The following is a 226,010-nucleotide window of genomic DNA, read 5'->3' as shown; positions in this document are numbered from 1 at the left end:
GCTCGAGGAACTCGAACGGCAGGCCGGTGCTGCCCTCGTCCAGACGGACGACGCAATGACCACGAGTGCACAGGAACTCGCCTTCGCGAAAGCGGAGTTCGGAGATGCCGCGACCGCCGAGTTCGAGCAGGCGATCGCGGCGGCGCGCAGCTCTCTGGACCGCGCCTTCGCGCTGCAGCAGCAGATGGACGACGACGTCCCCGACTCCCCCGAGCAGCGCCGCGCCTGGTACGGCGAGATCCTCGACCTCTGCCGGAGCGCCTCGGCGGCCCTCGCCGAGAAGGCCGACGCGTTCGACGCGCTGCGCGATCTCGCGAAGAACGCACCCGAGGCCCTCGCGCGCGTTCAGCAGCTGCGGGCCGATGCGGGCACGCGACTCGAGGGTGTCGACGCCCGTCTCGCGCAGCTGCGCGAGAACTACCGAGCGGACGCCCTCGCCGCCGTGGCGGACAACGCCGCGCAGGCCCGCGATCGACTGAGTTTCGCCGATGCCCGTCTGACCGAGGCCCAGAGCGAGGTCGCGGCAGGCGACGGCGCGGGGGCGGCCGTCGGTATCCGTGCCGCGGAGCAGGCCGTCGATCAGGCGTCGCGCCTGCAGGAGGCGATCGAGAAGCTGGCCGCCGACCTCGCCGACGCCGAACGGGGCGGGGCCGCCCTCGTCACCGAACTCGACGCCGACCTCGCCGCGGCAGCCGCGACCCCCGACCCGGACTCGCGCCTCGCACCGGTCATCGCGTCGACGCGCCAGAACCTCGACGCCGCCCGCGAGAGGCTGACCGGCAGCGCGCGCGACCCGCTGTCCGCCGTCGCCCTCCTCGAACAGGCGAACGCCGCGATCGACGGCGCGCTCGGCGAGGTGCGCGACGCGCAGCAGCGCGCCGACCGTGCCCGCAGCGTCCTGTCGCAGACCCTCCTGCAGGCGAAGGCCCAGGTCTCCGCCGCCGAGGACTTCATCAGCGCCCGCCGAGGCGCCGTCGGCGCCACCGCGCGGACCCGTCTCGCCGAAGCCGGTGCGGCCCTCGTCCAGGCCACGCAGCTGCAGCAGAGCGATCCCGAGCGCGCCCTCGATCTCGCGCACCGTGCCGCCGCGCTGGCCGGCGAGGCGATGCAGCGCGCACAGGGCGACGTCGGATCGTTCGCCGGCGGCGGAAACACTGGCGGCGGGGGCGACTTCGGCGGCATGCTGGGCGGCATCATCCTCGGCTCCCTTCTGGGCGGCGGCGGATCGGGACGCTCCTCCGGTGGATTCGGCGGCGGCTTCGGCGGTTCGTCGTCGCGGCGCAGTGGCGGATTCGGCGGTGGCGGGTTCGGCGGCGGCTCGATCGGACGCAGCAGCGGCGGATCCCGCTCGCGACGAGGCGGAGGCCGATTCTGATCTTCCGGCGCCGCACCTCACAGACCTCGACAGCACGACCTCTCGTATCGAAAGGAAACCCGATGGCAAAGCAGTCCATCTTCGGCCGCATCTCCACCCTCATGAAGGCGAACATCAACGCCCTCCTCGACTCCGCCGAGGACCCGCAGAAGATGCTCGACCAGCTCGTGCGGGACTACACGAACAACATCGCCGACGCCGAGACCGCCATCGCCGAGACCATCGGCAACCTGCGCCTGCTCGAGCGCGACCACGACGAAGACGTGAAGGCCGCCGCCGAGTGGGGCAACAAGGCCATCGCCGCCAGCCGCAAGGCCGACGAGCTGCGCTCCGCCGGGAACACGACGGATGCCGACAAGTTCGACAACCTCGCCAAGATCGCCCTGCAGCGCCAGATCAGCGAGGAGAACGAGGCCCGGGCGATCGCCCCGTCCATCGCGTCGCAGACCGAGGTCGTCGACAAGCTCAAGGACGGCCTCAACGGCATGAAGCAGAAGCTCGACCAGCTTCGCTCGAAGCGCTCCGAGCTGCTCGCCCGCGCCAAGACGGCCGAGGCCCAGAACAAGGTGCACGACGCCGTCAAGTCGATCGACGTGCTCGACCCGACCAGCGAGCTCGGCCGCTTCGAGGACAAGGTCCGCCGCCAGGAGGCCCTCGCCGCCGGCAAGGCCGAGATCGCCGCCTCGACGATCGACGCGCAGTTCAACCAGCTCGAGGACCTCGGCGAGCTCACCGAGGTCGAGGCGCGCCTGGCCGCGCTGAAGACTGGCGGCAACGCCGGCGCGATCGAGCAGTAAGCACCGCACGCGAGACGCGGCGCCGGGCCCACGGGTCCGGCGCCGCCGTGCTCCCCCCGGAGGTACGCATGACCCGATTCCTCGTCGTCCCGCAGTGGCAGGGTTCGCCGTCGTCCCGCGCGATGCGCTTGATCGACGGGGCCGAGGCGATCGCCGAGGATCTGCCGCGCTCGGCCGTGACCCGCGTCGAGGTCCCCGCCGAAGCGGGTGAGGCGGTGGGAACCGGCATCCGTCGCTTCAGCACCCTCAGCCGCGTCCGCGACGCGATCGGCGAATTCCTGCAGAGCACGGACGAGCCCGCCGTGATCATCGGCGGCGACTGCGCCGTCGCTGTCCCGGCGATCGCCGCGGCGGCCGCGCGGCATCCGTCCCTCACGGTGGTCTGGCTCGATGCCCACGGCGACCTCCACACGCCCGACTCGTCGCCCTCGGGAGCCCTCGCCGGCATGGCCCTCCGCGCCGCGATCGAGCCGGGTCCCTTCGCCCCGACACCGCCTGCCGCCCCCGCGCGCACGGTTCTCGTGGGTGCCCGCGCCCTCGACGACGCCGAGGCGGACGCCCTGGCCGACTCGCCCATCACGCGGATGACCGCAGACGCCCTCGCCGACACGGAGGCCCTCGCCGACGCCGTCACGGCCACCGGAGCGGACGCCGTGTACGTGCACATCGACCTCGACGTCCTCGACCCGGCCGCCATCGTGGGCCTCCTCGAGCCCGTCCCGTTCGGTGCCGACCCGGCCCACGTGACCGCCTCCCTCGCACGGCTGCGCGAGCGGATGCCGCTGGTCGGCGCATCGATCTCCGGTTTCGCGCCGGCGACCCGCGACGCCGCAGTCGAGGACCTCGGCACGATCCTCCGTCTCGTGGGAGCGGTCGCGTGAGCCCCGTACCCCCGGCGGGATGGGAGGCGCACGCCGCGCGCGCCGTCGAGCGCGGCCGCCGATTCGATCGGTGGATCCCCGGCATCCTCCTCGACTCCCCGATCAGCCGGCTCGGCTACCTCGCCGGGACGGCGTTCGGGTTCGTGTGGGGGACGCTCTGGTCGACGGGCCGCGTCGAGCGGCGCGCGGGACTGTGGGTGTTCCGGGGGATGCCGGGGGTCACGTTCGGCCGCGGCGGTGTCTGCGTCGGGGGGTGCTTCCTCACCGGCGACGGCCCGATCGACGATCGGCTGCTCGCGCATGAGGGCGTCCACCGCGAGCAGTGGCGCCGCTACGGCATGCTGATGCCGCTCCTCTACGCGCTGGCGGGGCGCAACCCACTGCGGAACAGGTTCGAGATCGACGCGGGGCTGGCCGACGGCCGGTACATCCCGCGCTGACCGGGAGCGTCACTCCACCAGCGCACGACGCAGTCCGCCGATCTCCGCCTCGGTGAGCCCGTGCGCCTGCAGGTAATCGACCGGCCCGCCGTAGCGCAGTCGCAGATCGTCGAACACGGCGCGGAGCTCGGCCGCGGGCGACCGGGTGACGAGGTCGTCCAGGTGCCGGGCGTCCGGGTACCTGTGGCGGAGGAAGCGCAGGACGCTCTCGTTCCTCCCGAGCGGCAGGAGCTGCTCGGTGCGCGCGTAGTCGGCGATCACGGCGTCCTCGTCCACGCCCGCGGCGGCGAGGACGAGCGCGACCGACAGCCCGGTGCGGTCCTTGCCGACCGTGCAGTGGACGAGCACGGGCTGCACGTCGAGAACGGCGCGCGCCGCCTCGACCAGGCGCGCCGCCGAGCCGTCGATGAGTGCTCGGTACACATCGGCGAGCGAGAGGTCGTCGTCGAAGAACGACGCGACCGACCCGGCGTACATGGGCAGATGCACGGTGTCGATGCCGAGACCGTCGAGGCGCGACGGTTCGCTGCGACGTTCGTTGTCGTCCCGCAGGTCGACGACGCGACGGATACCGAGGGCCGTGACCCGCTCCCTCCCCGCCGCCGTGAGGTGACCGAGATTCCCCGAGCGGAACAGGACTCCGGATCGGGTCCGCCCCGCCCCGGCGGGGAGCCCGCCGACGTCCCGGAAGTTGAAGGCGCCGGGGACGTCGTGGAGGTTCACGTCGTCGGCGGCGCGCCGCGCCGTTCGGGCACGGGGTAGCGTCCGGCGATCGCGATGCGGTTGAACGCGTTGATCGACACGAGGAGCCAGCTGAGCGCGACGTACTCCTCTTCGGACAGGATGCCGCCGACACGGTCGTAGACCTCGTCCGAGACGCCCTCCTCGTGGATGAAGACGAAGGACTCGGTCAGTTCGAGCGCCGCCCGCTCACGCTCCGTGAACACGCTCGATTCCCGCCACACCGGGATCTGAGCGAGGTGGTCGAAGCTCACGCCGGCCTTCGCCGCCCGATCGGAGTGGACCCGGACGCAGTACGCGCAGCCGTTGAGCTGCGAGGCGTGGATGAGGGCCATCTCGCGCAGTCGGGCGTCGATGCCCGCCTCGGCGGCGAGGTCACCCACCGTCGTCGCGAACGCCTCGAGGGCGTCGTAGGCCGGGCGGGCCGCACGGGCCAGGTGCACGCGGTGCTGATCGCTCATGCCGTCACCCTATCCGCGCCCGTCGTGGTCGGCGTCGGAGAGAATGGTCTGCGTGAGCGACGCCGCCTTCGACGAGTTCTCCTACCTCCCCGCGCAGGCCGATGCCCTCGGCATCCCGGTGCCACCGGTGCGCCGGCTGACGCACCGGCTCGGCGACGGGCGCGTGATCAGCGCGCTGCGCTTCGGCGACTCGGGCTCCGCTCCCCCGGTGACGTTCCTCCACGGTGCGGGGCTGAACGCGCACACGTGGGACACGACCGTCCTGCATCTGGGCCTGGACGCGCTCGTCCTCGACCTTCCCGGCCACGGCGACTCCTCGTGGCGCGATGACGCCCGCTACACGGGCCGGACCCTGGCCGCTGACATCGAACCCGCGATCCGCGAATGGACCGGTGGCGTGCCGCAGGTGCTCGTCGGACACTCGCTCGGCGGCCTCACGGCGGCGGCGCTCGCGGCGCGGCACCCCGACCTCGTCCGCTCCCTCGTCCTCGTCGACATCTCCCCCGGGATCGACCCGGACGGCGCGGCGTCATCCATCCGCGCGTTCTTCGCCGGCCCCATCGATTGGGCGAGCCGGGACGAACTCGTCGAACGCGCGCTGAGCTTCGGACTCGGCGGTTCGCGCGACGCCGCCGCACGCGGCGTCTCACTGAACTCGCGGGTCCGCCCCGACGGCCGCGTCGAGTGGAAGCACCACTTCGCCCACCTCGCGAACCGGCTCGCCGCCGACCCTGCGGGGGCCGCCGCGGTGGACGAGGCGCAACGGGCGAACGCCGGCATCCTCTCCGCCGCAGGGTGGGACGACCTCGCGGCCGTCACCGCACCGGTCACCCTCGTCACCGGCACACGCGGCTTCCTCACCGACGCCGATCGCGAGGAGTTCTTCCGACGGATGCCGCGAACCCGCCGGATCGAGCTCGATTCGGCCCACAACGTCCAGGAGGAACGGCCCGCCGAACTCGCCGCGAGCATCCGCACGGCGCATGACGACCGGTGACCGAACTGCGCGCGCGGGACTCTAGGCTGTAACGCGCACCGAGCACCGCGATGGGCCGGCGTCAGCGACGACGCCCATCGACGCCGAAAGGACCCCCACTCACATGCTTCGCCGCACCGCTTTGGCCGCCACGGCGCTCCTCGCCGCCGGAGCCCTGCTCCTCTCGGGCTGCACCGGCTCGCAGCCCGCTCCGTCCGGATCGGCGGGAACCCCCGACCCCGACGCGACCGTCAACGTGCGTCTCGTGCTCGAGCCCGGCAACCTCGACATCCGCGAGACCGCCGGATCGGCCCTCGACCAGATCCTGATCGACAACGTGTATCAGGGTCTCATCGCCCGCACGCCCGACCAGAAGATCGTGCCGGCGCTCGCCAGCGACTACGAGGTCTCCGCCGACAAGCTCACCTACACGTTCACCCTGCGCGAGGGCGTCACGTTCCACGACGGGCAGCCCCTCACGCCGCAAGACGTCGTCTGGTCGCTCACGCAGGAGCGGGACACCCCGACCTACCGTGACTCGGCACGTCTCGCCAACGTCGCGACCATCGCGGCCGAGGGCCAGAAGATCACGCTGACCCTGAAGGCGCCCGACTCGACGCTGCTGTGGAGCCTGACCGGCCGCGCGGGCCTCGTCCTCAAAGAGGGCGACACGATCGACCGCAAGACCGCGGCCAACGGCACCGGTCCCTTCCGCCTCGCCGACTGGCGCGAGGGCGACAGCATCGTGTTCGAGCGGTTCGCCGACTACTGGGGCACGCCGTCGTCGGCCGCCGAAGTCGTCTTCTCTTACGTGAGCGACAATCAGGCGGCACTCAGTGGCGCCCTCGCGGGTGAGTTCGACGTCCTGACCGGGTTCGACGCGAACCTGAAGGATCAGGTCGAGGCGAACGGCGACTTCACCCTCGAACTCGGCGACTCGACAGACAAGGGCACGCTCGCCTTCAACCAGACCTCGGGTCCGCTGGCGGATGTGCGCGTGCGCAAGGCCATCCGACAGGCGATCGACAAGAAATCGATCGTCGAGGCGCTCGGCGCCGGCAAGACGATGTACGGCCCGATCCCCTCGCTCGACCCGGGATACGAGGACCTGTCCGAGGTCGCTCCGTTCGACCCCGAGGCGGCACGGAAGCGGCTCGCCGAAGCGGGCGCGGAGAACCTCTCCCTGACCCTGACGATCCCCTCCGCGTACGGCACGACGATTCCGCAGATCCTCGTCTCGAACCTGCGCGATGTGGGTATCACCCTGAAGGTGAACCCCGTCGAGTTCCCCACCTGGATTAACGACGTCTACGTGAACAAGGACTACGAGCTGAGCTTCGTCCTCCACACGGAGGCGCACGATTTCGAGAACTGGGCGAACCCGGACTACTACTTCACCTACGACAACCCCGAGGTCCAGAAGCTCTACACCGAGGCCGTCGCCGCGACGGACGACGCCGCAGCCGCCGACCTGCTGAAGCAGGCCGCGCGCATCGTGTCCGAGGACGACGCGGCGGACTGGCTCTACAACGGTCAGTCCGTCCTCGCGGTCGCGTGGAACGTCAGCGGGATGCCGACGGTCAACGTGAACGAGCGCCTCAACGTCGCCGAGCTGGCCAAGAGCGAGGGGTGATCCGCTACGCGCTGACGCGACTGGCCCTGCTGGTGCTGGGCCTGTTCGTCGCCAGCGCGCTCATCTTCACCACCCTCCGGATCCTGCCGGGCGACATCGCGCAGCTGATCGCCGGGGTGAACTCCACCCCCGAGCAGCTCGCCGGCATCCGCGAACGGCTGGGGCTCGACCGGCCGCTCCCCGTCCAGTACGGCGACTGGATCGGCGGCATCCTCAGCGGCGACCTCGGGTCCTCGCAGCTCACCGGCACCCCCGTCGTCTCGGAGCTGCTGCAGAAAGCGGAGGTGACGGTGCCCCTCGGCATCCTCGCTTTCGTCGTCGCCCTGCTGGTCGCACTCCCCTTCGGCGTGCTCGCGGCGGTGCGCCGGCATCGGCCGGACGGCGTCGCCGTCTCGGTCGGCGCGCAGGCCCTCGCCGCTGTACCCGTCGTCTGGGCGGGCATGATGCTCGTCGTCGTCTTCGCCGTGACCCTGGGATGGCTGCCGGCCCAGGGGTTCCCCCGGGCCGGCTGGTCCGACCCGGCGGCGGCGTTCCGGGCGCTCGTCCTCCCCGCCGTCACGATCGGCGTCGTCGAGGGAGCCGTGCTGCTGCGGTTCGTCCGCTCGGCGACCCTGCAGGCCATGGGTCAGGACTTCGTGCGGACCGCCGCAGCGAAAGGGCTCACGCGCACGCGGGCGCTCCTGCGCCACGGGCTCCCGAGTGTCGGCCTGTCGGTCATCACGGTGCTGGGCGTCCAGGTGGCCGGCATCATGGTCGGGGCGGTCGTCATCGAGCAGCTGTTCAGCCTGCCCGGGATCGGGCGCATGCTGGTCGAGGACACCGGCAACCGCGATCTCGTCAAGGTGCAGGGGGAACTCCTCGTCCTGACGGGTCTCGTCCTGATCATCGGGTTCGTCGTCGATCTCGTGCACCGCGTCCTCGATCCGCGCCAGCGAGAGGCCGAGTGATGCGGCGACTGCAGTGGGCGAGGCGCGTCTGGGCGTCGGGGACCGGTCGCTTCGGGGTGATCGTGGTCGTCGTCATCGCTGCGACGGCGCTCGTCTCCCTGTTCTGGACGCCGCTCGACCCGCAACGCGTCGACATCGCGAACCGCTGGGCGGCACCCGGGGCCGCGCACCTGCTCGGGACCGACGGGTCGGGACGCGACATCCTGAGTCTCTTGATGGCAGGCTCGCGCACGACGGTGCTCGTCGCTGTAGGTGCCGGGGTCATCGCGACCGCCATCGGCCTCGTGCTCGCCGCGCTCGGTGCGCTCACTCCGCGGCCGGTCCGCGAGGGGGTCACGGTGATCGTCGACATCCTCATCGCCTTCCCGGTGCTCCTCATCGCGATGATGATCTCGGCCGTCTGGGGCGGCTCGCTCCTGGTCGTCATCGTGTCGGTCGGGATCGGGTTCGGCGTCAACATCGCCCGCGTCACGCGCCCCGAGCTGCGCCGCATCCTCCGGAGCGACTTCGTCCTCGCGGGACGCGCCGCGGGACTCTCGCCGCCCCAGAACCTCTGGCGTCACCTCCTCCCGAACGTCGCGCCCGTCTTCATCGTGCAACTGTCGTGGGGCATGGCCGTCGCCGTGCTGGCCGAAGCGGGCCTGTCGTACCTCGGTTTCGGCGCCCCCGTGACCCAGCCGTCGTGGGGGCTGCTCCTCGCCGATCTGCAGCGCTTCATCAGCGTCCACCCGCTGTCGGTGCTGTGGCCGGGGCTCGCGATCACGCTCACCGTCCTCGGCTTCAACCTCCTCGGCGACGCCCTGCGCGACGCCACGGATCCGACCCTGTCCCGCGGATCCGCGCCGCGCGGCACCGAGCCTCCCGCGGCGGTGACGGCATGACGCTATCGATCACCGGTCTGACGATCGACATCGCCGGCCGCCGCGTCGTCGACGGAGTCGACCTCGAGGTCGCCGACGGCGCGCGCGTCGGGCTGATCGGCGAGTCCGGATCGGGCAAGTCGCTGACAGCCCTCGCCGTCCTCGGACTCCTGCCCGACGACGCGCGGGTCGGCGGCAGCATCCACTGGGAGGGCCGGGAACTGATCGGGATGCCGGATCGCGACCTCGCGCGCCTGCGCGGTGACGAGATCGGCATGGTCTTCCAGGAGCCGCAGACGGCGCTGAACCCCATCCGCACGGTCGGGCGGCAGATCGCCGAGTCCATCCGCATCCACCAGCGCGGCGTCTCCCGTGCCGAGGCGTGGGCACGGGCGGTCGAGGAGGCGCGTCGGGTGAAGCTGCCCGACCCCGAGGCCATCGTCCGTCGCTATCCGCACCAGCTTTCGGGCGGACAGCGTCAGCGGGTCGCGATCGCGATGGCCCTCGCGTGCCGTCCCCGGCTGCTGATCGCGGACGAGCCGACTACCGCGCTCGACGTCACGATCCAGGCGGAGATCCTCGAGCTCCTCCACCACCTCGCCGACGAGGACGGCATGGCGCTCGTGTTCATCACGCACGACCTCGCGGTGCTGTCGCAGATCGCGACCGACGCCGTCGTGCTCGAATCGGGTCGCGTCGCCGAGTCGGGGCCGCTTCGGATGCTGCTGCGCTCCCCCGCCTCCCCCGTCACCCAAGCACTGCTCCGCGACGCGACCGCCACCCTCTGGCGACCGGGAGGCCGCGCGTGAGCGACCTGATGCGGGCACGTGGTCTGACGCGCCGATACCGGATGCCGCGGTCCCGGCCGTTCGAGCCGGCCCGGTGGACCACCGCGCTCGACGACGTCGACGTCGACGTCCGGGCGGGAAGCGCCCTCGGGATCATCGGCGAGTCGGGCTCGGGCAAGTCGACGCTCGTGCGCCTGCTCCTCGGTCTCGACGTACCGAACGCGGGCTCCGTCGTGTTCGATGGACGCCCCGTGGACGGATCGGCGTCGGCGCGCTCGCTCCACTGGTTGCGGCGGCGCACCGGCATCGTCTTCCAAGACCCCTACGGGTCCCTCGATCCTCGGATGAGCGTCGGGCGGATCGTGGCCGAGCCGCTCTCGGCCCTCGACATCCCGGGCGATCACCGGGCCCGCGTCCGCGAGGTCCTGGACGACGTCGGCTTGCCCTCCGACGCCGCCGAACGGTTCCCGCACGAGTTCTCCGGCGGACAGCGGCAGCGGATCGCCCTGGCGCGGGCGCTCGTCCATCGCCCCGACGTCCTCGTCGGGGACGAACCCTTGTCGGCCCTCGACGTGACCGTCCGGGCGCACATCCTCGACCTCATCCGCGAACTCCGCCGGCGTGACGGCCTCACCCTCGTGATGGTCTCGCACGACATCGGCGTCGTGCAGAACCTGTGCGACGACGTGGTCGTCATGACGGAGGGGCGCGTCGTCGAGGAGGGCCCGACAGAGAAGGTGCTGCTCGAGCCGCAGGTGGCCTACACGCGGCGCCTCCTCGCCTCGATCCCGATCATCGACCCACGCGATCGGTGAGACCGCCGGTCACCGTGTCGGCGGAGGGGACTAGCGTGGCGGCATGCACGCCATCGTCCCGCCGTACCTGCTCGCCCGCCTCGCGGCCGCTCCGGCCGAACGATTCCCGCACGCCGTCGCCGCGGCCCGTGCCACCCTCGCCGTCCCGCGCGCCTACGCGCCGATGCGCGCCCACCTCGACCTGTCGGTCGACGGCGACGCGCTCGTCGTCTCCGCCGCACCCGACTCCGATCGTCTGATTTCCGACGCGGAGAACCGCGAGGAGTTGCCCGGCACACCCGCGCGCGCCGAGGGCGCCGCTCCGACCGGCGACGCGGCGGTCGACGAAGCGTACGACGGGCTGGGCGCGACCTTCACCTTCCTGTGGGACGCCTTCGAGCGGGTCGGCCTCGACGGGCGGAGCGGCTCCCTCGCCGCTACGGTCCATTACGGTCGCGCCTACGACAACGCGTTCTGGGACGGCGAGCGCATGGTGTTCGGCGACGGCGACGGCGAGGTGTTCGCCGGCTTCACGCGATCGCTCAGCGTCATCGCGCACGAGTTGGGCCACGGCGTGATCGAGTCGGCCGGCGGTCTCGACTATTCGGGACAGTCGGGCGCCCTCAACGAGTCGATCGCCGATGTCTTCGGTGCGCTCGCCGACCAGCACCACCAGGGTCAGACGGCGGATGCCGCGACCTGGCTCATCGGCGCCGGGATCTTCACCGACGCGGTCACGGGATCGGCGCTCCGCTCCCTCGCCGCCCCCGGGACGGCGTACGACGACGACGTCCTCGGCAAGGATCCGCAGCCCTCGCACATGCGCGATTTCGTCGAGACCTCGGGCGACAACGGCGGCGTGCACATCAACTCCGGCATCCCGAACAAGGCGTTCCACCTCGTCGCGACGGCTCTCGGCGGCTACGCCTGGGAACGCGCCGGGCGCATCTGGTACCTCACCCTCGTTTCGGGCACCCTCTCGACGGCGGCAACCTTCGCGCAGTTCGCGGCCGCCACCGCCGAGACAGCGGTGTCGGAGTACGGTGAGGACTCTGAGGAGGCCGTCGCCGTCCGCACCGCGTGGGCGAGCGTCGGAGTCGTGGAGGATGCCGCATCCCGTTGATCCGCTGACGATCACCGTCGTCCGCACCGGTGGATTCGCCGGGCTCCGTCGCGCGTGGCGCGTCGAGCTCGCGGGGACGGACGTCGACGCGTGGATGCCGCTCCTCGACGCGTGCCCGTGGGAGGAGCCTGCGGCATCCGCTCCCGGCGCCGACCGGTTCTCGTGGGAGGTCGCGGCCATCCACGGCACCCACGATCGCCGAGCGGTCGTGGGCGATGCCAGCGGTCCGTGGCGCGCGCTCATCGACCGGGTGCAGGCGGACGGCGCGGCCGTCCGGCCGGCCGACCTCAGCGGGAACGCAGACGCGTGAGGAGGGAGTCCTTCTTCTTCGGGGCCAGGTGCTTCTGCAGGTAGATCGTGCCGAGCGAGCGCCCGAACTTGAACCCGACCTTGCCCATGCGTCCCACCTCGACGAACCCGAGCCGTTCGTGCAGGGCCAGGGAGGCGTCGGCGCCCTTGTCGCTGACGACGGCGACCATCTCGCGGATACCCTTCTCCTCGCACGCGGCGATGAGCCCCTCGAGCAGCGCCCGACCGAGGCCTTTGCCCGTCGCGGCCTGTCCGAGGTAGATCGAGTTCTCGACGGTGTAGCGGAACCCGCTCTTGCCGGTCCACGGTGAGACGAGGCCGTACCCCAGGATCTGCCCGCTCGGCGACACCGCGACGAGGAAGGGCAGTCCGAGCTTCGCGAGGTAGTCGAACTTCTCGACCCACTGCTTGTGCGTCCACCGCTTCTCGTCGAAGGTCACGACCGAGTTCGCCACGTAGTGGTTGTAGATCTCGCGCACGTCGGCCATGTCGGTTCGGACAGCGGGCCGCAACTCGAACGAGAACTCGCGCTCGGGCTCGGGGCGACGGCGGAGATGACGGGGAAGGCGGCGGCGATCGCGCTCGTACTCGTCCTCCAGCATGCCGCCAGCATACGGCTCAGTCGGGCAGTCGCCAGTCGACGGGAGCAGCCCCCTGCGCCTCGAGCAGGGCGTTCACCCGCGAGAACGGGCGCGAGCCGAAGAAGCCGCGCCGCGCCGACAGCGGGGACGGATGCGCCGACTCGACGCGCGGGGTCTCGCCGAGCATCGGGATGAGGGTCGCGGCATCCTTCCCCCAGAGCACCGCGACGAGCGGCTCGGACCACGCGACGAGCGTCGAGATGGCGTGGGCGGTGACACGCTCCCAGCCCCAGCCGCGGTGCGAGCCGGCTTCACCGGGTGCGACGGTCAGGACGCGGTTGAGCAGCATGACGCCCTGGTCGGTCCACGCCGAGAGGTCGCCGTGCGCCGCCGGAGGGATGCCGAGATCGGTCGACAACTCGGCGTAGATGTTCCCGAGGCTCCGCGGCAGCGGTCGTACGTGGCGATCGACGGCGAACGAGAGCCCGATCGGGTGTCCCGGCGTCGGGTACGGATCCTGGCCGACGATCAGCACGCGGACGGCCGAGAGCGGCCGGCTGAACGCACGCAGGACGTGGTCGCCCGCGGGCAGGTACCCGCGCTCGTCCGCGCGGAGCCGGTCGCCCAGCGCGGCGATGTCCGCGGCGACAGGAGCGAGGGCATCCGCCCACTCGGGGTGGATGTGCCCGTCGGCCGCGAGGGCGTCGAGAGAGCGGCCGCTCATGCCCCGGCGGGGAGGCCCGCGTCCTCCTGGACGACCGTCCCGCGGAACGACCACGGGAAATCGATCCAGCGGTCGGTCTCGCGCCACGAGTAGTCGGGCATCGCGATGGAGCCGGGCTTCGTGTAGATGCAGACCGAGCGGACGTCCGCGCCGGCGTCGCTCAGGAGCTGAACGGCGAGGGCGAGGGTGCGGCCGCTGTCGGCGACGTCGTCCACGAGGAGCACGCGCTTGCCCGGCAGGGCGCTGAGGTCGAGGTCGGGCGGGAGGATCTCGGGCGCGTCGAGGACCGTCCCGATCCCGGTGTAGAACTCGACGTTCAGCGCTCCGCAGCTCTTGACGCCGAGTCCGTACGCGATGGCCCCGGCCGGCAGGAGACCCCCGCGGGCGATCGCGACGACGATGTCGGGAGCGAACCCGTCCGCGACGATGCCGCGCGCCAGGTCGCGGGTCGCCCCGCCGAAATCATCCCAGGTCAGCGTCTCGCGTTCGGCGGCCACCGGCATCCCCTCGTCCATGGATTCCCAGACTACGACCTGCGGGACGGCGGGCTGCTCCAGCGCTAGGCTCGCGCTCGTGACCGGGATCCCGCCCTCCTCCGCGCCGTTGCTGCGCTCGTCCGCCACGCGCTCGTCGCGGTTGGGTTCGTCCACGCTGGGCATCACGGCGGGACTCATCGGGTGGTTCATCGTCGTCGAGCTCGTCAGCGGCATCCTGCAGGGGTTCTACGTCCCCCTGTTCAGCGACATCGTCGTCCAGCTCGGCATCCGCGACGCCGACGTGAACTGGTTCGAGGCCGGGCAGCTGCTGCTGAGCGCCCTCGTCGTCCCGATCCTCGCCAAGCTCGGCGACATGTTCGGGCACAAACGGATCCTGCTCGTCGCCGCGGTCCTCACCGCCCTCGCCTCGTGGGGCCTCGTCTTCGCCGATTCGTTCTGGACCTTCCTGCTGTTCTGGTCGCTGCAGGGCTTCTACGTCGTGTGGCTGCCGCTCGAGGTCGCCCTCATCTTCGAGCGCGGGCGGGAGCAGAACCGCGGCGTCTCGCTCACCCGGCGTGCTGCGGGGCTGCTCGTCGTCGGGCTCGAAGCGGGGGCGATCGTCGGCGCCCTCGCCGCGGGACGCATCTACGCGGCGACGGGCGACCTCGGGCTCACCCTCATGGTCCCCGCCATCGCCGTCTCGCTCGTCGTGATCGTCATCTGGCTGTGGGTGCCCGAATCGACCCCCAGCGGCGAGCGCCGCCTCGACACCGTGGGTGTGATCCTCCTCGCCTGGGGACTGCTGCTGGTGACGGGCGCCCTCGCCTGGATGCGGCTCATCGGCGAGCTCGGCCTCGGCGCGGGCACGTGGGCGGGGGTCGCGGCGCTGTTCGTGCTCGGCGTCGGCGTGCTCGTCTGGTTCGTCCGCCACGAGCTGCGCCACCGGCATCCCGTCGTCGACATGCGCGTGCTCGCGCGTCCCGACATGTGGCCCGTGCAGGCGACGGCGTTCCTCATCGGCATCAGCCTGCTCGGCGCGCAGGGGCCGCTGTCGACCTACGCCGGCACCGATTCGTCGCTCGGCTACGGCCTCGGGCTCGACGCCACCGAGCGCTCGTACGTGATCGGCCTCTACCTCGTGTCCCTGATCGTGGGCGCGGTCCTGTTCGCGGTGACGTCGCGGCGGGTCAGTCCGCGTCTCGCGCTCATCGCCGCAGCCGTCCTCGTCGGAGTCGGCTACGCGCTGTTCCTGCCGTTCCATCTCGAGGTCTGGCAGGTGCTCCTGAACCTGTCGATCGCGGGCATCGGATGCGGTGCCCTCGTGGGCGCGATGCCCGCTGCCGCCGCGGCGGCGGCGCCGTTCGGCAAGACGGGCGAAGCGTCGGGCATGACGAACACCACGAAGACGATCGGCGGCGCGTTCTCCTCCGCCGTCTTCGGCGTCGTCCTCGCGGCCGGCGCGGGCGCCGTCGCGGGGCAGACGGCGAGCTCGCTGGGCGGCTACCTCACGGTGTGGGCCATCTGCGCCGCGGGCGGATTCCTCGCCGCGCTCCTGCTGATCCTCGTCCCGAAGGTCGCCTTCGCCGACGCCCCGCCGGAGGCGTGAGCGCGCTCAGCCCTCGATCGTGTGGGGCCGGAGCGGACCGCGCGCCAGCAGGTGCTGCGCGGACTGCGCGACCGGTCGCATCGTGACGAGGTCGAGGTTCACATGGCCCGGCGCGTTCAGCGCGTAGGCGATGACATCCGCCACGTCGCCGGCGGTCAGCGGCTGGTCGACGCCGTCGTAGACCTTCTCGGCCGCGGACCGGTCGCCGCCGAGCCGATTGAGCGAGAACTCCTCGGTCTGCACCATGCCGGGAGCGACTTCGACGACGCGGATCGGCTCACCGTTCAGTTCGAGCCGCAGGGCGTGCACGAGCATCGCCTCGCCCGCCTTCGCCGCGTTGTACCCGGCGCCTCCCGGGTAGGCGGTCTGCGCGGCGGTCGAGGTGACGTAGACGGTGTCGGCGTGACCGTCGACCTCCGCCGCGCGGCGCAGAAGCGGGAGGAGGGCGGCGGTCACGAGCTGAGCCGAGAGCACGTTGACCTCGAACATCCAGCGCCAGTCGTCGGGGTCACCGTTCTCGACGCGCTGCGTGCCTCGCGCGCCGCCGGCGATGTGGACGAGCGCGTGGACCGGGCCGGTGTCCTCCAGGTGCGCGGCGAGCGCCGCGACATCCGCTTCGCTCGTCAGGTCGGCGGCGTAGGACTGCGATCCGATCTCGGCATCGAGGGCCTCCAGTCGGGCGGCTCGACGCGCGACGCCCACGACGTCCCACCCCGCCGCCCTCAGCGCGCGGACGGCCGCCTCACCGATCCCCGAGCTCGCACCGGTCACCACTGCACGTCGATTCGCCATGCGCTCAACGCTAGTGACTCCGCGGGCGCCCGCGGACCGCGTCACGTTACGCCGCATGTCCCGTTCCGTTGTCCCCGTCGGGCGGGACTCGTAACGTCGGTGTCGGGCCCGCGGCATCCGTCGCAGACCACCACCCGACCACACACGCAGGGAGCCATGTCATGTCCGCACCCGAGAACTGGCGCTTCGAGACCAAGCAGATCCACACCGGCGCCGCTCCGGACCCGGTGACCAAGGCCCGCGCCACGCCGATCTACCAGACGACGTCGTACGTCTTCGACAACGCCGACCACGCCGCGAACCTGTTCGCCCTGGCCGAGTTCGGCAACATCTACACGCGCATCCAGAACCCGACGCAGGACGTCCTCGAGCAGCGCCTCGCGGGCCTCGAGGGCGGCACCGGCGCCCTCGTCCTCGCGAGCGGCCAGGCCGCCTCGACCTTCGCGGTCCTCAACATCGCGCAGGCCGGCGACCACATCGTCTCGTCGAGCTCGATCTACGGCGGCACGTACAACCTCTTCAAGTACACGCTCGCCAAGCTCGGCATCGAGACGACGTTCGTCGAGAACCAGGACGACGCCGAGGAGTGGCGCCGCGCCGTCCGCCCGAACACGAAGCTGTTCTTCGCCGAGACGATCGGCAACCCGCAGATCAACGTGCTCGACATCCGCACCGTCGCCGACGTCGCCCACGCCGCCGGTGTGCCGCTCATCGTCGACAACACGATCGCGACGCCGTACCTCATCCGCCCCTTCGAGCACGGCGCCGACATCGTCGTGCACTCGGTCACGAAGTTCCTCGGCGGCCACGGCACGACGATCGGCGGCGTGATCATCGACGGCGGCTCGTTCCCCTGGTCCCAGCACTCGGACCGCTTCCCCGGCCTGACGACGCCGGACGAGTCGTACCACGGGGCGGTGTACACGGATGCCGTCGGTGACGGCCTCGCCTACATCATCAAGGCGCGTGTCCAGCTGCTGCGCGACCTCGGCTCCGCCATCTCGCCGCAGAGTGCGTGGAACCTCATCCAGGGCGTCGAGACCCTGTCGCTGCGCATCGAGCGCCACGTGCAGAACGCGCAGGAGATCGCCGAGTGGCTCGAGAACCACTCCGACGTCGCCTCGGTGAACTACTCGGGCCTGCCCACCTCCCCCTGGTACGCCGCGGCGAACCGGTACGCCCCGAAGGGCGTGGGCGCGGTCCTGTCGTTCGAGCTGAAGGGCGGCGTCTCCGCCGGCCGCGAGTTCGTCAACGCCCTGACCCTGTTCAGCCACCTGGCGAACATCGGCGACGTGCGCTCCCTCGTGATCCACCCGGCATCCACCACCCACTCGCAGCTGACCCCGGAGCAGCAGCTCACCTCGGGTGTCACCCCGGGCCTCGTCCGGCTGTCGGTGGGCCTCGAGAACATCGAGGACCTGAAGGCCGACCTCGAGCAGGCCCTCGCCGTCGCGCGCCGTCACTCCGAGGCCGCCCGCGCCTGACCTCCCCTCCTCAGGAGACCGACACCCCGCCCGGCCCCGGCCCGGCGGGGTGTCGTGCGTCCGGGCCGATACGCTCGAGACACGACCATGAAACGCTACGGACCTCTTCACGCTGTGCCCGACGGGCTCGCGATCGGCGACCCCGGTCGGCGTCACCTGGTGCTCGGCGCACACACCGTCAGCCACCGAGACGGCGTCACCGTGACGCGGGACATCGGCTGGGCCGAGCTCCGCGGCGCCACCCTGGACCTGCAGACCACCCGCTTCCCCTTCCCCGGAGCGTTCGCGGGCGCGTGGAGTTCGCTCCTGGTCATGATCACGCAGACCGATCCGGAGCTCGACCTGAAACCCGGCACGGCGGTGCTCACGACAAGAGACGAGTCCGTGCGCCTGGAGCTGGACCGACACCATCCCGGCGGCTACTGGCACCCCATCGTCTCGCGGACCCAGCTACTCATGGAGCGTCTGGTCGAGGATGCCGCGTCCCGCTCGTTGCTGCGTCAGCCGGACGTCGTGCTGGCCTCGATCGTCTCTTCGGTACGCCGCGCGCGCGTCGCCTAGCGGTCCGCGCGACGAAGGAGCGCCCGCCGCTTGCGGTGGAGCCGCCACCAGCTGAACGAGCTGCGGGCCTGGATGCGGCCGAGCTCGACGAGACTCGGGAGCCCTCGAGAAGCCAGTTCGCGCGAGATCGCGTCGGAGTCGTCCGTGCTCCCATGCGCCTCGATGACAGCGTGGGCCTGCGTGACGGGTTCGCTCGACAGCGGGTGGGCCGCTATCTGCGCATCCACCTCCGCGATCCGACGAGACAGTTCCTCATGTCGCACGGTGATCACTTCCCCAGGGCGCAAGCGAGCGCGGCGGCGCCGAGGCCGCCCCAGATCGTACCGGTCGCGAAGGCCTGAGTGATCTGCGGCCCCTTGAGGCCGAGTCCGAGGAGGCACTTGAACACCCAGGGAGCGATCCAGATCGGATCCGCCACCACGGGGTAGGCGACCCCCGCCGCACGGTGATCGACGAACTGGATGAGAGTCGAACCGTCCACCTCGTAGTGCGTCGCCACGGTGTCGCCCTCGGCGTCGAGTGCCCACGCTCTCGCGACCACGGCGACGACGGTACCGTCAGCGGCGACGACGACCGCGCCGTCCTCAGTCGATCGCATCGTCTCGCCGGCCCCGAGAGCGACCCTGTATTCGAGATACTCCGGTGCGTCGGCGGAGGCGATCGTCGTCAGCATCTGCACACCCGCATCGCCGACGATCACGGTATTGGTCACGGACTCCCCCGGGTAGGTCACGGCACCTTCCGGGAGGAGGACGGCCTCGCCCGCCGCATGCGCCTCGGGAAAATCGATCGTCAGCGGCGACCGCCCGGGATGATGTATCGACACCCCATCGACCAACCTCGACGGAACACCGACGTCGCCGTGGCTGGTCTGCACCTCCCCCGGACCGGATCCCTCGGCTGCTTCGAGCAGCAGCGAGTCATCCAGGTTCGCCAGCGATTCTGCAGCGACGGCCAGCGAAGCCAAGTCGACGTCGTCGTCCGCCGAAGCGATATTGGGCGCTGCCACGACACTCGACGCAAGGAGCGCTGTGACCAGCGTGAAGGAAGCGGCGTTGCGCCAGGAACGTGTCATCGAGGTCTCTTTCGCGGGGAGCGATCCGGTCGCCGAATGGCGATTCCCCCGACGCTAGCGAGGGTTCGAAAGACCCCGCGCCCACCTTTCGGTGGAAACTTTCGACGGTGCCGAGCGCGCACGCACCGCGTCCCACGCCCGGGGCCACACACTCCCGTAACACTGCGCTGGCCCTCACCCTCGCCCGGGACAATAGAGGTATGGACTGGCAGACCTCGGAGGACACGGTGCCCTCGGCTCCGGTGACCGAGGCCGACGCCCGGCTGCTGCTCGGACGCCCGCCGGCGACCGGCGCTTGGCGCGACGGCGACCCGGTGGGCGAGCGGAGGTTCGCGCAGTTCGGCGCGTTCGCCACCGAGAGCGGACCGAGCCTGCCCGGCATCCGCCTCGCCTACGAGACGTGGGGCGAGCTCTCGCCCGCCCGTGACAACGCGGTGCTGATCCTGCACGCCCTGACCGGCGACAGCCATGTCCGCGGCGACGCCGTCCCCGGTCACGCGACGGACGGCTGGTGGGGCGACATCGTGGGCCCCGGCGCCCCGATCGACACCGACCGCTGGTTCGTCGTCGCCCCGAACATGCTGGGCGGATGCCAGGGCTCGACCGGCCCCGCGAGCATCGCCCCGGACGGCTACGAGTGGGCGTCCCGGTTCCCGTTCCTCACGATCCGCGACCAGGTCGCCGCGCAGGTCATGCTCGCGGACGCTCTCGGCATCGACGTCTGGGCCGGAGTGATCGGAGGCTCGATGGGCGGCATGCACGCTCTTGAGTGGGCAGTGACGCACCCGCAACGGGTCGAGCGCCTGGGCGTGCTGTGCTCGCCGCCGACGACGACCGCTGATCAGGTCGCGCTGAACTCCGTGCAGCTCGCGGCGATCCAGATGGACCCGCGCTTCGCCGGCGGCTCCTACTACGACGCCCCCGACGGCGACGGACCCCACCGTGGCCTGTCGCTCGCGCGGCGCATGGCGCTGTTGAACTACCGCACGCCCACCGAACTCAACCAGCGGTTCCAGCGGTCATGGCAGTCCGACAAGAGCCCCTTCGGCGAGGGTGGACGGTACGCCGTCGAGAGCTACCTCGACTTCCACGGCAACCGCTTCACGCGGCGGTTCGACGCCAACTCCTACCTCACCCTCGTCGAGGCGATGAACTCGCACGACGTCGGCCGTGACCGCGGTGGCGTCGAGGACGCCCTCGCCCGCGTGACGGCGCGCACCCTCGTCCTCGGGGTCGACAGCGACCGGCTGTTCCCGGTCGAAGGGCAGCACCGGATCAGCCGCGGCATCCGGACCACCATCGACGACGACACGGTCGTCCTCGCGAGCGATTTCGGTCACGACGGGTTCCTCATCGAGACCGAACCCGTCGGACGCCACCTGCGACGCCTGCTCGAGAGCTGACGCCCGCTACCTCGGCGACAGGTCGGGCGAGATCCGCGTGCCGAACGTGTGGCGGAGCGCCGACCGCGCCGCGTGCCAGCCGGCGAGGCCGTGCACGCCGGGACCGGGACTCGTCGACGCCGAGCACAGGTAGACCCCGTCGAGAGGGGTGCGCCATGGATCCGGCGACACGACCGGCCGCTTCAGCAGCTGCCACAGCGCGGGCGCTCCCGCCGCGATGTCGCCGCCGGGGTAGTTCGGATTCTCGGCCTCGACCTCGACGGCGTTCCGGGAGTTCACCCCGACGATCAGGTCGCGGAAGCCCGGGGCGAACCGCTCGATCTGCCGGATGACGACCTCGGCACGGTCGGCGGTGCTGCCGGACGGCACGTGCGTGTACGTCCAGAGCACGTGACCGCCCGCCGGCGCACGAGACGGGTCGAACTCCGACGGCTGCGCCACCAGGACGTAGGGCGCGTCCGGCAGTCCGCCGCGCGAGATGAGGTTCTCGGATGCCGCCATCTCGGCGCGCGTGCCGCCGACGTGCACGGTGCCCGCCGAGCGGACCTCCTCGTTCGCCCACGGGACCGGTCCCGACAGGGCGAAGTCGACCTTCGCGACCGCCCCGCCGTAGCGGAACCGCTTGAGAGCGCCCCGGTACCCGCTGGGCACGTCGTCGCCCGCGATCCGCAGGAAGTCACGCGGGACGACGTCGAGGAGCACCGCCCGGGCGGCGGGGAGCTCCCGCAGCGACCCGACCTCGTGGTCGGTCACGATCTCGCCGCCGTGCGCGCGCACGTCGTCCGCCATCGCGTCGACGATGCTCTGGCTGCCGCCGATCGGGATCGGCCAGCCGCGCGCGTGACCGTAGGTCGAGAGCGCGAGACCCGCCCCGGCGGCGGCGAGACTCGGCAGGGAGAGGATCGTGTGCGCGGCTACGCCCGTGAGCAGGGCGGGTGCGGCATCCTCCCGGAACCGGGCGTTCCATGCTCCGCTCCCCTGTTCCAGGGTCCGCAGGCCGAACCACACGGCCGCGACGGGGTCGGCGGGCACGCGGATGAGCGCGTGCCCCGTGAAGTCCGCGACACCGGACGCATGGTCCACGAGCGGACGCATCAGGCGGGCGTACGCGTCGCCGTCGCGGCCCAGCGTGGCGGCTGTGCGGTCGAGGTCGCGGTAGGCGATCGCCGCGCGTCCGCCGTCGAGCGGCTGCGCGAACGAGGCATCCGGGACGGCGAAGTCCACCCGCTGCCGCAGCCCGAACTCGCGGAAGAACCGACTCTCGAACGCGAGCGGGTGCACCGCCGAGCAGACGTCGTGCCGGTACCCGGGGAGCGTCATCTCCATCGTCCGCGCGCCGCCGCCGATGGTGCCGCCCTTCTCGTACACACGCACGGCGAGGCCGGCACGGGCCAGCGTGACCGCGGCGGCGAGCCCATTCGGGCCCGCCCCGACGATGATCGCGTCGAGGTCGCTCACTCGCCGACGCCCTCGTCCTCGGCGGTGGTCTCATCGGTCGGTCGCGCGGCACGCCCCTCGGCGAGGTAGGCGAGGCGGTGCAGGGTCTCCTCGTTCCGCAGCTGCAGGCCGAGGTCGAGGAGCGCCGTCGGGATGAGGCTTCCGGGTCCGGCGACGGCCTCCTCCTGGATTCGCACGACAGCACCGTCCGGGTGCGGCCTCACCTGGATGTCGACCTGCGCCTCGCCCATCGGCCACCCCTTCGCACGGAGGAGGATGTGACGCGGCGGGTCGTAGGCCAGCACCTCGGTCTCGTCGTCGATGAGGACCGGCCACACACCGAACGAGTGGTGCAGGTGCGAACCCACCCGAGGCCAGGTCTCGGCGACCTCGCGCATCCGCGACGCGCCGACGACCCACGAGGGGAAGAGCCACCCGTCGGCGAGGACGGCGAAGACGTCGTCAGGGGTGCAGGCGAACACACGCGAGTTGCGGGACATGCCTCGACGCTATCGACTCGAGGTGCGCGCGACGGACGGGGTTGCGCCCTCCCCCGGAGCGTGTCAGCGAACGGCCGGCGTTCGCGCCGCGGTGCGGCGCTCGACCGTGACACTGACGATCCCGATCACGAGTCCGCCCAGGGCGAGCAGCAGGCCGACCCAGACGGGGGCGGTGTAGCCGAGCCCTGCGGCGATGACCGCACCGCCGAGGGCGGCGCCGACGGCGTTGCCCGTGTTGAACGCCGAGTGGTTGAGGGCGGCGGCGATCGACTGGTTGTCGCCGGCGACGTCCATGAGCCGTGTCTGCACCGTGGGACTCACGGCCGACGAGGCGAACGCCACCGCGAAGACGAAGACGATCACGGTCACGATCCAGCCCGACGTCAGTGCCAGCAGGAGCTGCGTGACCACGAGGAGGCCGAGGAGGCCGAGCATCGATCGGACGAGGTTGACGTCGGCGAGATGACCACCGACGAGGTTCCCGGCGGTCATCCCGAGTCCCAGCACGACGAGCACGATCGGAACGAGCCAGGCGGGCGCCCCTGCCGCCTCGGTCACGAGCGGCGAGACGTATGTGTAGACGGCGAAGAAGCCGCCGAAACCGATCGCGCCGATCCCGAGCGCGAACCAGACCTGCGGGATGCGGAACACCTTGAGCTCCGCGCGCAGCGTCCGCGACGGCTCACCGGCTCGGTGCGGCACGGTCAGGGCGATCGCGACCGTCGCTGCGGCGAAGATGACGACGACCATGACGAACGCCCAGCGCCAGCCGAGGTTCTGGCCGAGGAACGTGCCGAGCGGTACACCGACGACGTTGGCGACCGTCAGTCCCGTGAGGACGAAGGCGATGCCCTTGGCACGGTTGCCCGGCCCCATGACGTCGGCGGCGACGAGGGCGCCGATCCCGAAGTAGGCGCCGTGCGGAAGACCGGCCAGCAGACGGGATGCCGCGACCAGCTCGAACGTCGGCAGGATCAGCGTCAGCGCGTTGCAGAGCGTCAGCGCACCGGCGAGGAGGATCATGACCCGGTGTCGCGGGTATTTCGCGACGGATGCCGCGATCGTCGGGGCTCCGATCACGACGCCGAGCGCGTAGAGCGTGATGAGCCAGCCCGCCTGGGCGATGGCATCCTCCTGCGATGCGGCCCACGCCGTGGGCAGCAGTTCGCGTGCGATCTCGGGGAGGAGCCCCATGACGACGAACTCCGTCATCCCGATGGCGAAGCTGCCGATGGCGAGCGCCAGCAGCGCGCGGCGGGGGCGGGTGGGAGCGGACGTCACTCCGGGATCGTAGTCCCGCTCCCCTCCTGGGGACGAATCGATTCGAGCGCGGACTCGAGACGCTCGATCTTGCCGTTGATCTCCCCCGTGTAGCCGGGGCGGATGTCGGCTTTCAGGACGAGCGAGACGCGGGAGCCGAACGGCTGCACGGCGTCGACGGCGCCCTTGACGACGGCCATCACCTCGTCCCACTCCCCTTCGATCTCGGTGAACATGCTCGTGGTCCGGTGCGGCAGGCCCGAGGCGCGGACGACGGCGACGGCGGCCGCGACCGCGTCGTGGACGGAACCGTCCGGGTTGCCGTTCCCGGACGGGGCGACGGAGAAGGCGACGATCATGGGGACCTCCGGATCAGGGGATGGAGCGGGCGGGGAGACGGCACAGGCGCACGACCATCCACACCATCAGCACGGCCAGTGCGAGGTTCCGGAGGGTCAGCACACTCACGGCGACGATCTCGGGCGAGACGATGCCGTTGTAGAGCACGGGATAGACGAGCTGCGTCAGCGCGGCGGACACGAGGACGAGGATGCCGGGTGCCATCCACCGGCGACGGTCCACCACGAGCCCGAAGACGACGATCGCGAACAGCCACGTCTGGAACTGCGGCGAGCCGACCTTGTTGACGACGATGAGGACGGTCGTGAGCGCGAGCCCCAGGGCGGGGAAGAGCCGCACGAACGGCACCTTCCTCCGGATCTTGACGACGCCGATGGCGACGACCGCGGCGGCGGCCAGCACGAGAGCCGGGGTCATGAGCGCCGACACGACGCTCAGCAGCGGCCCGGTGACCTGGAAGGTGAGGATCCCCTGGTCGTAGTCGACCGTCCACCCGTCGGCTCCGAGCAGCGCGCCCCACAGGTACACGGCGCTCACCGGCGCCTCGACCTGGAGCCCTCGCCCGGTCTGCCCGCTGACGAAGCCGAGCGCGTGGTCGGCACCGCCCGCGGCGACGACGATCCCCAGGATGAGCGCACTGACGAGGGCGCCGGCCCCGATGATGACGCTCCGTCGACGCACGGCGACGACGGCCGCCCCGATGAGTGCCGCCGGCCAGATCTTGATCCAGGTCGCTGCGGCGAGCAGCGCTCCGGCGATACCCGGCCGGCGCAGCAGCCACAGGCATCCGAGGATCGCGAGCGGAACCGACACGCCGTCGATCCGGTACATCCCGACGGGCCCGAGGGCGACGATCGCGGCGAGCCAGAAGACCGCGGCCGTGAGACGACCGCGCGAGCGACCGGCGCCGATCAGCACGGCGAAGGCGACCCCGTCGACGGCTGTCACGAGGATCGCCCACCCGACGGTGTAGCTCCCGACGAGCGCTCCGGGCAGGTGTGCGAGGAGCATCGGCAGGAGCGCGAGGTGCGGATAGACCCAGTCCTGCGTGACGCCGACGATCCCGCCGCCCGAGAAGACGGCGCGCGACCAGGGTTCGTAGACCCGGTAGACATCGCCCATGGGCTCGTTCGGCAGCAGGAAGCCGAGAGCGCCGACGAAGAGGTGGACGAGGGCGAACGCGGCCCAGAGCAGCACGCGGTTCGTCACGCCCTCCAGCCTAGGGCGACGCGCCGGCGTCACCCCGCGAGAGCCGCCGCGACGGCGTGCGGCAGGTGCTCGGCGACGTCGAGCGCGACGATCGGTCCGCCGCCGTTCGCTGCGACGGCGAGCGCGGCCGCGTGCCCGTGCAACCAGACGGCGGATGCCGCGGCCCGCTGCAGTGCGCCGAGGTCGGCCGGCGACGTCCCGTGCCCGATGACACCCGCGACCACGGCGCCGACGGTCCCCGCGAGGACGTCGCCCGTCCCGGCGGTCGCCAGCCACGAGGTCGGCGCGGTGATCTCGATCGGCTCGATTCCGGGTGCGGCGACGACGGTGGTCGCCCCCTTCCGGACGACGACACCGCCGAGCGCGGCCGACGTCTCCGCAGGGTCGTCGATCTCCGGGTCGAGTCCCAGCATCTGCCGCAGCCGGGCGTGCTCGCGTCCGTGCGGCGTCGCCACGAGGGGCGCCGATGCTCCGGCGGCCAGGTCCAGGGCTCCCGCATCCACGACGACCGGTGCCTCGCCGGAGAGGATGCCCCGGAGCGCCGCACGTTCGCGCGCGGAGCGGTGGGCGGCATCCGTCCCGGACCCGATGACCCACGCCTGCACGCGGCCGTCCGCCGTCACGGTCTCGGGCCGACGGCCGAGGACGTGATCGGCTGCTCGCTCGGGTCCGAGGTAGCGCACCATGCCGACGCCGGTGCGCCAGGCGGCCTCGACGCCGAGCACCGCAGCTCCCGGGAACGCGGCAGATCCGGTCCGCATCCCGACCACACCGCGGGAATACTTGTCGTCGTCGGCCGTTGGCTCGGTGAGGACCGCTGCCGTGTCCGCACCGTTCCACCCCTGCGCCGTCATGGCGCCCACCCTATGCGACGGAGTCCGCTCATGACCCTCCTCTTCCGCCCGCTCGAGCTGTCCGGTACGACCGCCCGCAACCGCCTCTGGGTCTCGCCCATGTGCCAGTACTCCGCCGTCGACGGTGTGCCGAACGACTGGCACCACGTGCACCTCGCGCAGTTCGCGAATGGCGGTGCCGGGGTGGTCATCGCCGAGGCGACGGCCGTCGTGCCCGAGGGACGGATCACCCCGTCCGACACCGGGCTGTGGAACGACGCGCAGCGAGATGCCTGGGCCCCCATCGTCGCGGCGATCCACTCCCGCGGTGCCCTCGCGGGCGTGCAGCTCGCGCACGCGGGGCGGAAGGCCTCGACGCACCGTCCGTTCGACGACGCTCGCGGCAGCGTCGCCCCCGCCGACGGCGGCTGGACGACCGTCGCCCCCTCCGCCGTCGCGTTCGACGGCTACGCCGAGCCGGTCGCCCTCGACGCGAGCGGCATCGACGCCCTCGTGGTCGCGTTCGGCGACGCCGCCCGCCGCGCGGACGAGGCCGGTTTCGACCTGCTCGAGGTGCACGCGGCGCACGGCTACCTGCTGCACCAGTTCCTCTCGCCGCTGTCGAACGAGCGCACCGACGAGTACGGCGGGTCGCTGGAGAACCGCGCCCGCCTCCTCCTCCGCGTCGTCGACGCGGTCCGGGATGCCGCGCCCCGCCGCACCCTCGCGGTGCGCTTCTCGGCGACCGATTGGGCCGACGGCGGCTGGGGCGTCGACGAGACCGCGACGGTCGCCGGCTGGGTCGGCGAGCGCGGCGCGAGCGTCATCGACATCTCGACGGGCGGACTGGTCGCGCACCAGAAGATCACGACGGGACCGGGGTACCAGGTCCCGTTCGCGGCGACCGTCCGCGAACGGACCGGGCTCCTCGTGACGGCGGTCGGCGAGATCCTCGATGGCCCGCAGGCCGAGGCCGTCCTCCAGGACGGCCTCGCCGATGCGGTCATGATCGGCCGCGGCTGGCTGCGGAACCCGAACTTCGCCCTGCAGGCCGCGGACGACCTCGGCGACGCGGAGGCTGCGACGCTGTGGCCGCCGCAGTACCTCCGCGCCCGCCGGCGCTGAGCCTGGTCAGAGGCGGCGCGTCGCGTCGTGCACTTCGCCGACGAGCTCCTCGATGATGTCCTCGAGGAACAGCACCGCGGTCGTCTCCCCCGCCGTGTCGCGGACCTGAGCGAGGTGCCGACTCGAGCGACGCATGAGCGCGAGCGCGTCCTCGAGGTCGGTGGTCTCGCCGATCGGGATCATGTGGTGGATCCGCTTGGGTTTGATCGGCTGCGCGACGGTGTTCTCGGAGTCGTCCCCCTCGGCCGCGCGCAGCACGTCCTTCAGGTGGACGTAACCGAGCGGCATCCCCTCGTCGTCGACGATCACGTACCGCGAGAACCCGTGCCGGGCGACGGCCCGCTCGATCTCGTCGGGCGTGGTGTTCTCGGGCAGGGTGACGAGCTCCGAGAGCGGAACCGCGACATCCTTCGCCTTCTTGTCGGTGAACTCGACCGCCATCGCAACCGCGCCTGACGCATCGTCGAGCACGCCCTCGATGCGGGACTGGTTGACGATCGTCGCGACCTCGTCGAGCGTGAAGGTCGAGGCGGCCTCGTCCTTCGGCTCGACGCGGAACAGCCGCACGATGTGGTTCGCGATCCAGTTGAGCGCCACGATGATCGGGTGGAAGACCCGCGAGACGAACACGAGCGGGGGCGCGAGGAGGAGCACGGCGCGATCCGGCAGCGAGAACGCGAGGTTCTTGGGGACCATCTCGCCGAACACGACATGCAGGTACGACACCAGCAGCAGCGCGATGACGAAGCCCGTGACGTCGACGACCGCGTACGGCAGGCCGATGGCTTCCAACGGCACCGCCAGCAGGTGGTGGATCGCCGGCTCCGAGACGTTCAGGATGAGCAGCGAGCAGATGGTGATGCCGAGCTGACACGTCGCCAGCATGAGCGTGGCGTGCTCCATCGCCCAGAGCGCGGTCTTGGCCGACCGCGACCCCTTCTCGGCCAGTGGCTCGATCTGCGATCGTCGCGCCGAGATGACGGCGAACTCCGCGCCGACGAAGAAGGCGTTCGCCACGAGGAGGACGACGAGCCACGCGATTCCAGCCCAGTCGTTCATCGCCGCTCACCCCTCTCCGTCTCAGCGCCGACCGGCACGGGAGCGGGCACGAACTTCACGCGGTCGACTCGGCGGCCGTCCATCCGCTGCACGGTGATGGTCCCGTCGTCGAGGGTGATCTGGTCGCCCACGGCGGGGATGCGTTCCAGTGTGGCCATGATGAAGCCGCCGACCGTGTCGTAGACGTCCCCCTCGGGGACGCGGATGCCGGTGCGGTCGAGCACCTCGTCGGGCCGGAGGTCACCGGGGAAGATGATGGACCCCTTGCCGCGGACGACGCCCGCACGGTTGCGGTCGTGCTCGTCGAGCACCTCCCCGACGATCTCCTCGACGAGGTCCTCGAGGGTGACGACGCCGGCGGTGCCGCCGTACTCGTCGACGACGATCGCCATCTGGTAGCCGCGGGAGCGCAGCTCCGACATCAGCCCGTCGAGGTGCACCGCTTCGGGGACGCGCAGCGGCTCCTCCGCGATCGCGGCGGCCGGCACGTCGGCGCGTCGCTCGCGCGGCACCGAGACGGCCTGCTTCAGGTGGACGATGCCCGTGATGTCGTCCATCGACTCGCCGTAGACGGGGAACCGGCTGTGGCCGGTGCGCCGGGCGAGCTGGACGACCTCTTCGACGCTGTCGTCCGCGGCGACGGCGTGGACGCTCGGCCGCGGGGTCATGACGTCGGCCGTCGTCAGGCGCGAGAAGGTCAGCGTGCGATCGAGCAGCGACGCGGTGTCCTTCTCGAGGACGCCCGCACTCGCCGAGCGCCGGACGAGACTCGAGAGCTCCTCTGCCGTGCGCGCGCCGGAGAGCTCCTCCTTGGGCTCGACGCCCATCGCCCGCAGCACCGCGTTCGCGCTGCCGTTGAGCAGCTGGATCGCGGGCTTGAAGACGGTCGTGAAGACGGTCTGGAACCCCATGACGAGCTTCGCCGTCTGGCGGGGAACCGCGAGCGCGAAGTTCTTGGGGACCAGCTCGCCGATGATCATCGAGAAGATCGTGGCGGTCGCCATGGCGATCACGGTCGAGATGGGGCGGGATGCCGCTTCGGGAAGACCCCAGACGCGGAACACCGGATCCAGCAGGTTCGACAGCGCCGGTTCCATCGTGTAACCGGTGAGGAGCGTGGTCAGCGTGATGCCGAGCTGCGCGCTCGAGAGGTGCGTCGACGTGATCCGGAGCGCGTTGATCGTGAGAGAGAGTCGGCTCTCACCGGCGGCGCGGCGCGCTTCGAGGTCGGCGCGATCGAGGTTGACGAGTGCGAACTCACTGGCCACGAACAGGCCGGTTCCCACGGTCAGGAGCAGCCCCACGCCCAACATGACGTAGTCCATCACACGTCACCCCCGATCATCGGGGAGCAGGGTCGGTGGGGCGAAGGTCTACTGGGAGGGTCGTCCATTGTGGGGACGATTCTACGGCACCGCGCGCCTCGCGCGCGTGCGCTCTTTCACCAGCTGACCGGCAGAGCCTTGCCTTCTTCGTACCCGGCCGCCGACTGGAAGCCGACCGTCGCCCGCTCGTGGAAATCGGGCACGGTCGCCGCGCCCGCGTAGGTGAAGGACGACCGGACCCCCGAGGTGATCATGTCGAGCAGGTCCTCGACGCTCGGGCGGAGCGGGTCGAGGTAGATCCGCGACGACGAGATGCCCTCGGCGAACAGTTCCTTGCGCGCGCGCTCGAACGGGTCGAGGCGGCCGAACCGGCCCTGGACGGCCTTCGTCGAGGCCATGCCCCACGACTCCTTGAACACGCGACCCTCGGCGTCGACCCGGAGGTCACCGGGCGCCTCGATCGTGCCGGCGAACCACGACCCGATCATGACGGATGCCGCGCCCGCCGCCAGGGCGAGGGCGACGTCGCGGGGGTAGCGGACGCCGCCGTCCGCCCACACGTGCGCGCCGACCGCGGCGGCGGCCTCGGCCGTCTCGAGCACCGCCGAGAACTGCGGACGCCCCACGGCCGTCATCATGCGGGTGGTGCACATCGCGCCGGGACCGACCCCGACCTTCAGAATGGTGGCGCCGGCCTCGACGAGGTCGCGGACGCCCTCGGCGGTCACGACGTTCCCCGCGACGATCGGGAGGCCGAGGTCCTCCGCAGCGACCGCGCGGAGGGCACGGATCATGCTCTCCTGGTGCCCGTGCGCGGTGTCGACCACGAGCGCGTCGACGCCGGCGGCGGCGAGCGCGCGTGCCTTCGCCGCGACGTCGCCGTTGATCCCGACGGCGGCTGCCACGATGAGGCGCCCGTCGGCGTCCACGGCGGGACGGTAGAGCGACGAGCGCAAGGCGGTCCGCCGCGACAGGGTTCCCACGAGATGGCCGTGCTGCAGCACGGTGACGAGGTCGGCATCCGCCGCGATGAGCAGGTCGAAGGCGGCCCGGGCGGTGTCGACGTCGTCGGCGTCGATGGATGCCGCGCGCCCGCGCACCAGGTCACCGAGGCGCGCATCGGGCAGAGCCGTGCCGAGCCGCTCGGCCGGAACGATGCCGAGGATGTCGTCGACGTGGATCCGCCCCGTGGCGGACGTCACGACGACGCCGTGCCCCGAGGACGGCGGGAGAAGGGCAGCCGCGTCCGAGACGAGCGCGTCGGGCGACAGGACGAGCGGCGTGTCCCAGCTCACCGGCTGCTCCTTCACCCAGCGGATGCCGGCGTCCACATCCTGCAACGCCATGTCCTGCGGCAGGACGGCGAGACCGCCTCGCCGGGCGAGCGTCGCCGCCAGCCGCGGGCCGGTGACGGAGTTCATGTTCGACGCGACGATCGGGATCGTGGCGCTCGTGCCGTCGCCCGGCGAGAGGTCCACGTCGAGTCGACTCGTGACATCCGATCGTCGGGGGACGAGGAACACGTCGGAGTAGGTCAGGTCGCCTGCGGGCCGCTCGCCGGAGAAGTGCATACACCCACGCTAGGCGACGCGGAACCCCTGCGTCCGAGCCGTCGGCGCGGGTCGGAGGGGGGACAACCTGGGATACCCTTGACGTCTGTGCGCGAGGCCGCGCGAGGCCCGCACAATTTCGAACGTCGACGACGAAAGCAGGCGGAACCGTGTCCAGTCAGGCGACCGGCGTGGGAACTACGAGCGACGGGGAGTTCGGAGCCAACGAATGGCTCGTCGCAGAGCTGTACGAGCAGTACAGCCGGGACAAGAACTCGGTGGACAAGGAGTGGTGGCCGATCCTCGAGGCCTACACCCCCGACGCCCCGTCGACGGGCGCTCCCGCCGAGGCTGCGGCACCGACGGCATCCGCCCCCGCCGCCCCGACGCCTGCGGCATCCGCTTCCGCCGCCGAGGCCCGCCCCGCCGCCACCGGCGCGCAGCCCGTGGCACGCACCACCGCACGCCCGGCGGCACCGCAGCCGATCCCCGCCGAGGCGCCCAAGGCCGCCCCGTCCGCGGAGAAGGCGACCCTCGAGGACACGGTCACCCCGCTCCGCGGCCTGCCCAAGACCCTCGCCGCGAACATGGACGAGTCGCTCACCGTCCCGACGGCGACGAGCGTTCGCACGATCCCCGCGAAGCTGATGATCGACAACCGCATCGTCATCAACAACCACATGTCGCGCACGCGCGGCGGCAAGGTGAGCTTCACCCACATCATCGGGTGGGCGCTGATCCAGGCGCTGAAGGCCTTCCCGACGCAGAACGTCTACTACGCCGAGGTCGACGGCAAGCCGTCGGTCGTCGCCCCCGCTCACATCAACCTGGGCATCGCGATCGACCTTCCGAAGCCGGACGGCACGCGTGCCCTCATGGTGCCGAGCATCAAGCAGGCCGAGACTCTGACCTTCGGCGAATACCTGACCGCCTACGAGGACCTGGTCCAGCGCGCCCGCAAGAACAAGCTGACCGCCGCCGACTTCCAGGGCACGACGGTGTCCCTCACCAACCCCGGCGGCATCGGCACGGTGCACTCCGTGCCGCGTCTGATGAAGGGTCAGGGCTGCATCATCGGCGCCGGCGCCCTCGACTACCCGGCCGAGTTCCAGGGCGCGAGCGAGAAGACGCTGGGCGAGCTCGGCATCGGCAAGACCATCACCCTCACGAGCACCTACGACCACCGCGTCATCCAGGGTGCCGGCTCGGGTGAGTTCCTGAAGATCGTGCACCAGCTGCTGATCGGCCAGGAGGGGTTCTACGACGACATCTTCGCGGCCCTCCGCATCCCGTACTCCCCCATCCGCTGGTCGAGCGACATCAAGGTCGACATCGCCGAGCGCGTCGACAAGACGGCACGTGTCCAGGAGCTCATCAACTCCTACCGCGTCCGCGGCCACATGATGGCCGACATCGACCCCCTCGAGTACGTGCAGCGCACGCACCCCGACCTCGAGATCGAGAACCACGGGCTGACCTTCTGGGACCTCGACCGCGAGTTCGTCACGAACGGGTTCGGCGGCAAGCGCACGATGAAGCTCCGGGACATCCTCGGGATCCTGCGCGACTCGTACTGCCGCACCGTCGGTGTCGAGTACATGCACATCCAGGACCCGACGCAGCGCAAGTGGTTCCAGGACAACCTCGAGGTCAAGTACCAGAAGCCCGGCCACGACGAGCAGCTGCGGGTCCTCGGCAAGCTGAACGAGGCCGAGGCCTTCGAGACCTTCCTGCAGACCAAGTTCGTCGGCCAGAAGCGCTTCAGCCTCGAAGGCGGCGAGTCGCTCGTGCCGCTGCTGGACCAGATCCTCCAGGGCGCTGCATCCGAGGGTCTCGACGGAGCCGCCATCGCGATGGCGCACCGCGGTCGCCTCAACGTCCTCACCAACGTCGCCGGCAAGACCTACAGCCAGATCTTCCGCGAGTTCGAGGGATCGGTCGCCGTCGGCTCCAAGAGCGGCTCGGGCGACGTCAAGTACCACCTGGGCACCCAGGGCACCTTCGTCGCCGACGGCGGCGAAGAACTCCCCGTCTATCTCGCCGCGAACCCCTCGCACCTCGAGACCGTCGACGGCGTCCTCGAGGGCATCGTCCGCGCCAAGCAGGACCGCCTCCCCATCGGATCGTTCTCGTGGCTCCCGATCCTCGTCCACGGCGACGCGGCCTTCGCGGGCCAGGGCGTCGTCATGGAGACGCTGCAGATGTCGCGCCTGCGCGGCTACCGTACCGGCGGCACGGTCCACGTCGTGGTCAACAACCAGGTCGGCTTCACGACCCTCCCGCTCGACGCCCGCACGTCGATCTACGCCACCGACGTCGCCAAGACGATCCAGGCGCCGATCTTCCACGTGAACGGCGACGACCCCGAGGCCGTCGTGCACGTCGCCGAGCTCGCGTTCCGCTACCGCCAGGAGTTCAACCGCGACGTCGTCATCGACCTCGTCTGCTACCGGCGCCGCGGCCACAACGAGGGCGACGACCCCTCGATGACGCAGCCCCTCATGACAAACCTCATCGAGGCGAAGCGCTCGGTCCGCAAGCTCTACACCGAGGCCCTCGTCGGACGCGGCGACATCACCGAGGAGGAGTACGACAAGGCGAAGCAGGACTTCCAGAACCGCCTCGAGATCGCCTTCGCCGAGATTCACGCGGCGCAGACCGGCACCTCGCCCGTCGTCAGCGCCGACGCCCCGGCGGAGCCCGCCGTCGGCGAGCCGGACTCCACCGCCGTCAGCCGCGACGTCATCGAGCGCATCGGCGACGCCTTCGTGAACAAGCCCGAGGGCTTCACGGTGCACACGAAGCTCCAGCAGCTGCTCGACAAGCGCCAGGACATGAGCCGCAACGGCAAGATCGACTGGGGCTTCGGCGAACTGCTCGCCTTCGGCTCGCTCCTCGTCGAGGGGTCGAACGTGCGCCTGGCCGGCCAGGACGTCCGTCGCGGCACGTTCGTGACGCGTCACGCCGTCATGCACGACCGGGCGAACGGTCAGGAATGGCTGCCGCTCGCCAACCTGAGCGACAACCAGGGCCGGTTCTACGTATACGACTCGCTGCTCAGCGAGTACGCGGCGATGGCCTTCGAGTACGGCTACTCCGTCGAACGAGCCGACACCCTCACCCTGTGGGAGGCGCAATTCGGCGACTTCGCCAACGGGGCGCAGTCGGTGATCGACGAGTTCATCTCCTCCGCTGAGCAGAAGTGGGGCCAGCAGTCGGGTGTCGTGCTCCTGCTCCCCCACGGCTACGAAGGCCAGGGACCCGACCACTCGTCGGCCCGCATCGAGCGCTACCTGCAGATGTGTGCGCAGGACAACATGACGGTCGCCCGTCCCTCGACGCCCGCGTCGTACTTCCACCTGCTGCGTCGCCAGGCCTACGCCCGTCCGCGCCGGCCCCTCGTGGTCTTCACGCCGAAGGCCATGCTGCGCCTGCGGAACGCGACGAGCTCGGTCGACGACTTCCTCGAGGGCAAGTTCGAGCCGGTGATCGACGACCACCGCTCCCTCGACCGCGAGTCCGTCACCCGCGTGCTGCTGCACGCCGGCAAGATCCACTGGGACCTCGCTGCGGAGCTCGAGAAGAACCCGAACGAGAAGGTCGCGCTGGTCCGGCTGGAGCAGTACTACCCGGCTCCGATCGAGCAGCTCAACGCGGTCCTCGACAGCTACCCGAATGCGGAGCTGTATTGGGTACAGGAGGAGCCGGAGAACCAGGGCGCCTGGCCGTTCATCGCCCTCGAGGTCGTGAAGCACCTGCACGGGCGCACGATCAAGCGGATCTCGCGGTCTTCGGCGGCATCCACCGCCACCGGATCGCCGAAGGTCCACGCGCGCCAGCACGCCGAGATCATGGAGCAAGCGCTCGGCTTCTGATCCCGAGTACGAGGAAGGCCCCGCCTCGGCGGGGCCTTCTTCGTATCCACGGTCGAGACGTCAGTGGTGGGTGGCCTGCTCCGCACGCAGACGCGCCAGCACCTGGTCACGCAGATCCTCGGGCGCGGCCTCCTTGCAGGCACGCGCAACGACGGCTGTCAGGGTCGTCGCCACGAGGGCTTCGTCCCGGCAGGCGGCGCAGTTCTCGAGGTGCTCGGTGATGTCGGCGTGACGGGTGTTGCAGACCTCGTTGCGCAGGTACTCCTCGAGATCCTTCTGGGCTTTGTCGCAACCGCAGTCGGTCATTTCGCACTCCTTGTGGCGGGCACTTCGATGCCACGCTCCTTCGCATAGTCGGACAGCAGGTCGCGGAGCTGGCGTCTGCCTCGGTGCAGACGGCTCATGACCGTGCCGATGGGGGTTTTCATGATGTCCGCGATCTCCTGATACGCGAACCCTTCGACGTCCGCGAGGTACACGGCCAGTCGGAAGTCTTCGGGAAGGGACTGCAGCGCATCCTTGACGACGGATGCCGGCATGTGGTCGATCGCTTCGGCTTCAGCCGACCGCGCCGACGACGCCGTCGTCGATTCCGCGCCGCCGAGCTGCCAGTCCTCGAGGTCGTCGATGGTGCCCTGGTAGGGCTCGCGCTGCTTCTTGCGGTACGTGTTGATGTACGTGTTCGTGAGGATCCGGTACAGCCACGCCTTGAGGTTCGTGCCCTGCGTGAAGGACGCCCAGGCGGCGAACGCCTTGACGAAGGTCTCCTGCACCAGGTCCGACGCGTCGGCGGGGTTGCGGGTCATCCGCATCGCCGCTGCGTAGAGCTGATCCATGAAGGGGAGCGCCTGCTCCTCGAACTGGGTACGCGGGTCTTCGACCGCCTGATCGTTCATCGCCCGCAAGTCTACGTCCGCCCATTCGGCGAGTTCTGGCGCATCCACTGTTGCGATCATCGCGCTCCTCTCCCCTGGCGTGCACGGCACCGACATGAAGCTCCAACGAGCACGGGGCTGGGGCTATTCCCAGCTTTCCGTGGAGGTACGGCTCAGCCGCCGCCGACGGGGATGATGACGTCGCTCACGACGATGTCAGGATGCCGGTGCGAGAGGTTTGGCGCAGGGGAATCACGCGAGGAGGTCGATGTCGCCGTCGTGTCGCGTCGGTGTCGCAGATTCGAGACACCGTCGTGACACCGTCCTCGTCGGCGGCGACGCCCCGTTCAGTAGGCTGGACGCGATGAGCGACGCCCCTTCCTCCCCCGCCACCACCGCCGCGTCCGGGTCGTGGCCGGCTCCCACGCCGACCGAGCCGGTCCATGCGCGCGTCTCCGTTCCGGGGTCCAAGTCTCTGACGAACCGCGAGCTGGTCCTCGCGGCGATCGCCGACGGCCCGAGCCTTGTGACGGGCGCGCTCCATTCCGACGACTCCGCGCGCATGATCGAGGCGCTGCGCGCCCTCGGCGTCTCGATCGAACCCGTTCCGGGGGACTCGCCCTTCGGTCCCGACCTCGACGTCACCCCGCCCGCCCGCTTCACGGGGGGAACGACGATCGACTGCGGTCAGGCCGGGACGGTCATGCGTTTCGTCTCCCCCATCGCCGGTCTCGCGGTCGGGGACGTGCACGTGACGGCGCACCCCACCGCGATGCACCGCCCGATGGGCGCGATGATCCACGCCCTCCGCGAGGTCGGCGCCGACATCGATGACGCCGGAAGCTGGTCGCTCCCGTTCGAGGTCCGTGGCCATGGCCACATCCGCGGCGGCGAGGTGACGATCGACGCGAGCCAGTCCAGCCAGTTCGTCTCGGGCCTGCTCCTGGCCGCGGCCCGGTTCGACGTGGGACTCCGCCTGATCCACGACGGCGAACGCCTCCCGAGCCTGCCGCACATCGAGATGACGGTCGAAGCCCTCGCCCGCCGGGGTGTCCACGTCGAGCACCCGACTCCGAACGAGTGGGTCGTCCCCGCCGGGCCCGTCCGCGGCAAGGATGTCGCGATCGAACCCGACCTCTCGAACGCCGCGCCGTTCCTCGCTGCGGCGATCCTGACGGGAGGGTCGGTGACCGTGCCCGGATGGCCCGCCCACTCGACGCAGCCCGGTGCCCTGCTGGCCGACATCCTGCCCGTCATGGGCGCCCACGTCTCGCGCCGTGCGGGCGCGCTGACCGTCACCTCCGGCGACCGCATCGCGGGCGTCGACCTCGACCTCTCGGCCGCGAGCGAGCTCACCCCGACCCTGTTCGCCCTCGCGGCGTTCGCCGATGCTCCGACGACCTTCCACGGCATCGGGCACATCCGCGGTCACGAGACCGATCGCATCGCCGCTCTCGTCGCGAACCTCCGCGAGCTCGGTGGCGAGGCGGAGGAGCGGGAGGACGGCATCCACATCGTCCCCCGTCCGCTCCACGGCGGCGTCTGGCGTGCACACCACGATCACCGCGTCGCGACAGCCGGAGCCGTCATCGGACTCCGGGTGCCGGGCGTCGTGGTCGACGACATCGGGACGACGGCGAAGACCATGCCCGAATTCCCCCAGCTGTGGGCGGACATGCTCGCGTGAGCTGGCTCACCGACGACGACGATGACGACCTCGATTTCGATGAGGCCGACATCCGGATGCGCCCCAATCCGAAGGCGAACCGGCCTCGCACCAAACGCCGACCCGCTCACGCCGATGCCCGGATCGCCCGCGTCCTGGGCGTCGACCGTGGCCGCTACACGGTGCTCGTCGACGAGGACGGCCCCGACGAGCACCAGATCCTCGCCTCCCGGGCGCGGGAGCTCCGCAAGCAGCCGATCGTCAACGGCGACCGCGCCCGCGTGGTGGGCGACACGTCCGGAGACGACGGCACGCTCGCGCGCATCGTCGGCATCGAAGAGCGATCCTCGCTCCTGCGCCGCAGCGCGGACGACACCGACCACATCGAGCGGATCATCGTCGCCAATGCCGACCAGCTGCTCATCGTGGTCGCCGCCGCCGACCCCGAGCCGCGGCCGCGGCTGGTGGACCGCTATCTGATCGCCGCGTTGGATGCCGGGATGCATCCCATGCTCGTCGTCACCAAGACCGACCTCGCCGATCCGACCGTGTTCCTCGGCCATTTCGAGGGTCTCGACGATCTCGAGGTCTTCACGAGCGGTCGCGACGCGATGCCCGTGGATCTCATCGGCGAACGGCTGTCGGGCCACTCGACGGTCTTCGTCGGCCACTCCGGCGTCGGCAAGTCCACGCTCGTGAACGCCCTGGTCCCGGATGCGCTCCGCGCGATCGGACACGTGAACGAGGTCACCGGACGCGGGCGTCACACCTCGAGCTCGGCGGTCTCGCTGCGATATGCGGGTGAGAACGGCCGCGGATGGGTCATCGACACCCCGGGGGTCCGCTCGTTCGGCCTCGGACACGTCGACCCCGCCAACATCCTCCGCGCCTACACCGACCTGACCGCCATCGCCGAGGAGTGCCCGCGCGGGTGCACGCACCTGCCCGACGCTCCCGATTGCGCGATCGCCGAGGCGGTGGCGGAGGGACGCCTGGGCGAGCGCGGACCGGCGCGGCTGGATTCCCTGCAACGGCTGCTGGCGACGTTCGCGACCTGATCGCCGCGCCTAAAATGGACGGATGCCGCGACTGACCACCGGATCCCCCGCCCCCGACTTCTCCCTCGTCGACCAGGACGGCCGCACCGTCGCCCTCGCCGACTTCCGCGGGACGCGTCTCATCGCCTTCTTCTACCCCGCCGCGATGACGCCGGGCTGCACGACCGAGGCCTGCGATTTCCGCGACAGCGTCGCGCCGCTACAGGCCGCGGGCTACACGGTGGTCGGGATCTCCCGCGACGAGCCCGCCAAACTCCAGGCCTTCCGCGAGCGCGACGCGCTCCCCTACGACCTGTTGAGCGACCCCGACCATGCCGTGCACGAGGCGTACGGGGCCTGGGGCGAGAAGATGAACTACGGCAAGGTCGTCGAGGGCGTCATCCGCTCGACCTTCGTCATCGACGAGGACGGCTCCGTCGCGCACGCGCTGTACAACGTCAAGGCGACCGGGCACGTCGCCCGCGTCCGCAGTCTGCTCAGCGTGTGATCAGACCTCGTCGACGGGGGTGTCGCGGGCCCTCCGGCCCGCCGCTCGTGCGGCGGCGATGAGGACGACGAGTCCGACGATGGCGGGCCCGGCGATCGTCGCGGCGAGACGCGTGTCGGCTCCCTCACCCGTGAGGGTGCCGAGGGCGATCGACAACACGAGGAGTTGAGCAACGACGCCGCCGGATCGCCCCCAGGAACCATCGCGCCAGACAGCGACGGCGAACGCCCCGAGGGCCGCCGCGCCGACCGCGGTGAGGACCAGGAGGGCGATCGAACTGCCCACGCTCCCGCTGTCGCCTCGAAGGAGGGCCACGAGCTCCCAGACCACGAGGATCAGGATGCCGAGTGCCTCGAGCGCGAGCCAGCCGGCCGCGATCCTCTCGATGCGAGTGGTCCGCACGATGACTGCTCCTCCTGGCCGCCGGGGCACGGCGAGGCGCCGAAATACTCCGTTAACCCTTGATTCACATGCCCGAGCATGGGAATATTGACGGGCAAGTGTGCTCCCACAGCGGCGTGGGGCGAGCATCTGCTCGCACACCACCCAGGTTAGTCGACGTCGCCCGGCGTCGCATCCCGACTTCCGATCCCCTATTAGGAGCACCGCTATGGATTGGCGCGACAAAGCTGCCTGCCTGACCGTCGACCCCGAACTGTTCTTCCCCGTGGGGAACACCGGACCCGCCGTCGACCAGATCGAGAAGGCGAAGTCCGTCTGCGCCCGGTGCACCGTCACCGAACTCTGCCTGCAGTACGCCCTCGAGACCGGCCAGGACTCGGGCGTCTGGGGCGGCCTCTCCGAAGACGAGCGTCGCGCCCTCAAGCGCCGCGCCGCCCGCGCCCGCCGCGCGTCCTGACGTCGCCGCGCGCGGGCGTCAGGCCCGCGCGCGCTCGATGTATCGCATCGGGATCTCGATCGTCACTTCGGTGCCACTGCCCATCAGGGTGTGCCAGTCAATCGTTCCGCTGAGCTCTCCCTGGATGAGCGTGCGCACGATCTGCGTACCGAGACCGCGGCCGACCTGACCCTCGGGAAGGCCGACCCCGGTGTCGCGCACGCGCACCAGGAGCTGGTCCTCATCGCGCTCGGCGATGATCTCGACCTCGCCCTCCTTGTCGGCGAGGCCGTGCTCCACCGCGTTCGTGACGAGCTCGGTCAGTGCGAGCGCGAGCGGCGTCGCGTACTCGCTGGGAAGAGTCCCGAACGTACCGGTCTTGACAGTGCGCGCCCTCGTGTTGGGGGCAGCCGCCACCTCGGCGACGAGCTTCAGGACGCGCTCGAAGACGTCGTCGAAATCGACGCTCTGCATCAGTCCTTCCGACAGGGTGTCGTGGACCACGGCGATCGCGCTCACGCGCCGCATGGCCTGCGTGAGGGCGTCGCGCCCCTCGTCGGAGTGCGTGCGACGCGCCTGGATGCGCAGGAGCGAGGCGACCGTCTGCAGGTTGTTCTTTACCCGGTGGTGGATCTCGCGGATCGTCGCGTCCTTCGTGATGAGCTCCTGCTCCTGGTGCCGGATCTCGCTGACGTCGCGGCAGAGGACGATGGCGCCGATGCGGTTGCCGTTCTCGCGCAGCGGGATGGTGCGGAGGGACACCGTCACGCCCCGCGCCTCGACGTCGGCACGCCAGGGCGCCCGACCGGCCATCACGATCGGGAGCGACTCGTCGAACTGACGGGATGCCGGCATGATCGTCGTCGCCACCTGCATGAGCGACTCGCCCTCGAGCTCATCGTCGAAGCCCAGACGGTTGAACGCCGACAGCGCGTTCGGGCTCGCGAAGGTCGTGATGCCGTCGACATCGAGGCGGATGAGGCCGTCCGATGCGCGGGGAGCGCCGCGGCGCGGCGAGGTCGGCGCGGTGAGATCGGGGAAGTCCGCCGACGCGATCATGCCGAACAGGTCGTCGGCGCAGTCGTTGAACGTGATCTGCTGGCGCGAGGGGGTGCGCGCCTCGCCGAGGTTGGTGTGACGTGTCACCACGCCGATGACGCGCGTCTCGCGACCCTCCCCCGCGCGCTCGCGCACGATCGGCACAGCCCGCACCCGCGTGGGAGTCTCCTCGAACCAGTCCGGGGATGCAGAATCGACCATCCGGATCTGCGTGAACGCGTCCTTGACCTGCGTCCGCCACTGCGGGCGCACGGCGTCGCCGACGATGTCCCGGTAGAAGAGGGTGGCGGCGCCGCTCGGCCGCGTGTGCGCCACCGCGATGAACGAGTCATCGGGTGTCGGCACCCAGACGACGATGTCCGCGAACGCCAGGTCGGCGAGCAACTGGCCATCGCCTGCGAGGCGGTGGAGCCATTCGACGTCCTCCGCGGTGGAACGGCCTTGGGCGTAGACGAGGTCGCTGAGGGTGGACACGCCTCCACCCTAATCCTCCGCCCGACCTCTCCCCGGTGGCCGGGTCAGGCGGTCCGCGCCAGACGACGCAGCGAGTGACGCGTCGTCGCGGGTTCGTCGGCGGTCCGGGGTGCGAGGGACTCGGCGACGAGTCGACGCACGGCTGCCGGCACCGCCGAGCGCGGTGCGACGTGGGCGATGGGCCGCGCGGCGAGCATGGCGGCATCCGTTCCCCGGGCATCCCACGGCACGAAGGACACCTCCGTCACGCCGGTGTAGCGCTCGAGCGTGCGCCGCACCTGCCCGCGTGCGTCGACGCCGAGAGCCGCGGCGCGGATCTTGTTCACCACGACGCGGACGGGGGTGGTGCCCGCCGCCGCACGCAGGTCCGGCCAGGCGCGGACGAACCGCGACACCCCGACGGGGTCGGCGGCGACGACGGCGACGACGACATCAGCGGCCTCCAGTGCGGCGTGCGTCGCGGCGTTCCGGCGAGGACCGTCGAAGAGGTCGCTCACGATCTCCTCGTCACGCTCCAGCGGCGCAGCGATGTCCACCACGGTGTCGTCCGCCCACCCTCGACACGCCTCGAGTGCGGAGAGGACGCGCGGGTGCGAGAGCTCCGGCCATCGGCCGGGCCGGTTGAGTCCCGTGAGGACGTCCACGTCCCCGAGAGTGGAAGAGATGCGGCTGAGTTCCGCCACCGTCAGCGCTCCGCGTTCGGCTTGACGGCACGCCGCCGCGAAACCCGGGCCCTCGTCGGCCAGCCCTGTGGCCAACGCCACCGAGGGGGCGTGCGAATCCGCGTCGATCAGAGCCACCTTGCGCGTCGGGCCCGACAGCGCGCACGCCAGCTCGACGGCGATCGTGGTCCGGCCAGGTGCTCCGTGCGCACCCCACACCGTGACGACGCGGCCGCGGACGGGCTCGACCGGTACCGATGACGACGGCGCGGCGAGGAGCTCGGCCGCCGGCGCATCGGGCTCGTGCGGCACGAGCCCCAGGGAGGCGGCGAGGCGGCGATCCGACGTCCGGGCCGACAGCGGCACGATCCGGACGGACATCCGATCGCAGGCAGCGACGAGCTCGGTGGTCAGTGCTGACGGCCGGCCGTCGACGATGAGGATGTCGGCGCGCGCCAGCTCCGCGAGGAGCTCCGCCGCCTCCGGCGCGGACATGGCGTCGAACGCCGCAGTCGCGGGCGCCGAGGCGGGGACGACCGCCCGCACATCGGCATCCTCCTCCCGCAGTCGACGGGCGAGGTCCTCGCCGCGGCGTCCGTCGACGGCGACGACGACTCTCACTGCGCCTCCCCTGCGACCGGCACGACCGACATGTTCGCGCCGTCGGCGAGCGCCGCGAGGCTCTCGGCGACGTCGGCGCGCGGGATGACGATCTCGAGAGACACGTCGGTGCCCGACACGACGGCATCGTCGCGCGTGACGCTGACGACGGTCGCCGATGGGACGAGGATGCGAGGCTCCCCGAAGGTGCCGCCGTCCTCGGCCGGGGCCGCCCACACCTCGACGACCGATCCCGCCACCACCGAGGCGGAGACATCGCCCGAGGTCCGGATGACGATGGTGGTCGTCGTGGCGGCATCCGCGTCGTCCACGGCCGCCTGCGGGACGAGCTCCCCCTCGAGGATCGTCCGCGTCGCGATGACACCCGGCTGCAGGGATGCCGGTGACACATAGGTCTCGCCGGCGGATCCCAATGCGACGTCGACCACCCGGAGGTCGTCGGCCGTCACGGTCTGTCCCGGGACGATCGTCCGGGCAGCGGCGAAAACGGGGGCGGTCTGCCGGGCCGACGCGACGACGAGCCAGACGCCTGCGACGGAGGCGATGATCAGCGCGATCCCGAGCAGGAATCGCGCGTCGGCCCAGAACGCGCGCGGCGCGGGCCGGACGGTGTCGGGAGTGGTCATGACGTCATGGTGACCGAGCCGACACCGCCGCTGCCGGGATTATCCACAAGCCGGACAGGCTCCGGATGGGTTCCGCCATCGGGCCCATAATGGCCTCATGCCCGAAGGAATGCCCGCGCGTATGCTGACGCCCTCCCAGGTGGCGGAGATGCTGCAGCTGGAGGTCGACGAGGTCGTCGCCCTCGTGCTCGACGGCCGCCTGCGGGGCGCCCGGCTCGGCTCGCCCGCCTCCTGGCGCATCGAGGCTGCGAGCGTCGAGGACTACCTCGACGACCAGGCGGAGGATGCCCGTCTGCACGCGCTGTGGCGCGAATCGAACGCGGCGAGCTTCCCCGAGCTGTGGGGGCGCGGACGCCGCGGCGGCGAGTAGATCCGCACCCGTCAGGCGAGCGCCATGGGCGATTCGAGTCGGATGCCCGCGATCGCCGCGAACGGCACGATCCGGTGGCCGCTCACGAGATCGGCACGCCGCGGTGCGCCGCGATCGTGGAGCGCGAGGTCGAGATGGTCGGATGCCGCCCGGTCCACCGTGCCGCCGTACTCGCGACCGTCCACGGAGTGGATCGTGACCGGGACGCGACGCCGGGCGAGGTCGCGCAGGACGAAGCCCAGCGTCATCCGCTCCCGCAGACGACCGGGCGTTCCCCCACGCGCACTGCGGAGGAGGTCGGCGTGCGAGGGGCCGAACGCGATGACGGCCGCCAGCGGGACGAGGAGGGCGCCCCGTGGAGCGCCGTCGTCGAGGGCGACCCAGTCCGGCCCGGTGGCCATTGGTGTACCGGTGACGGCGAATCCTCCGAGGAGGTCGACGACGATGTCGCCGTCCGTCGAACCGGTCAGAGCGGTCAACCGCTCGAAGAGCGAAAGGCGGGCCAGACGCAGTCTCTCGGCCTCGGTGTCGAGGGCAGCACGCTCGGCCTCCCATTCGGAGTCCAATTGGTCCTCGAGGTCTTCGAAGAAGCGATCCCAGCGCACCCGGCCGACGGTAGACCACCTCGCACACCCGGGCGCACTTTGTCCACAGGTTGGAGTATTCTCATCCACCCGCCGACGAGGCTGTGCTGTACTCATGCCGTTCACCGCTCCGCAGACACCTGTCGCCCGAGAGGAATCGACATGGCCCTCGCCGTCTCTGAAGACCACCGCATCCCGCGGTCGGGAAGCTCCCTCGAGGTAGCCGAGTACTTCGCGCCGCAACGCACGTCGTCGGACGACCTCCCCGATCCCCTCCCGCTCGTGAAGAACCTCACGATCGGGGTCCTGGAAGTCCTCGCCGGCGTCCGCGACGTCGACCAACTCGCCCGGTGGCTGGGTGAGGACGCCTATCGGGCGCTCGTGACGCGAGCGAACCTGTCGGCCCGGGCACGAAGCGCACGCGGGATCGCCGCCGTCCGCCCCGCCCACCGCATCCTCACCGAACGCACCTGCGTCCCCGCAGACGGCGTCATCGAGGCGGTGGTCGTGGTGAGCGGGCCGGTCCGCACCCGCGCCGTGGCGATGCGACTCGAGGGCTGGGACGGGCGCTGGCGCGCGACGTCGCTCGCGCTCCTGTGAGACGCGTTACTGGCGGTACGAGGCGAGGAAGTTCCCGAGTCGCTCGATCGCTTCGGTGAGCACCCGCGCTTCGGGCAACGTGACGATGCGGAAGTGGTCGGGCGTCGGCCAGTTGAAGCCGGTCCCCTGCACCAGCAGGACGTGCTCGGCGACGAGGAAGTCGTAGACGAACTTGGCGTCGTCGTGGATCTCGTGGACTTCGGGGTCGAGACGGGGGAAGGCGTACAGGGCGCCGTGCGGCTTGACGCAGGTGATGCCGGGGATCGCGGTCAGGCCCTCCCAGGCGGCATCCCGCTGCTCATGGAGCCGACCGGTGGGGGCGATGAGGGCGTCGATCGACTGCACGCCCGACAGCGCCGCCTGCACGGCGAACTGCGCGGGGACGTTGGGGCAGAGGCGGGTGGAGGCGAGGAGCTGGATGCCCTCGAGGAAGCCGGAGGCGTGCTTCTTGGGCCCGGTGATGACCATCCACCCCGAGCGGTAGCCCGCGACGCGGTAGGTCTTCGACAGGCCGTTGTAGGTGAGGCACAGCAGGTCGGGGGCGAGGGTGGCGAGCGGGATGTGGGTCGCATCATCGAACAGGATGCGATCGTAGATCTCGTCCGAGAGCAGCAGGAGCTCGTGTTCACGGGCGATCTCGACGATCCCCTGCAGGATCTCTCGCGTGTAGACGGCGCCGGTCGGGTTGTTCGGGTTGATGACGACGATCGCCTTGGTGCGCGGGGTGACCTTCGCCCGGATGTCGTCGAGGTCGGGCTGCCAGCCATTGTCGCTGTCGGCGAGGTAGTGCACGGGAGTGCCGCCGGCCAGGCTCGTCATCGCCGTCCAGAGCGGGTAGTCCGGAGCGGGGATGAGGACCTCGTCGCCCTCGTCGAGGAGGGCCTGCATCGTCATCGTGATGAGTTCGGAGACCCCGTTGCCGAGGTAGACGTCGTCTGGATCGAACTTGGGGAAGCCCGGCTCCTCCTCGTACCGCGAGACGATGGCGCGGCGCGCCGACATGATGCCGCGGGAATCCGAGTAGCCGTGCGCCCGCGGCACCGCCTCGATCATGTCGCGCACGATCTGGAACGGTGCCTCGAAGCCGAAGACGGCCGGATTCCCGGTGTTCAGCTTGAGGATCGTGTGACCCTCGTCCTCCAGCCGGTCGGCCTCGACCAGGGCGGCCCCGCGGATCTCGTACAGGACGTCCTTGAGCTTGGATGACTGGTCGAGGGTGCGCGGGGTCATCGGTTCAGGATAGCGAAGGCCGACGGGGCCAATGACGAGTCCGTGGACCGCCCGACGCCCGTCGGCTCGCCGTCACTTCTTCTTGCCGGACGCCCGTCGCTGCGCGCGGTTGCCCGCGTCTGTCGGTGCGGAACCGGCATCCATCTGCTGCCCGAAAGCCCCCCGCGGCGCGTCGGCCGGAGCTTCCTGCTCGGCCTCGCGCTGACGGGCCTTGCTGGTCGCGGCCTGCTGCACCTGACCGCGCTCGTTGCGCACCTCGACCTCGCCGGCGTCGTTGGGCGCCGTGTACTGGAGCTTCTGCGCGTCGATGTCGGGCGAGGCGAGACCCTTGGCCTCGATGTCGCCGCCCTCGGTCTGGCGCACCTCGACCTCGAGGTTGAAGAGGAAGCCGACGGACTCCTCCTTGATCTGCGCCATCATCGACTGGAACATCTGGTACCCCTCGCGCTGGTACTCGATGAGGGGGTCGCGCTGGGCCATGGCACGCAGGCCGATGCCGTCCTTCAGGTAGTCCATCTCGTAGAGGTGGTCGCGCCAGCGGCGGTCGAGCACCTGCAGCACGACGCGACGCTCGAGCTCGCGCATGGCCGGCTCGCCGAGCGTCTCCTCGCGCGAGCGGTAGGCGATCTTCGCGTCCGAGAGGAGTTCGCGCTTGAGGAGCTCGGGCGTCACCTTGCCCTTGCTGCCGCTTTCGGCGACGACCTCGTCGATCGTCACCCCCACGGGGTAGAGCGTCTTGAGTTCCGCCCACATGGCGTCGAAGTCCCAGCTCTCGTTGTGCCCCGAGCCGGTGTGCTCGTCGATGATCGCCGCGATGGCGTCCTCGATGAAGTGCTCGACGCGGGACGAGAGGTCGTCGCCTTCGAGCATCTGGCGACGATCGGCGTAGATCGCCTCGCGCTGACGGTTGAGGACGTCGTCGTACTTGAGGACGTTCTTGCGGATCTCGGCGTTGCGGGCCTCGACCTGCGACTGCGCGCTCTTGATCGCCCGCGAGACCATCGTCGACTCGATGGCCACGTCGTCGGGGAAGTTCGTGCGGGCGAGGATCGCCTCTGCCGCGCCGGACTGGAACAGGCGCATGAGGTCGTCGGTCAGCGACAGGTAGAAGCGGCTCTCGCCCGGGTCGCCCTGACGTCCCGAGCGACCGCGCAGCTGGTTGTCGATGCGCCGGGACTCGTGGCGCTCGGTGCCGAGCACGTAGAGTCCACCGGCCTCGACGACGCGGTCGGCCTCTTCCTGGACCTTCTCCTTGACGGCGCCGTAGACGTCCTCCCAGGCCGACTGGTACTCGTCCGGCGTCTCGACGGGGTCGAGGCCCTTCGCTTTCATCTCCGACACGGCGATGAACTCGGCGTTGCCGCCGAGCATGATGTCGGTTCCACGACCGGCCATGTTGGTCGCGACGGTGACGGCGCCGTACCGGCCGGCACGGGCGACGATCTCGGCTTCGCGCGCGTGGTTCTTCGCGTTGAGGACCTCGTGCTTGATCCCCTTCTTCGCGAGGAGGCGCGACAGGTACTCGCTCTTCTCGACGCTGACGGTTCCCACGAGCACCGGCTGGCCCGACGCGTGCCGCTCGGCGATGTCCTCGACGACCTGCGCGAACTTCGCCTGCTCGTTCTTGTAGACGAGGTCGGACTGGTCCTTGCGGATCATCGGCTTGTTGGTGGGGATCGGGACGACGCCCAGCTTGTACGTCGACATGAACTCGGCCGCCTCGGTCTCGGCGGTACCGGTCATGCCCGAGAGCTTCTCGTACAGACGGAAGTAGTTCTGCAGGGTGACGGTCGCGAGGGTCTGGTTCTCGGCCTTGACCGCGACGCCCTCCTTGGCCTCGATGGCCTGGTGGATGCCCTCGTTGTAGCGACGGCCCACCAGGATGCGGCCGGTGTGCTCGTCGACGATCATGACCTCGCCGTTCATCACGACGTAGTCGGTGTCGCGCTTGAACAGGGCGAGCGCCTTGATCGAGTTGTTGAGGAAGGAGATGAGGGGCGTGTTCGCCGACTCGTACAGGTTGTCGATGCCGAGGTAGTCCTCGACCTTCTCGATGCCGGGCTCGAGCACGCCGATGGTGCGCTTCTTCTCATCGACTTCGAAGTCGACGCCCGCCTCGAGGGTGCGCGCGATCTTCGCGAACTCGGTGAACCAGCGGTTTGCCTCACCCGACGAAGGGCCCGAGATGATGAGCGGCGTACGCGCCTCGTCGATGAGGATCGAGTCGACCTCGTCGACGATGCAGTAGAAGTGGCCGCGCTGGACGAGGTCTTCGCTCCGCCACGCCATGTTGTCGCGCAGGTAGTCGAAGCCGAACTCGTTGTTCGTGCCGTACGTGATGTCGGCCTCGTACTGCTGCCGGCGCACCTCGGGGTCCTGACCCGACACGACCGTGCCGGTGGTCATGCCGAGGGCTCGGTACACGCGCCCCATCAGCTCGGACTGGTACGAGGCGAGGAAGTCGTTCACCGTGATGACGTGCACGCCCTTGCCGGCGATGGCGTTGAGGTAGGCGGGCAGCGCCGCGGTCAGCGTCTTGCCCTCACCCGTCTTCATCTCGGCGATGTTGCCGAGGTGGAGGGCCGCGCCGCCCATGACCTGAACGTCGTAGGGACGCTGGCCGAGGGTGCGACTCGCGGCCTCGCGGACGGCGGCGAAGGCTTCGGGCATGAGCTTGTCGAGGCTCTCCCCCGCTTCGTAACGGGCGCGCAGCTCGGCGGTCTCGCCGCGGAGCTCCTCATCGGTGAGGTGCGCGTAGTCCTCTTCGAGGGCCGACACGGCCTTCACGACCTGCTGCAGCCTGCGCAGAACGCGGCCTTCACCGGCACGAAGCAGTTTCTCGAGGGGGTTCGCCACGAAGGATCTCCATCTGTCGATTCGGCATTCCGACGAGCGATGTCGGGATGCCGGTGCGCGGGACGCGCAGACATACATCGCCATGCTATCCGCCCGTGACCTACGAGGTTGCTGGAGGTCGCGGCATCCCCCGCCGAACGCCGCCGCAGGCGCCCCGGCCCGTAAGATCGGGCGCATGGCGGGATTCTGGGGAAGACGCAAGCGTGAAGACGCGGAGATCGAGGCACAGGATGCCGAACTCAGTCGGAAGGCCGGCGCTGCCCTCGTCGCCGCCGACGAGCGCATCCGCGTGACGGACGACGAACTCGCGTACGCCGAGATCGAGCTGGGTCGCGACGCCACCAAGGACCTCCGAGACGCGCTGGCCGCCGTGCGTCAGCACATGGGCGAGGCGTTCCAGCTGCATCAGCTCAACCACGACGAGATCCCCGACACCCCCGAGGAGCTCCGCACCCGCAACGCCCGCATCGTGCAGCTGTGCGAGTGGGCCGAGGACCTGCTGGACGACCGCACCGAATCTCTCGCCGAAGCCATCGCCCGCGCCCGTCGCGCACCCGAGATCATCGCCGGGATCCGCAGCGACGTGGCTCGACTGCGCGAGCGGCTCCCGGCCCTCACGGCGAGCCTCGAGCGCCTGTCGACGCGCTACTCGGATGCCGCGATGCGGACGGTCCTCGGCAACGCCGCGGAAGCAGCCCAGCTCCTCGACTTCGCTGAGCACAGCTCGGAGGTGTCGGAGCGTCGCCGCGACGCCGGCCAGCGCGAACAGGCCAACCTCGCACTCGAGACCGCGATCGAGGCGTCACGCCGTGCCGGCACCCTCGTCGAGGCCGTCGACACCTTCGAGATCGAGGCGCTGCGTGCGGAGTCGACGCTCGCCGCGATCGTCGACGACTCCCGGGACGACCTGATCGTGGCGCAGCCGCTGCTGTCAACACCCGCCGTGGCTGCGGCCGCCGCCGACCTCGAGGCGGCGCTCCGGTCGCTGACGCCCGCCGGCAGCAAGCCCGACCCGTTCGCCGAACTCACCCGGCTGCGCACGGCCAATGCGGCGCTCGACGCCGCCGTCGACAAGGCGCGCGAGCGCGCGGCGCGTCCCGTGCCCTCCGAAGCCCACGTGCACCACGCCATCGACGACGCCGACCGGCAGATCGGCGTCGCGCGCAGCGTCATCTCGGGCCACCGCGGCTGGATCGGCGCGGACGCGCGCACGCGCCTCGCCGAAGCCGAACGCGTCCGAGGCGATCTCGTGCGCTACGCGGGGCCGATCGACGAGGACGACCGCGACGAGGCGATGTCGCTCGCCCGCCGCGCCGCTCACCTCGCCGGCGAGGCCCTGCAGCTCGCCCAGCGCGACATCGACTCCTCGCGACCGGACGACTGGGGCTCCGGCGGCGGGTACGGCGGCCGCGGCATGGGCGGTGGCATGGGCGGGGGCAGCCTCGCCGGCGGCCTGCTCGGCGGGCTCGTGATCGGCGGCCTGCTCGACGGCATGTTCGACTGATGACGGCGCTCGACGAGGCGGTCGCCGCCTCGCAGGACTGGGACGTCCCCCACGCCTCGGTCGCGGTCGTCACCGCGGACGGTGCCGTCGCGGCATCCGCCGGCGATCAGGATCGCGTCTACCGACTCGCCTCCGTCACGAAACTGCTGAGCGCCTACGCGGCGCTCGTCGCCGTCGAGGAGGGCGCCCTGGCGCTCGACCAGCCCGCGGGGCCCCCTGGAGCGACCGTCGAGCACCTTCTGGCCCACACGGCCGGGTACGACTTCTCGTCGTCGGAACTCCGCGCCGCCCCCGGCGAACGACGCCTCTACTCGAACACGGGCTTCGAGGTGCTCGCCGACCTTCTCGAATCCGAGACCGGCATCGCCTTCGACGCCTACGCGCACGAGGCGGTGTTCGCACCGCTCGGGATGTCGCACACGACGATCGGCGATTCCGCCGCGGCGGGCGGTTCCTCGACGAGCGCTGACCTCGCCCTCTTCGCGGCGGAGCTGCAGCGGCCACGCCTCCTCGATCCCGCGACGCTCGACCGCGCGACGGGGGTGTCGTTCCCCGGCCGACGCGGCGTGCTGCCGGGCTTCGGACAGCAGGCGGAGAACGACTGGGGCCTGGGACTCGAGATCCGCGGGACCAAGAGCCCGCACTGGACGGGATCGCAGAACTCCCCCGAGACGTTCGGGCATTTCGGTCAGGCCGGGACGTTCCTGTGGGTCGACCCCCGAGCCGGCGCGGCGCTCGTGGCGCTCACCGATCGCCCGTTCGGCCCGTGGGCCGCCGACGCGTGGCCGCCGTTCAGCGACGGCGTGTTGGCTGCGCTCGCGGCCGACTGAGACTCCCCGCCACGGAAACGAAGAGAGGGTGGATGCCGCGCGGCATCCACCCTCTCCCGTCAGGTCGTGTCAGGTCAGGAGGCGAGCTCCGCCGGTGCGGCCGTGGTGGTCAGGGAGATGACGCCGTAGTCCCAGCCCTTGCGGCGGTAGACGACGCTCGGCTGGTCGGTGCGGGCATCGATGAAGAGGAAGAAGTCGTGACCGACGAGTTCCATCCGGTCGACGGCGTCTTCCACCGTCATCCACTCGGGGTCGAACCGCTTGGTGCGGATGACGACGGGGGTGTACTCCTCTTCGTCCTCGGCGCCCGTAATGATCGGCACTTCACCGGTCGCCACGGCGCGGATGACGTCGACCGAGGCGGGCTGCACGTCGATGCCCTGGAGCGTCCCGGTGCCCTTCTCGAGCTTGGCGCCGCGGGGGTGGTTGCGGAGGTCGACGCGCTTCTCCTTCGCCCGGCGGATCTGCTCGCCGAGCTTGGTCATGGCGAGATCGAGAGCGGCGAACTTGTCGCCGTCCACCGCCTCGGCGCGGACGACGGGACCCTTGCCGGTGAGGGTGACCTCGACGGTCTCGTCCTCACGGCCACCGTTGTGATAACTGCGATGCGTCACCTTGATGTCGAGCCGCTGGGCCCGGGGGGAAAGGTGCTCGATGCGGGCGGACTTCTCCTCGACAACGGAGCGGAATCGGTCGCTGACGCTCACTCCCACGCCGACGATACTGATCTCCATCGTGACCTCCTTGTTCCGGTCCACCCGGTCAAGGGCGGACCTCGGTTCGCCTTGTGTCCCCCCACCGTAGTGCCGCACCCGCCGCGTGTCACGACCTGATCACGATGAATCGCCACTCAGCCGCCTATGGCGCGGCGGAGGGGCGTCGCGGCGACCGTCACCGCCCCCGCCACCGTGATCCCCCGCACCCTGAGTGCCCGAGCCGCCTCGTCCAGGGTCGCCCCCGTCGTCACCACGTCGTCGATCAGCACGACGGACCGGCGCTCCAGTCGACGCGCCGCACCCGCCCGCACGCTCATCGCGCCCGCCAGGTTGGCCGCGCGCTCGGCGCGGCTGAGCACGCGTTGATCCGCCGTCGCCCGTGCAACCGACAGCAGCGGGAACGGCCGCCAACCGGCCCGGCGGCACAGGAGGTCCACCGGCGCGTACCCGCGTCGGCGAAGCGACACCCGGCTCGCGGGGACCGCCACCGGCACCGCGTCGACACCCGCCGGCCACGCGCTCCGCAACGCCGCACCGAGCGGCCGGGTGAGCCCGGTCCTGCCGTCCTCCTTGAACGCCCGGATGACGCGGGCAGCGACCCCCTCGAACACGAGGGCGCTCCGCACCTCGAGTCCGCTCGGGAGCCGTCGCGACCGCGGAACGGGGTTCACCTCCTCCTGGCATCCCTCGCAGAGGGTCTGATCGGGCAGGTCGCACCCTGCGCACGAAACCGGGAAGACCACGCAGAGCGCCTCGTCGAGGGCGAGACGCAGGCGAGACGGCGAACCGGTGACGGCGGGATGCGGCATCCCGCCATCGTGCTTCCGGTGCCGGAGCACGGGGGCTCTTCCATCGTCACCCGCGGAGACGGGTGGCGCTGCGGGCGCCTGGGGAGGAGGAGGTGTCAGCCGGGCTGACCCTGCTGCACCGCCAGCACGCTCACGTCGGCGGCGAGCACCTGCCACGATCCACGCTGCACGTACAGGCTGCCGTCCTTCGTGAGCAGCCGGACGCTGCCGCTCTGGTTGCCGCCGGCGATCGCCACGACGCCGTCGGGCGCACGCACCTCGGTGCCCAGCCCGCCGACCGTCTGCTCGCGCACGACGCGCTGTTGACCGTCCGCGAACACGAGAGCCACCGTGGAACCGTCGATCCAGGTGAGGTCGATCCCCCGACCGCCGATGTTCGCGACGACGAGAGGGTCGCCGATGGACGTGGGGGCGCCGTCCTTGTCGCGGATGATCCCGGCGACCCAGACGGACCACCGCCCTCCGGCGCGGACCAGTGCCGCCACGCGGGCGCCGTCGCGCGAGACCCGCATCGCCGTCACCCCGGCGGCGCCGACCCAGCCGGCGGGGATCTTCTGCGCACTGCCGTCACGGCCGTACGCGACGACCTCGGTCGGCTGATCACCCGGGACGGTCCAGATGTATCCGTAGGGGTCGATGGACGGCGCGGTCATCCCCGGGCGCGTGTCGAGTTCGGTCCGGGTGCCGTCGGAGTCCACGCGGAGGATCGCCCCCGAACGGGTCCGCACCGCCGCCGTCGTGCGCGCGGCATCCGTCTCGACCGCCTCGGCCTCGACCTCGGAGAACGCCTCGCCGAAACCGACCACCTGGTCGATGTCACTGCCGGAGAGGAACCCGAACGTGCCGTTCTTCAGGACGAGGGGTCGGGTGTCGACCGCGGTCGACCGGGTCGTGCGTGCCGTCACGTCGAGGGGTTCGTCGCCGACGAGCATCTGCACGTCGAGGATGCCGGCCCCCGCCAGGCTCGCGTCGAGCTGAGCCTTCATGCGGGCCAGAGTCTCGCGGGAGAGGTCGCGGATGGACGGATCGAAGGAGATCTGCGCGATGCCGGACTCGACGGGCACGGACGGCTGGGTGAGGGTCACCTCGCCCGTGAACGCCGAACGCACGGACTCGCCGAGCCAGGGACTCTGCGTGCCGGAGACGAGCGCCGCGGTGATGCGCGTGGCCGGGTTGGTCGAGGGGAACCAGCGCACGTCGGGGATCAGCACCCGCCAGGACGGATCGAAGTAGGACAGGTCGTAGCTCTGGAACACCGACCCGAAGCGGTTCGCGTCGAGGACGATGCCGTCGGGCGCCTGCGAGATGCGCCACTGCCCCCGCTCCTTCTCGAGCGAGAAGGTGAACGGGATGCGACCCGCCTCGGCGGGCTGGTACGAGCCGGTGGCGTCGACGTTGGCGACGGGCTGCACCGTGAAGACGATCTCGTCGTCGGCCGGCGAGGAGATCGAGCTCTCCCCAGGGGTGTACACGGTGACGCCCGCCTGCGGCTGCCACTTCTGCTTGAACGAACTCGTGAGGAACTCTTGGGCGACCTCCCAATTGCCCCGAGGTCCCGAGCCTGCCGCGATGAACCCCTCGACGATCTGCTGGGGCGTCGCGTCGCGCCCGGGCCCGTCGGGGACGTAGGAGAAGTCCGGCGGGCCCTCGACCTCGTCGATCGCCTTGCCCACGTGGACGGGGCCGCCGACGGGCAGACCGGCGCAGGCCGACAGGGCGAAGGCGAGGATCACCGCGACCGCAGTGGCGAGTCCGCGACGAAGGGTCATGGGGTCTCCTCCCGCGGGGGCAGGGTGATCGGCTGGGTCAGTCCGAGGTTCCCGAGCGCTGCGTCGTCGCGCGGGTCGAGCTCGATCGGTGAGCCGCCGGAGAGGTGCTCCCCCACGCGGCGCGGCAGGGTGAGGACGAAGTGGCTCCCGCCGCCGAGCTCCGACCACACCTCGAGGGTGCCGCCGTGCAGGCGAGCATCGCCGAGAGCGATCGACAGGCCGAGTCCGGTTCCGCCGATCGTGCGGCGTCGCGAGGGATCCGCACGCCAGAAGCGGTCGAAGACGCGCTCGGTGTCGGCCTCGCTCATGCCGAGTCCGAAGTCGCGCACCCCCAGCGCCACGGCGCGCTGGTCGCTGTCGACGGTCACCACGATCGGCCTGCCCTCACCGTGCTCGATGGCGTTGCCCAGAAGGTTGCGGACGATCCGGCGGATGCGGCGCGGGTCCATCTCGACCGGCGAGTAGCCGCCGGGGGCGACGAGTCGGACGTCGCTGCCGTGCTGCTCGGCGAGCTGGGCCATCGACTCGATCGTGTCCTCGGCCAGGTGGGCGAGGCTCGTCGGCTCGACCTCGAGCTGCACCGACCCCGCGTCGTAGCGGCTGATCTCGAGGAGGTCCGCGAGAAGGACCTCGAACCGCTGAACCTGGGCGTGGAGGAGTTCCGCTGCCCGCGCCGTCGACGCGTCGAAGTCGTCGCGCTGGTCGTTGATCATGTCGGCCGCGAGACGGATGGTCGTCAACGGCGTCCGCAGCTCGTGCGAGACGTCGGACACGAACCGCTGCTGGACGAGGGAGAGCTCGGCGAGCTCCTTGATCTGGCCCTCGATGCTGTCGGCCATCGCGTTGAAGGAGCGGCCGAGCGTCGCGAACTCGTCCTCGCCCCGGACGGGGAGTCGCACGGCGAGATCGCCCGCCGCGAGCTTCGCGCTCGTCTCCGCCGCCTGCGCGATGGGGACCGTCACCGACCGGAGGACGAAGAGCGAGATGCCGCCGATCAGGACGAGGAGCGCGAGCCCGACCACCCAGAGGGTGACCTGGACGAACTGCAGGGTCTGCGCCTCCGAGCCGAGGTCGTACGCGAAGTAGACCTCGTACGCGCCTGCTTCGGGAACGATGAGCTGCTGCCCGACGATGATGCCGGGCGTCTCGCCGCCGTCGGATTCGGGGATGCCGATCGACTGCCACCACTGCCGGTCGGCCGACAGCCGCACGCTCTCGCGCAGCTCGGGCGAGATCATCGACTCCTCGAGCCCGCCGGACTCGAAGTTCTGCGGCGCGATCGCCGAAGGTTCGTCGTCGATGCGGAAGACCGCGAGCATCGACGTCCCCGCCTGGCGAGACAGGATCTCGCGGCGCACCTCATCCATGAGCACCTGGAGCGCCACCTCGTCACTGTCGACGACGGCCGCGTCGAACGTGCTCTGCGCGGCCTGCGTGGCGCGCTGCGCGGCATCCTGCACCTGCTCGGCGCGGGACTCGTACAGATCGGTGAGGATGGCGAGCGACATCCACACGAGCGCGACGAGGATCGTCAAGGCCGTGAGCGTCAGGGTGACCGACAGGGTGCGGAAGCGCAGGGATCGGCGCCACAGGAAGCGGATGCGGCGTTGCCACGACTTCCAGTCCCGCCAGGGCGGGACGACCGTGTGGGTGCCGGTGCGCGCCGTCACCGACACGATCGGATGCTCCGCCCGGTCACACGGCCGCGCCGGCGCGATACCCCACGCCGCGCACCGTCGTCACGATCTGCGGGTTGTCGGGGTCGCGCTCGACCTTCGCCCGCAAGCGCTGGACGTGGACGTTCACGAGGCGCGTGTCGGCCTTGTAGTGGTAGCCCCAGACCTGCTCGAGCAGCATCTCGCGGGTGAAGACCTGCTGCGGCTTCGAGGCGAGGGCGACGAGCAGCTCGAACTCGAGCGGGGTGAGGGCGATGACCCCGTCCGCGCGGCGCACCTCGTGAGCGGCGACGTCGACCGTGAGGTCGCCGATCCGCAGATTCTCGGACTGGGCCTCGGCGGTCGGTCGCAGCCGGGTGCGGATGCGGGCGACGAGTTCCTTCGGGTTGAACGGCTTGACGATGTAGTCGTCGGCGCCCGATTCGAGTCCCCGCACCACGTCGGCGGTGTCGGTGCGAGCGGTCAGCATGATGATGGGCACGCCGGATTCGGCGCGCACCCGCTTGCACACCTCGATGCCGTCCATCCCCGGCAGCATGAGGTCGAGCAGGATCAGATCGGGGCGTTCGTCGCGCCACGCGTCGACGGCAGCCGCACCGTCCGCGCAGAAGGCGACGTCGAAGCCTTCGGTGCGCAGCACGATGCCGATCATCTCTGCCAGGGCGGTGTCGTCGTCGACCACCAGGATGCGCGATGTCATAGAGCCGATGTCGTCCTTCAAGGGTGGCGGATGCCGGTGCTCCGCCCACGGGTGAGTCCACAGTAACCGACGTGCGGCCGGTCCCGCCCGGACGACGCACGGCCCCTCCCGTGAAGGAGGGGCCGTGCGTCGTGACGGCAGCGCCGGTCAGGCGTGCAGGTCGAACCGGTCGAGCTCGGTGACCTTCGTCCAGGCGGCGACGAAGTCGCGGACGAACTTCTCAGCGGCGTCGTCCGAGGCGTAGACCTCGGCGATCGCGCGGAGCTCCGAGTTCGAGCTGAACACGAGGTCGGCGCGGGTGCCGACGCCGATCTGCGAACCGTCCGCCGTGGTGCCGCGGAAGGCGTGCGAGCCGGGGTCGAGCGGCGTCCAGGTCGAGCCGAGGTCGAGCAGGCTCACGAACACGTCGTTCGTGAGCACGCCCGGTCGGCCGGTGAACACGCCGTGGGACGAACCGTCCCAGTTCGCGCCCAGTGCGCGCAGGCCGCCCACGAGCACCGTCATCTCGGGAGCGCTGAGGGTCAGCAGGTTCGCCTTGTCGATGAGGTGGTGCTCCGCCGGGAGGAACGCGTTCGGTCCGTAGTAGTTGCGGAATCCGTCGGCGACCGGCTCGAGGTAGCCGAACGACAGCTCGTCGGTCTGCTCCTGCGACGCGTCGGTGCGGCCCGGACGGAACGGCACGGTGACGGCGACTCCGGCATCCTTCGCGGCCTTCTCGACGCCCGCGTTGCCCGCGAGCACGATGAGGTCGGCGAGCGAGACCTTGGTGCCGCCGGTCTGCTCGGCGTCGAAGGCGGCCTTCACACCCTCGAGCGCGGCGAGGACGTGCTGCAGCTGCTCGGGGTTGTTGACCTCCCAGTCCTTCTGCGGCGCGAGGCGGATCCGGGCGCCGTTGACGCCGCCGCGCTTGTCGCTGCCACGGAAGGTGGATGCTGCAGCCCATGTCGTCGAGACGAGCTGGGCGACCGTGAGACCGGTGGCGAGGATGCGCTCCTTGAGCGCAGCGGCATCCGCGTCGTCGATCAGCGCGTGGTCCACGGCGGGCACCGGGTCCTGCCAGATGAGCTCCTCCTGCGGGACCTCGGGCCCGAGGTACCGCGCGACGGGGCCCATGTCGCGGTGCGTCAGCTTGAACCAGGCGCGGGCGAACGCGTCACCGAAGGCGACGGGGTCGTCCTTGAAACGGCGCGAGACCGCGTCGTAGGCCGGGTCCATCCGCAGGGCCAGATCGCTCGTCAGCATGCGCGGCTCGCGACGACCGTCGGAGTGCGCCAGCGGCACCATGTCGGCACCGGCGCCGTTCTTCGGGCGCCACTGGTGACCGCCGCCGGGGCTCGTCATGAGCTCCCAGTCGTAGGCGTACAGGATGTGGAAGAACTCGTTGTCCCAGCGGGTCGGGTGGTAGGTCCACGTGACCTCGAGTCCCGACGTGATGGTGTCGTCGCCCTTGCCCGTGCCGTGGTTGTTCTTCCAGCCGAGACCCTGCTGCTCGAGGCCGGCGGCCTCGGGGTTGTCCTCGACGTTCGTGTCGGGGGCGGCGCCGTGGGTCTTGCCGAAGGTGTGGCCACCGGCGATGAGGGCGACGGTCTCCTCGTCGTCCATGCCCATGCGGCCGAAGGTCTCGCGGATGTCGCGAGCGGACTTCAGCGGGTCGGGCTCGCCGTTGGGACCCTCGGGGTTCACGTAGATGAGACCCATCTGGACCGCCGCGAGGGGCTTCTCGAGGTCGCGGTCGCCGCTGTAGCGCTCGTCGGCGAGCCACGTGGTCTCAGGGCCCCAGTACACGTCGTCGTCCGGCTCCCAGACGTCGGGGCGTCCGCCGCCGAAGCCGAAGGTCTCGAAGCCCATGGTCTCGAGCGCGACGTTGCCGGCGAGGATCATGAGGTCGCCCCACGAGAGCGCCTGGCCGTAGGTCTTCTTGACGGGCCACAGCAGGCGTCGAGCCTTGTCGAGGTTGACGTTGTCGGGCCAGCTGTTGAGGGGTGCGAAACGCTGCTGGCCGGTGCCGCCGCCGCCGCGACCGTCGGTCGCGCGGTAGGTGCCGGCGGAGTGCCAGGCCATGCGGATCATGAGCGGGCCGTAGTTGCCGAAGTCGGCGGGCCACCAGTCCTGCGACGTGGTGAGGACGGCGGCGATGTCGGCCTTCACGGCGAAGAGGTCGAGGCTCTCGAAGGCGGCCTTGTAGTCGAAGTCCTCGCCGACCGGGTTGCCGACGGACGGGTTCTTCTTGAGGATGCGGAGGTTCAGCTGATTCGGCCACCACACCTGGTTGGCGGTGCCGACGGTGGGATGCGGCTGGCCGCCGTGGTTCGCACGGTCGGCGCCGGGTGCCGCGTGGATGACGGGGCAGGCGTCGGCGGTGTTCTCCCGCGGCCGCGTCTCGCCGTCGCCGCGCTCATCGACCGGGGTGTCGATGGGGGTGACGGCGTGGTCGACGTCGGTGGCCTCGGCGCCGAGGGGCTCGGCCTGGGGGTCACGGTCGCTCATGGTGATCCTTCCGTTCGGGGTGGTGAAAGAGGGCGGATGGGTTCAGGCGGCGGCCTCGGCGGCGCACGCGCCGCAGAGACCCCAGTAGGTGACCTCGGCGGAGGCGATCCGGAAGCCGTGATCGTCCGACGGATGCAGGCATGGCGCGGCGCCGACGGCGCAGTCGACGTCCTGGACGCGGCCGCAGGACGTGCACACGAGGTGGTGGTGGTTGTCGTCGACGCGCAGCTCGAACAGCATGGGTTGACCGGCGGGCTCGATGCGGCGGACGAGCGCGGCATCCGCGAAGTCGTTCAGCGCGTTGTAGACCGACTGACGGCTCGCCTTGGGGAGTTCGCCCGCCACGTCGGCGAACACCGCGTCGGCACTCGCGTGCGGATGGGCGGCGAGGGCGGCGAACACCGCGAGCCGCGATTCCGTCACCCGGAGCCCGGCATCGCGGAGCGCGACGGCAGGGTCTGCGGCGAGGTCGGTCATGCGATCAGCCTACGCGCTCTTTTGATCCATTCAAAAGAAAATGCGCTCGGGCGTGTCGGCGTCAGTATCGGTAGTGGTCTAGCTTGTAGGGGCCGTCGACGGGTACGCCGATGTAGGCGGCCTGCTCGTCGGTGAGCTGCGTCAGCCGCACGCCGAGAGCCGACAGGTGCAGGCGGGCGACCTTCTCGTCGAGCGCCTTGGGCAGGACGTACACACCCGTCGGGTACGCGTCGGTCTTCGTGAAGAGCTCGATCTGAGCGAGGACCTGGTTCGTGAACGACGCACTCATGACGAAGGACGGGTGCCCCGTCGCGTTGCCGAGGTTCAGCAGGCGCCCCTCGGACAGGACGAGGATGCTGCGCCCGGTCGGCAGCCGGAACTCGTGCACCTGCGGCTTGATCTCGATCTTCTCGACGCCGGGCAGAGCCTCGAGGGCGGCCATGTCGATCTCGTCGTCGAAGTGGCCCACGTTGCCGACGATCGCGAGGTGCTTGAGCGAGAGGAGGTGGTCCACCGTGACGACACGGGTGTTGCCGGTGCCCGTGATGACGATGTCGACCTGGTCGGCGACGTCCTCGAGGCGTGCGACCTGGTAGCCGTCCATCGCCGCCTGCAGCGCGCAGATCGGATCCACCTCGCTCACGATGACGCGGGCGCCTTGGCCGCGGAGCGCCTCGGCGGCACCCTTGCCGACGTCGCCGTAGCCGACGACGAACGCGACCTTGCCGCCGATGAGGACGTCCGTGGCCCGGTTGATGCCGTCGGGCAGCGAGTGGCGGATGCCGTACTTGTTGTCGAACTTCGACTTCGTGACCGAGTCGTTCACGTTGATGCCGGGGAAGAGCAGCTTCCCGGCGGCGTGGAGCTCGTAGAGGCGGTGGACACCGGTCGTCGTCTCCTCGGTCACACCGAGCAGGCCCCCGGCCAGGCGGGTGAAGCGCTGCGGATCGCGGGCGAGGCTCTTCCGGAGCGTGTCGAGGACGATGCGGTACTCGCCCGAATCGCCCGTCGTGGCATCCGGAACAGCACCGGCGGCTTCGAACTCGACGCCCTTGTGAACGAGGAGGGTGGCGTCGCCGCCGTCGTCGAGGATCAGGTTCGGCCCGTCGAAGCCCTCGTCCGACCAGTCGAAGATGCGATCGGCGAGCTCCCAGTACTGTTCGAGGGTCTCGCCCTTGAACGCGAACACCGGCACGCCGGCGGGCTCGGCGACGGTGCCGCCCGGACCGACGACGACCGCTGCCGCCGCCTCATCCTGGGTGGAGAAGATGTTGCAGCTCGCCCACCGCACCTGCGCGCCGAGGGCGACGAGCGTCTCGATGAGGACCGCCGTCTGCACCGTCATGTGCAGCGAACCGGCGATCCGCGCTCCGGCGAGGGGCCGGGAGTCGCCGTACTCCTCGCGGAGGGCCATCAGACCCGGCATCTCGTTCTCGGCGAGGCGGATCTGGTGACGACCGGCTTCCGCGAGCGAAAGATCGGCGACGACGTGTTCGATGGTCTTCACGGGAGTGGGCACGCGCCCATCCTGCCACGCAGGGTCAGACGCGGAGGGTCTCGTGACGGACGACGACCCAGCCCTTCGGGACCGACATCCGACCGGTGTGGATGGCGCAGAGATCGTGGGCGTGCGGGTCGTTCCCGCCGCCGAGCGGACCGAGGACGGCCATCTGGTCGCCGTAGTCGTAGGTCAGCGTCGTCACGGCCTCGCGGGCACAGCCCACCTTGGAACACAGTCTCTCTCGCATCGCGTCCACGCTAGCCGTGGAGGCGGGCCGCGACACGGAGCCGCGCCGGGCTCAGCGCACCCCGCGGGCGGTGAGGGCGTCGCCGAGATCGTCCGCATGGCGGAGCGCGAGGACGAGGAACGGCACAGCGAAGACACGGATGCCGCGGGCTCCCCGCGCCCGCTGCGCCGCGCGGACCTCGCCCGCGAGGCGCGCGAGGGTGGGAACCGTGCCGAGTGCGACGACGAGCAGGAGCGCCGCGCGGGCGGCATCCACCCCGATCACGCGCAGCGGGCCGAGCGCCCGTTCCGCCACGTCGAGGAGGGCGGTCACCGGGGTGGTCGACGCGAGGAGCCCAGCGAGGGCGACCGCGGCCACGATGCGGACGGTACCGACCGTCGCCGCCTCGACGCCGAGGAAGATGCACGGGATGCCGAAGGCCACCACGACGAGCCACCGGAGCGACCAGACCTGGCGGGCGAGTTCGCGGAATCCGACTCCTGGCACGAGATAGCAGGCCGCGCACACCGCCGCGGCGATCGCGGCGGTCGGCCACGCCGTGGGGAGGAGTGAGACGGCGAGGACGAGGACGAGCAGGATCGCCGCCTTCGGGCCCGCGGGCATCCGGTGCCACGGCCCGTTCCCGGGCCGGTACAGCGTCAGCATCGCCAGCTCGCGGCGTGGGCGGCCACGACCTCGGGCGCGGGCCCGACCCGGGCGACCTTCCCCTCGTGCATCCGGACCGCGACGTCGCACCGCGCCGCGAGGTCGAGGTCGTGCGTCACGACCACGAGCCGGTGGCCGGAGTCGGCGAGCAGGTGCGCCGAGATCAGTTGGGCGTTCCGTCCGTCGAGGAACGCGGTCGGCTCGTCGGCGACCACGAGGTCCGGCTCGCGGACGAAGGCGCCGCACAGGGCGAGCAGCTGCTTCTGCCCGCCGGACAGCTCGTACGCCGGCCGGTCGGCGAGGGGGGCGAGGGCGAACCTCTCGAGCGCGGCGGCGACGCGGGCATCCCGCTCGGCGCGGGGCAGTCGACCCGCACGGAGCGAGAACGCGACGTCCTCGGCGACGGTCGGCATGATGATCTGGGCGTCGGGATTGCTGAAGACGATCGCGACGCGGCGGCGGAGGGCGGCGGCATCCTTCTCGACATCGAGGCCGAGCACCTCGACGCGACCCTGCGTGGGCCGGATGAGTCCGCCGATCAGCCGCGCGAGCGTCGACTTGCCGGAGCCGTTGTCGCCCACGACGGCGATGCTCCGGGCGTCGAGGGCGAGGTCGACCCCCCGGAGGACGTCGACGTCGCCCAGGCGTACCGAGACGTCGGCGAGCCGGAGGTCGCTCGTCACCGTACCGGTGCCGCTTCACGCGCAGCGCCGCGCGGCGCCCACGTGCGACGGAAGGCGCGCGGGTACCCCCGGACCAAGGCGCCCACGACGAGCGTCGCGATCACGGCCTTGACCAGGTCGCCGGGGACGAAGGCCAGGTTCGCGATCAGCGCCTGATCCATTCCGATGCGCATGATGAGACTCTGGACCGGGATGCCGCAGGCGTAGACGACGAGGACGCCGCCGATGACCACGCCGATGAAGGTCCGCCACCACACGGGCCGGCGTCCGCCGAGGTGCACGATCAGTCCGATCACGACGGCGCCCACCAGCCATCCGACGAGGTAACCCGCCGTCGGCCCCACGAACACCGCCGCTCCCCCGCGACCGCCCGCCAGCAGCGGGAGTCCGATCGCGACGAGCGCGAGGAGGGCACCGACCGAGACGGCACCCACGAGAGGGCCGAGCACGGCGCCGGCCAGCATCACCCCGAGCGTCTGGGCGGTGATCGGCACGCCGCCGAAGACGGAGAAGGAGCCGGGAAGGCCGAGGACGGCGATCACCCCAGCGAAGACGGCCGCCCGGGAGAGGTCGGTCGTGTCGAGCCGGGGTGTCGGGCGCGAGCGGGTCATCTCATCCTCCTGAACAGCGTTCACGTGAACACCGTTCAGGTAGGGTAACGCCATGACTGCGCGCGATCCAAACCCGCCCTCCCGGGGTCTCCGGCGCACCAAAGACGACGTCGTCGACGCCGCTCTGTCCGTCCTCGATCGCGTGGGCCTCCCCGACCTGTCGATGCGGCGCCTCGCGGAGGACCTGGGTGTCCAGCCGAGCGCCCTGTACTGGCACGTCGCAAGCAAGCAGGAGCTGCTCGCGGCTGTGAGCGCGCGCATCCTCGCCCCCGTCGCGCTGCGCCCGGGTGACCCGACCGACCTCGGCCGGGCGGCCGTCACCCTGGGGCACCGCCTGCACGACCGGCTCCTCGCCCACCGCGACGGTGCCGAAGTGGTGTCGAGCTCCCTCGCCCTCGGCCTCGTCGACTCACCCGTCCACGACGCGCTGCGCACCGTCGAGGACTCCCCCGCCGCCCGCGTCGTCGCCGACGCCGTGACCCACTACGTCGTCGGCGTCACCTTCCACGAGCAGCAGCGTCGGTCGGCGGATGTCTGGGGCACCGCGGCGTCCGAGGTGTCCCTGACCGCGTCATCCGTCGACTCCACCGACGACGGGGGCTTCGCCGCCGCGCTTGCACTGATCGCGGCGGGGATCGCGGCATGGCAGGAGAGCGTCGGGCGCCCGCTCGACGCCTAGGATGGCCTCATGCTCAGCAAGGTGGACCCGTGAGGCGACGCGTGCGCACGAGTGTCCGCCCCGACCGGCACGGTCGACACGGCCGCCTCGACCGGAGCTCCGTCGTCCGACCCCCGCTTCCCGCGATCGAGACGCGCGCCGAGAAGTTCGATCTGACGGTCACGACGGCGGTCGAGTTCCTCCGGAGCGCATGGCCGGAGCTGCGTGAGGTCCGTTTCGACATCGGCTGGATGCCGGACGCCGCGGACGACGACGGCATCCCCCGGTGGGCGGTGCAGTCGGAGCAGAAGCGCATCGTCCTGTTCCGACTCCCCATCGAACGGCTCGCGAGACTGCACCGCAACGACGAACTCCACCGCCGGATGATGATCGAGAGCTGCGTGTTCCGCGCCGCCGCCGAATACCTCGACCGCGACCCGTGGGACCTCGGGCCCGACCGGTTCCGATTCTGAGGCGCGAGCGTTTCTGAGCTTCTGCTCGCGCGACGCACTTCCGTGCGCGATCAGCGCGGACGGACGACCACGGGTGCCGCGGCGGCGTCGGCAGGGGCCACGGCGTAGCCGGCGATCGCATCGGATGCCGTGAAGGTCACGCCCGCGCGCAGTGTGCCCCCCGCGGGGTCGAGCCGGTAGAGCTCGCCGGCGCGCAGGTCGACCGAGACCGAACCGCCCGCGGGGACGCGCACCTCGCGCGGCTCGCCGGCGCCCGCATCCTCGGTCAGGACCGCGGCCACCTCGGAGGCACCGGGGTTCACGAGCGTGAGCTGCGGACTCGGCCCGTCGGCGACCGCGAGGAGGGAGGGCACGCGGATGTCGTCCGCCGTGCCGTACCAGGCGAAGTCGGACCCGGCATCCGATCCCGTCGAGGTGTGGACCGAGGCGACCACCGGTGCACCCGCGTCGACCTCAACGCGATAGCGACCCTGGGGAAGCGTGTCCAGATCCACGTCGACGGGCACGCCGGCCGCGAGGGTGAGATCGGGGAAGGAGGCAGCGGTGGTGCGTCGCCCGACGGGCGACACCGTCACGGTCGCGGTCGTGTCGTCCGAAGGGGCGAGCAGCCGCACCACCGTGTCGGTGGGCTCGTCACCTTCCGCGACGCTCGAGAACGCGGGGATCGTCTGCTGAGCCCTCGGGAGCCCGGTCGCGCCGCCCTGGTCGACGCCGACCGGGACGAGCGTCCGGGTGAGGCTCGACTGCAGGACGGCCTGCACGGGTGCCTGCGTCGCCGAGACGAGCACGACGGGGCTCGCTTCGCCGAGCGCGAGCGAGGCGAGGGGCACGACGCGCTGCTGGCCGGCGGGGATCAGGATGTCCGCACCGGCCTCGGGGGTCACCCGGCCGCCCGAGGCGAAGACCGTCAGATCCACCCGGGCCGCGACGTCGCCGGGGTTGGCGAGGATGACGAGATCCGCCGCGCCCGTGAGGCCGCTGCCTCCGGCGAGCCAGGTCTCCATGGCGGGCGGGGTGCAGGCGGATGCCGCGAACCCGGCGAGATCGTCGGCGTCGACACGCGACGACCCCGCCGCGGCCAGGTCGGTGCGCATGCGATCGACCGGCTCCGCCGAGAACGACGCGATCGGCGGGGCATCCGGGACCGCGGAGGCGATCTCGCCCGCGACGGGTGCGGGCGCACCGGCGACGGTTCCCGACACCACGTTCTGCGGGGCGGCGACCTGCAGCGCGCCGACGCCCTCGGTGTCCCGTCCGACGGCGAGCACCGGGCCCGCGCACGAGAGGAGGGAGGTCGCGGCTTCGGGCCGCGTCGTCAGCGAGAGCGTCGACCGCTCGACGGTCGGCAGGGTAGCGGTCGCGATGAGGAAGGTCCCCGCCACGACGGCGAGGCTCAGGGCGGCGCCGGCGCCGCGGCGGATCCGGCGGGCGGTGGTCACGAGGCCGACCTTTCTGCGAGCACGTCCCGCTCCCCGATGATGCGGGGGTGACGCCTGCCGGCCCGGAGGCTGGCGCGCGTCGGGACTGCGAGCAGCAGCGCGACGGCGATGACGCCGAGCTGCAGCAGGGCGACGCGGACCGAGGTGGGCCCCGAGGCGTCGTCGACGGTGCGCTCGGCGATGGTCCCCTTGACGCCCCACAGGACGCCGCGAGCCGTCTGCCCGACGCTCACGAGATCGGCTCGCTGATTGAGGAGGTTCTGCGCCCCGAGCCGCGCCGCACGGGCGCGGTCGCTCTCGCGGGGGGCCTGTTCCAGGAGGACGTACGCGATGCCGTGCCGACCGAGCTGGGCGACGACGTCGCCGGTCACCGTGGAGACGAGGTCGGCCGTCACGTGGGCCAGCTCGCGGTCACCGGCGGTCAGCTCGGGGCGCGTGGACTGCAGCGTCGTCTGCCCGCCGAGGGTCTCGCTGGCGCCCCAGACCACGGAGGCCGAGTAGGCGGCATCCGCCTGCACGGTCAGGACGAGGGTCGCCGTCTGCTCACCGTCGCGCTCACCCTCGCTGCCGGCGGTCTGGACGTACGCGGGGAGTGTGCTGGACGGCCCGTCCTGCAGGGCGGAATCACCGCGGACGACGGCCGTCAGGGCCGGAACGGCGCCGACGGCGAGGAAGGCGATCACGACGGATGCCGCGACCGGGACGAGGGCGTCGACCCGGCGGAACCCGTCGAGGCCGGTGACGGCGGCGAGGATGAGGCCCGCCCACGCGAGCGAGAGCGCGCTTCCCGGCCAGATCGAGACGGGCCCGGACATGCCGGCGGTGAGGGCCACGCCCGATCCCAAGGCCGCCGTGGCGACGCCGAGGACGGCGGCGACGAGCGCCACGGATGCCGGGAGCAGCCGCCCGACGACCGGCGCCAGCAGGGCGAGCAGCACGACCGGAGCCGTGAAGGCGGCGACCCACCAGGCCCGCCCGTCCTCACCGAGGAACTGCGTCCAGCCGACGCCGTCGGTCGACGGGTAGCCGAACGCGAACAGGACCTTGGGCAACAACCCATCGGGGTTTCCGCTCAGCGCGAGCGGCCGGCCCGGGTCGGCGAGGATCGCGAGGGGGTCCCCCGTCGTGAGGTGGTACCACCCGAGGGGCAGGAAGATCGCCACGGCCGGGATCATCAGCCAGGCGATGCGCCCGGCTCCCCGCCCGCGTCGCATCGACACGGCCAGGACGATGGCCACGAGCCACAGCACGATCAGAGCGGGTGCCAGCGAGGGCGCGCAGGCGAGCACGACGACGAGGATGATCGAGGCGAGCCCGGCGCTGCTCCACGACCGTCGCGCGGCCGCGGCCGTGTAGATGAGCCACGGCAGCGCGAGGTGCAGGATGACCGCGGTCGGTCGCCCCTCGATCAGTGCCGCGAGGAAGGGAGGTGCCACCGCCCATGCGAAGGCCGCGGCGCAGCGCAGCACGGACCTCTCGGTGACGCGGGTCGCTGCGAACCATCCGCCGAGCGCGGCGAGCGGCAGTGCGAGGAGCCAGAGGATGACGATCGCGCGCGAGGGCGCGAGGGGCGACAGCGAACCGACGAGGGCGACGACCGACGCGAAGGGGTCGGCCGGCCCGACGGTGTCCCAGCCCAGCGCACGCGGGCCGTACGCGGCATCCGTCCACAGCGCCACGACGCCGCTGCGCAGCGGCGCGAGACCTCCCCCGCCGAGCACGGGCCACGCCAGGAGCGCGCTGAACGACAGCGCGGAGGTGGCGAGGGCACCGAGGACGACCCAGGCGCCGCCGCCGCTGACGAAGCGGAGGTCTTCGCGCGGAGCCGCTGCGGCATCCGCTTCGTCCTCGAGCCGCTCACGCAGGTCCCGTCGGCCGATCCGCAGCTGCGCCAGGGACAGCCACGAGGCGGTCCGGTTCCGCCGGATGGTGCGGCGCGCGCGCACGACGGCCGCGAACGACACGAGCACCGAGAACGACGCCGCCCACTCGGGTCCGATGCGTCCCGGAGTCTTCGCGACCAGATGGCCGAGGGTGCGCCACAGGGCGAGGGGCAGGAGGGTCAGCCAGTGCAGCAGGACCACGGGAGCCGGGGCATAGGCCAGGCGACGGTGGAGCTCGGCCTTCCGCGCGGCGTAGAGACGGCGGCCGCGCGCGCCGGCCGAGCGTCCCGCCGGGGTTCCCGCGACGCCGTCACCGGCGACGGCGACGAGCGCGGAGGGCGTCAGAGCGACGCGACCGCCGGCGAGGCGGGCGCGGATGCCGAGGTCGAGACCCTCGTCGGCGCCGGCCAGACCCTGGTCGATGCCCGCGAGGGCGTTCCAGACCTGCGCGCGGACGAGGACGCCGCGGATGTCCGATCCGAGGACGTCCTCGGAGGCGTCGTGCTGCCCCTGGTCGAGCTCGCCGTCGGCGAGACCGACCGTGCGCCCCGTGTGAGTGAGCGTGACCCCGAGCGAGACGATCCGGCTGGGGTCGTCCCAGGAGACCAGCTTGGGCGCGGCGAGCGCCACCGAGGGGGCGGTCTCGAGCGCTCCCGTGAGCCGTGCGAGCGCGTCCGGGGCGGGCGCGGTGTCCTGCGCGAGCAACCAGACGGCGTCGCCGGTGATACGCCGGCTCGCGAGGCGGAGGGCCTCGGCGAAGCCGGTCCCCCGGCCTGCGACGATGACCGCTTCGGCTCCGGACTCGGACGCGAGCTTCTTGAGGGTCTCGTCGGGTCCGCAGAGGACGACGGTGAGCGCGTCGGCACGCCGCGTCTGGGCGGCGAGCGCGCGCAGGGTGCGGCTCAGGTGGAGATCCGTGGGGCCTCGTCCGTGGGGGCGGACGACGAGGATCGCGTGTACTCGGGCGGGCATGGCCAGGTCAGCCTAGGTCGCGACTCGGGCGACGCGGGGAGGACGGGCGGGGTGGCGCGGATCGCGTCAGGAAGCGCGCCGCTTGAGCTTGCGTCGCTCGCGCTCGCTCAAACCACCCCAGATGCCGAAGCGCTCGTCGTTCTGGAGGGCGTATTCGAGGCATTCGCCTCGGACGTCGCACGAGGTGCAGATGCGCTTCGCGTCACGCGTCGATCCGCCCTTCTCCGGGAAGAAGGCCTCCGGATCCGTCTGTGCGCACAGGGCGTCGGCCTGCCATGCCAGCGCGGTGTCCTCGTCGGTGTCGACGCGGCGACGGACGCCGGGGACACCGAGGTTCACCGGATCGACGAACCAATTCTCGGGAACGCCGGAACGGTAACCCGTCATCTTGCTCTCCCACCTGTAGACACTCGCCGCGGTGCGGCCGATGCCTAATTACACCCGTGTGATTCGCTCGGGTCAAGTCGCAGATCGTAAACCCTCAACCCGATATTGAATCTTCTTGAGGCTCCCCGGCGTGTCGCGACCTCAGCCCTGCACACCCGGCCGGGCCAGGTAGGCGACCCCGGAGCCGTCCAGCACGAGCTCCGACTCGTCCTGAGCGTAGGCGGCGGTCCCCGGCGTGAGATCGATGCGCCGCCCCCCGGCGGACACGATCACGCGGCCTTCGGTCGCCAGCACGATGGCGGGTCCGTCGAGCCCGACGTGCAGCGGCGTGCCGGTCGGTGCGTACCGGGCGAGGCGGAAGTCCGCCACTCCGGCGTCGAACAGCTCCCCCGCACCTGCGGGCACCGGGTCGAGCAGCGGCGCCGCGCCGGGCTCGGTGTCGACGATGCGCATGAGCTCCGGGACGTCGATGTGCTTCGGGGTCAGCCCGCCGCGCAGGACGTTGTCGCTGGCCGCCATGAGTTCGACGCCGAGACCGTCCTGATACGCGTGGAGCACCCCGGCAGGGGCGAACACGGCCTCACCGGTGCGGAGCACGACGAGGTTCATGAGCAGGGCGACCACGATGCCGGCATCCCCGGGGAAATCGCGCACGACGGCCCGGAGGACATCGACCTCTTCGGCGAAGTCCGGCACGACGGCGTCGGCGAGCGCCGCGGAGACGTCCGAGACGATGTCGTCGGCGCGCCCGCTCAGCACCTCCTCGATCACGGCTCGCAGTGCATCGGCAGGGGCGGCGGCGTCCAGTGCCGCTCGAAGACGTCGGACACCGGATGCCTCGCCGAGGCCACCGAGCAGGCGCTGCGTGTCCTCGACGGGCCGCAGCCCTACGAGGGCGCGGAACCGCTCGCTCAGCGCGACGATGATCTCGGGCTTGTGGTTGTCATCGCGGTAGATGCGTTCGGCGGCGTCGCGGGGGACGCCGGACGCCTCCTCCGCGGCGAAGCCGGCCCGCGCCTGCTCGAGGTCCGGGTGCGCCTGGATCGACAGCGACGACGACGCCGCGAGGATCTTCAGGAGGAACGGGAGCGGCGGCGCCCCGGCATCCGTCCTCGCCTGCATCAGCGAGCGGCCGTCACCGAGGACGGCGGGACTGCCCGGGTGGTCGCCGAACCAGACCTCGGCCTCGGGCGCTCCGCTGGGGGTCCGCCCCTGGAGGGACGGGATGGCGGTGGGGGAACCCCACGCGTAGTCACGGGGTTCGTTCGAGAGCGTCTCCAGCACGCGAACAGCCTAGGGCGTGGGGCGGAACGCACGGGGCCGCGCGATACCCTTCTGTCACCATGGCCGTCCACTCCTCGCACCCGGTCTCGGCGCCCCCGGCAGCCCCGCCGCGTGAGCGGACGAGCCACATCCTGCTGCGCGGCTGGTGCATCGTCCTGCTGGTCGTCACCCTGTCGGGGACTGCCCTGCCGCTCGCCTTCGGAGTCGGCGTCGCCGCCGCCATCGGCGTCGCGAGCTTCCTCGTCTCGGTGACCCTCTGGCTGACGACGCGGCCGCGGGTGCAGTGGCCCCGACTCCCCTGGTACGCGCTCACCTATCTCCTGTGGGCCGTCGCCTCGACGATCTGGACCCACTGGATCAACGCGACCCTGCTGACCGTCGCGCTCCTGATCGTCACGACGGTGGGCGCCCTCTTCGTGGGGGCGGTCCTCACCTGGCGCGAGATCGTCCGCGCCCTGACATCCGCCCTCAAGTGGATCCTCTCGCTGTCGATCCTCTTCGAACTGTGGGTGAGTCTCGTCTGGGACGGCCCGATCCTGCCGCAGTTCGTCCGCCCCGAGGGCCAGGTCGCCGACCCCATCGTGCTGTGGTCGCGCGACAACCTGTTCGACGGCGGCCGCATCCAAGGGATCTTCGGTAACTCCAACGCGCTCGCGTACGTGGCGCTCCTCGGGATCGTGGTCTTCGCCATCCGCATCGCGTCCCAGGCCCCGCGTCGCCCCGTCCTTGTCCTCTGGACGCTCCTGGCCGCGTTCCTCTTCGTCCGCGCCGGATCGGCGACCGCCACCCTGTCGGCCGTCGCGGTCGTCGTCGTCCTCATCACGGTCCTCGTCATGCGGACGACCACGCGCGCCGGTGAGAGGACTCGCTACTACGTCCTCTACGGCGTCGTCGCCGTCGGCGGCCTCGTGGCGGCGTGGGCACTGCGCGACCGGGTGTTCACGGCACTCGGCCGCTCGAGCGACCTGACCGGGCGCGAATCGATCTGGCAGAAGGTCCTGGAACGCGCCGTCGAACACCCCATGATCGGATGGGGCTTCTCGACGCCGTGGATCCCGACCGACCCCGCCTTCGACGGCTGGATCATCGACCACGGGCAGACGGTCATGCAGGCCCACAACATGTGGGTGGACGTCTTCCTGCAGCTGGGCGTCGTCGGGATCGTCCTCATCGCGGCGGCGTACGTCGCGTTCATCTGGCGTTCCTGGTTCTTCGCCGTCGACCGCCCGCGATGGGACCTCGTCGCGGACCGGCCGTACACGGCGGTCACCCTGTTGCCGACCCTCACCGGCGCCATCCTCCTCGTGCAGGGCCTCGCGGAATCGACACCCCTCCTGAACTGGGGGTGGTTCCTGCTCATCCTGTTCGCCTTCAAGATCAAGCAGGCGCCGCTGGTGGGACGCGGCCCGTCCGAAGAGCGCCTCATAGGCGAACAGGGCGACAGGCCGTCCGAGCGATGAGCACCCCCCGCGCACTCCCGCGACTGTCGACCGCCCTGCAATCCACCGAGGTCGCCGCCGTCTACTCCCTCGTGACCATCGGCGCGCTCTTCTCGACGCACGCGCTGCGTCAGCTGATGGGCGACGCGGGCTACGGCGCGATCCTGACCGGGCTGTGCGTGATCGGCGCGGGGATGATGCTCGCCCGTCGGGCGGAGCTCCGGGTCATCCATCTCATCCCCACGACGCTGCTGGTCCTGCTGGCCTGGCTGCTGATCACCGTCGGGTGGTCGGGCTCACCGGAGGCGACCCTCTCCGGATGGCTGCAGCTCGCGGCGCCCACCTTCCTCGCCGTCGTCGTCGCACAGTTCCGCGACACCCTGCAGACTGTGCGCGCCACCGGAGACGTGCTGCGGATGCTGCTCGCCGTCTCGCTCGGACTCGAGATCCTCAGCGGCATCCTCCTCAACCTCCCCATCAGGTTCCTCGGCATCGCGGGCAACATCGCCTACGGCGGCCCGATCCAGGGGATCTTCGGCACCCGCACGGCACTCGGGCTCGTGACGATCATCGCCCTGCTCACCTTCCTCGTGGAATGGCGGACCCGGTCGGTGAGCGCCGGCGTGGCGATCGGCTCCGTCGCCCTCGCCGCGACCCTCGCCGTGTTCACCGCGTCGCCCATCGTGCTCGGCATGGTGCTCATCTCGGGGACGGCCACCGGCGCCCTCGCGATCCTCCGGCGCGTCCGCCCCAGCGTCAGGCCGGTCCTTCAGTGGGTCCTGTCCGCCGTCGTCGTGGTCGGGCTCATCCTCGTCTACCTCTTCCGCCGCCCGCTCGTGTATTGGCTGAACGCCGAACCCGACTTCTTCACGCGGTCACGACTGTGGAACGTCATCCTCGACATGTCGGCATTGCGGCCGGTGCAGGGATGGGGCTGGGTCGACACCTGGCCCGACCACCTCTCCCCCTACACCTACATCCGCATCGTCACCGGCCGCTCGCACGCCTCCGCGCTCAACGCGTGGATGGATGTGCTGATCCAGGCGGGCACGGTCGGCGTCGTCCTCCTGGTCGTGTTCGTCGGTCTCGCCCTCGCCCGAGCCTGGACGTCGGCGAGCGAACGCAGGTCGACCGTCTACGTATGGCCCGCCCTCGTCATCATCGTCCTCCTGACGGACTCGATCGTGACCAGCTCGCTGCTCGGCGGCTCGGGGTGGTTCCTCCTGGTGCTCTGCGCAACACGGGCATCGCTCGTGCGGGGGTGGCGACGCGAACGCCCGCTCGCCCCGGACGCCTCCATCTCCCCGGACGCATTCGGGCCAGGCGCACCCGCTTAGAATCGACCGATACCCGCCACGATCCAGGAGGTTCATCCGTGCGATTGCTTCGCAGGCGTCTGCGAGGGAACGCCTTCCTGCAGAGGTGGCGGTTCGGGCTGTGGATCGCGCTCTACGCGGTCGCGTCCCGGCTCGTCCGCGTGCGGGAGGGCCGCACCCTCTTCCTGTCGGATTCCCGCACGGACTTCTCCGGCAACATCGCGTTCCTGCGCGACGAGATCCGCCGACAGCGACCCGACGCCCGCATCGTGGGGATCTTCAAAGCCGGCCTCGCCGACCGCCGTCCGCTGCGGGACTCGCTGCGCCTGCCGTGGGAGCTCGCCCGGGCGCAGACGATCGTGCTCGACGACTACTACCCGATGATCTACCCCCTTCATCTGAGGCCTGAGACCCGCCTGCTGCAGGTCTGGCACGCCGCCGGCGCGTACAAGAAGGTCGGATGGAGCCGGGCCGGCCTCCCGGGCGGACCCCTCCCCGGATCCGTCGCGCACCGCAACTACACGGATGCGACCGTCAGCTCCGAGGCGATCCGCCCCGACTACGCCGAGGCGTTCGCGATGGATGTCGCCCGCGTGCACGCACTCGGAGTCCCCCGCACGGACGTGTTCTTCGACACCGAGCTGATCGAGCGCAGCCGTCGGGACGTGCGGGCGCGGCTCGGCATCCGTCCCGACCAGCGCGTCGCGGTCTTCGCCCCCACCTTCCGCGGCAACGGGCAGCTGAGCGCCCACTACGACATCGACGCGGTCCCGTGGTCGGAGCTTCCGGACGACCTCGGAGAGGAGTGGGTCGTCCTCGTCAAGCTGCACCCCTTCGTCGCTCGCAAGGGCGCGGACATCCCCTCGCACGAGCGGATCATCGACGTCTCCGCGGAGCGCGAGCTCAACGAGCTGATGATGGCGGCCGACGTCCTCATCACCGACTACTCCTCGGCCATCTTCGAGTTCTCGTTGCTCGGTCGGCCCATGGTGTTCTTCTGCCCCGACGTCGAGGTGTACGCCGCCGAACGATCGTTCTACCACCCGTTCGAGGACTACCTCGCCGGCCCGCTCGTGACCGACGGCGCCGATCTGGCGGCCGCGATCCGCGACGCCCGTGCCGGCGACGACCTCGAGGCGTTCCGCGAGCGCTTCATGTCCGCCTGCGACGGCCACTCCACCGAGCGCATCGTGCGCGAGATGATCCTCACCCCGCGTCAGGTCGACGAGCGCCCGAAGCTGCTCGACGATCCGCCCGTGCAGCCCACGCGCATCGACGGTCCCGTCGGTCGTCACCTGCTCGCCGCGCACGTGCTGCGCACCGCCCTGCGCGCCTGCTACGCACCGCTGAAGCTGCTGCCCACGCGCCGCAAGGTCGTCATGATCAGCCGCGAGCACCCCGAGGAGACCGACGACTTCATCGATCTGCGCACCGCGATCGCCGAGATGGACCCCACCGTCAGGGTCGTCTCGCTCGTCAGGATGGTGCCACCCGGACTCGTGAGAAAGCTCGGCTACGCCGCACACCTGCTCGTTCAGCTGTTCCACGTAGCGACCGCTCGGGTCCTGATCGTCGACACCTATTCGATGGTGGCGAGCATGCTGCGCCACAAGGACGACCTCGTCGTCATCCAGATCTGGCACGCCCTCGGCGCGTTCAAGAAGTTCGGGCTGAGCATCCTCGGCACGGGCGAGGGGCGCGACGAGCGGCTGGCCGACGCGATGCGGATGCACGCGGGCTACGACCTCGTGCTCGCCAGCGGCGACGCGTGCCGTGCGCCCTACGCCGAGGCCTTCGGAACGGACGACAGCCGCATCGTCGTGGCCCCGCTCCCCCGGGTCGACCGGCTGCGCGACGACGAGCTGACCCGGCAGACCCGCGAGCGCATCTACCGCCGGCATCCGCACCTGCGCGGCGCGAGGATCGCGGTCTTCGCACCGACCTTCCGGATCGAGGACACCGCGATGGCCGCGCCCGACGACGTCGTCGCCGCCCTCGAGGCGGTCGGTGTGCACGTCGTCGTGAAGCTGCACCCCCTCATGACCCTGCGCGGCAGCGACGTCGACACCGCCGAAGGCTTCTCGACCCAGGAGATGCTGACCGTCGCCGACGTCTTCATCACGGACTACTCCTCGACGCTGTTCGAGGCGGCGGTGCGGGGGGTCCCCACGTACTTCCTCGCCCCCGACCTCGACGAGTACCTCGCGACCCGCGACTTCTACCTCGACTACCGGCGCGACCTGCCCGGCCCCGTCTGCACGACGGTCGACGAGCTCGCGACAGCCGTCGAAGCGGGTGCCGCGAAGGCGACGGATGCCGCAGCCTTCGCGCGTCGCTGGGTCGCCGAGTCCGAGGGGACCACCGCCCGTCCGTGCGCCGACCGGATCGCCCGCCTGGTGCTCGACCGGATCGACGGGCCGGGCCGAGCCGGCGCCCTCTCATAGGAGCAGGGGCCCTCGCATAGAATGGTGCGGGCGTGTCAGCACACGTCCGCACCGATTCACGAGGAGCTCTCACCGTGACCACACCCCGCACTGTCGCCGTCGTCCTGGCCGGTGGCATCGGAGTCCGGGTGGGCCTCGGCATCCCGAAGCAGCTCATCAAGATCGCGGGCAAGGCGATCGTCGAGCACACCCTCGAAGCCCTCGAGGGCAGTCCGCACATCGACGAGATCGTCATCATGATGAACGCGGCGGCCATCGGCGAGCTCGATCATCTGCTCGACAGCGAGCGCTTCGCGAAGCTGACCCGCATCCTCCCCGGCGGCGAGACCCGCAACGACACGACCCAGCTGGCGATCGCCGCGCTCGAGGGCGACGACACGAAGGTCCTCTTCCACGACGCCGTCCGTCCCTTCATCGACGACCGGATCATCGAGGACTGCGTGCGCGCGCTCGACACGTACGAAGCCGTCGACACCGCGATCCCCTCGGCCGACACGATCATCCAGGTGGATGCCGACCGTCTCATCACCGCCATCCCGGACCGCTCCTTGCTGCGACGCGGCCAGACGCCGCAGGCCTTCCGCCTCGGCACGATCCGCAAGGCGTACGAGATCGCGGCGACCGACCCGTCCTTCCGGGCGACGGACGACTGCGGTGTCGTGTTCGCCTACCTTCCCGAGGTCCCCATCTACGTCGTCGACGGGACCGCAGAGAACATGAAGGTCACCGAGCCGATCGACGTGCACATCGCCGACAAGCTCTTCCAGCTGCAGTCGGCGAGCCTGTCCCTCGAGAGCATGACGACCGTCCCCGACCTCTCGGGCAAGACGGTCGTGGTCTTCGGCGGCAGTTACGGCATCGGCGAGAGCATCGTCCAGCAGGCGACGGATGCCGGGGCCACCGTCCACGAGTTCAGTCGGTCCTCGACGGGGACCGACATCCGCTCCGGCAAGGCCGTCCGCGCTGCGCTCGGAGAGGCCTATCAGCGCAGCGGCCGGATCGACGTCGTCATCGTCACAGCCGGGGTCCTGCGCGTCGCGCCGCTCGTCGAGAGCCGCAAGCGCGACCTCAAGGACACGATCCAGGTGAACCTCATCGCGCCGGCCATCGTGGCCCGCGAAGCCCACCCCTACCTCGCCGAGACGGGCGGACAGGTCGTCCTGTTCACGTCGAGCTCGTACACGCGCGGGCGGGCCGGTTACAGCGCCTATTCGGCCACCAAGGCCGGCGTCGTGAACCTCACGCAGGCCCTGGCCGAGGAATGGGAGCTGTCTCGGGTGCGGATCAACTGCATCAACCCGCAGCGCACGCGCACGCCGATGCGGACGCAGGCCTTCGGCGAGGAGCCCCTCGACAGCCTGCTCGACCCCGCCGATGTGGCGCGGGTCACCCTGAACGTGGCGGCATCCGATCTGACGGGTCAGATCGTGACCGTCAACGTCGCCGCGATGCGCAACGCGGCGGGCTGACCCGCCGCGTCACAGCCCGCCTCAGCCGCCGATCTGATTGCGCTCGATGACGTCGAAGAACGCGCGGCAGATGTAGTAGTCCTCCGCCGTTGTGATCTTGATGTTCGAGCGGGGCCCGTCCACGCGGTACAGGGTGTGCCCGTAGCGTCGGAGAAGGCTGCAGGTGTCGATGGAGTCGTTCTCCCCGTCGGCGACGGCCTGGTCGTAGACGCCGAGGACGGTGTCGAGCCGGCCGCTCTGCGGCGCCTGGGCGACGTAGAGGTGGTCGCGCGGGATGACCTCGTCGACCGCGCCGTCTGCGGAGGTGATGATCGTCTCGTTGAACTTCGTGCTGGTGATCGCGGGGCCGTGGGCGCGGACGGTCTCGATGTTCGCCGAGATGACGTCCGCGTTGATGAGCGGACGCACGCCGTCGTGGAGCAGCACGACCGTGTCGGCGGGCGCCTCGTTCGCCACGGCCCGCAGCGCCCGGTGGCGCGACTCCTGGCCGGTGGCGCCGCCGTCGACGATCCAGTTCACCTTCGTGAGCTCGTACCGTGCGACCAGCCGCGCGAACCGGTCCCGCCACTCGGGCAGGATCGACACCGCGATGCGGTCGATCTGGGGGTGGTCCTGGAAGTGCTGCAGCGTGTGCACGATCAACGGAGTCCCGTGGATCTCGAGGAACTGCTTCGGCAACGTCGCCGACGACATGCGGGAACCGATCCCGCCGGCGAAAATGATGGCGATGTTCACGCGATCTCCTCTTCTGGAACGTCCTTCTCACTGGACTCTGCGGTGTTGGACGAGGACTGCGCTGTCGGCACCGGGCTCTCGGTGATCTTCTCGGTGTCGGGGTTGCCGATGATCAGCCAGTCGATGACGCGATCGGCCGCACCGGTGTCGACCCGGTCGAAGTTGAGGCGTCGGAACTCGGCGACCTTCTCCTGCTCGAACTCCCCCGTGCGGAGCGCGTCGATCACGTCGTCGAAGGTGTCCGCGACGCGACCGGGGGCGGTCTCGCCGTAGTCCCGGTGGAATCCTCGCGTCGCGGCGTAGTTCACCCGGTCGGGAGCGAAGAACAGCATGGGACGGTCGAGGAGCGAGAACTCGTAGATGATCGACGAGTAGTCGGTGATGAGCACGTCCGTCGCGTGCAGCAGGTTCAGCCCATCGGGGTAATGGGTGAAGTCGAAGAACCGGTCGCGGTACTGCTCGGGGATCTCGATCGGGTTCTTGACGAAGTGGTGCATGCGGAAGAGGACGACCGTGTCGTCGCCGCAGGCGTCGTAGAGCGCGTCGAAGTCGATCTGGCTGTAGTCGTAGAACGCGGTGTAGATCGAGCGGCCGCGGAACGTCGGTGCGAACAGCACGACCTTCTTGCCGGCGATCTGCGGGTACTCGGCGGCGAAGTCCTCGAGGAACTGGTCACGGCGCTGCGGATCGAGGAACCAGTCCACGCGCGGCAGGCCGGTCGGGATGACGGCGGCCTCTTCGATGCCGAACGCCTCGGCGTACACGTGTCGGAGGTGTTCCGACCCCGTGATGGCGAAGGTGTACTGGCGGTGCGGGTGCCACAGTTTCGGCGATCCCAGATTGCCGAAACGGCTGTAGCCGACGGATTTGAACCCGCTGCCGGCGTGCCAGAGCTGGATGACCTTGGTCCGCGGATCCATGCGCAGGCTCTTGAGGATGCCGAAGTAGTCGTCGAGCAGGACGATCTCGCTGGTCGCCAGCAGGTAGATGATCCGAAGGGTCGTCCCCCACCCACCCGAACGGGGAAGCCGGAACGAGTACTTCATGTCGAAGCGGTCCTGCAGCCCGCGCTCGACGATGCGCTCCTGCACACGCCGGAGGTTGCCCTCGATGCGGACGCGCTGGTCGGAGGCGAAGAGGATGCGGCCGGGCTTGACCCCGACGGTGCGCGTGATGATCTGGTAGATCAGCCCGGCGTAGCGCTGCTTCGAGGGCGCACCGAGCAGCAGGGCCTTGAGCCGCTTGATCGGCCGGAACTTCTTCGGCTTCGGACGGGAGCGGAACAGGTGGTAGCTCCGCATGAGGAAATCGAGGCGCTCGAGGTCGACCGAGTTCTCCGCGATGCCGAACGACACGGTCGTGACGGCGCGGTTGCCGTCGTAGAGGAAGACCCGTGAGCCTTCGTCGAGTTCGCGCAGGGATCGTCCGTCGAAACGGGCGGGCGCGACGCGCTCACCGTGGGCGAACATCACGATCCGCCAGGTGCCGTTGGGGATCGCCTGCCGGTCGCGGAACGTCGGGACGTCGACGTGCAGCTCGAACGAGCCGGGGGCCACCTCCGTGAACGGCACGGGGATGCGGCGCTTGCCGTCGATGAGGCGGAAGTCGACGGCGGGCGGCGGGATCTCGCCCCACTCGGGCTCGAGGGGGGTCCACGGGCCGACCTGCTCGACGCTGAGGCGGATGGTGAGCTTGGCGCGCTCCCAGCTCAGCGAGTCGACCGTCACGTCGAACGGCGGCCGCGGTCGCACGACCTGCTCCGCCTCGACGGGTTCCACGGATGCCGCGGGCACAGCTGCGTCGGTCACGACCGGTTCCCCTCTCCGCGCTCCTCGTGCCATGCGATGGTGCGGTCGAGGCCGCGGCCGAGTCCCACGTGCGGCGCCCAGCCGAGGCTGCGGAGGCGGGTGTCGTCGAGCCCTTGACCCTTCACCGAGTTGTAGCGACGGTGGTCGACGCCCTCGGCGAAGCGCACCGTGAGGTCCTTCTCTGGCCGCGCCCGGGTGAACGCCTCGGCGAGTTCCCGGATGCTGATGAAGCCGTCGCGGTCGGAGACGTTGTACGCGGTGTCCTCGCCCTGGAGGATCGCAGCGAACATCCCCGAGACGGCGTCGGCAAGGTACGTGTACGTGCGCCGCGCACTGCCGTCGCTGTTGAGGGTGATGTCTCGACCCGCGAGCACGTCGGCGGTGAAGTCGGCCTGGACGCGTCCGTCGTCGAGGGCCATCCCGGGCCCATAGATGTGGCCGAAGCGCGCGATCGTGATGGGGACGCCGTGCTGCGCGTGGTAGCTCACCGCGATCGTCTCGGCGGCCCGCTTGCCTTCGGTGTACGAGGCGCGCGGGTTGAGGATGTCGACTGAGCCGTACTCGTCCTCGGCGACAAGCGAACCGTCGGACACCCGCTGGCCGTAGACCTCCGCGGACGACATCAGCACGAAGCGCGCTCCCGGCGACGCGACGCAGAGGTCGAGGAGCCCGAATGCGCCGGTGACGTTGGCGCGGATGGTGTCGACGGGGCTCGCGGCGTGGAGCGACGGCCGAGCCGGCGACGCGCCGTGGATGACGAGGTCGACGGGGCGGTCGATCTCGATCGCGTGGCGGACGTCACCGTGGACGAAGAGGAGATCTTCGCGGTCGGCAGCGTCCGCGAACTGACGGCGGGCCTTGTCGACGTCGCGGACGAGGGCCAGGACCGTGATCCCGGCATCCCGCACATCGTTGAGACCGAGGAGCGTGTAGACCGCGTAGGCGGGGATCATCCCGGCCGCGCCGGTGACGAGCACCGTCTTACCCGCTAGATCGTCCCACGGGAGGGTCTGCCCGATGATCTCGGCGACGTCGCCGTCGATGGTCGCACTCCCGGTCACGTGAGGAACCGGCGCGTGGGGTGTCGGTTCGCCGCCACGGGCTGTCTGTTCAGGCATTTTGCCGATTCTACGTCACCGGGCCTGCGAGGCCCTGAGCGACGGACGCCCTCACCGGAGTCCGAACCGGCGGAGGACGCGGCCCACGGTGCGGCGCAGGGTCGGGGTCGGAGTCGGGGCGGGCGCCGGCTTGGACGCCGGGGTCGAGTCCGTCGACGGTCGGCTGCTGCGCTCGAGGATGCGGCGGTCCTTGTCGGCACGCACGGTCCACGCGCCCGGCCCTCCCGGAGCGCGGTCACCGACGCGGACGTCGATCGTGCCGGCGCCGACGCCGGGCACGATGAGCTGCGCCGCGCCGTCGGCGATGCGCAGGCGAGCCGGGCGATCGGAGAGCTTGGACGCCCCCGCGGCCCACACGCCGACGACGGTCTCCACCTCGCCGGCGCCGTCATGGTGACCCGCGAGCTCGAGCACGAGGTCGCCGTCGACGAGAGCGGCGCTCTCGGGCGTCAACCGACGCACCGCTTCACGCTGGCCGCCGGGGATGATCGTCGCGTTCGTGCTGTCGTTCGGGTAGACGAGGTGCAGCCGGCCGTCGGTCAGCGTGACGGAGGCCGGGATCGTCGACTTCAGCGGACGATCGGTGGAGCTGTTGCCGAAGCGAGCGTGCACGTGGAGGTCCCAGTGGGTGGCCTCCTCGAGCGGGGCGCCCGAGGCGGCCGCGGCGGGGTCGACGGTGAACGACGCCGTCGCCGAGACGCGGACGGTGCCGTCGGGAAGGTCCTCGACGCGCACGTCGCTCTCGAGCGGCAGCGCCCAGGCGATGCGCGAACGACGCGAGCGCACGAGCCCCGAGACGGTGATCCCGTCGACGTCGGCCGTCATGTCGGTCGCCTCGGCGCTCACGAGGTCGCGGACCTCGGTCGGGAGTCCCTTGCGGATCCGGTCGCCGTCCCTCACCAGAGCGGGGACGGTCCCCTTGGAGTCCGCCCAGGTCACGTCGCTCGAGACGTGCAGGATGCCGCCCCGCCACTCCACCGTGGTCGCACGCGCCCACCCGGGAACGGCGGCGTCGGAGACGCAGATCTCCTCGAGAAGGTCCTGGCGATCGGCGCGGAGGAGCTCCGCGCGCACCCGCTTGGAGGAGTTCATGCGTCCCTCGAGACGCGCGAAGTCGAAGTCCCGCTGCAGCTTCTGCGCCTGCTCGAACATGAACCGCCGCTGCTTGGGCGTGCGCGTGACGTACTTGGAATCGAAGACGCCCACGAGACGGTTGCCGTACTGGTGCAGCTCGAGCTGCTCGCGCTGCAGGCGGTTCTCCTCGCCCGGGAGCTCGTCGATGATCGATTGGCAGACCCGCGGCAGCCACCGCCAGAAGTCCTCGCCGTGCTTGACGAAGGTCGAGGACCCGCTCCCCTTGGTCGTCACCCAGTGGTAGTAGGGGACGGAGGTCAGCGTCGAGATCACGCGGGCGTGGCGGGAGACCAGGACGTTGAAGAAGATGTCCTCCCACAGCACACGGGCACCCTCGATGAATCGGATGCCGTGTTCGTTGAGGAATGCGCGACGGTACATCTTGTGCGGGTTCATCGGGATCAGCGGGTGCACGTCCGTCCGGCCGATGGACTGCGGCCGGTCCTGGTCGTACGTGCCCATCCCCCACGACGCCGACGTCGTCCGCGCCTCCTTGCCGTTGACGGCGTCGGCGTTGTTCGCGACTCCGAACTCGTATGCCGCTCGGAGCGCGTCCGGGTACAGCTCGTCGTCGTGGTCCATGAACGCGATGTACTCGCCCTGGGCCAGCTCGATCCCGACGTTGCGGGGCTTGGAAGGCCAGCCGGAGTTCTCGATCGCCTCGACCCGGACGTTGCTGTGCGTCTCCGCGAGCTTCCGCAAGCGCTGCAGGGTGTCGTCCGGGGAGCCGTCGTCGACGAAGATCACCTCGAACTCCGACGCCGGCATCGTCTGCCGCTCGAGCGAGCCGACGAGTCGGGCGAGGCCCTCGACGGACGTCTTGTACGTGGGCACGACGACGGAGACCTTGATCACCCGTTCATTTTAGGGGCGGGTCCGCCGCCGACCAGGATTCGCCGTCCGGGTTCTCCGTGTCCCTATGGGACGATGGGTGCCATGAAGGGCATCATTCTCGCGGGGGGTTCGGGGACGCGACTGCACCCGATCACATTGGGCGTGTCGAAGCAGCTGATCCCGGTGTACGACAAGCCGATGATCTACTACCCGCTGTCGACGTTGATGCTGGCCGGCATCCGCGACATCCTCATCATCACGACGCCGCACGACGCGGAGCATTTCGAGCGCCTCCTGGGGGACGGGTCGCAGTTCGGAGTACGGCTCTCGTTCGCTCAGCAACCGTCGCCGGACGGGCTGGCCCAGGCGTTCACGATCGGCGCGGACCACATCGGCGACGACAAGGTCGCGCTCGTCCTGGGCGACAACCTGCTCTACGGTCCGGGCCTCGGATCGCAGTTGGCCCGGTTCGACGACGTCGACGGAGGTGCGGTGTTCGCGTACTACGTGGGCGAGCCCCAGGCGTACGGCGTGGTCGAGTTCGACGAGGAGGGCCGCGCGATCTCACTGGAGGAGAAGCCGGCGGAGCCGAAGTCGAACTACGCGGTGCCCGGGCTCTACTTCTACGACAACGACGTGGTGCAGATCGCGAGGGACCTGAAGCCCTCGCCGCGCGGCGAGTACGAGATCACCGACATCAACAGCGCCTACCTGGCCGCGGGCAAGCTGCAGGTCCAGGTGCTCCCGCGAGGAACGGCCTGGCTCGACACGGGGACGTTCGATCAGATGCTGGATGCCGGTGAGTACGTCCGCACGATGGAGCGCCGCACGGGGCTGAAGATCGGGGTGCCCGAAGAGGTCGCGTGGCGGCAGGGATTCCTCACCGACGACGAGCTCCGCGCCCGTGCCGAGAAACTCGTCAAATCCGGATACGGCACGTATCTCCTCGACATCCTGAACAGGGGCTTCTGACCATGGCACACCTTCTCGTGACCGGGGGCGCCGGTTTCATCGGGTCCAACTTCGTCCACCACGTCGTCGCGCACACCGATCACACCGTGACGGTGCTCGACAAGCTCACCTACGCCGGCAATGAGGCGTCGCTGGCCGGGCTCCCCGAGGATCGGGTCGACCTGGTCGTCGGCGACATCGCCGACGCCGAGCTCGTGGACGGACTGTTCGAAAAGGCGGATGCCGTCGTCCACTACGCCGCGGAGTCCCACAACGACAATTCGCTGCACGATCCCCGTCCGTTCCTGGACACCAACATCATCGGCACGTACACGCTGCTCGAGGCCGCTCGTCGCCACGACACCCGGCTGCACCACATCTCCACCGACGAGGTCTACGGCGACCTCGAGCTCGACGACCCGGCGCGGTTCACGGAGCACACCCCGTACAACCCGTCGTCGCCGTACTCGTCCACCAAGGCCGGCAGCGACCTTCTCGTGCGCGCCTGGGTCCGCTCGTTCGGGGTCCGGGCGACGATCAGCAACTGCTCGAACAACTACGGGCCGTACCAGCACGTCGAGAAGTTCATCCCGCGACAGATCACGAATGTGCTGCGCGGCATCCGTCCCAAGCTCTACGGCAAGGGCGAGAATGTCCGCGACTGGATCCATGCCGACGATCACTCCTCCGCCGTGCTGACCATCCTCGACAAGGGTGAGATCGGCGAGACCTACCTCATCGGCGCTGACGGCGAGAAGGACAACAAGACCGTCGTGGAGCTCATCCTCCAGCTCATGGGGCACTCCCCCGACGCGTACGACCACGTCACCGACCGCGCCGGCCACGACCTCCGCTACGCGATCGACTCCACCAAGCTCCGCACCGAGCTCGGCTGGTCGCCCACCTACCGCGACTTCGAGGCGGGTCTTGCCGCCACGATCGACTGGTACCGGGCGAACGAGGCGTGGTGGGCGCCCGCCAAGGACGGCGTCGAGGCCTTCTACGCCAGCAAGGGTCAGTGAGCGTGACGGATTTCGGTAAAGCGCTCGCGCCCGTCGAGACCGGCATCCCCGGGCTCGTCCTGTGGGATCTTCCCGTGCACGGCGACAGCCGCGGGTGGTTCAAGGAGAACTGGCAGCGCGAGAAGATGACCGCCGCCGGCCTCGCCGACTTCGGTCCCGTGCAGAACAACATCTCATTCAACGACGCCGTGGGGACGACCCGCGGCATCCATGCCGAACCATGGGACAAGTGGGTCTCCGTCGCGACCGGCCGCATCTTCGGAGCATGGGTCGACCTGCGCGAGGGACCCACCTTCGGCACCGTGTTCACGGCCGAGCTCGACCCCTCGCGGGCGATCTTCGTCCCCCGTGGCGTCGGCAACTCGTACCAGACCCTCGAGCCCGACACCGCCTACACGTATCTCGTGAACGACCACTGGTCTCCGGAGGCGTCGTACTCGTTCCTCAACCTCGCCGACGAGACCGCGGCGATCGACTGGCCGATCCCCCTGGCGGAGGTGGAGATCTCCGCGAAGGACCTGGCCCACCCGCGGCTGTCCGACGTCGTCCCGATCCCGCCGAAGAAGACGCTCGTCGTCGGCGCCAACGGCCAGCTCGGACTCGCGCTGCGCGCCGCGTACGACGGCGACCCGAGCGTCGACTTCGCCGGTCGAGCCGAGCTCGACCTGACGGGCGACCTCTCCCACGCACGCCGGTGGCGCGACTACGGCACGATCGTCAACGCCGCCGCCTATACGGCCGTCGACGCCGCCGAGACCGATCGCGCCGGCGCCTGGGCGGGCAATGTCTCCGCCGTTTCGCAGCTCGCGCGGATCGCGACCGACAACGGCATCACGCTCGCGCACGTCTCGAGCGACTACGTCTTCGACGGCGCAGCGGATGCCCCCTATGCCGAGGACGCGCCGGTCGCTCCCCTGGGCGTGTACGGGCAGACCAAGGCCGCAGCCGACGCCATCGTCGCGACGGTCCCCCGCCACTACGTCGTCCGGACGTCCTGGGTCATCGGCGAAGGCAAGAACTTCGTGCGCACGATGGCGACCCTCGCCGAGCGCGGGGTCGCACCCTCGGTCGTCGACGACCAGATCGGACGTCTGACCTTTACCGACGAGATCGCCCGCGGCATCCGTCACCTGGTCGAGACTGGCGCCCCGTTCGGCACCTACAACCTGACGGGGGCGGGAGGTCCCGCCTCGTGGGCCGAGATCGCGGGCGAGGTGTTCGAGCTCACGGGACACGATCGCGACCGGGTCACCGGTGTCAGCACCGACGAGTACTTCGCCTCGGCGACGGGGCCCGTGGCGCCACGGCCGCGCTGGTCGGTGCTCGATCTCGCGAAGATCGAGGCCGCCGGTTTCGCGCCGCGCGAATGGCGCGAATCGCTGCGCGACCTCCTCGGCTGAGCCGGACGGTCTCGCGGCGGATCAGCCCCGTTCGAGTTCGGCGAAGGCGTCGTCGATGGGACCGTCGAACACGACGTTGCCCTTGCGGATGACGACGCCGCGCGAGCACAGGTTCTTCACGATGTTCTTGCTGTGACTGACGATCATCATCGTGACGCCCTGGTCGGCCAGTTCGCGCAGCTTCGCCTCGCACTTCGCCCGGAAGGGCGCGTCACCGACGGACAGCACCTCATCGACGAGGAGGACGTCAAGCTCCACGTGGATCGCGACGCTGAAGGCCAGGCGCATGAACATGCCGGAGGAGTAGTGCTTGACCTCCTGCTCGATGAAGTCGCCGATGCCGCTGAACTCGACGATCTCGTCGTAGCGCTCCTTCGTCTCCTTCTCGGTCATCCCGAGGATGGCGGCGTTCAGGAACACGTTCTCGCGGCCCGTGAGGTCGGGGTGGAAGCCGGCGCCGACCTCGATGAGACCGGCGACACGTCCGCGCGTGAACACGCGGCCTTCGTCGGGCTCGAGGACTCCGGAGACGAGCTTCAGAGTCGTGGACTTGCCCGAGCCGTTGAGGCCCATGATTGCGACGGACTCGCCCTCCCCGATCTGGAAGGAGATGTCGTTCAGTGCCTGGAACTGGCGCGAGCGCGTCGACTGCCGCTTGACGACGCCGATGAAAGCGTCCTTCAGCGACCGCGCGGAGCGCTTGTTGAACCACTTCGAGACGTGCTCGACGATGATGCGGGGCTGAGCTTCGGTGGCGTTACGAGTCGACATCACAGGTCCTGGGCGAAAGTGCGCTCGGCGCGACGGAAGACGAACTGACCGGCGAACAGCGTCACGAGGATGACACCGACGGAGGCCACGACATGCCACTCGAACTGCGGCGGCCACCCGAGGTTGTCGGGCACCGGCGATGCGGCGTTCACGACGGGGAGCGCCCCCCAGAACGCGTGGTGGAACATCTCCACCGCGACGGCGAGCGGGTTGGACAGCCAGACGTGGAAGAGCCAGCGGAAGTTCTCGGTCCGGTGGTAGACCATCGCCCACGTGTAGAGGACGGGCACGGACCACGTCGCGATCGTCCGGATGATGTCGACCGTGTTGCTCGCATCGCGGAAGCGGACGTTCACCGCCGCGAAGAAGAGGCCGAGACCGGTCACGAAGAGGAGGACGAGCAGCATGCCGAGCAGGACCAGCCCGACGGCGGCGAAGCTCGGCAGCCATCCGAACAGGAGGCTCACGATGATGAGCACGGCCAGCTGCGGGAGGAAGTGCGTGAAGGCGCCGATGATCGCCGCCAGCGGGAAGAGCTCGCGCGGGAGGTAGATCTTGCGCACCAGGGCGCGATTGCTCACGATCGACTGCGTCGCGGCCCCGAGGGTCTCGTTGAACAGGTTCACGAGCACGAGCCCGCTGAACAGGTACAGCGGGAAGGCAGGGACGTTCTTGTGGACCTGGAGGATCTCGCCGATGACGATGTAGTAGACGAGGAACTGCACCGTCGGTCGGACATACGACCAGAACCATCCGAGGACGGAATTGCGGTAGCGGAGCGCCGTGCTCTTCCCGATCAGCAGCCGAAGCAGGTAGCGGTACTCGAAGACGTCGAGGAGTCCGCGACCACGTCCGGGCGTGTCGAAGGCGCTGTAATCGATCTGTGTCACGGGGTTCCTTGCGAAGGCGGGTACCGCGGAGCGGCGGATGCCGTTCAGGCCGTCGATCATCCTATCCGACGGTTCCTGAGCACCCTCGGATCATCAGCGCAGGAAGTCGCCGCTCACCCAGCCCGTCCTGCCCTGGTAGGTGACCTTGCGCCAGACACCCGAGGTGCCGGTCACGGTCAGTTTCGTCCCCTTCGGGATGACGCTGATCTTGGTTCCGGACGCCGACGGGGTCGCCCGGAAGTTGAGAGCGGCCGTGGTCGTCTTCACGACCGCCGCCGGCGTCGACGACACCGCCTTCAGCTCGGAGTCCCGCATCCAGCCCTTCGTCGTGCCGGCAGTGACGGCTCGCCACGCACCGAAGGTGTCGGAAACGGTGACCTTCGTGCCCGCCTTCAGCGTCGTCAGGACCTTGCCCGAGGCGGACGCCGTCGCACGAAGCGGCGTGGCCGCGATGCTCTGCTTGCTCTGACCGGAGACCGCCCCCGGGTCCTTCGCCGACAGCTTCGACGTGAACACCCAGCCCGTCAACCCGTCGACGGTGATCTTCGAGCGATCACCCGAGACAGACAGCGCCTTGACGGTCGTCCCCTTGCGGAGCGTCGCCTGGATCGTCGCCGACGACACCGACGGCGTCATGTTCGTCGTAGTCGCCAGGTACATCGTCTTCGCCGCCGGAGCGATCGCGCCGAGCTCGGAGTCCCGCATCCAGCCCTTCGTCGTGCCGGCAGTGACGGCACGCCACTGCCCGTACGCGTCGTAGACGGTGACCTTCGTGCCCGCCTTCAGCGTCGTCAGGACCTTGCCCGAGGCGGACGCCGTCGCACGAAGCGGCGTGGCCGCGATGCTCTGCTTGCTCTGACCGGCCGCGGCGCCCGGGTTCTTCGCCACGAGCTTCGACGAGGTGACCCAGCCAGTGATCCCGTCGACCGTCACCTGCGTGCGGTTCCCCGAGACCGACGAAGCCTTGACCGCCGCGCCCTTACGGAGCGTCGCCACGATCACCGTCGACGTCGCCGTCGAGGCCACATTGTCGGGCGCCGAAAGGTACTTCGTGGTCACCACGGGCGTGACCGCGCCGAGCTCGGAGTCCCGCATCCAGCCCTTCGTCGTGCCGGCGGTCACCGCGCGCCACGCACCGAAGGTGTCGTAGACGGTGACCTTCGTGCCCGCCTTCAGCGTCGTCAGGACCTTCCCCGAGGCGGATGCCGTCGCACGAAGCGGTGTCGCCGCGATGCTCTGCCGATCCTGGCCGGAGGTCCCGCCGGGGTTCCCGACCGAGAGCTTCGACGAGTACACCCAGCCCGTCATACCGTCGACGGTGATCTGGGTACGGTCACCCGACACCGTCAGCGCCTTGACGGTCGTGCCCTTGCGGAGCGTCGCCTGGATCACCGTCGACGAGACCGACGGTGTCATGTTCGTCGTCGTCGCCAGGTACATCGTCGACGCCGGAGGGGCATCGTTCTTGACGGTCATGTAGTCGCTGTGGGACCAGTAGGTGGCTCCCGAGACCTGGATGCGCCACCAGACGCCGTACACACCGGTGCGCTGGTAGGTCTGCCCCCGGGTGATCGCACGCACGCCGGTCTGGCACTGCGTCGACGGGGCCTTACGGGCATTGAGGCTGTCGGTGACGACCGTGATCGTGCCGGTCGCCTTCGTCACGCTCGACTCGGCGGGGACCGCACACGCGCCTCCGGCGGGCGCCGGCGTCGACAGAGCGGACTTCGCGACCCACAGGGAGGTCGATCCGCTCGTCACCCGCGCCCACGAGCCGTAGGTGCCCGTGAGGGTCACCTTGGAGGAGGCCTTGAGCGAGGTCGCGCCGGTGGTGCAGCCGCTGACCGGCGCAGTGCGCCCCGTGGTCGCGGTCGTGACCGTAGCCGGACCCGATGCCGGGAGGACGTCGGCGGCCGCCGGTGCGGTGCACGCCTTGACGAGTGCCGCGGCTCCGCCGGGGTTCTTCGACACCTCGGGGGCGAACCACTGCACGTAGTAGTTGTAGAAGTTGCGGTTGCCGTAGCTCGAGCACGAGTCGCCCTGCGCGTACCCGGCGGCGAGCGCCGCCATGTTGGGGCGGTACGGCGTGTAGATGTACAGGTTCGCCGTGGCCTGGTTCTTGATGAGCACCTTGGAGCTGCCGCACGCACTGTTGGGGTGCCACTTGATCGAGTTCACCTGCCCCTTGCGGTAGCTGTACGACCCGGGGTTCTTCGCGTAGACCTGCTGCTGGCGGGCACCGAGGTAGACCTGGTTGACGAACCCGGCGGATGCCGCGCTGCACGGCGCCGTGTCGGGGCAGTTCATGCCCATCGCGGCGCGGTAGCTCCACTCGGTGGGCTTGGTGGAGGTGACGAGGCCCTGCTCCTTCTGGAGCATCACCAGGATCACTTTCGGGCTGATGTTGCACGCCTTGCCGATGGTGGCGATGATCTCCGAGGCGCGGACCTTCTTCTTCGCCGCGACCGCGTTGCAGTAGGCGTCCTTCGACTTCGACTGCAGGTCGGCGGTGAAGTTCCGCAGGCAGGTCGGCCCTGAGGTCGCCTTGCACGAGGGGACGCGCTTCTCGAGGAACGACTGCGCCTGCGCGGCGGTCATCGATCCTCCGTTGAAGAACTCCGCGTCGCTGATGATGAAGCCGCCGTCGGTGATCGACGAGGGGAGGCGGGGATCGGCCGCCTGAGCCGCCGTCGTGGGGACGACGGCCATGAGGACGCTGAGCGACAGCACGGCCGCCAACACCATCGCCATGCGCCGAAGGGGGTGTCGGGGCACGGAAGATGTGAGGCGCATGTGAACAGTGTTACTGAAGTCACGCTCTGATACCAGTCGAGACGGAAGATGCCTCGTGCGACACGCCGCTGCCACGGCGTTCACAGCCGACGTCAGAGTTCCGCGTGGAGTTGCCAGACGCGCTCCGCCGCGCCCGCCCAGCTGAACGCGCGACCCCGATCGGCTGCCAGGACGGCGAGCCGCTCGACCGTCGACGTGGACGACAGCGTGGCGGCGAGTTCGTCCCCCAGCGAGCCCGGATCGCCGGCGGCGAAGGTCGCCCCGTCGAGCAGAAGCTCTCGGTGGGTCGCACTCTCGGCCGCGACGATCGGGAGACCCAGTCGAAGGGCGTCGAGTGTCCGCCACGGGAACGCACGCGAATCCGCGGGGGCGAGGTATGCGACGGCGCCGGCCATCACGGCGGCGCGGTCGGGCGCTCCGAGGTGACCTCGCACGTGCAGGCGTCGTTCGGGCAATCCGGCCGCAGCGGCGAGCTCGACGATCGCGGGCTCCGCCCCTTCGGGCGCGTCGATGACGACGACGGCGGTGTCCCGTCCGGACCGCACGACCGCCTCGAGCCCCGTCCGGAGCCGATCGGATGCCGCTGCCGAGCCGGCGAGCAGGACGTAGCCGTCGGGGAGGTCCAGCTCGCGGCGACGCCCGACCTCATCCGTGGGGACGCGTAGATCGTCCGAGGGCGCGCCCGCGATCACCCGCAGGCGATCACCGAGCGGGGCGAGCTCGGCCACTCGACGGGCGAGCTCGTGCGTGGGGACCACGACGGCGTCCGCGTGGCGGACAGCTCGGCGCAGCATGGCCCGGGACCAGGCGGCATCCGCTCGCGGAAGCTCGTCGGGGTCGTCCCACGGCCGCACGTCCCAGAGGGTCACGACGGTCTGATCGTGATCGTGGACGCGGTCGTGTCGGACGAGCGGGGCCGCGAGGGTCGCCGAGTGGATGAGCCCGTCACCGGCTCCCGCCCGGAGTCCGCGGCGCCAGAGAGCGGATGCCGCGGCCGATCCCACGGGCAGTCGGTCGGCGGCGGCGACCCCCTGGTCCGCCAGCGTGTCGTCGCCGGCGTCGCTCGGGACGATGGCGCGCACCTCGCACCCGCTGGGGGCTGTGGCGACGAGCCCCGCCGCGAGCTCACGGGAGGCGACGACGAGGTCCGGCCCGGTCGCCGGGGCGGACGGGTCGAACACGACGCGGAGCGTGGTCGTCATCGGTGATCCCTCTCGGCCGTTACGGCGCGGTGCTCGGTGCCGGTGTCGGCGGGTGCAGAAGTCCGTCGGCCATCCCGCGGATCTTCTGCCAGTCCGCGGAGGTGGGGTTGTCGGGGTCGATGTTGACGCCCTTCGGGGTGAGCTCGAGGTCCTGGACCTTCTGATCCTTCGCCTTCGCGCCGAGGTCGACGAGGAACGGCAGCAACGAGTCGGGAATGTCGGTCTGCACGAGGTTCTTGCCCGCCGCGACGATCTCACTGAACCGGGTCACGACGGTCGACGGGGTGGCCTGGGCGAGGATCGCGGTCTGAAGTTCGCGCTGACGGCGCATGCGGTCCCAGTCGCTCGTCGTGTAACGGGAGCGTGCGTACCACTGCGCCGTCTGCCCGTCCATGTGCTGCTTCCCCTTCTCGATCCAGCCCGTCGCCCACTCCTCGGCGGGCTGGTCGTGGTACCGGGGACCCGGCCCCTCGGGAAGGCGTTCCTTGACCGTGATCGTCACTCCGCCGAGCGCGTCGACCAGGTCGGCGAAGCCGTGCATGTCGATGAAGACGTGGTACGGGATCTTGATGCCGAGGATCCCCTCGGCGGCGTCCTTCGTCGCCTCGACGGCTGGGGTGGAGTTCTGCGCCGCGGCATCCGGGTAGAGGCTCTTCCCGCGATCATCGCGGCATGTCTCGACGGCGTTCATGAGCTGGTTGATGCCCGAGGACCATCCGCAGGTCTGCCCCGCGTGCCCCTCGAACCCGTTCGGGTAGAGGTCGTGCATCGGGCCGTCGGAGAACGGCACGTGGCGCAGGTCGCGCGGGATGCCGAAGATCGTGACGGCTCCCGATTCGGCGTTCACGGAGACGACCGAGATGCTGTCGAAGCGCATGGAGTCGCGTCCCTGACCGCTGTCGGCGCCGAGGAGGAGGAAGTTGTAGTAGCCGTCCGACGGGGGGACGCTGGGGCCCGACGCGAAGATCGACAGGCCCGATCGCAGCGGCGCGATCACCGACTGCGCCGTGTACGCGGCTGCGGAAGCGGGCACGAGGGCCAGGACGAGCGCCACGACCGTCGCGGCAGCGCGGGTCCGACCGGGGACACGGGACAGCCGGACGAGGCGGAGCGTGTCGATCGTGAGCACGACCCACAGCGCCGCGTAGACCCAGAGCAGGATCTGCGCTCCGGTGAGCGTCCACGCCGAGGCCACGATCGACGTCAGCAGCGACCGCCACATCAGCCCCAGCAGCACGGCCGCCGCGAGCAGCACCCACATCACGATCGTCGCCACGAGGCCGACGCGACCGAGGCGTCGGCTGCCGGCGAGGGTCTGCGCAGAGCCGGGAAGCAGGAAATTGGACGCCACGAGCCACCACGCGCGCCGCGACATCATCGCGGGCGCCGAGTCGTCGGGGTGACGGAGCGGCCGCTCCTCGACGACGGAGCGTCCGCGCGTCGGAGTCGAGGTCGATCGCGGCGGGCTCATGACGCTCATCCGGGTACCTCCGTCGCGATCCGGCTCACAGGGAGTCCTTGAGTCGTCGGTTCTTCTCCTCGACCTGCGACTCGAGGTCCCGGGCGTAGGCGGCGACGCGGTCGCCGACCTCCGCGTCCGTGGCGCCCAGCAGCCGCACAGCGAGAAGCCCGGCGTTCTTCGCGCCGTTGATGGAGACGGTGGCCACCGGGATGCCCGCGGGCATCTGGACGATGCTGAGAAGCGAGTCCAGGCCGTCGAGTGTTGAGAGCTGCACCGGGACGCCGATCACCGGGAGCGTCGTGACCGAGGCGAGCATGCCGGGTAGGTGAGCGGCGCCGCCCGCACCCGCGATGATGGCCCGCAGACCCCGCTCGCGCGCCTCACGCCCGTAGCGGAGCAGCTTGTCGGGGGTGCGGTGGGCGGAGACGACCTCGACTTCGTGCGCGATGCCGAAGTCCGTCAGGATCTGCGAGGCGTCGGACATGATGCGCCAGTCCGAGTCGGACCCCATCACGACGCCGATCAGAGGGGCGGAGGATGAGTGGAGGGGGCGATTCACTCGACCAGGCTAGGCGGGAGAGCTTGGAGAAGCCCGGAACGGCACGGGTCAATCGAGGAAGTAGGCCGCTGCCGCTCGCGCCTCGTAGACGACGGTGTCGAGATCGTCGCCGGCGACGTTGACGTGCCCCACCTTGCGGCCCGGACGGGGGTCCTTGCCGTAGGTGTGGATCTTGGCGGCAGGATGCGCCTCGAGGGCGGCGGGCAGGCGCTCACCGAGCGTCCCCTCGGCCGGCCCGCCGAGGATGTTAACCATCACGGCGTGCGGCGCGCGCAGCGCGGTGTCGCCCAGGGGCAGATCGAGGACGGCGCGCAGGTGCTGCTCGAACTGGCTCGTCACGGATCCGTCCTGCGTCCAGTGGCCGCTGTTGTGCGGACGCATCGCGAGTTCGTTGACGAGGAGCCGCTCGTCGCCCGTCTGGAAGAGCTCGACCGCGAGCATCCCGGTCACCCCGAGGCCCGTCGCGATCGCCTCGCCGATCTCGGCGGCGACGTCGGCGAGTCGGCCCGCCGAGTGGGGGGCCGGCGCGATCGCCTCGGCGCACACCCCGCCCTCCTGAACGGTCTCGACGACCGGGTAGACGATGAGGTCGCCCGACGGGCGCCGCGCGACCTGCTGGGCGAGCTCACGGCTGAAGGAGACGAGCTCCTCGGCGAGGAGCGCCCCGCCCTCCTCCAGCGCATCCAGCCAATCGGCCGCGTCGGCCGCGTCGGCGACGACGCGCACGCCCTTGCCGTCGTACCCGCCGCGCGGGGTCTTGACGACGGCGCGCCCGCCGTGCTCGGCGATGAAGGCGTCGAGGGATGCGGCATCCGCCACTGCGGCCCACTCGGGCTGCGGCATGCCCAGCTCGGCGAGCTTCGTGCGCATGTCGATCTTGTCCTGCGCGAAGGCGAGCGCATCGGGGCCGGGGTGCACGGCGACGCCGGCGGCGACGAGACCGCGGAGCACGTCCTGCGGCACATGCTCGTGATCGAAGGTGATGACGTCGACGTCCTTCGCGAAGGCGAGGACCGTCTCGAGGTCGCGGTAGTCGCCGACGGCAGAGGCGGCGAGTCCCGCCGACATCCCGGGCTCCTCCGCGAGCACCCGGACATCGATGCCCATCTCCACGGCGGGCGCGATCATCATCCGCGCGAGCTGTCCGCCTCCGACGATTCCGACCTGCAGTGCCATGCCGCTCCTCCTGTCGTCTCCATCCTCGCGCATACCGGTGCCCGGTCGCAGACGGTCAGTCTTCGAGACCCGCGATCGGGATGCTGTGGGAGTCGCGGTGGGCGAGGATCTGGCTGACCTCGACCTGGTCCGACAGCGTCTCGTGCACGAGACGGACCGAGGGGATGTCGATCAGTCGGAGCGGTTCGTCCACGCCGTTGGCGAGGGTCAGCGTGCCGCTCCCCCACATCCGCTGCAACGGACCACGGCGCTCCGAGATCGTGTAGCCCCGGGCGTGCGGGATGTCGGTGCGACGCCGGTTGAGGAGTCCGGCCCGCTCGATGACGCGCCGGGTCGTGACCGTATAGGTGTGGGCGAGCCAGCGGAGGTACGGGAGGACCACGAAGAGGAGGATGACGGCGGATGCGGCGCCCCACAGCATCCAGTCCTCCCACGGTTCGGGGAGGTTCCCGCTCAAGTACCCGGTCGCCCCGGCAGTGGCGATGAGGACGAGCGCGGACCAGGCCAGTCGACGGGCGTGGCGGTGCAGCCGGGCGATGACGAGTTCGGGCGCGGCGGTGCCGGGCGCAGGCGTCCGGGGACGTCCCGGATACGCGGTCGGCTGGCTCACGGCACCATCATGACGCGCCCGGCGCACCGGTCCGCGCCGACGCGCCCGGAGCGCATCGGACGGAGGTCATCGGACGTGCACGACATCGCCTGCGGAGACGACGTGCGTCACGCCGGCGGCCTCGACGACGAGGCGCCCCTCGTCGTCGATCCGCTGCGCCGTGCCGATGAGGGTCGAGCCGTCCGGGAGCGAGACCGAGACGTCCGAGCCGAGCGTGGTGCACACCTCGCGCACCGCCTGCATCGCGGCATCCGCGACCGTCCCCCCGACGGCGAGCGCCGCGACGGCGTCGCGGAGGCCCGTCAGGTAGTCGGCCAGCAGGCGATCCTCGTCGGCCGTGCGGGCGAGGGCGGCGAAGGACGTCGCGGTGGGGACGGGGAGCTCGGCGGCGGTCATCCGCGTGTTGACACCCGCACCCACGACGACCGTGTGGGGGTCTCCGGGCATGACCTCGGCGAGGATGCCGCAGATCTTGAGCCCTCCGACGAGGACGTCGTTCGGCCACTTCAGTCCGACCTCGCGGCCCTCCAACTGGTCGCGGACGGCGGAGGTCATGGCCGCGCCCGCCACGAGCGGGATCCATCCGCGGGCGGACGTCGGAACCGCCTCGACGCGGAGGAGCACCGAGACGGCGAGCGCGGAGTCCGGCGGGGTCACCCAGGTGCGGTCGAGGCGACCGCGTCCCGCGCGCTGATCACGGGTGAGGACGACCGAGAGGTGGGGATGCCCCTCGGGATCGTCGAACGCATCGGTCAGGAGCTTCTTGTTCGTCGAGTCGACGCTCGGGGCGATGTGGAGGCGCGGGCTGACCGCGGCGGCGCGGGGGTAACCGTTCTCGGGGATCGACATGCCGCCACCCTAGAGCGCGGCGACGGTCAGGCCCCGCGGGTTGACAGGCGGGGCCTGAGGGATGCCACAGCGGATCCGCCGTGCCGTTGTCGCCGGTATCCAACGCCGCCGCGGGCGCGCTCGCTAGGGTGGAACCCGTGACCGATCAGCCCGACCTGTTCACGACCGCCGGCAAGATCGCCGACCTGCGTGCACGCTATGAAGAAGCCGTCGTCTCCGCCGAGGAGACCGCCCGCACCAAGCAGGGCGCGAAGGGGAAGCTCACCGCCCGCCAGCGGATCGAGCTGCTCGTCGACCCCGGTTCGTTCGTCGAGCTCGACGAATACGTGCGGCACCGCACCACCGCGTTCGGCATGGACCGCTCCCGCCCCTACGGCGACTCGGTCGTGACCGGCACGGGCACGATCCACGGTCGCACCGTCGCGGTGTACTCGCAGGACTTCACGACCTTCGGCGGCTCTCTCGGCGAGGTCGCCGGCGAGAAGATCATCAAGGTCATGGAGCTGGCGCTGCGCAGCGGCATCCCGATCATCGGCATCCTGGACTCGGGCGGCGCCCGCATCCAGGAGGGTGTGGTCGCCCTCGGCAAGTACGGCGAGATCTTCCGCCTGAACACCGCGGCGTCGGGCGTCATCCCGCAGATCTCCCTCATCATGGGCCCGGCCGCCGGCGGCGCCGTCTACTCCCCCGCCCTCACCGACTTCGTCATCATGGTCGACAAGACCAGCCAGATGTTCGTCACCGGCCCCGACGTCATCAAGACCGTCACCGGCGAGGACGTCGGCATGGAGGAGCTCGGCGGTGCGCACACGCACAACACCCGCTCGGGAGTCGCCCACTACCTCGCCGAGGACGAGGACGACGCGATCGATTACGCGCGCACCCTCATCGGCTACCTGCCCGACAACAACATGTCGGATGCCCCCGGTTACGAATCGGGCTTCGAGTTCGAGACCACCGACTCCGACCGGGTGCTGAACACGGTCATCCCGGATTCGGCGAACCAGCCGTACGACATCCACGAGGTCATCTCGCACATCGTCGACGCCGGCGACTTCCTCGAGGTGCAGCCCCTGTTCGCCCCGAACATCGTCATCGGCTTCGGTCGCATCGAGGGACGGACGGTCGGCATCATCGCCAACCAGCCGTCGCAGATGGCCGGCACGCTGAACATCGACGCGGGCGAGAAGGCCAGCCGGTTCGTGCGCTTCTGCGACGCGTTCTCGATCCCGATCCTCACCCTCGTCGACGTCCCCGGCTACCTGCCCGGAACCGACCAGGAGTGGACCGGCGTCATCCGCCGCGGGGCGAAGCTGCTCTACGCCTACGCCGAGGCGACCGTCCCCCTCGTGACGGTGATCCTCCGGAAGGCCTACGGCGGCGCCTACATCGTCATGGGGTCCAAGCAGCTCGGTGCGGACATCAACCTCGCCTGGCCCACGGCGGAGATCGCCGTCATGGGCGGCCAGGGCGCGGTCAACATCCTCTACCGCGGCGAGATCAAGCGCGCGGAAGAGGCCGGCGAGGACGTCGCCGCCGTCCGCACCCGCCTCGCGAACGAGTACACCTACAACGTCGCCTCGCCGTTCCTCGCCGCCGAGCGCGGCGAACTCGACGGCATCATCGAGCCGGCGCAGACCCGCGTCGCCGTCGCGAAGGCGCTCCGCGCCCTCCGCGGCAAGCGCGCGAGCCAGCCGGCCAAGAAGCACGGGAACATCCCGCTGTGAGCCTGCCGGACGACGCCGCGACCGCCGCGCCCCTGCAGGTGCGGCGCGGAGACGCGAGCCCCGAGGAACTCGCCGCGGTGATCGCCGTCGTCAGCGAGTCGCTCGCCCGCGAGGAGCAGACGGCCGTCGTGGACGAACCGACCGTCTCGGCATGGCAGGTGTCGGCTCGCGGCGTCCGAAGCGGCCTCCGCCGCGACGTGCCCTGGGGTCGCTGGGCGGGCTGAGCGGCTGCGGCCGGCTTTGTCCCCCAAAGTACCTACAGACACGCTTTTCGCGACCAGGAAGACTAATACCGCTGGAACGCTTCTGCGTTCTGTCGATCCGTATCCCTCAGAGCGCGGATCGGCATGTGCGGGTCGGTTTTCGGGTAACCACCTGCATGGCGAGGGGCGGGCGGCTTCGCCGCCCCTCGCCTCTTCCCTCACCGGGATATCGGCGCGTCAGCGCATGACTCCGCGTCGCGCGTCAGCGCTCGATGGGCGAACGCGGGTGGGCGATCTCGTGCCAGAGGTCGACGACCTCGTCCCCGTCGGGATCGTCGCGACGACGCGAGCGGCCGACGACCGTGACCGCCACGCGCGGGTGCGGTGACGTGCGGATGTAGATGCGCTCCGACGACGCACCCTTGAGCGCCTCGGCCAGGTCGGCGCGGATGCGGTCGAGCGCGCCCGGGGACACGGCATCCAGCCCGCCCTCGTCGAGCACCGTCACGGTGCTGCCGCGCAGACGCGCCTCCTGGAGCCGCCCCCGGACCGCCTCGTCGAGAAGGCGGGGACCGCGGAGTTCGTCTCGGAGCGATCCCTCGGCCAGGCGCGCGCGTTCGCGCTCCTCCGGCTCGAGGTCGCCTTCGGATTCGATCGTGCGGATGAGGAGCGGCCCCGCGACGGCGAGGGCCTGCTGCACCCGGACACGGCGCTCACGGCGCCTGCCCTCCTGGCTCGCGAGCCACTCGAAGGAACGGCGTTGGATGCCGGTGAGTTCGGCGGTGTCGACCGCCGCCCGATCGACGAGTGCCGTCAGCAGCTGCGCGGCGACGACCCAGACGGCCGCCCCCACGAGGCCCAGCGCGAGCGAGGCGAGGACGCCGATCCACAGCGACGAGGACACGCCGAGGAGCACGACGCCGATCCAGGCGATGAGGGGTCGCCGGCGCACGGTGACGATCGTGAGCAGCGCACCGATGCCGCCGAGACTCCAGGTGGCGAACGGCTCCTGGCGTGCGTTCTCGGCGACGGCCGACCACGTCGCGAGCGGGACGAGGACCGTCGTGGCGAGAACCAGTGCACACAGCCACAGCGGGAGTCCGCCCACGCGCGGCGCGGCACCGCCGGGGGCGGGCTCCACCTGCGGCGCGTCACCGCCCGGCCGTGGGGTGAACCCCCAGAACACGCAGAGCCACGTGGTCACGAGGTACAGCGACAGGGCTGCGATGAACAGGGCGGGCTGCGGCACCGGCGCCGTCCACACGAGCCCGCCCACCGCCAGGTAGGCGGTGAAGACGACCGCCACGATCGACAATCCGGTCTGGACGCGCACGTTCATCGCGTGTACTCCCATCGCAGCTCGACCGCGGTGCCCCGGCGGGTGCTGCGCACGCGCGCCTGCCCTCCGACGGCGGCGACGCGAGCGACGATCGACCCGCTGATCCCGAGGCGATCCTCGGGCACCGCCTGCACGTCGAACCCGTCGCCGGCATCGACGATCCGCACGACGACGCGGCGGTCGTCCGCCGTCACTTCGGCGTGAAGGCCGGCGCCGCCCGCGTGCTCGATCGCGTTGACGACGGCCTGCGCCGCGGCCAGAGCGAGGGCGCGCGCGACACGACCGGGGAGCGGCTGCGCGCGTTGGTCGACCGCGATCCGCACGTCGATGTCGACGTCGTGCTCGGCGGCGGCGGCGCGGATCCCATCGACGATGAACGTCGGCTCGACGGGTTCGTCGGGCCCCTCTTCGGCCTCGCGATCGGCGTTCGCCAGCCTCGTGAGGGCGTCTCGCGCCATCCCGACGGCCAGGTCGCGCTCGCGGGGGGTCGAGGCACGCTCGGCGGCGATGAGGGCGGCCAGCACGCTGTCGTGCATGAGAGCGGCGACGGAGATCCGTTCCTGCTCGACGGCGTCGGCCGCCGCCGCCGCGGCGTAGGAGCGGACGGCATCCTCGCGGGTGCGATCCAACCGCTCCGCCAGCAGCCGCAGCATCCAGCCGATCATGATCATGACGACGGCGAGGATGATGGCGTACACGACCTGACGCGACACCTGGATGACGCTCGTGACGTCGGCGCCGATCTGGATCAGCCGCACGACGCCGTAGAGCACCGGCACCAGCGCGCACCAAAGGTACTGCAGCAGCAGCGGGAACGCCAGGGCCGTCGCCACGGTGGCCACGTTCAGCAGGTACCAGATCCACGGTTCGGCGGTGGCGGATGCCTCGCGGCCCGCCGTCGCGATCGGCCAGCAGATCAGCACGAGGGGGAAGATGATCGCGAACGCCGCGGCGAGCGGCCGGTAGAACCGCCCCGCGACACCGGCGGCGATCATGAGCACGAGGGGTCCGAACGTGACGAACGTGAGGACCAGGTTCCAGCCGTGGTCCTCCTGGGTCGACCCGATCGCGTGGAACAGCGACTGGAGCCCGAGCACCGCGCACCCGACGGCGATGACGAACGCGAGGATGCGCTCGACGCGCTCGCGGGAGAAGAAGGTCGAATCGGGCGGGATCGTCAGCATCCCGGTCGTCGCGACCTCAGCTGCCACCGGAGTCCTCGTCGACCAGGCCGTCCTCCATCGCTCTGCGGAGCAGATCCACCTTCGTCGGGGCGGGACGGCCCACCTCGACGTACTTGACCCGCACGCGGGTGATGTTCTCCTTCGCCGTCGAATAGGCGACCCCGAGCCGTTCCGCGACGGACTTGAGCGGCAGACCCGCGGCGTAGAGACGCAACACGTCGCGCTCGCGTGACGACAGCTGCGCATCGGCGAACGCCCGGTCGCCGTCGATCGCCGACGCCCATTCGACGTTGTCGAGCGACTCGCCACGGGCGACCGTGTCGACGGCGGAGATGACCTCGTCGATCCGGGAAGCCTTGCTCACCACGCCGGCGGCCCCGGCGACCAGCGCCTCGCGCACCGCGGCGGGGCGGTCGGCCACGCTGTGGATGATGACCGGTGACCCGTCGTGGACGAGGCGCCTGACGTTCTCGGTCACGGTGGCCCCGTCGCCGAGGGTGAGATCGAGCACGACGACATCGGCGGGATGCTGCTGCGTGAGGGTCCGCCAGTCGAGGTATGCCGCGACGCTCTCTCCGGAGAAGACGACGCGCATCGTCTCCGTACGACTGCAGGCGGCCTCGAGGCCGAGTCGCACGGATTCGTGGTCGTCGATCAAGGCGACGCGGATCATGCGCTCACCCTATCCGTCAGCGCGTCAGCACGACGATCGCCTCGACGTGATGCGAGTGCGGGAACAGATCGAAGGCCCGCACCGACGGCGTCGTGTAGCCGTGCTCAGCGAAGGTGCCGAGGTCTCGGGCGAGCGCGACCGGGTCGCAGGCGACGTAGACGATCCGCTCCGGCGAGAGGGCCACGAGCCGTTCGACGACGTCCTTTCCCGCGCCGGCGCGCGGCGGGTCGAGGACGACGGTGCCACGCGCGAGACGTGCGCGCTGGGCGGGCGTGGCGGTGTCGACGAGGTGGCCGAGCCAGCGGTCCACCCGCGCGGTCTCGGCGCGCGCGCCGATCCACGCCGCCAGGTTCTCGCCCGCGTGCTCGGTCGCCCGCGAATCGGATTCGACCGAGGTGATCCGGGTGCCGGGGCCGCCCGCATCCGCGACGGATGCCGCGAGGAGCCCGACGCCGCCGTAAAGGTCGAGGTGCCAACCCTCCGGATCCACCGATCCCGCCACGGCATCGGCGACCGCGTCATGCAGGGTTCCCGCGGCGAGGCGATGGACCTGCCAGAAACCACCGGCATCCACCTGGAACTCGCGATCGCCGACCGTCTCGACCACGACCTCGCGGGCCGCGGGGTCGACGGGCCCGGGGCGGCGCGAACGGGTCGACTCGGGCCGGGAGATGACACGCACGCGGCCGTCCGCCGGCTGGACGAGGTCGAGCCGGCCGGGCGAGCCTCCCTGGCGCCTCGCCATGGCGCGGGTGATGCCGGGGGTCGCCAGCGGAAGCTCCTCGACCGGGATGACGCGGTGGCTGCGCGCGGCGAAGGGTCCGATTCGGCCGTCCTCGTCGACGTGCAGGCTCACCCGCGTGCGCCACCCGGTGCCGTCGGAAGACTCCTCGACGACGCGGTCGCCCTTCATCTGCGCCGTCGGCGGCTCGATGGTGACGGGCGCCGAGGAGCCCGCGAAGCGCGCGAGGGCGTCGCGGAGGACCTCGGTCTTCAGCTCGCGCTGGTGGCCGAGAGCGATGTGACCGAAGTCCGCTCCGCCGGGGCGATCCTCGGGCGCCGTCGCGACATCGGCGGGCGTCCACACGTGGGGGCGCCGGTGCGGGGAGGCATCCAGGACCTCGACGGTGTCGCCCCGCCAGAACGACGACTTCTTCGTGTCGGTGAGGGCGACGCGCACGCGTTCTCCGGGAATCGCGTCCGAGACGAAGACGACCCGGTTCTCGTGGCGGGCGACGAAGACGCCGCCGTGCGCGACGGCCGTGATGTCGAGGTCGAGGAGGTCTCCGGGTTGCATCCTCCGATGCTGTCACACCGCTCGCGGCTAGCGTGGTCCGCATGCGCGTCTGCCTCGCCTCCACCTCCCCCGCCCGCCTCATGCTCCTGCGCCAGGTAGGCATCGAACCCGCGACGCGGGCGCCGCAGGTGGACGAGGAAGCGGTGATCGCGACGACCGAGGCGGCGGAGGGCCGGACCCTGCCCCCCGAGGAGCACGTCCTCCTGCTCGCGCGGCGCAAGTCCGCCGACGTCGCGCAGACGCTCGCTGCCGAGGGGTTCGAGGGGCTCGTCATCGGGGGCGACTCGATGTTCGAGCTCGACGGCGAGATCCTCGGCAAGCCGTACACGCCCGAGGCGGCGCGCGCCCGCTGGCAGTCGATGCGCGGACGCACCGGCGTCCTGCACTCGGGACACAGCGTGTTCCTCGTCGGTCCGGAAGGCGCCCTGACCGAGGCGTTCGGGGTGGCCGCGGCATCCGTCTCGTTCGCGGCGGATGTGACGGATGCCGAGATCGACGCGTACGTGGCGACGGGGGAACCCCTGCTGGTGGCCGGTGCCTTCACGGTCGACAGCCTGGGCGGAGCCTTCATCGAGCGCGTCGAAGGAGACCCGTCGACTGTCGTCGGGATGTCGCTGTCGACGCTGCGGCGGCTGGTGCGCGAGCTCGGCGTGGAGTGGACGACGCTGTGGAACACGGCGGGGACAACCCCGGCGTCGCGGAACACGGCGGGGACAACCCCGGGCGTAGTGGACTCCGCCACATGAATCCCGCATGACTTTGTGCGAGTGATCCAAAGAGTCCGGCAGTCACGTGGGTAGGCTCGAAGCCATGCCTGAGAGCGTGAACACTGGAATCTCGAAAGTGCTGATCGCCAATCGTGGCGAGATCGCGGTGCGCATCATCCGCGCCGCACGTGACTCGGGGAAGGCCTCGGTGGCGGTCTACGCCGACCAGGACCGCGACGCGATGCACGCGCGCCTCGCCGACGAGGCCTACGCCCTCGGCGGAGCGACGAGCGCAGAGACGTACCTCTCGATCGAGAAGATCCTCTCGGTCGCCCGCCGCTCCGGCGCCGACGCCGTCCACCCCGGCTACGGCTTCCTGGCCGAGAACGCGGAATTCGCGCGCGCCGTCATCGGTGCGGGCCTCATCTGGATCGGACCGTCGCCCGAGGCGATCGAGGCACTCGGCGACAAGGTCACGGCCCGCCACGTGGCCGAGAAGGTCGGTGCTCCCCTCGCTCCCGGCACGCCCGGCCCCGTCTCCGGTGCGGACGAGGTCGTCGCCTTCGCCCGCGAGTTCGGCATGCCCATCGCCATCAAGGCGGCCTACGGCGGCGGCGGCCGCGGCCTCAAGGTCGCCCGCGAGTTCGACGAGGTCGAGGAACTGTTCGAGTCGGCGACGCGTGAGGCGATCACCGCGTTCGGACGCGGCGAGTGCTTCGTCGAGAAGTACCTCGACAAGCCGCGTCACGTCGAGACGCAGTGCCTGGCGGATGCCGAGGGCAACGTCGTCGTGGTCTCGACGCGCGACTGCTCGCTCCAGCGCCGCCACCAGAAGCTCGTCGAAGAGGCCCCCGCACCCTTCCTCACGGCGGAGCAGAACGAGATCCTCTACTCGGCGTCGAAGGCCATCCTCAAGGAGGTCGGCTACGTCGGCGCGGGAACGTGCGAGTTCCTCATCGGCGCCGACGGCACCATCTCGTTCCTCGAGGTCAACACGCGCCTGCAGGTCGAGCACCCGGTCTCCGAAGAGGTGACCGGGATCGACCTCGTGCGCGAGCAGTTCCGGATCGCCGAAGGCGGCACGCTCGACTACGCCGACCCCGAGCCGGTCGGCCACTCGATCGAGTTCCGCATCAACGGTGAGGACCCGGGCCGCGGCTTCCTGCCCGCCCCCGGCGACATCCACGTCTTCAAGACGTTCGGCGGCCCCGGTGTGCGTCTGGACTCCGGTGTCACCGCCGGCGACAGCGTCTCGGGTGCGTTCGACTCGCTGCTCGGCAAGCTCATCGTCACGGGCCGCACCCGCGAAGAGGCGCTGGAGCGCTCGCGTCGCGCCCTCGACGAGTTCGAGGTCGCCGGGATGCCGACGGTGCTGCCGTTCCACCGCAAGGTCGTGCGCGACCGCGCCTTCACCGGTGAGGACGGCACGTTCGGCGTCTTCACGCGCTGGATCGAGACCGAGTTCGACAACGACATCCCCGCCTGGGACGGCGAGGCAGGACCCTCGGCCGAGCCGGAGGGCCGCCACACGGTCGTCGTGGAGGTCTCGGGCAAGCGTCTCGAGGTCAGCCTCCCCGACCGCCTCTCCCACGCCCCTGCCGCGGTCGGACGCCCCGTCGCCGTGCCCCCGTCGCGGCGCTCGCACGCGTCGTCCGCCGTCTCAGGCGCGAGCGGTGACGCCGTCGCGTCCCCCATGCAGGCGACCGTCGTGAAGATCGCCGTCGAGGAGGGGCAGCAGGTCGTCAAGGGCGATCTCGTCGTCGTCCTCGAGGCCATGAAGATGGAGCAGCCCATCCAGGCGCACAAGGACGGCGTCGTCGGCGCGATCAATGCTCAGGCAGGTGCGACCGTCTCGGCGGGGCACCAGCTGCTCACCATCTCCTGACGGAGTGAGCCCTCGAGGGCCGGAGGCGACCCGATCGGGCCCGCCTCCGGCCCTCAGCTGTAGGTGTCCTCGTCGCGGGCGACCTGGTGCATCGCACGCGTCGCGTCGGTGATGCTGCCGGCCAGCGAGGGGAACACCGCGAAGACACGGGAGAGCTGGTCGACCGTGAGCCGCCGCTCGACGGCGATCGCGATCGGGTAGATCAGCTCGGAGGCGCGCGGAGCGACGATGACACCGCCGATGACGGTCCCCGATCCCTCGCGCGCGATGATCTTCACGAAGCCGTCCTTGACGCCCATCATCTTCGCCCTGGCGTTGGCCGCGAGCGGGAGCTTGTACACGGTGCCGTTGACGGCGCCCGACTCGATGTCGCGCTCCTGGCTACCGACGGTCGCGATCTCGGGTGCGGTGAAGATGTTGGCGGTGACGCGCTCCTTCTTGAGCGGGATGACGGTGTCGCCGAGCGCGTGGAAGACCGCCATCCGCCCCTGCATGGCCGCGACCGAGGCGAGCGGCAGGAACGTCGTGCAGTCGCCGGCTGCGTAGATGTTGGGCACCGAGGTCCGCGCGACGCGGTTGACCTGGATGTGGCCGGAGCCGGTGAGCTGGACCCCGGCATCCTCCAGTCCGATGCCTGCCGTGTTCGGGATCGATCCGACCGCCATGAGGCAGTGGCTCCCCTCGACGGTGCGGCCGTCCGAGAGGGTCGCGACGACGCCGTCCTTCGTGCGCTCGACCTTCTCGGCGCGCGACTTGGAGAGCACCTCCATGCCGCCCCGGGTGAACACCTTCTCGATGACCGCGGCGGCGTCGGAGTCCTCACCCGGGAGGACCTGATCGCGGCTCGAGATCAGCGTGACCTTCGAGCCGAGGTTCATGTACGCGCCGGCGAACTCGGCTCCCGTGACGCCGGACCCGACGACGATGAGGTGCTCGGGAAGGCTCGTCATGTTGTAGAGCTGCGTCCACGTGAGGATGCGCTCCCCGTCGGGCTTGGCGCTGTCGAGCTCGCGGGGCGACGCGCCGACCGAGACGACGAGGGTGTCGGCCTCGACGCGGTCGAAGTCGGTGCCGCCGGGACCGGTCGAGACGACGACGGCGTGCGTGCCGTCGAGGCGGCCGTGGCCCGAGATGATGCGGACGCCCGCGTCCACGAGCTGGGCCCGCTGATCGTCGGACTGCTGGCGGGCGAGGGAGAGGAGTCGCTTGTTGACGGCGCCCAGGTTGATGGCGATCTCGGGCTTGAGCGGCTTGCCGCTGTCGCCGCGGGCGAACAGCTGCACGCCGAGATCCGACGCGCCGCGGATCGCGACGGCGGCGTCCGCCGTGGCGATGAGGGTCTTGGACGGGACGACGTCGGTGATGACGGCGGACCCGCCGATGCCCGCGCGCTCGACGAGCGTCACCTCGGCTCCCAGCTGGGCCGCTGCGAGAGCCGCCTCGTATCCGCCGGGGCCGCCACCGATGATCGCGACACTCTGGGTGGTCTCGAAGCTCACAGACATGTGGATCATTCTTTCAGGCTGACGGGGGTTCGTGCGCCGCGCCGCGGAACGCATCGTGTGGCCGAGCGCGTCGGCGCTTCCTAGAGTGGGAGCATGCACGAGGAGACCCACCCGCTCGACGATCCCGCCATCGACCCGTTCGAGGTCGCTGACACCGCCGCCGCCGACATCGCACGCCTCACCGGTGTGGAACGCCATGACATCGCCCTGACCCTGGGCAGCGGATGGGGGAAGGCCGCCGAGCTCATCGGCGAGACGACCGCGACGCTCGACGCGACGGAGGTCACCGGCTTCAGCAAGCCCGCCCTCGCCGGGCACGTCGGGTCGATCCGCAGCATCCTGACACCCGACGGCAAGCGCGTCCTCGTCATCGGAGCGCGCACCCACTACTACGAGAACCACGGCGTCCGCCGCGTCGTCCACAGCGTGCGGACCGCCGCCGCGACCGGCGCGAAGATCATGGTCCTCACCAACGGCGCCGGCGGGATCAAGACGTCGTGGACGCCGGGACAGCCCGTCCTCATCAGCGACCACATCAACCTCACCGCGGACTCGCCGCTCGAAGGCGCGACCTTCATCGACCTGACCGACCTCTACTCGTCGCGCCTGCGCGATCTCGCGCGCACGATCGATCCGAGCCTCGACGAGGGCGTCTACTGCCAATTCCGCGGGCCGCACTACGAGACCCCGGCCGAGGTCCAGATGGCGAAGGCCATCGGCGGCCACATCGTCGGGATGTCCACGGCCCTCGAGGCGATCGCCGCCCGCCAGGCGGGCATGGAGATCCTCGGCTTCTCGCTCATCACGAACCTGGCCGCCGGCATCCAGTCGACCCCGCTCAGCCACCAGGAGGTCCTCGAGGCCGGGCGCGACGCCGAGCCCGTCATCTCGGATCTGCTGGCCCGCGTGATCGGCGTCCTGTGAGCGAGGGCGTGCTCGAGACCGCCCGTGAGTGGCTCGCGCAGGACCCGGATGAGGCGACCCGGGCGGAGCTCTCCGACCTGATTTCGCGCGCCGAAGGGGGCGACTCCGCCGCGACAGCCGACCTGCACGACCGCTTCGACACCCGCCTCGCCTTCGGCACCGCGGGCCTTCGCGGGGCGCTCGGTGCGGGCTCGAACCGCATGAACCGCGTGCTCGTGAGCCAGGCGGCCGCCGGCTTCGCGGCATACCTCCGTGACCGTGCCGGCGCCGAGACGCCGTCGATCGTCATCGGTTACGACGGACGTCGAAACTCCGACGTGTTCGCCCGCGACAGCGCCGAGATCTTCGCCGGTGCAGGGCTCCGCGCGATCCTCCTCCCCCGCCTCCTGCCGACGCCCGTCCTCGCCTTCGCGGTGCGCCACCTCGGCGCCTCGGCCGGCGTCATGGTCACGGCATCCCACAACCCGCCGGACGACAACGGCTACAAGGTCTACCTCGGCGGTGACGACGACGGCGCGCAGATCGTGTCGCCGGCGGATGCCGAGATCGCGGCGCGCATCGACGAGGTCGCGGCGCGCGCGGACCTCGGATCGATCCCGCGCTCGGACGACTACGAGATCGCCGATGAATCCGTCGTCGAGGCGTACGTCACCGCGACCGCCGTCGTCGCCCCCGCCCCGGCGGGTGCGGCGGGACTCAACTGGGTGTACACGGCGATGCACGGCGTCGGATACGAGACGCTCGCTCGCGTCCTCGAGACCGCCGGTTACCCCGCGCCGACGGTCGTGGCGGCGCAGATCGAGCCGGACGGCCGCTTCCCGACCGTCGCGTTCCCGAATCCCGAAGAGCCCGGCGCGATGGACCTCGCGTTCGAGACCGCCCGGGGCGCGGACGCGGAGCTGATCATCGCGAACGATCCCGACGCCGACCGGCTCGCCGTCGCGATCCCGGATGCCGCGGCCCCCGGCGGCTGGCACCGGTTGACCGGCAACGAAGTGGGGCTGCTGCTCGGCTGGCGTGCCGCCCGCACGGCCACCTCGGGAACCCTCGCGTGCTCGCTCGTCTCGTCGCCCGGTCTGCAGACGATCGCCGAGCACTACGGCCTCGACTTCACGGCGACCCTCACCGGATTCAAGTGGATCTCCCGTGCCCCGGGCCTCGTCTACGGCTTCGAGGAGGCGCTCGGCTACCTCGTCAACCCGGGCACGGTCCGCGACAAGGACGGCATCTCGGCGACGGTCGCGATCCTCGGCCTCGTCGCGGAGGCCCGCGAGGAGGGCAGGACGCTCGGCGACCTGCTCGACGAGTCCGCGGCGACCTTCGGACATTTCGCGAGCGGCCAGGTCTCGCTCCGTGTCGACGACGTCTCGGTGATCGGCCGGATCATGACGGCCCTGCGCGCGGCGCCCCCGGCATCCATCGGCTCGGTCGCCGTGGAGCGCATGGAGGACCTGCTCACGGCGCCCGAGGGCTCGCCGCGCGGCGACGTCCTGCGCCTCTGGCTCGAGGACGGGTCGCGCGTCATCGTGCGCCCGAGCGGCACCGAGCCGAAGCTGAAGGCCTACCTCGACGTACGCGGCGAGTCCGCCGAGGATGCCGCTGCGCGCCTGAGCGGGGTCGACGCCGGTGTGCGCGCCGTGCTGGATGCGGCGCAGGCATGACGACCGCACTGACCGAACCGGTCACCCTCCGACACGGCCGGGTCGAGCTCGTGCCGCTCGACCCCTCGCACGCGGATGCGCTGGCATCGGCACGCGACGGGCTCGAGTACGCCTGGTACACGGCGATCCCGGCATCCGTCCCCGATGAGATCACGCGGCGCCTCGCCGAGCGGGACGCGGGCCGGATGAATCCCTTCACGGTCGTCGTCGACGGTCGCCCGCAGGGCATGACGACGTTCTGCGACATCGACGCCGAGAACCGGCGCGTCGAGATCGGATACACGTGGCTGTCACGCGACGTGCAGCGCACCGAGGTGAACACGACGGCGAAGCGGCTGCTGCTCGGCCACGCGTTCGAGGCGTGCGACGCGATCGCGGTCGAGTTCCGGACCTCGTGGCACAACCGGCAGTCCCGAGCGGCGATCGAACGGCTCGGCGCCCGTCAGGACGGCGTGCTCCGCAACCACCGCATCGGACCGGGTGGGACGATGCGCGACACCGTGGTGTACTCGATCCTCCCCCACGAGTGGCCGGGTGTCCGGATGGGACTCGACGCGCGCCTCGTGGGCTGATCAGCCGTCGACGACCGCGACGAGCTCGTCGAGGAAGCCGGCGAAGCTCGTGCCGCGGCGGAGGATCCGCTGCACGCTGTCGCGCTCGCTGAACACCTCGACGAATTGCTCGAACACCGTCTGGAACGCCTCGCGGTCCGACTCCGAGAACGCCACCATCGCGACGACCTGCACTCGCCCGTCGCCCCAGCGGATCGACGGGTCGGCGAGGCCCACGGCGATCGCCGTCCGCGTCGCGGTCATGCCGATCGCGTGCGGGACGGCGAGCGCATCGGTGAACGCGGTCGACGAGATGCGCTCCCGCTCGAGCGTGCGATCGACGTAGTCCTCGGTGATGACACCCTGGGCGGCCAGGAGCCCGCCGAGACCGCGGATGACCGTCTCCTCGTCGGCGTCGGCGGGCAGCCGTGAGACGAACGCATCGGGCGAGAAATAGCGCTCGAGCTCGGCGCGGAGCCCCGCGAGGCGTCGCGCCCGGCGGGCACGTGCCGCGGCCTGCTGCACGCGCTCGACGTCGGGCTCGGTGAGGAACGGCTGGATCCGCACGAGCCGGTCGGAGGGCGTGGGGGGATCGATCGTGGTCAGCACCAGGTCGGTGTCGAGCCCTGACCAATCGGGATCGACGCGCGTCTCGACCGCGACGACCTCGATCTCGCGACCGAGGGCGCGATCGATGCTCGTGCGCAGCAGCTCGTGCATCTCGTAGTAGCCCGGGCAGACGAGCGTCGCCGTCAGCAGACGAGCGGACTGACGCGAGCGCTCCAGTCGGCCGCCGACGTGCATCGCGATGTACGCGATCTCGTCCTCGTGGAGCGGCGCGCCGACGACGACGCGGAGCTGCTCGGCCATGAAGACCGCCACGTCGAAGATCATCGGGTAGCTCGACTTCAGCGACCGGGTGAGGGCGTTGCGCGACCACGCCCGATCCTGGGCGCGCTGCCGCAGGTTCTGGACGTGCAACGCGAGCCTCAGGATGAAATCGTCGTGGTCGATGTCGACGAGGAACTCGGATGCCGCTCGCGCGACGACCGCTCGCACGGCCTCCTCGACGTCGGCATCCAGTCGGTCTCGGATGACCGCGTCGGGCTCCGCGGCACCCGGAGCGACGACGCGGGTCTGCACGAGCGCGGCCAGGTGGTCCCGGTCGCCGTCGCCGAGGTGGACGCCCAAGTGGGTCACGGCGAGCCGATCGAGCAGATCGGCGATCTCGCCGCGCGCCGCCGAGTCCCCGACCGGCTCGCCGTCGAGCCCGCGGCCGCGACCGACGCGGTCGGCGGCGATCGCGATGTGCATCATCACGTCGCCGATGCCGAACTCGTTCACGAGGTAGCCGAGTTCCCCGAGACCGTCGACCAGCTCGGCTTTGAACGCACCCAGGGCGGAGGTCTCGGCGGTGCTCTCGCCGAGGGCACGTCGGAGTGCCCGCAGATCGAAGGCGCCCTGCTCCATCTCGTCGTGGACGAGACGGCTGAGCAACCGGCGTTGGGCCATCTCGGTCCCCGACAGCCGCACGCGTTCGGCGGACCGTTCCAGCGTGAGCTGCGTGCCGCTCAGGAGCGCGCGCACCCGGCCGAGGTCCGCCTCGAGCGTCGCTTCGCTCACGTGGAAGTGCTGCGCCGCGTCGTAGACGTCGATTCCCGCGGGCGCGTCGAGCAGGTCGCGGACGAGTCGGTGCAGGCGATCCCGCGGTGTCTCCTCTGCGACCGTCCGCAGCGCCCCTGGGGCTCCGGGCCCCGGGCGGTAACCGGAAGGACCCGACTCGATCGCGTCGCCGCCGGGGACGCGGGCGTTGAGCGCCGCGACGTAGGAGCGGATGCTGCGGGGCGTGACCCCCACGACGTCGGCGAGCTCGCCGGCCGTCCGCCACGCGGCATCCCGGATCAGGAGCGCCATGACCTGGTCCTGTCTCGCCCGGCTCACCCGTCCAGTCAACCACCTGTGCGACCAGGGGGTTTCCTCCCCCGCGGAAGAACGGCTGGTTGTCGCTTCCTGTGAGTCGGATGAGAATGGCGGAGAGACAAGGAGGCGGATCGATGAAGATCCTCGTCGTCTGCGGCGCCGGTGCGTCGAGCACGTTCGTCGCCCAGCGTCTGCGGCACGCCGCACAGCGCGAAGGCAGGGACCTGTTCGTCCGCGCCGGAGTGCCCGGCATGGTCGCCACGGAGGCCGACGCCGGCGACGTGGTGCTCGTGGGTCCGCACCTCGCCTCCGCCCTCCCCGACATCGAACGGGATGCCGCCACCCGACAGGCGCGCACCGTGCTGCTGCCGGAGGACGTCTTCGACGACCGTGACGGAATCCGCACGCTCGCCCTGGTGAACGCCGCGACAGCGGCAGACCGCAGTGAAAGGACCCCGCGATGAGCGCACCGGCCAGCCGGACCGTGAGGATCGGCTCCTCCAACGGCCTGCACGCCCGCCCCGCGAAGATGTTCGCGCGGGCCGCGAAGGATTCCGGCATCCCCGTCACGATCTCGAAGGGATCCGGCGGAGCGGTCAACGCCGCCAGCATCCTCAGCGTGATCTCGCTCGGTGCTGAGAACGGCGACTACGTGACGCTCACCGCAGACGGCGCGAACGCCGAAGGGGTGCTCGACGCCCTCACCGAACTTCTGACCACCGACCACGACGCCTGAGGGACACATGACTGAGCTTCGAGGAGTAGGAATCGGCCTGGGCGTGAGCCACGGCCCCATCGCGCGGATGGCGGAGCCGCTGCCCGCGCCGAAGGACGAGAAGAGCGCACGGAGCGCGGACGAGGAGACCGCGCGCGTCCGTGCCGCGATCGAGGCGGTCGCGCGCGAGCTGGAGCAGCGCGGCGAGACCGCGGGAGGTGCCGCGCAGGAGGTCCTCGAGGCGCAGGCCATGATGGCCGAGGACCCGGCGCTCGAAGAAGAGGTCACCAACCGCATCGGCGCCGGCAAGACCGCCGAGTTCGCCGTCTTCGATGCTTTCGCGTCGTTCCGCGACACGCTCTCCGCGATGGGCGGCTACCTCGGCGAGCGCGCCGCCGACCTCGACGACGTCGCACAGCGCGTGATCGCGCACCTGCGCGGCGTCGCCGCTCCCGGAGTGCCCGACCCGGGGCATCCGTTCGTCCTCGTCGCGAAGGACCTCGCTCCCGCCGATACCGCGCTCCTCGACCTCGACAAGGTCCTCGCGCTCGTGACGACCGAGGGCGGCCCGACGTCGCACACCGCGATCCTCGCCCGCGAGAAGTCCATCGTCGCCGTCGTCGGCGTCCGCGGTGCGGCCGGTCTCGCCGAGGGCGAGACGGTCGTCGTCGACGCCGCGGCCGGTGTCGTCACGACCCAGCCGACCGACGACGACATCGCCCAGGCGGAGCGCCGCGAGGCCGATCGCGCCGCCGCGGCGGACGCGCCTGTCACCCCGGGGGCGCTCGCGGACGGTACCGCGGTGCCGCTGCTCGCGAACCTCGGCAAGCCGCAGGACGCCGCGAAGGCCGTCGAGCTCGGCGCCGAGGGTGTGGGCCTTTTCCGCACGGAGTTCCTCTTCCTGAGCTCGTCGCAGGCGCCGACCGTCGAGGAGCAGACGAAGGCGTACACCGAGCTGCTGCAGGCGTTCCCCGGCAAGAAGGTCGTCGTCCGGGCGCTGGATGCCGGCGCCGACAAGCCGCTCGCCTTCCTGAACGACGCGCACGAGGAGAACCCGGCCCTCGGACTCCGCGGCCTCCGCGCCCTCCGCGCCAGCGAGGACATCCTGCGCGAGCAGCTCACCGCCCTCGCCAACGCGGACGCCGCCACCGAAGCCGACCTCTGGGTCATGGCACCGATGGTGTCGACCGTCGAGGAGACCGAGTACTTCGTCACGCTCGCGAAGGAGTACGGCATCAAGACCGCAGGCGTCATGGTCGAGGTCCCCTCCTCGGCTCTGCTGGCCGACAAGGTCCTCGCCCACGCCGATTTCGCCTCCATCGGGACCAACGACCTGACGCAGTACACGCTGGCGGCCGACCGCCTGCTGGGTTCGGTCTCCTCGTTCCAGGACCCGTGGCATCCCGCCGTCCTGCAGCTCGTCAAGGCGACGGGCGACGGCGGACGCGTCACCGGCAAGCCGATCGGCATCTGCGGCGAGGCGGCGGCCGACCCGCTGCTCGCCGTCGTCCTCGTCGGCCTCGGCGCAACGACGCTTTCCATGGCACCGACGGCGCTCGCAGACGTGCGCGCCACCCTCTTGCACCACAGCCTCGACGACGCCAAGCGCATCGCCGGAGCAGCCCTCGCCGCATCCGATGCGGCATCCGCCCGAGCCGCGGCCCAGGAAGCCGCAGCACAGCACACCGCCGCATGAACCGCGGCACACAAAAGGAGACACAGCACATGTCAACGGCGACAACAGCCACACGCGGCGCAAGCCGCGCACGCGTCGGCGTGCAGCGATTCGGAACGTTCCTGTCGGGCATGATCATGCCCAACATCGCAGCGTTCATCGCATGGGGCTTCATCACGATGCTCTTCATTCCCGACGGGTTCTTCGGCGCCAACAGCCCCTTCGGCTGGCACTGGTTCCCGGTCGCGGAGATCCTCGGCGGCGGCGGCGACGTCTCCGCAATCGGGTGGGAGGGTGCACGCACCGCGCTGACCGCAAGCGACAACGGCACTTACACGGGCTACGTCGGCATCGTCGGGGCGATGGTGACCTACCTTCTGCCCCTTCTGATCGCGAACACCGCCGGCCGCATGGTCTACGACGCCCGCGGTGGTGTTGTGGCGACGATCGCCGTCATGGGTGTCATCGTCGGCACCGACCAGCCGATGTTCCTCGGCGCCATGATCATGGGCCCGCTCGCCGCGTGGGTCACGAAGCAGATGGACAAGCTGTGGGACGGCAAGATCAAGCCCGGCTTCGAGATGCTCGTCAACAACTTCTCGGCGGGCATCCTCGGCATGCTCCTCGCGATCTTCGGCTTCTTCGCATTCGGTCCCCTCATGCTCGGAATCGGCCGACTGCTCGGCGGGATCGTCGACTGGCTCGTGTCGCTCAGCCTGCTGCCGCTGCTGTCGATCTTCGTCGAGCCGGCGAAGGTGCTCTTCCTCAACAACGCCATCAACCACGGTGTGTTCACGCCGCTGGCTCTCCAGCAGGTTGAGGATGCCGGTAAGTCGATCCTCTTCCTCATCGAAGCGAACCCCGGCCCGGGCCTCGGCCTGCTGCTCGCGTTCACGTTCTTCGGCGTCGGACAGGCGAAGGCATCCGCACCGGGCGCCGCGATCATCCAGTTCGTCGGCGGCATCCACGAGATCTACTTCCCGTACGCGCTGAGCAAGCCCGCCACGATCCTCGCGCTGATCGCCGGTGGCGCAAGCGGTGTGACCGTCAACATGCTGTTCAACGGCGGACTCCAGTTCCCCGCCGCTCCCGGCAGCATCATCGCGGTCACGGCCGCGGCGATCGGTGCCGGCGTGCCGAACCTGCTCGTCGTCTACGCATCCGTCGTCGTCGCAGCCGTCGTCACGTTCCTCATCACCGCTGTCATCCTGCGGGCGTCCCGCAAGCGCGACCTCGCTGCCGAGGGTGACACCTTCGACGCCGCGATCGCGCAGACGGAGGCCAACAAGGGCAAGTCCTCGTCCGCGATGGACGCCCTCCGCGGCTCGGGTACGGCGACAGCCGCCGCATCCGCCCCCGCCGGCACCGCCGTCGCCGAGCGCGAGATCACGAACGTCGTGTTCGCCTGCGACGCCGGCATGGGCTCGTCCGCGATGGGCGCGAGCGTGCTCCGCAACAAGTTCAAGAAGGCGGGCGTGGAGGGCGTCACGGTCACCAACAAGGCGATCGCGAACCTCGACCCGTCGGCCGACCTGGTCATCACGCAGCAGCAGCTGACCGACCGCGCGCGTGGAGTCACCCCCGACTCCCTGCACGTCTCGGTCGACAACTTCATGAACTCGCCGAAGTACGACGAGGTCGTCGAGATGGTGCGTCGCCAGCGCGGCGACGTCTGATGCACGCCGCTGCGGGGTCGGGAACAATGGTCCCGACCCCGCAGCATCCTTTTTCCCACCCCCTCAGAAGGAGAACGTCATGGCTCGCGAAGTCCTCACCCTCGGCCAGATCCGCATCCACTCCGGCTCCGTCAGCCAGGAACAGGCCATGAAGGAGGCCGCCGACATCCTCGAGGCCGCCGGCGCCGTGACGAGCGCCTACTTCGACGCGATGCAGCAGCGCGAGGTCGCTGTCTCGACCTACATGGGCAACGAGCTCGCGATCCCCCACGGAACGAACGAAACCAAGGAGGCGATCCTCGACTCCGCACTCTCGTTCGTCCGCTACGACGGCGGCGTCGACTGGGGCGGCGAGCACGTGTCGTTCGTCGTCGGCATCGCCGGCAAGGGCGACGAGCACCTCGAGATCCTGTCGCAGATCGCCCTCCTGTTCTCCGAGGACGAGGAGGTCGCGAAGCTCAAGGCCGCGCAGACGCCCGAGGAGCTCTACCAGCTGCTCGCCACGGTGAACAACGCATGAAGGCCGTCCACTTCGGCGCCGGAAACATCGGCCGCGGCTTCGTCGGACTGCTCTTGCACGAGGGCGGGTACGAGCTCGTCTTCTCGGACGTCGCCCCGACCCTCGTCGAGACCATCAACGCGGCATCCGAGTACACGGTCCACGAGGTCGGGCCGGGCGGAGGCGACAAGACCGTCACCGGCTTCCGGGCGATCAACAGCCAGGCCGACCCGGATGCCGTCGCCGACGAGGTCGCTGCGGCCGACGTCGTGACGACCGCCGTGGGACCCAACATCCTGCCGTTCGTCGCACCGCACATCCTCGAGGGACTCGCCCGTCGCTCCGCCGACGCGAAGCCGCTGCAGGTCATGGCGTGCGAGAACGCGATCGGCGCGACCGACACCCTCCGCGGCGAGATCGAGAAGCTCGCCGGTGATGCGTGGGGCGATCTCTCCACGCGCGCCGTGTTCGCCAACACCGCCGTCGACCGCATCGTCCCCGGCCAGCCCGAGGGCGCAGGCGTCGACGTGACGGTCGAGCCGTTCTTCGAGTGGGCCATCGAGCGCGGACCGTTCGGCGACGACCTGCCGAACATCCCCGGCGCGCACTTCGTCGACGACCTCGCCCCCTACATCGAGCGGAAGCTCTTCACGGTCAACACCGGCCACGCCGCCACCGCCTACTTCGGTGCCGCCGCGGGGATCACCCGGATCTCGGACGCCCTGGCGGACCCCGGCATCCGGGGCAAGGTCGAGCAGGCACTCGAGGAGACCTCCGCGTTCCTCGCGGCCGCGCACGGGCTCGACCCCGCCGAGCTCGCCGAGTACCGCGCGACGATCCTCGAGCGGTTCTCCAACGAGGCCCTGCCCGACACCGTGCAGCGCGTCGGCCGTCAGCCGCTGCGCAAGCTGTCGCGTCACGAGCGCTTCGTCGGCCCCGCCTCGGCGGCCGCCGAGCGCGGTCTCGGCGTCGACGGACTCATCGCCGCGATCGCCGCCGCACTGCGGTTCGAGGACGCTGCAGACCCGCAGGCCGTCGAGTTGCAGGAGCGCATCCGAACCGAGGATGCCGCGGCCTTCACGGCATCCGTCACAGGTCTCGAGCCTGCCCACCCCCTGTTCGCACGCATCCAGGAGCAGGTCGCCCAGCGGCAGACCGAGCTCGGCCTCTACAGCGCGTGAGCGCGTCGAAGCGGCCCCGCTCCCGGGCACGGCGCATCGTCTGGATCGTGCTGCTGTCCGTGGCGGGGCTGCTCGTCGCCGGCATCCTCGGCATCGTCATCTGGAGCCAGGTCGGCGTCATGGGCGCCGAGGCCGGCCCGCTCGCCTCAGTGCGCGAGGACGACCGGATCGCCGTGTCCGACACCGGCGGCAACGTCGTGATGTCGCCGTCCTCCGGAGAGAGCACCGTCGGGCTCGTCTTCATCCCCGGGGCGAAGGTGGACGCCGAGTCGTACGAGGCGAAGCTCGCGGGGCTCGTCGCGGAGGACGGGATGACGGTCGTCATCACCCGCCCGTGGCTGAACCTCGCTTTCTTCGACCCCCGGCCGCTGTCGACGTTCACCGATGCCGCGCCCGACGTCGACACCTGGCTCGTCGGCGGCCACTCCCTCGGCGGGGTGCGCGCCTGTCAGCTCGCACCGGATGCCGACGGCCTCGTGCTCTTCGCCTCGTACTGCGCGAACGACCTGTCCGGTTCCGGGCTTCCCGTGCTGAGCATCTCGGGCTCCGAGGACGGGCTTTCCACCCCCGAGAAGATCCAGGATGCCCGCGGCATGCTGCCCGCCGACGCCGAGTTCGTCGAGATCCCCGGCGCCTCGCACGCCTCCTTCGGCGACTACGGCCCGCAGGCCGGCGACGGCACCCCCACGATCGACGACCCCGCCATGGCGGCCGAGATCACGGCATCCGTCGCGGAGCTCCTCCCCCGCCTCTGACTCGCGGTCGAAGTCCCACTCTGGCCACAGCCGCGGAGGAGCCCGGCTCCCACAGCCCGCACCCATCAACCTCCGCCGCCGCGCTGACTAGCCACAACCGCGGAGAATTCGCGGCTGCCCGCGGTTTCTCACCCTTGAGAGGCCGCCCTGGGGCGGATTTCCTCTGACAGTGCCGCAGGGCGGGCCCGCGAGGGGCAGGCCGGCAACCCCGCCCGGCGAAGGACCTCCTCGGACAGTGCCAACGCCGGTTCCTCCCCGGCGGACCAGATCGTCGCGCTCCTCCCCTATCCAGCGCGCGGGCGGAGAAGGCGGGCACCAAACGGACACCCTCAGGCGCATGTCCGTTCACACGCTCCCGTCCCCTGCCCTCTCACGGCGACAACTCAGCGATGCCGGCCTCCGACGTCGCGACATCGACCGTGCCGTCGCCTCCGGGCGGCTCGTCCGCGTTCGCCGAGACCGGTACCTCCGGGGAGACGCTCACCCCGATCTGATCCGAGCGGCTCGATCCGGTGACCGCCTCGATTGCGTCTCGCTGCTGCGAATGCTCGGCGTGTACGTCCTCTCGGAGACTCGCCTCCACGTCCAGGTCGAGCCGCACCGCAGCAGTCTCCCGCCGGCCTCACCGGACGTCGTCCGGCATTGGCGACCCGCTTCGCTGCCGGTGAGCGCCACATCGGTCGATATCGTCAGCGCGGTCGTGGCGGCCGTCCGGTGCCAGGAACCGCGCGCGGCCGTCGCCACCCTCGACAGTGCATGGCGTCTGGGTCTCATCGACGAGGTCACGATCGCGGAGATCTTCCGCCGGCTGCCGCACCGGCACCGCAGCCTTCGGACCCTCATCGATCGGTCGGCCGAGTCCGGTCCCGAGACCCTGATGCGGCTGATCCTCCGCTCACTCGGTTGTCGATTCGAGACGCAGGTGAGCATCACGACGGTCGGGCGGGTCGACTTCGTCGTCGAAGGATGGCTGATCATCGAATGCGACAGCCGTGCTCACCACGAGGGGTGGGAGGCGCAGAAGCGCGACCGGCGGCGCGACCTCGCGGCCGCCGCGCTCGGATACACCACGGTCCGCCCGCTTGCGGAGGACATCCAGTACCACCGCGACCACGTCCGCCTGTCGATCAGCCGCGCGCTTGAGCGGCACTGACCGAGGAGAAACTGAGGCCGCCGCGCTCGTCAGGCACCGGATCGCCGCCCGGAGTGCGAAAACTCCGCGGACAGCGCCACCGAGCCCGGGGACGGTCCATGGCGACGCCCCCGTCAGGCCGAGAAGCCCTCGCCGATGAGCTCGATGAGCTCCTCGCGCTCCTCGATCGTGAGGAAGGCCGCCGCCGCAGCGTTCAGCTGGAAGGCCTCGAGGTCGTCGAGCGTGTACTCGAACGCGTCGGCGAGGAGCTTGAGCTCGCGGGTCAGCGAGGTGCGGCTCATGGTGCGGTTGTCGACGTTCACGGTGACGGCGAAGCCGAGCTGGTACAGCAGGTCGAAGGGGTGATCCTCGAGCTGCGTTCCCCACGCCGCGATCGCGCCGGTCTGCAGGTTCGACGAGGGCGACAGTTCGAGGGGGATCTCGCGGTCGCGGACCCAGCGCGCCAGGTCGCCGAAGCGGACCTGCACCTCCTCGCCCTTCTCCGCGACGACGTCGAGGTCCTCGGCGATGCGCACACCGTGTCCGAGGCGCAGTGCCCGCCCGTCGATCAGCGCGGAGCGGATCGAATCGAGCCCCGCGGCCTCACCGGCGTGCACCGTGGCGGGGAAGAAGGCGGATGCCAGGTAGTCGAACGCCGGGCGCAGGTTCGACGGCGGGAAGCCCGCCTCCGGACCGGCGATGTCGAACCCGACGGCGCCGCGACCGCGGTGGCGGACGGCGAGCTCGGCGATCTCGAGCGACCGGTCGGTGTGACGCATGGCGGTGATGAGCTGGCCGACACGGATGTCGCGGCCCGATCCCTCGACCGAGTCCTCGCCCTCCTCGATGCCCTCCTGCACGGCTTCCACGACCTCGTCGAGGCTCAGGCCGCCGCCCAGGTGCTGCTCGGGCGCCCAGCGCACCTCGCCGTAGATGACGCCGTCGGCTGCGAGGTCCTCGACGAACTCCTTCGCGACGCGGCGCAGCCCGTCACGGGTCTGCATGACCGCGATGGTCAGGTCGAACGTCTTCAGGTACTCGACGAGCGAGCCCGAATCGGACTGGTCCTCGAACCAGTCGGCGAGGTCGTCGGCCGCGGCTTCGGGAACCTCGACGCCCGCCTCGTCGGCGAGCTCGATGATCGTCTGCGGCCGGAGCGCGCCGTCGAGGTGGTCGTGCAGCGACACCTTGGGGAGCGAGCGGATCGAGACGCCCTCGAGGTTCGCGTCACCGTGCTGATCGATGGCCATTGTGCAGTCCTGTCGTGAGGGGTTCAGGCGGTGATGCGCTCGAGGACGAGCGGGGTGGATGCCGGGGCTTCCGCACCGATCTCCCAGGCGCCCTCGAGCGCCTCGGCGGCCCGCGCGAAGCGGTTCTCATCGTCGGCCAGCAGTGTGAACAGCGGCTGTCCGGCGGTGACCGTGTCGCCCGGCTTCACGTGCAGGTCGATGCCGGCGGCGTGGATGACGGGGTCCTGTGCACGGGCGCGTCCGGCGCCGAGGCGCCAGGCGGCGATCCCGAACGGGAGGGCTTCGAGCCGCGTGACGACGCCGGACTCGGTCGCCGTGACGGTGTGGGTCTCGCGCGCGGTGGGCATCGCGGCATCCGGGTCACCGTCCTGCGCGCGGATCATCCGGCGCCACGAGTCCATGGCGCGCCCGTCCTTCAGGGCGGCTTCCACGTCGGCGTCGGGCTGGCCGGCGAGGGCGAGCATCTCTCGTGCGAGCGCGACGGTCAGCTCGACGACGTCGGCGGGTCCGCCGCCGGCGAGCACCTCGACGGACTCGCGGACCTCGTTGGCGTTACCGATGGCGAGGCCGAGGGGCGTGTTCATGTCGGTGAGCAGCGCCGTGGTCGCGACGCCCGAATCGGTGCCGAGGGCGACCATCGTGCGGGCGAGCTCGCGGGCCTTGTCGACGTCCTGCATGAAGGCGCCGGAGCCGAACTTCACGTCGAGGACGAGCGAATCCGTGCCCTCGGCGATCTTCTTCGACATGATGCTCGAGGCGATGAGCGGGATCGCCTCGACGGTGCCGGTGACGTCGCGGAGCGCGTAGAGGCGCTTGTCGGCCGGTGCCAGGCCGGAGCCGGCGGCGCAGATGACGGCGCCGACATCCCGCATCTGCGCGATCATCTCGTCGTTGCTGAGGGCTGCTCGCCAGCCGGGGATGGCCTCGAGCTTGTCGAGCGTGCCGCCGGTGTGCCCCAGTCCGCGGCCCGACAGCTGCGGCACCGCGACGCCGAAGGCGGCGACGAGCGGCGCGAGCGGGAGGGTGATCTTGTCACCGACGCCGCCGGTGGAGTGCTTGTCGACGGTCGGCTTGCCGAGCCCGCCGAAGCTCATCCGCTCCCCCGAGGCGATCATCGCATCGGTCATGACGCGGATCTCGTCGCGGTTCATCCCGTTGAGGAGCACCGCCATCGCGAACGCGGCCATCTGCGAGTCGGCGACGTACTCGCGGGTGTACGCGTCGATCATCCAGCGGAGCGCATCCTCGGGGACGGCGCCGCCGTCGCGCTTCGTCCGGATGACGTCGACGGCGTCGAACGCCTCGACCGCGCTCATCGGGCGGCCTCCAGATCGCGGGGACCGAACGCATCGGGCAGGACCTCGTCGATGGTGCGGATACCGGACACGGTTTCCAGCAGCATCCCGGGGATCGCGAATTCGTTGAGCAGCTGTCGGCACCGGCCGCACGGCATGATCGTCTCGCCGTCGTTGTTGACGCAGACGAACGCGACGAGCTCGCCGCCGCCGGTCATGTGGAGGTTCCCGACAAGGCCGCATTCGGCGCACAGGCCGACCCCGTAGGAGGCGTTCTCGACGTTGCAGCCGGTCACGATCCGCCCGTCGCTCACGAGCGCCGCGGCGCCCACTCGGTAACGGGAGTACGGCGCGTACGCCTTCTCCATGGCCTCGACGGCTGCCGAACGCAGCTCGTCCCAATCGATGTCGGTCACGACTTCTTCCTCTGTAGATGAGCGGATGCCGCGGGTCGCGGCATCCCGTGTCAGCCCTTGATGTAGGGCTTGCCCGCTGCCGCGGGCCCGCGGATCTGCCCGGCGAAACCGGCGACCGCGAGGATCGTCACGACGTACGGCAGCATGAGCATGAATTCGCTCGGGATGGGGGTGTCCAGCACGGTGAGCTGGTTCTGCAGGTTCGTCGCAAAGCCGAACAGCAGCGCGGCGAGCGTCGCGCGGATCGGGTCCCACCGGCCGAAGATGACGGCCGCGAGAGCGATGAAGCCGAGCCCGGCGGTCATCTCCTTGCCGAACTGCGGCACCGAGACGAGCGTGAAGTACGCGCCGCCGATGCCGGCGATCGCTCCGGCGAGCGAGACGTTCCAGAATCGCGTCGTGTTGACCTTGATGCCCACGGTGTCGGCGGCCTGCGGGTGCTCACCCACGGCGCGAAGGCGCAGACCCCAGCGCGTGCGGTAGAGGCTCCATGAGACAACGGCGACCGCGACGTACATGAGGTACACGATGAAGGTCTGGTTGAACAGGACCGGACCGATGATCGGGATCTCGCTCAGGAACGGGATCTCGATGCGGCCGAAGCGCTCCGGACGGTTGAGGGTGTCCTCGTTGGGGACGAGCAGCGCCCCGTAGAGGAAGCCCGTCAGGCCGGTCACGAGGACGTTCAGGACGACGCCGACGATCACCTGGTCGACGAGGTACTTGATGGCGAACGCCGCGAGGACGAAGGAGACCAGCACGCCGCCCACCATCGCGCCGATCAGGCCGATGAACGGGCTGCCCGTGATGCTCGACAGGAGTGCCGCCGAGAAGGCGCCCAACAGCAGCTGACCCTCGATGGCGACGTTGACGACGCCGACGCGTTCGCCGATGACGCCGCCCAGCGCACCGAACACCAGCGGGACCGACAGCGACACGGCTCCGAAGAGCAGGCTCGTGACGGGGAAGGTTCCTCCGGCGGCGGCCCACACGATGAAGGCGACGACCGCAACGACCGCGAAGACCGAGGTCAGCCACAGCGGCGTCCGGCGGTAGTTCCACGCGTTCCATGCCGCGAGTGCAGCGAGGAGGACGAGGACGACGACCATCGCCCAGCTCGTGGCGCCCGTCGGCACCTCGATGTTCGGGACGGCGATCGACGAGGTCGCGTCGCCGAGGCGGAACGTCGTGACGGCGCCGCGGGGGACGAGGCCGAACAGGAGCGCCATCAGCACGACGACGACGCCGAACACGATCGGCACCTTGACGTGACGCGCCTTGACGACGGTCAGCTGGATGGTGCCGTCGGATTCGAGTGCGGGAGCCGGAGCGCTCATGCCGCCACCGCCTTCTTCGCGGCCTTGGCTCGCGCCTTGTCCGCCTTCTCGATCTCGGTCTTGGGAAGGAAGAACACGGCGCGCAGCAGAGGCGGCGCGGCGATGAAGAGCACGACGAGCGACTGGACGACGAGCACGATGTCGACCGGGATCCCCTGCGCCTGCATCGAGAACGACCCCGCCTTGAGGGCGCCGAACAGGATGCCGGCCGCGAAGGTCCCCCACGCGCGGCTGCGCCCGAGGAGGGCCACGGTGATCGCGTCGAAGCCGATGCCGGCGTCGATGGTGGCGGCGAAACCGGTCGTGACGTTGCCCTGGATCTGGTTCATGGCGGCGAGACCGGCGAGGCCGCCGGCGAAGACCATGGCGTAGATGTAGATGCGCTCGACGTTGATGCCGCCCGCACGCGCGGCGTGCGGGTTCTCGCCGACGGCCCGCATCCGCAGTCCGAGGCTGGAGCGCTCGATGAGCCACCAGACGAACACGGTCGCGACGACGACGATGACGAAGCCCCAGTCCAGCTGCGGGAACGTCGGGCCGAACAGGTCGGGGAACTGGGCTGTGGCCGGCGTCGGCTGCGACTGCGGCTGGTTGCTGCCCTCTGCCTGCAGGAGACCCGGGGTGCGCAGCATCCACAGCAGCAGGTAGTACGCGACGTAGTTGAGCATGATCGTGAGGATCACCTCGTGCGCACCGGTGCGCGCCTTCAGCAGACCCACAAGACCACCCCAGATCGCTCCGCCCAGGATGCCGGCGAGCAGGGTGAGCGGCAGGTGCACGAGCAGCGGCAGGTCGAGGTTGAACGCGAAGAAGCCTGCGAACAGGGCACCGACGAGCATCTGGCCGCGCGCACCGATGTTGAACAGGCCGACGCGGAACGCCAGGGCGACGCCGAGGCCGGCGGCGATCAGCGGCGCGGCGAACCCGAGGGTGTTGGTCAGCGGGCGGATCTGCGCCGAGAAGTCGCCGACGCGCGGGTTGAAGACGGCGCCGCGGAAGAGGGCCTCGTACCCGGTGTAGATGGCGTTCCACGCCGCGACGAGGGTGTCGGTGGGACGCGCGAAGAAGTATCCGCTCGTGCGCTGCACCTCTTCGTTGGTCACCGCGATGAGCACGCCGCCGACGATCATGGCGAGCACGAAGGCGAGGATCGTCGTGACGGCGCTGCCGCGCACGAGCTCGCGGAAGAAGACGTCGGTGCGCGAAGGCTGACCCGGCTCCTTCTCCCCCGTCAGCGGGCCGCTCGCGGTGGGCAGCTGTGCAGCGGGATGCGCCGCGTCGGCGGCGCCGGGCGTCGTGCCGCTCATGCAGCCACCTCCGGGTCGGTTGCGCCGGCCATCATGAGGCCGAGGGTTTCGCGGGGGGTGTCACCGGGGACGATGCCCACGACGCGCCCGCGGTACATGACAGCGATGCGATCGGCGAGTGCGGTGACCTCGTCGAGCTCGGTCGACACGACGATCACGGGGATCCCCGCGTCGCGCGTCTCGACGATGCGCTTGTGGATGAACTCGATGGATCCGACGTCGACGCCGCGGGTCGGCTGGGCGGCGACGAAGAGCTTGAGGTCGCGGCTCATCTCGCGAGCGATGACGACCTTCTGCTGGTTTCCGCCGGACAAGGTGCCTGCAGGGGTCTCGGGACCCCGCGTGCGGATGTCGTATTCCTCGATGCGGGCGCGCGCGAACGCGTCGAGTTCGGCGCGGCGGATGGTGCCCGCACGCGAGAACGCCGGGTCGGTGGTGCGGTCGAGGATGAGGTTCTCGGCGACGGAGAAGCCGCCGACGAGCCCGTCTTCCTTGCGGTCCTCGGGGACGAAGCCCACGCCGGCATCCAGGATGCTGCGGACGCTCTTTCCGACGAGCTCCGTGCCGTCGAGGCTGATGGAGCCCTCGGTGCGGGCGGCGAGGCCGACGATGGCCTCGACGAGCTCCGTCTGGCCGTTGCCCTGCACACCGGCGACGGCGAGGATCTCGCCAGGACGGACGTCGAACGACACCTCGTCGACGACGATGGCGCCGCCGGGGGTGAGGACGCGCAGGTCTCGCACCTCGAGTCCGCCGGAGCTCGGCTTGGCCGGCTCCTTCTGGACGGTGAGCTCTACGGCACGACCGACCATGAGGGAGGCGAGCTCGGCGTTGGTCGCCGTCGGCGACGCGGTGCCGACGATCTTGCCGAGGCGTACGACCGTGATCCGGTCGGCGACCTCGCGCACTTCGCGCAGCTTGTGCGTGATGAAGACGATGGACGTCCCCTCGTCGCGCAGCTGTCGCATGATCCCCATGAGCTCGTCCGTCTCCTGGGGGGTGAGGACCGCGGTCGGCTCGTCGAAGACGAGGACCTTCGCGTCGCGGGAGAGGGCCTTGATGATCTCGACGCGCTGCTGGACGCCGACGGGGAGGTCGCCGACGAGGGCGTCGGGGTCGATCTGGAAGCCGAACCGGTCGGCGACGGCACGCACATGGGCGCGGGCCTGCGCGAGGTCGAGCTTGCCGAGGCCGGTCGTCTTCTCGTGGCCGAGCATGACGTTCTCGGCGACGGTGAACACGGGGATGAGCATGAAGTGCTGGTGCACCATGCCGATGCCGGCCGCCATCGCGTCACCGGGACCCCGGAAGTTCTGGACGGCGTCGTCCAGCAGGATCTGTCCCTCATCGGCGCGGTAGAGGCCGTAGAGGACGTTCATGAGAGTGGATTTGCCGGCGCCGTTCTCGCCGAGGAGAGCGTGGATCTCCCCCGGCTCGACCACGAGGTCGATGTGATCGTTGGCGACGAGGCTGCCGAATCTTTTCGTGATTCCGCGGAGCTCGAGCTTCATACGAGAACCCTAACCGGCGGGTGTCTGGAAAGTACCCGCCATAAAACGTTGAGCGAACGGCACTCGGGGCGGACAGCTCTGCGCTGCCCGCCCCGAGTGGATGTCGTTCAGATCACGGCGAGTTCTTGGACTCCACCGTGATGTCACCGGAGATGATCGACTTCTGGAGCGCGGCGAGCTCGTCGGTCAGACCGGCGGGCAGCTTCGACTCGAAGTCGTGGAAACTCGAGAGCTTGACGCCCTCGTTCTCGAGGGTGCCGACGTACGGCGCGGCGTCGAACTTGCCGGTCGATGCGGCGACGGTGGTGTCGTAGACGGCCACGTCGATCGCCTTCATGATCGAGACCAGCGTGATGTCGGAGACCGTGTCGTCGGCGACGGCGAGGTCGCTGTCGACACCGAGGATGAGGGTGTCGTCACCGCTGTCCTTGATCGCCGCTGCCGCGCTCGTGTAGATCGGACCGCCGACGGGGAGGATGACGTCGACGCCCTGGTCGAGGACCGACTGAGCGGTCTGCTTGGCGGTGTCGTTCGCGTCGAAGCCGCCGGTGAAGGCGCCCTTCTGAGCGGCAACGTCCCAGCCGAAGAGCTTGACGTCGGCACCCTTGTCCTCGTTGTACTTCTCGACGCCGAGGGCGTAGCCGTCCATGAAGACCGCGACCGAGGGGATCTGGAGGCCACCGAAGGTGCCCACCTTGTTGACGCCGGCCTCAGCGGACCACGCGGCGGCGGCGTAACCACCGAGGTACGCGGCCTCCGCCGTGTTGAACACGAGGGGCTTGATGTTGGGGGCGTCGGTCTTGCCGTCCTGGTCGGTGTCCGCGTAGTCGTCGATGATCGCGAACTGCAGTTCCGGGTTGGCCTTGGCCGCCTCGACCGTCGCCGCGGCGAGCTTGAAGCCGACCGAGACGATGAGGGTGCAGCCCTCGGAGATCGCCGTGGTCATGTTGGGCTCGTAGTCGTTGTCGTTGGTCGACTCGAACTCGAGGGGCTTGATGCCCAGCTCGCCGGCGGCCTTGTCCATGCCGTTCTTGGCCGACTCGTTGAACGACTTGTCGTTCCAGCCACCGGCGTCGGAGACCAGGCAGGGCTTGAAGCCGTCGACGATGTCGCCGCCACCGGCGCCGGCGGACGACGTCGGGTTGGCCTCGGGTGCGGTACCGCAGCCAGCCAGCGCGGCGATGAGAAGCGCGGCACCGGCGATGCCGGCGAGCTTCTTCGGGTTCGAGATGGTCAAGAGTGCCTCCACGGAAGAGAACCCGCGGACTTCGCGGGTGTGCGCAACCGAAGTTACCCACTGTGACGACGACCGGTCACCCTGATGAGCCCGTTCGTCCGAATGGTTACAAAGCCGCAATGAACCCGTCACAGGAGCGGCATCCTGCTCAACGGACGGGGTGTCAGAGGACGTCGCCGCGACCGGTCACCTTCAGCGCGTCGACGACGCTCTTGACCCGCTGGGCGTGCTCGGCGGTGGTCACCAGAAGCGCGTCGTCCGTGTCGACGACGACGATGTCCTTGACGCCGATGATGCTGATCACGCGACTCGTCTGCGAGACGACGATGCCGCTCGCGGCATCCGAGAGCACCCGGGCGTTCTGTCCGAGGATCGCGAGGTCGGTGCGGCCGCCCGAGTTGAGCTTGGCGAGGCTCGCGAAGTCCCCCACGTCGTCCCAGTCGAAGTGTCCGGGGACGACGGCGAGCTTGCCCTTCTCCGCCGCCGGCTCCGCGACGACGTAGTCGATCGCGATCTTCTCGAGGGTCGGCCAGATGCGGTCGACGGCGGGGCCCCGCAGGTCACGGTCGTCCCACGCTTCGGCGAGCTCCATGAGCCCGGCGTGCAGGGTGGGGTTGTTCGCCTCGATCTCGGCGAGCAGGACGTCGGCCCGCGAGATGAACATGCCCGCGTTCCAGAGGTAGGAGCGATCGGCGACGTAGGCCTTCGCTGTCTCGAGGTCGGGCTTCTCGACGAAGCGCTCGACCAGGGAGGCATCCCGCGCGCCGTCGACGATCAGCTCGCCGCCCCGCTTGATGTAGCCGAAGCCGACCGCCGGCTCGGACGGGGTGATGCCGATCGTGCAGATGTAGCCCTCGCGTGCGACCTCGACGGCGTCGCGCACCGCGAACTCGAACACGCGCGAGCCGCGGATGACGTGATCGGCGGCGAAGGATCCGATGACGACGTCCGGATGCCGCCGGTGCAGGATCGCCGCAGCGAGTCCGATCGCGGCGGCGGAGTCCCGCGGCTCGGATTCGAGGATGACGTTCTTGTCGGGGATGCCGGGGAGCTGCGCCTCGACGGCGGCGCGGTGCGCGCGGCCGGTGACGACGGCGATCCGATCGGGCCCGGTGAGGGGCTCGAGCCGGTTCCAGGTGTCGCGGAGGAGGGAGTGCCCCGACCCGGTCAGGTCGTGGAGGAACTTCGGGGCATCCGCGCGAGACAGGGGCCACAGGCGGGATCCGACGCCCCCGGCGGGGATGACGGCGTAAAAGTCCTCGATGTGTTCGACCATGGTCGGAACCCTACCGGCCGATTAAGGCTCGCCTTCCTCGCCCACCCCTCGCGAGGCCGCTTAGGATGGTCGATGCGCCCGCTTGCGACGATGGGCGACATTCCCCGGGATGCCGCGATCTCGCCGCACGCGCGCGATCCATCTCACTCAAGGGAGGACGACCGTGTCTGCACCAGCACGCGTCACGCCGTCGATCGCTGAGACCACGTCCAAGACCCCGCGCGGCACGCTGTACCGCGGCAACGAGGGCATGTGGTCGTGGGTCCTTCACCGCATCACGGGCATCGCCATCTTCTTCTTCCTGCTCGTGCACGTCCTCGACACCGCACTCATCCGGGTCTCCCCCGATGCGTACAACGCGGTCATCGGCACGTACAAGAACCCGATCATGGGCCTCGGCGAAGTCGCCCTGGTCGGCGCGATCGTCTACCACGCCTTCAACGGCCTCCGCATCATCGCGGTGGACCTGTGGCCGTGGGCCACGCGTCACCAGCGGCAGCTGTGGTGGGGTGTGCTGGCCGTCTGGGCCGTCACCCTCGTCGGCTTCGCCGCGCGCCACCTTCCGAACGTCTTCTCGCACATGGGAGGCGAGCACTGATGACCGCCGACACCCTCGCCGCTCCGCGCACCCCGCAGGGCAAGGCCGCCGTCCGCAAGAAGGGTCCCAACCTCGAGAAGTGGGGCTGGGTCTTCATGCGCGTCTCGGGCGTGCTGCTGCTCGTCCTGATCTTCGGACACCTCTTCGTCAACCTCATGGTGGGCAAGGGCATCTCGGCCCTCGACTTCGCGTTCGTGGCCGGCAAGTTCTCGAACCCGTTCTGGCAGTGGTGGGACGTCCTCATGCTGTGGCTGGCGTTCATCCACGGCACGAACGGCATGCGCACGATCGTCAACGACTACGTCACCAACGCGAAGGTCCGCCGGGTCCTCGTCACCAGCCTCTGGGTGGTGGCCGGCTTCATGATCCTCCTCGGCACCCTCGTGGTCTTCACCTTCGATCCCTGCATCCCCAACCTCGACGGCAGCGTTCTCGCCGAGGTCTGCAAGGCACAGGGCTGAGCCGGCCGCGCCGGCACGCAAAGCAGAGAACAGAGGCATTCGTCACGTGAGCACTCAGACCGCGGACTCCGTCGTCAAGGACGGCGTCCACTACCACCAGTTCGACGTCGTCATCGTGGGCGCCGGCGGCGCCGGCATGCGCGCCGCGATCGAAGCCGGCCCCGGCGCGAAGACGGCCGTCATCACCAAGCTCTACCCGACCCGCAGCCACACCGGCGCGGCCCAGGGCGGCATGGCGGCAGCGCTCGCCAACGTCGAAGAGGACTCCTGGGAGTGGCACACCTTCGACACCGTCAAGGGCGGCGACTACCTCGTCGACCAGGACGCGGCTGAGATCCTCGCGAAGGAGGCCATCGACGCGGTCATCGACCTCGAGAACATGGGCCTGCCCTTCAACCGCACGCCCGACGGCAAGATCGACCAGCGCCGTTTCGGCGGGCACACCGCTGAGCACGGCAAGAACCCGGTCCGTCGCGCCTGCTACGCCGCCGACCGGACGGGTCACATGATCCTCCAGACGCTGTTCCAGAACTGCGTCAAGCTCGGCATCAACTTCTTCAACGAGTTCTACGCCCTCGACCTCATCACGGTGAAGGATGCCCTGGGTCGCACCGGCATCGCCGGTGTCGTCGCGTACGAGCTCGCCACCGGCGACCTCCACGTCTTCCACGCCAAGGCCGTCATCTTCGCAACCGGCGGCTTCGGCAAGATCTTCAAGACGACCTCGAACGCCCACACCCTCACCGGTGACGGCGTCGGCATCGTCTGGCGCAAGGGACTGCCGCTCGAGGACATCGAGTTCTTCCAGTTCCACCCGACAGGTCTGGCGGGCCTCGGCATCCTCCTCACCGAGGGTGCCCGCGGTGAGGGCGCGATCCTCCGCAACGCCTCGGGTGAGCGGTTCATGGAGCGCTACGCCCCCACCATCAAGGACCTGGCGCCCCGCGACATCGTCGCCCGGTGCATGGTCAAGGAGGTCCTCGAGGGCCGCGGCGCCGGTCCGAACAAGGACTACGTCTACCTCGACTGCACGCACCTGGGCGCCGAGGTGCTCGAGACGAAGCTCCCCGACATCACCGAGTTCGCCCGTACCTACCTCGGCGTCGACCCGGTCGTCGAGCCGGTGCCGGTCATGCCGACCGCGCACTACGCGATGGGCGGCATCCCGACCAACATCAAGGGCGAGGTCCTCGCCGACAACGACACCGTCGTCCCCGGCCTCTACGCCGCGGGCGAGTGCGCGTGCGTATCGGTGCATGGCGCGAACCGCCTCGGCACGAACTCGCTCCTGGACATCAACGTCTTCGGGAAGCGCTCCGGCCAGAACGCGGTCGAGTACGTCCAGACCGCCGAGTTCATGCCGCTCCCCGAGGACCCCGCGAAGGAGGTCCGCGAGCTGATCGAGGGTCTGCGCAACAACGCGGGCACCGAGCGCATCTCCACGCTCCGCAAGAAGCTGCAGGAGGAGATGGACGCCAACGCCCAGGTCTTCCGCACCGAAGAGACGCTCACGAACGTCATGGGCACGATCAACGACCTGCGCGAGCGGTACAAGAACGTCCACGTCGACGACAAGGGCAAGCGCTACAACACCGACCTCCTCGAGGCCGTCGAGCTGGGCTTCCTCCTCGACATCGCCGAGATCGTCGCCTACGCCGCGCGCAACCGCAAGGAGAGCCGCGGCGGTCACATGCGCGAGGACTACCCCGACCGCAACGACGACGAATACATGCAGCACACGATGGCCTACCTCACGGGCGACCCGCACTCCGCGAACCCCGAGGACCACATCCGCCTGGATTGGAAGCCGGTCGTGTTCACCAAGAACGAGCAGGGCGAGTACAACTACCCGCCGATGGAGAGGAAGTACTGATGACGATCGTCGACAGCGGCGCCCCGGCGCAGACGCAGGAGACGAACGACTCCGGCATCCAGTCGTACCTGGTCACCTTCATCATCCGGCGCTTCGACCCCGAGGTGGACGCTGAGCCGCGCTGGGTCGACTACGACGTGGAGATGTACCCGACGGACCGCGTGCTGGACGCACTGCACCGCATCAAGTGGGACGTCGACGGCACGCTGAGCTTCCGCCGCTCGTGCGCCCACGGCATCTGCGGCTCGGACGCCATGCGCATCAATGGTCGCAACCGCCTCGCCTGCAAGACGCTGATCAAGGACCTCGACATCTCGAAGCCGATCTACGTCGAGGCGATCAAGGGACTGCCGCTGGAGAAGGACCTCATCGTCGACATGGACCCGTTCTTCGAGTCCTTCCGCGACGTGCAGCCCTTCCTCCAAGCGAACAGCGCGCCGGAGCCCGGCAAGGAGCGCATCCAGTCGATCAAGGACCGCGCCGTCTACGACGACACCACGAAGTGCATCCTCTGCGCCGCGTGCACGTCGTCCTGCCCCGTGTTCTGGACCGACGGTCAGTACTTCGGCCCCGCCGCGATCGTCAACGCGCACCGCTTCATCTTCGACTCGCGCGACGACGCGGGCGACGTGCGCCTCGACATCCTCAACGACAAGGAAGGCGTGTGGCGCTGCCGCACGACCTTCAACTGCACCGAGGCGTGCCCCCGCGGCATCGAGATCACCAAGGCCATCGCCGAGGTCAAGCAGGCGGTCCTCCGCAGCTGATCCGGCCGGATAGCCTCGAGGCGTGACCTCGGACGACACGACGCCTCCCCTGCGCGAGCGGTGGGAGGCGTCTCGTCTGCGCGAGCGACTCGATCAGCCGATCGAGCGGGCCACCGAGCTGACGCAGCGGACCATCGGTTCGTTCCCGGTGCGGGTGTGGCGCCGCTTCCTGCGGCGGAACGGGTTCCTGCTCGCGGCATCCATCAGCTATCAGTCCCTGTTCGCGATCTTCGCGACGCTGTACACCGCCTTCGCCGCCGTCGGCCTCTGGCTGGGCGGTTCGCAGACCGCCATCGACGGACTCATCACGGTCGTGAACTCCTACCTGCCCGGATTCATCGCGGTCGGGGGAACGCTCGATCCGGCCGACGTGGCGGGTATCGCGCGCGACAGCGGCAGCCTCCTCGCGGTGACGGGTGCGATCGCCGTCACCGTCGCGATCTGGACGGCGATCGGATTCGTCACCTTCACCCGCCGCGCGGTGCGCGACATCTTCGGCCTGCCGTTCGACACGAGAAGCTTCGTGCTCCTCAAACTCGGGGACCTGCTCGCCGCCCTCCTGTTCGGGCTCGCCCTGGTCCTCGGCGCGCTGTTCGGACTCGTGGCGGGCGGTGTCGTGGCGATCGTGCTCGACTGGGCCCAGGTGCCGTACGAATCCACCGCGGTGGACGTATCGAGCCGCATCGCGTCGGTCATCGTCAGCATCCTTCTGAACACCACCGCTCTCACCGGACTCATCCGGTTCCTCACCGGGACCTCGCTGCCGGTGAGGTCGATCATCCCGGGCGCCGCCGCCGGCGGGAGTGCCCTGGCGCTCCTGCAGCTCGGCGCCGGATTCCTCGCGGTCTACTCCCCCACCAACCCGCTCCTGGCGACGTTCACCGTCGTCGGGCTGCTGCTCTGGCTCCGCCTCGCCGGGATCGTGATCCTCGTCGCCGCATCCTGGATCGCCGTCGCCGCGGACGACGCCGACATCCCGCTCGTGGAGATGACCGCCGAGGAGCGACGGGAGCAGGAGCGCCGCGCGCTCCGCGTCGTGGCCGAAGCCGGTGTCCGCGAGGCGCGGCAAGCGCTCGCGGACGCCTCGTGGTGGCGGAAGCCCGGCGCGCGGCGTGATCTGCGGCACGCCGAGGACCTCTGGGAACGCACCCGGCGGTGAGGCGATGTCCGCCGCCCTGGATACGCTGGAAGGCGTGCCACGAACACTCCGCATCGCCTCTGTCAACGTCAACGGCATCCGCGCCGCCGCCCGGAAGGGGATGCACGACTGGCTCGAGACCGCGGGGGTCGACGTCCTGACCCTGCAGGAGGTGCGGGCCGAGGCATCCGATCTCGCCGCCGCCCTTCCCGGATGGCACCTGGTGAACGACGAGGCCCTCGCGAAGGGTCGCGCCGGCGTCGCGATCGCGACCCGCGAGCCGTTCGACGTCTGGCGCGTCGAGCTCGGCGACGACACGCTCGATTCGAAGGGCCGGTGGGTCGAAGCCGACATCGAGGTCGACGGCGAGCTGCTCGCCGTGGTCAGTGCCTACGTCTTCACGGGCGAGGCGGGCACCGAGAAGCAGGTCGCGAAGTACGCGTTCCTCGACGCGATGGAAGAGCGGATGCCGCACCTCGGCGACCTCGCGCTCATCACCGGCGACCTCAACGTCGGGCACCGCGAGTTCGACATCCGCAACTGGAAGGGCAACGTCAAGAAGGCCGGCTTCCTCCCGCGCGAGCGTGCGTACTTCGACCGCTTCATCGGGCCCGCGGGTGAGACCGTCGCGACCGTCGACGGCGAGAGCGGCACCGGACTCGGTTGGGTCGACGTGGGGCGCAGCTTCGCCGGCGAGGTCGACGGGCCGTATACGTGGTGGTCGAACCGCGGCAAGGCGTTCGACAACGACACCGGCTGGCGGATCGACTACCACCTCGCGACCCCCGAGCTCGCGACGCGGGCGACCGACTACCGGGTCGTCCGGGCAGCGTCCTGGGACACCCGCTGGAGCGACCACGCGCCCGTCGTGGCCGACTACACGCTCGGCAGCTGAGGCACGGACGCGGGGGCGCGGCATCCGTTCGCGCCTAGGATCGTAGGGTGAGCAAACCCCGCCTGTACTCCGGAATGCAGCCCTCCGCCGATTCCCTCCAGATCGGCAACTACATCGGGGCGCTCCTGCAGTGGCGGGACATGCAGGAGTCCTACGACGCGTTCTTCTCCGTCGTCGACCTGCATGCCCTCACGCAGCCGAACGATCCCGCGGAGCTGCGCGAGAAGACCCGCCGCACCGCCGCGCAGTACATCGCCGCCGGCATCGAGCCGTCGAAGTCGACGCTGTACGTGCAGTCGCACGTGCGCGCGCACGCCGAGCTCGCCTGGGTGCTGTCCACGGTCACCGGCTTCGGCGAGGCCGGCCGGATGACGCAGTTCAAGGACAAGTCGGCGCGCTACGGCACCGACGCCACCAACGTCGGGCTCTTCACGTACCCGATCCTCATGGCCGCCGACATCCTGCTGTACCAGACGGATCTCGTCCCCGTGGGCGACGACCAGAAGCAGCACGTCGAGCTGACCCGCGACCTCGCCGAGCGCTTCAACAGCCGCCACGGTCAGACGTTCGTCGTGCCGAAGCCCGTCATCCAGAAGGAGACGGCGCGGATCTACGACCTGCAGAACCCGACGTCGAAGATGTCGAAGTCCGCCGAGTCGGATGCCGGTGTCCTCTGGCTTCTCGACGATCCGGCCAAGTCGGCGAAGAAGATCATGCGGGCCGTCACCGACTCGGAGGGCGTCGTCCGCTACGACTCGGAGAACAAGCCCGGCGTCTCGAACCTCCTTGTGATCTACGCCGCCCTCACCGGTCGGCAGGTCCCCTCGATCGAGGACGAGTACGCAGGTCGCGGCTACGGCGACTTCAAGAAGGGGCTCGCCGAGGTCGTCGTCTCGGAGTTCGGTCCCGTGCGCGAGCGCACGCTCGAGCTGCTCGACGACCCGGCCGAGCTCGACCGGGTGCTCGCGACGAACGCCGCCCGCGCCGAGGAGGTCGCCGACCGCACCCTGGGTGACGTCTACGACAAGCTGGGGCTGCTGCGTCGTGCCTGATCAGCCGACTCCCGAGCTCGGGCCCGCCCCCGAGACCGTCGCGGCGATCGACGCGGCCGCTGCGGTGTCGATGGCCGCCCCCGACGACCGCGACGCGCAGGAGCGCCTCTGGCGCGCCGTCTTCGCCCTCGAGCGGTGGATCTTCATCGCGCGCGGAGCCGATGAGCAGCCCTCCCCCTTCGCCGCCACCACCGAGCAGGGCCCGGCGATCTTCGCCTTCTCGACGCCGGAGCGTGCCGCAGAGGCGGCGACGGGGTTCGGCATCCCGCCCGAAGAGGTCGACCGGCTGCTCGCGGTTCCGATGCCGGATGCCGCGGGCTGGGTCGCCTCCTACGCCGAGGTCGGCGTGGAGTCCATCGTGTTCGACGCACCGGTGACCGGCGCGATGGCCCCGCTGGCCAACCTCGCCGCCATGGCCGTCTGGATCCAGCAGCACCCCGAGGGCTGAGCCCGCTGCTACGCGTTCCGTATTCAGTCTGCGGACGCATCCGGCCCTGAGCACCCCGCAGAACCACGCTCCGCCGTCCCGTTGTCGCATCCTTCGGGACTGAATTCGGTTCTGCAGGATTGCTCAGTGGCCAGAACGATGCGAGTCCAGGAGCCCTCGGAGCGCAGCAACGACGAGGTCCGGGCGATAGAGGATGTCCTCCGCCATGAGGCGAAGAACGCTGTACCCGAGTGCAGCCAGCGCGCGGTCGCGGCGGTAGTCGGTCCGCTGCTGATCCCATGAGGAGTGGAACTGTCGACTGTCGCACTCGATCACCAACCACCCGTCGACCAGCAGGTCGACGCGCCCCACGCCTTCAAGGGTGACCTGGAGTTCGACGGAATGCCCAAGGCTCCTCACCATCAGTCGGACCAGAGTCTCGGGACCGGACTCCGCGCGTCCGTCCAGGAGAGGCGCCAGCGCACGATAGCGACGGGGTAGCACTCCGAACAGGTCTCGGATCTCTGCGAGAGTGATCAGCCCGACGTGCGCGGCGCTGTCGAGTGTGGCGATGGCGTGTCGTGCGTCCTGACACCGAACGGCGTCGAGAAGCGCGTCGTAGATGTGAACTGCCCCCGAGCCCGGTGCCTCCAGCCATCTCCGCCAGTGCAGGCTCACCCCATCGCGGTCACCGACAGGCGCGAGGATGGGGCCCGTCGATCCCCGCATCCTGCTGTCGCCTCGTTCCATGTGGATATGGACCTTCGCGTCGTCAAAGGTGAACACGCCGAGGGCGGCCAGCAGGGAAATGCAACCGAGTCGCCCACCGACTCGTGCCGCCGTGACGAGCGCCGGAGGTGCGTCGCCCGACACGTAGTGCCCCTTGCGCGCTCGGATCAACCGCCCGTCGCGGACAGCATCAGTGATCTGTCGCGCTGACGCACCGCTCGACACGAGCTCAGCTCTCGTCCATACCTCGAACATCCCGCCACTGTGGGCCTGCCGCCCCGACTGACGACAGCGACAGCGCCACCTGTGGACGATGCGGCCTTTGCCCAGAATCTGGAGACGACGGTGAAGTTGTCGTCGTTCAGTATTCAGTCTCGGGCGTCGACGCGAGGCGCTCGCGCCGCCGAGTCGCGCAAGGGGTGCTCGCGCGTCCGAGTGCCGAGACTGAATACGGCACGCGCGGCCGCCGCTAGGGTCGGGGCATGGAACCGGTGACTCTGCGGACCGAGCGGCTCGAGCTGTCCGTCCCGACGGCGGCCGACGTCGACGCGATCACGGCGGCGGCGCAGGATCCCGAGGTGCCCCGGTGGACGACGCTTCCGTCGCCATACGACCGGCGGCACGCGGAGGACTTCGTCGCCAAGGCGACCGGATGGTGGGACGACGAGAGCGAGCTCACCTGGGGCGTCCGCAGCGCGGGCCGCTGGATCGGCATGGTCGGCCTCCACCGCGTCGAGAAGCAGGGCTCGGCAGAGATCGGGTTCTGGATGGATGCCGCATCTCGCGGCCACGGCTACCTCACCGAGGCGGCCACCGCCGTCGTGGACTTCGGGTTCGCGGAGCCCCTCGCTCTCGCCCGGATCCAATGGCGCGCCGTCGTCGGCAACCACGCGTCGGCGCGGGTCGCGCAGAAACTCGGGTTCCGGTACGAGGGCCTCCTCCGCCAGGGGCTCAGCGATCCGCGCGGCCGTCACGACGGCTGGATCGCCGCGCTCCTGGGCACGGACGACCGCTCGCCGCAGACGTGGCCGGTGCTCTGACAAGCCGGTCCCGTGACAACCCCCTGACCGCCGTCCCCACCGGATGACAGGATGACCCCATGCCTGAGATGCCCGAGGTGCAGGGACTGGTCGACTTCCTCCGCGAGCGTGCGACGGGACTGACCGTCACGAAGGTGTCGGTCGCGAACATCGCCGCCCTGAAGACGTACGACCCGCCGATCGACGCGATCACCGGCGCGACCGTCACCGGTGCGGAGCGTCATGGCAAGTTCGTCGACCTGCAGACGGATGCCGGTGCCCACCTCGTCTTCCACCTCGCCAAGGCGGGCTGGCTCCGCTGGTACGACCAGCTGCCGGCGACGGTCATCCGACCGGGGAAGACCCCGATCGCCCTGCGGGTCGGCTTCGACGACGGCTCCGGGTTCGACCTGACCGAGGCCGGCACCAAGAAGTCCCTGGCCTACTACGCCGCCCGCTCCCCCGCAGACGTCCCCGGCATCGCACGCCTCGGCCCGGATCCCCTCGACGAATCCTTCACGCGCGACACCCTCGCGGAGCTCCTGGCAGGACGTCGCACGCAGATCAAGGGCGTCCTCCGGGACCAGTCGATCATCGCGGGGATCGGCAACGCCTACTCCGACGAGATCCTCCACGCCGCGAAGATGTCGCCGTACGCATTGGCTGCAGGGCTGACGGATGCCGAGATCGACAGGCTCTACGCTGCGTTACGGCAGACCCTCGCCGAGGCGGTGGCCGCGGCGTCCGGCAAACCTCCGGCCGACCTCAAGGACGCCAAGCGTCGCGGGATGGCCGTCCACGGCCGACGCGGCGAGGTGTGCCCGGTGTGCGGCGATGAGGTGCGATCGGTGTTCTTCGCCGACAACAGCCTCGAGTACTGCCCGAGGTGCCAGACGGGCGGCAAGATCCTCGCGGACCGCCGCCTGTCGAGGCTCCTGAAGTAGGTCAGACGGTTCCGGCGAGGACCCGGGCGTCGTCGTCGACCCAGCCCATCGACTTCGAGACGGCCTTCTCCCACAGACGGCATCGGCGGTCGCGCTCGTCGGGGTCCATCTGCGGCTCGAACCGGCGGTCCTCCTGCCAGTACCCGCGGAGCGCGTCCTTGTCGGACCACACGCCGACGGCGAGACCGGCGGCGTAGGCGGCGCCGAGCGCCGTGGTCTCGACGACCTTGGGACGGATGACGGGGATGCCGAGGATGTCGGCCTGGAACTGCATGAGCGTGTCGTTGCGGGTCATCCCGCCGTCGACGCGGAGCTCGTCGAGGTCGCGGCCGGTGTCGGAGATGACGGCGGCGATCACGTCGCGCGTCTGGAACGCGGTCGCCTCGAGGGCGGCGCGGGCGATGTGCGCCTTGGTGACGTAGCGGGTGAGGCCGACGAGGGCGCCGCGCGCGTCGGGTCGCCAGTACGGGGCGAACAGTCCCGAGAAGGCGGGCACGAAGTAGGCGCCGCCGTTGTCCTCGACGCTGCGGGCGAGCCGCTCGACCTCGCCCGAATCGGAGATGATCCCGAGGTTGTCGCGCAGCCACTGCACGAGCGAGCCGGTGACGGCGATGGAACCTTCGAGCGCGTAGTGGGCGGGCTCGTCGCCGACGCGGTAGGCGACCGTCGTGATGAGACCCGCCTCGGAGCGGACGAGCTCGGTGCCGGTCCCGACGAGCAGGAAGTTGCCGGTGCCGTACGTGTTCTTGGACTGCCCGGCGTCGAAGGCGGCCTGCCCGAAGGTGGCGGCCTGCTGGTCCCCGAGGATGCCGGCGATCCGGATGCCGCGCGCAACCCGCGGCTGCGCGACCTCGCCGTAGACCTCCGAGGAGGAACGGATCTCGGGCAGCATCGCGCGCGGGATGTCCCAGATCTCGAGCATCTCGTCCGACCAGTCGAGGGTCTTCAGATCCATCAGCAGCGTGCGGCTCGCGTTGGTGACGTCCGTGATGTGGATGCCGCCGTCGCTGCCACCCGTGAGGTTCCAGACGATCCACGTGTCCGGCGTGCCGAACATCAGGTCGCCGTTCCGCGCCGCGTCGCGCGCCCCGTCGACGTTGTCGAGGATCCACGCGATCTTCGACGCCGAGAAGTACGACGCGAGCGGCAGCCCCGTCACGTCGGCGAAGGCGTCGACGCCGTGCGTCTCGATCAGCCGGTCGATCGCGGGCTGCGTGCGGGTGTCCTGCCAGACGATCGCATTGTGGATCGGCCGGCCGGTGCGGCGGTCCCAGACGATCGCGGTCTCGCGCTGGTTGGTCACGCCGATGGCGGCGACGTCCGACGGCGCCAGCCCCACCTGGTTGAGGACGCGGGCGAGCACCCATTCCGTGTTCGTCCAGATCTCCACGGGGTCGTGTTCGACCCGCCCGGCCCGCGGGAAGATCTGCTCGTGCTCCCGCTGCGCGGTGGCGACGAGCGCCCCTTCGCCGTCGAACACGATCGCGCGTGTCGAGGTGGTTCCCTGGTCGATGGCGATCACGTGTTCGGCCACGTCTCGTCTCCTCTTCGAGTGCTCGTCGCTGATCGCGACGCGGATGCCGGCGTCAGACAGCGACGGGATCGGCGGCGTGCACCGCGGCGAGCGTCCGGTCGATCTCCGAGCGGCGGGTCGCGGCGTCCCAGCCCATCACATCCGAGACGGCGTAGGCCACCTCTTCGACGACCTCGCGGGTCGCCTCACCGCGGAAGCCGATGTTCGTGCGGCGCAGGAAGATGTCGTCGAGGTGCACGACCGATTCGCTGGTCGCCATGTGACGGAACTCTCCCGAGCTGAATCGCGGCAGCGTCGACAGGGGCGCGTCGTCGTCGTCCTGGCGGAGCGCGGTGGCGACGGCCAGCGCGTGCGTGCCGTAGCGGTGCAGCAGACGCGTACCGCGCTCGAGTCCGAAGTCCGAGAGGTGCTGGTGCACCCATTCGTCGCGGTCGGCGTCGGCGCGGGGGAACCCGACGGCGCCGCCGATCGGCAGACCCTTGGTGGAGCGGACGCGCTCGCGGCCGATCCGGGTCATCAGCTCGTCGGTCAGTCGCGCGGCGACGGCGCGGAACGTGGTCCACTTGCCGCCGACCAGGCTGAGCACCGACACGCGGTCCGACCCGGGGAGGATCGCCTCTTCGATGCGGTAGTCGCGCGAGACGAAGCCCGCGGCCATGTCGCCGTGGCCGGGGAGGGGACGGACACCCGAGTAGCGGTGGACGATCTGCGAGCGGTCGACGGGGATCGTCGGGAAGACGTGACCGATGAGGTCGAGGAAGTAGTCGACCTCCTCCTCGGTGCAGACAGCCGGCTCGGACATGTCGTGCTCGAGGTCGCTCGTGCCGACCAGGACGCGACCGTTGAGGGGGTAGATGAGGACAATGCGTCCGTCGGAGTGCTCGAAGAACAGCTCGCGTCCTCCGGTGGCCTGCATGAGCTCGGGGTGGTCGAGGACGATGTGCGACCCCTTGGTGCCGCCCATGTAGCGGGTGGCGTCGCCGAGCGCGCGGTTGGCGAGGTCGGTCCACGGCCCCGCCGCGTTGAGGACGACGGATGCCGCGAACGGGAACTCCTCGCCGCTCTCCTCGTCGCGGAGCACGACCTTGCCATCCTGGACGCCCGCGGCCGAGACGTAGTTCGCGGCGCGGGCCCGGCTGCCGCCGACGGCGATGCCGTCCCGGACGAGATCGAGGCCGAGGCGCTCGGGGTCGCGGAGCGAGGCATCCCAGTACGTGGCGGTGTACTTGACGTCGGGGTTGAGGTCGGGCAGGGCGCGGAGCGACCGGCGGCGACCGTGGAACGTGTGGCGGGGGACCTTGCCGCCGCCGCGCGAGAACGAGTCGTAGATGATGAGCCCCACCTTGATGAGGAGGGCGCCGCGTTCGGTCGAGGCCGTCTTGCGATGCAGCACCATGCGGAGCGGTGCCGACAGGAGGCCCGAGAAGGTCGAGAAGATCGGCACGGTGGTGCGGAGCGGTCGGACGTAGTGAGCCGCCGTCGTGAGCAGGTCGTTGCGCTCGGTGACGGCTTCGTGGACGAGTCGGAGCTCGCCGTTCTCGAGATAGCGGATGCCGCCGTGGATCATGTGGCTCGACGCGGCCGACGCTCCGGAGAGGAAGTCGCTCTTCTCGACCAGGGCGACGTCGATGCCCTGGAGGGCCAGGTCGCGGAAGGTCGCGACGCCGTTGATGCCGCCGCCGATGATGAGCACGTCCGCCTGGGGCCGCTCCCGCAGCGCCGCTGTCGTCGATCGGATGTCCGCGTTCACGTCACACTCCCACTTCTGCCGGGTGTCGACCCGGTCGCCTCAGACCGCCACCGCAGTGGCTGATGGGACCAATGATGACATTCGTGGACGGGATTGCAGTCGCCATGCACATACGTGCACACTGTCATCCGTGGAAGAGACGCTCGATCCCGACGACATCCGTCGCGCCCTCACGGCCGCGCACCTGTACTACGTCCAGGACCGCACGATGGAAGCCATCGCGCGCGAACTCGGGACCTCCCGATCGACGGTGTCGCGCCTGCTGTCGCGTGCCCGCGCGACCGGGATCGTGGACATCCGCATCCGCTCCCCCTTCGCCGCGCCGCAGCTGCTCGAGCAGAACCTCGCGGACCGCTACGGCATCACCGCGCATGTCGTTCCGGTGCCCGACGACGCCAGCGACGTGGAGCGACTCGAGCGCGTCGCGACGGCTGCCGCCCACCTGCTCGGCGACCTCATCGTCGCGGACACCACCGTGGGGATCGCCTGGGGGTCGACGACGGCGGCGGTCAGCCGGCGCCTCGTCCCGAAGTCCGTGCACGGCACGACGTTCGTGCAGCTGAACGGCTCGGGGAACACGCGGACGACGGGCCTGCTGTACGCCAGCGACATCCTCAGCCGCTTCGCCGAGGCCTACGGCGGAAACGCGCAGCAGTTCCCGGTGCCGGCGTTCTTCGACGACCCGCGCACGAAGCACGCGATGTGGCGGGAACGCAGCACCACTCGCATCCTCGCCATCCAGGCGGCGATGGACCTCGTCGTCTTCAGCGTCGGCGCCGCCGACTCGCGCGTCCCCAGCCACGTCTACTCCGGCGGCTATCTCGAACCCGAAGAGCTCGCCGCGCTCGACGGCGAGGGGGTGGTGGGCGACGTCGCGACGGTGTTCTACCGGCTCGACGGCTCCACGCGCGGGATCGAGCTCAACGACCGCGCGACGGGCCCGCGGTTCGACGTGCTCCGCCGCGTGCCGAGTCGCGTCTGCATCGTCTCGGGCGTCGACAAACGCGACAGTCTGCGCGGGGCGCTCGCCGCCCGCCTCGTCACCGAGCTGGTCGTCGATGAGGCGACCGCCCGCGCGCTGACCGAATGACCTCGGAAGTCAAGAGATGACGCGGGAATGAAACCGGCGAAGAGCGGTTGATTACACTGCAAGAGCAAGAAACGTGCTCCGGGGTCGGTGGGAATCCGAACCGGCGGTGACAGTCCGCGAGCGGGACCCAGGTCCTGCTGATCCGGTGGAAATCCGGAACCGACGGTGATGCGACGAGAGTCGCTAGTCCGGATGGGAGGCAGCACGGTGGATGCGGCGACGCCGCACCCGCCTGTCGCGCCCGCGCCCCGGAGAACCCCATCGTGAGGATCCGGATGAGTGTCACCGACGCGGAGCGCAGCGCGCTCCGTCACGCGTTCGCGCTCGCGACGAACGGGCCTCGCGGCCTGAACCCGCAGGTCGGGGCCGTCATCCTCTCGCCCGAGGGCGCCGTGCTCGCCGAGGGCTGGCACCACGGCGCCGGCACCCCCCATGCCGAGATCGACGCGCTGTCGAAACTGGGGCCGGATGCCGCGCGCGGCGCCACCGCCGTCGTGACCCTCGAGCCCTGCAACCACACCGGCCGCACCGGCCCGTGCGCCGTCGCCCTCATCGAGGCCGGGGTCGCACGCGTCGTCTACTCCGCCGAGGACCCGGGTGCCGTCTCGTCCGGAGGCGCAGAGCGCTTGCACGCCGCCGGTGTCGACGTCGAGGGGGGCGTGCTCCGCGAGGAGGGCGAAGACCTCATCTCGTCGTGGCTGACCGTGCAGCGCCTGGGGCGACCGCATGTCACCGTCAAGTGGGCGCAGTCGCTCGACGGTCGGGCCGCGGCATCCGACGGCACCAGCCAATGGATCACGGGCCCCGACGCACGCGCGGACGTCCACCGCCGCCGCTCACGGGCGGATGCGATCGTCGTCGGCACCGGCACCGTCCTCGCCGACGACCCCGAGCTCACGGCACGCACCGCGGACGGATCGCTCTACGAGGACCAGCCGCGGCCGGTCGTCGTCGGAATCCGCGCGGTGCCCCAGGAGGCCGCACTCCGGCGCCACCCGCGGCCGTTCATGCAGGACGAGGGCGAGGATCTCCGCGACCTGCTCGACAGGCTCCGCGAACTCGGCGCTCACCGCGTGTTCCTCGAGGGCGGCCCGACGCTCGCGGCGTCGTTCCTGCGCCAGGGGCTCGTCGACGAGCTCCTCGTGTACGTCGCGCCGACCCTGATCGGCGGAGACCGCGTCGCGGTCGGCGACATCGGAGTCACGACGATCGCAGAGCAGCGCCGACTCGAGATCGTCGGCCTCGACAGACTCGGTGACGACATCCTCGTCACCTTGACCCCCAAGGAGGGCTGATGTTCACGGGCATCATCGAAGAGCAGGGCGTCATCACCGCCATCGATCCGTCCGGCGACGGCGTGCGCCTCGCGGTCCGCGCACCGCTCGCGGTCTCGGACGCGCAGCGCGGCGACTCGATCTCCATCAGCGGGGTCTGCCTCACGGTCACCGACCAGACGCCGGAGGGGTTCACCGCCGACGTCATGAAGCAGACGCTCGACATGTCGACGCTCGGCACGCTCGCCGTCGGCTCCCCCGTCAACGTCGAGCGCGCCCTGGCCGCGCACACCCGGCTCGGCGGTCACATCGTGCAGGGGCACGTCGACGGCACCGGCGAGGTGCTCGAGGTGCGCCCCGGCGAGCAGTGGCGCGTCATCCGCGTCTCGCTGCCCGCAGACCTCGCCCCCCTCGTCGTCGACAAGGGATCGATCACCGTGCAGGGCGTCTCGCTCACCGTCTCGGACGTGTCGGACGCCGACGCGTCGTCGCAGTGGTTCGAGATCTCCCTCATCCCCGAAACCCTCGAGGTGACCACTCTCGGCGCGCTGACGCCCGGCGACCGGGTCAACCTCGAAACCGACATCCTGGCGCGGCACGTGCAGCGTCTGCTCCGATTCGCCTCACCCGACGGCATCCCGTCTACAGAAGAAGGAGGCTCCCGATGAGCCTTTCGTCCATCCCCGACGCCCTGGCAGCCCTCAAAGAAGGCCGACCGATCCTGGTCGCCGACGACGAGAGCCGCGAGAACGAGGGCGACATCATCATCTCCGCCGAGCTGGCCTCGCCGGAGTGGCTCGCCTGGACCATCCGGTGGTCCAGCGGCTTCCTCTGCGCGCCGATGCCGGCGGACTGGGCCGACCGGCTCGACCTGCCGCCGATGGTCGAGGTCAACCAGGACGCCCGCAGCACCGCGTACACCGTGAGCGTCGACGCCGCCGACGGCGTCACGACCGGCATCAGCGCGTCGGACCGCGCCCGGACGGCCAACGTCCTCGCGGACCCGACGTCGGTCCCCGCCTCCCTCATCCGCCCCGGCCACGTGCTCCCGCTCCGCGCCGTCGACGGCGGCGTGCGCGAGCGCGCCGGGCACACCGAAGCCGCGGTCGAGCTCATGCAGCTCGCCGGCCTCCAGCCCGTCGCCGTCATCGGCGAAGTGGTCGCGGACGACGGCAGCATGATGCGGATGCCGGGCCTGCTGGAGATGGGTGAACGCGAAGGCATCCCCGTCATCACGATCGAACAGCTCATCGCGCACGTGAGCGCAGCCGACGGCGACAGCGCCGCCGCACACACAGACCACATCGGCAAGCGTCGAGTGAGCCTGCGCGCGGAGGCGAAGGTTCCGACCTCGCACGGGGAGTTCCGCTTCCTCGCATACAAGGACCGCATCACCGGCACCGACCACATCGCCGTCGTCTCGGGCGAGCTCACCGAGGAGGCGCCGCTCGTGCGCGTCCACTCGGAGTGCCTGACCGGTGAGGCCTTCGGCTCGCTGAAGTGCGAGTGCGGTCCGCAACTCGAGGCGGCCCTGGACGCCATCGAGCAGGACGGCGGCGTCGTCATCTACATGCGCGGCCACGAGGGTCGCGGCATCGGACTCATCAACAAGCTGCGGGCCTACAGCCTTCAGGAGCGCGGCCTCGACACGGTCGACGCGAACCTCGCACTCGGCCTGCCGGCCGACGCACGCGACTACGCGGCGGCCGCCGGCATCCTCACCGACCTCGGCGTCAAGCAGATCCGTCTGCTGACCAACAACACCGACAAGGTCGCGCAGCTGCGCGCACTCGGCCTGACGATCGTCGACCAGGTGCCGCTGCTCGTCGGGGTCGGCGCGAACAACCACCAGTACCTGGCGACGAAGGCCGACCGCATGGGTCACATCATCGACGCCGACGAACTGCGCGAAGCACTCGCGCACAGCGAGGAGCACAACGCATGAGCGGCCACGGAGCACCCCAGACCGAGATCGTCGACGCGAGCGACCTGTCCGTCGTCGTCGTCGCCGGCCAGTGGCACGACGTGATCACCGACGGGTTGATCGCCGGCGCGAAGCGCATCCTCGACGCGTCGGGCGCCTCGTGGCGACTCGTCCGCGTGCCGGGATCGTTCGAGCTGCCGGTCGCCGCCAAGGCGGCACTCGACGAGGGCGCCGACGCGGCCGTCGCCCTCGGAGTCATCATCCGGGGCGGCACTCCCCACTTCGACTTCGTGTCCTCCGCCGCGACCGACGGCCTCACCCGCGTGGCGCTCGACACCGGCAAGCCCGTCGGCTTCGGCGTCCTGACGCTGGACGACGAGCAGCAGGGACTCGACCGGGCGGGCCTGGAGGGCTCGAAGGAGGACAAGGGTGCGGAAGCAGCGGATGCCGCGATCCGCACCGCACTCGTCCTCCGCGACCTCCGCGTCTGACCGCTCGACCCGATGCTGCGTGGGATCTCCACCTTCAGGTAGCCTGAGGGAATGGAGACCCTGCGCAGCATCGTCGTTCTCGTCCACCTCATCGGATTCGCGACGCTCTTCGGTGCGTGGGTGGTCGAACTCGTCGGTCAGCGCCGCGTGACCCGCATCATGCACTGGGGACTCGGCATCGCCCTTGTGGCCGGCCTCGCGCTGTCGGCGCCCTGGGGACTCGATCACGACCTCAACTACGTCAAGATCGGCATCAAGCTCGTCATCCTGGTGATCATCGGCGGGCTCCTCGGCGCGGGCGCGGGACGTCTGCGGAAGTCGGGCTCCGTCCCCGCGGGGATCTTCTGGCCCATCGGCATCCTGACGCTCGTCAACGCGGGCCTCGCCGTCATCTGGCGCTGACCGGGACTTCTCGCGCGACGCGCGGGAGTAGGGTGGAGGTTTGCGTCGACCACTCCGTCGACGCATCGGTGATCCCAGTGCTGTGATGCCCTCGCGTCACCCCTGCGAGCGCATCCGCCGCCGACACGTCCCATGAGGACCCACCGCTTCGTTCCGAAGGTCCCCCGCATGTCATCCGCAGCACCCGCGGCACCCGCCGCACCCGCCAATCCGCGCTCCCGCGTCATCACCGCGAGTCTGATCGGCACGACGATCGAGTTCTACGACTTCTACGTCTACGCGACCGCCGCCGTCCTCGTCTTCCCCATCCTCTTCTTCCCTGCCGGCAACGACACCACGAACCTGCTGCTGTCGTTCAGCATCTTCGGCGCGGCCATGGTCGCGCGCCCCGTCGGCGCCGTCATCTTCGGCCACTTCGGCGACAAGTTCGGTCGCAAGGCCACGCTCGTCGGATCGCTCCTGACGATGGGCGTCGCGACGTTCCTCATCGGCTTCCTGCCGACGTACGGTCAGGTCGGCATCGTCGCCCCGATCCTGCTCCTGATCCTCCGCCTCGCGCAGGGCTTCGCCCTCGGCGGCGAGTGGTCGGGCGCTGCGCTCGTCGCGACCGAGAATGCTCCGAAGGGAAAGCGAGCCTGGTACGGCACGTTCCCGCAGCTCGGTGCGCCGATCGGCTTCATCATCGCCAACACCGTCTTCCTGGTGATCTACTTCCTCCTCCCCCACCCGGACGGACCCGCGCAGCGCAGCGAGGAGTTCCTCGCCTGGGGCTGGCGCGTGCCGTTCCTGTTCTCGGCGGTCATGGTCATCGTCGGTCTCTACGTGCGCCTGAAGCTCGTCGAATCGGCGACGTTCGCGAAGGCCGAGAAGACCGGGGCGATCCGCAAGTTCCCGCTGGGTGAAGTCGTCCGACGCCACTGGAAGCAGCTCATCCTCGGCACGTTCATCATGCTGGCGACCTACGTGCTCTTCTACCTGATGACCAGCTTCACCCTGGCGTACGGCACCAAGGCCACCACCGACGGTGCCGCCGCGGCCGCCCAGGCCGCCGGGACGCCCTTCGACGCGGCCACCTATGTGCCCGGCCTCGGGTTCGGGTACACGGACTTCGTCATCATGCAGATCGTCGGCGTCATCTTCTTCGGCGTCTTCACACTGCTGTCCGGCCCCGTCGCCGACTCGATCGGACGTCGTCGCCTGCTGCTGTGGATCACGGGACTCATCGGCGTCTTCGGCCTGCTGTTCAACGTGTTCCTGCTGCCCCAGCTCGACCCGAAGTTCAGCGGTGCACTCGTGCAGGCGTTCCTCATCCTCGGGTTCATGCTCATGGGCGCGACGTTCGGCCCGATGGGGGCCCTGTTGCCCGAGCTCTTCCCGACGAACGTCCGCTACACGGGGTCGGCGATCTCGTACAACGTGTCGTCGATCCTCGGGGCCGCGCTCGCGCCGATCGTCGCGACCGCACTGTGGGCGGCCGCGGGCGGATCGCCCTGGCTCGTCGGCGTCTACCTGTCGGGCTCCGCGGTCCTGACCTTCATCGCCCTGTGGCTATCGAAGGAGACGAAGGACGTCGAGTACGAGACCAACATCGGACACGCCGAGGCCGTCACCAGCTGACCTCACGCTGAACCGACGGATGCCGCGGCCCACCCCATCGGGAGGGCCGCGGCATCCGTTCTGTCAAGAGTTCCCCTCGGGCACGAGGCGGGTCTATCGTCGGCCTCACAGGCACACGAGGGAGTGGACCATGGCTATCAAGAAGGTCACCCAGGCATCGGTCGTCGAGTACGACCAGACCGGCGGGCCGGAGGTGCTGCATCTCGTCGACCGCCCCCTCGCCGAGCCCCGCCAGGGCGAGGTGACCGTCGAGGTCATGACGATGGGCCTCAATCACATCGACGGTTTCGTCCGCTCGGGCGCCGAGAAGGAATGGGACGACGAGTTCCCGCGCCGTTCGGGCAGTTGCTTCGCAGGCACCGTCATCGCGGTCGGGCCCGAGACGTCCGGCTTCCCCGTGGGCAGTGACGTCGTCGGCCACCTCCGCTCGGGCGCCCAGGCCAGCCACCTCACGATCTCGGTCGACCGCCTGGTCCGCAAGCCCAAGAACGTGACCTTCGAGACGGCGGGCGGGCTGTACCTGGCCGGGACGACGGCCCTCGACATCCTCGACGAACTGAAGGTCGGTGCCGGGGACACCGTCGTCATCTCGGCTGCCGCGGGCGGTGTCGGAAGCGTCGAGGCTCAGATCGCGATGCATCGCGGCGCCCGCGTGATCGGAACGTGCGGCGCCCGCAATTTCGACTATCTGCGACAGCTCGGCGTGAAGCCGGTGCAGTACGGCGATGGGATCGTCGACCGCATCCGTGCGCTCGCCCCCGACGGAGTCAGCGCCTACATCGACAACTTCGGCCAAGACGGACAGGACATCGCCGGGGCGCTGGGCGTCCCGGCAGGCAAGTTCCGCTCGAGCGCCGACCGGCGTGACCGCGAGGTCGCCCTGCTCTCGGACGAGCCCGATGCGGTCGCGCACGGGACGGATCAGCTTCGGAAAGTCGTGGATCTCGCCGAGAAGCGCGCCGTGAACGTGCTCGTCTCGGGCTTCTATCCGCTGGCCGACGTCGCCGAGGCGTACGACGACCTGCTGAAGCTGCACTCCCGAGGCAAGGTCGTCCTCGCGACGCATCCCGTGAATCCGCGTCGCATCCGCAAGGCGCGCGAGGTCATGGAGTCCGGCCGCTGATCCTCAGTCGAGGAACAGTGCGCGCAGGCGCTTCGTCGTGAAGACGAGGCCGATCGCGATCATCACGACGTAGTAGAGGACGTGCCAGAGCATGTCGACCGACAGGATGCCGAGGGTCAGCCCGCGGAGGAGTTCCACGCCGTGCCAGAGGGGCAGTGCCATGACGATCGACTGCACCCACTCGGGGTAGACGGTGATCGGGTAGAACGTCGCCGAGAAGAGGAACATGGGCAGCAGCACGAAGTTGATCCAGTCCATGTGCTGGAACGTCTTCATGTAGCTCGTGATCGCCATTCCCAAGCTCGCGAAGCCGAACGCGATCAGAAGCACCGCCGGAATCGCGAGGATCGCGGTCCAGGCGAGGTTCAGCCCGAGCACCTGCATGACGATCATGAAACCGGTCGCGTAGAGCAGGCCGCGCAGGAGCGCGTAGAGGATCTCGCCGAGGGCGACATCGAGGGGCCCGAGGGACGTGGCCAGCATTCCCTCGTAGAGCTTGCCGTAGTTCAGCTTGAAGAAGACGTTCCAGGTGGAGTCGTAGATCGCGCCGTTCATCGCGGACACGGCCAGGAGGGCGGGCGCGATGAACGCGGCGTAGCTGACGTCGATCCCCTGCGAGGTCTGGACGTCGCCGATGAGCTTGCCGAGCCCGAGACCCATCGACGCGAGGTAGAAGACCGGCTCGAAGAAACCGGACAGGACGACGGCCCAGCTCGAGGATCGGGCGGCGAGGAATCCGCGCTGCACGACGGCGCCGGGGTTGCCCGCCCAAAGGGCACGCACTCCCCCGACCCGCTCGGCCGTCACAGCGCTCACTTCGCGAGCCTCTCGGTGAAGACCTTCCGACCCCACAGGTAGCCGATTCCCGTCAGCACGATGAGATACCCGAGGTGGACGACGACCATGACCGGCGGCACCGCGGCGCCGTACGTACCCAGGCGACCGAGCTCGGCGCCGTGCCACAGCGGCGAGACCCACCCGATCCACTGCAGCCAGACGGGCAGCGTCTCGAGGGGGTAGAAGGTGCCCGAGAAGAGGAACATCGGCATGAAGATGAAGCGCTGGACGAGCGCGAACTGCCCCTTGTCGTCTTCGATCGAGCCGGCGTAGGCCATGAGCGGGATGCCGAACGCGAGGCCCGCGAGGATGCCCGCCGGGATCGCGATCCACCCGGTCTCGGGGTTCGGCACCGTCGTCCACCCGATGCCGAGGGCACCGAGGAGCCAGATGAAGAGGTAGTACGCCGCGACCGCGAACGTCATGCGGGCGGCCGCGCCGATGATGACGCCGTTGGCGATCTGCGGGCTCGACAGGGCGGACGCGTTGAACCCGAAGAAGTACCGTCGCCACTTGAACCCGGCCATGACGGGGTACGTCATCTCCTCGGAGGCGACGGAGATCGCCGCCGTGACGAGGAGCGCGGGTGCGACGAAGACGAGGTAGTCGACCTGCACGCCGCGGTCGTCGATCGGCGTCCGGATGAGCGCGGCGAGGCCGGCGGCCAAGCCGAGCAGATACAGAACCGGCTGCCCGAGCGCTCCGACCACGATGGTCCAGCCGTAGGCGCGCATCGCCCGGACCATGTGCTCCGTGACGTACCAGCTGCCGAATCGACGGGGCTTGCGCCCCCACTCCATCGCTTCTGCCCGCAGCTCGTCGAGCGTCGGCTGCGCCGCCTGTGTCGTCTCGCTCATTCGATGAGCGACCGTCCCGTGAGGCGGAGGAACACGTCCTCCAGGCTGGACCGACGGACGAGGCTCGTCATCGGCTGCAGGCCCGACGAGGTGACCCGTTCGAGGGCGGCCTCACCGTCGTGGGCATAGACGAGGATGCGGTCCGGCAGCACCTCGACGCGGTCGCCGATACCCTGCAGCTGGGCGGCGACCTGCTCGTTGCGGTCGGAACCGAAGCGCACCTCGAGCACCTCGCGGCTGGAATATTCGCGGATGAGGGAGGCCGGGCTCCCCTCGGCCATGATGCGCCCCTTGTCGACGACGACGAGCCGGTCGCAGAGCTGTTCGGCCTCGTCCATGTAGTGGGTCGTGAGGACGAGCGTCGTGCCCCGCTCCTTGAGGCGGAACAGGCGGTCCCAGAGCACGTGACGCGCCTGCGGATCAAGGCCCGTCGTGGGCTCGTCCAGGAGCAGGATGCGCGGGTCGTTGATGAGCCCGCGAGCGATCGTCAGGCGGCGCTTCATCCCGCCGGAGAGCTGGTCGACCTTGTTCTTCGCCTTGTCCTCGAGCTGGGCGAACGCCAGCAGCTCATCGGCCTTCTCGGCGCACACCTTGCCCGGGAGGCCGAAGTACCGCCCGTAGATGTAGAGGTTCTCGCGCGCGTTGAGCTCGCCGTCCAGGTTGTCCTGCTGCGGGACGACGCCCAGGCGCGAACGAATCTCGGGGCCGTGCCGGTCGGGGTCCAGCCCCAGGATCGACAGGTTCCCGCTCGTCCGGGTCGACACGGCGCCGATCATCTTCATCGTCGTCGATTTACCGGCGCCGTTCGGGCCGAGCAGACCGAAGGACTCCCCCGGTGCGACCTCGAACGACAGTCCGTCGACGGCGACGAAGTCGGGCTTGCCCTTGCTCTTGTAGGCCTTCACGAGCTTCTCGGCGCGGATCACGGGTTCTGGCACCGGACCACACTATCGACGGGCGGGGACACGGTCAGGACGGAGGAAGATAGAGGGATGTCCACGCCTCGCCGCGGTCTGCGCCGCCCCTCGAAGGACGACGGCCCCCGCGCCAGCCTCCGTCAGCTCGTCCCCTTCCTCCTCGAACACAAGCGTGTTCTCGTGGTGGTCGGCGTCCTCAGCGTGCTCGAAGCGGTCGCCACCCTCATCCAGCCGCTCCTCGTCGGGAACGTCATCGGCCGGGTGCAGGCGGGCCAGGCCCTCGGCATCCTCGTCTGGGTCCTCGTCGGCCTCGTCGTCGTGTCCTCGCTCATCGGCGGATTCCAGCACTACCTGCTGCAGCGCACCGGCACCGCGGTCGTCTACTCGAGCCGTCGCCGACTGATCGCCAAGCTCCTGCACCTGCCGGTGCAGGAGTACGACGCTCGGCGCACCGGCGACCTGGTGTCGCGGGTCGGCACGGACACGACCCTGCTCTACGCCGTCCTCACGCAGGGGTTCGCGGACTCGATCGGGAACGCCCTCATCTTCGTCGGCGCGATCATCGCGATGCTCATCATCGACCCGATCCTGCTGCTGCTGATCGTCGTCGTCATCGGCGCCTCGGCGACGGTCGTCGTCGTGCTGAGCGGCCGCATCCGTCGGGCCACGCTCGAGCAGCAGGAGAAGGTGGGCGCGCTCGCCTCCGGCGTCGAGCGGGCGATCGGCTCGATCCGCACGATCCGCGCCTCGGGCGCGGAGGCCCGTGAGCAGGACACCATCTCGTCGACAGCCAGCGAGGCCTACGACGCCGGCGTGAAGGTCGCGAAGGCCTCGGCGGTCGTCGTCCCCGTCGCGGGAATCGCCCTGCAGGTCTCGCTCCTCGTCGTGCTCGGCGTGGGCGGGTTCCGCGTCGCATCCGGCGCCATCGAGATCGCTCAGCTCGTCGTCTTCGTGATGTTCCTCTTCTTCCTCGTGCAGCCCCTCGCCTCCTTCTTCGGCGCGATCACCTCGGTGAACCAGGCGCTCGGCGCGCTCGGCCGCATCCAGGAGGTCCTCGACCTGCCGGACGAGACGGCCGAGGATGCCGCGATCGCCGCATCCGCCGCCTCACCGTCCGCCGACTCGACGGCCGCCATCGAGTTCCGCGACGTGCACTTCTCCTATCCCGAAGCGGTCATCCGCGCCCGCCGGAGCGCGCAGGATGAGGCGATCAAGACCCTCGCCGACGCCCGCGCGCCCCTCCCCGAGGAGTCGGAGCCCGAACCCGAGGCGACCGTGCTCCGAGGTGTCTCGTTCGAGGTGCCGCGCGGGGCCCGCGTCGCACTCGTCGGCCCGTCGGGGGCCGGCAAGTCGACGACCCTCTCGCTCATCGAGCGGTTCTACGACCCGACCGCCGGCGCGATCCTCATCGACGGCATCGATGCCCGCGCGCTCGACCGCCTGTCGCTGCGCGCCCGACTCGGGTACGTGGAACAGGACGCCCCCACACTGGCGGGCACGATCGCCGACAACCTGCGCCTCGCATCCCCGAACGCGACCGACGCGGACTGCGAACGCGTGCTCGACGCCGTGAACCTCACCGAGGTGCTCGAGCGCTCACCTCTGCGCCTGGAAGCACCGGTGGGAGAGGCGGGCGTGATGCTCTCCGGTGGCGAGCGTCAGCGCCTCGCGATCGCGCGGGCCTTGCTGGCCGCTCCGCCGATCCTGCTGCTCGACGAATCCACATCGTCCCTCGACGGCCTCAACGAGCAGCGGATGCGCGACGCGATCGACGCGGTCGCCGCGGGTCGCACGCTCGTCGTCATCGCACATCGGCTCTCGACGGTCGTCGACAGCGACCTCATCGTCGTCCTCGATCACGGCCGCGTTGTGGGTCAGGGCACGCACGACGAGCTCGTGCGCGACGTGCCGCTCTACCGCGACCTCGCCGCCCGCCAACTGCTGGTCTGAAGGCTCCCCCGAACGCACCGCGACCCGACGCGAACTGCGACTCCCGGCATCCGGGAACAGCAGTTCTCGTCGGGTCGACGCCTGGTGCGGGAGGCTCAGGCCTCCTGCTGCGCGCGCTGCAGGCGGTAGCGCAAGGCGGCGAGCTCGGCGTAGAGGGCCGGCGGGACCTTGCCGTCGAACGTCCGGTAGAACTCCTCGGTGAGGTCGGCTTCGGCGAGCCAGGATGCCGGGTCCACCGCGAACAGCTCGTCGAGATCGGTCTGCGGCACCTCGATCCCCGCGAGGTTCAGGTCGTCGGTCTTCGGCAGGCGCCCGACGGGGCTGTCCACGGCGCCGACGGACCCGTCGATGCGGCGGATGATCCAGTCGATGACGCGGGCGTTGTCGCCGAAGCCGGGCCACAGGAAGCGCCCGTCCGAGCCCTTGCGGAACCAGTTGACCTGGAAGATGCGCGGAGCCCGGTCGAAGCGCAGCTTCTCACCGACCGTCAGCCAGTGGCCGAAGTAGTCCGCCATGTTGTAGCCGCAGAAGGGCAGCATCGCGAAAGGGTCGCGGCGCAGCTCGCCGACGAGCCCCTCGGCGGCGGCGGTGCGCTCGGACGAGATGTTCGAGCCCATGAAGACGCCGTGGGTCCAGTCGGTGGCCTCGACCACCAGCGGGACGTTGGTGGCACGGCGTCCGCCGAACAGGATCGCGTCGAGCGGGACGCCCTCGGGGGCATCCCAGTCCGCGGCGATCTGCGGGCACTGCCCCGCACTCACGGTGAAGCGCGAGTTCGGGTGGGCGGCGGGACGACCGGATGCCGGGGTCCAGGGCTTGCCCTCCCAGTCGGTGAGCTCGGCCGGCGCCTCGTCGGTCAGGCCCTCCCACCACACGTCGCCGTCGGGACGGAGCGCGACGTTCGTGAAGATCGTGTTGCCCCAGAGAGTGTCGACCGCCGTCACGTTCGTCGATTCGCCCGTCCCCGGCGCGACGCCGAAGAAGCCGGCTTCGGGGTTGATGGCCCAGAGGCGGCCGTCCTCACCCGGACGCAGCCAGGCGATGTCGTCGCCGAGCGTCTCGACCCGCCACCCGGGGATGGTCGGGCGGAGCATGGCGAGGTTCGTCTTGCCGCAGGCCGAAGGGAACGCTGCGGCGACGTGGTAGGCCTTGCCCGCGGGGTCGATGACGCGGATGAGCAGCATGTGCTCGGCGAGCCAGCCCTCGTCGCGGCCGATCACCGAGGCGATCCGCAGCGCGAAGCACTTCTTGGCGAGGATCGCGTTACCGCCGTAGCCGGAGCCGAACGACCAGACCTCGAGCGTCTCGGGGAAGTGGACGATGTACTTCTCGTCGTTGCAGGGCCACGCCTCGTCCTGCTGTCCGGGAGCGAGCGGCGCGCCCACCGAGTGCACGGTCTTGACCCAGGGCTTGCCGTCGGCGATCTGCTGCAGCACCTCGGCGCCCACGCGCGTCATGATGCCGATGGACGTGACCGCGTAGGCGCTGTCGGTCACCTGAACGCCGATGTGCGAGAGCGGGCCGCCCACGGCGCCCATCGAGAAGGGCACGACGTACATCGTCCGGCCGCGCATGCTGCCCTCGAAAAGGGGCGTGATGGTCGCGCGGATCTCGTCGGGCGCGATCCAGTTGTTGGTGGGCCCGGCATCCTCTTCACGCTCCGAGGCGATGAAGGTGCGACCCTCGGTGCGGGCGACGTCGCTCGGGTGCGAGCGGGCGAGGTAGGACCCGGGACGCCACTCGGGGTTGAGCTTGATGAGCTTGCCCTCATCGACCTGCTGGCGCAGCAGCGCGTCGTTCTCGGCGGCCGAGCCGTCGACCCAGTGGATGCGGGCGGGCTGCGTGAGCGCCGCGATCTCGTCGACCCACGCGTGGAGGGCCGCCATGCCCTCTCCGGTGACGGCGGGACGGATGCCGGTGGGCGCCGGCGTCGAGCGGGCGACGATCGGCGTCGAGCCGGTACGGGTGGGGCGGGTGAACAGGTCTGCGATGGCCATTCGGCGCTCCTCGGTCGGGGTGGGCGTATCTCCACTGTGCGCCCCAACAACCCACTCTTTTCGCAATTCTCTGCGTCAAGAAATGCGATTCTTTCGATAGCATCAAGTTCATGGCGACGCCCCTCCAGCTCTCGACCCTCGGCCACCGCATCCGGCATCAGCGGACCGCCCACGGCTTCACGCTCGACGAACTGGGGGCGCTCGTGGGCATCGCCGGGAGCCAGCTCAGCCTCATCGAGAACGGCAAGCGCGAGCCGAAGCTGTCGGTCCTGCAGGCGATCGCGACGGCGACGGGCACGGACGTGACCGACCTGCTCTCCACGGAGCCCCCGAACCGCCGCGCCGCCCTCGAACTCGACCTGGAGCGCGCGCAGCGGAGCCCCGTGTTCCGCCGCCTCGGCGTCGCCCCGGTGAAGGTCACGAAGACGATGTCGGACGAGACGATCGAGGGCATCCTCGCGCTCCACCGCGAACTCGAGCGGCGCGAACGCGAATCGATCGCGACACCCGAAGAAGCCCGCCGCGCCAACACCGAACTGCGCCTGCGGATGCGGGAGCAGAACAACTACCTGCCCGACATCGAGAAGCTCGCCGAGAAAAAGCTCAAAGCCGCCGGGCACTCCACCGGCGCCTTGACGCACCGCACGGTCAGCATCATGGCGGAGCAGCTCGGGTTCGAACTCATCTACGCGAGCGACCTCCCCCACTCCGCACGATCGGTCACCGACCTCGAGAACGGGCGGATCTACCTGCCCCCGGCATCCATCCCCGGCGGCCACGGCCTGCGGTCGATGGCGCTCCAGGCGATGGCGCACCGTCTGCTCGGGCACACCCCGCCGACCGACTACGCCGACTTCCTGCAGCAGCGCCTGGAGATCAACTACTACGCAGCGTGCTGCCTGATGCCCGAGACCGCGTCGGTCGCCTTCCTGGCCCAGGCCAAGAAGGACCGGAACCTCGCCGTCGAGGACTTCCGCGACGCATTCGGCGTGACCCACGAGGCGGCCGCGATGCGGATGACCAACCTCCTGACGCAGCACCTCGGCATCCCGCTCCACTTCCTGCGCGTCGACGGGGCGGGCGCGATCAACCGCGTCTACGAGAACGACGGGCTGCCGCTGCCGATGGACGTGACGGGATCGGTCGAGGGGCAGGTGGTCTGCCGCAGATTCGCGGCGCGGTCCGCGTTCGCGGAGCAGAACCGGACGACCGAGCACTACCAGTACACCGACACCCCCGGCGGGACGTTCTGGTGCTCGAGCCAGACCGGCTCGACTACGGAGGGCGAGTTCTCGATCACGGTCGGGGTGCCCTTCGACGACGCACGCTGGTTCCGCGGGCGCGAAACGCCGAAGCGGGCGGCCTCGACGTGCCCCGACGAAGCCTGCTGCCGGCGACCCGACGCCGATCTCACCGAACGGTGGAAGGGCAAGGCATGGCCGAGCGCCCGCGTGCACATGCAGATGTTCTCGCCCCTTCCGCGGGGGATGTTCCCCGGCGTCGACGACGGCGAGGTCTACGCGTTCCTGGACCGACACGCCTGAACGCCGTGTTGAGCGCCGCCGGGCGGCGGGTGTACGCTCTCGCGAGTGAGGTTCGCCTAACCTAATCTGCGACGACGTGCAGCAGGTCCCGCGGACGGGCTGCGACGGGGCAGCGGGCACCGGCCTCACTCCCGAACACCCGAAGAGATCCCGTGCTCGCCTCGCTCCTCCCTCCCTTCCTCATCGGCCTCCGCGAAGGCCTGGAGGCCGCGCTCGTCGTCGGCATCCTCGTCGCCTACCTCGTCCGGATCGACCGCCGCGACGTCCTCCCGAAGCTCTGGGCCGGAGTGGGACTCGCGGCAGCGCTCGTCCTCGTCATCGGCGCCGTCCTCACCTTCGGCGCCTACGCCCTCACCTTCCAGGCCCAGGAGCTCCTCGGCGGCCTCCTCTCCCTCCTCGCCGTCGGCATGGTGACCTGGATGATCTTCTGGATGCAGCGGACCGCGCGCACCATGCGCTCCCATCTCGAAAGCGGCATCGATCGCGCACTCGCGATGGGCGGCTTCTGGGGGATCGTCCTGATCGGGTTCGTGTCGGTGGCTCGCGAAGGCATCGAGACGACGCTCTTCCTCTGGTCCATGGTGCAGACCGCCGGCCAGGAAGGCCCGGGCTGGCTCGGCGCCGTGCTCGGCCTCGCCGTCGCCGTCCTCCTCGGATGGCTGCTCGCCCGCGGCGCCGTGCGTCTCGACCTCCGCCGGTTCTTCGCGTGGACGGGCGGCTTCCTCGTCGTCGTCGCCGCGGGTGTGCTCGCCTACGCCTTCCACGACCTGCAGGAGGCGGGCGCCCTCCCCGGACCCTTCTCGGATGCCGCGACCATCGACCCCGTCACCGGTGGCGTCGGCGTCGGCGTCGCCGGGTTCCCGTTCGGCTGGGCCTTCGACCTGAGCGCGCAGCTCCCTCCCGGCAGCGCGATCGCCGCGCTCCTCCAGGCGACCGTCGGCTTCATGCCCGAGATGACCTGGCTGCAGGTGATCGCCTGGGGGCTCTACCTCGCCGTCGTCGGCACGTTCTTCGTCCGAGGCCTGTTCCCGCGCCCGCGTCCTGCGCCTGCGGCATCCGCCGGCACCTCCGCATCCCGTCACGCATCCCAAGGAGCATCATGACCCGCCCCCGCCTCACCACGGCGCATGCCGCCCTCGCCCTCGTGGCCGTCAGCGCCGTCGCCCTCTCGGGCTGCGTCGCGAAGACCGACGCGACGAGCACGGACGCCCTCACGGTGACCTCGACGGATACCTCCTGCGACGTCTCGACGGCGACGGCGAAGAGCGGAACGCTGACCTTCGCGGTGTCGAACAAGAGCTCCCAGGTGAGCGAGTTCTACCTGCTCGCCGAGGACGGGCTGCGCATCATCGGCGAAGTCGAGAACATCTCACCCGGCGCCGAGCGGACCCTGACCGTCGTCGCGCAGCCGGGGAAGTACAAGACGCTCTGCAAGCCGGGCATGGTCGGCGAGGGCGTCGGGCGCGCTGATTTCAGCGTCACCGGCGGGGCGGTCGCCGCCACCGGCGACGACGCCGAGCAGAAGCAGAAGGCCGTCGACCTCTACGCCGCGTTCGTCAAGGACCAGGTCGAGCAGCTCGTCCCCGCCGTCGACGCCTTCACGACCGCCTACGAGTCGGGGCGGGACGACGAGGCGCGCGCGCAGTTCCCGACGGTGCGCGCGTTCTACGAGCGCATCGAGCCGGTCGCCGAATCCCTCGGCGACCTCGACCCGCGCATCGACTACCGCGAAGTGGATGCCGTGGCCGAAGGCCTCGAATGGACCGGCTTCCACCGCATCGAGAAGGACCTGTGGGTGCCGGAGAAGGACGCGCTGAACGCCGACGGCGAGACGCCGGCATGGCAGGACTGGGCTCCGTCGACCACGGAGGAACGGGCGACGTACGGCGACAAGCTGGTCGCGGACGTCGGCGAACTCAACGACTACGTCCACTCCGACGCGTTCCAGAAGGCGCTCGACGCCCAGGGCGTCGCCGGGATCTCCAATGGCGCGATCGCCCTGCTCGACGAGGTGGCGACCGGCAAGATCAGCGGCGAGGAGGACTGGTGGTCGGGCACGGACCTGTCGGACTTCGCCGCGAACGTCGAGGGCTCGAAGATGGCGTTCTCGCTCGTGCGTGACTTCGCGTCGGCCGCCGGATCCGATGGGAAGACGCTCTCGACGGAGATCGCGCGGCGCTACGACGACCTGAATGCCGCCCTCGCCGCCCACGGCTCGCTCGAGAAGGGCTTCGTCGCCTACAAGACCCTCACCGAGGACGACAAGCGCGAGCTGACCGACCTGATCAACGCGCTGGCCGAGCCGCTGTCCCGCCTGACCTCCACCGTCCTGCAATGAGCACCGAGGACTCGCCCTCAGAAGAGACCGCCCGCCCGTCGCTCAGCAGGCGCGGCCTGTTCGGTCTCGCCGCAGGAGTCGGCGCCGCGGGCCTCGCGCTCGGCGCGGGTGCGGGCTCCGCGATCGGCGTCGCGGTCGGGCGCGAGCGCGCGGAGCAGGAGGGGGCAGCATCCGTCCACCCCTTCTTCGGGACGCACCAGGCGGGGATCACGACACCGATGCAGGACCACCTGCACTTCGCCGCCTTCGACATGATGGCGGGCTCGAGCCGGGACGACCTGCAGTCGCTCCTGAAGGACTGGAGCTACGCGGCGGCACGGATGACGCAGGGTCTCGACGTGAGTGCCAGCGGCGCCGTCGGAGGGTCGCCCGAGGCGCCGCCGGACGACACCGGTGAGGCGCTGGGGCTGCCGGCATCCGGCCTCACGATCACCTTCGGCCTGGGATCGACCCTGTTCTCGACCGACAGCGGCGACGATCGGTACGGGCTCGCCCGGCTGCGCCCGGCGGGCCTCGCGAAACTGCCCGCGTTCCTCGGCGACGACCTCGACCCGTCCGTCTCGGGGGGCGACCTCTGCATCCAGGCGTGCGCCGACGATCCGCAGGTCGCCGTGCACGCGATCCGCAACCTCAGCCGGATCGCCTTCGGGCGTGCGCGGCTGCGCTGGTCGCAGCTCGGCTTCGGAAAGACCTCGAAGACGACCGCCGCGCAGGCGACGCCGCGGAACCTCTTCGGCTTCAAGGACGGTACGGCGAACATCCTCGCGGACGACACGAAAGCCCTCGCCGACCACGTGTGGGTCGCCGAGGACGACGCTCCGGCGTGGCTGGCCGGCGGCTCGTACCTCGTGGCCCGCAAGGTCGCGATGCTCATCGAGACGTGGGACCGCGTGCGACTGTCGGAGCAGCAGCGGATCATCGGACGCGACAAGGCGCAGGGCGCTCCGCTCTCGGGCGGCGTCGAGACGACCGCGCCCGACTTCGGCACCACGGATGCCGCCGGTGCCCCCGCAATCGACCGGGCCTCGCACGTGCGCCTCGCCCATCCCGACCTGAACAACGGCATCCGCATCCTGCGGCGCGGCTACAACTACGTCGACGGCAACACCGACCTCGGCCGCCTCGACGCGGGACTGTTCTTCCTCTCGTACCAACGGAGCCCGGACCAGTTCGTGACGCTCCAACGCGCCCTGTCGACTGACCTCATGAACGAGTACGTGCGTCACATCGCGTCGGGCATCTGGGCGGTGCCCCGCGGCGCGGGGGACGGCTCGTACGTGGGCGCGGAACTGTTCGCCTGACCCGGGCACACGAAAGCGGGGAGCACAGTCCCCGTGTGCTCCCCGCTCGACTCGCGCGCCCGAACAGCGCGAGTGGTGAAGGTCAGTCCTTCTTGAAGGCGTCCTTCACGTTCTCGCCGGCCTTCTTGGCGTCGGCCTTCGTCTGGTCGGCCTTGCCTTCAGCAACGAGCTTGTCGTTGTCGGTGGCCTTGCCGATCGCTTCCTTCGCCTTGCCGGCGATGTCCTGAGCGGCGTTCTTGATCTTGTCGTCGAGTCCCATGAGGGTCTCCTTTCTCTATCGGTGGTGGGGGGGAAACCGGTGCCTGGACCGGTGGTTCGATCGGTGGATCAGCTGACCCGCGCGGCGTCCGAGGCGAACCTGCTGCGCAGGCCGCCGTGGATCGAGATGTAGGCGGCGGTGTCTGCGCCGGTCACGGCTGCCAGGCCGTCCATCAGCCGATCGACGTGATCGACGACGCGACGGGGGTCGGCTCCCTGACGGGCCGTGATGCTCACCTGGAGCACGGGCTCGTCGCGGACCGTGTGCGCAGTGACGGATGCCGCGACCACGTCGCCCTCACGGGCGAGGGAGTTCTTCACGGCGTCCGCCGCGAAGCCCTCGGTGATCGTGACTCGGCCGAGCGGCGTCTGCGAGCCGCTCGAGCGGAGGACGGTGCGGGAGCGCCGGCTCACGAGCGTCGTGAGACTGGCGAAGAGGACGACCGCGATCACGATCGCGACGACCGCCGCACCGATGACCGCCCAGCTGAGCGCGGTACCGGGGATCACGGTGGCGTCACCCGCGGCGCGGAGCGCGTCGACGGCGGCCTTCCCGGAGGAGGTCCACACGTCGCCGATGGCCGGGAGGGCCGCCGCCGTGGCCGCCGCTCCCCCGCCGATCAGCAGGATCACGCCGACGATCATCAGAACGGTGCGGTTGAGTGCACGGTTGGTGTCGTTCATGCCGCCTTCTCCTCATCGTCGGGGCGCGCGATCCGCACGCGGGTGCGAACAGGGCGCGCCAGCTTCAGCGCGGCGATCTCCGCATCGGCCAGCGAGGTGACCTGGGTCTTGTCGACCGGGATGCCGGCTCCGGGACGGACGGTGACGTCGACGCTCCGGTGGGCGACCCCGACCGTCACACGGTCGCGGGCGACGCCGATCTCGTCGCTCACCCGCTGGGCGAGCGCTGCGGCGAGGACGCCGTTGTCGATGACGGCGACGCGGCCACCGGCATCCACTTCGTGCTTGGACAGACGGCCCGGCGCGACGGCCAGGACCACGAGCCACAGCCCGATCGCGGCCACGACGAGCCCGCCGGCGACACCGGCCGCCACCGGGGCGTTGCCGGGGAGTCCGGCCAGCCACTCCAGCGCCGCCACAGGGCGCACCAGAAGTGCGGGCTGGGCCGCGAGGGCCAGCACGAGCTCGACGGCGACGTACAGGGCCAGGATGATCGCGACCAGGACGACGAGGGCGAAGGCGACGCTGCGCGGCGAGTGGGTCTCGCGGCGCACAACGCGACGCAGCACAGGGGTGGTCATCGCACACGCTTCCTTTCCGGGGTCCGGGCACCGGTCACGGTGACGTCGATTCGGGCGATGTCGCGCCCGAGGAGGTGGGTCAGTCGCTCGCGCAGCTGCTCCTGCATCTGCGAGGCGCGCTCGAGGACGGGGACGGTGCTCCGCACCGCATCCAGATCATCGAGGTCGGGGACGGGGAGAGGGCTCGATACCTTCAGAGCCATGCCGTCCCGTCGGTCGGCGACACCCACGGAGATCTCGCCCCGCGGGACGCCGATGACATCGGCGGACACCGCCCGTGCGATGCCGACGAGCACACGCTCGGCGACCTCGGTACGGCCGGCGACGCCGGGGGCCGCGGCGGCGGGTCGCGAGGACCCGCCGCCCGCCGTTCCGTCGGTGTCGGTACGCATCAGGAGGTGCGCCGTCCCGTGAAGGCGTCGGTCACGGCCCTCACGTCGAGCTTGCCCGAGGCGATGCGGCCCACGACGGCGCCGATCGCCATGAACAGGGCGGTGAGGAGGAAACCCCAGAACCCGAACGCGAGGCCCACGACGGCGAGGATGGCGCCGGTCAGGGCGCCGATCAGCGTGGTGCTCATGAGACGCGCGACTCCTCGTGCTGCTCGTCCTCGTCGCCCGGGATGTGGACGTCGTCGACGGTGACGTTGACCTCGACGACCTCGAGTCCGACGAGGCGCGTGATGGCGCCGGCGACGGCGTCACGGACCTGCGAGGCGACCTGGTGGACGGGGGTCGGGTACTCGACGACGATCGTCAGGTCGACGGCGGCCTGGGTCTCGCCGACCTCGACCTTGACGCCCTGACCGAGGTCCTGGGCGTTGATGGCGTTGCGGATCGCGCCGAGGGCACGGGCTCCGCCGCCACCGAGAGCGTGGACGCCGGGGATCTCACGAGCGGCAATGCCGGCGACCTTGGCCACGACGCCGTCGGAGATGACGGTCGTGCCGGCGGTGGACGACGAGGTCTCGTCGGCCTTCGGCAGCGAACGGTCGACGCGTGCGCCGGGCACGGCGGGGGTGGTGGTCGCGGGGGTCTCGGTAGCCATGGTTCTCCTCTTTCTCGAACGATCTTCCGACGCACTGTGGGGTGCGTCGCGGGCCGTTGCTTTCGGCCTCGTACATAAGAGGTCCGGGCGTCCCGATTCGTCACAAAAAAGTTCGGAGAAGTTCTGCGACAGCTCTCGGCGTCAGTGGATCCGGGCGATCTGGATGCTGATCCGCGCGTCGTCCGGGGTGTTCGCGATCAGCGCGTCGGCCACGCGGCGGGCCGCGTTCGGGGTGTTGTCGTGCGACGCGGTCGCGATCCGCGCGGCGACCAGCGGCATCCCGTCGCGAACGGTCACGGCGACCTCCGCCATGCGATCCCCGTCCGCGCCGGCGGCGGCGGCGATGAGACCGGGGATGCGAGCGACGGTGGAACGGGGCGAGTAGACGTCGGTGACGCCGTCGACGGCGCGGATGCGGGCGACGAGATCGGGCTGGCCGGCGGACGCGTCGATCGGCTCGTCGGAGGGTTGCCCGATGGGGGGCTGACCGATGGAGGGGACCCGGGTCATGGCGTCACTCCTTCCCTTCTGTGCCGTGGAGCTCCTCGACGGCGACGTTGACAGCGGTGACGTTGAGCTCGGTGTGCTCGGCGAGGACGCGGTAGACGAGCTCGCGAAGGCTCGCCGTGAGCTCGGGGATCGACTTGCCCCAGGCGACGGAGGCGGTGAGCTCGATGCGCACCGGGGCGCCCGGGGTCTCGGCATCGCCCACGATCTCGGTGCGCCCGAGGTAGATCCCGTCGAGCTCGTCGGCACTCGAGCGCACGAGCGAGCGGACGGCCCCCTCGGTGACCGTGATCGTCACGCGGGGGTCGGGGTGGTGGATGGGGAAGCTGCGACCCGCGCGCAACTCGGAGTGGATGACCGAGAGGATCCCCTCGAACCAGCTCTCGGGGGGTCGCGGCATCCGCTCGGCATCGTCGGCGACCAGGTCCCGGGAGAGCTGGCCGACCCGCTCCAGGGCCTCGATGACGTTCAGGCAGTCGGGGCACGACTCGATGTGGGGGTCGCGGGGCGTGCGACCGGACTCGACGTAGCTGCTGAGCTCGTCGACGGAGCGGCCGCACTCGAGAGTGTCGTCGTCGTTCATCGCCACCCCTCCATCTCGATCGCGATGCTCGCCCGGGCCCGTGCGAGCAGTCCCCGGACGGTGCTGTCGGTCATGTTCATCTCTTCTGCGATCTCGGCGTAGCTGAGCTCTGCGACTTCACGCAGCAGCCAGCATCGGCGTTGATCCTCCTTCAGTCGGTCGAGCGCCCGCGAGAGAGCCGCGAGGCGGTCGTTCTGGATCGCCGCGCGCTCGGGCTGCGCATGCGAGGACGGCGGAAGGACAGCCTCGTCGAGAGCATCCTCTCGCGATCTCCGGGTCGCGAGGGCGAGCGCCTCCCGGCCGGCGATCCGCATCAGCCACGATTTCACGACCGACGGGTCGCGGAGCGTCGGGAGCTGCTTCCATGCCGTCACGAACGCGTCCTGCACGACGTCGTCGGTGTCGGCGACCGACCCGACGATGCGGTAAACGTAGGCGCGCACGAGAGAGGAGTGACGCCGGAGGATCTCTCCGAACGCTGCCGTGTCGCCGTCGACGGCGCGCTGGACGAGGATCCGGTCCGGCGCATCGCGAAGCGACGAGGTGTCGCGCCGGGGAGAATCGCGCAACGGGGAGTCGATGATGCACTCCCTCCGACACGGCCGCCAGGATCAGCGGGCTCGAGAGGACGCTAATCGGGCGGAACGGCACGAAGAACCGCTTGCGCCACGGCTCCGCACTCGCTATTGGCGGCCGAAGAAGCCACCCACGCGTGCGAGCGCGTCACCCACCCCGGCATCCGACTCCCCGTCGAACAGGGTCGCGGCGGGGATGCCCGAACTTCCCACCGCGAGCGAGAGGCTCCAGGTGCCGACCGCGACACCACCGCGGAGGATGACCGGACGCACCATCCCGTTGGCGGTGGGGCCGACGTTCATGCGATCACCGGCACCCATCCCGATCGAGCGGTCGGCGTACGAGAGGACGTATTCGTCGAAGGCCGGGAGCGCGATCGTGCCCGGGAGGGCCGGGTCGGGCACGGCGGTGGTCGGCTCTTCGGGCACATCGAGGAGCTCCCCGTCGAGGGCCACGACGCGGTCGCCCGCACGCCCGGCGGCTCCCCGGGCCTGCCCCGCCGGAAGCCCCGCCCACCAGGCGAAGTCCGCACCGGTCGCGGGCCCGTGTCCGCGCAGGTAGGCCACGAGGAGATCGACGGCCGGGTCGTCGCCGGCCGGGCCGCGGGGCGGGAGGGCGACGAGGTACTGCTCACGGGCGACTCCCTCGTCGCGCGGGACGACAGGGCCGAGCGCGAGCACCCCGCGGATGGACAGGGCGGTGAGGATGCGCGTGCCCGCAGCGACGGACCCCGCGACGCCGTCCCGCTGCAGGGCGTCGACGAACGCGGCCCTGGTCAGGGGTGCCTCTGCGGCGAGGGCGGACCGAAAGACGCGTTCGCCACGATCGAGCACTCCCGGGTCGATGCCGTACGCCCGCGTCTGCCGCTCCCCCGTCACGTCGAGGATCGCCCCCACCGAACCGGGCTCCACGATGTGGAGGGTGCCGCGCTGCGTCCACGCGCGCACCAGGAGCCCCGCGTCGAACGCGCGATCGACGTCGCCGACGGCGGGGCCGCCGGAGGTGCGGATGCCGAGCGCCCAGCGACCGGCCGCGAAGTCCTGCGCCTGCACGGCGAACAGCCGGCGCGCGACGTCGGGGACGGTCGCGGCGGGCTCGACGAGCAGGTGCGAGCGGAGTCGATGGAGTCGGATCTGCGCGGCATCCATCTGCGGTTCAGTCGGTCGCGTAGGGCTGGAGCGCATCGACGACGCTCGCGGCGAAGTCGGCGCTCGCCCCCCAGTCGAACCGGAACAGGGCGCCCTCCCCTCCCCCGGATCCCCGGAAGACGGCCTTCGTGCGACCGGCGAGGTTCTCGAGCAGGACCGTCAGCGACGCCCGGCTGCTGGTGCGCATGTAGTACTTCTCGAAGATCAGGAGCGCGGTCTGATGCCCGGCCTCCGTCGCGGTCGCGTGCTGACCCACGCACTCCACCGTCATCCCCGACGACTGCACGTGGTCGAGCACGATCCGGGCGGCGTCGAACGGCGTGAGGCTGATCTCCATCGTCTGCAGCATGACCGCAGTGTGCCACGGACGTCCCCGTCCGCGCGCCTATACTGATCCCGTCCGGGACCGCGAAGGTCCTGGTGCTCGGAAAAGGGGCACGCAGCCACCCGCATCGTCGCGGAGCGCGAGACATATACGGCATCCGTCGTCATCGTCTCCAGGAGCTCTCATGCCCACCGTCGCCGCCCACGTCGCCTCCGCCCTCGCCGCCCACGTCGATCACGTCTTCGGCGTCATGGGCAACGGCAACGCGCTCGTCCTCGACGCCCTCGAACGACGCGATGACGTCACCTTCACCGCCGTCCGTCACGAAGCCGGCGGTGTCGTCGCCGCCGATGCGCACTACCGCGCCGGGGGCGGCCTCGCCGCGGCGACCTCGACCTACGGTGCGGGCTTCACGAACACCCTCACCGCGCTCGCCGAGGCCGCGCAGGCGCGCGTGCCGCTCGTGCTCGTCGTCGGTGACGAGCCGACCTCGGGCCCGCGGCCGTGGGACGTCGACCAGCTCTCGCTCGCGTCGGCCGTGGGGGTCCGGACCTACACGGTGGGACGGACGGATGCCGCGGCCACGACGGTCATCGCGATCGAGCACGCCCTGTCGTTCCGCATCCCCGTCGTGCTCTCGATCCCCTACGACGTGGGCGGGCGCGACGCGGGCGAGATCCCGGCGACGCCCGATCCCGTCCTCCCCGCCCCGCTCGCCCCGACCGGCCCGCACGCCCTCGCGACGGTGTCCGCCGTCGCGAGAGCGCTCGCGTCAGCCGAACGCCCCCTCCTCCTCGCCGGCCGCGGCGCGTGGACGGCGGGCGCCGGTGCGCAGCTCGGACGCCTCGCCGACGCGGTCGGGGCACTGACGGCATCCACCGCACTCGGCCGCGGCGTCTTCCCACGCGGCGAGTACGACCTGGGCGTCACCGGCGGTTTCGGGGCGGAAGGCGCGATGGCCACGATCCACCAGGCCGACGTCGTCGTCGTGTTCGGGGCGTCGCTCAACCAGTTCACGATGCGCTTCGGCGAGCTCTTCTCGCCGGGCGCCACGATCGCGCAGGTCGACGTGGCGGCCGCGGCGACGCATCCGCAGGTCGGCCGGTACCTGCGAGCGGATGCCGCCCTCGCGGCGCGCGCGATCGCCGACGAGCTCGAGCAGCTCGAGGTGACGCCGTCGGGCTGGCGGGAGGCGGTCGATGTCGCCGGGCTCCGGACCTACGACGTCGGCGACGCTCTCGCGCCCGACGGGCGACTCGACCCGCGGAGCGTGGCCGCGGCGATCGCGGGACTGCTGCCCGAGGATCGCGTCGTCGTCTCGGACGGCGGGCACTTCATCGGCTGGGCCAACATGTTCTGGCCGGTGGCATCGCCCGATCGGATGATGATGATCGGCACGGCATACCAGTCGATCGGCCTCGGGTTCCCGTCGGTACCGGGCGCGGCGCGGGCGCGGCCCGAGTCGACGATCGTCCTCACGACGGGCGACGGCGGCGGCCTGATGGCGATCGCCGACCTCGAGTCGGCTGTCCGGGTGGCGCGCGGGCGCGGCCTCGCCGTGGTGTGGAACGACAGTGCGTACGGCGCCGAGGTGCACCTGTACGGGGTCATGGGTCTCGCGCGGGGGCCGATGGAGATCCCCGAGGTCGACTTCGCCGGGCTCGCGCGGGCCGTCGGTGCGGAGGGGGTCATCGTGCGGACGCTCGACGACCTGCAGGCGCTCGCGCGCTGGCGCGATCTCCCCGCCGACGAGCGCCCGTTCCTGCTGCTCGACCTGCGGGTCTCGGGCGCCGTCCGCGCGCCCTACCAGGAGGAGATCCTGCAGGTGAACCTGCGGCGGTGACGTTCGCCCGGGGAGGGCTAGCCGGGCAGCGTCGAGCCGACGCGAACTGTCCCCGTCGCGGCGATGAGAGGACACTTCGCGTCGGCTCGGCAACGGTGGCGGCGGGATGAAGCCTGGGCGCTCCTCAACGACGGAACGAGGTTCCGGCAGGTCCTGACTTCGGCGAGGATGGCGAGGTGCGCAAGAAGACCATCCGTCGCAAGCTCCGCGAAGCTATCGGCGGGTCCGATCTCGTCGTCATCGACCGCGTGTCCCGCCCGTCGCAGACGGTCAAGGGCTTCATCGTCAGCGTCGGCAGGCGTTGGGTGCTCGTTCATCAGACGATGGATGGCGGCTTTTTCGACGGACACGTTGCGATCCGGATCAGCGAGGTTCACCGTGTGCGTGGCGATGTGACCTTCGAGTCCGCATTCGCACGCACACAGCCCGAGTGGCCACCTGCGCAACCCCGAAGCGACCGAGATGTGGAGCTCGGCACAACGGCCGGCCTGCTCGCATCGTTGGCGAGTCCAGGGCAACTGTTCGGAGTAGAACGGAACAAGAAGTACGACGCGATGTGGATCGGCGTCCTCGAGGGAGTCATCCCACCCTGGCTTTACATGCGTGAAGTGCGACCGGACGCAACGTGGCACGACGAGCCCCTGGGATACCGTCTTCGCACCATCACTCTGGTGCTCGTGGGAACGCACTACCTTCGCGGGCTCACATCGATCGCCGAACCCGCTCCGATACCTTCCTGAATCGATCGAGCCCTCGACTGCGGCCTGCCCGGGGAGGGCTACCACGTGGCACCGCCCCGCGCTACGGGAGGGGAGAAGCGCGGTGCGCGCACTACTGTTGCCCTCAGCCAAGCGGCGTGAGTGGAGCGCGATGAACGGTAACGATGTGACCCCTCGGGTCGCGCGGCACGACGCCCGAAGAGTCCTCGCCATGTTGCGGCGCTACCGCGTGGCCGAGTCCGACATGCTGACCCGCGCCCGGCGCTCACTCGGTATGAGCGAGAACGAGTTCGCGGCCCTCCGTTTCCTGATGCAGCAGCGGAATCACGCCGCGAGGCCTCACGCGCTCATCCAGCATCTGGGGATCTCGTCCGCATCGGTGACCGCCATGATCGACAAGCTCGAACGCACCGGCCGGATCGTGCGGCACGAGGTCGCCGGCGACCGGCGGGCCGTCTCGGTCACGGCGACGCCGCTCGCCAAACGGGAGATGCGCACCACGTTCGAGGAGTTGGACGAGCTCATGGAGGCCGCCGTGGAGCGTCTCAGCCCGTCCGAGATCAACCACATCGAAGCGTTCCTCGAAGTGGTGACCGATGCCGTCGAGGGAAGCATCGCGGCCTGACCTCGTTCCTCGCCGACACTCCGCGGTGCGGTGATCACTCCGCCGAGGATGACTCGGTCTCCGCGGCGGGTTCCGGCTCGGAGTGTCCGAGGGACTTCTCCTGGAGGAAGGCGCACAGCTCGGCTGCGATCTGAAGTTCGTGCGTGAGGGCGTTGAGCTCGAAGCTGGTCAGCTCCAGGGTCCGCTCGGCGGGTTGGATGAACACGTGCCAACTGAGATCGTCGCCCTCGTCGCGAGGTTCGATCCAGACCTGGTTCGGTGCGTTCTCCAGCGGGATCAGAACCAAACCGGTGTCCTCTCCGCCCGACCCGTCCTGCACGACGACGCGGATCTCCTCCCCGGCGCTTCGGGCTTCGATGAACTCGGCCACCCAGTGCTCGAGCGTGGCCTTGCTGTGGAACACCATGGGTCGTCCTCGGGTAGGTGATACAGGCGATGCCGGGGCGAGACCGCTCGCTCGATTATCGCGCTCGGGAAGCGCGGCTCACGCCTCGCGGCGCGGCATCCCTGCTCGTCGACCGATCGCGAGCCACGCGGCGGGACCCGCCACCGGGACCAGCAGCACCACGAGGACCCACGCCAGCGCCTGCCTCGAGGTCAACCGCCGCGTCGACCGCATGAGCGAGACCAGGGCGACGACCATGAGCACGGCCGCGATCAGCGCGATGACGGACCAGACGATGTCGTATCCGGACGGGACCAGCGGGTTCAGGGCGCTCACACCCCGACCCTAGCGGTGCTCGAGCCGACGGTGGGAGCGCCGAGACGTCGCAGATGGTCGGCGGGATGCCGCGCAGGCGACCATCTGCGACGCCTCGGCACCTCGACGCGTCAGCCGGCGGGGCGGAAGGCTCCGGCGAGGAACTCCCCCAACTCGGCGGTGGCGGTCAACGGCAGGACGGCGGCGACGTACTGGTCGGGGCGGACGACGACGACCGCGCCACGCGGCGAGATCCCGCGCTCGGAGAAGATGTCGACATCCGTCCAGGTCGACGGTCCGGTCGCGTACACCTTCTCCCAGTCCATGAGCCCGAGCGGCCCCGAGTGGGGTCGGAACACGGCGGGCACCGCCGCCATCTCGACGTCCTCGTACCGCCGCGGGTAGATCACCTTCGTGTCGAAGACGGCGTCGGGATCGGCCCCGGCCGGCGTGTGCCGGGCGATCGGGCCGGATGCCGCGGCGAACCACTCCGCCCAGGCCGAGAGGTCTTCGCCCGACGCATCGGCGAAGGCGTACACGCGCCACCGCCCGTCGGCCTTGGCATGGTGACCGAGGTGCACGACGTTGCCGTCCGCGACCCGGACGACCTCCGCGGACTTCAGCCGCTTGCCGACGGGAAACCCCGTCGCGAGGTCCTGATGCTCGGCGCCTGCGACGATCGCCGAGGCGCCGTAGTGCGTCATGAACCCCGACGGGAACTCGGCGGTCGCGAGGTAGTACGTCGCGAGGTCTTCAGGGTCGGTGATCTCCTCGGGCTTGCGCGCCATCAGCGACGACCACTCCTTGTCGAAGTCGATCAGCTGCTGCGCGACGGGTCGTCGCTCGGCGCCGTAGGTGGCGAGGAGGGATGCCGGGGCCAGCCCGGTCAGCACGTGCCCGAGCTTCCACCCCAGGTTGAACCCGTCCTGCATCGAGACGTTCATGCCCTGCCCGGCCTTGGCGCTGTGGGTGTGGCATGCGTCGCCGGTGAGGAAGACCCGCGGATCGCGGTCGACGCCCTCGGGAACGTCGTCGAATCCGTCGGTGACACGGTGTCCGACCTCGTACACGCTGTGCCAGGCGACCTGTTTCACATCGATCGTGTAGGGGTGGAGGATCTCGTTCGCGCGGCGGATGACCTCTTCGATGGGGGTCTCGCGGACGCGGTGGTTGTCGTCCGCGGCGACCGCGCCGAGGTCGATGTACATGCGGCTGAGGTACCCGCCCTCGCGAGGGATGTGGAGGATGTTCCCCGCCGAGCTGTTGATGGCGCACTTGATGCGCCAGTCGGGGAAATCGGTGTCGACCAGCACGTCCATGACGCCCCAGGCGTGCTTCGACGCATCGCCGACGTGCACGCGCCCGATCGCCTGTCGCACACCGCTCCGGGCACCGTCGCATCCGACGACGTACCGCGCCCGGATGAGGCGCTCCTCCCCCGCGCGGGGGCCGCCGACGTGGCGGACCGTGACCGCGACGGGGGCCGCGGCATCCTCGGGCACCTCGAGGCCGACGAACTCGATGCCGTAATCGGGCACGATCCGTCCGGGGCCGTGGGCGGCGGCCTCGGCGAAGTAGTCGAGCACGCGCGCCTGGTTGACGATCAGGTGCGGGAACTCGCTGATCTTCAGCCCGTAGTCGTCGGTCCGCGACGTGCGGCGGATGCGGCTCGGGTCGGCCGGGTCTGGTCCCCAGAAGTTCATGTAGCCGATGTTGTACGCCTCGGCGATGATCCGCTCGGCGAACCCGAACGCCTGGAACGTCTCCACCGATCGGGGCTGGATGCCGTCGGCCTGACCCAGTTCGAGCCGGCCGGTGCGCCGCTCGATGAGACGAGTCGAGACCTGCGGGAACTGCGACATCTGGGCGGCCAGCAGCATCCCCGCCGGACCCGAACCGACGATGAGCACGTCGGTCTCGTCGGGGAGCTCCTCGGGGCGGTCGACGCCGGTGCCGGCGGCGGGCAGCACCCGCGGATCGCCCGAGACGTAGCCGTGGTGGTGGAACTGCATGGGTGCTCCTCGTCGAGGTCAGGCGCGCGTCAGACCGCGGACGGGACTGACCGCCTGCTCCGCTTCGTGATCGGGGTCGAGTGGGATGCCGCTGCGATCCCGCAGCAGCAGCGTCGCCACGAGGCCCAGCACCGTCATGCCGGCGAGGTACCAGGTGACCGGGGTCGTCGACCCGAACGCGGCGACGAGAGCGGTCGCGATCGTCGGCGCGAACGCGCCGCCGAGGATGGCGCCGATGGCGTACGAGATCGAGACGCCCGAGAACCGGATGGACGCGGGGAACAGCTCGGCGTACAGCGCCGCCTGCGGTCCGTACGTGAAGCCGAGCCCGATCGTGAGGATCGCGAGCCCGAGGAAGAGGACGAAGACGTTCCCCGTGTTGACCAGCGGGAAGAGCGTGAACACACCCACGAGCTGCATGATCCAGCCTGCGATGTACGTCGTGCGGCGCCCGAACCGGTCCGAGGCGAAGCCGGCCACGAGGGTGGAGAGCAGCCAGGTCACGGCGGACCCGGTCACCGCCCACAGCACCGGGCCGCGGTCCAGGCCGAGGGGGCCCTCGGGGCTCGTGGCGTAGCCCTGGATGTACCCGCCGGTGGTCATGTAGCCGACGGCGTTGTTCCCGGCGAAGACGAAGGCGGCGACGATCACGAGCACCGCGTGCTTGCGGAAGAGCTCGACGATCGGCATCCGACTGTGCTCCTTGCGCTCGGCGAGCTCGAGGAAGACGGGGCTCTCCTCCACGCGGCGGCGAACGTACCAGCCGACGAGGATGAGGACGACGCTGAGGAGGAACGGTACGCGCCAGCCCCACTGCAGGAACTGCTCCCCCGGCGCGATCGCCGACATGAGCGCCATGACGCCCGATGCGAGCAGCAGGCCCAGCGGCACCCCGATCTGCGGCGAGGCGCCGAACGCGCCGCGGCGCGTCTTGGGGGCGTGCTCGACGGCCATGAGCACCGCGCCGCCCCACTCGCCGCCGGCGGAGATGCCCTGCAGGATGCGCAGGAGCACGAGGAGGATGGGCGCGGCGAGGCCGATGGACTCGTAGCTCGGCAGGACGCCGATGAGCGCCGTCGCCAGGCCCATCAGGATGAGCGTCCACATGAGCACGACCTTGCGGCCGTACTTGTCACCGAGGTGGCCGGCGAGGAACGCGCCGAGGGGCCGGAAGAGGAAGCTCACACCGACCGTCGCGAATCCGATGAGGACGCTGTCCTTGCCCAGCGGGGCGAAGAAGAGCTGTCCGAACACGAGCCCGACGGCGGTCGCGTAGATGAAGAAGTCGTACCACTCCACGGTGGTGCCGACGACGGTGGCGAACACGACGCGGCGGCGGTCCGCGGCGGTCGCGATGGTCCCGGTGGGGGTGAACCCTCGAGGGGTGGGGGAAGTGCTCATGCTGACTCCTGTGTCATCCGACGTCTTCGTCGATTCCCGGTTGTCCGGTGCAGCCCGATCATATACGATTTGAGATACGACGCAAGAGCGAGGGAGTTCAGGAATGCAGAACGATGACACGGTGACGGATGCCGCATCCCGCGACCCGCGCTTCGCCGCCCTCCCGGGCCGCCCCGGCACGATCGTCGCCGTCCACCTGAACTACCGGTCGCGCGCCGCCCAGCGCGGACGCACCCCCGCGTCGCCGTCCTACTTCTTCAAGTCCACGGGCTCCGTCGCGGCGTCCGGCGGAACGGTCGAGCGGCCCGTCGGAACCGAGCTCCTCGCCTTCGAGGGTGAGATCGCGCTCGTCATCGGCACGGCGGCCCGCCGCGTCAGCGCTGACCGGGCGTGGGAGCACGTCGCCGGCGTTACGGCATCCAACGACCTCGGCCTCTACGACCTGCGGGCGAACGACAAGGGCTCGAACGTCCGCTCCAAGAGCGGCGATGGCTTCACCCCGATCGGCCCCGTCGTCCTCGACGCCCGCCTGCTCGACCCCACCCGGTTGCGCGTGCGCACCTGGGTGAACGGCGAGCTCGCCCAGGACGGCAGCACCGACGACCTTCTCTTCCCCCTCCCGCAGATCGTCGCCGACCTGTCGCAGCACTTCACACTCGAACCCGGCGACGTCATCCTCACCGGCACGCCCGCGGGGTCGTCCGTCATCGTCCCCGGCGACGTCGTCGAGGTCGAGGTCGACGCCCCCGACACCGGGGCGACCACCGGCCGACTCACGACGACCGTCGTCGACGGCCCCGACATCGCGTTCGACCCTGCACTCGGCTCGCTCCCCCAGGTCGACGACACGCAGCGCGAAGAGGCCTGGGGCTCCCGCGAGGCCGCCGGGCTCGCCGCGGCATCCGCTCTCTCGCCCGATCTCCGCGCGAAGCTCGAGCGCGTCCCCGTCGCAGGTCTGTCGCAGCAGCTGCGAAAGCGCGGCCTCGACAACGTCACGATCGACGGCGTCGCCCCGCTCCACCCCGATGCGAAGCTCGTCGGCGTCGCCGCCACTCTCCGGTTCGTGCCGAACCGCGAGGATCTGTTCCGAAGCCACGGCGGCGGCTACAACGCGCAGAAGCGCGCGTTCGACACGGTCCGCGAAGGCGAGGTCATCGTGATCGAGGCGCGTGGCGAGGCCGGTTCCGGCACGCTCGGCGACATCCTCGCGATCCGCGCGCACGCGCAGGGCGCGGCCGGCATCGTGACCGACGGCGGCGTGCGCGACGCGGCCGCCGTCGCCGCGGTCGGCATCCCGGTCTACACCGCGGGCGCGCACCCTGCGGTCCTCGGTCGCAAGCACGTGCCGTGGGATGCCGGGGGCACGATCGCCTGCGGCGGCACGACGGTGCAGCCGGGCGACATCATCGTGGGCGACCGCGACGGCGTCATCGTGCTGCCGCCCGCGCTCGCCGAGGAGGTCGCCGACGCGGCCCTCGCGCAGGAGGACGAGGACGCGTGGATCGCCGACCGCGTCGCGGAAGGCGAGCCGGTCGACGGGCTCTTCCCGATGAACGCCGCGTGGCGGGAGCGCTACGAGGCGGAGCGGGACGCCCGATGAGCGAGGTCGCCGCCCCGAGCAAGTCGCAGCAGGCGTACGCGTGGATCAAGGAGCACATCGTCAGCGAGGCGTTCACCCCCGGCTACCGCCTGGTGCTCGGCAGCATCGCGGGCGAGCTCGACATGAGCGTCGTCCCGGTGCGCGAGGCGATCCGCCAGCTCGAGGCCGAGGGGCTCGTCACCTTCGAACGCAACGTCGGCGCGCGCGTCGCGATGGTCGACGACTCGCAGTACCGCTTCAGCATGCAGGCGCTGTCGATCCTCGAGGGCACCGCCACGGCACTGTCCGCCCGCGCCCTCACCGAGTCCGACGTCCGGCGAGCGCGCGACATCAACGAGCTCATGATCGAGACGCTCGACCACTTCGACCCACGTGCGTTCACTCGCCTGAACCAGGAGTTCCACGCGACCCTCTTCGAGCGCTGCGCGAACCCGCGGATGCTGGAGCTCGTCCAGGTCGAGTGGGCACGGCTCGGGCACCTCCGCGATTCCACGTTCAGCTTCGTGCCGGGGCGCGCGCAGGAGTCGGTCCGCGAGCACGAGCAGATCCTCGTGCTCATCGAGCGGAGCGCTCCCCTCAGCGAGATCGAGCACGCCGCGCGTCGACACCGTTCGGCGACCCTCGACGCCTACATGACCCACGAGCACCCTGACCAGGCCCTCGGCCTGCCGAACTTCTGACCCCTCGAGCAAGGACGCACGACATGACGGATCCCACGCTGGCGGCGCCGCACACGCCCGCCGACCTGCCCACCCGCATCCAGCACTACATCGACGGCGCCTTCGTCGACTCGGCGGACGGTGACACGTTCGACGTCCTCGATCCCGTGACGAACCGCGTCTACCTGCAGGCCGCGGCCGGCAAGAAGGCCGATGTGGATGCCGCCGTCGCCGCCGCGCGCCGCGCGTTCACCGACGGCCCGTGGCCGCGGATGCTGCCGCGCGAGCGCTCGCGCGTGCTGCACCGCATCGCCGACATCGTCGAGTCGCGCGACGCCCGGCTCGCGGAGCTCGAGTCGTTCGACTCGGGGCTGCCGATCACGCAGGCGCTCGGCCAGGCGCGGCGCGCCGCCGAGAACTTCCGCTTCTTCGCCGACCTGATCGTCGCCCAGTCCGACGACACGTTCAAGGTGCCCGGTCGCCAGATCAACTACGTCAATCGCAAGCCGATCGGCGTCGCGGGGCTCATCACCCCGTGGAACACGCCGTTCATGCTCGAGTCCTGGAAGCTCGGCCCCGCCCTCGCCGCGGGCAACACGGTCGTGCTGAAGCCCGCCGAGTTCACTCCCCTGTCCGCATCGCTCTGGGCCGGGATCTTCGAGGAGGCCGGTCTCCCGCAGGGCGTCTTCAACCTCGTCAACGGCCTCGGCGAGGACGCGGGGGATGCGCTCGTGAAGCACCCCGACGTGCCGCTCATCTCCTTCACCGGCGAGAGCTCAACGGGCCAGCTGATCTTCGCGAACGCGGCGCCGTGGCTGAAGGGCCTGTCGATGGAGCTCGGCGGCAAGAGCCCCGCCGTCGTCTTCGCCGACGCGGACCTCGACGCCGCGGTCGACGCGACGATCTTCGGGGTCTTCTCGCTCAACGGCGAGCGCTGCACGGCGGGCAGCCGCATCCTGGTGCAGCGGGAGGTCTACGACGAGTTCGTCGAGCGCTACGCGGCGCAGGCGCAGCGCGTGAAGGTCGGCTTCCCGCACGACCCCGCGACCGAGGTCGGCGCCCTCGTGCACCCGGAGCACTACGACAAGGTGATGTCCTACGTCGAGCTCGGCAAGACCGAGGGCCGACTCGTCGCCGGCGGCGGCCGCCCGGACGGCTTCGCGGACGGCAACTTCGTCGCGCCCACGGTGTTCGCCGACGTGCCCCCGACGGCGCGCATCTTCCAGGAGGAGATCTTCGGACCCGTCGTCGCGATCACGCCCTTCGACACCGATGAGGACGCTCTCGCCCTCGCCAACGACACGAAATACGGCCTCGCCGCCTACGTGTGGACGAACGACCTGAAGCGGGCCCACAACTTCTCGCAAGCCGTCGAGGCCGGCATGGTGTGGCTGAACTCGAACAACGTCCGCGACCTGCGTACGCCCTTCGGCGGCGTGAAGGCCTCCGGACTCGGTCACGAGGGCGGCTACCGCTCGATCGACTTCTACACCGACCAGCAGGCCGTGCACATCACGCTCGGCAAGGTCCACAATCCCACCTTCGGCACGCGCTGAACCCGCCTCGATCACGCAAGGACGCTGACATGAGCCACCGCGACGGCATGACCAAGACCTCCTCCGGGTTCTTCGTCTCGCAAGAAGCCCCGATCCACACCGACGACCCGGTGCAGACCCCCACCTCCCCCGCCCCCGACATCCTGCGCTGCGCGTACATGGACCTGGTCGTCACCGACCTCGCGGCATCCCGCCAGTTCTACGTCGACATCCTGGGACTCCACGTCACCGAGGAGGACGACGAGGTCATCTACCTGCGCTCGACCGAGGAGTTCATCCACCACAACCTCGTACTGCGGAAGGGTCCCGTCGCCGCCGTCGCCGCGTTCTCGTACCGCGTCCGCACGCCCGAAGACCTCGACCGGGCGGTCGCGTTCTACGAGGAGATCGGATGCCGCGTCGAGCGCCGCACCGAGGGGTTCACGAAGGGCATCGGCGACTCGGTGCGCGTCGAGGACCCGCTCGGCTTCCCGTACGAGTTCTTCCACCAGAGCGAGCACGTCGAGCGGTTGTCGTGGCGGTACGACCTGCAGATCCCCGGCGAGCTCGTGCGCCTCGACCACTTCAACCAGGTGACGCCCGACGTCCCGCGCGCGGTGCGCCACTACCAGGACCTGGGGTTCCGGGTGACCGAGGACATCCAGGACGAGGACGGCACGGTCTACGCGGCGTGGATGCGGCGGAAGCCCACCGTGCACGACACCGCCGCGACCGGCGGCGACGGCCCGCGCATGCACCACGTCGCCTTCGCGACGCATGAGAAGCACAACATCCTCGCGATCTGCGACAAGCTCGGCGCCCTGCGACGCTCTGACGCGATCGAGCGCGGGCCGGGCCGTCACGGCGTCTCGAACGCGTTCTACCTCTACCTCCGCGACCCCGACGGCCACCGTGTGGAGATCTACACGCAGGACTACTACACCGGCGACCCCGACAACCCCGTGGTCACGTGGGACGTGCACGACAACCAGCGCCGCGACTTCTGGGGCAACCCCGTGGTCCCGTCCTGGTACACCGAGGCATCCCTCGTCCTCGATCTCGACGGCAACCCGCAGCCCGTCCGCACCCGGGAGGACCGCAGCGAGATGGCGGTCACGATCGGCGCCGACGGCTTCTCGTACACCCGCGAGGGCGACGACGAGGCGATGCCCTCGTGGAAGCAGGGCGAGTACAAGCTCGGGAATCAGCTCTGATGCTGTCCACCGAGGACGTCTCGCGCATCGCGGACGAGCTCGCCGAGGCCGATCGTACGCACGGCGTCATCCCACGGATCACCGCACGCCACCCCGAGGCCACGGTCGAGGACTCCTACGCGATCCAAGGCGTCTGGCGCGACCGGATGGTCGCGTCGGGCCGGCGCCTCGTCGGTCGCAAGATCGGGCTGACCTCCAAGGCGATGCAGCAGGCGACGGGGATCACCGAGCCCGACTACGGGGTCATGTTCGACGACACCGTCTACCACTCGGGCGACAGCATCCCGGTCGACCACTTCTCGAACGTCCGGATCGAGGTCGAGCTCGCCTTCGTCCTCGCGAGCCCGCTCGAAGGCCCCGACTGCACGCTCGAGGACGCCCTCGCGGCGATCGACTACGCCGTACCCGCGCTCGAAGTGCTGAACTCGCACATCGAACTCGAGGGCCGCACGATCGTCGATACGATCAGCGACAACGCCGCCTACGGTGCAATGGTTCTCGGCATCGAACACCGCCGCCCCGACGAGATCGACCTGCGCTGGGTGCCGGGGGTGCTCTCACGCAACGGCGAGATCGAGGAGACCGGTGTCGCGCAGGGGGTCCTCGGCCACCCCGCGACGGGCGTCGCGTGGCTCGCGAACAAGATCCACCAGCACGGCGCACGTCTCGAGGCGGGCGAGATCATCCTCGCCGGCTCGTTCACGCGGCCGGTGTGGGTGTCGCGGGGCGACGAGGTGCGCTGCGACTATGGGCCGATGGGAGTGATCGAATGCCGTTTCATCTGAACCCGACGTTCCGCGAAGCGCTGACGGATGCCGACCGTCCCCTCGCCGGCATATGGGTGTGCTCCGGGTCGCCGCTCGTCGCCGAGATCTGCGCAGGCGCCGGCCTCGACTGGCTGCTGATCGACATGGAGCACTCCCCCAACGGGCTCGAGTCGGTGCTCGCGCAGCTGCAGGCCGTCGCCGCCGCCGCCGTGACGGCGGTGGTGCGCGTTCCGATCGGCGACGTCGTGACGATCAAGCAGGTGCTCGACCTCGGCGCGCAGAACATCCTCGTGCCGATGGTCGACACGGCGGCGCAGGCGGCGGAGCTCGTCGCCGCGGTGCGGTATCCCCCGCGCGGACGCCGCGGCGTCGGGTCCGCGCTCGCCCGCTCCGCCCGGTGGAACCGGGTCGAGGACTACCTCGCCGACGCTGACCGGCACGTGTCGCTGTTCGTCCAGGTCGAGACGGTCGAGGGTGTCCGGAACGCCGCCGAGATCGCCGCGGTCGACGGGATCGACGGGGTCTTCGTCGGCCCGAGCGACCTCGCGGCGTCGATGGGGCTCCTCGGCGCTCAGACGCATCCCGATGTCGTCGCGGCGGTCCTCGACGCGTTCGCCGCCGTCCGCGCATCGGGAAAGCCCGTGGGCGTCAACGCCTTCGATCCGGATGCCGCGCAGCGCTACCTCGACGAGGGCGCCTCCTTCGTGCTGGTCGGCGCCGACGTCACCCTCCTCGCCCGCGGATCCGAGGCGCTCGCGGCCCGGTGGGGTCGCGCCGGCGGCTGAGCCACCGCGCGGTCGTCAGCGGGCGGCATCCCACCACTGGAGGACCCGGAGCGCGAGGAAGGTCAGCCACCGCGACGGCTGACCCTCGGGTGCGTCGATGTCGAACCAGCGCCTGCCCTCGAGCGTGCGTCCCTGGTGCCACGTGCCGTCGGCGTGCCGCGCCGCGCGGACCATCTCGATCGCCTCGGCGAGCCGCGGGTCCGGCGGGGTGCCGGCCTGGAGAGCGGCATCCCGGAAATGATCGAGCGCCGCGAGCGCGCTGTAGCGGTGCCGGTTGGGGTAGACGAAGTCGGTGACGAAGCTGCCGACGACCTCTCCCGTCGACAGCCGGTACGCCAGGCGCCGTTCGAGGAGGTAATCCTCGCCGCGGTGCCGGCTGTCGCGCAGCGCCGTGTCGCCGGTGAACTGCTCGTAGGCGAGCATGCCGCGGACGGCATTGAGCGTGGAGTGGAACGACCCGCGCACCGAGTCACCCTCCTCGGCCTCGCAGTTCCAGCCGCCGTCGGCGAGCTGATGCTCGGGGAACCACGCGGCGAGCCCCGAGACGTCGGCGCCGAGCCACGCTCCCGTCCCGAGCGTGAACGCGTTGATGCAGACGTCCACCTCCCCACCCCAGTACGGCAGGTCGTCGTACTCCCAGCGGCTGTTGCGGTCGAGCTTCGCCGCGGTGTCCCCGAGAGCGGATGCCGGCACTCCCCACTCGCGCAGATCCTTGAGCGTCCAGGTCGTGGCCGTCCACGGCTGGCCGGGCATCTCGGACTCGGGGCTGCCGAAGAACCCGGCCGGGAAGTACGCGCCGCCCTCCCACTGCCCGTCCTCCCCCTGCTGCGCGAGGAGCGTGGCTCCGTTCCCCTCGGTCGTCACGCGTGCCCGCGTGGCCTTCCACTGCTCGGGCGGCGCGCCGAGGAGATCCCGCTCGACCTGCCACCGCAGTGACGGGTCCGAGTCCCGCAGCCAGTCGAGGATCTCCTGTGTGCGCGTCATGTCGGCATCCTCGCGCGGGCCGCCGACATCCGCCAGGGCTCAGCCGCGCTGCGCGAGCATCTCGCCGTAGCCGTCCTCGAACGTCGCGTAGGCGAGGCCGTCGACGACCTCGCGGAGGCGGGTCCCGTCGAGGATCGTCCCGCGCCGCTCGGCGGGTTCGCCGCGAGGCGGCACCGGCACGCCGAGGCGCTCGGCGAGGAAGGCGACCACCTCGCCGAGTGTCGCCGGTCGACGGTCGACGGCGTGGAGGACGGCGGGCACCTCGTCTGCCTGCAGCAGCGTGAGGATCGTGCGGACGACGTCGGTCTCGTGGATGCGGTTGGTCCGACGGTCGTGATCGACCGGGGTGCCGGCGAGCACCTGGCGGATGAGCCGGTCACGTCCCGGTCCGTAGATGCCCGCGGGTCGCAGGATGGTCGCGCCGAACAGCTCGACCGCGCGCTCCTCCCCATCGACGAGCTGCTGGGCTCGATCGCTGCGCGTCCGCGGCTCGTCGTCCTCGTCCAGCGGCCGCTCGTCGCCGTACCCCTCGAACACGCGCGTCGACGACACCCAGATCGTGCGTGCCGGCGGCTCGGGCAACGCTTCTGCGACGCGGCCGATCGCGCCGGCGAGGAAACCCTGCTCCTCGCCCGGCGGCAGCGTCACGACGACCGCGTCGACCGCCGGCAACGACTCGGTGAGCGGCCGGGACAGGTCCGCGGCGATGTGTCGCCAGCCGTCCGAATCGGATGCCGCCGACCGCCGCACCGTGACGACCTCGCCGCCCGCGCGGCGGAGCTCCTCCGCCACCCGCGTCCCGATGCGACCGGAACCGACGAGGAGCGTGCGCGCAGGGATCATCCCCCCATCCTCTCAATCAGCCGGGGGTGACGGGCGTGTAACAAAGCGTCGCCGCAGGACCCGCGGCATCCGTCTGCGCGCGAGAATGATCAGCGGCTCTCCGCGATCACGCGGCGATGCCAACCCGACCCCCTCGTCCGAGCACCCTCGGCGCCCCCGGAGGCCCTCATGTCCCGTCGTCCCGCCCTGCGCACCGCACTCGTCGCGTCCGCCGCGGCCCTCGCCCTCCTCCTCGGAGGCTGCGCCTCGAACGCGGCCCCGGGTGCCGGGTCGTCCGCCGGTGCGACTCCCTCGCCCGACGATTACGTCACCCCCGGCACATTCACCGTCGCCACCGGCGAGACCGCCTACGAGCCCTACGTCTACGACGACAAGCCCGAATCGGGCAAGGGCTTCGAGGCCGCCGTCGCCTACGCCGTCGCCGACAAGCTCGGCTTCGCGAAGGACGACGTCGAGTGGGTCCGCACGAGCTTCGAGGCGGCGATCGCGCCCGGCCCCAAGAGCTTCGACGTGAACCTGCAGCAGTACACGATCACCGACGACCGCAAGAAGGGCGTCGACTTCTCGTCGCCGTACTACTCCGCGAGCCAGTCGATCATCGCCCTCAAGGGCGGCAAGGCCGACGGCGTGACCGACCTCGCCGGGCTCAAGGACATCACGATCGGCGCCATGGCGAACTCGACGAGCGCTCTGACGCTCGACGCGCTCGACCTCGGGCTCACCCCGAAGCTCTACAACTCGAACGAGGACGCCACCGCGGCCCTCAGCGCCGGACAGGTGGATGCCGTCGTCCTCGACACCCCGACCGCCTACGTCGCGGTCACCGCGTACATCACCGACTCCTTCATCGTCGGCGAGCTCCCGAAGGTCGGCGTCGAGGACCAGTGGGGCCTGCTGCTCGCCAAGGACTCGCCGTTGACCCCCGCGGTGAGCGCGGCCGTCGACGCCCTCCGCGAGGACGGCACTCTCGCGGAGCTCGAGAAGGAATGGCTGTCGGGTCTCACCGAAGGCGTGACGAAGCTCCAGTGACGAAGCGCCCGTGAGGACGCGCTAGCGTCGATCCGTGAGTACCAGCATCCCGAGCGCACTCGAGCTCGACCGTCGCGCCTATCGGCGCGGGCGGGAGCGACGGTCCGTGCTCATCGCGATCCTCTCGACGGCCGCGTTCGCGGTGATCGTGTGGGCGTTCGTCATCAACACGGAGGGCTGGGCGAAGGTCCAGCGGGCCTTCTTCGACCCCGCTGTCGCCATCGAGGCGCTGCCGAAGGTGTGGGAGGGCTTCCTCCTCAACCTGACGGTGCTCGGCATCTCGATCTTCACGGTCGGCGGCGTCGCGCTCGTGATCGCACTCCTGCGCACTCTCCGGGGCCCGGTCTTCTTTCCCGTGCGGACCCTGGCGGCGGGCTACACCGATCTGTTCCGCGGGCTGCCGTTCATCATCGTGCTCTACCTCGTCGGGTTCGGGCTGCCGACGATCGTCGGCGAGCGGATCGATGAGCTGTTCCTCGGCATCCTCGCCGTCACGCTCACATACTCGGCCTACGTCGCCGAGGTGATCCGCGCCGGCATCGACTCGGTGCACCCCTCTCAGCGCCTCGCCGCCCGTGCGCTCGGCCTGAACCATGTGCAGACGCTCCGCCGCGTCGTTTTGCCGCAGGCTCTCCGCAAGATGACACCCGCGCTCATGAACGACTTCATCTCGATGCAGAAGGACGTCGGGCTCATCTCGATCATCGCGGGCCTCGACGCGATCGCGCGGGCGAAGGGCGTCGTCGCGACGACCTACAACTTCACGCCGTACGTCGTGGCAGGCATCCTCTTCATCCTCCTGGCGATCCCCACGATCCGCCTGACGGACTGGTACACGGCGAGGCTCCGCGAGCGCGAGCAGTCAGGATCGGTGCTGTGAGCGGGATCTTGACGGCGACCGGCATCCGCAAGTCCTTCGGTGACCGGGACGTGCTGAAGGGCGTCGATGTGACGCTCGGTGCGCACGAGGTCGTCGCGCTCATCGGCGCGAGCGGATCGGGCAAGTCGACGCTGCTGCGGTGCCTGGGATTGCTGGAGCCCATCGACGACGGGCAGATCTTCCTCGGCGACGAGGACATCTCCGACCCGCGGGTCGACGGCAACCGCGTGCGAGCGCGCCTGGGCGCCGTGTTCCAGAGCTTCAACCTCTTCCCGCATCTGTCCGTGCTCGACAACGTCACGCTCGCCTCGCGCGTGGTGCACCGGATGCCGCGCCGCGACGCCGAAGCCCGCGCGGCCGAGCTGCTGGCCCGCGTCGGGCTCGCCGACAAGGCGAAGGATCACCCCGACCGGCTGTCGGGCGGTCAGCAGCAGCGCGTCGCCATCGCCCGCGCGATCGCGACCGACCCCGAGGTGCTGCTCCTCGACGAGATCACCTCGGCGCTCGACCCGGAGCTCGTCGGCGAGGTCCTCGAGCTCGTCCGCGACCTGGCGTCGGAGGGCGCGACGATCCTGATGGCGACGCACGAGATGGCGTTCGCGCGCGACGTCGCCGATCGCGTCGTGTTCCTCGACGCCGGCACGATCGTCGAGCAGGGCCCGCCGTCGTCCGTGCTGCGGCATCCGCAGGAAGCCCGCACCCGCGCCTTCCTCGCTCGCTTCACCGCCTGAGGCGCCGGGCCGCCGGCTTCTCCTGTCACAACACGCCGCGCGCCACCGCACATCGCGACAGGCGAGCGGCGGCGCAGCGCCCCCGCGGGCTTCCCCGGCGCAGGGCCCCCGCGGGCTTCCCCCGTCACAACACGCCGCACGCCACCGCACATCGCGACAGGCGAGCATCGCGGCCGCGCCCCCGCGGGCTTCCCCCGTCACAACACGCCGCACGCCACCGCACATCGCGACAGGCGAGCGGTGCCCGTCAACGAAGGCGAGGGATGCCGGGCGGCACGCGGCATCCCTCGTTCACAAGCACACGTCAGACGCGCAGGCCCGCAGCGCGCTCGGCGACCTCGACGACGTTGGTCATGAGCAGGGCGACCGTCATCGGGCCGACGCCGCCGGGGTTCGGCGACACCCAGCCCGCGACCTCCGCGACGTCCGGGTGGACGTCGCCGTAGACGCGGCTCTTGCCGGTCTCGGGGTCGTCCTCGCGGGTGACGCCGACGTCGAGCACCGCCGCGCCGGGCTTCACGTGCTCGGCCGTGACGATGTGCTTCACGCCCGCCGCGGCGACGATGACATCGGCTTCGCGCAGGTGCGCGCCGAGGTCGGTCGTGCCGGTGTGGGTGAGCGTGACGGTCGCGTTGTACTCGCGGCGCGTGAGCAGCAGGCCGATCGATCGGCCGATCGTCACTCCGCGACCGACGACGACGACGTGCTTTCCGGCCAGGTCGTAGCCGTTGCGAATCAGCAGCTCGATGACGCCGCGGGGCGTGCACGGCAGCGGCGACGTGATCGGGGTGTTGACGTTGAGCACCAGGCGGCCGAGGTTCGTCGGGTGGAGACCGTCGGCATCCTTCTCGGGATCGATCCGCTCGAGGATGCGGTCGGTGTCGAGGTGCTTCGGCAGCGGCAGCTGCACGATGTAGCCGTGGCAGGTGGGGTCGGCGTTGAGCTCGTCGATCAGCGCTTCGACCTGATCCTGCGTCGCGTCCGCGGGCAGCTCGCGCTGGATCGAGTTCATCCCGATCGCCTCGGACTGGCGGTGCTTCATCCCGACGTAGAGCTGGGATGCCGGGTCCGCGCCCACGAGGACGGTGGCGATGCCGGGCGTCACGCCGTGCCCCTTCAGCACCGCGACGCGTTCGGCGAGCTCCGTCTTGATCGCCGCCGAGGCGGCCTTGCCGTCGAGGACCGCCGCGGTCATGATGCCTCCTGTCGTCGCCCCTCGCCCGCGAGACTGCGCGGGGAGCTCGAGACTGCGGTCAAGAACCGCTGTCTCGAGGCGTGCGTGCAGTCTCGCGGTCGGAGGAGGGGCCGGATGCCGGCGGTCACTGGTGCAGGCCGGGGTAGAGCGGGAACGCGTCGGCGAGCTTCGCGACGCGCGCGCGGAGCGCCTCGTGGTCGGCACCCGGCAGCAGCGCGAGCGCGATGACGTCGGCGACCTCGGTGAACTCGGCGTCGCCGAAGCCGCGGGTCGCGAGCGCCGGCGTGCCGATCCGCAGACCCGAGGTGACCATCGGCGGACGCGGATCGTTCGGGACCGCGTTGCGGTTCACCGTGATCCGGATGTCGTGCAGCAGGTCTTCGGCCTGCTTGCCGTCGATCGCCGCGTCGCGCAGGTCGACGAGCACGAGGTGCACGTCGGTGCCGCCGGAGCGCACCGCGATGCCGGCGCCCGTGACGTCGTCCTGGGTGAGGCGGTCGGCGAGGATCGCCGCTCCGCGGAGCGTGCGCTCCTGACGTTCCTTGAACTCCGGGGTCATCGCGAGCTTGAACGCGGTCGCCTTCGCGGCGATCACGTGCATGAGGGGCCCGCCCTGCTGGCCGGGGAAGACCGCGGTGTTGATCTTCTTCGCGATGTCGGCGTCGTTCGAGAGGATGAGGCCCGAGCGGGGGCCGCCGATCGTCTTGTGCACGGTGGTCGAGACGACGTGCGCGTGCGGGATGGGCGACGGGTGCAGGCCCGCGGCGACGAGGCCGGCGAAGTGCGCCATGTCGACCCAGAGGAGGGCGCCCACCTCGTCGGCGATCGCGCGGAAGGCGGCGAAGTCGAGCTGACGGGGGTAGGCCGACCAGCCGGCGATGATGACCTTCGGCTTGTGCTCGATCGCGAGGCGACGGACCTCGTCCATGTCGACGAGCGAGGTCTCGGCGTCGACGCCGTACGCGACGATGTTGTAGAGACGGCCCGAGAAGTTGATCTTCATGCCGTGCGTGAGGTGGCCGCCGTGGTCGAGCGAAAGGCCGAGCAGCGTGTCGCCGGGGCGGGCGATCGCGTGCAGGACGGCGGCGTTGGCCGACGCACCCGAGTGGGGCTGCACGTTGGCGAACCCGGCGCCGAAGAGGGCCTTGGCGCGCTCGATCGCGAGCTCCTCGGCGACGTCGACGACCTCGCAGCCGCCGTAGTAGCGACGGCCGGGGTATCCCTCGGCGTACTTGTTGGTGAGGACGGAGCCCTGCGACTGCAGCACCGAGACGGGAACGAAGTTCTCGGAGGCGATCATCTCGAGGAACCCGCGCTGACGGTCGAGCTCCCGCTCGAGCACATCGGCGATCTCGGGATCGACCTCGGAGAGGGGGGCGTTGAACAGCGAATCGGTCATGACGATCTCCTGACGACGGCTTTCGGGATGAGGAATCTCGCATCGGCCCAGGCGCGCGGTCGAATGCCGTGTCAATCGCTCCCCGGTGGTAGCCCACCTCAACGCCAGTCGCGACACTGCGAGCATAACGGATGGGGCCGCTGATAGGCTGGCCCGATCGGTTTTGTTAGGACACCTTACAGAACGGCGGTGGCTCCGGTGCCCCTCCCCCTCGTGCCCTTCCCCGCGGACGTCGCCGTCCAGAACGGGCCCGCCTTCGACCTCGCCGGGGCCGGCCTGATGGGCGAGACGGATGCCGCGACCGCCCTCCGCTCCCTCGTCGCCGCACGCACGGGCCTCGACCTGCCGGACGGCGACGGCATCGTGCTCGACGTGCGGGAGGGCGGCCTCGCGGAGTCGTACGTCCTCGAGGCGGCGGCCACCGGCATCCGGATCACGGGAGCGGATGCCGCGGGCCTCTTCTCCGGCGTGCAGACGCTCGGCCAGCTCGTCCGTCGTGACGGCGAGCGCTGGGTGGTGCCGGCCGTCCGCATCGCGGATGCACCGCGGTTCGCGTACCGCGGTGTCATGCTCGACGTCGCCCGCCACTTCCACGGAGTCGACACGGTGCGGGCGTACATCGACCGCGCCGCATCGCTGAAGCTCAACGTCCTGCACCTGCACCTCTCGGACGACCAGGGCTGGCGGCTCGAGCTGCGCTCGCGTCCCGAGCTCACCGAGAGGGCTTCGACGACCGCGGTCGACGGGGCTCCCGGAGGGTTCTACACGCAGGACGAGTACCGCGAGATCGTCGCGTACGCGGCATCCCGTCACATGACCGTCGTCCCCGAGTTCGACATGCCGGGGCACACGCACGCCGTCGCCCTCGCCTACCCGGAGATCGCCGAGGCGCCGGTCACGGAGGTGATCACCGAGGGCGCGATCCCCGTCGAGGGTGAGCCGTACACCGGCACCGCGGTCGGCTTCTCGTCGCTCCGCGTCCATGACGAGGCGACGTATGCCTTCGTGCGCGACGTCTTCGCCGAACTCGCCGGGCTCACCCCGGGACCCTGGCTGCACTTCGGCGGCGACGAGTCCCACGGGACGACGCCCGAGGACTTCGCGCACTTCATCACGCGTGCGAGCGCCGTCATCGCAGGCCTCGACAAGACGCCGATCGCCTGGCATGAGGCCGGCGCCGTCGCGGGTCTGGCTCCCGGCACGATCGGCCAGTACTGGGGCTTCGCGACGCCGACGGATGCCGCACCCCAGCACGCCCGTGCCTTCGCCGAGCGCGGCGGCCGCGTCATCCTCTCGCCCGCCGACGCGGTCTACCTCGACATGAAGCCGACCGACGACGCGCCGCTCGGTCTGACCTGGGCGAACGGCGCGACGAGCCTCGAGCGCGCCTACTCGTGGGAGCCGACCGCCGTCGTCGACGGCCTCGCCGAGGACGCGATCCTCGGTGTCGAGGCTCCGCTGTGGACCGAGACCGTCGCGAGCCTCGCCGACATCGACGCACTCGCCTTCCCCCGCATCGCCGCCGCGGCCGAGATCGCGTGGTCCGCCGCCACCGGACCTGAGCGCACGTGGGACTCGTTCCGCTCGCGGGTCGGCGGGCTCGGGCCGCTCTGGACCTCGCTCGGCATCCGCTTCCCCGCCCTCGCGGAGGTTCCGTGGACGACGTGACCCGCATCATCCAGTCCGCCCGGCTGATCGACGCCGGCGCGGAGACCCCGGACGCGTGGATCCGCATCGAGGCCGGACGGGTTGCGGCATCCGGCACCGGTGATTCGTGGCGCTCGCTCGGCGCCGACGAGGTCGTCGATGCGTCGGGCGCGGTGCTCACGCCCGGTTTCGTCGACCTGCACGGGCACGGCGGGGGCGGTCGCGCGCACGAGGACGGCATCGAGGCGATCCGCGTCGCCCGGGCGACGCACCTCGCGCACGGTACGACGCGCGCCGTCATCTCGCTGGTCGCCGGTTCCCCCGCCGACCTCGCGACCCGCCTCGGCGCGATCGCCGAGCTCGCGGAAGCGGACGCCTCGGTCCTCGGCGCACACCTGGAAGGCCCGTTCCTCGACCCGGCGCACCACGGTGCCCACGATCCTGCCCTTCTCCTCACCCCCACGCCCGAGGCCGTCGCCGCGCTGATCGAGGCGGCGCGCGGATCGCTCGTGCAGGTGACGCTCGCGCCCGAGCTGCCCGGCGGGCACGACGCGATCGCCCGGTTCGCCGCGGCCGGCGTCGTCGTCGCGGTCGGTCACACCGATGCCGACGTGGAGGCCACGCGCCGCGCGTTCGACGCGGGCGCCACCCTCCTCACCCACGCCTTCAATGCGATGCCGGGACTCCACCACCGCGCCCCGGGACCGGTCGGCGCCGCGACCGGCGACCCCCGCGTGACCCTCGAGGTCATCGCCGACGGCGTGCACCTGCACCCCGACGTGATCCGGATGCTGTTCGCCGCTGCCCCGGGCCGGATCGCGCTCGTGACCGACGCGATGGCCGCCGCCGGCGCCGCGGACGGGACCTACCTTCTCGGGTCGCTGTCGGTCACGGTCGACGCGGGTGTCGCGCGCTTGGCCGACGGGACGATCGCAGGTTCCACCCTGACGCAGGATGCCGCGCTCCGCACCGCCGTCGCGGCGGGTGTGGCACTGCCTGACGCCGTCGCCGCGCTCACCGCGACGCCGGCGCGCACCATCGGTCGGCCGGAGCTCGGCTCCCTCGCCGTCGGCGCCGTCGCCGACGCGGTGCTCCTGAGCGCCGATCTGCACGTGCGGCGGGTCTTCTCCGGGACGGTCTGAGCCGCGGCTCCCTCCGATCGCCGGTCAGACGCCGCATTCGGTATTCAGTCCCGATCGGTGCGGCCGCTGAGCTGACGCCCGGGGATCCGCCCCCGCACGCCCAGCGGACTCGCGTCGAGACTGAATACCGACCAGCACATCGATCAGAGTCCCGGCGCGACCCCGACGGGCGACCCCGCCAGCAGTGCGGCACCGACCGCGCCGACGGGCTCGCCCGCGGGCACCGGGGCGAGCCGCTCCGCCAGATCGAGCGAGGCGAGGAAGGCCGACCCGGATGCCGCGGCCCGAAGCGCCGTGCGCACCGGCGCGAACACCCGCTCACCCAGACGCGACACCCCGCCGCCGAGGACGACGAGCTCGACGTCGGCCGTGAGCACGAGCGCCTGCACCGCGGCGGCCACGCCACGGACCAGATCCGCCCGCAGCGACCGGGCGAGCGGGTCGCCCGCATCCGCGCAGTCGAACACCTCGGCGACGGGGAGCGGCGACGGCTTCCCCCACCGCGCGGCGACCCCGGCGCCGCCGGCGACCGCCTCGATGCATCCGCGTTGCCCGCAGGGGCAGACCGGCCCCGCGGGGTCGACGCTGAGGTGCCCGATCTCGCCGGCGGCGCCACGCGCGCCGCGCCAGGGCATCCCGCCCCGGACGATCCCCGCGGCGACGCCAGTCCCGAGGTTCAGGTAGGCGAGCGAGTCCGTTGCCGGCAGGAGGGCGGCCGCGCCCACGGCGGCGGCGCGCACGTCGTTCTCGACGACGGGCCGCACACCGATCCGGGCGGCGACGGCCTCGGCCAGGTCGACGCTCCCGATCCCGAGGTTCAGCGCGTGCCGGACGACGCCGCCGGGCGAGACCTGCCCCGGCATGCCGACTCCGACCGGGCCCGGCGGCGCGTCGCCGAGCACGGCGTGCACGGCCGCGCAGATCCCGTCGACGACGGCCTCGGCTCCCCGCCCGGTCGCGCGGCGGTCGGTCGCGACGACGCGACCGCCGTCATCCACCGCGACGGCGAGCGTCTTCGTGCCGCCGACGTCGATTCCGACGCGCATGTCAGCCCTTCACGGCGCCCGAGACGAGCCCGCCCGACATCCGCCCCTGCACGATGAGGAAGAAGACGACGACGGGGATGGAGATGAGGGTGGATGCCGCCATCACCGCGCCCCAGTTGGTCGCCTCGGTCGCGGACTGGAACGACAGGAGCCACGGCGGCAGCGTCAGGTTCTGGCCCCGCAGCAGTAGGAGCGCCATCGTGAACTCGTTCCACGACTGGATGAAGGCGAAGACGCCGGTGGCAACGAGGCCCGGAGCGAGGAGCGGGAAAGTGACCTTCCAGAACGCCTGCGACCGCGTGCACCCGTCGATCATGGCCGCCTCCTCGAGGTCGACCGGGACCCCCGCGACGAACCCGCGCAGGGTCCAGATCGTGAACGGGACGACCGCGGCGATGTAGACGATGCCGAGTCCCACGAGCGTGTTCATGAGCCGCCAGTCGTCGATCATCCCGTAGATCGTGAACATCATCGCCTCACCCGGGATCATCTGCACGATGAGGACCGAGACGATGAACGAGCGGCGTCCCCGGAAGCGGATGCGGGCGACCGCGATCGAGGCGAGGAACGCGACGAGGAGGGTGACCACGAGGACGCCGACCGTGACGAGACCCGAACTGATCAGTCCGTGCACGAAATCGGTCTGCCCGGGCGCTGCGGGTCGCGTCCACGCCGTCTCGTAGTTGCGGAGCGTGAAGTCCAGCGGCAGGAAGCTCGGCGTACGGCTGATGATCGATTCGCCGCTCGTGAACGACATGTTCAGCATCCAGTAGACGGGGAACACCGAGCACGCGAAGACGACGAGCGCGGCGCCGTTGAGCACCACGCGGCCGAGCGGTGAGCGGCGACGCCGCCGTGCGGCGAGCGATCCCGCGACGGGCGTCCGCGCGTCGCCGACCCGGCCGGCGACCTCGTCGACGCCGACGGTCGCCAGCTGCGCGGCAGGCGTGATCTGCGTGCTCACAGCTCCTCCTCCTTGAGGGTCGTCTGGACGTAGCCCCAGGACAGGGCGAGCAGGAGGATGACGGTGAGTACGCCGATCGCGCTGGTCACCCCGAACTCGCCCACCCCCTGACGGAAGATGTAGGTGCCGAGGACGTTCGTCTCCGAGACGAGCCCACCGCGCTGCTGCAGCGTGTACACCTGCGTGAAGATCCGGAGGTTCCAGATCACCTGCAGGACGACGACGACGGTCACCACGTTCCGCAGGTACGGGTAGACCACGAGGCGGAACCGCTGCAGCCCGGTCGCGCCGTCGAGCGACGCCGCCTCGAGGACCTCGCCCGGAACCTGCCCGAGCGCGGCATAGAGGGTGAAGGCGGCGAAGGGGACCCCCTGCCACACGACGATGATCGTGAGGACGGCGAAGAACGACCAGGGGTCGAGCAGCCAGGAGTGGTTCGTGAAGTCCGTGGACCCGGTGACGGAGTTGAGCAGCCAGTTCACGAGGCCGTACTGCGCGTCGAAGATCCACCCCCAGACGGTGGTCGCCGCCAGCGGCGGCATCGCCCACGCGAGGAGCAACCCGATCGACACCAGCAGGCGCCAGCCGCGGGTGAGTCGTGTCATGAGCACCGCGACGAGTGCGCCGAGCCCGACGATCAGCACGGTCATGACGAGCATGAGCCCGAGGCTGCGCACGAGCACCGCCGGGAAGTCGGACGCGGTCAACACCTCGAGGTAGTTGTCCAGACCGACGATATCGGGAAGAGTCCCCTGCACCTTGTCGCGGATCGAGTAGTCGGTGAACGACTGGACGACCATGAGGACCGCGGGGTAACCGACCATCACCGCGAGGATGACGAGGGAGGGGCCGAGCAGGGTGAGCGCCGCCGCGCCGTCCTTGCGACGTCGGCCGCGCTCGCGGGCCGCGGTGGCGAGGCGATCGCGGGGCGGCGCCGGAGGGGCGGGGCGTGTGAGGGTTCCGGACATCATCGTCTCCGTGCAGGGTGAGGGGGGAACCGGGGTGCGACCGCCCCCTGCACAGGTCGGTCAGGAGTTGAGGATCGCTTCGATCTGACCGTCGAGGGCGGTGGCGATCTCGGTGACGTCGCCTCCCTGAGCGATCTTCACGAGCGCGTCCTTGATGACGCCGGCCGACTCGACCTCGGCCCACTTGGGGCTCGCCGGGACCGCCTTGGAGGATGCCGCGGCCTTGGCCGCCTCGGCGGTGATGGCGTCGTCGGGCAGGTACTGCGCGAACGAGGTGCGCGCAGGGATCAGCCCGTTCTCGGCGAGGATCTTCTGGTACCCCTCCGACAGGATGATCTCCAGCGCCGCCTGCGCCTTGTCCTGCGCGTCCGACTTCGCGGCGACCGCGATGTTCGAGCCGCCCGCGAAGACCGGGGCGACCTCGCCGGCGCTCATGCCGGGCAGGGCGAACGCCGCCAGGTCCTTACCGGCCTCGTCGGGGCATCCGGGTGCCTCGGCGTCGGCGGCCGCGAGGATCGACCACTTCACCCACGCCGGCGCCGAGAGGAACCCGACCTCGCCGGCGCAGAACGGCACCTGGGGGTCGGTCTCGTCGGAGTCGGCGGGGGCGATGGTCGCGTTCGCGTAGACGTCCTGCAGCATCGTGAGGCCCGCGATCCCGCCTTCGCTCGAGAATCCGCCGACCCACTTCTCGCCGTCGAGGGTGGCGATCTCGCCGCCGTTGGCCCAGATGTAGGGCAGGGCGTTGTACCAGTCCTTGCCGGGGGCGTAGATGCCCGACTTCGTCGCGGTGGTCCCGTCGATGCCGGCCTTCACGTAGTCGGCGAGCGTCGTCGGGACTTCTCCGGAGTAGCTGGCGGGCGAGTAGAACACGACGCGCGATCCGGCGTAGTACGGCGCGGCGTAGAGCGTGCCGTCCTCCGACCCGAGGTCGACGAAGCTCGTCAGCATGTCGTCACCCCCGAGGTCGTCCTGGATGCCGGAGAGGTCGGCGAACAGGCCCTGGGAGATGAATCCCGGCGCCTGCGTGTTGCCGACCTCGACGATGTCGGGGGCGTCGTTGGACGAGAGCGCGGCCACGTACGCCTCACCGGTGTCGGCCCACGTCTTCTCCTCGATCGTGAGGGTCCAGCCGTCGTTCTGGTCTTCGAACGTCTTCTTCAGATAGTCGCGCGCGTCCTGGGGCGTGTCGGTGCCGACCAGCCAGACGGTCAGGTCGCCGGTCTCGGCGCTGCCGCCGGTGGGCGTCCCGCCACCGGCGCAGCCGGAGAGGAGGAGGGCTGACGCGCCGAGGAGCGACAGTGCTCCGAGGGTCTTCTTCATAGCTATTCCTTCACTGTGTGGGGATGCGGCGGCCCGGACGGGTCGTCGCGGATGCGGGTGGTGCGGGTGGTGCGGGTCAGGACACGCCGAGGCGACCGGAGAGGACCATGACGGCCGCACCGCGCAGGACGATGTCCTCGCTGTGGGTCGACATCCGCACCTGGAGCCCGTCGTGGAACGTGGCGAGGGTGCGGGTGCGGACCGTCTCGGCCGCGGCCTCGGCGAGCGCCCCGCCGAGCAGGTCGGCGGGGCCGGAGAGCGCGATCTCCGACAGGTCGAGCGCTCCGACGATGGGCGCGAGGGCGATGCCGAGCCGCTCGCCGGCGTCGCGCAGGACGCTGTCGGGGTCGCCGGTGGCGGCGATGCGCTCGGTGAGTGCGGGGACGGCGAGCCAGGCTTCGAGGCATCCGATCTTGCCGCAGGCGCAGGCGGGTCCGCCGTCGGTGCCGACGGTGACGTGGCCGATCTCGCCGGCGGCGAAGCGGGCACCGGCGAGCGGCTCTCCCCCGGTGAGGAGGCCCGCGCCGACACCGCGGCCGACGCGGACGAGGATCACGTCGTCGCCGGCGCCGCCGAACGTGTGCTCGGCGAGGACCGCGGCGTTCGCGTCGTTGGCGACGAGCACCGGGAGTCCGAGGTCGCGCTCGAGGGTCCCGGCGAGGTCGAGATCCGCCCACCCGAAGCCGGGCGCCGCGAGGACGACGCCGCGGTCGTCGACGACGCCCGGTGTCCCGACGCCGAGACCCAGGACCGGGGCATGGGCGTCGGCGACGACCGTGCGGGCGAGGGCGACGATCGCGTCGAGGACCTCGCTCTGCCGGGCGGGGACCGGGACGCTGTGGCGTGCGACGATCTCGCCGTCGAGGGTGAGCACCGCGCCGACGAGGCTCTCGCTGCCCGACAGGTCGAGTCCGACGATGCGATGACCGTCGCGCGCGATGTCGACGAGCATGGCGGGCTTGCCGGGGCCGGATGCCTCCCGCACACCCTGCTCGACGACGTACCCGTCCTCCATGAGCGACCCCACGAGATCCGAGATGGTGACCCGGGTGAGTCCGGTCTCGCGCGCGAGGTCGGCGCGGCTCATCGCCCCTGCGGAGAAGAGCGACTGCAGCACCAGTGCGCGATTGTGGGCACGGGCGTGCTCGGGGAGGATCTTGCCCGCGGCACGTCGGGAGCGGGTCACGGCTGCAGATCGGGTCGGGCTCGGCATGTTTGTTAGTAAGCCTTACGAATACGGATGCCGCAAGAGAGCGACCCGCTTTTGCAAGCAGTCTTAACAAACTCGTTACACTCCGGCCGTCACGACGGCCCCCGTAGAATCGAGGCATGTCCGAGCTCCCCCACGTCCGCCCCGAACGACCCGCGGAGCCCGCACCCGCCGCCACGGCACCCGCCGCCACCGGGACCACCGCGACCGCAGAGCGACTCTCGGCCCTCGACCTCCTCAGCTTCCTGTGCACCCTCTTCGCGGTCGCATCACTCGCGATCTGGGGATTCACGGCGTGGGACCTCCCCTGGAACATCGTCTTCGGAATCGCCGCGCCCCTCGCGACGCTCATCGTGTGGGGCCTGTTCGCCTCGCCGCGCGCCGTGATCCGCGTCCACCCGTTCGTGCGCGGACTCGTCGAGCTGCTCATCTACCTGTCGGCGACGATCGCCTGGTGGAGCGCGGGACAGGCCTGGATCGGTCTCGGCTTCGCCGTCGTCGCCGTCGTGGTCGGCGTCCTCGCGGGGCGCCGCCGCCTGTCGTGACCGACGTCGTCGCTCTGCTGCGCGAGGCGCTCGGGGAGCGCGTCGACACCTCCGATCCGGCCGTCGACGCGGCCCGCGCCGACAAGTCGGGGCACCGCGCCGCCGGGCGACCGCTCGCCGTCGTGCACGCGGCATCCGTCGCAGACGTCCAGACCACGATGCGGATCGCCACCGCGACGGGCACGCCGGTCGTGACCCGCGGCGCCGGTACGGGCCTCGCCGGAGGAGCGAACACCGGCGCCGGCGAGATCGCCCTGTCGGTGCGCGGCATGGACCGCGTCCTCGAGGTCCGCCCGGACGACCTCCTCGCCGTCGTGGAACCCGGCATCCTCAACGCCGACCTCGGGCGCACCCTCGCCCCCTACGGTCTCTGGTGGGCACCCGACCCCGCCAGCCGCGAGATCTCGACCGTCGGCGGCAACATCGCCACGGGCGCGGGCGGGTTGCTGTGCGCGAAGTACGGAGTCGTCCGCGACGCCGTCCTCGCACTCGATGTCGTCCTCGCCGACGGGCGGCTCATCTCGACGGGTCATCGCAGCGTCAAAGGCGTCACGGGCTACGACCTGACGGCACTCATGATCGGCTCGGAGGGCACCCTGGGCGTCGTGGTCGGCGCGACCCTGAAGCTCCGTCGGCTCGTGCCCGGCGAGACGCGGACCCTCACCGCCCTCTTCCCCGATGTCCGCACCGCCGCCGCCGGAGCCGCCGCCGTGACCGCGGCCGGCATCCAGCCGTCGATCATGGAGCTGATGGATGCCGTGAGCCTGACGGCCGCGCATGCGCTCCTCGGTCTCGCCCCGCCGACGCCCGGCGCGACGCAGCTGACCGTGCAGACCGACGGAGCCGCCGCGGCACACGAGCAGACCGAGATCGCGGACATCCTCGTCGCGAGCGGCGGAGCCGTGCGGCTCGCCGCGGACGACGCGGAAGCCGCGCAGCTGTGGGCGGTGCGGCGGGCGATGCACCCCGCGATGGAGACGCTGGGAACGGCGTTGATCGAGGACGTGTCCGTGCCGCGGAGCGCGCTGCCGGCGATGTTCGACGAGATCGCCCGCATCGAAGCCGCCTACGGGCTGACGATCCCCACGGTCTGTCACGCCGGCGACGGCAACCTGCACCCCAACTTCATCTTCGAGGGCGACGAGGTGCCCGCCGAGGTCTGGCGCGCGGCCGACGACCTGTTCCGCGCGGCGATCGCCCTCGGCGGCACCCTGACCGGCGAACACGGCATCGGCGTCCTGAAGAGCCGCTGGCTCGCGGACGAGCTCGGCGAGGATCAGTGGTCGCTGCAGCGCGGGATCAAGTCCGTCTTCGACCCGGCCGGGATCCTCAACCCGGGCAAGGTCTTCTCTCCTCAGCCGTGACGGACGGCGGCGCCGGCCGGTGAAGCCGACGGCCGCGCCGGCGACGGCTGCGTCGTGACCGCCAGGACGATCGAGATGATCCCGACGACACCCGGGATCGACGCGGGGAGCACCCCGACGGGACCGCCGGCACCCGGCGCCACGAGTGTCGCCACGGCGAACATGGTGGCGAGGCCGAGCCCCAGACCGATGGCGGCAATCGGAATCCAACTCCACGGCCGCGGGATCACCCCGATGCGGAGGATCGCGATCGCGCCCCCGATGGCCAGGAGGAAAGCGACGATGACACTCAGCGCCGCGGTCGGCTCCGCACCGACGGCGTACCCGGTGGGGCCGGCCCACCACGCGGCGCGCACCAGGACGAACCCACCCAGCGAGAGCAGCATGACCACACCCGCCGGCCGACGGGCGACGACGCTCTCCTCGGGCCGCAACCCGAACGCATAGACGACGCAGGCGGCGGCGACCAGCACGGCGGCGCCGAGTTCGAGCGGTACCGAGGCGGCGTCTCCCGCGCGGGCGGCGAGGGCGGAGAGCACGCCGAGCACGCTCTGCCCGACGAGCAGGAGACCGCCGATGAGCCACGACCACACCGTTGTGCGCTGCATGGCCACACCCTACGGCCCGCGGTGCGGGGCTGTCACCCGCCCGGCCGGAGCCCGGGTTCCACCGTTCCTCCAGCGGAGACGTGACAGGCTCGAACGGTCCCGACCCGAGGAGGCCCGACGTGTCCGCATCCCGCCCCGCCCGCGCCGCGGGCACCCTCCTCGTCGCCGCCGCGATCGCCGCGATCGCCGTCGCGTGCACGCCGGCGGCCCCGCGGCACGACACGCAGACCGTCGCCGCCGCCTGCGCGACCCTCTCGGGCGCCGTCGACGGTGCGATGACCGACTTCGCCGAGGCGGATGCCGCCGACCCGGCCGCCGCCGCGACGGCCACCGCCGCCGTCCGCACGACGCTGCGCCAGGTCTCCGGATCGATCGACAATGCACGCGTCGAGGCGATCGTCGCCGACCTCCGCGCCGGATTCGACGTTCTGGCGGACGCCTCCGCGGATGCCGCGGCGGGCGACCTCGACGGCGCCACGGGCCTCGCCGACGCCACCGACCGCATCCGCACGGCGGTGTCCGATTATCACGATCTGTGCGGTCGGTGAACCGGATTCAGCCCACGTCGCGTACCCTTTTCGGAAGCGACATTCGCCCTGGCGACGAGACCCCGGATCCCCGTGGAGTCGGGAACGCCGGGCCGCAGCTCGGGGGAGATCGATGTCCGAGACCATCACACGCCAGGACGCAGACGGCACGCCCGCATCGGGTGGGCACGTCGACGTCCGCTGGGCACCGGCCGAGCCGGCGCCCAAGCCTCGCCGTCTGTGGCTGAAGATCGGGCTGCCCGTCGCCGCTGTCGTCGCCGCCGCCACGGTGTGCTCGCTCGTGCTGATCGCCCCGGGGACGACCGCCGCCGGAGTGCCGGTGGGCGGACAGACCGCGGGAGCCGCTGCCGACTCGATCTCGTCGCGCCTCGGGTCCATCGAGGTCTCGCTGGGTGACGGCGGCCCGACCGTGTCGGCTGCCGATCTCGGTGCCTCGGTCGATGCCTCCGCCGTCGCCGATGCCGCTTTCGCGGGCAGCCCCATGTGGAACGTGACCGCGTGGTTCGCCGAGTACGGCACGCCTGAGGTCACCCTCGACGCCGACCGGGCGGCATCCGCTCTGCGCGCAGCACTGCCCGACGCGTACACCGATCCGACGCCTGCGGCCGTCTCGTTCCAGGACGGCGCGTACACGGTGACACCGGCGGGCGACGGCACCGGGGTGTCGATCGACGCCGTCCGCGCCGCCCTCGAGACCGCCCTCGCCGACGGCGCCAGCACCGCCAGCGTCGACCCGACGCCCGAGCCGGTGGCGTCGGCCGTCACGACGGCGGAGGCCGAGGCGACCGCGACCACCCTCAACGACATGATCGCCGAGGCCGGCTTCTACGTCGGCGACGACCGTGCCGTGCCTGTGGCACCCGAGACCCTCGCGTCGTGGCTGCAGGTCTCGGCCGACGAGTCCGGCACGTTCGGCTACACGGCCGACGCCGCGGCGATCCAGGCGGCCGTCGACACGCTGCCGACGAAGGTCAACCAGGACCCCGAGAGCGCCAACGTCCTCACGAGCGAGGCGGGCACCGTGCTGTCGACCGTCGTCGCGGGCCAGGACGGCCGCGTCCTCGGTGAGACCTCGGGCATCGCCCGCGACTTCGCCGACCAGCTCGCCACCGGCGATGCGTCCTACGATCTGCCCGTCGATGTGACGCCGCGCGACACGGTGAGCACCGTCCGACTCGCCGAGGTCGACCTCGGCGAGCAGCGGCTCTACCTGAAGGAGAACGGCAAGGTCGTCGACACCTGGCTGATCTCCAGCGGCCGCGACGGCGCGGTGACGTACACCGGTCACTACTCGATCGGCTGGCGCACCCCCCTGCAGGACATGAAGGGCACGTCGCGCGACACCGGCAACAAGTACACGCAGCCCGACGTCCCGTGGGTCATGTACTTCAACGGCAACCAGGCCTTCCACGGCGCGTACTGGCACAACAACTTCGGCAACCAGATGAGCGCCGGCTGCGTCAACATGCCTCCGGCCCTGGCCAAGAAGCTTTACGACTGGATGCCCGACGGCGGCGACGTCTGGATCCATTCCTGACGCGAAGCGCATCGATCGTTCGGATGCAGTCCGTGGCGATCCCGGTTAGCCTGTGCTCATGGCTGACCTCCGCGTAGAAGAACTGTCGGCGTCGACGATCGTCGGTGTGAACACGCTCTCCCTCAAGCCGGGCCAGGAACGGTTCGTCACGCCCGAGAGCTACGCGATCGCGGCGACCGTGGTCGATCCCGCCACCTCGTGGCAGCGCGTCATCCTCGACGGCGACGAGGTCGTGGGCTTCGTGAGTGCCGGGTTCGATGCGGACGCCCCCCACGAGCACTTCCGTTCGGTGCTCTGGCGCATCAATGTGGATGCCGACGACCAGGGCCGCGGCGTCGGCCGTTACGCCGTCGACCAGCTCATCGATGAAGCCCGTGCGCGCGGCTTCGACCACGTCAACGTCATCTACGAAGCGGGCGAGGGCGGGCCGGACGCGTTCTTCCAGCGCGTCGGCTTCACTCCGGTCGACGAGACCGAGTACGGCGAGGTCGTCGCGCAGATCAAGCTCTGACACTCCCGCGAACGAACGGATGCCCCGGCCCGCTGACGCGGCCGGGGCATCCGTTCGTTCGGATCAGAGCCCGTCGATGATGCCGTTCAGCGTCGCCGAGGGGCGCATGACCTTCTCGACCAGCGCAGGGTCGGGACGGTAATAGCCGCCGATCTCGGCGGGCGCACCCTGCACGGCGACGAGCTCGGCGACGATCGTCTCCTCGTTCGAGCTCAGCGCCTCGGCGACGGGGGCGAAGGCCGCCGCGAGCTCGGCGTCGACGGTCTGACGAGCCAGCTCCTGCGCCCAGTAGGTCGCGAGGTAGAAGTGGCTGCCGCGGTTGTCGATCGTGCCGAGGGCGCGTCCGGGCGACTTGTCCTCTTCGAGGAAGGTGCCGGTGGCCGCGTCGAGGGTGTCGGCGAGGACCTTCGCGTGCGCGTTGCCGGTGTAGTCGGCGAGGTGCTCGAACGAGGCAGCCAGTGCGAAGAACTCGCCCAGCGAGTCCCAGCGCAGGTAGTTCTCACCGACGAGCTGCTGCACGTGCTTGGGGGCCGAGCCGCCCGCACCGGTCTCGAACAGTCCGCCGCCGGCGAGCAGCGGGACGATCGAGAGCATCTTGGCGCTCGTGCCGACCTCGAGGATCGGGAACAGGTCGGTGAGGTAGTCGCGGAGGACGTTGCCGGTGACCGAGATGGTGTCCTCACCGCGGCGGATGCGCTCGAGCGAGTACCGGGTCGCGTCGGCCGGCGCGAGGATCTCGATCGTGAGCCCCTCGGTGTCGTGGTCGGCGAGGTAGGTCTTCACCTTCGCGATGAGGTTCGCGTCGTGAGCGCGGCTCGCGTCCAGCCAGAACACGGCGGGGACCCCGGTCGCACGGGCACGCGTGACGGCGAGCTTCACCCAGTCGCGGATGGCGACGTCCTTGGTCTGCGTCGCACGCCAGATGTCACCCGACTGCACCGCGTGCGAGAGGAGGACCTCGCCCGCCGCGTTCACGACCTCGACCGTGCCGGCCGCAGGGATCTCGAACGTCTTGTCGTGCGAGCCGTACTCCTCGGCCGCCTGGGCCATGAGTCCGACGTTCGGCACGGAGCCGATTGTCGCCGGGTTCAGCGGACCGTTCGCGATGACGTCGTCGATGGTCGCCTGGTAGACGCCCGCGTAGGAGGAGTCGGGGATGACGGCGATCGTGTCGTCCTCACCGCCGTCGGCACCCCACAGCTTGCCGCCGTTGCGGATGAGGGCCGGCATCGAGGCATCCACGATCACGTCGGAGGGGACGTGCAGGTTGGTGATGCCCTTGTCGGAGTTGACGTACGAGAGCCGGGGCCCGTTCGCGATGGCCGCATCGAACGCCGAGCGGATCTCGTCGCCGCCCTCGACGTGGCCGAGACCGGCGAGGATCGCGCCGAGACCGTCGTTCGGGGTGAGGCCGGCCGCGGCGAGCTTGTCACCGAAGCGCGAGAAGACGTCGGCGAAGAAGGCGCGGACGACGTGACCGAAGATGATCGGGTCGCTGACCTTCATCATGGTGGCCTTGAGGTGCACGGAGTAGAGCACGTCCTCGGCCGCAGCCTGAGCGATGGTGTCGGTCAGGAAGGCGTCGAGGGCCGCCGCGGAGAGGAAGGTCGCGTCGACCACCTCGCCGGGGAGGACCTTGAGTCCCGACTTCAGCTCGGTGACGGCGCCGTCCTCGGCCGTGAAGCGGATCGTCAGGACGTCGTCGCCTTCGATGACCGTCGAGGTCTCGTTGGACTTGAAGTCGTCGTGGCCGAGCGTCGCGACGCGGGTCTTGCTTCCGTCGGCGAAGGGCTTGTTGCGGTGCGGGTGCTTGCGCGCGTAGTTCTTGACCGAGAGCGGGGCACGACGGTCGCTGTTGCCTTCGCGCAGGACGGGGTTCACGGCGGAACCCTTGATGCGGTCGTAACGGGCGCGGATGTCCTTCTCTGCCACGTCCTTCGGCTCGTCCGGGTAGTCCGGGATGTCGTAGCCGGCGGCCTTCAGCTCGGCGACGGCCGCCTTGAGCTGCGGAATGGATGCCGAGATGTTCGGCAGCTTGATGATGTTGGCCTCGGGCAGGGTGGCGAGACCGCCGAGCTCGGCGAGCGCGTCGCCCACCTGCTGCTCGGGGGTGAGGTTCTGGGGGAACGCCGCGAGGATGCGGCCCGCGAGCGAGATGTCGCGGGTGTCGATGTGGACTCCGGCCTTTCCGGCGAACGCTTCGACGATCGGCAGGAAGGACGCCGTCGCCAGCGCGGGAGCCTCGTCGGTGTAGGTGTAGATGATGGTGGAATCAGGCACGTGTCGTCTCCAAGAAAAGGGCGTCGCGGATGCTCCTCAGCGTATCGCACGACCCCGGTTTCTCTCGATGTCGAGATATCTCCGCCGGGGCTCGCCCGGGCGCTAGGGTGAGGCCGTGCCGCGCTTCGATCTGCCTCTGCCCGACCTCCGCGACTACCGTCCCCAGATCCGCATCCCCGCCGACTTCGACGACTTCTGGTCGAGCACGGTCGCCGGCGCGCGGGAGGCCGGCGGGTCGCCGGTGGTCATCCCGGTCGAGACGCCCCTGCGGGGCATCGAGGCGTTCGACGTGACGTTCCCCGGCTTCGCGGGCGACCCCGTGAAGGGCTGGCTGCTCCTGCCGACCGCGCGCGACGGCGCGCTGCCGGCCGTCGTCGAGTTCAACGGGTACGGCGGGGGCCGGGGTCTGCCGGTGGAGCGGCTCGGGTGGGCGGCATCCGGCTACGCGCACTTCTTCATGGACACCCGCGGTCAGGGCAGCGCCTGGGGATCGGGCGGGGCGACCCCCGACCCGCACGGCTCCGGCCCCGCCTTCCCGGGATACATGACTCAGGGCATCGACGACCCCGAGACCTACTACTACCGCCGCGTGTTCACCGACGCGGTGCGGGCGATCGACGCGGTGCGTTCCCTCCCCGAGGTGGATGCCGCCCGTGTGGCCGTGTGCGGCGGCAGCCAGGGCGGCGGCATCGCCATCGCGGCGGCAGCCCTCAGCGACGATCTCGTCGCGGCGATGCCCGACGTGCCCTTCCTCTGCCACTTCGAGCGCGCCGTCGGGATGACGGGCCGCGACCCGTACGAGGAGGTCGCGCGGTACCTGGCCGTCCACCGCGGAGCGGAGGAGCGCGTCTTCGAGACCCTCTCGTACTTCGACGGGGTGAGCTTCGCCGCGCGGGCACAGGCGGCATCCCTCTTCTCGGTCGCCCTGCTCGACCCGATCTGCCCGCCGTCGACCGTGTTCGCGGCCTTCAACGCATGGGCCGGGGCGGACAAGGAGATCGAGGTCTTCCCCTTCAACGAGCACGAGGGCGGCCAGGCGTACCAGTGGATGCGGCAGGCCGAGTTCCTCGCGGCGCGGGTCTGAGTCCGCTCAGTCGACCGGCGGACGCTCGCCGGTGCCCCGCTCGATGATCCACGTCGGCAGGGTGATCTGACGCACGAAGCCGGAGGGGTCGCCGATGCGCTCCATCGCGAGGGTGGCCGCGCGTCGCCCCAGTTCGAGCGGGTCGTATGAGATGACCGAGACACCGAGCACGTCCGCGGTGTCGAAGTCGTCGAAGCCGATGAGCGCCGTCCGTTGATCGTCGCGCGCCTTCAGAGCGCGCAGTGCGCCGACCGTCACCCGGTTGTTGCCGGCGATGATGGCCGTCGGCGCGGCATCCTGCCGCCAGAGGCGCTGCACGAGGTCCCGCGGCGGGATCGACAGATCGTCGCCCAGCATCTCCCACCGCCCTGCCTCAATGCCCGCCTCGGCCATCGCCTGGCGGTAGCCGGCGAGACGCTCGGACTGCGTCCAGACGGATGCCGGGTTGCAGACGTAGGCGATGCGCCGGTGACCGAGCGCCGTCAGCCGACGGGTCGCCTCGAGGACGGCCGCGCGGTTGTCGAGGACGATCGAATCGGCCGCGAGGTTGCGGGCCGGGCGGTCGATGGCGATGACCGGGGTCCCGAGCTGACGCTCCCCCTCGAGGTAGGACTGGTCTTCGCCGACGGGGATGAGCAGCAGCGCTCCGACGCGCTGCGCCAGGAGCGCATCGGCGACGCGCCCTTCGCCCTCTTCGGTGTCGTCGGTGGTGGCGACGACGAGGCTGAACCCGTGCGCCGAGAGCTCCTTCTCGATACCGGCGGCGACCTTGTAGTAAAACGGGTTGCTCAGCTCGCCGATGATGAAGCCGACCGTGCGGCTGCCCCCACGGCGCAGCCCCTGCGCGAGGCTGTTGGGCCGGAAGCGCAGCCGCTTCGCCGAGGCGAGGACCCGCTCGACCGTCTGCGGTGCGACGAGCTCCCGCTGCGCGAAGACCCGTGAGACCGTCTTGGAGCTGACTCCGGCCAGCCGCGCGACGTCGTCGAGCGTGGCCCGTTGCTGCACCGTCATCGTGCCTCCCGCCGCCCACGATAGCAGTCCGGACAGAAATGACGACGATAGACATTTCTCTGACATCGGATGCCTCGCAAAGACGCATCCGAGATGATAAACCCCAGCCCAGGGGTATTTCGCGGATGTGCATCGTCATCCGGACAAGTCCAGACAGCGCTGTCATCGAAGCCTTGTGAGAGGTCGGTCGGGGGTCTAACGTGAGCCGCGTCGGCGCCGTTGCCGACCCGCACCCGAGTGGTTTCGAAGACGAACCTGACAGGAGACGCACACATGGCACGCACACGGATCGGCGTTGCTGCCGCGACGCTCACGCTCGCCGGCATCGCCCTCGCCGGTTGCGCCGGCGGTGGCACACAGCCCGCCGGCGACAACACGATCGACGGAAAGGTGGCCGGCGACATCAAGGTCGTCACCTGGCGCACCGACCTTGTCGAGGACGGCACCTTCGAGAAGTACGCGAAGGAGTTCACCAAGAAGTACCCTGACGTCACCGTGACCTTCGAGGGCATCACCGACTACGCCGGTGAGATGCTCACCCGGATGTCGACCACGAACTACGGCGACGTCATCGGCATCCCGGCGATCAAGCCCGACCAGTACGAGCAGTTCCTCGAGCCGCTCGGCAAGACCTCGTCGTTCGAGGACACGTACCGCTTCCTGCCCGCCGCGAGCTTCGACGGCACGCAGTACGGCATCGCCTTCGGCGGCAACGCCAACGGCATCGTCTACAACAAGAAGGTCTTTGACGCGGCGGGGATCACCGACCTGCCCACCGACGAGGCCGGCTGGCTCGACACGCTGCAGAAGGTGAAGGACAACACCGACGCGATCCCGATGTACACCAACTACAAGGACGGCTGGCCGCTCACCCAGGCCTTCGGGAACCTCGGCTCGATCACGCACGACCCCGACGCCCCCATCACGATGGCGGAGAACCCCGCGCCGTGGACCGAGGGCACCGACACCTACGCGGTCGACTCCTTCCTCTACGACACGGTCGCGGCCGGACTCACGGAGGAGGACCCGCTCACCACCAACTGGGAGCAGTCCAAGGTCGACCTCGGCACCGGCAAGATCGCCACGATGCCGCTCGGCTCGTGGGCCATCTCGCAGATGCAGGCGGCCGCCGAGGCGAACGGCGGCTCGGCCGACGACATCGGTTACATGGCCTTCCCGGCCAACGTCGACGGCACCCAGTACGCCGTCATCGGCGGCGACTACAACCTCGCCGTGAGCAAGCACTCGAAGGCGAAGGCCGCCGCGTGGGCGTGGATCCAGTGGGTCGCCGCCGACTCCGGCTACACGGAGGCGCAGGGCATGCTGTCCCCCGTCATCGACAAGCCGCTCCCCGCAAACCTCGCCGGGTTCGAGGACTCGGGAGTCGAGCTCATGGAGATCAACCCCGCCCCCGCCGGCAAGGAGGGTCTGATCAACGCGATCGCCGACGACTCGCAGATCGACCTCTACGGCCCGCTCTACCGCCAGAAGCTCGTCGACATCGCCCGCGGCGCCGCCGACGGCGACAAGGACAGCTACTTCGCCGAACTCAACGAGCGCTGGGTCGCATCGGCGAAGAAGCTCGGCTGAGAGAGGCATCCACGATGGCGATCGCAGCTTCCGGCTCCGCACCCGCGGATGCCCCTGCGGTCCTGTCCGCACCCGCCCGAGGACGTCGGATGCACGGCACACGCCGCGCATCCGGCGCCCCCGGCAGCGGGTCGCGCCGGGCGGGACGCGGGATCGTGCAACGGCTGACCCCCTGGCTGTTCCTCTCCGGGGCCGTCGGCCTCCTCCTCCTGTTCACCTACTGGCCGGCGCTGAACCTCTTCTACTACTCGGTCACCGACTGGGACGGCATCGACCTCGAGAAGAACCTCGTCGGCATCGACAACTACGTGCAGGTCTTCACCGATCCGCGCATCTTCAGCGTCTTCTGGGTGAGCCTCTACTACTTCGCCGCCTCCTTCCTGCAGATGGCCATCGCGCTCTACTTCGCGGTGATCCTCAGCTTCTCGACCCGGTTCTCGAACCTGTTCCGCGGCATCCTCTTCTTCCCGTACCTGATCAACGGCGTCGCGATCGGGTTCGTCTTCCTCTACCTGTTCCAGCCCGGAGGCACACTCGACACCGTGCTCGGATGGGTCGGCCTCGCCGACCCCCCGAAGTGGCTGGGCGACCCCGACGTCGTCAACTGGTCGCTCGCCGGCACATCCGTCTGGCGCTACACGGGACTGAACTTCGTGCTCTTCCTCGGCGCGATCCAGTCGATTCCCCGCGAGCTCTACGAAGCCGCGGAGCTGGACGGCGCCAACAAGTGGCAGCAGTTCTGGTCGATCATCGCCCCCGGCATCCGTCGCATCATCGGGCTGTCGTTCATCCTCGCCATCGCCGGCAGCCTGTCGGTGTTCGAGGTGCCGTTCATCATGACCGGCGGGGCCAACGGGTCGGCGACCTTCGTCATTCAGACCCTGCAGACCGCGTTCTCCTTCCGCCAGGTCGGACTGGCCTCGGCCATGGCCGTCGTCCTGCTGGCGATCGTGCTGGTCGTGACGTGGATCCAGCGCCGCGTGTTCCCCGACGAGAAGGTGGACCTGACATGACCGCCACGCTGATTCCGCCCACGAAGCCCACGCCCCTCCCCCGGCGCCGGTCGGGGCGGACGCCGCTCCAGCGTCTCGGCAGCATGAGCGCCACCGCGGCGAAGTACACCAGCCTCGTGATCGCCGCGATCGTCACCCTGCTGCCGCTGTCGGTGCTGCTGTTCGCCTCGATGAAGAGCTCGAGCGAATACGCGGCGACGGGGCCGTTCGATCCGCCGTCGAACTGGCTGAACTTCGACAACTTCGTGACGGCGTTCACGAGCGGCAAGATGCTCGAGGGCTTCGTCAATACGACGATCGTCCTGGCCGTCTCGCTCGTCGGCACGATCGCACTCGGCACGATGGCCGCGTACGCCCTCGACCGGTTCGCCTTCCGGGGCAAGAAGCTCGTCATGGGCCTGTTCCTGCTGGCCACCCTCATCCCGGGGGTGACGAGTCAGGTCGCGACGTTCCAGCTCGTCAACGGTCTCGGCCTCTACGACACCAAGGCCGCGCTGATCCTGCTCTTCATGGGCACCGACATCATCGCGATCTACCTCTTCATCCAGTTCATGCAGTCGATCCCGATCTCGCTCGACGAAGCCGCGATGATCGACGGCGCCAACCGGTGGACGATCTACTGGCGTGTGATCCTCCCCCTGCTGCGCCCCGCGATCGCCACCGTCGTCATCATCAAGGGCATCGCGGTCTACAACGAGTTCTACGCCCCCTTCCTCTACCTGCCCTCCGAGGGCATGATCTCCACGTCCCTCTTCCGATTCAAAGGTCCGTTCGGCGCGCAGTGGGAGGTGATCGCGGCCGGCACGCTCGTCGTGATCATCCCGACGCTGGTCGCCTTCCTCGTCCTGCAACGATGGATCTACCAGGGCCTCACCTCAGGAGCCGTCAAGTGACCCACCTCTCCCGCCGTCCCCTCCACGGCAGATGGACCGTCCGCGCCACCGCGGGTCCCGCGCCCGACGTCATCGGCGGTCTCACCGTGCCCGCGACGGTGCCCGGCAGCATCCACGTCGATCTGCTCGCCGAGGGCCTGATCCCCGACCCGTTCCACGGCGACAACGAGTCGCTGCTGGCGTGGATCGGCCTCGTCGACTGGACGTATCGGACGACGTTCGCCTGGACGCCCGACGGCAGCGAGCGCCACGACCTCGTGTTCGACGGTCTCGATACGGTCGCCGTGATCCGCCTCAACGGCACGGTGATCGGCGAGGTCGCCAATCAGCATCGCTCCTACCGCTACGACGTGGCCGCGCTCCTGCGCGACGGCGACAACGACCTCGAGGTCGCCTTCCGGGCACCGGTGCCGTACGCGAACCAGGCGAGCATCGAGCTCGGTGCCCGGCCGCGTCCGTACCCGCTGCCCTACGAGGCGATCCGCAAGTCCGCCTGCAGCTTCGGCTGGGACTGGGGCATCGCGACGTACACGAGCGGCATCTGGAAGCCGGCGCGCCTCGAGTCGTGGTCGACCGCGCGACTGGCCGAGACTCGCGTCGTCGCGACGCCGGACGGCGACGGCGGACGCGTGTCGGTGGACGTCCGCATCGACCGGACGGATGCCGCTGACACCCCGCTCGAGCTGCGTGCGGTGGTGCGGGGTCCGGGCCTGGATGGCGACGCGACCGCGGTCGCCACCGCCGTCGGTGAGAACGGGCACGTCGAGGTCGACCTCCCCGTAGCCCACCGCTGGTGGCCCGTCGGTCACGGCGACCAGCCGCTCTACACCGTCGAGGTCTCCCTTCACGCTGAGGGCGGGACGGTCGACGCGACCACCCGCCGGGTCGGGTTCCGGACGGTCCACTGGGACACCGAGCCGGATGCCGCGGGCACGCCGTACACGCTCATCGTCAACGACCGGCCGATCTTCGTGAAGGGGGTCAACTGGATCCCCGACGACGCGCTCCCCGTGCGCGTCGACCGCGACCGCTACCAGCGCCGCTTGCGCCAGGCGATCGACGCGAACGTGAACCTCATCCGCGTGTGGGGCGGCGGCCTCTACGAGTCCGACGACTTCTACGACCTCGCGGACGAACTCGGCCTGCTCGTCTGGCAGGACTTCCTCTTCGCGTGCGCCGCCTACCCCGAGGAGGAGCCCCTGCGCTCCGAGATCGAGGCCGAGGCGCGCGAGAACATCGTCCGACTCGCCTCGCACGCCTCGCTCGCGCAGCTCGTCGGCAACAACGAGAACCTCTGGGGCTTCGAGGACTGGGGCTGGAAGCTGAGCCTCGACGGCAAGAGCTGGGGTGCGACGTACTACTACGAACTCTTCCCCGCCCTCATCGCCGAACTCGCCCCGCACGTCCCGTACGCCCCCGGCAGCCCCTTCAGCCCCGAGACCGGCTGGGACGCGGCATCCGGTCGTCAGACGGGGCCGCACCCGAACGACGAGCTGCACGGCAGCATGCACCTGTGGGAGCAGTGGAACCGGCGCGACTGGACCACGTATCGCGACCACACGCCGCGCTTCGTCGCCGAGTTCGGCTGGCAGGCGCCGCCGGCGTGGACGACTCTCGTCGAGTCCGTCGACGATGCGCCGCTGACGCCCGAGTCGCCGGGCATGATCGTCCACCAGAAGGCCATCGACGGCAACGTGAAGCTCACGAACGGTCTGCTCCCCCACTTCCGGGTGCCGGCCGATATGGAGACCTGGCACTGGGCGATGCAGCTGAACCAGGCCCTCGCCGTCGGCGCTGCGCTCGACCACTTCCGCTCGTGGGCGCCGCACACGATGGGCGCCGTCGTCTGGCAGCTCAACGACTGCTGGCCGGTCACCTCGTGGGCCGCGATCGATGGGGCCGAGCGGGTCAAGCCGCTGTTCCACGCGCTGAAGAACGCTTTCGCGCCCCGCGTCGCGACGGTGCAGCCGCGCGACGGCCGGCTCGTCGCGGTCCTCGGAAACGAAACCGATGAGGCGTGGAGCGTCCCGGTGCGCACGCGACGCGTCTCGTTCGGCGGCGAGGTGCTCGCCGACACGGCGGTGGACGTCACCGTCGAGGCCCGGGGAACGCTCGTCGTGTCGATCGATGCCGAGCTCGCCACGGCGGCGGATGCCGCGTCCGAGGCGCTCGTGGTCGATGCCGACGGCGCGCGCGGAATCTGGTACTTCGCCGAGCCGCGCGACTCGACGCTCGGCGATCCCGGTCTGACGGTCTCGACCCGCGCCGTCGAGGGAGGCACCGAGGTCAGCATCACGGCTGCGCGCTTCGCCCGCGAGGTCTCGCTGCTCGCCGACAAGGTGCATGCCTCCGCGCAGCCCGCCGACGGCCTGCTCACGCTGCTCCCCGGCGAGACCGGACGCATCGTCGTGCGCCACGACGCCGGCGTCGCGCTCGACGCGGACGCGCTCGCGGACCCCCGCGTGCTCCGCTCCGCCAACCAGCTGGTGACCGGATGAGCCTGCCGGGCGGATTCGTCTGCGGGATGACGTGGGGGTGGACGGGCGTCCGCGGAACGTGGACGACACCTGCGGCCGCGGCATCCCTCGACGCGATGGTCGACCACGGCGTCACGTGGACGGCGCTCTCGTACGCCGCGCTGCAGACGACCGCGTTCTCGACCGAAGTCCCGTTCCGCGACGAACCGACGGTCACGGAGGACGAGATCGTCCACGCCATCCGCGCGGCACACGACCGCGGCCTGAAGGTCTGTCTGAAGCCGGTCGTCAACGTCGCCGACGGGACCTGGCGCGCGTTCATCGGCTTCTTCGACTGGGACGTGCCCGGCGAGCCGAGCTGGACGGAGTGGTTCGCCTCGTACCGGGAATTCATCCTCGACGCCGCACGCATCGCCCAGGCCGAGGGCTGCGCGATGCTCTGCATCGGGTGCGAGATGGTGCGCGCCGACGGGCAGGAGGCGCACTGGCGTGACCTGGTGCGGGCGGTGCGAGAGGTGTACTCCGGACTCGTGACGTACAACTGCGACAAGTACCAGGAAAACCGGGTCGGCTGGTGGGACGCGGTCGACGTGATCTCCTCGAGCGGCTACTACCCGATCGACGCGTGGCAGGAGAACCTCGACCGGATCGAGGCGGTCGTCGCGGCATCCGGCAAACCGTTCGTCTTCCTCGAAGCGGGATGCCCCTCGCGCGAGAACTCCCCGATGCGACCGAACGACTGGGCTCTCGAGGGCGCGCCGTCGGGACAGGCGCAGCTCGACTACTACCGCGTCATGTTCGACGCGTGCGCGGAACGCGAGTGGATGTCGGGGTTCTTCCTCTGGGACTGGCCGGCCGAGCTCTACGACCCGGACGTCGCCGACCGCAACGACGACTACTGTCCATATGGCAAGCCGGCGGGAGAGTTCCTGCGCGAGCGGTACCGGGCGCTGGCAGGCGCCACCACCGGAGGAGGACGATGAACGCGCGCCGAGTGCTCGCCATCGATGCGGGACAGAGCGACATCAAGGTGCGAGTCGACGACGGCACCCGCCGCGAGGACCTGACGTTCCGCGGCATCCACACCGGCATCCCCCTCCTGCCGCAGCTCGCCGACGTCGTGCGCGAGACCCTCGCGCGGACCGGCACCGACCTCGACGTCGTGACGGCGGGGATCTCGGGACTCACCGACCGCGACGCCGATGCGGATGCGCTCCTCGCGCTGGTCCACTCCGACGGCGTGCAGGCGACGATGCTCGCGCATGATTCGACGACGTCGTTCCTCGGTGCGCTGGGCGATCGGCACGGCGCCGTCGTCGCAGCCGGCACCGGAGTCGTCACTCTGGCCGTCGGCGAGACCGAGACGGCGCGGGTCGACGGCTGGGGCTGGATCATGGGCGATGCCGGCAGCGGCTACTGGATCGGGCGCGCGGCCCTCGATGCCGTGATGCGCGCCTACGACGGACGCGGCCCCGCGACGGTTCTGACCGAGGCCGCGCTGTCGCGCTGGCCGGACCTGACGCAGGCCTACATGGCGCTGCAGGCCGACCACGACCGCGTGCGCGTCGTCGCCTCGCTCGCTCGCGAGGTCGCTGCAGCCGCGGATGCCGGCGACGCGGTGGCGCGGGACATCTCGCGACGCGCGGCGCACGAACTCGCCTCATCCGCCCGGACCGCGGTCCGACGCGTGCGCACCGATGAGCCGGCGTTCGACGTCTGCGCCATCGGCGGGGTCTTCGCCTCGCGGACGCTGCACGACGCCTTCGAGTCCGAGCTCGGCGAGGACCTCCGCCTCGTCTCGCCCCGCGGCGTCGGCATCGACGGCGCCCTCGCCCTGGCGGAGATCACCCCCGCGCATCCGCTCGGCGCCGCCGTCCACCGCGCCGGCGGGATCTGACCCGCACGCGACGCGCGGTGACCGTGCCGAGTGCAGGTTCAGACGGCTCCGATGGTGCCCTGAGCGCGGTGAACACCCCCTGAACCTGCATCCGGCACACTCGGCCGCCGCGAACGACGGATGCCGGGGCCCCGACTTCGGGCCCCGGCATCCGTCAGCGGCTCAGCGCCGGCTCAGACGAGCGATTCGCGCCAGGCGCGGTGCAGCTGGGCGAACTTGCCCGTACCCGCGATGAGCGCGTCGGGGGTGTCGTCCTCGATGATGCGCCCGTGCTCCATCACCAGCACGCGGTCGGCGATCGCGACCGTCGACAGGCGGTGCGCGATGATGATCGCCGTGCGGTCAGCGAGCAGGGTGCCGAGAGCCTCCTGGATCTGGCGCTCGCTCGGGATGTCGAGCGACGCCGTGGCCTCATCGAGGATCAGCACGGCCGGGTCGGCGAGGAAGGCACGCGCGAACGAGATCAGCTGACGCTGGCCCGCCGACACTCGGCCGCCGCGCTTGTTCACGTCGGTGTCGTAGCCGTCGGGCAGCTTCTGGATGAAGCCGTCCGCCCCCACGGCGCGCGCCGCCGCACGGATCTCGTCCATCGTCGCGTCGGGCTTGCCGAGCGCGATGTTGTCGGCGACGGTCCCGCTGAACAGGTACGCCTCCTGCGTGACCATGACGATCGCGCGGCGCAGATCCTTCGGGTGCAGCTCCCGCAGGTCGACGCCGTCGAGCGTCACCGCACCCTTCGTCGGGTCGTAGAACCGTGCGACGAGCTTGGCGAGCGTCGACTTGCCGGCACCCGTCGTCCCGACGAGGGCGATCGTCTGCCCGGCGGGTATGTCGAGGCGGAAGTCCGGGAGGATGATCTTCGTCTCGGAGTACCCGAAGGTCACGTCGTCGAAGCTCAGGTGGCCGCTGGCCTCGCGGAGGTCGACCGGCTTCGCCGGATCCGGGACGGTCGGCGACTCCTCGAGGACGCCCGACACCTTCTCGAGCGCCGCCGTGGCGGACTGGTAGGAGTTCAGGAAGAACGCCACCTCCTGCATCGGCGCGAAGAAGTTCCGCACGTACAGGACGGCCGACAGCAGGAAACCGAGCTCGAGAGCCCCGCTCACCACGCGCAGACCACCCCAGAGCAGCACTGCCGCGAGGGCGAAGGATGCCAGGGCCATCATCGCGGGCTCGAACGTGCCGAACAGGCGGATCGAGCGCATGTTGATGTCGCGGTAGTCGCTCGCCAGACCGCCGAACTCGCGGTCGTTCGCCGGCTCCTTGCGGAACGCCTTGACGGCGCGGACACCGGTCATCGTCTCGACGAACTTGACGATCACCTTGGCGCTCACGACGCGGGACTCGCGGTAGACGACCTGCGAGCGCAGGTAGAACCAGCGCATGAGGAAGAACAGCGGGACGCCCATGGCTGCGAGGACGAGACCGGACTGCCAGTCGAGCAGGATCAGCGCGACGAGAGTGAACCCGCCGTACAGCAGGCCCGAGACGAGCTCGTTCAGACCGCCGTCGAGCAGCTCGCGGATCGTGTCGAGGTCGCTCGTCTGTCGCGAGATGATGCGGCCCGACGTGTACGACTCGTGGAACTCGAGGCTGAGCTTCTGCGTGTGCAGGAAGATCCGCTTGCGGAGGTCCAGCATGACCGCCTGGGTCAGGCGCGCCACGACGACGGCGTACCAGCCGATGAGCGCGGCGCCGCCGATCGCGGAGATCAGGAAGATGATGACGACGACGATCGTCGGCATCCAGTCGGCTTCCTTCTGGACGGCCGGGAGCGCGTTCGCGATGCCCCAGCCGACGAGGGCGGGACCGGCGACGCGGAGGACGGTCGAGATGACCAGCACGATCCCCGCGAGGACGAGCTGCATCTTCAGCGGCGTGACGAGAGACCCGAGGAGTCGCAGCGAGCGACGCCGGATCTGCCGGCTCTCTTCGCGGGTGTAATCGGAGCGGTCTTCGCCGCTGGTGCCCGTGACGGTGCTCACAGGGACACCTCCCTCTTGTGCTGACGTTCCTGCTCGTCCTCGAGACTCGAGATGACGTGCCGGTAGTGCTCGCTGGTGCGCAGGAGCTCGGAGTGCGTGCCGACGGCGGTGATGCGTCCCTCTTCGAGGAGCGCGACGCGGTCGGCGAGTGTGACGGTGGAGGGCCGGTGCGCGACGACGAGCGCCGTCGTCTCGGCCAGGACCACACGGAGGGCGTCCTCGACGAGCGCCTCGGTGTCGACGTCGAGCGCCGACAGCGGGTCGTCGAGGACGAGGACGGCGGGACGCGCCGCGACGGCGCGCGCGAGCGCAAGGCGCTGACGCTGACCGCCCGAGAGGCTGAGCCCTTCTTCGCCGATGACGGTGTCGACGCCGTCGGGCAGGTCGTCGACGAACGCGGCCTGCGCGACCTGAAGGGCCTCGCGCATGACGCGCTCCCCCTCGGCGCTCTGCGGGTCGAGGTCCTCGCGCCCGAGCAGGACGTTCTCACGCACGGTCTGCGAGAACAGCGTCGCGTCCTCGAAAGCCATGCCGACGTGACGGCGCAGCTCGGTCAACGGCAGGTCGCGGACGTCGACGCCGTCGATCAGCACGCGACCGCCGGTGACGTCGTAAAGGCGCCCGGGCAGGGTCGTGAGCGTCGTCTTTCCCGACCCCGTCAGACCGACGAGAGCCATGGTCTCGCCGGGTCGCAGCGACAGGTCGATGCCGTCGAGCAGGTCGCGCTCGGTGGCCGCGGCATCCTGATACCGGAACCGCGCCCCCTCGAAGACCAGCTCGCCGCGGGGCTCCGCGATCGAGACCGGGTTCTCGGGGTCGACGATCGTGTTCTGCTCGTCGAACACCTCGAAGATGCGGTCCGTCGCAGTGCGTGCGTCGACGAGGAACGAGAACAGGAACCCGATCGACTCGACCGGCCAGCGCAGGATCGTCGCCATCGCGAAGAAGGCGATGAGCGCGGCGGTGTCGATCTCGCCGACCGAGACGAGGTAGATGCCCGCGCCGAGGCACAGCGCGAAGGCGATGTCCGGCAGCAGCACGAGCCAGAACCAGATCCAGCCGACGGCCTTGGCCTTGCTGATCTCTGTCTCGCGCAGCGTCTCGGCCTGGCGGGTGAACTTGCGCAGGGCATGGCTGCCGCGCCCGAAGGCCTTGAGGACGCGGATGCCGTGCACCGACTCCTCGACGGCGGTCGCCAGGTCGCCTGCCTGATCCTGACTCTGCCGCGACAGCATGCCGTAACGGTTCTCGAACACGAAGCCCGCGATCCACAGCGGTGCGGAGACGATGACGAAGATCGTGCCGAGCAGCCAGTGCCAGCTGAACAGGATCGCCGAGCCGACGACGATCGTGATCATGTTCACGACCAGCAGGACGACGCCGAACGCCATCCACCGGCGGATGAGGCCGATGTCCTGCATCATGCGGCTGAGCAGCTGACCGGACTGCCACCGGTCGTGGAAGGCGACGGGCAGGCGCTGCAGCCGGCCGTAGAAGTCGGTGCGCAGCTCGTACTCGACGGCGGTGGCGGGAGAGAGCACGAACCAGCGGCGCGCCCAGACCATGAGCGCTTCGAGCAGGCCGAGCAGCAGCACGGCGCCGCCGCCGAGGGCGATCAGCCACGGGTTGCCCGAGGCAATGGGACCGTTCGTGCCGACGATCTGCTCGAGGACGAGCGGGATGGACAGGCCCAGCAGGCTCGCGATGAGCGCGCTGAGGGCACCGAGCCCGAGACGCGGGAGCACGGGCTTCGCGAACGGGATCAGGCGGGCGAGGGAGCGGGCGGTGGACAGACGGGGATGCGTCGAGGAGGTCATGATCCTGCACAGGTGAGGAGCGGATGCCGAGGCGGCGAGGAGCGCGGCGTGGCGCGGACGATCAGGGTCGCGGTGACCCGTCGAGGGAGAACGAAGAGGTGCGCGGGAAGCTTCCGCGCGGGATCAGATCCTCGGTGTCATCCCTGACGGACGGGGCGTCCGGCGACGAGGAAGGCGGCGGACTTCGTGTAGACGATCTCCGTGGACATGGCTTCCTCCTTGATGGGGCCGGACGAGGCGCCCGCATCGCGCGGGAGCCCTCCAGGATATCCCTGTGATTTCGCCGCAAGCAAGCGCTTACTCGAAAAAATCGAGTCAGATCGCCGCTTCGCGCTCCAGGAGCCGCACCTTGACGTCGAGACCCCAGGCGAATCCGCCGAGGGCTCCCCCGGTCCGCAGCACCCGGTGGCAGGGGACGAACAGGGCCGGCGCATTCCGCGCGCAGATGGATGCCGCGGCCCGGACCGCGGTCGGTGAGCCGAGGTGGGCGGCGAACTCGGCGTAGGTGAGGGGCTTTCCCGCCGGGATGCCGCGCAGCGCGCTCCACCCCGTGAGCTGCATCGCTGTGCCGTGCTGGCTGACCGGCACGTCGTCGATCGCCGCGAGGTCGCCCTCGTAATAGGCGGCGACGGCGTCCGCGGACCGGACTCGACCCGTCGTCACGTCGGCGGGCACGCGGTCGGCCCGTAGCCTGCCGAGGATCGCGTCGGCATCCGAGGTCCATCCCGACGCCAGCACGCGACCGTCCTCTTCGAGGATCGTGAATGCGCCGTCGGGAGTGTCGAGGGTCTGCAGGACCGCGCTCATCGGTCGTCCTTTCGGGATGGGGTGTCGGGGGTTTCCGCGCGCCACGCCTGCGTGACGGGGGCGGCGTACCAGAGGTGCGCCATCAGGTAGCTGCGCCACGGCGCGACCCGCGCTGACCACGCGGTGAGGCCGGTGGCATCCGCGGGGATGCCGGCCGCTGCGGCTCCCGCCCGGGCGGCGACGTCGCCGGGGAGCAGGACGTCCGGGTCGCCGAGGACGCGCATGCGGACGTAGTCGGCCGTCCAGGGACCGATCCCCGGAAGAGCCAGCAGCCGCTCGCGCTGCTCGAGGGTGTCGTCGCCGGGGCTCAGGCGGAGCGACCCGTCGGCGAGCGCGGTCGCTGCGCCCACGATGGCGCGGATCCGGGCGCCGGGCCCGCGCAGCACCTCTCCCCCGCGCTCGGCGATGACGGCGGGTGTGGGGAAGAGGAAGGACGGCCCTGCGGGCGAGTCGATCGGTTCGCCGAGTGCGGCGGCGAGCCGCCCCATCACGGTGCGCGCGGACGCGACGCTGATCTGCTGCCCGATCATGGCGCGGATGAGCATCTCGTCGGCATCCATGGCTGCCGGCAGTCGAACTCCGGGAATGCGCTCGACGAGAGGACGCAGTTCGGGATGCCGCGACAGGGCGGCATCGATGGCGGTCGGGTCGGCGTCGAGGTCGAACAGCCGACGCACCCGCGCGATCAGCGGTGCGAGGTCTCGCAGCGAGGCGAGCTCGGCGCGCAGCCGTAGGCGACCCGCGGCATCCTCTCGCACCTCGAACCAGACCGGGCCGCCGCTGAGACGGATCGTGCGCGCGAACGTCGCGGCGTCACCGGTCTCGACCCCGGGGATGGCGTGCGCCCGCATCCATCCGAACAGCCCGACCGCGTCGAACGGCTCGCGCACCGGGAGGACGAGGTCGATCCGCCCGGGAGCCGCGGTCGTCCCGCGCCGACGGGCCCGGAGGTCGGACGGCGACAGGGAGAACACCTCGGTCATCGTCTCGTTGAACTGACGGATGCTGCCGAATCCGGCGGCGAACGCGACGTCGGCCATCGACAGATCGGTGTCGACGAGCAGGGTGCGCGCCGTATGCGCTCGGTGCGCACGCGCGAGGGCGAGGGGGCCGGCGCCGAGCTCGGTCGTGAGGAGCCGAGTCAAGTGTCGATCTGAGTACCCGAGTCGGGCGGCGAGTCCCGAGACCCCCTCTCGGTCGACGACCCCGTCCGCGATGAGCCGCATCGCGCGCCCGGCCGCGTCGCCCCGCACGTTCCACTGCGGTGAGCCGGGGGTCGCCTCGGGCAGGCAGCGCTTGCATGCCCGGAACCCGGCCTCGTGCGCGGCGGCGCTCGTGGCGAAGAAGCTGACGTTCGCCGCCTTCGGGGTCCGCGCCGGGCAGCTGGGACGACAGTAGATCCCCGTCGTGTGCACCGCGGTGACGAATTGCCCGTCGAAGCGGGCGTCGCGCGCGTCGATCGCGCGATACCGCTCGTCGAAGGTCATCGCTGCGATCGTCATGGCCTCAGCCTGACACGTTCCCCCGACACCGACTCGCGGAAATCGGACACGACGGCGGGATACCGCGGCTCACCCCGAGGGCGTCCACCCCGAGATCCCGGAGAGCACGGGAGCGTCGTCGCCGTCCCGCACCGTGACGCCGGTCACGCGGGGCGCGGAGATCGTCAGACGCGGAACCGCGGCCAACGGTCGTGCAACCGCGGCGGACACGATCGTCGACTCGATCTTCGCCAGCAGGTCGCGCGCGTCATAGACGTCCACCGTCTGCCGGAGGGTGTCGATCAGCTCATTGCGTGCCGGATCGACCTGACCGACGAGACTCGAGGCGCCTTTGGTCCCCCACTGGCTCGCGATCTGCTGAGGTGTCTGGGGAACGCGGACGCGCCGGATGACGGCATCCCACCCCGTTGCCTTCTGCGCGGCATCCAGGTCATCCGTCGCGCAGTCGACGGCGTTCCAGCCGGCCTCGGCGATCCCCGCTTTGAGGGCGGTGAAGGCGCCCTTCGCGAATTCGCTCTTGCGGTCGTAGAGCACGCACACCCGGGCCCCGCCGCGAACACCGGCGGCGGCACGATCGACGGCGGCGTCGTCAGCGGGGGTACCGATCGTCTTCGCGAAACCGGAATCCTCGGTGACGACCTCGAACGCCCGCGAACCCGGGGCCGTGACCATCGACGTCGTCTTCGGATACGACTGCGACCACTCACCTGCGCCGGCGGCGACCATGTCGTCCGCGGGGATGGCGCGCAAGAAGGCCGCGCGGGCGTTGCGCGAGGAGAAGACCGCGTCGGTACTGAGGAGGACGGTCCAGATCGTGCCGTCGTTCGTCGTCTGCGCCCCGAAGTCTCGCCGCTCGAGTTGCTTCACCGGCGTGCGGTCAGCGGGCGTCGGCGTGAACGAGAGGATGTCGAGGGATTTCCCGAGGGCAGCGAGAGGCTCGTCCCCGCGAGGGACGAGCGCGACATCGGCGACCTGCGGCACCGCCGCTCCGCGGTACTGAGGGTTCGGCGTCAGCGTGACACTCGCCCCTTCGTCGGAGACCTTCGAGACGACGTACGGCCCGCTCGAAAGCGCCATCGTCGGCGAGAGCTTGCCGTCCGTGAGAGCGAAATCCGTGTTCCATACGTCCGAGATGGCGGCGAGAGCCGTTGTGTCCCTGTCGAGCACCGCCCGGATGACGGCCTCCTTCGCCTCCATCGGGTCATCGAGATCGAAGGCGCGCATGCCCACGGTGTGCGCCGGCACGTCAGCAGCGATCGCGGTCTGCCACGAGATGGTGGGGGCGGGGTAGGTGACGTCGATCGCGCGAGCGAACTCGTCGACCTTCGGCCGCGCGGCCTTCAGCGCCGCATCCGTGGGGCCGTCCTTCGCGAGGAGGCCGACGGATGCCGCCCATCCCAGCACGAGGTCGGCGGCGTCCAACGGGATGCCGTCGGACCAGAGCGGCTCCTTCAGGTCGTACCGTACAGTGAAGGAGTCCTTGCCCACGATCTTCGCCGTGCCGAACGACTCGTCCGGGACGACTTCCCCATCGACCATATGACCGAAGGCTGAGCGCGTCGCCGCGGTGATGTCGCGGTTGGCTGCTGTGGGGTCGGTCGCGGCGTTGAACGAGGTGAGCCGGCCTCCCCACCCGACGGTGACGCTGCTGTCGGGGACGACCGACGGTGGCAGTGCGGGCGCGCAGGCGCTCAGGGCAAGGGCGGCAACAGCGAGAACAGCGACCGCTCCGCGGCGGGAAGCACGCATGCGCGCGTCAGGCGCGATCGATGTCGTCGTCGAGTTCCGCCGCCATCTGACGGTACGGCTCGCTCTCTTCGCTCTCGAGCCAGCTCTTCGCGTACTCGATGAGCACGGCGGGCGAATCCTCGGCCTCTGCCGCGGTGGCGAACGGGCCCAGGCAGTCCTCGGAGGGGCGCTGATCGTCGCGCACCACGGACTGGGTGGAGAGGTTGTACCAGTAGGTCTGCGAGGTGGTCATCGTCGCGACACTCCGTTCGTCATCCTGATCCTAATCATCGTGAACACAGGCGACGGGCCGCGATGCGGATCATGAGATCGCATCGCGGCCCGTGAGCGTGTGGAGGGATCAACCGCCGGCGAGCTCGGCGTCCGTGTCGCGGATGCGGTCCGCCATGCGGTCGAGCGCCTGAGCCATGTCGTTGACGGCCTCAGCGGCGTCGTCGAGCGACGTCGTGAGCTCCGAGTAGGCGGTCGAGTAGGCCTCGGACGCGTTCTCGGTCTTGAAGCCGTCCTGCACCAGGTCATCGATGATGCCCTGGAGTTCCTTCAGCGTGTCGGTGACAGTCTGACGACCATCGCGCAGGCGCTGCGCCGCGCTCTCCATCTCGCTGTATGTTGCACCAAAATCGTGAGCCATGAACCCGCCTCCCAGCGTTTCGTCGTGGTACGGAGAACCCGTTTCCTCCCCCGCGTGAACGATGCTAGCGAAGAGGTCTCTCCCACCCCATGGGGAGAAGTCCCCTCTTGACAATCGCTCGTCGGGCCGGTCGCTCCCCCGCGCCGAAGCGCTGATCGACAGCGCAATTCCGAGCGTGCGCTCAGTGCCCGATGGGGCCTTGTAGGTCGACCATCATCTGGATCGCTGAGAGGGTCGGGCGTTTCTGAAGTGTGTCGACCGTGCCCGGGCCGCCCAGGGATGGTAAGGGAACGAAGATGAACGACTCGTCGAAGTCCGGTGCGCCCTGCGTCGCAACCGCTTCGGGGAAGACGCCCCAGTTGAACTCCGCGGCCAAATGGTCCAAGCCCACCGCCTCGGTGAGAAGAAGGAATGAATCCACGTCCCCCAGGCCGACGCCTCTGTTCTCGCGGAAGATGAGACCCACAAGTCCACCCAGACTGGGTTCCCAGGTGATGAGATCTCCCAGCCCAGTGACCATGACGGGGATCGCCACACCGTCACCCTGGGTCTTGCCGATTCGGTCGCCGAGTTCAGCCTCGTAGACCGCGGGATTGATCACTCGAAGAAAACCGTGAGCGAAAGTGCCGTACCCGTACGTGTCCCAGATCTCGACGATCTCTGCGGGAACCCTCTCCCGGTAGGCCGCGATGACCTCGGGCTCGACCGGCGCGTGCGGAACAAAGTCAGCAATCTCGACCATGTCCCTCAAGCTAACCGAAGACCGTCGTTGCGGAGACCCCACCCCGCGGCGTTCGCGCTCGGTGTCCGGGCGCTGCCCGGCGCGGACCGGCGAGGCGAACAGCTTCCTTCATCCGACTGTGGCCGATCAGTGCCCGATGGGACCCTGCAGGTCGACCATGACCTGGATAGCCGACAGCGTCTGACGCTTCTGCAGGGTGTCGACCGTGCCAGGTCCACCCAAGGAAGGAAGGGGAACAAAGATGAACGACTCGTCGAATGCGGGCGCCCCCTGCTGCTGGACCGCCTCAGGGAAGACATCCCACCCGAACTTCTCCGACAAGTAATCCGAGCCGTCCAGCTTCAACAGACCGAGGAAAGTAGCGGCTTTGCCCATCCCCGTCCCGCGGTTGCTCCTGAACATGAGTACGACGAGCCCGTTGAGACTCGGCTCCCACGTGATCAGGTCACCGAGACCGGTCACCATGACGGGGATCGCTATCCCGTCACCCTGTGTCTTACCGATGCGGTCGCCGAGCTCCGCCTCGTACACGCCAGGGTTGATGACGCGGATGAAGCCTTCCCCGAACGTGCCGTAACCGTACTGCTCCCAGATCTCGACGATCTCTGCGGGAACCCGGTCACGGTACGCAGCGATCACTTCCGGCTCCACCAGAGCATGCGGGACGAAATCTGCGATCTCTACCATGGTTTCCAACCTAGGGAAGAACCCAGGTGTGGTCGATCAGTGACCGATGGGCCCTTGGAGATCGACCATGACCTGGATGGCGGAGATCGTCGGCCGCTTCTGCAAAGTGTCGACTGTGCCCGGACCACCCATGGAAGGCAGCGGCACGAAGATGAACGATTCGTCGAAGTCCGGTACGCCCTGCGTCGCAACCGCTTGTGGGAATACATCCCAGTCCAGAACACGGGCAAGGTGACGCGCGCCGCCTGCACGCGTCAAGGTCAGGAAGCTGGACACCTTACCCAAACCCGCGCCTCGATTGCTACGGAACATCAGCGCGATCAGGCCGCCCATACTGGGTTCCCAGGTGATCACATCGCCAAGACCGGTGACCATGACGGGGATCGCGATACCGTCGCCCTGGGTCTTGCCGAGCCGGTCCCCCAGCTCCGCCTCGTAGACGGCGGGATTGATGACGCGGATGAAACCCTCACCGAACGTGCCGTATCCGTACTGTTCCCAAACCTCGACCAGTTCCGGGGGTACCCGATCGCGATACGCGGCGACAACGTCGGGTTCGACAGGTGCATGCTCGACGAAGTCAGCGAACTCGATCATCCCCACAACCTATCGACGATGACGATGGTGGTTTCGTCGCCGACTCGAGCCAGCGGACAGCCTCGACCCGGGGCGGTCGAATTCAGTGGCCGATGGGACCCTGCAGATCGACCATTACCTGAATAGCCGAGAGCGTGGGGCGTTTCTGCAGAGTATCGACCGTGCCCGCACCACCCAACGACGGCAGCGGGACGAAGATGAATGACTCGTCGAACTCCACGGCCCCATGACGGGCGACTGCCTCCGGGTAGGGGTCCCACGCGAATTCTTCTTCCAGGTGCTCCGCCCCGTCGAGGCGAGTTAGGCCGAGGAAGGTCTTGGGCGAGCCCAGACCCACCGTTTCGAACTTCCGGAAGAGAATCGCAACGAGTGAATCGACGCTCGGCTCCCAGGTGATGAGATCGCCCAGGGCGGTCACC

214 protein-coding genes and 2 riboswitches (2 of these 216 cut by a window edge) are annotated in these 226,010 nt (G+C 70.3%); of the genes, 99 read left to right on the top strand and 115 right to left on the bottom strand.

Going from position 1 to position 226,010, the window contains the following annotated elements; genetic code table 11:
* From Q9S78_RS08110 to Q9S78_RS08095, 4 genes are all read left to right on the top strand, one after another.
* A protein-coding gene (locus Q9S78_RS08110) for a TPM domain-containing protein (protein WP_311869963.1) crosses the window boundary here: on the top strand, nt 1-1,375 show its 3' portion. The gene continues 608 nt to the left of window position 1, outside the view; the window shows 1,375 of its 1,983 coding nt (coding positions 609-1,983); the start codon falls outside the window, past its left edge; its stop codon occupies nt 1,373-1,375.
* 62 nt (nt 1,376-1,437) lie between these two features.
* Nucleotides 1,438-2,172 carry a PspA/IM30 family protein gene (locus Q9S78_RS08105; RefSeq protein WP_018188663.1) on the top strand — a complete coding sequence of 245 codons (735 nt, stop codon included), beginning with the start codon at nt 1,438-1,440 and terminating at the stop codon, nt 2,170-2,172.
* 68 nt (nt 2,173-2,240) lie between these two features.
* Complete coding sequence (locus tag Q9S78_RS08100; protein WP_020096801.1) at nt 2,241-3,053, top strand: arginase family protein; 813 nt, start codon at nt 2,241-2,243, stop codon at nt 3,051-3,053.
* The gene (locus Q9S78_RS08095) at nt 3,050-3,493 is read left to right on the top strand and encodes a hypothetical protein (RefSeq protein WP_018188665.1); all 444 of its coding nucleotides are present in this window, start codon (nt 3,050-3,052) and stop codon (nt 3,491-3,493) included. The genes Q9S78_RS08100 and Q9S78_RS08095 overlap by 4 nt, the downstream gene beginning before the upstream one ends.
* Before the next feature lie 9 nt (nt 3,494-3,502).
* Here Q9S78_RS08095 and Q9S78_RS08090 read toward each other — a convergent pair whose 3' ends face one another.
* Together Q9S78_RS08090 and Q9S78_RS08085 are read right to left on the bottom strand one after the other, a co-directional pair.
* Nucleotides 3,503-4,216: a tyrosine-protein phosphatase gene (locus tag Q9S78_RS08090; protein ID WP_311869962.1), complete on the bottom strand. Its 714-nt coding sequence runs from the start codon at nt 4,214-4,216 to the stop codon at nt 3,503-3,505.
* Entirely contained in the window at nt 4,213-4,695 is a 483-nt protein-coding gene (locus Q9S78_RS08085; protein WP_018188667.1) for a carboxymuconolactone decarboxylase family protein, read from the bottom strand. The genes Q9S78_RS08090 and Q9S78_RS08085 overlap by 4 nt, the downstream gene beginning before the upstream one ends.
* A gap of 43 nt (nt 4,696-4,738) precedes the next feature.
* On the opposite strand from Q9S78_RS08085, the gene Q9S78_RS08080 reads away from it, so the two are divergent.
* The 8 genes from Q9S78_RS08080 to Q9S78_RS08045 all read left to right on the top strand — a co-directional run bounded on the left by Q9S78_RS08080 (nt 4,739) and on the right by Q9S78_RS08045 (nt 12,126).
* Nucleotides 4,739-5,692 carry an alpha/beta fold hydrolase gene (locus Q9S78_RS08080; RefSeq protein WP_311869961.1) on the top strand — a complete coding sequence of 318 codons (954 nt, stop codon included), beginning with the start codon at nt 4,739-4,741 and terminating at the stop codon, nt 5,690-5,692.
* Nucleotides 5,693-5,795: 103 nt separating this feature from the next.
* Nucleotides 5,796-7,304, top strand: a complete 1,509-nt coding sequence (locus Q9S78_RS08075; protein WP_311869960.1) for an ABC transporter substrate-binding protein — start codon at nt 5,796-5,798, stop codon at nt 7,302-7,304.
* Nucleotides 7,301-8,251 carry an ABC transporter permease gene (locus Q9S78_RS08070; protein WP_311869959.1) on the top strand — a complete coding sequence of 317 codons (951 nt, stop codon included), beginning with the start codon at nt 7,301-7,303 and terminating at the stop codon, nt 8,249-8,251. The genes Q9S78_RS08075 and Q9S78_RS08070 overlap by 4 nt, the downstream gene beginning before the upstream one ends.
* Nucleotides 8,251-9,132, top strand: coding sequence for an ABC transporter permease (locus Q9S78_RS08065; protein ID WP_311869958.1), 882 nt, complete (start codon nt 8,251-8,253; stop codon nt 9,130-9,132). The genes Q9S78_RS08070 and Q9S78_RS08065 overlap by 1 nt, the downstream gene beginning before the upstream one ends.
* Nucleotides 9,129-9,920 carry an ABC transporter ATP-binding protein gene (locus Q9S78_RS08060; protein WP_020096795.1) on the top strand — a complete coding sequence of 264 codons (792 nt, stop codon included), beginning with the start codon at nt 9,129-9,131 and terminating at the stop codon, nt 9,918-9,920. The genes Q9S78_RS08065 and Q9S78_RS08060 overlap by 4 nt, the downstream gene beginning before the upstream one ends.
* A 41-nt stretch (nt 9,921-9,961) precedes the next feature.
* Entirely contained in the window at nt 9,962-10,714 is a 753-nt protein-coding gene (locus Q9S78_RS08055) for an ABC transporter ATP-binding protein (protein ID WP_020096794.1), read from the top strand.
* 43 nt (nt 10,715-10,757) lie between these two features.
* Nucleotides 10,758-11,816 (top strand): M4 family metallopeptidase, encoded by a 1,059-nt coding sequence (locus tag Q9S78_RS08050; protein WP_020096793.1) that lies wholly within the window; start codon nt 10,758-10,760, stop codon nt 11,814-11,816.
* Nucleotides 11,800-12,126 carry a protealysin inhibitor emfourin gene (locus Q9S78_RS08045; protein WP_311869957.1) on the top strand — a complete coding sequence of 109 codons (327 nt, stop codon included), beginning with the start codon at nt 11,800-11,802 and terminating at the stop codon, nt 12,124-12,126. Before Q9S78_RS08050 ends, Q9S78_RS08045 begins: the two co-directional genes overlap by 17 nt.
* Here Q9S78_RS08045 and Q9S78_RS08040 read toward each other — a convergent pair.
* Genes Q9S78_RS08040 through Q9S78_RS08030 form a run of 3 tightly spaced genes read right to left on the bottom strand, consistent with a single transcriptional unit; the run spans nt 12,104 to nt 13,945 of the window.
* Complete coding sequence (locus Q9S78_RS08040) at nt 12,104-12,727, bottom strand: GNAT family N-acetyltransferase (RefSeq protein ID WP_311869956.1); 624 nt, start codon at nt 12,725-12,727, stop codon at nt 12,104-12,106. The genes Q9S78_RS08045 and Q9S78_RS08040 overlap by 23 nt on opposite strands.
* Nucleotides 12,728-12,743: 16 nt before the next feature.
* Nucleotides 12,744-13,430, bottom strand: a complete 687-nt coding sequence (locus tag Q9S78_RS08035) for a uracil-DNA glycosylase (protein ID WP_311869955.1) — start codon at nt 13,428-13,430, stop codon at nt 12,744-12,746.
* On the bottom strand, nt 13,427-13,945 hold the full coding sequence (locus Q9S78_RS08030) for a phosphoribosyltransferase (protein ID WP_040570643.1): 519 nt from the start codon (nt 13,943-13,945) through the stop codon (nt 13,427-13,429). The genes Q9S78_RS08035 and Q9S78_RS08030 overlap by 4 nt, the downstream gene beginning before the upstream one ends.
* A 121-nt stretch (nt 13,946-14,066) precedes the next feature.
* Here Q9S78_RS08030 and Q9S78_RS08025 point away from each other — a divergent pair, with 121 nt between their 5' ends.
* Nucleotides 14,067-15,512 carry an MFS transporter gene (locus Q9S78_RS08025; RefSeq protein WP_311870678.1) on the top strand — a complete coding sequence of 482 codons (1,446 nt, stop codon included), beginning with the start codon at nt 14,067-14,069 and terminating at the stop codon, nt 15,510-15,512.
* A gap of 6 nt (nt 15,513-15,518) precedes the next feature.
* Here Q9S78_RS08025 and Q9S78_RS08020 read toward each other — a convergent pair whose 3' ends face one another.
* Nucleotides 15,519-16,304 (bottom strand): SDR family oxidoreductase, encoded by a 786-nt coding sequence (locus Q9S78_RS08020; protein WP_311869954.1) that lies wholly within the window; start codon nt 16,302-16,304, stop codon nt 15,519-15,521.
* 161 nt (nt 16,305-16,465) lie between these two features.
* On the opposite strand from Q9S78_RS08020, the gene Q9S78_RS08015 reads away from it, so the two are divergent.
* Both Q9S78_RS08015 and Q9S78_RS08010 read left to right on the top strand, forming a co-directional pair.
* Nucleotides 16,466-17,788, top strand: coding sequence for a bifunctional o-acetylhomoserine/o-acetylserine sulfhydrylase (locus tag Q9S78_RS08015; protein WP_116228641.1), 1,323 nt, complete (start codon nt 16,466-16,468; stop codon nt 17,786-17,788).
* A gap of 87 nt (nt 17,789-17,875) precedes the next feature.
* Nucleotides 17,876-18,349: a hypothetical protein gene (locus tag Q9S78_RS08010; protein WP_311869953.1), complete on the top strand. Its 474-nt coding sequence runs from the start codon at nt 17,876-17,878 to the stop codon at nt 18,347-18,349.
* Here Q9S78_RS08010 and Q9S78_RS08005 read toward each other — a convergent pair.
* Together Q9S78_RS08005 and Q9S78_RS08000 are read right to left on the bottom strand one after the other, a co-directional pair.
* Nucleotides 18,346-18,576, bottom strand: a complete 231-nt coding sequence (locus tag Q9S78_RS08005; RefSeq protein ID WP_018188683.1) for a hypothetical protein — start codon at nt 18,574-18,576, stop codon at nt 18,346-18,348. The two genes, Q9S78_RS08010 and Q9S78_RS08005, sit on opposite strands and share 4 nt — an antisense overlap.
* A gap of 41 nt (nt 18,577-18,617) precedes the next feature.
* On the bottom strand, nt 18,618-19,424 hold the full coding sequence (locus Q9S78_RS08000; protein WP_311869952.1) for a hypothetical protein: 807 nt from the start codon (nt 19,422-19,424) through the stop codon (nt 18,618-18,620).
* Between the two features lie 200 nt (nt 19,425-19,624).
* Here Q9S78_RS08000 and metX point away from each other — a divergent pair, with 200 nt between their 5' ends.
* On the top strand, nt 19,625-20,827 hold the full coding sequence (metX, locus tag Q9S78_RS07995) for a homoserine O-acetyltransferase MetX (RefSeq protein WP_311869951.1): 1,203 nt from the start codon (nt 19,625-19,627) through the stop codon (nt 20,825-20,827).
* Between the two features lie 6 nt (nt 20,828-20,833).
* Here the strand turns inward: metX and Q9S78_RS07990 are convergent, their stop codons facing one another.
* The 6 genes from Q9S78_RS07990 to Q9S78_RS07965 all read right to left on the bottom strand — a co-directional run bounded on the left by Q9S78_RS07990 (nt 20,834) and on the right by Q9S78_RS07965 (nt 26,456).
* A complete protein-coding gene (locus Q9S78_RS07990) occupies nt 20,834-22,285 on the bottom strand; it encodes a phytoene desaturase family protein (RefSeq protein WP_311869950.1) in 1,452 nt (483 codons plus the stop codon).
* Complete coding sequence (locus Q9S78_RS07985; RefSeq protein WP_311869949.1) at nt 22,282-22,764, bottom strand: SRPBCC family protein; 483 nt, start codon at nt 22,762-22,764, stop codon at nt 22,282-22,284. Before Q9S78_RS07985 ends, Q9S78_RS07990 begins: the two co-directional genes overlap by 4 nt.
* A 63-nt stretch (nt 22,765-22,827) precedes the next feature.
* Nucleotides 22,828-24,045: an MFS transporter gene (locus Q9S78_RS07980; RefSeq protein WP_311869948.1), complete on the bottom strand. Its 1,218-nt coding sequence runs from the start codon at nt 24,043-24,045 to the stop codon at nt 22,828-22,830.
* The gene (locus Q9S78_RS07975) at nt 24,042-24,383 is read right to left on the bottom strand and encodes a thiamine-binding protein (RefSeq protein ID WP_311869947.1); all 342 of its coding nucleotides are present in this window, start codon (nt 24,381-24,383) and stop codon (nt 24,042-24,044) included. Before Q9S78_RS07975 ends, Q9S78_RS07980 begins: the two co-directional genes overlap by 4 nt.
* A 13-nt stretch (nt 24,384-24,396) precedes the next feature.
* Nucleotides 24,397-25,593, bottom strand: coding sequence for a glycosyltransferase 87 family protein (locus Q9S78_RS07970; protein WP_311869946.1), 1,197 nt, complete (start codon nt 25,591-25,593; stop codon nt 24,397-24,399).
* A gap of 29 nt (nt 25,594-25,622) precedes the next feature.
* On the bottom strand, nt 25,623-26,456 hold the full coding sequence (locus tag Q9S78_RS07965) for an ADP-dependent NAD(P)H-hydrate dehydratase (protein WP_311869945.1): 834 nt from the start codon (nt 26,454-26,456) through the stop codon (nt 25,623-25,625).
* Nucleotides 26,457-26,477: 21 nt separating this feature from the next.
* On the opposite strand from Q9S78_RS07965, the gene Q9S78_RS07960 reads away from it, so the two are divergent.
* On the top strand, nt 26,478-27,551 hold the full coding sequence (locus Q9S78_RS07960) for an NADH:flavin oxidoreductase/NADH oxidase (protein ID WP_020096779.1): 1,074 nt from the start codon (nt 26,478-26,480) through the stop codon (nt 27,549-27,551).
* A gap of 6 nt (nt 27,552-27,557) precedes the next feature.
* On the opposite strand, the gene Q9S78_RS07955 is transcribed toward Q9S78_RS07960, so the two are convergent.
* The 3 genes from Q9S78_RS07955 to guaB1 all read right to left on the bottom strand — a co-directional run bounded on the left by Q9S78_RS07955 (nt 27,558) and on the right by guaB1 (nt 31,506).
* Nucleotides 27,558-28,610 carry a hemolysin family protein gene (locus Q9S78_RS07955; protein WP_020096778.1) on the bottom strand — a complete coding sequence of 351 codons (1,053 nt, stop codon included), beginning with the start codon at nt 28,608-28,610 and terminating at the stop codon, nt 27,558-27,560.
* Complete coding sequence (locus Q9S78_RS07950; protein WP_018188694.1) at nt 28,607-29,935, bottom strand: hemolysin family protein; 1,329 nt, start codon at nt 29,933-29,935, stop codon at nt 28,607-28,609. The genes Q9S78_RS07955 and Q9S78_RS07950 overlap by 4 nt, the downstream gene beginning before the upstream one ends.
* 116 nt (nt 29,936-30,051) lie before the next feature.
* On the bottom strand, nt 30,052-31,506 hold the full coding sequence (guaB1, locus tag Q9S78_RS07945; RefSeq protein WP_020096776.1) for a GMP reductase: 1,455 nt from the start codon (nt 31,504-31,506) through the stop codon (nt 30,052-30,054).
* A gap of 149 nt (nt 31,507-31,655) precedes the next feature.
* Here guaB1 and Q9S78_RS07940 point away from each other — a divergent pair, with 149 nt between their 5' ends.
* On the top strand, nt 31,656-35,360 hold the full coding sequence (locus tag Q9S78_RS07940; protein WP_181900433.1) for a multifunctional oxoglutarate decarboxylase/oxoglutarate dehydrogenase thiamine pyrophosphate-binding subunit/dihydrolipoyllysine-residue succinyltransferase subunit: 3,705 nt from the start codon (nt 31,656-31,658) through the stop codon (nt 35,358-35,360).
* Nucleotides 35,361-35,420: 60 nt separating this feature from the next.
* On the opposite strand, the gene Q9S78_RS07935 is transcribed toward Q9S78_RS07940, so the two are convergent.
* Both Q9S78_RS07935 and Q9S78_RS07930 read right to left on the bottom strand, forming a co-directional pair.
* Nucleotides 35,421-35,666, bottom strand: coding sequence for a zf-HC2 domain-containing protein (locus Q9S78_RS07935; RefSeq protein WP_018188697.1), 246 nt, complete (start codon nt 35,664-35,666; stop codon nt 35,421-35,423).
* On the bottom strand, nt 35,663-36,316 hold the full coding sequence (locus Q9S78_RS07930) for a sigma-70 family RNA polymerase sigma factor (RefSeq protein ID WP_028497349.1): 654 nt from the start codon (nt 36,314-36,316) through the stop codon (nt 35,663-35,665). The genes Q9S78_RS07935 and Q9S78_RS07930 overlap by 4 nt, the downstream gene beginning before the upstream one ends.
* A gap of 283 nt (nt 36,317-36,599) precedes the next feature.
* Between Q9S78_RS07930 and aroA the strand changes: the two genes are divergently transcribed.
* Genes aroA through bcp form a run of 3 tightly spaced genes read left to right on the top strand, consistent with a single transcriptional unit; the run spans nt 36,600 to nt 39,446 of the window.
* Nucleotides 36,600-37,922, top strand: a complete 1,323-nt coding sequence (gene aroA, locus Q9S78_RS07925; protein WP_311869944.1) for a 3-phosphoshikimate 1-carboxyvinyltransferase — start codon at nt 36,600-36,602, stop codon at nt 37,920-37,922.
* Nucleotides 37,919-38,959 carry a ribosome small subunit-dependent GTPase A gene (gene rsgA / locus Q9S78_RS07920; protein WP_311869943.1) on the top strand — a complete coding sequence of 347 codons (1,041 nt, stop codon included), beginning with the start codon at nt 37,919-37,921 and terminating at the stop codon, nt 38,957-38,959. The genes aroA and rsgA overlap by 4 nt, the downstream gene beginning before the upstream one ends.
* A gap of 22 nt (nt 38,960-38,981) precedes the next feature.
* On the top strand, nt 38,982-39,446 hold the full coding sequence (gene bcp / locus Q9S78_RS07915; RefSeq protein WP_311869942.1) for a thioredoxin-dependent thiol peroxidase: 465 nt from the start codon (nt 38,982-38,984) through the stop codon (nt 39,444-39,446).
* Here bcp and Q9S78_RS07910 read toward each other — a convergent pair whose 3' ends face one another.
* A complete protein-coding gene (locus Q9S78_RS07910) occupies nt 39,447-39,848 on the bottom strand; it encodes a histidine kinase (protein WP_311869941.1) in 402 nt (133 codons plus the stop codon).
* 208 nt (nt 39,849-40,056) lie between these two features.
* On the opposite strand from Q9S78_RS07910, the gene Q9S78_RS07905 reads away from it, so the two are divergent.
* Complete coding sequence (locus Q9S78_RS07905) at nt 40,057-40,305, top strand: WhiB family transcriptional regulator (protein WP_018188706.1); 249 nt, start codon at nt 40,057-40,059, stop codon at nt 40,303-40,305.
* A gap of 18 nt (nt 40,306-40,323) precedes the next feature.
* Here Q9S78_RS07905 and Q9S78_RS07900 read toward each other — a convergent pair whose 3' ends face one another.
* From Q9S78_RS07900 to Q9S78_RS07890, 3 genes are read right to left on the bottom strand one after another with little or no spacing between them, the layout of a single operon-like run.
* The gene (locus tag Q9S78_RS07900) at nt 40,324-41,817 is read right to left on the bottom strand and encodes a sensor histidine kinase (protein WP_018188707.1); all 1,494 of its coding nucleotides are present in this window, start codon (nt 41,815-41,817) and stop codon (nt 40,324-40,326) included.
* A gap of 44 nt (nt 41,818-41,861) precedes the next feature.
* The gene (locus tag Q9S78_RS07895; RefSeq protein WP_116228629.1) at nt 41,862-43,100 is read right to left on the bottom strand and encodes a CpaE/TadZ family protein; all 1,239 of its coding nucleotides are present in this window, start codon (nt 43,098-43,100) and stop codon (nt 41,862-41,864) included.
* Nucleotides 43,097-43,726: an SAF domain-containing protein gene (locus Q9S78_RS07890; protein WP_311857579.1), complete on the bottom strand. Its 630-nt coding sequence runs from the start codon at nt 43,724-43,726 to the stop codon at nt 43,097-43,099. Before Q9S78_RS07890 ends, Q9S78_RS07895 begins: the two co-directional genes overlap by 4 nt.
* A 121-nt stretch (nt 43,727-43,847) precedes the next feature.
* Here Q9S78_RS07890 and Q9S78_RS07885 point away from each other — a divergent pair, with 121 nt between their 5' ends.
* On the top strand, nt 43,848-44,096 hold the full coding sequence (locus tag Q9S78_RS07885) for a helix-turn-helix domain-containing protein (protein ID WP_018188710.1): 249 nt from the start codon (nt 43,848-43,850) through the stop codon (nt 44,094-44,096).
* 11 nt (nt 44,097-44,107) lie between these two features.
* On the opposite strand, the gene Q9S78_RS07880 is transcribed toward Q9S78_RS07885, so the two are convergent.
* Nucleotides 44,108-44,701: a hypothetical protein gene (locus tag Q9S78_RS07880; RefSeq protein ID WP_311869940.1), complete on the bottom strand. Its 594-nt coding sequence runs from the start codon at nt 44,699-44,701 to the stop codon at nt 44,108-44,110.
* Nucleotides 44,702-44,842: 141 nt separating this feature from the next.
* Between Q9S78_RS07880 and Q9S78_RS07875 the strand changes: the two genes are divergently transcribed.
* Nucleotides 44,843-45,280 (top strand): Rv3235 family protein, encoded by a 438-nt coding sequence (locus tag Q9S78_RS07875; RefSeq protein ID WP_018188712.1) that lies wholly within the window; start codon nt 44,843-44,845, stop codon nt 45,278-45,280.
* 6 nt (nt 45,281-45,286) lie between these two features.
* Here the strand turns inward: Q9S78_RS07875 and Q9S78_RS07870 are convergent, their stop codons facing one another.
* Together Q9S78_RS07870 and secA are read right to left on the bottom strand one after the other, a co-directional pair.
* Nucleotides 45,287-46,510 (bottom strand): pyridoxal phosphate-dependent aminotransferase, encoded by a 1,224-nt coding sequence (locus tag Q9S78_RS07870; RefSeq protein WP_020096767.1) that lies wholly within the window; start codon nt 46,508-46,510, stop codon nt 45,287-45,289.
* Nucleotides 46,511-46,582: 72 nt separating this feature from the next.
* Nucleotides 46,583-49,366: a preprotein translocase subunit SecA gene (secA, locus tag Q9S78_RS07865; protein ID WP_311857583.1), complete on the bottom strand. Its 2,784-nt coding sequence runs from the start codon at nt 49,364-49,366 to the stop codon at nt 46,583-46,585.
* 175 nt (nt 49,367-49,541) lie between these two features.
* On the opposite strand from secA, the gene Q9S78_RS07860 reads away from it, so the two are divergent.
* Together Q9S78_RS07860 and Q9S78_RS07855 are read left to right on the top strand one after the other, a co-directional pair.
* Nucleotides 49,542-50,870 (top strand): coiled-coil domain-containing protein, encoded by a 1,329-nt coding sequence (locus Q9S78_RS07860; protein ID WP_018188715.1) that lies wholly within the window; start codon nt 49,542-49,544, stop codon nt 50,868-50,870.
* Complete coding sequence (locus tag Q9S78_RS07855; RefSeq protein WP_020096765.1) at nt 50,870-51,700, top strand: serine hydrolase domain-containing protein; 831 nt, start codon at nt 50,870-50,872, stop codon at nt 51,698-51,700. Before Q9S78_RS07860 ends, Q9S78_RS07855 begins: the two co-directional genes overlap by 1 nt.
* Nucleotides 51,701-51,774: 74 nt before the next feature.
* Here the strand turns inward: Q9S78_RS07855 and hpf are convergent, their stop codons facing one another.
* The 12 genes from hpf to Q9S78_RS07795 form a co-directional block, all read right to left on the bottom strand.
* A complete protein-coding gene (gene hpf, locus Q9S78_RS07850; RefSeq protein ID WP_026303037.1) occupies nt 51,775-52,434 on the bottom strand; it encodes a ribosome hibernation-promoting factor, HPF/YfiA family in 660 nt (219 codons plus the stop codon).
* 116 nt (nt 52,435-52,550) lie between these two features.
* The gene (locus Q9S78_RS07845) at nt 52,551-53,225 is read right to left on the bottom strand and encodes a ComF family protein (protein ID WP_020096764.1); all 675 of its coding nucleotides are present in this window, start codon (nt 53,223-53,225) and stop codon (nt 52,551-52,553) included.
* Nucleotides 53,226-53,320: 95 nt separating this feature from the next.
* The gene (locus Q9S78_RS07840) at nt 53,321-54,994 is read right to left on the bottom strand and encodes an LpqB family beta-propeller domain-containing protein (protein WP_020096763.1); all 1,674 of its coding nucleotides are present in this window, start codon (nt 54,992-54,994) and stop codon (nt 53,321-53,323) included.
* Complete coding sequence (gene mtrB / locus Q9S78_RS07835) at nt 54,991-56,670, bottom strand: MtrAB system histidine kinase MtrB (RefSeq protein WP_020665407.1); 1,680 nt, start codon at nt 56,668-56,670, stop codon at nt 54,991-54,993. Before mtrB ends, Q9S78_RS07840 begins: the two co-directional genes overlap by 4 nt.
* A 19-nt stretch (nt 56,671-56,689) precedes the next feature.
* Entirely contained in the window at nt 56,690-57,370 is a 681-nt protein-coding gene (mtrA, locus tag Q9S78_RS07830) for an MtrAB system response regulator MtrA (protein ID WP_311869932.1), read from the bottom strand.
* 147 nt (nt 57,371-57,517) lie between these two features.
* A complete protein-coding gene (gene katG, locus Q9S78_RS07825; protein WP_311869930.1) occupies nt 57,518-59,857 on the bottom strand; it encodes a catalase/peroxidase HPI in 2,340 nt (779 codons plus the stop codon).
* A gap of 42 nt (nt 59,858-59,899) precedes the next feature.
* Nucleotides 59,900-60,334: a Fur family transcriptional regulator gene (locus Q9S78_RS07820; RefSeq protein ID WP_018188723.1), complete on the bottom strand. Its 435-nt coding sequence runs from the start codon at nt 60,332-60,334 to the stop codon at nt 59,900-59,902.
* 61 nt (nt 60,335-60,395) lie between these two features.
* Nucleotides 60,396-61,853: an adenosylhomocysteinase gene (gene ahcY / locus Q9S78_RS07815; protein WP_116228618.1), complete on the bottom strand. Its 1,458-nt coding sequence runs from the start codon at nt 61,851-61,853 to the stop codon at nt 60,396-60,398.
* 22 nt (nt 61,854-61,875) lie between these two features.
* On the bottom strand, nt 61,876-62,082 hold the full coding sequence (locus Q9S78_RS07810; RefSeq protein ID WP_026303039.1) for a DUF3499 family protein: 207 nt from the start codon (nt 62,080-62,082) through the stop codon (nt 61,876-61,878).
* 51 nt (nt 62,083-62,133) lie between these two features.
* Nucleotides 62,134-62,727: a CbiQ family ECF transporter T component gene (locus tag Q9S78_RS07805; RefSeq protein ID WP_311857597.1), complete on the bottom strand. Its 594-nt coding sequence runs from the start codon at nt 62,725-62,727 to the stop codon at nt 62,134-62,136.
* Complete coding sequence (locus Q9S78_RS07800; protein ID WP_311869928.1) at nt 62,721-63,410, bottom strand: energy-coupling factor ABC transporter ATP-binding protein; 690 nt, start codon at nt 63,408-63,410, stop codon at nt 62,721-62,723. Before Q9S78_RS07800 ends, Q9S78_RS07805 begins: the two co-directional genes overlap by 7 nt.
* The gene (locus Q9S78_RS07795) at nt 63,407-64,021 is read right to left on the bottom strand and encodes a biotin transporter BioY (protein WP_116228615.1); all 615 of its coding nucleotides are present in this window, start codon (nt 64,019-64,021) and stop codon (nt 63,407-63,409) included. Before Q9S78_RS07795 ends, Q9S78_RS07800 begins: the two co-directional genes overlap by 4 nt.
* Nucleotides 64,022-64,073: 52 nt before the next feature.
* On the opposite strand from Q9S78_RS07795, the gene Q9S78_RS07790 reads away from it, so the two are divergent.
* A complete protein-coding gene (locus tag Q9S78_RS07790; RefSeq protein WP_311869927.1) occupies nt 64,074-64,700 on the top strand; it encodes a TetR/AcrR family transcriptional regulator in 627 nt (208 codons plus the stop codon).
* Nucleotides 64,701-64,741: 41 nt separating this feature from the next.
* Nucleotides 64,742-65,152: a metallopeptidase family protein gene (locus tag Q9S78_RS07785; RefSeq protein WP_116229309.1), complete on the top strand. Its 411-nt coding sequence runs from the start codon at nt 64,742-64,744 to the stop codon at nt 65,150-65,152.
* A 50-nt stretch (nt 65,153-65,202) separates the two neighbouring features.
* On the opposite strand, the gene Q9S78_RS07780 is transcribed toward Q9S78_RS07785, so the two are convergent.
* From Q9S78_RS07780 to manA, 4 genes are all read right to left on the bottom strand, one after another.
* The gene (locus tag Q9S78_RS07780; protein WP_311869925.1) at nt 65,203-66,591 is read right to left on the bottom strand and encodes a DUF5719 family protein; all 1,389 of its coding nucleotides are present in this window, start codon (nt 66,589-66,591) and stop codon (nt 65,203-65,205) included.
* Nucleotides 66,588-69,446: a glycosyltransferase gene (locus tag Q9S78_RS07775; protein WP_311869923.1), complete on the bottom strand. Its 2,859-nt coding sequence runs from the start codon at nt 69,444-69,446 to the stop codon at nt 66,588-66,590. Before Q9S78_RS07775 ends, Q9S78_RS07780 begins: the two co-directional genes overlap by 4 nt.
* A 66-nt stretch (nt 69,447-69,512) precedes the next feature.
* Nucleotides 69,513-69,833 carry a WhiB family transcriptional regulator gene (locus Q9S78_RS07770; protein ID WP_018188733.1) on the bottom strand — a complete coding sequence of 107 codons (321 nt, stop codon included), beginning with the start codon at nt 69,831-69,833 and terminating at the stop codon, nt 69,513-69,515.
* A 141-nt stretch (nt 69,834-69,974) separates the two neighbouring features.
* Nucleotides 69,975-71,117, bottom strand: coding sequence for a mannose-6-phosphate isomerase, class I (manA, locus tag Q9S78_RS07765; RefSeq protein ID WP_311857611.1), 1,143 nt, complete (start codon nt 71,115-71,117; stop codon nt 69,975-69,977).
* 59 nt (nt 71,118-71,176) lie between these two features.
* Here manA and Q9S78_RS07760 point away from each other — a divergent pair, with 59 nt between their 5' ends.
* The 4 genes from Q9S78_RS07760 to Q9S78_RS07745 all read left to right on the top strand — a co-directional run bounded on the left by Q9S78_RS07760 (nt 71,177) and on the right by Q9S78_RS07745 (nt 77,785).
* On the top strand, nt 71,177-72,577 hold the full coding sequence (locus Q9S78_RS07760) for an O-antigen ligase family protein (protein ID WP_311869922.1): 1,401 nt from the start codon (nt 71,177-71,179) through the stop codon (nt 72,575-72,577).
* Nucleotides 72,574-73,893, top strand: a complete 1,320-nt coding sequence (locus Q9S78_RS07755; protein WP_116228608.1) for an O-antigen ligase family protein — start codon at nt 72,574-72,576, stop codon at nt 73,891-73,893. The genes Q9S78_RS07760 and Q9S78_RS07755 overlap by 4 nt, the downstream gene beginning before the upstream one ends.
* Nucleotides 73,894-73,931: 38 nt before the next feature.
* On the top strand, nt 73,932-76,316 hold the full coding sequence (locus Q9S78_RS07750; protein WP_311869920.1) for a CDP-glycerol glycerophosphotransferase family protein: 2,385 nt from the start codon (nt 73,932-73,934) through the stop codon (nt 76,314-76,316).
* A gap of 74 nt (nt 76,317-76,390) precedes the next feature.
* Complete coding sequence (locus Q9S78_RS07745; protein ID WP_311869918.1) at nt 76,391-77,785, top strand: SDR family NAD(P)-dependent oxidoreductase; 1,395 nt, start codon at nt 76,391-76,393, stop codon at nt 77,783-77,785.
* Between the two features lie 21 nt (nt 77,786-77,806).
* On the opposite strand, the gene Q9S78_RS07740 is transcribed toward Q9S78_RS07745, so the two are convergent.
* From Q9S78_RS07740 to Q9S78_RS07725, 4 genes are read right to left on the bottom strand one after another with little or no spacing between them, the layout of a single operon-like run.
* Complete coding sequence (locus Q9S78_RS07740; RefSeq protein ID WP_116228606.1) at nt 77,807-78,520, bottom strand: IspD/TarI family cytidylyltransferase; 714 nt, start codon at nt 78,518-78,520, stop codon at nt 77,807-77,809.
* Nucleotides 78,517-80,328 (bottom strand): CDP-glycerol glycerophosphotransferase family protein, encoded by a 1,812-nt coding sequence (locus tag Q9S78_RS07735; RefSeq protein ID WP_311869916.1) that lies wholly within the window; start codon nt 80,326-80,328, stop codon nt 78,517-78,519. The genes Q9S78_RS07740 and Q9S78_RS07735 overlap by 4 nt, the downstream gene beginning before the upstream one ends.
* On the bottom strand, nt 80,325-81,446 hold the full coding sequence (locus tag Q9S78_RS07730; protein WP_311869914.1) for an NAD-dependent epimerase/dehydratase family protein: 1,122 nt from the start codon (nt 81,444-81,446) through the stop codon (nt 80,325-80,327). Before Q9S78_RS07730 ends, Q9S78_RS07735 begins: the two co-directional genes overlap by 4 nt.
* A gap of 51 nt (nt 81,447-81,497) precedes the next feature.
* Nucleotides 81,498-83,435 carry a glycosyltransferase family 2 protein gene (locus Q9S78_RS07725; protein WP_311869912.1) on the bottom strand — a complete coding sequence of 646 codons (1,938 nt, stop codon included), beginning with the start codon at nt 83,433-83,435 and terminating at the stop codon, nt 81,498-81,500.
* A gap of 81 nt (nt 83,436-83,516) precedes the next feature.
* Here Q9S78_RS07725 and rfbA point away from each other — a divergent pair, with 81 nt between their 5' ends.
* From rfbA to Q9S78_RS07710, 3 genes are read left to right on the top strand one after another with little or no spacing between them, the layout of a single operon-like run.
* A complete protein-coding gene (gene rfbA / locus Q9S78_RS07720; protein WP_311869910.1) occupies nt 83,517-84,386 on the top strand; it encodes a glucose-1-phosphate thymidylyltransferase RfbA in 870 nt (289 codons plus the stop codon).
* A gap of 2 nt (nt 84,387-84,388) precedes the next feature.
* The gene (gene rfbB, locus Q9S78_RS07715; protein ID WP_018188744.1) at nt 84,389-85,387 is read left to right on the top strand and encodes a dTDP-glucose 4,6-dehydratase; all 999 of its coding nucleotides are present in this window, start codon (nt 84,389-84,391) and stop codon (nt 85,385-85,387) included.
* Nucleotides 85,384-86,787, top strand: a complete 1,404-nt coding sequence (locus Q9S78_RS07710; protein WP_311869908.1) for a sugar nucleotide-binding protein — start codon at nt 85,384-85,386, stop codon at nt 86,785-86,787. The genes rfbB and Q9S78_RS07710 overlap by 4 nt, the downstream gene beginning before the upstream one ends.
* A gap of 21 nt (nt 86,788-86,808) precedes the next feature.
* Here the strand turns inward: Q9S78_RS07710 and Q9S78_RS07705 are convergent, their stop codons facing one another.
* The 9 genes from Q9S78_RS07705 to Q9S78_RS07665 form a co-directional block, all read right to left on the bottom strand.
* Nucleotides 86,809-87,558, bottom strand: a complete 750-nt coding sequence (locus tag Q9S78_RS07705; RefSeq protein ID WP_018188746.1) for an ABC transporter ATP-binding protein — start codon at nt 87,556-87,558, stop codon at nt 86,809-86,811.
* The gene (locus Q9S78_RS07700) at nt 87,558-88,448 is read right to left on the bottom strand and encodes an ABC transporter permease (RefSeq protein ID WP_026303043.1); all 891 of its coding nucleotides are present in this window, start codon (nt 88,446-88,448) and stop codon (nt 87,558-87,560) included. Before Q9S78_RS07700 ends, Q9S78_RS07705 begins: the two co-directional genes overlap by 1 nt.
* Before the next feature lie 93 nt (nt 88,449-88,541).
* Entirely contained in the window at nt 88,542-91,241 is a 2,700-nt protein-coding gene (locus Q9S78_RS07695) for an SH3 domain-containing protein (protein ID WP_311869906.1), read from the bottom strand.
* 92 nt (nt 91,242-91,333) lie between these two features.
* Entirely contained in the window at nt 91,334-92,443 is a 1,110-nt protein-coding gene (locus tag Q9S78_RS07690) for a glycosyltransferase (RefSeq protein ID WP_116228599.1), read from the bottom strand.
* Nucleotides 92,444-92,462: 19 nt separating this feature from the next.
* Nucleotides 92,463-93,923, bottom strand: coding sequence for an LCP family protein (locus Q9S78_RS07685; protein ID WP_311869904.1), 1,461 nt, complete (start codon nt 93,921-93,923; stop codon nt 92,463-92,465).
* A 25-nt stretch (nt 93,924-93,948) separates the two neighbouring features.
* Complete coding sequence (gene purE, locus Q9S78_RS07680; protein WP_018188751.1) at nt 93,949-94,416, bottom strand: 5-(carboxyamino)imidazole ribonucleotide mutase; 468 nt, start codon at nt 94,414-94,416, stop codon at nt 93,949-93,951.
* A 96-nt stretch (nt 94,417-94,512) separates the two neighbouring features.
* Nucleotides 94,513-95,640 carry a 5-(carboxyamino)imidazole ribonucleotide synthase gene (locus Q9S78_RS07675; protein ID WP_018188752.1) on the bottom strand — a complete coding sequence of 376 codons (1,128 nt, stop codon included), beginning with the start codon at nt 95,638-95,640 and terminating at the stop codon, nt 94,513-94,515.
* A gap of 55 nt (nt 95,641-95,695) precedes the next feature.
* Complete coding sequence (locus Q9S78_RS07670; protein WP_116228597.1) at nt 95,696-96,250, bottom strand: PH domain-containing protein; 555 nt, start codon at nt 96,248-96,250, stop codon at nt 95,696-95,698.
* 66 nt (nt 96,251-96,316) lie between these two features.
* Nucleotides 96,317-97,099, bottom strand: coding sequence for a biotin--[acetyl-CoA-carboxylase] ligase (locus Q9S78_RS07665; RefSeq protein ID WP_018188754.1), 783 nt, complete (start codon nt 97,097-97,099; stop codon nt 96,317-96,319).
* 128 nt (nt 97,100-97,227) lie between these two features.
* Here Q9S78_RS07665 and Q9S78_RS07660 point away from each other — a divergent pair, with 128 nt between their 5' ends.
* Nucleotides 97,228-98,826, top strand: coding sequence for an acyl-CoA carboxylase subunit beta (locus Q9S78_RS07660; protein ID WP_116228596.1), 1,599 nt, complete (start codon nt 97,228-97,230; stop codon nt 98,824-98,826).
* Nucleotides 98,823-99,050, top strand: coding sequence for an acyl-CoA carboxylase subunit epsilon (locus tag Q9S78_RS07655; protein WP_020096736.1), 228 nt, complete (start codon nt 98,823-98,825; stop codon nt 99,048-99,050). Before Q9S78_RS07660 ends, Q9S78_RS07655 begins: the two co-directional genes overlap by 4 nt.
* A 241-nt stretch (nt 99,051-99,291) precedes the next feature.
* Here the strand turns inward: Q9S78_RS07655 and Q9S78_RS07650 are convergent, their stop codons facing one another.
* From Q9S78_RS07650 to Q9S78_RS07635, 4 genes are read right to left on the bottom strand one after another with little or no spacing between them, the layout of a single operon-like run.
* Entirely contained in the window at nt 99,292-100,368 is a 1,077-nt protein-coding gene (locus Q9S78_RS07650) for a phosphatidylglycerol lysyltransferase domain-containing protein (protein ID WP_020096735.1), read from the bottom strand.
* Complete coding sequence (locus tag Q9S78_RS07645; RefSeq protein WP_018188758.1) at nt 100,365-101,579, bottom strand: ATP-binding protein; 1,215 nt, start codon at nt 101,577-101,579, stop codon at nt 100,365-100,367. Before Q9S78_RS07645 ends, Q9S78_RS07650 begins: the two co-directional genes overlap by 4 nt.
* On the bottom strand, nt 101,569-102,225 hold the full coding sequence (locus Q9S78_RS07640; protein WP_018188759.1) for a response regulator transcription factor: 657 nt from the start codon (nt 102,223-102,225) through the stop codon (nt 101,569-101,571). Before Q9S78_RS07640 ends, Q9S78_RS07645 begins: the two co-directional genes overlap by 11 nt.
* 16 nt (nt 102,226-102,241) lie before the next feature.
* Nucleotides 102,242-103,522, bottom strand: coding sequence for a class I SAM-dependent RNA methyltransferase (locus tag Q9S78_RS07635; RefSeq protein ID WP_311869901.1), 1,281 nt, complete (start codon nt 103,520-103,522; stop codon nt 102,242-102,244).
* Nucleotides 103,523-103,563: 41 nt separating this feature from the next.
* Between Q9S78_RS07635 and Q9S78_RS07630 the strand changes: the two genes are divergently transcribed.
* The gene (locus Q9S78_RS07630) at nt 103,564-104,268 is read left to right on the top strand and encodes a Maf family protein (protein ID WP_311869899.1); all 705 of its coding nucleotides are present in this window, start codon (nt 103,564-103,566) and stop codon (nt 104,266-104,268) included.
* 64 nt (nt 104,269-104,332) lie between these two features.
* Nucleotides 104,333-106,114, top strand: coding sequence for an acetyl/propionyl/methylcrotonyl-CoA carboxylase subunit alpha (locus tag Q9S78_RS07625; RefSeq protein ID WP_028497343.1), 1,782 nt, complete (start codon nt 104,333-104,335; stop codon nt 106,112-106,114).
* Nucleotides 106,115-106,167: 53 nt separating this feature from the next.
* Here Q9S78_RS07625 and Q9S78_RS07620 read toward each other — a convergent pair whose 3' ends face one another.
* Entirely contained in the window at nt 106,168-107,628 is a 1,461-nt protein-coding gene (locus Q9S78_RS07620) for an NAD(P)H-quinone dehydrogenase (RefSeq protein WP_018188763.1), read from the bottom strand.
* 84 nt (nt 107,629-107,712) lie between these two features.
* Here Q9S78_RS07620 and Q9S78_RS07615 point away from each other — a divergent pair, with 84 nt between their 5' ends.
* The 3 genes from Q9S78_RS07615 to Q9S78_RS07605 are packed head-to-tail and all read left to right on the top strand — an operon-like array spanning nt 107,713 to nt 110,776.
* Nucleotides 107,713-108,543 (top strand): purine-nucleoside phosphorylase, encoded by an 831-nt coding sequence (locus Q9S78_RS07615; RefSeq protein ID WP_018188764.1) that lies wholly within the window; start codon nt 107,713-107,715, stop codon nt 108,541-108,543.
* Nucleotides 108,540-110,204, top strand: coding sequence for a phospho-sugar mutase (locus tag Q9S78_RS07610; RefSeq protein ID WP_311869897.1), 1,665 nt, complete (start codon nt 108,540-108,542; stop codon nt 110,202-110,204). Before Q9S78_RS07615 ends, Q9S78_RS07610 begins: the two co-directional genes overlap by 4 nt.
* The gene (locus Q9S78_RS07605) at nt 110,201-110,776 is read left to right on the top strand and encodes a GNAT family N-acetyltransferase (RefSeq protein WP_020096729.1); all 576 of its coding nucleotides are present in this window, start codon (nt 110,201-110,203) and stop codon (nt 110,774-110,776) included. Before Q9S78_RS07610 ends, Q9S78_RS07605 begins: the two co-directional genes overlap by 4 nt.
* Here Q9S78_RS07605 and Q9S78_RS07600 read toward each other — a convergent pair whose 3' ends face one another.
* The gene (locus Q9S78_RS07600) at nt 110,777-112,669 is read right to left on the bottom strand and encodes a BglG family transcription antiterminator (protein WP_311870677.1); all 1,893 of its coding nucleotides are present in this window, start codon (nt 112,667-112,669) and stop codon (nt 110,777-110,779) included.
* Nucleotides 112,670-112,809: 140 nt separating this feature from the next.
* On the opposite strand from Q9S78_RS07600, the gene Q9S78_RS07595 reads away from it, so the two are divergent.
* The 7 genes from Q9S78_RS07595 (at nt 112,810) to Q9S78_RS07565 (ending at nt 119,176) form a co-directional block, all read left to right on the top strand.
* Nucleotides 112,810-113,139: a PTS sugar transporter subunit IIB gene (locus Q9S78_RS07595; protein ID WP_018188768.1), complete on the top strand. Its 330-nt coding sequence runs from the start codon at nt 112,810-112,812 to the stop codon at nt 113,137-113,139.
* The gene (locus tag Q9S78_RS07590) at nt 113,136-113,411 is read left to right on the top strand and encodes an HPr family phosphocarrier protein (protein WP_311869892.1); all 276 of its coding nucleotides are present in this window, start codon (nt 113,136-113,138) and stop codon (nt 113,409-113,411) included. The genes Q9S78_RS07595 and Q9S78_RS07590 overlap by 4 nt, the downstream gene beginning before the upstream one ends.
* Nucleotides 113,412-113,418: 7 nt before the next feature.
* Nucleotides 113,419-115,086 (top strand): phosphoenolpyruvate--protein phosphotransferase, encoded by a 1,668-nt coding sequence (gene ptsP, locus Q9S78_RS07585; protein ID WP_311869891.1) that lies wholly within the window; start codon nt 113,419-113,421, stop codon nt 115,084-115,086.
* A 29-nt stretch (nt 115,087-115,115) separates the two neighbouring features.
* Complete coding sequence (locus Q9S78_RS07580) at nt 115,116-116,741, top strand: PTS mannitol transporter subunit IIBC (RefSeq protein WP_026303048.1); 1,626 nt, start codon at nt 115,116-115,118, stop codon at nt 116,739-116,741.
* A gap of 79 nt (nt 116,742-116,820) precedes the next feature.
* Nucleotides 116,821-117,261 (top strand): PTS mannitol transporter subunit IIA, encoded by a 441-nt coding sequence (locus Q9S78_RS07575; protein ID WP_018188772.1) that lies wholly within the window; start codon nt 116,821-116,823, stop codon nt 117,259-117,261.
* The gene (locus tag Q9S78_RS07570) at nt 117,258-118,421 is read left to right on the top strand and encodes a mannitol-1-phosphate 5-dehydrogenase (protein ID WP_311857664.1); all 1,164 of its coding nucleotides are present in this window, start codon (nt 117,258-117,260) and stop codon (nt 118,419-118,421) included. Before Q9S78_RS07575 ends, Q9S78_RS07570 begins: the two co-directional genes overlap by 4 nt.
* Nucleotides 118,418-119,176, top strand: coding sequence for an alpha/beta hydrolase (locus Q9S78_RS07565; protein ID WP_311869890.1), 759 nt, complete (start codon nt 118,418-118,420; stop codon nt 119,174-119,176). Before Q9S78_RS07570 ends, Q9S78_RS07565 begins: the two co-directional genes overlap by 4 nt.
* Before the next feature lie 370 nt (nt 119,177-119,546).
* On the opposite strand, the gene Q9S78_RS07560 is transcribed toward Q9S78_RS07565, so the two are convergent.
* Nucleotides 119,547-119,777 carry a hypothetical protein gene (locus tag Q9S78_RS07560; protein ID WP_020096723.1) on the bottom strand — a complete coding sequence of 77 codons (231 nt, stop codon included), beginning with the start codon at nt 119,775-119,777 and terminating at the stop codon, nt 119,547-119,549.
* A 63-nt stretch (nt 119,778-119,840) separates the two neighbouring features.
* On the opposite strand from Q9S78_RS07560, the gene Q9S78_RS07555 reads away from it, so the two are divergent.
* The gene (locus Q9S78_RS07555; protein WP_020096722.1) at nt 119,841-120,329 is read left to right on the top strand and encodes an endonuclease domain-containing protein; all 489 of its coding nucleotides are present in this window, start codon (nt 119,841-119,843) and stop codon (nt 120,327-120,329) included.
* 113 nt (nt 120,330-120,442) lie between these two features.
* Here Q9S78_RS07555 and Q9S78_RS07550 read toward each other — a convergent pair whose 3' ends face one another.
* From Q9S78_RS07550 to Q9S78_RS07515, 8 genes are all read right to left on the bottom strand, one after another.
* Complete coding sequence (locus Q9S78_RS07550; RefSeq protein WP_018188776.1) at nt 120,443-121,558, bottom strand: adenosine deaminase; 1,116 nt, start codon at nt 121,556-121,558, stop codon at nt 120,443-120,445.
* 23 nt (nt 121,559-121,581) lie between these two features.
* A complete protein-coding gene (locus Q9S78_RS07545; RefSeq protein ID WP_020096721.1) occupies nt 121,582-122,874 on the bottom strand; it encodes a thymidine phosphorylase in 1,293 nt (430 codons plus the stop codon).
* Nucleotides 122,871-123,296 (bottom strand): cytidine deaminase, encoded by a 426-nt coding sequence (locus Q9S78_RS07540; protein ID WP_081626489.1) that lies wholly within the window; start codon nt 123,294-123,296, stop codon nt 122,871-122,873. The genes Q9S78_RS07545 and Q9S78_RS07540 overlap by 4 nt, the downstream gene beginning before the upstream one ends.
* 23 nt (nt 123,297-123,319) lie before the next feature.
* Nucleotides 123,320-124,606: an ABC transporter permease gene (locus Q9S78_RS07535; protein WP_311857667.1), complete on the bottom strand. Its 1,287-nt coding sequence runs from the start codon at nt 124,604-124,606 to the stop codon at nt 123,320-123,322.
* Nucleotides 124,603-125,913, bottom strand: a complete 1,311-nt coding sequence (locus tag Q9S78_RS07530; protein ID WP_018188780.1) for an ABC transporter permease — start codon at nt 125,911-125,913, stop codon at nt 124,603-124,605. Before Q9S78_RS07530 ends, Q9S78_RS07535 begins: the two co-directional genes overlap by 4 nt.
* Nucleotides 125,910-127,424, bottom strand: coding sequence for an ABC transporter ATP-binding protein (locus Q9S78_RS07525; RefSeq protein WP_018188781.1), 1,515 nt, complete (start codon nt 127,422-127,424; stop codon nt 125,910-125,912). Before Q9S78_RS07525 ends, Q9S78_RS07530 begins: the two co-directional genes overlap by 4 nt.
* 112 nt (nt 127,425-127,536) lie before the next feature.
* Entirely contained in the window at nt 127,537-128,661 is a 1,125-nt protein-coding gene (locus tag Q9S78_RS07520) for a BMP family lipoprotein (RefSeq protein WP_311869884.1), read from the bottom strand.
* Between the two features lie 163 nt (nt 128,662-128,824).
* On the bottom strand, nt 128,825-129,937 hold the full coding sequence (locus Q9S78_RS07515) for a mannose-1-phosphate guanylyltransferase (RefSeq protein WP_311869881.1): 1,113 nt from the start codon (nt 129,935-129,937) through the stop codon (nt 128,825-128,827).
* Between the two features lie 163 nt (nt 129,938-130,100).
* On the opposite strand from Q9S78_RS07515, the gene sdhC reads away from it, so the two are divergent.
* The 8 genes from sdhC to Q9S78_RS07475 are packed head-to-tail and all read left to right on the top strand — an operon-like array spanning nt 130,101 to nt 137,169.
* Nucleotides 130,101-130,535 (top strand): succinate dehydrogenase, cytochrome b556 subunit, encoded by a 435-nt coding sequence (sdhC, locus tag Q9S78_RS07510; protein WP_018188784.1) that lies wholly within the window; start codon nt 130,101-130,103, stop codon nt 130,533-130,535.
* Entirely contained in the window at nt 130,535-130,996 is a 462-nt protein-coding gene (locus tag Q9S78_RS07505; RefSeq protein WP_311857673.1) for a succinate dehydrogenase hydrophobic membrane anchor subunit, read from the top strand. Before sdhC ends, Q9S78_RS07505 begins: the two co-directional genes overlap by 1 nt.
* 46 nt (nt 130,997-131,042) lie before the next feature.
* Complete coding sequence (sdhA, locus tag Q9S78_RS07500) at nt 131,043-132,869, top strand: succinate dehydrogenase flavoprotein subunit (RefSeq protein ID WP_018188786.1); 1,827 nt, start codon at nt 131,043-131,045, stop codon at nt 132,867-132,869.
* Complete coding sequence (locus Q9S78_RS07495) at nt 132,869-133,636, top strand: succinate dehydrogenase iron-sulfur subunit (RefSeq protein WP_018188787.1); 768 nt, start codon at nt 132,869-132,871, stop codon at nt 133,634-133,636. Before sdhA ends, Q9S78_RS07495 begins: the two co-directional genes overlap by 1 nt.
* A 22-nt stretch (nt 133,637-133,658) precedes the next feature.
* Complete coding sequence (locus Q9S78_RS07490) at nt 133,659-134,795, top strand: YihY/virulence factor BrkB family protein (protein ID WP_311857677.1); 1,137 nt, start codon at nt 133,659-133,661, stop codon at nt 134,793-134,795.
* A gap of 4 nt (nt 134,796-134,799) precedes the next feature.
* Complete coding sequence (locus Q9S78_RS07485) at nt 134,800-135,669, top strand: exodeoxyribonuclease III (protein WP_376716536.1); 870 nt, start codon at nt 134,800-134,802, stop codon at nt 135,667-135,669.
* Nucleotides 135,670-135,716: 47 nt separating this feature from the next.
* Complete coding sequence (gene trpS / locus Q9S78_RS07480) at nt 135,717-136,721, top strand: tryptophan--tRNA ligase (protein ID WP_081626483.1); 1,005 nt, start codon at nt 135,717-135,719, stop codon at nt 136,719-136,721.
* Nucleotides 136,714-137,169, top strand: coding sequence for a hypothetical protein (locus Q9S78_RS07475; RefSeq protein WP_311857682.1), 456 nt, complete (start codon nt 136,714-136,716; stop codon nt 137,167-137,169). The genes trpS and Q9S78_RS07475 overlap by 8 nt, the downstream gene beginning before the upstream one ends.
* Nucleotides 137,170-137,292: 123 nt before the next feature.
* Here Q9S78_RS07475 and Q9S78_RS07470 read toward each other — a convergent pair whose 3' ends face one another.
* A complete protein-coding gene (locus tag Q9S78_RS07470; protein WP_311869878.1) occupies nt 137,293-138,021 on the bottom strand; it encodes an endonuclease domain-containing protein in 729 nt (242 codons plus the stop codon).
* Nucleotides 138,022-138,359: 338 nt separating this feature from the next.
* Between Q9S78_RS07470 and Q9S78_RS07465 the strand changes: the two genes are divergently transcribed.
* Complete coding sequence (locus Q9S78_RS07465) at nt 138,360-138,917, top strand: GNAT family N-acetyltransferase (protein WP_311869876.1); 558 nt, start codon at nt 138,360-138,362, stop codon at nt 138,915-138,917.
* A 59-nt stretch (nt 138,918-138,976) separates the two neighbouring features.
* Entirely contained in the window at nt 138,977-139,840 is an 864-nt protein-coding gene (locus Q9S78_RS07460; protein ID WP_311869873.1) for an Fpg/Nei family DNA glycosylase, read from the top strand.
* A gap of 1 nt (nt 139,841) precedes the next feature.
* On the opposite strand, the gene glpK is transcribed toward Q9S78_RS07460, so the two are convergent.
* Both glpK and Q9S78_RS07450 read right to left on the bottom strand, forming a co-directional pair.
* On the bottom strand, nt 139,842-141,374 hold the full coding sequence (gene glpK, locus Q9S78_RS07455) for a glycerol kinase GlpK (RefSeq protein ID WP_311869872.1): 1,533 nt from the start codon (nt 141,372-141,374) through the stop codon (nt 139,842-139,844).
* A gap of 52 nt (nt 141,375-141,426) precedes the next feature.
* Complete coding sequence (locus Q9S78_RS07450) at nt 141,427-143,124, bottom strand: glycerol-3-phosphate dehydrogenase/oxidase (RefSeq protein WP_311869871.1); 1,698 nt, start codon at nt 143,122-143,124, stop codon at nt 141,427-141,429.
* Nucleotides 143,125-143,254: 130 nt separating this feature from the next.
* Between Q9S78_RS07450 and Q9S78_RS07445 the strand changes: the two genes are divergently transcribed.
* The 8 genes from Q9S78_RS07445 to Q9S78_RS07410 all read left to right on the top strand — a co-directional run bounded on the left by Q9S78_RS07445 (nt 143,255) and on the right by Q9S78_RS07410 (nt 151,045).
* On the top strand, nt 143,255-144,214 hold the full coding sequence (locus Q9S78_RS07445) for a sugar-binding transcriptional regulator (protein ID WP_018188797.1): 960 nt from the start codon (nt 143,255-143,257) through the stop codon (nt 144,212-144,214).
* Nucleotides 144,215-144,283: 69 nt separating this feature from the next.
* Nucleotides 144,284-144,424: riboswitch (FMN riboswitch) on the top strand.
* 65 nt (nt 144,425-144,489) lie between these two features.
* Complete coding sequence (ribD, locus tag Q9S78_RS07440; protein ID WP_311869869.1) at nt 144,490-145,509, top strand: bifunctional diaminohydroxyphosphoribosylaminopyrimidine deaminase/5-amino-6-(5-phosphoribosylamino)uracil reductase RibD; 1,020 nt, start codon at nt 144,490-144,492, stop codon at nt 145,507-145,509.
* Nucleotides 145,509-146,156 carry a riboflavin synthase gene (locus tag Q9S78_RS07435; RefSeq protein ID WP_018188799.1) on the top strand — a complete coding sequence of 216 codons (648 nt, stop codon included), beginning with the start codon at nt 145,509-145,511 and terminating at the stop codon, nt 146,154-146,156. Before ribD ends, Q9S78_RS07435 begins: the two co-directional genes overlap by 1 nt.
* The gene (ribA, locus tag Q9S78_RS07430; protein ID WP_311857693.1) at nt 146,153-147,433 is read left to right on the top strand and encodes a GTP cyclohydrolase II; all 1,281 of its coding nucleotides are present in this window, start codon (nt 146,153-146,155) and stop codon (nt 147,431-147,433) included. Before Q9S78_RS07435 ends, ribA begins: the two co-directional genes overlap by 4 nt.
* Nucleotides 147,430-147,903: a 6,7-dimethyl-8-ribityllumazine synthase gene (gene ribH, locus Q9S78_RS07425; RefSeq protein ID WP_311857694.1), complete on the top strand. Its 474-nt coding sequence runs from the start codon at nt 147,430-147,432 to the stop codon at nt 147,901-147,903. Before ribA ends, ribH begins: the two co-directional genes overlap by 4 nt.
* A 51-nt stretch (nt 147,904-147,954) precedes the next feature.
* Nucleotides 147,955-148,305 (top strand): Fe-S protein, encoded by a 351-nt coding sequence (locus Q9S78_RS07420; RefSeq protein WP_311857695.1) that lies wholly within the window; start codon nt 147,955-147,957, stop codon nt 148,303-148,305.
* Nucleotides 148,306-148,473: 168 nt separating this feature from the next.
* Nucleotides 148,474-149,922 (top strand): MFS transporter, encoded by a 1,449-nt coding sequence (locus Q9S78_RS07415; protein ID WP_311869867.1) that lies wholly within the window; start codon nt 148,474-148,476, stop codon nt 149,920-149,922.
* A gap of 130 nt (nt 149,923-150,052) precedes the next feature.
* Nucleotides 150,053-151,045: an NADP-dependent oxidoreductase gene (locus Q9S78_RS07410; RefSeq protein ID WP_311869863.1), complete on the top strand. Its 993-nt coding sequence runs from the start codon at nt 150,053-150,055 to the stop codon at nt 151,043-151,045.
* Between the two features lie 3 nt (nt 151,046-151,048).
* Here the strand turns inward: Q9S78_RS07410 and Q9S78_RS07405 are convergent, their stop codons facing one another.
* Genes Q9S78_RS07405 through Q9S78_RS07395 form a run of 3 tightly spaced genes read right to left on the bottom strand, consistent with a single transcriptional unit; the run spans nt 151,049 to nt 153,677 of the window.
* Complete coding sequence (locus tag Q9S78_RS07405) at nt 151,049-151,861, bottom strand: ABC transporter permease (protein WP_311869862.1); 813 nt, start codon at nt 151,859-151,861, stop codon at nt 151,049-151,051.
* Nucleotides 151,858-152,739 carry an ABC transporter permease gene (locus Q9S78_RS07400; RefSeq protein ID WP_311869861.1) on the bottom strand — a complete coding sequence of 294 codons (882 nt, stop codon included), beginning with the start codon at nt 152,737-152,739 and terminating at the stop codon, nt 151,858-151,860. Before Q9S78_RS07400 ends, Q9S78_RS07405 begins: the two co-directional genes overlap by 4 nt.
* A complete protein-coding gene (locus tag Q9S78_RS07395) occupies nt 152,736-153,677 on the bottom strand; it encodes an ABC transporter ATP-binding protein (RefSeq protein ID WP_116228570.1) in 942 nt (313 codons plus the stop codon). Before Q9S78_RS07395 ends, Q9S78_RS07400 begins: the two co-directional genes overlap by 4 nt.
* A 54-nt stretch (nt 153,678-153,731) precedes the next feature.
* Between Q9S78_RS07395 and Q9S78_RS07390 the strand changes: the two genes are divergently transcribed.
* A complete protein-coding gene (locus Q9S78_RS07390) occupies nt 153,732-155,606 on the top strand; it encodes an ABC transporter ATP-binding protein (RefSeq protein ID WP_311869859.1) in 1,875 nt (624 codons plus the stop codon).
* Nucleotides 155,607-155,701: 95 nt separating this feature from the next.
* Here Q9S78_RS07390 and Q9S78_RS07385 read toward each other — a convergent pair whose 3' ends face one another.
* On the bottom strand, nt 155,702-157,603 hold the full coding sequence (locus Q9S78_RS07385) for a phosphoenolpyruvate carboxykinase (GTP) (protein WP_311869858.1): 1,902 nt from the start codon (nt 157,601-157,603) through the stop codon (nt 155,702-155,704).
* Between the two features lie 110 nt (nt 157,604-157,713).
* Between Q9S78_RS07385 and Q9S78_RS07380 the strand changes: the two genes are divergently transcribed.
* From Q9S78_RS07380 to efeB, 4 genes are all read left to right on the top strand, one after another.
* A complete protein-coding gene (locus Q9S78_RS07380) occupies nt 157,714-159,147 on the top strand; it encodes a helix-turn-helix transcriptional regulator (RefSeq protein ID WP_020096702.1) in 1,434 nt (477 codons plus the stop codon).
* Between the two features lie 152 nt (nt 159,148-159,299).
* A complete protein-coding gene (gene efeU, locus Q9S78_RS07375) occupies nt 159,300-160,250 on the top strand; it encodes an iron uptake transporter permease EfeU (RefSeq protein WP_311869855.1) in 951 nt (316 codons plus the stop codon).
* Nucleotides 160,247-161,485 carry an iron uptake system protein EfeO gene (gene efeO / locus Q9S78_RS07370; RefSeq protein ID WP_311869853.1) on the top strand — a complete coding sequence of 413 codons (1,239 nt, stop codon included), beginning with the start codon at nt 160,247-160,249 and terminating at the stop codon, nt 161,483-161,485. The genes efeU and efeO overlap by 4 nt, the downstream gene beginning before the upstream one ends.
* A complete protein-coding gene (efeB, locus tag Q9S78_RS07365; RefSeq protein ID WP_116228564.1) occupies nt 161,482-162,786 on the top strand; it encodes an iron uptake transporter deferrochelatase/peroxidase subunit in 1,305 nt (434 codons plus the stop codon). Before efeO ends, efeB begins: the two co-directional genes overlap by 4 nt.
* Nucleotides 162,787-162,868: 82 nt before the next feature.
* Here efeB and Q9S78_RS07360 read toward each other — a convergent pair whose 3' ends face one another.
* The 11 genes from Q9S78_RS07360 to Q9S78_RS07310 all read right to left on the bottom strand — a co-directional run bounded on the left by Q9S78_RS07360 (nt 162,869) and on the right by Q9S78_RS07310 (nt 168,519).
* Nucleotides 162,869-163,045: a CsbD family protein gene (locus Q9S78_RS07360; RefSeq protein WP_018188814.1), complete on the bottom strand. Its 177-nt coding sequence runs from the start codon at nt 163,043-163,045 to the stop codon at nt 162,869-162,871.
* 68 nt (nt 163,046-163,113) lie between these two features.
* Nucleotides 163,114-163,728, bottom strand: a complete 615-nt coding sequence (locus Q9S78_RS07355; protein WP_311869851.1) for a hypothetical protein — start codon at nt 163,726-163,728, stop codon at nt 163,114-163,116.
* Nucleotides 163,725-164,309, bottom strand: coding sequence for a DUF6286 domain-containing protein (locus tag Q9S78_RS07350; RefSeq protein WP_018188816.1), 585 nt, complete (start codon nt 164,307-164,309; stop codon nt 163,725-163,727). Before Q9S78_RS07350 ends, Q9S78_RS07355 begins: the two co-directional genes overlap by 4 nt.
* Nucleotides 164,306-164,701 carry a hypothetical protein gene (locus tag Q9S78_RS07345; RefSeq protein WP_018188817.1) on the bottom strand — a complete coding sequence of 132 codons (396 nt, stop codon included), beginning with the start codon at nt 164,699-164,701 and terminating at the stop codon, nt 164,306-164,308. The genes Q9S78_RS07350 and Q9S78_RS07345 overlap by 4 nt, the downstream gene beginning before the upstream one ends.
* Entirely contained in the window at nt 164,701-164,889 is a 189-nt protein-coding gene (locus Q9S78_RS07340) for a DUF2273 domain-containing protein (RefSeq protein ID WP_018188818.1), read from the bottom strand. Before Q9S78_RS07340 ends, Q9S78_RS07345 begins: the two co-directional genes overlap by 1 nt.
* Nucleotides 164,886-165,356 (bottom strand): Asp23/Gls24 family envelope stress response protein, encoded by a 471-nt coding sequence (locus Q9S78_RS07335; RefSeq protein WP_311857711.1) that lies wholly within the window; start codon nt 165,354-165,356, stop codon nt 164,886-164,888. Before Q9S78_RS07335 ends, Q9S78_RS07340 begins: the two co-directional genes overlap by 4 nt.
* Before the next feature lie 141 nt (nt 165,357-165,497).
* Nucleotides 165,498-165,866, bottom strand: a complete 369-nt coding sequence (locus tag Q9S78_RS07330; protein WP_020096697.1) for a hypothetical protein — start codon at nt 165,864-165,866, stop codon at nt 165,498-165,500.
* 4 nt (nt 165,867-165,870) lie between these two features.
* Complete coding sequence (locus tag Q9S78_RS07325) at nt 165,871-166,446, bottom strand: Asp23/Gls24 family envelope stress response protein (protein WP_256335309.1); 576 nt, start codon at nt 166,444-166,446, stop codon at nt 165,871-165,873.
* Nucleotides 166,443-167,015, bottom strand: a complete 573-nt coding sequence (locus tag Q9S78_RS07320; RefSeq protein WP_311857714.1) for an RNA polymerase sigma factor — start codon at nt 167,013-167,015, stop codon at nt 166,443-166,445. The genes Q9S78_RS07325 and Q9S78_RS07320 overlap by 4 nt, the downstream gene beginning before the upstream one ends.
* A gap of 114 nt (nt 167,016-167,129) precedes the next feature.
* Nucleotides 167,130-168,206: a winged helix DNA-binding domain-containing protein gene (locus tag Q9S78_RS07315; protein WP_311869849.1), complete on the bottom strand. Its 1,077-nt coding sequence runs from the start codon at nt 168,204-168,206 to the stop codon at nt 167,130-167,132.
* Nucleotides 168,178-168,519 carry a DUF6054 family protein gene (locus tag Q9S78_RS07310; protein ID WP_018188824.1) on the bottom strand — a complete coding sequence of 114 codons (342 nt, stop codon included), beginning with the start codon at nt 168,517-168,519 and terminating at the stop codon, nt 168,178-168,180. Before Q9S78_RS07310 ends, Q9S78_RS07315 begins: the two co-directional genes overlap by 29 nt.
* Before the next feature lie 160 nt (nt 168,520-168,679).
* On the opposite strand from Q9S78_RS07310, the gene Q9S78_RS07305 reads away from it, so the two are divergent.
* From Q9S78_RS07305 to Q9S78_RS07295, 3 genes are all read left to right on the top strand, one after another.
* Complete coding sequence (locus Q9S78_RS07305) at nt 168,680-170,338, top strand: thiamine pyrophosphate-binding protein (protein ID WP_311869847.1); 1,659 nt, start codon at nt 168,680-168,682, stop codon at nt 170,336-170,338.
* 176 nt (nt 170,339-170,514) lie between these two features.
* A complete protein-coding gene (locus Q9S78_RS07300) occupies nt 170,515-171,078 on the top strand; it encodes a hypothetical protein (RefSeq protein ID WP_116228558.1) in 564 nt (187 codons plus the stop codon).
* 190 nt (nt 171,079-171,268) lie between these two features.
* The gene (locus tag Q9S78_RS07295) at nt 171,269-171,682 is read left to right on the top strand and encodes a MarR family winged helix-turn-helix transcriptional regulator (RefSeq protein ID WP_116228557.1); all 414 of its coding nucleotides are present in this window, start codon (nt 171,269-171,271) and stop codon (nt 171,680-171,682) included.
* A gap of 34 nt (nt 171,683-171,716) precedes the next feature.
* Here Q9S78_RS07295 and Q9S78_RS07290 read toward each other — a convergent pair whose 3' ends face one another.
* The 4 genes from Q9S78_RS07290 to Q9S78_RS07275 all read right to left on the bottom strand — a co-directional run bounded on the left by Q9S78_RS07290 (nt 171,717) and on the right by Q9S78_RS07275 (nt 175,795).
* A complete protein-coding gene (locus Q9S78_RS07290) occupies nt 171,717-172,088 on the bottom strand; it encodes a hypothetical protein (RefSeq protein ID WP_018188827.1) in 372 nt (123 codons plus the stop codon).
* Nucleotides 172,089-172,166: 78 nt separating this feature from the next.
* Entirely contained in the window at nt 172,167-172,403 is a 237-nt protein-coding gene (locus Q9S78_RS07285; RefSeq protein WP_116228556.1) for a PLDc N-terminal domain-containing protein, read from the bottom strand.
* 110 nt (nt 172,404-172,513) lie between these two features.
* Nucleotides 172,514-174,394 carry an FAD-dependent monooxygenase gene (locus tag Q9S78_RS07280; protein ID WP_311869844.1) on the bottom strand — a complete coding sequence of 627 codons (1,881 nt, stop codon included), beginning with the start codon at nt 174,392-174,394 and terminating at the stop codon, nt 172,514-172,516.
* An 18-nt stretch (nt 174,395-174,412) separates the two neighbouring features.
* A complete protein-coding gene (locus Q9S78_RS07275) occupies nt 174,413-175,795 on the bottom strand; it encodes an MFS transporter (protein ID WP_311869842.1) in 1,383 nt (460 codons plus the stop codon).
* Between the two features lie 103 nt (nt 175,796-175,898).
* Between Q9S78_RS07275 and Q9S78_RS07270 the strand changes: the two genes are divergently transcribed.
* The 6 genes from Q9S78_RS07270 to Q9S78_RS07245 are packed head-to-tail and all read left to right on the top strand — an operon-like array spanning nt 175,899 to nt 182,355.
* Nucleotides 175,899-177,395 carry a fumarylacetoacetate hydrolase family protein gene (locus Q9S78_RS07270; protein ID WP_311869839.1) on the top strand — a complete coding sequence of 499 codons (1,497 nt, stop codon included), beginning with the start codon at nt 175,899-175,901 and terminating at the stop codon, nt 177,393-177,395.
* On the top strand, nt 177,392-178,075 hold the full coding sequence (locus Q9S78_RS07265) for a GntR family transcriptional regulator (RefSeq protein ID WP_311869836.1): 684 nt from the start codon (nt 177,392-177,394) through the stop codon (nt 178,073-178,075). The genes Q9S78_RS07270 and Q9S78_RS07265 overlap by 4 nt, the downstream gene beginning before the upstream one ends.
* Before the next feature lie 23 nt (nt 178,076-178,098).
* Nucleotides 178,099-179,610, top strand: a complete 1,512-nt coding sequence (gene hpaE, locus Q9S78_RS07260; protein ID WP_311869834.1) for a 5-carboxymethyl-2-hydroxymuconate semialdehyde dehydrogenase — start codon at nt 178,099-178,101, stop codon at nt 179,608-179,610.
* Between the two features lie 29 nt (nt 179,611-179,639).
* Entirely contained in the window at nt 179,640-180,803 is a 1,164-nt protein-coding gene (gene hpaD, locus Q9S78_RS07255; protein ID WP_311869832.1) for a 3,4-dihydroxyphenylacetate 2,3-dioxygenase, read from the top strand.
* On the top strand, nt 180,803-181,588 hold the full coding sequence (locus Q9S78_RS07250) for a 2-keto-4-pentenoate hydratase (protein WP_311869830.1): 786 nt from the start codon (nt 180,803-180,805) through the stop codon (nt 181,586-181,588). Before hpaD ends, Q9S78_RS07250 begins: the two co-directional genes overlap by 1 nt.
* Complete coding sequence (locus tag Q9S78_RS07245) at nt 181,573-182,355, top strand: HpcH/HpaI aldolase family protein (RefSeq protein ID WP_311869827.1); 783 nt, start codon at nt 181,573-181,575, stop codon at nt 182,353-182,355. The genes Q9S78_RS07250 and Q9S78_RS07245 overlap by 16 nt, the downstream gene beginning before the upstream one ends.
* Nucleotides 182,356-182,370: 15 nt before the next feature.
* Here the strand turns inward: Q9S78_RS07245 and Q9S78_RS07240 are convergent, their stop codons facing one another.
* Both Q9S78_RS07240 and Q9S78_RS07235 read right to left on the bottom strand, forming a co-directional pair.
* A complete protein-coding gene (locus Q9S78_RS07240) occupies nt 182,371-183,339 on the bottom strand; it encodes a squalene cyclase (protein ID WP_311869824.1) in 969 nt (322 codons plus the stop codon).
* Nucleotides 183,340-183,378: 39 nt separating this feature from the next.
* On the bottom strand, nt 183,379-184,182 hold the full coding sequence (locus Q9S78_RS07235; protein ID WP_311869822.1) for a Rossmann-fold NAD(P)-binding domain-containing protein: 804 nt from the start codon (nt 184,180-184,182) through the stop codon (nt 183,379-183,381).
* Nucleotides 184,183-184,350: 168 nt separating this feature from the next.
* On the opposite strand from Q9S78_RS07235, the gene Q9S78_RS07230 reads away from it, so the two are divergent.
* From Q9S78_RS07230 to Q9S78_RS07220, 3 genes are read left to right on the top strand one after another with little or no spacing between them, the layout of a single operon-like run.
* Nucleotides 184,351-185,211 carry an ABC transporter substrate-binding protein gene (locus Q9S78_RS07230; RefSeq protein WP_311869820.1) on the top strand — a complete coding sequence of 287 codons (861 nt, stop codon included), beginning with the start codon at nt 184,351-184,353 and terminating at the stop codon, nt 185,209-185,211.
* A 34-nt stretch (nt 185,212-185,245) separates the two neighbouring features.
* Nucleotides 185,246-186,091, top strand: a complete 846-nt coding sequence (locus tag Q9S78_RS07225; RefSeq protein WP_018188840.1) for an amino acid ABC transporter permease — start codon at nt 185,246-185,248, stop codon at nt 186,089-186,091.
* A complete protein-coding gene (locus Q9S78_RS07220) occupies nt 186,088-186,822 on the top strand; it encodes an amino acid ABC transporter ATP-binding protein (RefSeq protein WP_116228546.1) in 735 nt (244 codons plus the stop codon). Before Q9S78_RS07225 ends, Q9S78_RS07220 begins: the two co-directional genes overlap by 4 nt.
* A gap of 304 nt (nt 186,823-187,126) precedes the next feature.
* On the opposite strand, the gene Q9S78_RS07215 is transcribed toward Q9S78_RS07220, so the two are convergent.
* Both Q9S78_RS07215 and glyA read right to left on the bottom strand, forming a co-directional pair.
* Nucleotides 187,127-188,017: a bifunctional methylenetetrahydrofolate dehydrogenase/methenyltetrahydrofolate cyclohydrolase gene (locus Q9S78_RS07215; protein ID WP_311869818.1), complete on the bottom strand. Its 891-nt coding sequence runs from the start codon at nt 188,015-188,017 to the stop codon at nt 187,127-187,129.
* Between the two features lie 124 nt (nt 188,018-188,141).
* Nucleotides 188,142-189,416, bottom strand: coding sequence for a serine hydroxymethyltransferase (gene glyA, locus Q9S78_RS07210; protein WP_116228544.1), 1,275 nt, complete (start codon nt 189,414-189,416; stop codon nt 188,142-188,144).
* Nucleotides 189,417-189,454: 38 nt separating this feature from the next.
* A riboswitch (ZMP/ZTP riboswitch) is annotated at nt 189,455-189,538 on the bottom strand.
* 67 nt (nt 189,539-189,605) lie between these two features.
* Here glyA and Q9S78_RS07205 point away from each other — a divergent pair.
* Together Q9S78_RS07205 and nagA are read left to right on the top strand one after the other, a co-directional pair.
* Nucleotides 189,606-191,084, top strand: coding sequence for a beta-N-acetylhexosaminidase (locus tag Q9S78_RS07205; RefSeq protein ID WP_311869816.1), 1,479 nt, complete (start codon nt 189,606-189,608; stop codon nt 191,082-191,084).
* A complete protein-coding gene (gene nagA / locus Q9S78_RS07200; RefSeq protein ID WP_311869814.1) occupies nt 191,072-192,205 on the top strand; it encodes an N-acetylglucosamine-6-phosphate deacetylase in 1,134 nt (377 codons plus the stop codon). Before Q9S78_RS07205 ends, nagA begins: the two co-directional genes overlap by 13 nt.
* Nucleotides 192,206-192,348: 143 nt before the next feature.
* On the opposite strand, the gene Q9S78_RS07195 is transcribed toward nagA, so the two are convergent.
* The 5 genes from Q9S78_RS07195 to Q9S78_RS07175 all read right to left on the bottom strand — a co-directional run bounded on the left by Q9S78_RS07195 (nt 192,349) and on the right by Q9S78_RS07175 (nt 197,692).
* Entirely contained in the window at nt 192,349-193,251 is a 903-nt protein-coding gene (locus Q9S78_RS07195) for an ROK family protein (RefSeq protein WP_311869811.1), read from the bottom strand.
* Nucleotide 193,252: 1 nt separating this feature from the next.
* Nucleotides 193,253-194,215: a carbohydrate ABC transporter permease gene (locus Q9S78_RS07190; RefSeq protein ID WP_311869810.1), complete on the bottom strand. Its 963-nt coding sequence runs from the start codon at nt 194,213-194,215 to the stop codon at nt 193,253-193,255.
* The gene (locus Q9S78_RS07185) at nt 194,212-195,183 is read right to left on the bottom strand and encodes a carbohydrate ABC transporter permease (RefSeq protein WP_311869806.1); all 972 of its coding nucleotides are present in this window, start codon (nt 195,181-195,183) and stop codon (nt 194,212-194,214) included. Before Q9S78_RS07185 ends, Q9S78_RS07190 begins: the two co-directional genes overlap by 4 nt.
* A 60-nt stretch (nt 195,184-195,243) precedes the next feature.
* Nucleotides 195,244-196,506 carry an extracellular solute-binding protein gene (locus Q9S78_RS07180; protein WP_311869803.1) on the bottom strand — a complete coding sequence of 421 codons (1,263 nt, stop codon included), beginning with the start codon at nt 196,504-196,506 and terminating at the stop codon, nt 195,244-195,246.
* A 76-nt stretch (nt 196,507-196,582) separates the two neighbouring features.
* The gene (locus tag Q9S78_RS07175) at nt 196,583-197,692 is read right to left on the bottom strand and encodes an ROK family transcriptional regulator (RefSeq protein ID WP_116228538.1); all 1,110 of its coding nucleotides are present in this window, start codon (nt 197,690-197,692) and stop codon (nt 196,583-196,585) included.
* Nucleotides 197,693-197,835: 143 nt separating this feature from the next.
* Between Q9S78_RS07175 and Q9S78_RS07170 the strand changes: the two genes are divergently transcribed.
* Together Q9S78_RS07170 and Q9S78_RS07165 are read left to right on the top strand one after the other, a co-directional pair.
* Nucleotides 197,836-198,261, top strand: coding sequence for a YrdB family protein (locus Q9S78_RS07170; RefSeq protein WP_020096669.1), 426 nt, complete (start codon nt 197,836-197,838; stop codon nt 198,259-198,261).
* A complete protein-coding gene (locus Q9S78_RS07165; protein WP_311869801.1) occupies nt 198,258-199,625 on the top strand; it encodes an FAD-binding oxidoreductase in 1,368 nt (455 codons plus the stop codon). Before Q9S78_RS07170 ends, Q9S78_RS07165 begins: the two co-directional genes overlap by 4 nt.
* On the opposite strand, the gene Q9S78_RS07160 is transcribed toward Q9S78_RS07165, so the two are convergent.
* Nucleotides 199,616-200,233, bottom strand: coding sequence for a hypothetical protein (locus Q9S78_RS07160; protein WP_020096667.1), 618 nt, complete (start codon nt 200,231-200,233; stop codon nt 199,616-199,618). The genes Q9S78_RS07165 and Q9S78_RS07160 overlap by 10 nt on opposite strands.
* A gap of 119 nt (nt 200,234-200,352) precedes the next feature.
* Between Q9S78_RS07160 and Q9S78_RS07155 the strand changes: the two genes are divergently transcribed.
* From Q9S78_RS07155 to Q9S78_RS07145, 3 genes are all read left to right on the top strand, one after another.
* Nucleotides 200,353-200,781, top strand: a complete 429-nt coding sequence (locus tag Q9S78_RS07155) for a hypothetical protein (protein WP_020096666.1) — start codon at nt 200,353-200,355, stop codon at nt 200,779-200,781.
* A gap of 112 nt (nt 200,782-200,893) precedes the next feature.
* Nucleotides 200,894-202,318, top strand: a complete 1,425-nt coding sequence (locus Q9S78_RS07150) for a L,D-transpeptidase (protein WP_311869798.1) — start codon at nt 200,894-200,896, stop codon at nt 202,316-202,318.
* Nucleotides 202,319-202,376: 58 nt separating this feature from the next.
* Nucleotides 202,377-202,829, top strand: a complete 453-nt coding sequence (locus Q9S78_RS07145; protein ID WP_116228534.1) for a GNAT family N-acetyltransferase — start codon at nt 202,377-202,379, stop codon at nt 202,827-202,829.
* A 63-nt stretch (nt 202,830-202,892) separates the two neighbouring features.
* Here Q9S78_RS07145 and Q9S78_RS07140 read toward each other — a convergent pair whose 3' ends face one another.
* On the bottom strand, nt 202,893-205,109 hold the full coding sequence (locus tag Q9S78_RS07140) for an NADP-dependent isocitrate dehydrogenase (RefSeq protein ID WP_311869795.1): 2,217 nt from the start codon (nt 205,107-205,109) through the stop codon (nt 202,893-202,895).
* 115 nt (nt 205,110-205,224) lie between these two features.
* On the opposite strand from Q9S78_RS07140, the gene Q9S78_RS07135 reads away from it, so the two are divergent.
* Nucleotides 205,225-206,193, top strand: a complete 969-nt coding sequence (locus tag Q9S78_RS07135) for an acetylxylan esterase (RefSeq protein ID WP_311869792.1) — start codon at nt 205,225-205,227, stop codon at nt 206,191-206,193.
* A gap of 6 nt (nt 206,194-206,199) precedes the next feature.
* Here Q9S78_RS07135 and Q9S78_RS07130 read toward each other — a convergent pair whose 3' ends face one another.
* Nucleotides 206,200-207,204 (bottom strand): LacI family DNA-binding transcriptional regulator, encoded by a 1,005-nt coding sequence (locus Q9S78_RS07130; protein WP_311869790.1) that lies wholly within the window; start codon nt 207,202-207,204, stop codon nt 206,200-206,202.
* Between the two features lie 273 nt (nt 207,205-207,477).
* On the opposite strand from Q9S78_RS07130, the gene Q9S78_RS07125 reads away from it, so the two are divergent.
* From Q9S78_RS07125 to Q9S78_RS07100, 6 genes are read left to right on the top strand one after another with little or no spacing between them, the layout of a single operon-like run.
* Entirely contained in the window at nt 207,478-208,794 is a 1,317-nt protein-coding gene (locus tag Q9S78_RS07125) for an ABC transporter substrate-binding protein (RefSeq protein WP_311869784.1), read from the top strand.
* Between the two features lie 14 nt (nt 208,795-208,808).
* Nucleotides 208,809-209,807 (top strand): carbohydrate ABC transporter permease, encoded by a 999-nt coding sequence (locus Q9S78_RS07120; RefSeq protein WP_026303056.1) that lies wholly within the window; start codon nt 208,809-208,811, stop codon nt 209,805-209,807.
* Complete coding sequence (locus tag Q9S78_RS07115; protein WP_018188862.1) at nt 209,804-210,700, top strand: carbohydrate ABC transporter permease; 897 nt, start codon at nt 209,804-209,806, stop codon at nt 210,698-210,700. The genes Q9S78_RS07120 and Q9S78_RS07115 overlap by 4 nt, the downstream gene beginning before the upstream one ends.
* A complete protein-coding gene (locus Q9S78_RS07110) occupies nt 210,697-213,198 on the top strand; it encodes a glycoside hydrolase family 2 protein (protein ID WP_311869780.1) in 2,502 nt (833 codons plus the stop codon). The genes Q9S78_RS07115 and Q9S78_RS07110 overlap by 4 nt, the downstream gene beginning before the upstream one ends.
* Nucleotides 213,195-214,160, top strand: a complete 966-nt coding sequence (locus Q9S78_RS07105) for a glycoside hydrolase family 113 (protein ID WP_446500003.1) — start codon at nt 213,195-213,197, stop codon at nt 214,158-214,160. Before Q9S78_RS07110 ends, Q9S78_RS07105 begins: the two co-directional genes overlap by 4 nt.
* Nucleotides 214,157-215,074, top strand: a complete 918-nt coding sequence (locus Q9S78_RS07100) for an N-acetylglucosamine kinase (protein WP_311869777.1) — start codon at nt 214,157-214,159, stop codon at nt 215,072-215,074. Before Q9S78_RS07105 ends, Q9S78_RS07100 begins: the two co-directional genes overlap by 4 nt.
* 173 nt (nt 215,075-215,247) lie before the next feature.
* On the opposite strand, the gene Q9S78_RS07095 is transcribed toward Q9S78_RS07100, so the two are convergent.
* The 11 genes from Q9S78_RS07095 to Q9S78_RS07045 form a co-directional block, all read right to left on the bottom strand.
* Nucleotides 215,248-217,059 (bottom strand): ABC transporter ATP-binding protein, encoded by a 1,812-nt coding sequence (locus Q9S78_RS07095; protein ID WP_018188866.1) that lies wholly within the window; start codon nt 217,057-217,059, stop codon nt 215,248-215,250.
* Nucleotides 217,056-218,876, bottom strand: coding sequence for an ABC transporter ATP-binding protein (locus Q9S78_RS07090; RefSeq protein WP_018188867.1), 1,821 nt, complete (start codon nt 218,874-218,876; stop codon nt 217,056-217,058). Before Q9S78_RS07090 ends, Q9S78_RS07095 begins: the two co-directional genes overlap by 4 nt.
* Before the next feature lie 315 nt (nt 218,877-219,191).
* Nucleotides 219,192-219,683 (bottom strand): methylated-DNA--[protein]-cysteine S-methyltransferase, encoded by a 492-nt coding sequence (locus tag Q9S78_RS07085; protein WP_116228527.1) that lies wholly within the window; start codon nt 219,681-219,683, stop codon nt 219,192-219,194.
* Entirely contained in the window at nt 219,680-221,185 is a 1,506-nt protein-coding gene (locus tag Q9S78_RS07080) for a DNA-3-methyladenine glycosylase 2 family protein (RefSeq protein WP_311869773.1), read from the bottom strand. The genes Q9S78_RS07085 and Q9S78_RS07080 overlap by 4 nt, the downstream gene beginning before the upstream one ends.
* Before the next feature lie 69 nt (nt 221,186-221,254).
* A complete protein-coding gene (locus Q9S78_RS07075; protein WP_311869772.1) occupies nt 221,255-222,934 on the bottom strand; it encodes an ABC transporter substrate-binding protein in 1,680 nt (559 codons plus the stop codon).
* Between the two features lie 7 nt (nt 222,935-222,941).
* Nucleotides 222,942-223,166, bottom strand: a complete 225-nt coding sequence (locus Q9S78_RS07070; protein WP_018188871.1) for a hypothetical protein — start codon at nt 223,164-223,166, stop codon at nt 222,942-222,944.
* A 108-nt stretch (nt 223,167-223,274) separates the two neighbouring features.
* Nucleotides 223,275-223,565 (bottom strand): WXG100 family type VII secretion target, encoded by a 291-nt coding sequence (locus Q9S78_RS07065; protein ID WP_231370862.1) that lies wholly within the window; start codon nt 223,563-223,565, stop codon nt 223,275-223,277.
* 181 nt (nt 223,566-223,746) lie between these two features.
* Nucleotides 223,747-224,307: a GAD-like domain-containing protein gene (locus tag Q9S78_RS07060; protein ID WP_020096652.1), complete on the bottom strand. Its 561-nt coding sequence runs from the start codon at nt 224,305-224,307 to the stop codon at nt 223,747-223,749.
* 126 nt (nt 224,308-224,433) lie between these two features.
* A complete protein-coding gene (locus Q9S78_RS07055) occupies nt 224,434-224,994 on the bottom strand; it encodes a GAD-like domain-containing protein (protein WP_018188874.1) in 561 nt (186 codons plus the stop codon).
* A 36-nt stretch (nt 224,995-225,030) separates the two neighbouring features.
* Nucleotides 225,031-225,591, bottom strand: coding sequence for a GAD-like domain-containing protein (locus tag Q9S78_RS07050; RefSeq protein WP_311857784.1), 561 nt, complete (start codon nt 225,589-225,591; stop codon nt 225,031-225,033).
* Nucleotides 225,592-225,673: 82 nt separating this feature from the next.
* A protein-coding gene (locus Q9S78_RS07045; protein WP_018188876.1) for a GAD-like domain-containing protein crosses the window boundary here: on the bottom strand, nt 225,674-226,010 show its 3' portion. It continues 224 nt past the right edge of the window; only the last 337 of its 561 coding nucleotides appear in the window; its start codon lies off the right edge, out of view — the gene reads right to left on this strand; its stop codon occupies nt 225,674-225,676.

The sequence above is a fragment of the Microbacterium aquilitoris genome (assembly GCF_031932285.1).
In the GTDB taxonomy this organism is placed as follows: Bacteria; Actinomycetota; Actinomycetes; order Actinomycetales; family Microbacteriaceae; genus Microbacterium; species Microbacterium aquilitoris.
The sequence above is the reverse complement of the archived record's forward strand: the minus strand, read 5'-3'. Positions and strand labels throughout refer to the sequence as shown.

What these genes read in the sequence shown, in the direction of transcription:
- Q9S78_RS08105 (WP_018188663.1), top strand. Translation starts at nt 1,438, where the DNA reads ATGGCAAAGCAGTCCATCTTCGGCCGCATCTCCACCCTCATGAAGGCG.
- Q9S78_RS08100 (WP_020096801.1), top strand. Translation starts at nt 2,241, where the DNA reads ATGACCCGATTCCTCGTCGTCCCGCAGTGGCAGGGTTCGCCGTCGTCC.
- Q9S78_RS08085 (WP_018188667.1), bottom strand. Translation starts at nt 4,695, where the DNA reads ATGAGCGATCAGCACCGCGTGCACCTGGCCCGTGCGGCCCGCCCGGCC.
- Q9S78_RS08080 (WP_311869961.1), top strand. Translation starts at nt 4,739, where the DNA reads ATGGTCTGCGTGAGCGACGCCGCCTTCGACGAGTTCTCCTACCTCCCC.
- Q9S78_RS08075 (WP_311869960.1), top strand. Translation starts at nt 5,796, where the DNA reads ATGCTTCGCCGCACCGCTTTGGCCGCCACGGCGCTCCTCGCCGCCGGA.
- Q9S78_RS08065 (WP_311869958.1), top strand. Translation starts at nt 8,251, where the DNA reads ATGCGGCGACTGCAGTGGGCGAGGCGCGTCTGGGCGTCGGGGACCGGT.
- Q9S78_RS08060 (WP_020096795.1), top strand. Translation starts at nt 9,129, where the DNA reads ATGACGCTATCGATCACCGGTCTGACGATCGACATCGCCGGCCGCCGC.
- Q9S78_RS08055 (WP_020096794.1), top strand. Translation starts at nt 9,962, where the DNA reads ATGCCGCGGTCCCGGCCGTTCGAGCCGGCCCGGTGGACCACCGCGCTC.
- Q9S78_RS08050 (WP_020096793.1), top strand. Translation starts at nt 10,758, where the DNA reads ATGCACGCCATCGTCCCGCCGTACCTGCTCGCCCGCCTCGCGGCCGCT.
- Q9S78_RS08045 (WP_311869957.1), top strand. Translation starts at nt 11,800, where the DNA reads ATGCCGCATCCCGTTGATCCGCTGACGATCACCGTCGTCCGCACCGGT.
- Q9S78_RS08040 (WP_311869956.1), bottom strand. Translation starts at nt 12,727, where the DNA reads ATGCTGGAGGACGAGTACGAGCGCGATCGCCGCCGCCTTCCCCGTCAT.
- Q9S78_RS08035 (WP_311869955.1), bottom strand. Translation starts at nt 13,430, where the DNA reads ATGAGCGGCCGCTCTCTCGACGCCCTCGCGGCCGACGGGCACATCCAC.
- Q9S78_RS08030 (WP_040570643.1), bottom strand. Translation starts at nt 13,945, where the DNA reads ATGGACGAGGGGATGCCGGTGGCCGCCGAACGCGAGACGCTGACCTGG.
- Q9S78_RS08020 (WP_311869954.1), bottom strand. Translation starts at nt 16,304, where the DNA reads ATGGCGAATCGACGTGCAGTGGTGACCGGTGCGAGCTCGGGGATCGGT.
- Q9S78_RS08015 (WP_116228641.1), top strand. Translation starts at nt 16,466, where the DNA reads ATGTCCGCACCCGAGAACTGGCGCTTCGAGACCAAGCAGATCCACACC.
- Q9S78_RS08010 (WP_311869953.1), top strand. Translation starts at nt 17,876, where the DNA reads ATGAAACGCTACGGACCTCTTCACGCTGTGCCCGACGGGCTCGCGATC.
- Q9S78_RS08000 (WP_311869952.1), bottom strand. Translation starts at nt 19,424, where the DNA reads ATGACACGTTCCTGGCGCAACGCCGCTTCCTTCACGCTGGTCACAGCG.
- metX (WP_311869951.1), top strand. Translation starts at nt 19,625, where the DNA reads ATGGACTGGCAGACCTCGGAGGACACGGTGCCCTCGGCTCCGGTGACC.
- Q9S78_RS07985 (WP_311869949.1), bottom strand. Translation starts at nt 22,764, where the DNA reads ATGTCCCGCAACTCGCGTGTGTTCGCCTGCACCCCTGACGACGTCTTC.
- Q9S78_RS07975 (WP_311869947.1), bottom strand. Translation starts at nt 24,383, where the DNA reads ATGATCGTCGCCTTCTCCGTCGCCCCGTCCGGGAACGGCAACCCGGAC.
- Q9S78_RS07960 (WP_020096779.1), top strand. Translation starts at nt 26,478, where the DNA reads ATGACCCTCCTCTTCCGCCCGCTCGAGCTGTCCGGTACGACCGCCCGC.
- Q9S78_RS07955 (WP_020096778.1), bottom strand. Translation starts at nt 28,610, where the DNA reads ATGAACGACTGGGCTGGAATCGCGTGGCTCGTCGTCCTCCTCGTGGCG.
- Q9S78_RS07950 (WP_018188694.1), bottom strand. Translation starts at nt 29,935, where the DNA reads ATGGACTACGTCATGTTGGGCGTGGGGCTGCTCCTGACCGTGGGAACC.
- guaB1 (WP_020096776.1), bottom strand. Translation starts at nt 31,506, where the DNA reads ATGCACTTCTCCGGCGAGCGGCCCGCAGGCGACCTGACCTACTCCGAC.
- Q9S78_RS07935 (WP_018188697.1), bottom strand. Translation starts at nt 35,666, where the DNA reads ATGACCGACTGCGGTTGCGACAAAGCCCAGAAGGATCTCGAGGAGTAC.
- Q9S78_RS07930 (WP_028497349.1), bottom strand. Translation starts at nt 36,316, where the DNA reads ATGATCGCAACAGTGGATGCGCCAGAACTCGCCGAATGGGCGGACGTA.
- aroA (WP_311869944.1), top strand. Translation starts at nt 36,600, where the DNA reads ATGAGCGACGCCCCTTCCTCCCCCGCCACCACCGCCGCGTCCGGGTCG.
- bcp (WP_311869942.1), top strand. Translation starts at nt 38,982, where the DNA reads ATGCCGCGACTGACCACCGGATCCCCCGCCCCCGACTTCTCCCTCGTC.
- Q9S78_RS07905 (WP_018188706.1), top strand. Translation starts at nt 40,057, where the DNA reads ATGGATTGGCGCGACAAAGCTGCCTGCCTGACCGTCGACCCCGAACTG.
- Q9S78_RS07890 (WP_311857579.1), bottom strand. Translation starts at nt 43,726, where the DNA reads ATGACCACTCCCGACACCGTCCGGCCCGCGCCGCGCGCGTTCTGGGCC.
- Q9S78_RS07885 (WP_018188710.1), top strand. Translation starts at nt 43,848, where the DNA reads ATGCTGACGCCCTCCCAGGTGGCGGAGATGCTGCAGCTGGAGGTCGAC.
- Q9S78_RS07875 (WP_018188712.1), top strand. Translation starts at nt 44,843, where the DNA reads ATGGCCCTCGCCGTCTCTGAAGACCACCGCATCCCGCGGTCGGGAAGC.
- Q9S78_RS07870 (WP_020096767.1), bottom strand. Translation starts at nt 46,510, where the DNA reads ATGACCCCGCGCACCCTCGACCAGTCATCCAAGCTCAAGGACGTCCTG.
- Q9S78_RS07860 (WP_018188715.1), top strand. Translation starts at nt 49,542, where the DNA reads ATGGCGGGATTCTGGGGAAGACGCAAGCGTGAAGACGCGGAGATCGAG.
- Q9S78_RS07855 (WP_020096765.1), top strand. Translation starts at nt 50,870, where the DNA reads ATGACGGCGCTCGACGAGGCGGTCGCCGCCTCGCAGGACTGGGACGTC.
- hpf (WP_026303037.1), bottom strand. Translation starts at nt 52,434, where the DNA reads ATGGAGATCAGTATCGTCGGCGTGGGAGTGAGCGTCAGCGACCGATTC.
- Q9S78_RS07845 (WP_020096764.1), bottom strand. Translation starts at nt 53,225, where the DNA reads ATGCCGCATCCCGCCGTCACCGGTTCGCCGTCTCGCCTGCGTCTCGCC.
- Q9S78_RS07840 (WP_020096763.1), bottom strand. Translation starts at nt 54,994, where the DNA reads ATGACCCTTCGTCGCGGACTCGCCACTGCGGTCGCGGTGATCCTCGCC.
- mtrA (WP_311869932.1), bottom strand. Translation starts at nt 57,370, where the DNA reads ATGACATCGCGCATCCTGGTGGTCGACGACGACACCGCCCTGGCAGAG.
- katG (WP_311869930.1), bottom strand. Translation starts at nt 59,857, where the DNA reads ATGAGCGACCGTGACCCCCAGGCCGAGCCCCTCGGCGCCGAGGCCACC.
- Q9S78_RS07820 (WP_018188723.1), bottom strand. Translation starts at nt 60,334, where the DNA reads ATGACCGACCTCGCCGCAGACCCTGCCGTCGCGCTCCGCGATGCCGGG.
- Q9S78_RS07810 (WP_026303039.1), bottom strand. Translation starts at nt 62,082, where the DNA reads ATGCGAGAGAGACTGTGTTCCAAGGTGGGCTGTGCCCGCGAGGCCGTG.
- Q9S78_RS07805 (WP_311857597.1), bottom strand. Translation starts at nt 62,727, where the DNA reads ATGCTGACGCTGTACCGGCCCGGGAACGGGCCGTGGCACCGGATGCCC.
- Q9S78_RS07795 (WP_116228615.1), bottom strand. Translation starts at nt 64,021, where the DNA reads ATGACCCGCTCGCGCCCGACACCCCGGCTCGACACGACCGACCTCTCC.
- Q9S78_RS07790 (WP_311869927.1), top strand. Translation starts at nt 64,074, where the DNA reads ATGACTGCGCGCGATCCAAACCCGCCCTCCCGGGGTCTCCGGCGCACC.
- Q9S78_RS07775 (WP_311869923.1), bottom strand. Translation starts at nt 69,446, where the DNA reads ATGCCCGCCCGAGTACACGCGATCCTCGTCGTCCGCCCCCACGGACGA.
- Q9S78_RS07770 (WP_018188733.1), bottom strand. Translation starts at nt 69,833, where the DNA reads ATGACGGGTTACCGTTCCGGCGTTCCCGAGAATTGGTTCGTCGATCCG.
- Q9S78_RS07760 (WP_311869922.1), top strand. Translation starts at nt 71,177, where the DNA reads ATGGCCGTCCACTCCTCGCACCCGGTCTCGGCGCCCCCGGCAGCCCCG.
- Q9S78_RS07755 (WP_116228608.1), top strand. Translation starts at nt 72,574, where the DNA reads ATGAGCACCCCCCGCGCACTCCCGCGACTGTCGACCGCCCTGCAATCC.
- Q9S78_RS07730 (WP_311869914.1), bottom strand. Translation starts at nt 81,446, where the DNA reads ATGCCTGAACAGACAGCCCGTGGCGGCGAACCGACACCCCACGCGCCG.
- rfbA (WP_311869910.1), top strand. Translation starts at nt 83,517, where the DNA reads ATGAAGGGCATCATTCTCGCGGGGGGTTCGGGGACGCGACTGCACCCG.
- rfbB (WP_018188744.1), top strand. Translation starts at nt 84,389, where the DNA reads ATGGCACACCTTCTCGTGACCGGGGGCGCCGGTTTCATCGGGTCCAAC.
- Q9S78_RS07705 (WP_018188746.1), bottom strand. Translation starts at nt 87,558, where the DNA reads ATGTCGACTCGTAACGCCACCGAAGCTCAGCCCCGCATCATCGTCGAG.
- Q9S78_RS07695 (WP_311869906.1), bottom strand. Translation starts at nt 91,241, where the DNA reads ATGCGCCTCACATCTTCCGTGCCCCGACACCCCCTTCGGCGCATGGCG.
- Q9S78_RS07690 (WP_116228599.1), bottom strand. Translation starts at nt 92,443, where the DNA reads ATGACGACCACGCTCCGCGTCGTGTTCGACCCGTCCGCCCCGGCGACC.
- Q9S78_RS07685 (WP_311869904.1), bottom strand. Translation starts at nt 93,923, where the DNA reads ATGAGCGTCATGAGCCCGCCGCGATCGACCTCGACTCCGACGCGCGGA.
- purE (WP_018188751.1), bottom strand. Translation starts at nt 94,416, where the DNA reads ATGGGGTCCGACTCGGACTGGCGCATCATGTCCGACGCCTCGCAGATC.
- Q9S78_RS07675 (WP_018188752.1), bottom strand. Translation starts at nt 95,640, where the DNA reads ATGGCACTGCAGGTCGGAATCGTCGGAGGCGGACAGCTCGCGCGGATG.
- Q9S78_RS07665 (WP_018188754.1), bottom strand. Translation starts at nt 97,099, where the DNA reads ATGTCGATCCCCGAGAACGGTTACCCCCGCGCCGCCGCGGTCAGCCCG.
- Q9S78_RS07650 (WP_020096735.1), bottom strand. Translation starts at nt 100,368, where the DNA reads ATGAACGTGCGCGTCCAGACCGGATTGTCGATCGTGGCGGTCGTCTTC.
- Q9S78_RS07640 (WP_018188759.1), bottom strand. Translation starts at nt 102,225, where the DNA reads ATGATCCGCGTCGCCTTGATCGACGACCACGAATCCGTGCGACTCGGC.
- Q9S78_RS07635 (WP_311869901.1), bottom strand. Translation starts at nt 103,522, where the DNA reads ATGCAACCCGGAGACCTCCTCGACCTCGACATCACGGCCGTCGCGCAC.
- Q9S78_RS07630 (WP_311869899.1), top strand. Translation starts at nt 103,564, where the DNA reads ATGCGCGTCTGCCTCGCCTCCACCTCCCCCGCCCGCCTCATGCTCCTG.
- Q9S78_RS07625 (WP_028497343.1), top strand. Translation starts at nt 104,333, where the DNA reads ATGCCTGAGAGCGTGAACACTGGAATCTCGAAAGTGCTGATCGCCAAT.
- Q9S78_RS07620 (WP_018188763.1), bottom strand. Translation starts at nt 107,628, where the DNA reads ATGATCCACATGTCTGTGAGCTTCGAGACCACCCAGAGTGTCGCGATC.
- Q9S78_RS07615 (WP_018188764.1), top strand. Translation starts at nt 107,713, where the DNA reads ATGCACGAGGAGACCCACCCGCTCGACGATCCCGCCATCGACCCGTTC.
- Q9S78_RS07605 (WP_020096729.1), top strand. Translation starts at nt 110,201, where the DNA reads ATGACGACCGCACTGACCGAACCGGTCACCCTCCGACACGGCCGGGTC.
- Q9S78_RS07600 (WP_311870677.1), bottom strand. Translation starts at nt 112,669, where the DNA reads ATGGCGCTCCTGATCCGGGATGCCGCGTGGCGGACGGCCGGCGAGCTC.
- Q9S78_RS07595 (WP_018188768.1), top strand. Translation starts at nt 112,810, where the DNA reads ATGAAGATCCTCGTCGTCTGCGGCGCCGGTGCGTCGAGCACGTTCGTC.
- Q9S78_RS07590 (WP_311869892.1), top strand. Translation starts at nt 113,136, where the DNA reads ATGAGCGCACCGGCCAGCCGGACCGTGAGGATCGGCTCCTCCAACGGC.
- ptsP (WP_311869891.1), top strand. Translation starts at nt 113,419, where the DNA reads ATGACTGAGCTTCGAGGAGTAGGAATCGGCCTGGGCGTGAGCCACGGC.
- Q9S78_RS07580 (WP_026303048.1), top strand. Translation starts at nt 115,116, where the DNA reads ATGTCAACGGCGACAACAGCCACACGCGGCGCAAGCCGCGCACGCGTC.
- Q9S78_RS07575 (WP_018188772.1), top strand. Translation starts at nt 116,821, where the DNA reads ATGGCTCGCGAAGTCCTCACCCTCGGCCAGATCCGCATCCACTCCGGC.
- Q9S78_RS07570 (WP_311857664.1), top strand. Translation starts at nt 117,258, where the DNA reads ATGAAGGCCGTCCACTTCGGCGCCGGAAACATCGGCCGCGGCTTCGTC.
- Q9S78_RS07550 (WP_018188776.1), bottom strand. Translation starts at nt 121,558, where the DNA reads ATGGCCATCGATCAGCACGGTGACGCGAACCTCGAGGGCGTCTCGATC.
- Q9S78_RS07545 (WP_020096721.1), bottom strand. Translation starts at nt 122,874, where the DNA reads ATGAGCGCGGTCGAGGCGTTCGACGCCGTCGACGTCATCCGGACGAAG.
- Q9S78_RS07535 (WP_311857667.1), bottom strand. Translation starts at nt 124,606, where the DNA reads ATGAGCGCTCCGGCTCCCGCACTCGAATCCGACGGCACCATCCAGCTG.
- Q9S78_RS07530 (WP_018188780.1), bottom strand. Translation starts at nt 125,913, where the DNA reads ATGAGCGGCACGACGCCCGGCGCCGCCGACGCGGCGCATCCCGCTGCA.
- Q9S78_RS07525 (WP_018188781.1), bottom strand. Translation starts at nt 127,424, where the DNA reads ATGAAGCTCGAGCTCCGCGGAATCACGAAAAGATTCGGCAGCCTCGTC.
- Q9S78_RS07515 (WP_311869881.1), bottom strand. Translation starts at nt 129,937, where the DNA reads ATGGTCGAACACATCGAGGACTTTTACGCCGTCATCCCCGCCGGGGGC.
- Q9S78_RS07505 (WP_311857673.1), top strand. Translation starts at nt 130,535, where the DNA reads ATGACCGCCGACACCCTCGCCGCTCCGCGCACCCCGCAGGGCAAGGCC.
- Q9S78_RS07495 (WP_018188787.1), top strand. Translation starts at nt 132,869, where the DNA reads ATGACGATCGTCGACAGCGGCGCCCCGGCGCAGACGCAGGAGACGAAC.
- Q9S78_RS07485 (WP_376716536.1), top strand. Translation starts at nt 134,800, where the DNA reads ATGTCCGCCGCCCTGGATACGCTGGAAGGCGTGCCACGAACACTCCGC.
- Q9S78_RS07465 (WP_311869876.1), top strand. Translation starts at nt 138,360, where the DNA reads ATGGAACCGGTGACTCTGCGGACCGAGCGGCTCGAGCTGTCCGTCCCG.
- Q9S78_RS07460 (WP_311869873.1), top strand. Translation starts at nt 138,977, where the DNA reads ATGCCTGAGATGCCCGAGGTGCAGGGACTGGTCGACTTCCTCCGCGAG.
- ribD (WP_311869869.1), top strand. Translation starts at nt 144,490, where the DNA reads ATGAGTGTCACCGACGCGGAGCGCAGCGCGCTCCGTCACGCGTTCGCG.
- Q9S78_RS07435 (WP_018188799.1), top strand. Translation starts at nt 145,509, where the DNA reads ATGTTCACGGGCATCATCGAAGAGCAGGGCGTCATCACCGCCATCGAT.
- ribA (WP_311857693.1), top strand. Translation starts at nt 146,153, where the DNA reads ATGAGCCTTTCGTCCATCCCCGACGCCCTGGCAGCCCTCAAAGAAGGC.
- ribH (WP_311857694.1), top strand. Translation starts at nt 147,430, where the DNA reads ATGAGCGGCCACGGAGCACCCCAGACCGAGATCGTCGACGCGAGCGAC.
- Q9S78_RS07420 (WP_311857695.1), top strand. Translation starts at nt 147,955, where the DNA reads ATGGAGACCCTGCGCAGCATCGTCGTTCTCGTCCACCTCATCGGATTC.
- Q9S78_RS07415 (WP_311869867.1), top strand. Translation starts at nt 148,474, where the DNA reads ATGTCATCCGCAGCACCCGCGGCACCCGCCGCACCCGCCAATCCGCGC.
- Q9S78_RS07410 (WP_311869863.1), top strand. Translation starts at nt 150,053, where the DNA reads ATGGCTATCAAGAAGGTCACCCAGGCATCGGTCGTCGAGTACGACCAG.
- Q9S78_RS07400 (WP_311869861.1), bottom strand. Translation starts at nt 152,739, where the DNA reads ATGAGCGAGACGACACAGGCGGCGCAGCCGACGCTCGACGAGCTGCGG.
- Q9S78_RS07390 (WP_311869859.1), top strand. Translation starts at nt 153,732, where the DNA reads ATGTCCACGCCTCGCCGCGGTCTGCGCCGCCCCTCGAAGGACGACGGC.
- Q9S78_RS07385 (WP_311869858.1), bottom strand. Translation starts at nt 157,603, where the DNA reads ATGGCCATCGCAGACCTGTTCACCCGCCCCACCCGTACCGGCTCGACG.
- Q9S78_RS07380 (WP_020096702.1), top strand. Translation starts at nt 157,714, where the DNA reads ATGGCGACGCCCCTCCAGCTCTCGACCCTCGGCCACCGCATCCGGCAT.
- efeO (WP_311869853.1), top strand. Translation starts at nt 160,247, where the DNA reads ATGACCCGCCCCCGCCTCACCACGGCGCATGCCGCCCTCGCCCTCGTG.
- efeB (WP_116228564.1), top strand. Translation starts at nt 161,482, where the DNA reads ATGAGCACCGAGGACTCGCCCTCAGAAGAGACCGCCCGCCCGTCGCTC.
- Q9S78_RS07360 (WP_018188814.1), bottom strand. Translation starts at nt 163,045, where the DNA reads ATGGGACTCGACGACAAGATCAAGAACGCCGCTCAGGACATCGCCGGC.
- Q9S78_RS07355 (WP_311869851.1), bottom strand. Translation starts at nt 163,728, where the DNA reads ATGAACGACACCAACCGTGCACTCAACCGCACCGTTCTGATGATCGTC.
- Q9S78_RS07350 (WP_018188816.1), bottom strand. Translation starts at nt 164,309, where the DNA reads ATGACCACCCCTGTGCTGCGTCGCGTTGTGCGCCGCGAGACCCACTCG.
- Q9S78_RS07345 (WP_018188817.1), bottom strand. Translation starts at nt 164,701, where the DNA reads ATGCGTACCGACACCGACGGAACGGCGGGCGGCGGGTCCTCGCGACCC.
- Q9S78_RS07340 (WP_018188818.1), bottom strand. Translation starts at nt 164,889, where the DNA reads ATGAGCACCACGCTGATCGGCGCCCTGACCGGCGCCATCCTCGCCGTC.
- Q9S78_RS07335 (WP_311857711.1), bottom strand. Translation starts at nt 165,356, where the DNA reads ATGGCTACCGAGACCCCCGCGACCACCACCCCCGCCGTGCCCGGCGCA.
- Q9S78_RS07330 (WP_020096697.1), bottom strand. Translation starts at nt 165,866, where the DNA reads ATGACCCGGGTCCCCTCCATCGGTCAGCCCCCCATCGGGCAACCCTCC.
- Q9S78_RS07325 (WP_256335309.1), bottom strand. Translation starts at nt 166,446, where the DNA reads ATGAACGACGACGACACTCTCGAGTGCGGCCGCTCCGTCGACGAGCTC.
- Q9S78_RS07315 (WP_311869849.1), bottom strand. Translation starts at nt 168,206, where the DNA reads ATGCGCTCCAGCCCTACGCGACCGACTGAACCGCAGATGGATGCCGCG.
- Q9S78_RS07310 (WP_018188824.1), bottom strand. Translation starts at nt 168,519, where the DNA reads ATGCTGCAGACGATGGAGATCAGCCTCACGCCGTTCGACGCCGCCCGG.
- Q9S78_RS07305 (WP_311869847.1), top strand. Translation starts at nt 168,680, where the DNA reads ATGCCCACCGTCGCCGCCCACGTCGCCTCCGCCCTCGCCGCCCACGTC.
- Q9S78_RS07295 (WP_116228557.1), top strand. Translation starts at nt 171,269, where the DNA reads ATGTTGCGGCGCTACCGCGTGGCCGAGTCCGACATGCTGACCCGCGCC.
- Q9S78_RS07290 (WP_018188827.1), bottom strand. Translation starts at nt 172,088, where the DNA reads ATGGTGTTCCACAGCAAGGCCACGCTCGAGCACTGGGTGGCCGAGTTC.
- Q9S78_RS07280 (WP_311869844.1), bottom strand. Translation starts at nt 174,394, where the DNA reads ATGCAGTTCCACCACCACGGCTACGTCTCGGGCGATCCGCGGGTGCTG.
- Q9S78_RS07275 (WP_311869842.1), bottom strand. Translation starts at nt 175,795, where the DNA reads ATGAGCACTTCCCCCACCCCTCGAGGGTTCACCCCCACCGGGACCATC.
- Q9S78_RS07270 (WP_311869839.1), top strand. Translation starts at nt 175,899, where the DNA reads ATGCAGAACGATGACACGGTGACGGATGCCGCATCCCGCGACCCGCGC.
- Q9S78_RS07265 (WP_311869836.1), top strand. Translation starts at nt 177,392, where the DNA reads ATGAGCGAGGTCGCCGCCCCGAGCAAGTCGCAGCAGGCGTACGCGTGG.
- hpaE (WP_311869834.1), top strand. Translation starts at nt 178,099, where the DNA reads ATGACGGATCCCACGCTGGCGGCGCCGCACACGCCCGCCGACCTGCCC.
- hpaD (WP_311869832.1), top strand. Translation starts at nt 179,640, where the DNA reads ATGAGCCACCGCGACGGCATGACCAAGACCTCCTCCGGGTTCTTCGTC.
- Q9S78_RS07250 (WP_311869830.1), top strand. Translation starts at nt 180,803, where the DNA reads ATGCTGTCCACCGAGGACGTCTCGCGCATCGCGGACGAGCTCGCCGAG.
- Q9S78_RS07245 (WP_311869827.1), top strand. Translation starts at nt 181,573, where the DNA reads ATGCCGTTTCATCTGAACCCGACGTTCCGCGAAGCGCTGACGGATGCC.
- Q9S78_RS07240 (WP_311869824.1), bottom strand. Translation starts at nt 183,339, where the DNA reads ATGACGCGCACACAGGAGATCCTCGACTGGCTGCGGGACTCGGACCCG.
- Q9S78_RS07235 (WP_311869822.1), bottom strand. Translation starts at nt 184,182, where the DNA reads ATGATCCCTGCGCGCACGCTCCTCGTCGGTTCCGGTCGCATCGGGACG.
- Q9S78_RS07230 (WP_311869820.1), top strand. Translation starts at nt 184,351, where the DNA reads ATGTCCCGTCGTCCCGCCCTGCGCACCGCACTCGTCGCGTCCGCCGCG.
- Q9S78_RS07215 (WP_311869818.1), bottom strand. Translation starts at nt 188,017, where the DNA reads ATGACCGCGGCGGTCCTCGACGGCAAGGCCGCCTCGGCGGCGATCAAG.
- glyA (WP_116228544.1), bottom strand. Translation starts at nt 189,416, where the DNA reads ATGACCGATTCGCTGTTCAACGCCCCCCTCTCCGAGGTCGATCCCGAG.
- Q9S78_RS07195 (WP_311869811.1), bottom strand. Translation starts at nt 193,251, where the DNA reads ATGCGCGTCGGAATCGACGTCGGCGGCACGAAGACGCTCGCCGTCGCG.
- Q9S78_RS07185 (WP_311869806.1), bottom strand. Translation starts at nt 195,183, where the DNA reads ATGTCCGGAACCCTCACACGCCCCGCCCCTCCGGCGCCGCCCCGCGAT.
- Q9S78_RS07180 (WP_311869803.1), bottom strand. Translation starts at nt 196,506, where the DNA reads ATGAAGAAGACCCTCGGAGCACTGTCGCTCCTCGGCGCGTCAGCCCTC.
- Q9S78_RS07170 (WP_020096669.1), top strand. Translation starts at nt 197,836, where the DNA reads ATGTCCGAGCTCCCCCACGTCCGCCCCGAACGACCCGCGGAGCCCGCA.
- Q9S78_RS07160 (WP_020096667.1), bottom strand. Translation starts at nt 200,233, where the DNA reads ATGCAGCGCACAACGGTGTGGTCGTGGCTCATCGGCGGTCTCCTGCTC.
- Q9S78_RS07150 (WP_311869798.1), top strand. Translation starts at nt 200,894, where the DNA reads ATGTCCGAGACCATCACACGCCAGGACGCAGACGGCACGCCCGCATCG.
- Q9S78_RS07145 (WP_116228534.1), top strand. Translation starts at nt 202,377, where the DNA reads ATGGCTGACCTCCGCGTAGAAGAACTGTCGGCGTCGACGATCGTCGGT.
- Q9S78_RS07130 (WP_311869790.1), bottom strand. Translation starts at nt 207,204, where the DNA reads ATGACGGTGCAGCAACGGGCCACGCTCGACGACGTCGCGCGGCTGGCC.
- Q9S78_RS07125 (WP_311869784.1), top strand. Translation starts at nt 207,478, where the DNA reads ATGGCACGCACACGGATCGGCGTTGCTGCCGCGACGCTCACGCTCGCC.
- Q9S78_RS07120 (WP_026303056.1), top strand. Translation starts at nt 208,809, where the DNA reads ATGGCGATCGCAGCTTCCGGCTCCGCACCCGCGGATGCCCCTGCGGTC.
- Q9S78_RS07115 (WP_018188862.1), top strand. Translation starts at nt 209,804, where the DNA reads ATGACCGCCACGCTGATTCCGCCCACGAAGCCCACGCCCCTCCCCCGG.
- Q9S78_RS07105 (WP_446500003.1), top strand. Translation starts at nt 213,195, where the DNA reads ATGAGCCTGCCGGGCGGATTCGTCTGCGGGATGACGTGGGGGTGGACG.
- Q9S78_RS07100 (WP_311869777.1), top strand. Translation starts at nt 214,157, where the DNA reads ATGAACGCGCGCCGAGTGCTCGCCATCGATGCGGGACAGAGCGACATC.
- Q9S78_RS07090 (WP_018188867.1), bottom strand. Translation starts at nt 218,876, where the DNA reads ATGACCTCCTCGACGCATCCCCGTCTGTCCACCGCCCGCTCCCTCGCC.
- Q9S78_RS07085 (WP_116228527.1), bottom strand. Translation starts at nt 219,683, where the DNA reads ATGAGCGCGGTCCTGCAGACCCTCGACACTCCCGACGGCGCATTCACG.
- Q9S78_RS07080 (WP_311869773.1), bottom strand. Translation starts at nt 221,185, where the DNA reads ATGACGATCGCAGCGATGACCTTCGACGAGCGGTATCGCGCGATCGAC.
- Q9S78_RS07075 (WP_311869772.1), bottom strand. Translation starts at nt 222,934, where the DNA reads ATGCGTGCTTCCCGCCGCGGAGCGGTCGCTGTTCTCGCTGTTGCCGCC.
- Q9S78_RS07070 (WP_018188871.1), bottom strand. Translation starts at nt 223,166, where the DNA reads ATGACCACCTCGCAGACCTACTGGTACAACCTCTCCACCCAGTCCGTG.
- Q9S78_RS07065 (WP_231370862.1), bottom strand. Translation starts at nt 223,565, where the DNA reads ATGGCTCACGATTTTGGTGCAACATACAGCGAGATGGAGAGCGCGGCG.
- Q9S78_RS07060 (WP_020096652.1), bottom strand. Translation starts at nt 224,307, where the DNA reads ATGGTCGAGATTGCTGACTTTGTTCCGCACGCGCCGGTCGAGCCCGAG.
- Q9S78_RS07055 (WP_018188874.1), bottom strand. Translation starts at nt 224,994, where the DNA reads ATGGTAGAGATCGCAGATTTCGTCCCGCATGCTCTGGTGGAGCCGGAA.
- Q9S78_RS07050 (WP_311857784.1), bottom strand. Translation starts at nt 225,591, where the DNA reads ATGATCGAGTTCGCTGACTTCGTCGAGCATGCACCTGTCGAACCCGAC.